A 227,288-nucleotide genomic window follows, 5' to 3' on the forward strand; every position below is an offset into this window, starting at 1 on the left:
CGCCGGAGCTGCACCTGCACCTGGAAGAGGGCGAGAACGTGGCGCTGATTGCGAAGCTGCAGCAGGACGCGAAGTTTCCGGATGCCGAGCAGATCGTGACGATCGACGGCCTGCGCGTGGAATATGCCGACGGTTTCGGCCTGGCGCGCTCGTCGAACACGACGCCGGTGGTGGTGATGCGTTTCGAAGGCGAGTCGCAAGAGGCGCTGGAGCGCATCCAGAACGACTTCAAGCGCGCCATTCTCGCCGCCAAGGCGGATGCCAAGCTGTCGTTCTGACCCGGCGCCCTGGCATCGATCATGAAGATCCTGATCGTCCGCGTATCCTCGCTCGGCGACGTCGTGCACAACATGCCGATGGTGGCGGACATCCTGCGCCGCCATCCGGATGCGCAGATCGACTGGGTGGTGGAGGAAGCCTACACCAGCCTGGTGCGGCTCAACACCGGCGTGCGCCACGTGATTCCGTTCGCGCTGCGGCGCTGGCGCAAGAGCCTGCTGGCGGCGGACACGCGCGCGGAAATCCGTCGCTTCCGCGAGCGCCTGCGCGAGGAAGCCTATGACTATGTGTTCGATACCCAGGGCCTGACCAAGACCGGCATCGTCATGCGCATGGCGAGACTGGCGCCCGGAGGCAGGCGCATCGGCCTGGCCAACGGCACCGAGGGTTCGGGCTACGAAGGCGTCTCGCGCATCTTTCATCACAAGAGCATTCCGGTCGACATCAGGACGCATGCCGTCCTGCGCGGGCGCCTGGTGGCCGCCGCCGCGCTCGGTTACGTGGTCGACACGCCGGCCGATTTCCTGCTGGCGCCGCCGCGGCTGGAGCAGCAAAGTCCCGCCTGGCTGCCGGACGGCCGCTATGCGGTCTTCTTCCATGCCACCGCGCGCGCTTCCAAGCAATGGGCGCCGGACAACTGGATCGAAACCGCCGGATTGCTAGCCGAACGCGGCCTGCCGGTACTGCTGGCCTGGGGCAGCGATGCCGAAAGGGCGGATGCGCAGCGCCTTGCCGCGCGGATGGTCAATGCCACCGTACTGCCGAAGCTGTCGATGATGGAAGCCGTGCTGCTGGCGCAGCGGACCAGCCTGGCGATCGGCGTCGACACCGGCCTCACCCATATCGCCGCCGCCTACGAGCGGCCCACCATCGAGCTGTACTGCGACTCGCCGCGCTGGAAGACCGAGGGCAACTGGTCCTCCAGCATCATCAACCTCGGCGACCAGGGCGCGCCGCCTTCGGTGGCCGACGTTGCCACCGCCATCACCAGCCTGCTGGGCGCGGCGGATGTCCGGCGCGTTCGGCCTTGACTGCCGATTCCAGCGATTCCACCGATTGCCGATGAGACTTCTCTATTCCCTTGCATGGTGGCTGGCGCTGCCGCTGGTGCTCTGCCGCCTGTGGCTGCGCGGCCGCCAGGAGCCGGGCTACCGGCGGCATCTGGCCGAACGCTTCGGCTTCTACGCGCCAAGGCCGGCGGCGCCGCTGCTCTGGGTGCATGCCGTTTCGGTCGGCGAAACCCGCGCCGCCGAGCCATTGATCGACGCGCTGCTTGCCGCCTATCCCCGCCATGCCATCCTGCTGACGCACATGACCCCCACCGGCCGCGCCACCGGACAGGCGCTGTACGGCAAGCATGGCGAACGCCTGCGCCAATCCTACCTGCCCTATGACACCGGCTGGATGGTCGGCCGTTTCCTGCGCCATTTCCGGCCGGCGATCTGCATCCTGATGGAGACCGAAGTCTGGCCCAACGTGATGGCCCAATGCCGCCGCCACGAGGTGCCGGTGGCGCTGGTCAATGCGCGGCTGTCGGCGCGTTCGCTGGCCAAGGCCCGGCGGCTGTCGGCATTGATGACCGAAGCGGCGCGCGCCATGTCCTGCGTCGCCGCGCAGACCGAGGCCGATGCCGAACGCCTGCGCTCGCTCGGCGCGCCGCATGTCGCGGTGACCGGCAGCGTCAAGTTCGATGTGACGCCGCCGCAGGCAGCCATCGACAAGGGGCTCGCGATGCGCGCGCAGATCGGCGGACGTCCGGTCTTCCTCTGCGCCAGCACGCGCGAGGGCGAGGAAGGCCTGATTCTCGATGCCTGGAAAAAGACGGATGCCGCCGAGGCCCTGCTGCTGATCGTGCCGCGCCATCCGCAGCGTTTCGACGAGGTGGCGCGCATGGTTGAGGAGCGCGGCTTTGCATTGGCGCGCCGGTCCGCCATGGGTGACCGGCCCGTCGCCGCCGACGTGCAGGTGCTGCTGGGCGACTCCATGGGCGAGATGTTCGCCTATTACGCGGCCTGCGACCTGGCCTTCATCGGCGGCAGCCTGCTGCCGCTCGGCGGGCAGAACCTGATTGAAGCCTGCGCGGTCGGCAAGCCGGTGCTGATCGGGCCGCATACCTTCAATTTCGCGGCGGTCAGCGATGATGCCGTGGCCGCCGGCGCGGCAATGCGGATCGAGGATGCCGATGTCCTGGCGCGGGAAGCGCGGCGCCTTCTGGCAGACGAGGGGCGGCGTACCGCAATGGGCGGCAAGGCGCTCGCCTTTGCCCGGCAGCACCGCGGTGCGACCGAGCGCACCATGGTACTGCTGCGCAAACTGGTCCGACACAGCCAGGACTGAAACCGCGCCAGCGCCTGTTCATATGCATTCCGGCAGTCCATGATGGACCTGCCGGAGCCGCCAAGGCTGCGGGCCGGTGCTCAAGCCGTCTTTGGAAAACTCTCGGTAAAGTCGCAGTTGAATCCGGAATATTGCCGGGCCTTTTCCAGCGGCGGCAGGTAGGTGCCCGACTGCGGGGTGGCATGCAGCTCCTTCCCGTTCTCGAACATGACTTCACCGGCATACTTCACATAAGGCGCATAACCGGAAACCTGCGCATGCCCATGGCCGCCCGATGTCTTGGGGGCCACGCGAATCGTTCCGTCCAGCATGGTGACGAAAACATATCTTTTCTTCGGAAGCGGTTCCGACATCGCTCCGGTCTCTGCATTCTTCAGCTTCCATGTGCCGTCCGTCTGCCTGATCAGCGTGGAGTGGTGCTTGAGCTGTGGATCGAATCCGTCCTTCTCCTTGACCAGAACAATGGCGGCCCTCAAATACACCACGGACGGTGCGCCATTTCCTGAAACGCTGTCGTGCTTTTTCATGCGAACCTGCCCCTCTTTGTCCAGCGCCAGACCGTCTTCTTTCTTATTGGGGTCGTACTGATAGAAAGGGGTCCGCATGGCCTTTTCTCTCCAGTCCTTTTGGGAAAGGGCTTTTGTATCAATGTCTCCGGCATGGCCCGTCTCAAGCTCCCGAACGTGTTCGCGTTTTGGTGTTTCTTCGAGGGCGCCGGTTGAAACGGCATGCCGCAAGGCAGGCCTGCCTGCGGGTTGCGGGGAAGCACCGGAAGAGGAGCCTGCGGGCGCTTGCGGCGGCCTAAGGGCGGGCGCGGCAGGCTGGTGCTGCTTGTAAAGCTCATCCAGGTCCGTCGAGGTATCGCGCTTGTGCCCGGATGGCGTGGCAGCCGGTGGCTGGCACAAGGCACGCAGTTTCGCCGCGGCGGCTGTCCCGGATGGACCATGGCGCACCGGCACCGAAGACGATGGCGGGGACGGGTCGGGCGTGGAGGGGACATTGGTTTGCGGTCGTTCGGCCAGGCTTTCGGCCGGTGGACATGCCGGGGACGGCGGACGGGATATGCGGGATGGATTCATTGTTTCGCTGCCATGGAAAAGGATAATGTTTTGAAATGAGGTGGCATGTCATGCCGGCATCCTTGAGTGCAGGCGCGAGCACGAGCGAGCATAAGTGAGCATAAGTGGCGGCAAGTCGCGTCCGGTTCCATGACAATCCGGCATTGGGCAAATGGATGCCTGTCGTTGCCACCGCAAGCTTCGGTGCGATGGCCTTGCGCGAAAGGGAAGGCAAAGGAAGGATAAGGAAAGCGCGGCAAGGCGGCCAAGCAGCGGAGCGACGGCGCAGAACCGGCGGAGCGCGGCGCATGCCAAAGCTCTAATTATCAAAATTCCCAATAAAAACAATTCACTAGGGAAACACGATTGTGGCTAAAATACGCGTTGGTTCGTCCTGATGAGGAGCGTGTATGGCCCGGCCGGAAAAGGTCCGCCTTGGTGAAATCCTGGTGCAGCAAAACCTGCTCTCCGAAGAGCAGCTCCAGTTTTCCCTCGCCGAGCAAAAGCGCACCGGCCGCAAGCTCGGACGCGTCTTCATCGAGAACGGCTTCGTCACCGAGGAAAAGATCTCCGGTGCGCTCGCCCGCCAGCTCAACATCCCGTACATCAACCTCAAGTTTTACAACACCCGGCCCGAAGTGGTGCGGCTGCTGCCGGAAACCCAGGCGCGCCGTTTCCGCGCCATTGCGCTCGAAGACCGGGGCAGCGCGCTCCTGATCGGCATGGCCGATCCCACCGACCTGTTCGCCTACGACGAAGTGGCACGGGTGGTCAGGCGCAATATCGAACTCGCGGTCGTCAATGAAGGCGAACTGCTGCAGACCATCGACCGCCTGTATCGCCGCACCGATGAAATCACCGGCCTGGCGCGCGAGCTGGAACAGGACCTGGGCGACAGCTATGTCGATTTCGGCAACCTCGGCGGCACGCCGGGCATTGAGGAAGCGCCGGTCGTCAAGCTGCTGCAGTCGGTGTTCGACGACGCCGCGCAGGTCAGGGCATCGGATATCCATATCGAGCCCCAGGAAAGCCGGCTGCAGATCCGCTTCCGCATCGACGGCGTGCTGCACATGCAGACCGAGGCCGACATCAAGATCGCGCAGGCGCTGGCCCTGCGGCTGAAGCTGATTTCCGGTCTCGACATTTCCGAAAAGCGCCTGCCGCAGGATGGCCGCTTCGCCATCAAGGTCAAGCAGGCGCAGGTCGATGTCCGTATCTCGACCATGCCGACGCAGTACGGCGAGTCGGTCGTCATGCGTCTGCTCAACCAGAGCGGCGGCATTCTCAAGCTCGATTCGATCGGCATGCCGGCCGCGATGGTGCAGCGCTTCCGCGGCATCCTGCAGCGGCCCAACGGACTGGTCCTGGTGACCGGGCCGACCGGCAGCGGCAAGACCACCACCCTGTACGGCGCGCTGGCCGAACTCAATACCGTGGAACGCAAGCTCATCACCGTGGAAGATCCGGTGGAATATCGCCTGCCCGGCATCAACCAGGTCCAGGTGAATGAAAAGATCGAACTCAGCTTCGCCCGCGTGCTGCGCTCGGCCCTGCGCCAGGATCCGGATGTGGTGCTGGTGGGCGAGATGCGCGACCAGGAAACGGCGCAGATCGGCATGCGCGCCGCCCTGACCGGCCACCTCGTGCTGTCCACGCTGCATACCAACGATGCGATCAGCACCCCGGTGCGCCTGCTGGACATGGGCGTGCCGCGCTACATGGTGGCCACCTCGCTGCAGGCGGTGCTGGCGCAGCGCCTGGTGCGGGTCATTTGCGAGAGCTGCACCGAGCCCTACGACCTGAAGCCGGCCGAGCAGCAATGGCTGCGCCTGGAGCTGGGCGCCGGCGCCGCCGAGCATCGCTATGTGCACGGGCGGGGCTGCTCGCATTGCAACGGCACCGGCTATCGCGGCCGCACCGGCGTGTATGAAATGCTGGAAATGTCCGAGCAGGTCGCCGAAGCGGCCAATCACCATGAACCCGGCCACTTCATGAAAGTGGCGCAGGCGCAGATGGGCGGCAATACCCTGCGCCGCCATGCGGTCGCTCTCGTTGCCGCCGGCAAGACGACGGTGAGCGAAGCGATGCGGGTCAGCAACCAGTTCGATATCTGAACGGGATGACCATGCCGGCCACCGCCATAGACACAGCCACCGCCACCGCAGCGAAGTAAGGAGCAAGCTTGCCATTCTTTGCCTATAAAGCCAGGGACGCACGCGGCGAACTGCTCAGCGGCGTGCTCGAGAGCGCGGACCGCAACGCGGTCGCGGACCAGCTGTTCAGCACCGGCATGACCCCGGTCGACATCACCGAAACCCGCAAGCCCGCCGGCAGCGGCAGCGGCGGCGAAGCCTGGTGGGTGCGCCTGACCGAACAGAAGATCACGTCCATCGACGTGCAATTGTTCAGCCGCCAGCTCTACACGCTGCTCAAGGCCGGCGTGCCCATCATGCGCGGGCTGGCCGGACTGCAGGAGTCGGCGGTCAACCGCTCCTTCGCCAAGGTGCTCAAGGATCTCAGGGAATCGCTGGATGCGGGCCGGGAACTGTCCGCCGCCATGCGTCGCCATCCGGACGTGTTTTCCCATTTCTACCTGAGCATGGTGCGCATCGGCGAGGCCACCGGGCGCATGGAGGAAATCTTCATGCGGCTCTTCGTCCATATCGAATTCGAACGCGAGATGCGGGCGCGGGTGAAGTCGGCGCTGCGCTATCCGATGTTCGTCATGACGGCGATGGTAGCCGCCATCGCCGTCATCAACCTGTTCGTGATTCCCGCGTTCGCCGGCGTGTACAAGGGCTTCAATGCCGAACTGCCGCTGATGACCCGCATTCTGATCGCCACTTCCAATTTCACGATCAGCTACTGGCCGCTGATCCTGGTTGCCGCCATCGGCGCCGGCCTCGGCTTCAGGATGATTATCCGCACCGAGGAAGGCCGCTTTCGCTGGGACCGGATCAAGCTGCGCATACCGATCGTCGGCAAGATCATGCTCAAGGCCACGCTGGCGCGCTTCGCCCGCAGCTTCGCGCTGGCCAGCAAGAGCGGCGTGCCCATCGTGCAAGGCCTGAGCGTGGTGTCCGAGACGGTCGACAATGCCTATATCGCCAGCCGCATCAACCAGATGCGCGACGGCGTCGAGCGCGGCGAATCCATCCTGCGCACCGCCGCCTCGGCCGGCGTGTTCACCCCGGTGGTGCTGCAGATGGTGGCGGTCGGCGAGGAAACCGGCGAGCTCGACAGCCTCATGGAAGAGGTCGCCGGAATGTACGAGCGCGAAGTCGATTACGAGCTCAAGACCCTGTCCGCGCAGATCGAACCCATCCTCATTTCCGGCCTCGCCATCCTGGTCCTCGTGCTCGCGCTGGGCGTGTTCCTGCCGATCTGGGACCTCGGCAAGGCGGCGATGGGGCGCTAGCGTGGCAACGCCGGCCAGGGCACGCGGCAGCCTGCGCCCATCGCACCGGGCGCGGGGCTTCTTCGTGCTGAAGCTGGTCATCTCCGTCATCGTCATCGGCGCCATCGCGCTGCCCATCTTCGAGCGCCTGCGCTATTACCAGGAAGTCGCCGAAAAGGCCTATGTCGATTACGCCATCAACGGCATGCGCAGCGGGCTGCGCCTGCGCATCGCCGCGATGATGCTGGAGGGGAGGGGGCGGGAAGCGTACCGGCTGGCGGGGCAGAATCCGATCGACTGGCTGGAACGGCATCCCGACAACTATGCCGGCGAACTCATCCGCCCCGATCGGGATACGCTCCAGCCCGGCACTTGGTATTTCGACCTGGAGACCCGACGGCTGGTGTACCTGGTCAAGCACGGCGAGCACTTCCGCTATGGTGATGGCAGCGAAGACAGCCGAGGCAGCGGCGTCGCAAAGATGATCGAGTTGCAGGCCAGGCTGGTCGGGCCGCCCCAAGCCGAAGGAAGCGGACCGCCCGACAACGGCGCCAGCGTCACGGTCGCCCTGCAAAAGCATCGCGCCTACGAATGGATACGGTGAAGCGCCGCTTTGTGGAACCCGATGCGGTTTTGCCTGAAAAAGCGGCATGGCGGGCGGAAGCTCCGGTATCATTTGCCGGAGGGAAAGGGAGCGCCTTTATGAACGAGCGAACAATGCGGAACAAGCAAAACCAGCAAAAGCAGCCATCGAAGCGGGCCGGCAACCAGGGTTTTACGCTGGTCGAACTGGTGGTCGTCGTCACCATCATCAGCATACTGGGCGCCTTCGCGCTGCCCAAATTCGCGGCGCTGCAGGCCGATGCGCGCATGGCCAAGATGCAAAGCGCCGCCGGCTCGATGAAGGCCGCCGCCGCGATGGCGCATGCGACGCTGATCACCCGCGGCCACTCCGCTGGCTTTACCGGCACCCCCGACCCGGCAATTGTGATCGAGGGTGTCGAGGTCACCTATGTGAACGGCTATCCGAACGCGACCAGCATCGTCGCGCTGGCCGGACTGGCCGACGACTATGTGACAACAGGCCTCACCTCTCCGCGCGTCGTGGCGGCCGACAGCAAGCATACCGGTAGCAGCGCCGCCAACGACTGCACCGTGTCCTATGTCACCCCGGCGGCGGCCAATAACCAGCCGACGTTTACCGTGAATGCAACACTGGACAACTGCACTTGACTATCCATCTGGAAACTTCGAAAAAGAGCTGTTATATTCGAACCGCCTTGGTAAAGCCGACGGCACATATTTGGACATTCTTAATTCACAGGACAGAAAAATGAAAAAGATTCGTGGTGCTCAGGCTGGCTTTACCCTGATTGAGCTCGTGGTGGTGATTGTGATTCTCGGGATTTTGGCGGCTACGGCATTGCCGAAGTTTGTGGATTTGAGTGGAGATGCTAGTAAGGCGGCTGCGAATGGCGTAGCAGCGGCCATTACCTCTGGTACTGCTGTGAACTATGGTGCTAAGCAAGCGGGAAATGCAACTGCTAAACCGCTGGATGGCGCAGTCTGTACAGACACAGTTTTAAAAGATTTTGTTACTGGAGTGACACTTGTTGCGGCAAGAGCTAAGCCTACAGATGCTGCAACTGCAACTTCGTCCAACGAATTTGAGGTAGGTGGTACTGAAACCTGTGCAGGGAAAAAGGCTGGTGAAATCGCTACATGTACAGTTCAAGGCTACAAAGGCGCCTCAGTAACGGCTACGATTGTTTGTACAGGATAAATACGCGTCGCTACTTTATAGTGGCGGCATTATATTTATAACTGCTTATAGCTTGAAAACTGTTGTTGATCGTGTGGACGCCACGTGACTGGCATGCCTATATGCGCGTGGACACGAGAAAAATTTTGCTGCCATTGCATTTGAAGTGCTATCAGACTCTCAAATCATACTGCCTATTAGTATTGGCGCTAATTTTTCTCTGTCCAATCCTCGCCCACGCCGACAACTGCTCCCCCTGGCGCGGCCCCCAGAAACAAGCCTGGTTCAACGAATACTTCTTCGGTTCCGGCGGCAGCGCGCCGCCGAACTTCCTCGAAGTCTATTCCATGCACGGCGCCTTTCCCGCCTCCTGGCAAGGCTGGAGCGTCGATGTCTATTCCTCGAAAGACGTCAAGACCACCTATCCGCTGAATAACTCGACCGCGACCGCATGCACCGTCAGCAACAAGACCTGGCTGACGGCCAATGTGCCGGGCGGCTTGCGGCAGCAGAACGCACTTGTCATCCTCAAGGACGGGGATGGAAAATATGTCGATGCCTTCGTCTTCGACAACAATCCTGGAAAACTGCCGGAGCCCTGGCCAGGAGACGCTTCCCTGAACTGGTTCAACGGCCTGGCGAACGCGAGCACCGGTTGCAAGCCTTTGGCCGACGCGCTGACATCGCAGGCGGCCACTTCTGCCACCAAGCCGCAGCAGTACAACATGCTGGTGCTGGGCAATTACGGCAACAAGGACATGGCGCGCGATCCGGACGGCGGGCCGGTCTGGGACCTGACCAGCAATACCGGCGCCGGCACTACCTACACCCAGTGCGTCAGCAACAATACCAACTTCACCAAGACCGTCGACAATTCCCAGCCGACCCCGGGCAGCACCGTCACCTATACCCTCAACCTGGCGAATACCGGCTCCTCCTCGATGACCGGCGTGCAGATCATCGACAACCTGCCGCCGACGCTGACCTATATCTCGGCCACCTCGAGCAATCCCGCCGATCCGCCGGTGGTCGTCGGCAGCTATACGACGGTCAATCCGAACACGACGACTGGTGAGTCGATCACGGCGCCGACGGTCACCTGGTCGCCGGCGGCGGTCGCGGGCGGAACGGTGTCCAAGCTGTACATCAAGATGCAGATACCGGCGAACGCGACGCCGGGCCACAGCTTCGTCAACACCGCGCGCACCGTCGGCCTCGATTCCAACCAGACCGACTTCGCGAACATCACCATCGGCTCGCCCAATACGCCCAGCTTCGCGATCAGCGTCAGCCCGGCCTCAAGCACCACCTGCACCAGTTCGCCGCTGCTGGGCCCGAAGGTCACCATCACGGCGATGAGCGCCGCCAATGGAGGCGGCGTGCCGCTGACCAGCTATAACGGCGTCGTCACTCTCACCGCGTCGACGCCCAATCCGAAGTGGTACAACAGCAACGGCACGGCGCTGTCAGGCAACACCGTGCAGCTGACCAACGGCACGGTCTCGCTCTACCTGCTCGACCCGGTGGAAGAGACCTTTACCGTGTCGGCGCTGGATGCCGTGTATGCGGGGGATACCTATGTCATGACCGGCTCCTCCGGCAATATCACCTTCACCAGCGATACCACCGGCATCACGCTCACCGACATCGACGCGCTGACCCCGGCCTACGGCGCGGTCGCCGGACGGCCCCACGCGATACGGGCGACATTGTCGAACTGCGGAGCGCTGTCCACCACGACCGCAGCGTACAGCGGCACGATCCGCTACGTGCCCGGGATTAACCATCCCACAGGCGCCGCCGGCCCGACAATCAATACGGCCTCGGCCTCCTGCCCCGGCGCAATAACGCCTCCGCTGACCACGAGCGGAACGCCGATCACGCTCAATTTCGTAGCGGGGCGAGCGACCTTTTATCTGTGCACCACCGACGTCGGGCAGTATGCATTGAACCTGTCGCTGAACCTGAACGGCACCAATGGCACTCCCGTCACCGGCGCATCGTCCGATTTCACGGTGCGGCCGTTCGCGATCACGGCGACCGGATTTGCCAGGGCCGGGGTCGCCAATCCGGCTGGAAACTCCGCCTTCGCCAGGGCCGGCGCGAAATTCTCCGGAACACTCAAGGCATGGCCCTGGCTGGCAAGCGCAGATGGCGAGACGAATGCCACCGGACTCGCAAAGGGCAATGGCATTCCGGACAATTCGGTCACCGCAGCGACGATTGCGACCGCTAATTTAACGCCCACCCCCAAATTCACCGGCACGACCAACAACGCCGGCGTGGTCAATCTGATCCCGGCAGTGGCTCCACCGGCGGGGGCGCCTGCCGATACCTCGACCTATGTGCTGGGCAGCGTGTCGCCCGCCACGGCGACGCTGGCTTCCGGCGCGGTCACACTGAACGACGCCATCAGCTACAGCGAAGTCGGCAATTTCCAGTTCGGCGGCGTGGCAGGCAGCGGCACGACGAAATACGCGGTCACCAACTATCTTGGCGCCGCCGGTGTCAATGTGCCGATACTCAGCGATGTGGTGGGGCGCATCACGCCGGATCACTTTACGGTGAGCGCGCCTTCCATCGTCCGCAGGCCGACCTGCAGCGCCGGCTCCAGCTTCACCTACATGGATGAACCGTTCAACATCACCTTCAGGCTGACCGCCCGCAACGCCAGCGGACAGGCGACGTTGAACTATCGGAACAGCTATGCTTTTTTCAATCCTGTCGTCGCCGAACCGACTGCCGCGACGCAAATGTGGAGGTCGATGGCTGTCGCAGCGGGCGGGTCGGTCGGACTTGGCGCACTGGATGTCGAGGGTGACTTGTCGACACGGCTTGCGGTCGCCAACCCGTCGGCGTCCGGCTGGGTCAATGGCGAGAATGAGATTGGCGCAATCGTCACATTTGCGCGCGCAGCGGCTCTGGACGGACCCTTTGAAAACCTCGCCATCGGCATTGCTCCGCGCGACGGCGACGGCATCACCCTGAAAACCTCGGACCTGACGCTCAGTGGCAACCGGTTCCCGCTGGGCACCAGCAGGCTGCGTTTCGGCCGCCTGAATGTGTTCAGCAATACCGTCTCGGGGCGCACCAATCTCACCTTGCCGGTACAGGCCCAGTTCTGGAGCGGGCGCTCATGGGTGGTGAATTCGCAAGATGATTGCACCATTATTCCGGCGACCGCCATTCGTCCAAACAGCTATCGCGATGCGCGCAGCGCCGCGACCACCGCATGGCCGGTCACTATCGGCGGGGACGTGAACCTTGCCGGCGGCCAGGGCGCCATCACCCTGACGCGCCCGGCCGGCATCACCTCGGGAACGGTGGACATCTGCATCGATCTCGGCGCCGATCCTGCCAGCGGCGTTGCCTGCACCGCCGGCACGCCATCCAATCAACCCTTCCTCAAAGGCCGCTGGACAACGGGCAACACGTTCCGGAACGATCCCTTCGGCCGCGCGAGCTTCGGTGTCTACACGCCCGAAACCCGGCGCACCGTGCATGTGCGGGAGCTGTTTTGAAACCGGCGGGACGGAGCTGCATCCGACGGCCGGCGACAGCCGGTTTCACGCTGGCCGAACTGGTCATGGTGCTGGTACTGGTCGGCCTGCTTGCCGTCGTGGCTCTTCCCAGGTTTTCCGGCAGCTCGGAATTCCGCAACATTGCTTTCCGCGATGAAGTCGCGGCCGCATTGCGCTATGCGCAGAAGTCGGCGGTCAGCCATCGCCGCCTGGTCTGCGCCGTATTCACCGCCAACAGCGTCACCCTGCGGATCGCCGCAAGCAATCCCGCCGCCGCCTGCGGCAGCGCGACGCTCAATGGCCCCGATGGCAAGACCGCTTTCGCGCAGGCCGCCAGCGACCTGATGGCCAGCGGCCTTCCTGCCCTCCATTTCCAGCCTTCGGGCGTGGTGACATCGGCGGACGGTGTCGTGACGACCCATACCATCAGCATCAGCGGCGCTTCCCCCGTGACCGTCGTCGGAGCGACCGGCCATGTTGAATAAACGCCAGCGGGGCATGACCCTGTTCGAACTCGTGCTGGCCATCGTGATCCTCGGGATCGGCGTGGCGGGCGTGATGACGGCCTTCACAGTAGTGGTCAGCCGCAGCGTCGATCCGCTGGTGCAGAAGCAGATGCTGGCGATCGCCGAAGGCATGATGGAGGAAATCGTCCTGCTGCCGTTCGCGGCGGAAGGCGCGGCGCCGGCCAACGGCCCGGGGCCGTGCGGCGCGCGCAGCGCATTCAATGACGTTCTCGATTACCACAACCTGCAGACCGTCGGCGGCGTCTGCACCGTGGACGGCACGGTGGTGCCCAACCTGGCATCGTATAACGTGGGCGTGCAGATCAATCAGAACGGCAGCCTGGCCACCGTGTCCGGCACGGGAAGCCTGACGGGAGCGCATGTGTATGAGATCACGGTCACGGTCACGCACGGCGCCGACAGCTTCCGCCTGCATGGCTGGCGCACCAACTATGCGAATGGACTACTGTGACCATGCGCAACCACCGTCACCGCCATCGCTTTCGCCGCCATGCCGCGCATCGCCGCAACCGCCGGCAAGGCGGCTTTACCCTGTTCGAACTCGTCATCGTCATTGTCCTGACCGGCATCATCGCGTCCTCCCTGGTCGTCTTCTTCACGCCGGCGGTCAAGGCGTATTTCGATTCACGGCGCCGGGCGGAGCTGACCGACAGCGCCGATACCGCGCTGCGCCGCATGGCCCGCGACATCCGGCTGGCGGTGCCGAACTCGATCCGCAGCCCCAACACGCAATGCTTCGAACTGCTGCCGACGCTGACCGGCGGGCGCTACCGCATGGGACCGCACACGGCCATGGATGCGGCAGCCTCCTGTCCCGCCGAGCCCAACCCGGCCAGCGCGAGTTGCAGCGCGCCGCTCGATACCTCACAGCCCTCCACCGGCTTCGACGTGCTTTCACCGCTGTCGGCCGTGCCCTCCATCGGAGATCTGGTCGTCGTCGGCAACCAGGATGCCAATGAAGTGTATGCCGGCCAGAGCGTTGCGGCGATCACCGGCGTCACCACGCCGAATGCCGCGTTCGGCACCAGCCGCCTTTCCTTCGGTTCGCAGCAGTTCCCGGTCGGTTATGACGGCGGACGGTTTTCCATCGTCCCCGGCAATGGCGGCGCGCCGGCGGTGTTTTACATCTGCGCCAACGCGACCGGCATCGACGCCAATGGGAACGGCACCGGCACGCTGTTTCGCCTGAACAGAGCTCTTGTTCCGGCGTTCCCCACCGCCTGCCCGGCAACCGGCGGCGCGGCGGTGCTGGCCACCAATGTGCGCAGCTGCAATCTCGTCTACAGCCCGAACGGCGGCACGCAGCAGCGCGGCTTCGTATCGATGCAGATCGAACTGACAAGAGCGTTCGAAACCGTATCCCTGTCGTTCGGCGCCCATGTGGACAATGTGCCATGAAGCGCCGCGCTGACTCCGGCTTCGGCGCGATCGCCGCCATCATGGTGCTGGTCATCCTGGCCGCGCTGGCCGGCGCCATCATGAAATTCGGCACCACGCAGCACCTGAGCAGCGCCCAGGACATGCAGTCCGCCCGCGCATGGCAGGCGGCGAAGGCCGGCACGGAATGGGGTTTGTACCAGGCCTTCCAGAACGGCGGCATATGGCACGCCGCCGGCGCCTGCAACGGCGCGGCCAGCCGGCGGACGCTCGACCTGAGCGCGCACACCGGCTTTCGCGTCACCGTGCAATGCAATCCCACCGCCACCTACGCGGAAGGCGAATCGGCCATCGGCACCGCACAGCAGGTGAGGGGATTTCAGATCGTGGCAACGGCATGCAACTCGGCCGGGACCTGTCCGGACGATACGGCGGCGGTCACCGCGGGTTACGTCGAGCGGGTGCGGCAGGTCATTGCCTTCTGCCCGGTGGGCACCGGGGCAGGGCAATGTCCGTGATGCCGCGCCTGATATTTCAAGACAGGAAAACCATTCCGGCAACTTCGTCCGGAATGCCACGCCGCAGGCATCAACCAAGGGAAAATTGATTGACAGCATGGGCTTAATCCCATAACTTCAAGTCGTTTCTAAACCCCGGCGCACGGCATGTTTTCCTTTGCAAAAAATAAAAAGAATCCGGGATGGATGGCCATTAGCTTGCAGGACGACGGCGTTTATGCAGCCCACATCACGCGGCCTGACAACGCCAGGCCGATCGTCGAGCTGGCCGCCTTCCAGGGACTCGACGGATCCTCGCACGACCAGGGCCTGGAAAAGCTGGCCAGGGAAGTCGGCGCATCGCGCTATCGCTGCGCCACGCTGCTGCAGTCGGGCGATTACCAGATGCTGTCGGTCGATGCGCCGTCCGTGCCCGCCGAAGAGTTGAAGGGCGCGATCCGCTGGCGCATCAAGGACATGCTGGATTTCCCTGTCGACGAGGCGACGGTCGACGTGCTCAACATCCCCGCCGACAAGAATGGCGGCAACCGCAGCCAGGCCATGTACGCCGTCGCCGCGCGCAACGCCATCGTGCAGAAACGCCAGGAACTGATGGCCAGGGCCAAGGTGCCGCTTGCCGTGATCGACATTCCCGAAATGGCGCAGCGCAACCTGTCGGCCCTGCTGGCCCAGGAAGGGCGCGGGCTTGCCTTTCTGTCATTCGGCGGCGAAGGCGGGCTGCTGACCGTCACCTATGCCGGCGAGCTGTACCTGAGCCGCCGCATCGACGTGCCGTTCTCCCAATTGCAGCAGGCCTACGGCGATGCGCTGACGTCCTGCCACGAGCGCATCACGCTCGAGCTGCAGCGCTCTCTCGATCATTTCGAGCGCCAGTACGGTTTCATTACCGTGGCCCGGCTGGTGCTGTCGCCGATGGGAGAGGCCGGCGAAGCCCTGCGCAACTATCTCTCATCCAACCTGTATGTGGCCGCCGAAACCCTGGATCTGGCCGGCATTCTCGATCTGTCGCGCGTGCCCGACCTGGCGTCCATGCAGTCGCAGCAGAAATATCTGCTGACGCTCGGCGCCGCGCTGCGGCAAGAGGTGGCCGCATGAGCCAGCAGATCAATCTGTTTAATCCGGCGCTGCTCAGGCGCAAGCAGCACCTGTCGGCGTTGACGATGGCGCAGGGCATGGCGGTCATTCTCGTCGGCGCGGCGGCGCTTGCCGGTTATGCCCACGTGCAGACCCGGACCCTGACGGAGCAGGCATCGTCGGTGTCCGCCCGGCTCGGCGCGGCCAAGGCCCAGCTTGCCACGGTGATGGCGCAGAATGCGCCGCGCGAGAGAAGCAAGGATCTGGAAGCCGAGCTGCAGCGGCTGGAAACCGAGATCGCCGCGCAGCGCAAGGCATTCGATATCGTGCGCCAGGGCGGCGTCGGCGATACCAAAGGCTATTCCGCCTACCTGCAGGCATTCTCCCGCCAGATCGTGGACGGACTGTGGCTCACCGGATTCACCATCGACAGCGTCGGCAGGCGCATGGAACTGCAGGGCCGCGCCCTGCAGCCGGAACTGGTGCCGGCCTACATTCACCGGCTCGGGCAGGAGCCGGCGATGCGGGGAAGATCCTTCGCGCAGCTGATGATGTCCAGGCCGGAAGTGGAAGCGGGGGCGCAGAAGAATGACCAGGGCGCCGGCGACGCTGCCCCAGGCCGGCGCGTGCCCGCGAAATACCTGGAGTTCGTGCTGAAGTCTTCCGTCGATGCCGGCGGCGGCCAGCCGGGCAGCGACACGGGCCGGGATACGGGCCGGGATACGGGCAGGAATGCGGGTAGGGATACGGGCAGGGACATCAGCAAGGAAATCGGCAAGAATGCAACGCAGGCGAAAGACCTGTTGCAGGCCTTGCCCGCGCTGACGCCTGGCGGGGCCGCCGCGCCGGGCGGGCTGCCCAACTTGCGGGACATGGCGGGAGCGCACTAGATGATGAAGGCATACTGGAAAAAATTCGAGCGCCTGGTCGAGGCCCGCAGCATGCGCGAGCGGCTGATGCTGTTCGCCATCGCGGCCCTGCTTCTCGTGACCGTGGCCGACCGCCTGTTCATCGGGCCGCAGTTCGCGAGCCAGCAGCAGCTGTCGCAGAAGATCAAGGCCGATCAGCTGCAGCTCGACTCGATTCACGCCGAGATAAAGAACCGCATCAGCGCCCACCAGGTGGACCCGGACGCCGCCGTCAAGCTGCGTCTCGCCCAGCTCAACGAACAGCGCATCCAGATGCGCAACCAGCTGGAGGGCATGCAGAACGGGCTGGTATCGCCGGACCGGATGGCGGTCATGCTGGAAGATCTGCTGAAACGGGACGGCAAGCTGCGCCTGAAATCGCTGAAGACGCTGCCGGTGGCGTCGCTTGCGGAATCGATCGACGGCAGCGCCGCGCCGGCCGGGACGCCGAAGCCGGCCGCCGACAAGGCCGCTCCCCGGGCTGCGGGAGAAACGGTGTACAAGCACGGCGTCGAGATCGTGGTGGAGGGCGGCTATGCCGATATCGCGCACTATCTCGCCGAACTCGAGCGCATGCCCTGGCAGCTGTTCTGGGCCGGCACGCGCCTGGATGTGGAGGCATATCCGACGGCCCGGCTGACTTTGACGCTTTTTACTCTCAGCCTCGACAAATCATGGCTAAACATTTGAGTAAAACGTTCAAAACCGTCACAATGGCCGTCGTCTGCGCCATGGGTTTGTCCATGACGGAACTGGCGGCAGGACAGGGCATGCCGGACCCGACGCGGCCGCCGAACATCGTCAGCGAACCGGAGCGCGTCCAGAACACTGGCCCTGCCGTGCCGCAGGTGCAATCCATCCTGATTTCGCCCACCCGCAGGGTGGCGACGATCGACGGGCGGACCGTGAGCGTCGGCGATACGGTCGGCGATGCGCGCGTCACCAGGATTCTGGAAAGCGAGGTCGTGCTTGGCACAGGAAAGGAACAGCGGGTATTGAAGCTTTTCCCCGGGATTGAGAAGCAGCGTGCGCCGGGCCGCAGGAATGCAGGGCAGGCAGTGGTGCATAGTGAAGGTAAGAGATAGAGTGCAAAAAATTACATCCGCCATCGTGATCCTGAGCCTGGCCGCATGTACGCCCGCGCCCCGGAAACACGAGACCTTTGACCTCATCAATGCCGAGCTGACGAAGGCAGCAAGGCAGGGAATCTCGCCGGCACAGCCCGATGCCGTGGCCGCCGCCCTGCTGCCGCCCATCCAGATCGAGGTTCCCAGGCCACGACAGCCGGTGGAGGAGCGCTTTGCCATCACCTTCAATCAGGTTCCGGCGGCCCAGTTCTTCATGGGGATCGTCTCCGGCACGCCATACAGCATGCTGGTCCATCCCGACGTGACGGGAAACATCTCCGTCAACCTCAAGGACGTCACGGTGTTCGAAGCCCTCGATGCGGTGCGCGAACTCTACGGTTACGACTACAAGGTGGAAGGCAACCGCATCTACGTCAAGCCGATCACCATGCAGACCAGGGTGTTCCAGGTCAATTACCTGACCGGAAGCCGCCGCGGCTCCTCGGACATTCGCGTCAATTCCGGTTCGGTCAGCGACAACACGTCCGCCGCCGGGTCGGCCGGCAATGGCGGCAACCAGGCAACGGGCAATGCGCAGCAGGCGGGCGGAGGCGTCGTCTCGACGGCGCTCAATTCGAGCAAGATCAGCACCACCTCGACCAACGACTTCTGGTCCGAACTGCGCGCCTCGCTGGAAGCGATCGTCGGCAACGGGGAAGGGCGCAGCGTGGTCATCAGCCCGCAGTCGGGCATCGTGGTCGTGCGCGCGCGCTGGGACGAGATGCGCAATGTCGCCTCGTATCTCAAGGCGGCCCAGCTGTCGATCGACCGCCAGGTCATCCTCGAGGCGAAGATCCTCGAAGTGGAACTGAACGACGGCTTCCAGTCGGGGGTCAACTGGGCTGCGTTCTCTTCCCTGAATGCGTCAAACAACAGCAGGGCGTCGCTCGGCATGGTGTCACCGGGGGCGTCGCTGTCCGCTCGGCCACTTGACGGCTTGACAGCGGCGCTCAATGGCGGGAACGCCAATGCCGTCTCAGCCCTTCCGGGCTTCAGCCTGGCAGCGCCGGCCGCAGCCGCGGGTTCTCTCTTCGGCCTCGCCTTCCAGACCAGCAATTTCGCCGCGCTGATCTCCTTCCTGGAAACGCAGGGCAACGTGCATGTGCTGTCGAGCCCGCGCATCGCGACCCTGAATAACCAGAAAGCGGTGCTGAAGGTGGGGCGCGATGAATTCTTCGTCACCAACGTCAGCACCACCACCACGGCCGTCGGCACTTCCAGCACCACCAGCCCGACCGTGACGGTGCAGCCCTTCTTCTCGGGCGTTGCGCTCGACGTGACGCCGCAGATCGATGACAGCGGCAACATCATTCTTCACATTCATCCCTCGGTAAGCAACGTCACCACGGTGGACAAGCCGCTGAACCTCGGCGCCGCCGGCAACTTCACCCTGCCCCTGGCGTCGAGCACCGTGTCGGAAACCGACAGCGTGGTGCGCGGCCAGGACGGGCAGATCGTGGCGATCGGCGGCCTGATGCGCCAGGCCAGCATATCCGACCGGTCGCAGCTGCCGGGTGCCGGCGACGCCCCCGGCGTTGGCGCGCTGTTCCGCAACACGAGGCAGACGACGCAGAAGCGCGAACTCGTGATTCTGCTCAAGCCGACGATCGTGCACAGCAACACCACCTGGGCGCAGGACGTCAATGAAAGCCAGCAGCGCGTGCAGGGCCTGCGCCCCAGAAGCGCGGCGGATCAGTAACGCAAACCAGGGCATACCGAGGCACATCGACGCAATCATGTACAACAACCATTTCGGCCTGCGCGAACTTCCCTTCGGCATTACGCCCGATACGAGTTATTTCTTTGCCTGCACCAGCTATCAGGAAGCACTCAACACGCTGATCGTCGCCACGAAGAACGGCGAAGGCTTCATCAAGATCACCGGCGAAGTCGGCGTGGGCAAGACGCTCATGTGCCGCAAGTTCATGGCGAGCCTCGACCAGAACTTCGTGACGGCCTACATCCCGAATCCCTTGCTCGAGCCGCGCGCGCTGATGCTGGCGCTGGCCGACGAGCTGGAAGTCCCGCAGGAAAAGGACGTCGACCAGCATCAGCTGCTCAAGGCCATCAATCACCGCCTGCTGGTGCTGGCGCGGGAAGGCAAGCATGTGGTCCTGTGCCTCGATGAAGCGCAGGCAATGCCGATCGACACCCTGGAAGCCCTGCGCCTGCTGACCAACCTGGAAACCGAAAAGCGCAAGCTGCTGCAGATCGTGATGTTCGGTCAGCCCGAGCTGGATCACAAGCTGCACCAGGAAGCGATTCGCCAGCTCATGCAGCGCATCACTTTTCATTACAACCTGGGGCCGCTCAGCAAGGATGACCTCGAGATCTATCTGTCCCACCGCCTGAGCGTGGCGGGATATGCCGGCAGCCGGCTGTTCGACAGGAGCGCGGTAAAAGCCCTCTACGCCGCCACGCGCGGCGTTCCCCGGCTGGTCAACATCCTGGCGCACAAGGCGCTGATGCTGACCTATGGCCAGGGAAAGCAGAAGGTCACCGCCCGGCACATCCAGTCCGCGGCTAACGATACCGGCGCCGCCAGGACGAGTCGCTTCGGCTGGATATGGGGTGCCGCCGCGGCGCTGGCCATGCTCGGCACGGGCGTCGGCATGATGGGGTGGGCGTATTTCCGATGAGTCTTATCAACCAGATGCTGCAGGAGCTGGACGCACGACGTGCCGACGGTGCGGGAACCACGGGATATGGACAGCAGGTAAGGGCGGTGGCGGAAAAACGCGGCGTCCATCCGGCCTGGTGGGTGGCGCTCGCGCTGGGCATTGCCCTGTTGTGCGTTGCCGGCTGGGCGCTGTATCGCCACCTTTACGCCCCTCCCCAGGTGGCCAGGCCGGAATTGCCTTTGAAGCTGGAAACCCGTCTTGGCACGGAGAAGCAGGCAGCTGCCGGCGCCGGGGCGGCATCGGCGGCTCCGGTCACGAATATCGGACCGACACCGGCCGCGGTCGATGGCGTCGGCGTGGCCGCGCTGCCGGCACCCGTCACGGACGCCCCCGCGGGCAAATCGCCTTCACAGCCGGTGACGCCGCCGGTAACTGCCGCGCCGCCTGTCCAGCCGCAACCGCAAACACCACCGCAACCGGAAAAGGACCCGGCCCGCAACAAGCCCGCATCCGAGCGGCGTCCTTCCCCCAGGGAGGAGGCGGCAAAGGAGGCGGCAATGCCGCCTGCCCAGACGCCATCCTCGCGCTCCAGGCCTGCGCCTTCTCCGAAATCGGAAACCCAAGGCGAAGCGGCTCCGGCGTTCGCGGGTGCGAAGCAATCGAAGGAACTCAGCCCGCAGCAACGCGCGGAAAATGAGTACAGGAAGGCGCTGACGGCGGTCGAGCAAGGCAAGATCGCCGATGGCATCAACGGCCTGGAAACCACATTGCAGCTCGACGCGCGTCACGCCGCCGCCCGCCAGTCGCTGATCGGCCTGCTGATTAATGCCAGGCGCCAGGATGAAGCGGCAGAACGCGCCCGCGAAGGACTGGCGCTCGACGAGGCGCAACCGGGGCTCGCCATGATTCTCGCGCGGCTGCGGCTGGAGAAGGGGGCGCTCCGGGCTGCCATCGAGACGCTGGAGCGGACCCTGCCTCATGCCAGGGACCGTGCCGACTACCTGGCGTTCCTGGCCGCCCTGCTGCAGCGCGACGAGCGCCACCAGCAGGCGGCGGAGTATTACATCCAGGCCCTGCAGCGCTCGCCGCAGAACGGCGTATGGTGGATGGGGCTGGGCATTTCCCTGCAGGCCGATCAGAGAACGGCGGAAGCGTCGGAGGCGTTCAGGCGCGCGAAATCAACCAACTCCCTTTCTCCGGAACTGACCGCATTCGTCAATGGCCGCCTCAGCCAGCTGCAGCGCTGACGTAACAATCCGTTATTGATTCGCTATTGATCTGCTGTCGCGCAGTCGGCTAGGCTGTGTTTGATAAGCTGCTGCGCGATCCGGATTGGCGCCTGCGGTGCTCGGCGTACCCTGCGTACGCGTGCGCTCCTCGGCACCAATCCGAACCGCTCGCAACGCTTATCAAACACAGCCTAGCCGGGTGATTTCCGGCCGTTGTCCAGCCATTGACCGAACTCTTCCCCGACTTCGCCATGCTTGCGGCCGAACTCGACCATCGCCTTGAGGTAGCCGAGCTTGGAGCCGCAATCGTAGCGCGTCCCTTCATAGCGCGCCGCCACGACGGTTTCCTCCGACAGGAGCGAGGCAATGCCGTCGGTCAGCTGGATTTCGCCGCGCCCGTCGTGCCCGATTTGTTCCAGATGATGGAAAACGCGCGGCGAAAGAATGTAGCGGCCGACGATTGCCAGCGTCGAAGGCGCGTCTTCCGGTCTCGGCTTCTCGACGATATGCGTGACTCGCTCAATGCCATCCGCCAGCGGATGTCCGCTGACAATGCCGTAGCTGCCGGTCTCGCTGCGCGCCACGTCCTGTACGCCGAGGACTGATGCCTGCTGATGCGCGTTGGAGACGTCGATCAGCTGCCGCAGGACGGGTGCCTTGCTGTCGATCAGGTCGTCCGCCAGCAAGACGGCGAAAGGTTCGTCGCCGATGACGTGCTTGGCGCATAGCACCGCATGGCCCAATCCGAGCGCCCTCGACTGGCGGATGAACACATAGCGGATATGACTTGGAAACATGTCCCGCACCAGCGCCAGCAGCTTGTCGTTGTTGCGCAGGTCGAGTTCTGCCTCGAGTTCATAGGCGGTATCGAAATGGTCCTCCACCGCGCGCTTGTTCCTGCCGGTGATGAAGACCATGTCGGTAATGCCGGACTGCATCGCTTCTTCCACGGCGAACTGGATCAGCGGCTTGTCGACGATCGGAAGCATCTCCTTCGGCGTCGCTTTTGTCGCCGGAAGGAATCGGGTGCCAAGACCGGCTACCGGAAATACCGCTTTTCGAACTTTCTGCATAAGACTTCGGCGTAGGGAATTGAGGGGAAACTTTCATCAACATCGCTGCGGAGACAGGCTCCGCAGCCGTGCCGGCTTGCGGCCCGATCCGGATGAGGGACCCCGCGGGCGGTGCTGGTTTGGCAGCCGGAGTACCGTGATAGCGCCGGGCAGCGATAGCGTAGCATAGCTTGCGAGGCGGATTGGAGCCTGTCATGCACCACACAAGAGGTCCGAAGCCGCCATCACCGCACCCTGCCACGTCGTCATGCCTTGCATCTGGCCGGTTCTGACGCCTCCCGGACGTAGCAGGACGCTGGAGCCAGCCGCCACTCGCTGCGCACGCGGTTCCCGAATGGCGCGAATTCCGCGCCGCACCATTAAAAAAATTGCTTTACATCATCGTTTTGCATGGCGCTCGGTTAGAATGGCTCCGTTGTCGTCGACAGGCCGACTTGTCTGGCTGTCTGCCAAACGATGGCAAAAGTCCCTTCCGGAAAATGCGTATCTCATTCGAGCAAGGGTCCTCCCATGCGAAGCCGTATTGTCTTTCGTCGTTTGCCTTTCCGGCAGCATCGCCATCATCATTCTCGGACGTATATTCTTGCCGCTCTCGCGCTGGTTTGCGCCAACACGCACGCCAGCGAGCCGGCATCCGATCTCGCCGCCCTGCCGATCGAGCAGCTGCTCTCCATGGAAGTGTCGAGCGCTTCAAAATTCGTGCAGAAAGTCAGCGAGGCGCCGTCGGCGGTAAGCATCATCACCGCGGCCGACATCAAGGCCTTCGGCTGGCGCACGCTGGCCGACGTGCTGCGCAGCGTGCGCGGGCTGCACGTTAACTACGATCGCAACTACGACTATCTCGGGGCGCGCGGATTCCTGCGGCCGGGCGACTACAACACCCGCTTCCTGCTGCTGGTCGACGGCAAGCGTCTCAACGACGGCGTCTACGACCAGGCTTCGGTGGGAACGGAATTCCTGGTCGACCTCGATCTCGTCGAACGCATCGAATACGTGTCCGGCCCGGGCTCTTCCATTTACGGTGCCAATGCCTTCTTCGGCGTCATCAACGTGATCACCCGCCGTGCCACCGACATTCCCGGCGCCCGCGCGGCAATCGAAGCCGGCAGCCATGGCGCCCGCAAGCTTCGCGCCAGCTACGGCATGAGTACCGGCGCGGCGGAATGGCTGCTGTCGGCGACGAGCTACCGCGAGCGCGGCACGGATCTGTATTTCCCCGAGTTCGACAATCCGGGCAGCGGCGGCGGCATTGCCCGCAGGCTCGACCATGACCGCGCCGACAGCCTCTTCATCAAGGGATCGGCCGGACCGTTCAGCCTGAGCATCGCGCACAACGAGCGCACCAAGGGCATGCCGACCGCGTCGTTCAGCCAGGCGTTCGGCGACCCGCGTTCGCATACCGTCGATACGCAAAGCATGGTGGATGCGGGTTACCGCAGCCAGCTTGCGGCGGATACCGAACTCTCGCTGCGCCTCGACTGGGGACGTTACGATTACGACGGCGATTATGCCTACGATGCCGCGCCGCTGGGGCTCAACCGCGACGGCTCGCGCTCGCGCTGGTGGGGCGGCGAGGCCAAGCTGGTCAGTACCCGCGTATCCGGCCACAAGCTCGTGCTGGGTTCCGAATACCGCCGCGACTACCGGCGCGATCAATTCAACTACGACGTCGAACCCTACGCGCTCAGGCTGGACGACCGCCGCACGGGCAACCGGCATGCGGTTTACCTGCAGGATGAAATCACCCTGCGCGACGATCTGCTGCTCAATACCGGCCTGCGCCATGACCGCACCGACACCAGCGGAAGCATCTTCAATCCGCGCATGGCGCTCATCTACAAGATGACGCCCGCCACAACCCTCAAGGCCTCCTATGGCAGGGCCTACCGCGAGCCGAATGCCTACGAGCGGTACTATGCGCTGTCCGACGAGGGCGGGCAAAGACGCAATCCCGACCTCAGGAGCGAACGCATCCGCAGCCTCGAACTGATGGCCGAGCAGCAGCTGGGCGCCGATACCCGCATCATGGCGGCCGCCTTCCGCAACAGCGTCACCGACCTGATCTCGCAGACCAGCGATCCCATCGACGGCCTGCTCACCTTCCGCAATCTCAGCCAAGCCACCGCCTATGGCGCCGAATTCGAAGTGGAGAAGGCATGGACGCGCGGCGCGCGGCTGCGCACCAGCTACAGCTGGCAGCGGGCGGTCGACCGCATGAGCGGCGCCGAGCTCGTCAATTCGCCGCGCCATCTCGGCAAGCTCAATCTGTCCGCGCCGTTCTACCGCAGCTGGCGCGCCGGGGCGGAAGTCCAGTACCTGTCTTCGCGCCGCAGCCTGCGGGGCAGGGCGCCGGCATTCTGGCTGGGCAACCTGACGGTGTCCTCGGTGCGGATCGCACCCGGCCTGGAACTGGCCGCCAGCATTTACAACCTGTTCAACCGCGGCTATTCCGATCCCGGCGCGGAAGAGCATGCGCAGGATCTGATCGCCCAGAACGGGCGCAGCTTCCGCGTCAAGCTGAGCTACGCTTTCTGATGTGCGCCATCCCGTCCCGACTGATGCAACTTCTGGCCGGATGTTTGGTGGCGGGAGGCGTGGCGGCCGCCCCGGTGCCCGAGTTCGAATTGAAGGCCGCATTCGTCTACAACTTTGCGCTGTTCACCGACTGGCCGGCGGAAACGCCGTTCGAGGCAGGCATGCTGAACTTGTGCGTTCATCCGTATAGCGCCATGCGCCCGGCGCTGAGCAGCCTCAACGACCGCATGATCAAGGGGCGGAAAATCGCGGTGCGGCAGCTTGCCTTGCCGGACGGCATACGCGGCTGCCACCTGTTTTTTGCGGATGCGGCCGACCGCGAGCGCTGGCCCCAGATCCGCAAGGCGCTCGGCAATGCGCCGGTGCTTACCATTTCGGATGACATGGAAATCGGTCATGACGGCAGCATTGTCAGCCTGTCCAGCGAAGGAAGCCGGATCGTGTTCGATATCGATCTGCGTGCCGCGCGCAATGCCCGCCTGGTGCTGAGCTCGAAATTATTGCGCCTGGCGCGGAGCGTGCAATGAGTATGCAGCCATCCGACAATTTCAAGCCCTTGCGCCTCGGCCGCTGGATGGAAATCGCCAACCTGGCGACGGCTGGCGCCGCGCTGCTGGTCGCCAGCATGCTGCTGATCCTTTTCCAGTTCCTGTCGCTGCGCAGCGCACTCATTGACGACGTCAGCGTGCAGGCCCGCATCATCAGCGAGAGCAGCGCCGCGGCCGTGCTGTTCCGCGATGGCGATGCCGGCCGCGAAACGCTGGCCGTGCTGTCGGCTTCCCCCAGCGTGGAAGCCGCCGGCATCTACGGCCTGAAAGGGGAACTGCTGGCCTCGTTCCGCCGCGACGGCTTCGCGCCCATCGAGGAGCCTTCGCCGGATCTGATCGAGGAAGGGCATTATTTCGGCGTCCGCCACCTGCGGCTGGTGCGGCCGGTGCAGGCCGACCGGCAGCGCATCGGCCTGGTGGCGATACGCGCAAGCACCTCGTCGCTCTATGCGCGCACGGCCGCTTATGCCGGCATGATGCTGCTGATTGCCGTCGGTTCGCTGGGGATCGCCTATCTGCTGGTGGCGCGCATGCGCAGGGTGGTCAAGCGCACCGAGGCGCATCTGGACTATCTGGCGCACGTCGATCCCGTCACCGGCCTGCCCAACAGGCATACCTTCAATGAACGCCTGGCGGAAACGCTCGGCAAGGTCGGGCGCGACGGCGGCGGCGCCGGACTGCTGCTGCTCGACCTCGACAATTTCAAGATCGTCAACGATACGCTCGGCCATCACTGCGGCGACCTGCTGCTCAAGCTGGTGGCGCGGCGGCTGATGGAATGCATGCGCAGCGATGACATCGTCTGCCGCACCGGCGGCGATGAATTCGCCATCATTCTCCATGCCTCCGCCGTCGAAGGCACCATGGTGGCGCAGCGGATACTCTCGGCCCTGGGCGCGCCCTTCGATCTCGAAGGACAGGAAATCTATGTCACGGCCAGCATCGGCATCAGCTGCTGCCCGCAGGATGGCGCCGATATCGAGACGCTCACCCGCAATGCCGATGCCGCGATGTATCAGGCCAAGGGAAAAGGCAAGAATGCCTTCGAGAAATTCCATCCCGAGCTAGACCGCCGCGTGCGCAACCGGCTCTCGCTGGAAACCAGCCTGCGCAAGGCGCTCGAGCGCAACGAGTTTGAACTGTACTACCAGCCGCAGCTAAGCCTCGCGGACGGCCGCGTGACAGGTGTCGAGGCCCTGCTGCGCTGGAATCACCCGGAACAGGGAATGATCAGCCCGAACGATTTCATTCCGATCGCCGAAGACAGCGGATTGATCGTGCCCATCGGCCGCTGGGTGCTGCGCAATGCCTGCCTGCAGGCGGCCGCATGGCGCGACCAGGGACTGCCGCCGCTGACCATGTCGGTCAACCTGTCGGCGCGCCAGACCCGCGACCCGCACCTGATGCATGACATCGTCGAAGCGCTGCGCGAGGCCGGCCTCGCACCTTCGCGGCTGGAGCTGGAAATCACCGAAAGCGTGCTGATGGATAACGTGCACGACAATGTCGAGCTGCTGCACAGGCTGCAGACCGAAGGCATGCGCCTGGCCATCGACGACTTCGGCACCGGCTATTCCTCGATGGCCTACCTGAAGCGCTTTCCCATCGATCAGCTCAAGATCGATCGCACTTTCGTGCGCGACATACCCGGCGACGGCGATGACGAGGCGATCACCAGCGCGATCATCGCGATGGCGCACCGGCTGGGATTGTCGGTCGTGGCGGAGGGTGTGGAAACCGTGCAGCAGCTGGAATTCCTGCGCGGCGCCGGCTGCGACATCGTGCAGGGCTATTATTTCGCGGAGCCGCGTCCGGCGGAGAAGATCAGGTCGCTGCTGCAGAACCACGCGGCAGTGGCGGCGCCGCCGGTGCCGGCGCCGGCCGCCTGAGCGAACCGCCACGCCGATGCAAGAACTTGATCAGTGCTGCAGCAGGCCGTTCACCTGCAGCAGGTCTTCTTCCTTGAGAATGCCGGCCGCCGATTTCAGGCGCAGGCTGTTGACGATCGCGTCGTAGCGGGCACGCGCCAGATCGCGGCGCGTCGAGTACAGCTGCTGCTGCGCATTGAGCACGTCGATATTGATGCGTACGCCGACCTGGTAGCCGAGGCGGTTGGATTCCAGCGCCGACTGGCTCGAGACTTCCGCCGCTTCCAGCGCACGCACCTGCGCCAGCCCGGAATTGACGCCGAGGAAAGCCTGGCGGGCGCCCTGTGCGGCGACGCGGCGGGCATTCTCCAGGTCGGAGCGGGTGCGATCTTCCAGCGCAATCGTTTCGCGTACCCGGCTGTCCACCGCGAAACCGGAGAACAGCGGGATATTCCACTGCACGCCGATCGCATTGCTGTCGGACACGGTGCCGGTGGTGGAGGTGACGCTGCCGGTCTGGTTGCTGTGGCTGCGGCTGGCGACCAGGTCTACCGTCGGATAATGGCCGGCGCGGCTGCGCCTGATCTCGCGGCGCGCAATTTCCAGCGCCAGCTGCTGGCCCACGACGCTGAAATTCTGCTGTTCCGCGCTTCGCACCCAGGTGTCGAGATTGGCCGGTTCCGGCGCGCCGATTTGCACGCCGGAGCGCAGCGTGGCCAGTTCCCCGCTCGGCTTGCCGATGATCTGCTGCAGCGCGCTGCGCTTGATCTCCAGGTCGTTCTGCGCGGCGAATTCCTGGGCGATCACCAGGTCGTAGCGCGCCTGCGCCTCATGGGTGTCGGTGATGGTGGAAGTGCCGACCTCGAAATTGCGCTTGGCCGAAGCCAGCTGCTCGGTAATCGCGGTCTTCTGGGCCTGCACCGAGGCCAGCGCATCCTGCGAGGCCAGCACATCGAAATAGGCTTGCGAGACGCGCACGATCAGGTCCTGCTGCGCCTGGGCGAAGGCCGCCTCGCTGGCCGCGACCGACAGCTTGCCCTGCTGGTACTGCTCCCAGTTGGCCACGCGGAACAGCGGCTGCGACAGCGACACCGAATAGCCCCGGGCGGTGAAGTTCCTGCCGATTTCCGCGCCGGCGGCGCTGATGTCGGCATTGGTGCGGTTGACGTTGCCGCCGACGCCGATCTGCGGCAGCAGTCCGGCGCGGCCCTGTACCTCGCGTTCCTGGCCCGCGGCCAGCGTGGCGCGGGCGCTAGCGTAGACGGCATCGTTCGCCAGCGCTTCCCGGTAGACCTGCAGCAGATCGATGGCATGCGCATTGAGCGACAGGAAACTGCCGGCAAGCAGGGTGGCGAGTACGGTCTTCCGCATTACGTGTTCTCCCGGGGAGTCAGTGAAACGATGATTAGAGTGTTTTCGGCTTGACTGGAATAGGCGAGGCCGAGAAGATGTGCGCGCAGGACAAGGCGTGGTGACGCGACATGGCGGGGCCATGGCAAGGAGACACAACGCAGTACTGTGGGCAAATGTTCCGGCATCGTCAGTACAGTCATACCGAAAATGCTCTAGTACGTGGGCATGGCATTGTCGACCTGCAGCGCCCAGGCATGGACGCCGCCGGTCAGGTTGATCACCTGCGAAAACCCGTTGCGTTCGAGGAACGCGGCCACCGACATGCTGCGCGCGCCATGGTGGCAGATGCAGACGATGGGGGTGTCGTCATCGAGCTCCTGCATGCGCGCGGGAATCGAGTTCATCGGGATGGGCACCGAGCCCTCGATGTGGCAGGTCTGGAATTCCCAGGGTTCGCGCACGTCGAGCAGCACCGGCTTGGCGCGCGAGGCATCGGCGAGCCAGGCGGCCAGTTCGGGGGCGGTCAGTGTTTGCATGGCATTGATCTCGGTTGATCCGGATGGAGTCCGGATGTCAGAAAGTGAAAGCCGGCGGCAGGATGGCTTCGCGCAGCTGCTTGACGTTGGTCTCGAAGACCTTGACGGTGTCCCAGGCGCTGTCGGACGTGCGGGTGATGACTTGCGCCGTCATGACCGGGGGCACGCCGACGATGGAGAACAGGCGGCCGCCGACCTTGAGCTGCTGCAGGAATTTTTCCGGCAGCACCGGCAGCGAGCCGGAGATCACGATCACGTCGTACTGCGCATCGCCCCAGCCCTGGGCGCCGTTGCCCTGGACCACGTCGACATTGGTCACGCCGTAGGCCGACAGGTTCTTTTCCGCCATGGCCTTGAGCTCGGGATTGATTTCAACGGTGGTCACGTGGCGCGCCTTGTGCGCCAGCAGCGCGGCCATGTAGCCGCTGCCGGCGCCGATTTCCAGCACGCTCTCGTGTTTCCTGACCTTCAGTTCCTCCATGATGCGCGCTTCCATCTTCGGCGCGAACATCGATTCGCCGCCCGGCAGCGGGATTTCGGAATCGACGAAGGCCAGGCTCTTGTGGGCTTCGGGCACGAATGCCTCGCGCTTGACCACCACCAGCATGTCGAGGACGTCCGGGGACAGCACATCCCAGGGACGGATTTGCTGTTCGATCATGTTGAAACGGGCTTTTTCGATATTCATGTCAGGACCAGAGACTCAGAAAGGGGTTGGAAACAAACTCGCTATTTTATCAAACGGCATCGCTGTTTTTGCTTTGAAGCACCGGCGTTGCGGGCTTTCCCTGATGCACGTCAGCCGTATCGCCATGCCATTTGCGCCTTGCCCATGTCGCGAAATCGTCAAGATAGGTATAGATCACCGGCACCACCACCAGGGTCAGCAATGACGAAGTGATAATGCCGCCGATGACCGCCTGGCCCATCGGCGCGCGCTGCTCGGAACCCTCGCCCATGCCGAAGGCCAGCGGCACCATGCCGAACACCATCGCCAGCGTGGTCATCAGGATCGGGCGCAGGCGCACGTGCGCGGCTTCGAGCAGGGCGGAGGTGCGGTCGGCGCCGGCCTTGCGCGCCTGGTTGGCGAAGTCGACCAGCAGGATCGCATTCTTGGTCACCAGCCCCATCAGCATGATGAAGCCGATGATGGAAAACATGTTCAGCGTCGAGCGGAAAACCATCAGCGCCAGGAACACGCCGATCAGCGTCATCGGCAATGCCGACATGATGGCCACCGGCTGCAGGAAGCTGGCGAACTGCGAGGCCAGGATCATGTAGATGAAGATAATGGCCAGCAACAGCGCCGACAGCGCATAGCCGAACGACTCCTGCATGCTCTTGGTCGAGCCGCCCATCTGATAGCGGTAGCCCGGCTGCCAGTTCATGGCGTCGAGCACGCGGCGCACTTCCGCGCTCACTTCGCCCGGCGAGCGCCCGACCACGTTGGCCGACAGTTCGACTTCGCGGTTCAGGTCGCGCCGGTTGATCTGGTTGGCCCCGGTCGACGGCATGATGGTTGCCACCTGGCGCAGCGGCACCATCTTCGGCGTGCCGTCGGCGTTGGTCTGGGAGCTGGCCAGCATCAGGCGCGAGAGGTCGTCGGCATTGTCGCGGTCGGACGGGGCGAGACGCACCTTGACGTTGTAATTCTCGTCATCCGGCGCGCGCCAGGTGGTGGTCTCGTCGCCCGCCAGCAGGGGCCGCAGCGCATTGCCGATCTGCGCCACGCCGACGCCGAGGTCGGCGCCGATGTCGCGCTTGGGTTCGACCGAGATGGTCGGCTTTTCCGCCTTCAAACTGGAATCGATATCGACCACGCCGGGAATGGCGCGGATCTTGGCCATCGCCTCGTCGGTGAGCCGCGCCAGCTGCTTGAGGTCGGTGCCCTGCAGGCTCAGGCGCAGCTGCTTGTTGTCGCCGCCCACGCCGTCGAGCGAGCCGACATGCGTAATGGTGACGCCGGCCACCTGCAGCAGGCGCTGGCGCATCGGATCGGCCAGCTGGCGGGTGCTGCGCTCGCGCTCGCCGCGCGGCGCCAGCCGGATGAAGGTGGTCGCGTAATTCCTGCCCTGCGCCGAGCCGGTGTTGACGGTGGTGTAGAAGTCGCGCACTTCCGGGAATTCGCGCAGCACGCCTTCGACCTGGCGCGTTTTCGACTCGGTGAATTCCAGCGAGGAGCCGACCGGGGTGTAATAGGTCACGCCCATTTCCGAGTAATCGCCCTGCGGCACGAACTCGGTGCCGATCAGGCCGGAAGCCGGAATCGCCAGGCCGGCGAAGAAGGTGGCGACGGCGATCAGCAGCGTCGCCATCCGGCGCCTGAGCGACCAGGCGAGCAGGTTCTGGTAGGTGCGCGACATCCACTGCACCAGCCGGTCGAACCAGGCCAGCACGCGGCCGATGGTGCGGCCGTACAGGCTCTTGTCATCCTGCATGCCATGCACCGCCGGATCCTTCCAGACCGAGGACAGCATCGGGTCCAGCGTGAAGGACACGAACATCGAGATCAGCACCGCCGCCACGACGGTGATGCCGAACTGGTGGAAGAAGCGGCCGATGATGCCGCCCATGAAGCCGACCGGCAGGAACACCGCGACAATGGAAAAGGTGGTGGCCAGCACCGCCAGGCCGATCTCCGCGGTGCCTTGCAGCGAGGCGGTGCGATGGTCCTTGAAGCGGCCGTTCACCTTCATGCCGGCATGGCGCACGATGTTTTCCCGCACCACGATCGCATCGTCGATCAAGAGGCCCACGCACAGCGACAGCGCCATCAGCGTGATCATGTTGATGGTGAAGCCGAAGATGTACATGAACAGGAAGGTGCCGATGATGGCCACCGGCAGGGTGAGGCCGGTGATCACGGTCGAGCGCCAGGAATTGAGGAACAGGAAGACGATGAGAATGGTCAGCGCCGCGCCTTCGATCATGGTGCGGCGCACGTTGTCGACGCCGGTGCGGATCTGGCGCGAACTGTCCTTGATCATTTCAATCTTCACGCCGGGGTAGAGCGCCTGCAGGCGCGGCTCCAGGTCGCGGATCGCTTCCTTCATGCCGTCGGCGACGTCGATGGTGTTCTGGCCCTGGGCCTTCAGGATCGACACCGCCAGCGTGCGCTTGCCGTTGTAGAGCGCCAGGCTTTCCTGTTCTTCCTGGCCGTCGACCACGGTGGCGATCTGCGACAGCGTGACCGGCTGGCCGCCGCGCCGGGCGACGATGATGCGGTTGAAGTCCTGCGGATTCTTCACCTTGCCCTGGATCTGCACCACCTTTTCGTCGGCGGCCGAGCGGATGGCGCCGGTCGGCAGCTCCTGGTTCTCGTTGCGCAACGCGTTCATCACCTGGTCGATGCCGATGCCCAGCGCTTCCATCTCGCCGGGACGCACATAGATCTGGATCTCGCGCTTGACGCCGCCCACCAGCGTGACCGAGCCGACGCCGCGCACATTCTCGAGCCGCTTCTTGACCACTTGGTCGGCGATGGTGGTGAGTTCGCGCATGTCGCGCTGGCGCACCGCAGGATCGCTGGTGACCGCGATCGACATGATGGGCTGGTCGGCCGGATCGAAGCGCATCACGCGCGGCTCCTTGACCTCGCGCCGGAACAGCGTCTTCACCAACGCAACCTTCTCGCGCACGTCCTGCGCCGCCTGCGCCGGATCGATGGTCAGGTCGAACTCGATGATGACCACCGAGCTGCCTTCATAGGAGCGGGAATACAGGTTCTTGATGCCGTTGATGGTGTTGACGGTTTCCTCGACCTTGCGGGTGATGTCGGATTCCACCGTCTCCGGCGAGGCACCCGGATACTCGGTCTGCACCACGACCACGGGAAAGGTAATGTCGGGGAACTGGTCGACCCGCAGGCGTTGGTAGGAAAACAGCCCGAGCACGACCAGCACCATCATCATCATGGTGGCGAGAACCGGATTGCCGATGCTTATGCGGGTGAACCACATGGTGTTTGCCTTTGTTCAGCGCGGTGCTTGCGCCGCCGCGCCGGGTAGTTGTTCGGTTGCCCTTGCGTCGTTACTGGGTCGTCGTGGCCGGCAGTCCGATGGCCGGCATGCTAGCGGCCGGCTGGCTGCCGTTGCCGACGAGCCTGACCACCGTGCCGGTGCGCAGCACGCCCAGGTTGGTTCTCACGATCTGCATTCCGCTGTCGAGTCCGGCAGTAATCTCGACTGTCTCGACGCCGCCGCTGTCGCCGCTCTCGCCAATCGTCACGGTACGGCGCGTCAGCTTGCCGGCCTCGATCGCATAGACGTAGGGCTGGCCGCCGTCGCGCTGGATCGCGGTGCGCGGCACGGTCAGCACGCCGCTCTTCTTCGCCAGCACCAGCTGCGCCTCGCCGAACATGCCTACCCGCAAGGCATTGTCGGCATTGGGAATCTGCACATAGACCAGGATGGAGCGCGAGCCCGACTGCGTTGCCGGATTGATGCGGGCGACCTTGCCGGGGAAGGGCCGGGACTGGCCTTCCACTTTCACTTCCACCTCCTGGCCAAGCGCCACGCTGCCGATTTCCGATGCGGGCACCGCGGCTTCCATTTCCATCTGGCCGAGATCGACCACATCCAGCAGGCGGTTGTCGGCCGACACTTTCTCGCCCGGCTGCACCGAGCGCATGCTCACCAGGCCGGCCATCGGCGACTTGATCACCGTGTCGGCCAGCGCCTTCTGCGCCACATCGAGCGCGCCGCGCGCCGACTCCACATTGGCGCGGGCGATGTCGTACTGGCTGGCGGCGTTGTCGAAGGCATTGCGGGAAATGAAGCCCTTGTCGAGCAGTGCGCGGTTGTTGTCGCGCGCCTTGGTGGCAATCTCCAGCTGGCCGCGCGCAGCCGCCAGCGCGCCCTGCGCCTGGCCGACGCGCGCCTGGTAGTCGCTGGCATCCATGCGCACCAGCACCTGGCCGGCCTTCACCGCTTCGCCTTCGCGCACCAGCACCTCGCGCACGTCGCCCGGCACGCGCGCCTTGACGCTGACCTGGTTGACGGCGCGCAGCGAACCGGACAGCGGCATCAGCCGGCGCAGCTCGCCGGCCTGCACCTGCATCACATCGGTGGGCAGGAATTCCATCACGGCCGGCTGGGCTGCCGTGGCCGCCGCGGTTTGCGGCGCCTTGCTGGCGGCGGGCTTCATCAGCATGGCAGCCGCGATGCCGGCCGCCAGCAGGCAGACGGCGAGAATGATCCAGAACGAACGTCTTTTCAGCATGATGATTCCATCAGGAAGACGGCATGGCTGCAGGCTGGAGCACGCCGTGCAGGAGGAGATCGATGAAGCAGTTGAGATACTTTTCCGGCGACATCGCGGCTTCGCCGTGGCCAAGCGCGCCAAAGGAGTGCTTCCACAGCAGCAGCATGATCATCGGCGCGCACAGCACGTTCATCGCCTGCTTGACATCGATATTGCGGAACTCGCCGCGCTCGATGCCGCGCTCGAGCATGCGGGCGATCATGGCATTGCCGCGGGTGATCACCTCGTCATGATAGAACGTGGCCACTTCCGGAAAATTGCTCGATTCCGCCACCATCAGCTTGGTAATGCCGGACAGCTTGGTATTGCCCATGCGCTCCCACCAGCCATGGGCGATATGATGAAACAATTCCGCCGTCGGACCCTGGAAACTGTCCACGATCTCTTCCGCCTCGCCCAGCACCGGCACCACGTTTTCGCGCACCACCGCCTTGAACAGTTCTTCCTTGTTCGCGAAATACAGATAGAGGGTGCCTTTCGACACGCCAGCCTGGGCAGCCACATCATCGAGGCGGGTTGCCGCATAACCGCGTTCCACGAACAGATCGAGCGCAGCCGCAAGCAATTCCTGCGGACGCGCTTCCTTGCGCCGGGTCCAGCGAGGTTTTTTGAAAGGGCAATTCATGTAGGAAATAAAGAGTGCAAATAACTTACTTACGAGTCAGTAATATAAGGTCCGGTCCTGGCAGCGTCAAGGCATTTGCCGGACATTATTTATACCGGCCGGGCGGAGCGCTGCCGTCGGAGAACGCCATTGGCAAAGCTTCAGGGAACATTTGGCGACATTCAGCGGATCGTCAGCAAACCTTCAGCAGATCGACAGCAAGTTCGGGCCGATAGCCGGTAGAATCGCAGCGTCTTCCAATGCATGCCGCCGCAGCGATCAATGTCAATACTGCAAAACCGGGAAGCAAGCCGCCCGGTATCTCATTTAAGCAATCTTCGCGACAGGCGGCTTTTGCTTCTTTCGTTTCCGATGCCATGAGCAATTTGTCCTGCAGGACAGGGTGCGGCGCCTGCTGCATCGCGCCTTCCATCTCTTCCGCGATCCCGGGCATGCCGGACGGCAAGCCCGCCGGCGTGCGTTGCATTCAGCTCGGCAAGTTGAATCAATGCATGATTTTCGGCAAACCCGAACGGCCGGCGGTGTGCGAAAGTCTGCAGGCGACGCAGGAAATGTGCGGCGAGTCGAACGAGCAGGCGATGCATTTCCTGACGCGGCTGGAATGGCTGACATCGGCGGACCGTTGAAAGGCTATGGAGGGAAAATGAAATTCCGCTTGGACCTGAAAGGCTGCCTGGGTCCATCATGCGCAGTGCTGTTCGCCCTGCTGCTGGCCTCCTGCGCCACGCTGATGGGGCCGCAGACGCGCGAGATTCCTCTGGCGAAGCTGCAGGAATCGATTTCCCAGCGCTTCCCGTTCAACAACCGCTTTCTGCAGCTGCTGGACATGCGCGTCACCAATCCGCGCGTGTCGCTGCAGCCGGAAGGCAATCGCATCCTGACCAGCATGGATATCTCGATCTCGCCGCCGCTGATCAATCGTTCCTGGAATGGCAATGTCGCCATTTCAGGGCGCCCGCAGGTGGACATGGCGCGGCACGCGGTGGTGCTGGCCGAGCCGCGTGTCGAGGGACTGAACATCAACGGCCTGGACCCGGCGTATTCCGGCCAGGCCACGCGGATCGGCAGCTTCATCGCCGAGCAGCTGCTGATGGACATGCCGCTCTACAGCTTCCGTCCCGAAGACCTGCGGTATGCGGGCACCAGTTTCATCCCGACTGGAATTGCGATGAGGCAAGATGCCGTTGTGGTAACTTTCGAGCCGGTGAAATAATCCCCGGCTTTTCGTCCGGCCCGCGCGGCGTCACTTCCCGCGGGTTTTTTATTGACCTGAACTTTTGACCCGAACACAGTTTGCTTATGGATCTTACGCTTGCGCTCAAGGCGCTCATCATGGGTATCGTCGAAGGCTTGACGGAATTCCTGCCGATTTCTTCCACCGGCCACCTGATCCTGGCCGGCAGCCTGCTGAACTTCACCGGGGACAAGGTCAAGGTATTCGAGATTGCCATCCAGGCCGGCGCGATGCTCGCGGTGTGCTGGGAGTACCGCAAGCGCATCGCCGAAGTGATCGGCGGCCTGGGCAGCAGCCCCAAGGCGCGGCGCATTGCATTGAACGTGGTCATCGGCTTCACTCCGGCGGCGGCACTGGGCTTGCTTTTCAGCAAAAGCATCACCGAGCACCTGTTCGCGCCGATACCGGTGGCCATGGCCTTCATCATCGGCGGACTGGTCATCCTCTGGGTCGAGCGCCGCAATCGCCATTCGCCATCCAATGTCCGCGTTCACTCGGTGGACGACATGACGGCGCTCGATGCGCTCAAGGTCGGCCTGGCGCAGGCATTCGCGCTGATTCCGGGCACCAGCCGTTCCGGCGCGACCATCATCGGCGGCATGATGTTCGGCCTGTCGCGCACGGCGGCCACCGAGTTCTCCTTTTTCCTTGCGATTCCGACATTGTTCGGAGCGACCATCTACTCGGTCTACAAGCAGCGCGCGCTGCTGGAAATGTCCGATCTGCCATGGTTCAGCATCGGCGCGGCCTCGGCCTTCGTGTCCGCCTTCCTGTGCGTGCGCTGGCTGTTGCGCTACATCAGCACGCATGATTTCACGATCTTCGCCTGGTACCGGATTGTGTTCGGTTTCATTGTCATTGCTTCAGCTTACGGCGGCTGGGTGGTGTGGGCATAATGACACTGCCGCGCTGCGCCGTTGCGGGACGTAGCCGCAACGGCGCAGCGCGGGGTCGGCATGCTCTAAAATAGCGGCATGTCTGAATACGCTAGCAATGACCGTGCATTGCACATCCTCGAAACGGTCTTCGGTTATCCCTCGTTCCGCGGCCAGCAGGCCGATATCGTGAATCATGTCGCCCGTGGCGGCGACGCGCTGGTGCTGATGCCCACCGGCGGCGGCAAGTCCCTCTGCTATCAGATTCCGGCGCTGATGCGCGATGGCGTTGGCGTGGTGGTGTCGCCACTGATTGCGCTGATGCAGGACCAGGTCGATGCGCTGGCCGAGGTCGGCGTCCGCGCCGCCTTCCTCAATTCCACCCAGACCTTCGAGGAAGCGATGCGCACCGAACGCATGGTGCGCAACGGCGAGCTCGACCTGATCTATGTCGCGCCGGAGCGCTTGATGACGCCGCGCTGCCTCGAATTGCTGGAGGCGTCGAAGATTGCGCTGTTTGCCATCGACGAGGCGCACTGCGTGTCGCAGTGGGGCCATGATTTCCGCCCGGAATATATCCGGCTGTCGGTATTGCACGAGCGCTTCCCCGAGGTGCCGCGCATTGCGCTCACCGCCACCGCCGATCCGCAGACCCGCGCCGAGATCGCGCACCGGCTGCAGCTCGATGACGCGCTGCAGTTCGTTTCCTCCTTCGACCGGCCCAACATCCGCTACCAGATCGTCGAAAAGACCAATGCCCGCAAGCAGGTGCTCGATTTCATCAACGAGGAGCATCCGGGCGAAGCCGGCGTGGTGTACTGCCTGTCGCGCAAGAAGGTGGAGGAAACGGCGGAGTTCCTGCAGTCGCAGGGCATCAATGCCTTGCCTTATCACGCCGGCATGGACATGCCGGTGCGCACCGCCAACCAGGCGCGCTTCCTGCGCGAGGAAGCCATCGTGATGGTGGCGACGATCGCGTTCGGCATGGGCATCGACAAGCCCGACGTGCGTTTCGTCGCCCATCTCGATCTGCCCAAGAGCATCGAGGGCTATTACCAGGAGACCGGCCGCGCCGGCCGCGACGGAGCGCCGGCCGATGCCTGGATGGCCTACGGCTTGCAGGATGTGGTGCAGCAGCGCCGCATGATCGACGAATCCGAGGCCGACGACAATTTCAAGCGGGTGCAGTCGGCCAAGCTCGATGCGATGCTCGGCCTGTGCGAAACCCTCAATTGCCGGCGCGTGCGCCTGCTCGATTACTTCGGCCAGTCATCCACGCCCTGCGGCAACTGCGACATCTGCCTCAATCCGCCGGTGTCCTTCGACGGCACGGTGCCGATGCAGAAGCTGCTGTCCACCATCTACCGCGTCGACCAGCGCTTCGGCGCGGGCCATGTGATCGATGTCCTGCGCGGCATCGATTCCGACAAGGTCAAGCAGTGGCGGCATGACAAGCTGTCCACCTTCGGCATCGGCAGCGAGGTCAGCGAAGCGGAATGGCGCGCGATCCTGCGGCAGGCGATCGCGCTCAGCCTGGTGATGGTCGATCATGATGCCTACGGCTCGCTCAAGCTCACGGACGAAGCGCGGCCCGTATTGAAAGGGGAGCGCAAGATACAGCTGCGGCAATACCAGAAACCGGTCAAGAAGCGGCGCGAAGCGGTCAGGTCGAAGGGCTATGTCGAGGCCGACCTGTCGAGCGCCGAACAGTCGGTATTCGAGAAGCTGCGCTGGTGGCGCGTCGAAACGGCACGCAAGCACAATGTGCCTGCCTACGTGATCTTCCATGACGCGACCATGCGCGAGATCGCGAAGAACCGTCCGACGTCGCTGGACGACTTGCGGCATGTGTCGGGCGTGGGGGAGAAGAAGCTGCAGACTTATGGCGAGGAAATCGTGGCGCTGATCGCGGAGCTGGAATAGGCGTTCATCGCATCTGCTGGAGAAATGCCGACCTGGGGTGCTGGCGTGCTGATGGTTCCGGATTTTTCCAATAGTGAAGAAGGGCTTCGCTGAGCTGCCTTCTTCCGCGGGCGCGGCGTAGATCCTGGGGCGCGCAACGAGGGTTGGGGATGAGGGCGGTGGCAAGGCCTCCTGAGCTTTTAACACCGCCCTCACCCCCAGCCCCTCTCCCGCTTGCAGGGGAGGGGAGCGTCTCTCTGTGCAATCCGCTCTAGTCTGCAACCTCGGCCTCGCCAGTCGAAAAAATCCATCGATCTCATGGCGCGTTATGACTCGGGATTGGTATTACGTACTCTCTCGCACCACCAGCGAAAAACCAAGATCCTTTTTCGCCGGTTCCGGTTTCTCTCCCTTCATCAGCTGCAGCAGCATGTTCGCCGCGGTGTGGCCGATTTCATAGCGCGGCGTCGCGATCGTGGTCAATGCCGGATGCACCCATGCCGCCGGCGCCAGGTCGTTGAAGCCGGCCACCGCGAGCTGCTGCGGCACGCGGATGCCGCGCCGCTGGCATTCGAACAGCACGCCGAGCGCAAGGTCGTCATTGCAGCAGAACAGCGCATCGGTCTGCGGCGCCTGCTGCAGCAGCCTGTCGAGCAGTGTCGCGCCGAGGCCGATGGAGGAGGGCGTGGGATCGAGCAGTTCGCCGACCGGGTAATTGACGCCCGCATCATGCAGCGCGGCGCGGTAGCCGGCCAGGCGTTCCATCACCCGCGGATCGAGCTGCGCGCCAAGAAAACCGATGCGCCGGTAACCGCGCTCCAGCAGGTGCCGGGTGATGGCGCGGCCGGCATCGAACTGCTCGAGGCCGACCGAATACGCGTTCGAATCCGTCAGCTCCATCATGTGCACCACCGGCACCCGGCTGCGGTTGAGCAGTTCCCGCGTGGCCGCGGTCTGGTCGAAGCCGGTGATCAGGATGCCGTCCGGCGAATGTTCGAGATAGGCGCGCAGCAGGCTTTCCTCTTCCTCCGGCGAATAGCGGGTATCGCCGATCAGGGTGCGGTAGCCGGCGCGGTTGAGCACGTCGCGCACGCCTTCCAGCAACTGGGTGAACACCGTGTTGGACAGCGAGGGAATCAGTACCGCGACGCTGTCGGAGCGGGCCCGCGCCAGTGCCCGTGCCGCGCGGTTGGGCATGTAGCCGAGTTCGGCGATCACGCTCTCGATCTGCGTGCGCAACTCTTCCGAGACGAGATGCGGCGTATTGAGCACGCGCGACACGGTAATGGCGCTGGTGCCCACACGCGCGGCGATTTCGCTGAGCGTGACACGGCCGGTCTGGGTAGGGCGGGGCTTGCGATTGGACATGAATCAAGGTTTTACCGGATTCGGTGCAAGGCTGCAAGACTCGGGAAAGATGGCGCAAAAACCGGCGTTGGCGCTTAGGCGGGCCATTCACGGCGTTAAGCTTTCTTGGCGTCAATTAGCCACTTTTGCTGCGATGCGGCATAAAAAGCGCTTTACAAAGCATGGTGAACAGATCAACAATGCGGTCGCTGTTAGCGCTAACATAGGCGTTACGACAACGAGAGTGACCGAGGATGATGGAAAAAAATCAACAACCGCAAACCCTGCGCTGGGTCGTCATGGGCGTCAGCGGCTGCGGCAAAAGCAAGGTGGGCGGCGCGCTTGCGCAGCGGCTTGGCATCGAGCATGTGGAAGGCGACTCGGATCATCCGCCCGCCAATATTGCCAAAATGGCAGCAGGCATGCCGCTTGACGACACCGACCGCCACGGCTGGCTGCTCCTGCTCCAGCGGCGCATCAATGAAGCCGCGAATGCGGGGCGCGGCCTGGTGCTGTCCTGTTCCGCACTCAAGCGCCGCTACCGCGACCTGCTGCGTGCCGGCGACCCCAACCTGTTCTTCCTGCATCTGCACGGCGACCGCGACCTCATCGCCAAACGCATGCAGGCCCGTGCCGATCACTTCATGCCGGTGACGCTGCTCGACAGCCAGTTCCGCGACCTCGAGCCGCTGCAGCCCGACGAATTCGGCCTGCGCGTCGATATCGGCAATCCGCCCGACGCCCTGATCGATCAGGCGCTGCGGCACCTGCAACAGCAACAGCAACAACACGAGCAACAGCAAACATCCGGGGAGGAGAAATGAGACGCCTTGTCCTGCGTGCGGAAAATCTCGTCGAATGGCTGATGGGCCTGGCGCTGGCCATCATGGTGGTGCTGGTGTTCGGCAACGTGGTGCTGCGCTATGCATTCAGTTCCGGCATCGCCTGGGGCGAGGAAATCTCACGACTGATGTTCGTCTGGCTGATCTTCCTCGGCGCCGTCCTCGCGCTGCGCCAGCATGCCCATCTCGGCATGGAAATGGTTCAGGCCAAGCTGCCGCCGGCGCTGCGCCGTACCTGCGCCGTCATCAGCCATCTGCTGATGCTCTACGGCCTGTGGCTGTTCCTCGACGGCAGCTGGACCCAGACCGTGATCGGACTGAACACCTACTCGACGGTGCTCGGCTATCCGACCGCGCTCATGGCCGGTTCCGGCCTGCTGTGCGCGGCATCGATGATGCTGATCGTCGGCATGAACCTGTGGCGCATCATCCGCAACGATCCGCGCGCCGTGGTCCCGGGATCGACGACCGAATCGCATGGCGCGCCACCGTCCGCCGCGCATGCGGAACTGCCGAGGGAGGTGTGACATGACGATGGGAATATTCCTTGGCGCGCTGACGCTGCTGATGAGCCTCGGTATGCCGATCGCCTTCGCCCTGCTGCTGACCGGCGTGGCGCTGATGGTGCATCTCGACTTCTTCGACGCCCAGTTGGTGGCGCAGAACATGCTGTCCGGCGCCGACAACTTCCCACTGATGGCGGTGCCGTTCTTCATTCTCGCCGGTGAACTCATGAATGCCGGCGGCATTTCGCGGCGCATCATCAATCTGGCGGTAAGCCTCGTCGGCCACATCCGCGGCGGACTCGGCTATGTGGCCATCGGCGCATCGGTGCTGCTCGCCAGCCTGTCCGGCTCGGCCATCGCCGACACGGCGGCGCTGGCCACGCTGCTGATCCCGATGATGCGCGACAACGGCTACCCGGTGCCGGAGAGCGCGGGGCTGATCGCTTCCGGCGGCATCATCGCGCCCATCATTCCGCCGTCGATGTCCTTCATCATTTTCGGCGTTGCCACCAATACCTCGATCAGCGCCTTGTTCCTCGCTGGTATCGTGCCGGGCCTGCTGATGGGCGCCGTCCTGATCGGCGTCTGGGCCACGCTGACGCCGCGCATGAATGTGAAGGCGCAGCCCGAGGCAAGCTGGGCCGAGCGCAAGCATGCGCTGGTCGACGGCATCTGGGCGCTGATGCTGCCGGTGATCATCATCGGCGGCCTGCGCGGCGGACTGTTCACCCCGACCGAAGCGGCGGTGGTGGCGGCGGTGTACTCGCTGGCGGTCAGCGTCTTCGTCTATCGCGAGGTGACGGTCCGCATCCTCGGCAAGCTGCTGGTCGAAGCGGCACGCACCACCAGCATCGTGATGTTCCTGTGCGCCGGCGCGCTGGTGTCGTCCTACATGGTCACGCTGGCCGACCTGCCGGCGCAGCTGATCGACATGCTGCAGCCGTTGATGGACGATCCGCGCCTGATGATGGCGGCAATGATGCTGCTCCTGCTGGCGGTCGGCATCGTGATGGACCTGACGCCGACCATCCTTGTCATGGCGCCGGTGATGATGCCGATCGCCGTCAAGGCCGGCATCGACGCCACCTACTTCGGCGTGATGTTCGTGCTGGTGGGTACCATCGGCCTGATCACGCCGCCGGTATGCACCGTGCTCAACGTGGTGTGCGGCGTCGCCAAGATATCGATGGAGCGGGCCACCCGCGGCGTCTGGCCATTCCTGACAGCCTACCTGGTGCTGCTCGCCCTGTTCGTCGTTTTCCCCGGCATCGTCACGGTGCCGATGACCTGGTTCCGTTAATAACACTCATTTGGAGACTTTCATGAAGAAGCTCGTCAATGCCATCGCCATGGCGCTCGCGTTCACCGGCACCGCCGGTGCCCTCCAGGCAGTCCACGCCGCCGACTACAAGCCGCGCATCATCCGCTTCGGCTACGGTCTGGCCGAGGACAGCAACCAGGGCCGCGCGGTCAAGTACTTCGCCGACGACCTCAACAAGCGCACCGGCGGCAAGCTGAAGGCCAAGGGCTTCGCCAGCGCCAGCCTCGGCAGCGACACCCAGATGCAGAATGCGCTGATCGGCGGCGCGCAGGAAATGACGGTGGTGTCCACCGCCACGCTGGTCGGCATCGTCAAGGACTTCGGCGTGTACGATCTGCCGTTCCTGTTCGCCAACGAGAAGGAAGCCGACGCCGTCCTCGACGGCCCGTTCGGACAGAAGCTCGCCGCCAAGCTGCAGGACAAGGGCCTGGTCGGCCTGGTGTACTGGGAGAATGGCTTCCGCAACCTGACCAACACCAAGCGCCCGGTCGCAAAGCTCGAAGACCTGCAGGGCATCAAGCTGCGCGTAATGCAGAACCCGGTGTACATCGACATGTTCAACAGCTTCGGCGCCAACGCGGTGCCGCTGCCGTTCTCGGAACTGTTCACCGCGCTGGAAACCAAGACGGTCGACGGCCAGGAAAACCCGGTCAATACCATCCAGTCGAGCAAGTTCTATGAAGTGCAGAAATACCTGTCGCTGACCAAGCACGTCTACAGCCCGTGGATCGTCCTCGCCAGCAAGAAGTGGTGGGATGGCCTGTCGGCCGATGAAAAGAAAGCCATCCAGGAATCCGCCGCCGCCTCGCGCGATTACGAGCGCAAGGACAGCCGCGAAGCCGCGGTCAAGGCCGTCGACTTCCTGAAGGAGAAGGGCATGCAGGTGACCGTGGTCAGCGATGCCGAACTGACCCGCATGCGCGAGAAAGCCAAGCCGGCTTTCGACAAGTTTGCGGCCGAAGGCGGCGCCGACGTGATCAAGGATCTGCAGGCCGAGATTGCGAAGGTCCGCAAGTAAGGCAGGCAAGAAGAGAGAAACCCGTTCCTGCTCGCGCAGGAAGCAGGATCAGCAGGGCCGCGCCGGTGTCAAGCCGGCGCGGCCCTGTTCATTCAACGACGGACGAAGACCAAATCCCAGACGCCGTGGCCGAGCTTGAGGCCGCGGTTCTCGAACTTCGTCACCGGCCGGTATTCCGGCCGCGGCGCATAGCCGTCAGCGGTGTTCTTCAGCATCGGTTCATCGCCCAGCACCTGCAGCATCTGTTCCGCGTATTCCTCCCAGTCGGTGGCGCAATGCAGATAGCCGCCGGGCACAAGGCGCGAGACGAGCAGCTGCACGAACGGCGACTGGATCAGGCGGCGCTTGTTGTGGCGCGCCTTGTGCCATGGGTCCGGGAAGAACACATGCACGCCCGCCAGGGAATCCGGCTTGACCATGTGCGTCACCACCTCGAAGGCATCATGCTGGATCACGCGCAGGTTTTGCAGATCCTGCTCGCCGATCAGCTTGAGCAGGCTGCCCACGCCCGGCGTATGCACTTCCACGCCGACGAAATGCTTGTCCGGCATGCCGGCCGCGATCTTCGCCGTGGTATCGCCCATGCCGAAACCGATTTCCAAGATGGTCGGCGCACTGCGGCCGAAGGCCTGGTCGAAATCGAAAGCCTGCTTCACATAGGGAATGCAGAACCGCGGGCCAAGGGCGTCAATGGCGCGCGCCTGAGCGATGGACAGACGCCCGGCGCGGGTCACGAAACTGCGGATGCGGTGCTCGGTCGGGTCGTACAGCATTTGGCGCGCGCTGCCGTTGTCAGCGCCCTGGTTACCTTGGTCGCTTTGTTCGCTCTGGTCGGATGGATTGTCGGACATGCTCGGATTGGAAAAATGCAAATAAAAATGGCACCCGCCGGTGCCATGCGTCTTGATGTTGGAGCGGGTGAAGGGAATCGAACCCTCGTCGTAAGCTTGGGAAGCTTCTGCTCTACCATTGAGCTACACCCGCGTTAGGCGTGATTTTACGCGGGTTCGACAAAGTTTTTCAAATATGAGAGGCGACGAGAGAAGCCAGCGAACGACCTGGCCTTCCCGCACCTGCCTTACAGCATCATTACTTGTCGAACTATAGACCTGCCAGGATAGGCATTAAGATTCCCGGTGCCCGAAATTAACTCTCTTCTTCGCATGGTGCTTGAACATCCGGTAACCTCCCCATCCTCCAGCAACGATACCGACTCCGGCGATAATCAAGAAGACTTTTACGTTGCGAGACATGTCATCTTCATTCGTATATAGGGGCCCATAAGCCCACCCTGCAAGCCACAGGAAGGTATAGGCACCGATCGCTCCAAGGATCATTCCTGTCAATATCAAGACAATAAGTGCCATCATGTCATGGCCCAAAACCAAACGGACTCTGCCTTTTTATAGTCCGACCAGACGCCGGGAATATGAATACCTCCCTGAATCCGGACCAAGGATGTCCAATCAGTAAGCCGGGATCCGTTCCATAAATCGATGTGATCGCCTTGCTCATTCGACCCCCAATAATCCTGAAAGAAGACGATCCCAGTTTTACCCGCCATGCTGCCAAATGCCTCTTTACCCGAAAGCTTCTGTGCATTTGTAGGAAGCACGCCAGGTCTTGTTAGCCAGTTTGCCATCTCTTGCGCACGGATCGCAATTTCGGCCTGTCCTTTTGCCATGAAAGCGTTCCGGTAAATGTCTTCATATTGAATCCTGAGCGCGACAGCGCTGCATACAGGTTAATGGCGCACTGGTTGGGATAGGTTACCGGATCGAGCAGTGGCGCGATGCCTTGCGTTTTTGGGTGATTGCGCCATATGTCAGAGAATGCCGGCATCAAATATCCTTTCAAAAAGGACCGCTCAAGCTATTTAATTTAAAAGATGCAACCTTGCCAGGGACGAGGGCAACGGGTAAGGGCATCGGGCTGATACTTTGGCACCGTAAAATTCTTCCGGTATAGAGAAGGCTTAATCCTCCCTTGGCATGAGTTCAATACTTTCCAGCCGCGAGGACATTGCTTGTTCAAGACACGCTGCATTTGACTTGCAGCGATTACGCTGTACAAGCCAGGCGCGCTGCTCTTCCTTGAGCGTGGCCAGGGACTTTTGCAGTCCGGCTTCCCGCATTTCGTGTGCCGCAGCGGCGAACGAACGCGCGACACTCACATCCAGCCTGGAAAGAGGAACCGAGCCGCAGATGGTTCGTTCGCTTCCGGTTGAGGCTTTCCTGCAATCGAAGGAAGGATCGGGACGCGCACCGTCGGGCACGCGCTTCAGCTCGAGTACGGTTTCGTCATACCAGCGTACGGCAAGCCGTCCAGTCTCGGTACGCAACACCCAGGCACCCTGTATCCCGCCTTCATGTCCCAGGTTGATTCCCCACGGTTTGCCATTGCATGTCACCGTGAACGCTGCAGCCTTTGGATTCTTGGGAAGCCGCAGTTGGTAATCTTCGGCAGTGGGGGCTACCGGTGCGACGGTGCGTCTTGCCATGCTCGCCTCGATCAATTTCTCTACAGGCAGTGATGCCGCAATTCCGGGCGACTGGCAATCCTGCCGTTCGGGGGTGTTGGAGGTAATGCTTCTGGAAGAAATTTGAAAGACTCTGCCGGTGAGACGAAAATCATCAGGCCGGTAGAGCAGGGTGCGTGTCGCTCCCGTGTCGACGTAGACCTTGGCAACTTCCCAGGTGCCGATGATATCGGCAGGGATTGCAGAGTGTGGAGCGGCGAGCGTATCGATAGCATGCGAGTGGGTTGCCATGCATAGGGAGAGGATTGCAATTTCAAAAGCGAACCAGGGCGAGCGAAGCGGAAGAATTCTGGGAGCCATGTGTCTTGCCTCAAATGCCTTGGTAGTGGCCATAAAGGTATAAGGCAACTTCATGATCGCGGCGGCGTACAAGGCCCCTGAATACCACGCCCTTCGAGGTCACGACAGACCTGATCGTTTTCATCGCATTGGCGACATGCCCCTCGTTGATCTGATGTGCAACGGTACGGAACTGGCCGCCGGGATTGTATGCGAAGGAAACCAGGGCATCGAATTCATGCTGAAGAAGGTCAATATTGATCATCCTCTTCACTAATGACTCGTAACGAGGGATGACATGCCTGAGCAACTGCATTTCCTGCATCCGGTTTAGTTTGACGAGTGATCCATGGTCCTCGACAAATTTTGCCGCCGCTTGATTCGCCAGTCCGGCTGCGTTCGCAATTTGTCGAGCGACAGAAGCCGCAAGGCCGATTGCCTGCATGTCGGCTGCCACTGACGCAGCGCTTCTTTCTTTCATGTCGTAGCCCGGTCCCAGAGTCACTCCGCTAGCTCCCCGAGGCCAGTGGAGCCGGTTGCTCACTTCCGCCAACGCTTCATGGCCGTAGATGAAGCTCAATCCTTGGTGGGAGGTGCAGAGTGCGGAACTTGGGCGTGATATGCCCTGAGGGACGGGCAGTATTTTTGCCGCAGAAGATGAATGAATAACACTGCCGCCAATGTTTCTGATCGCATCGTCATTGCTTGGTCTTGCTCGATGGAGCGGATGCCCAATGCTGGCGAATAGCCCCAGCGCGCCAAAAGTCTTGGGGCCGGCAATGCCATCGGGGAGCATGCCTTTTCGCCTTTGAAAACCTCTCACCACGCCTTCGGTCTGAGCACCGAATCGCCCATCGATAAATAACTTTTCACCATGTTTGGCAAGAGCTTCCTGAAGCTCACGTACCTTGGTGCCAGTTGAACCCTTTCTTAGTATTGCCACCATGCCGCCTCTGCAAAATGTAATGATCAGCCCACGCGCAAGAAAACCATGGGCGCCAAGAAATTGACAAAGTAGCATTGATATTGCGTTTATTGCAATGGTTTGGATGTATGTATCTGTAAATTAGAGCGTTAGTGGAGGAGGGCAATCGAAGAATTGCGCTCTTGCGGTGACTCCCGGGGGATAGGAAAGACTCGTGCTACGAGTGACAGGTACAGCACCTTTGCAAGGTGCTGCAATCTTACTGGTTCCCGGCCGTCGCACGGCCATGCAACGCACTCGTTGCAAGTGCGTTCCGCAGTTCCTTTACATATCCATACCCGAGGCACTGATATTCTTCAGCGCCTCGTTCTTGTGGCTCTGCACCTTGTCCTTGTGCCGCACGACCTGCCGATCGAGTTTGTCGACCAGGCCGTCGATTGCCGCATAAAGATCCTCGGCATAGTGGTCGAGGTGAATCACATTGCCTTTGACGCGCAGGTTGACTTCCGCACGCTGCCGCTTGTCCTTCTCCGAAGGCTTCTCGACACCGAGCACGATGGCGATATCGATGATCTGATCGAAATGGCGGATGACGCGCTCCAGCTTGGTTTCAACATATTCACGCAACGCCGGGCTGATATCAACATGCTGGCCGGTAAGCAATAGGTTCATGAATAACCTCCTTTATGCAATGGAACAAATTGACTGCGATGGGAGTGAGGGCGATGTCAATCGCCGCATCACGGTGATAGCGATGAGATAACTTGCGGCGTGTCAGGTTCACTGTAATTCAACTTTCTGGCTTGAATTGGGTGTTGCAGCGCAAGGGCCTAAGCAGGAATCAAGAAGAATTCCGGAAACGTTTGATGCCGAGCATTGCTCGCGTAGAACCACGCGTTATCTTGAATGAAGCCAAAACTGCCATTCTTCAATATTGCCGCCAAGACGGCAACGATCGGCTCGGCATCAACAATACAATCTGGAGACAACATGACACCCACTTTCGGTCGGACCGCCGGCGCCTTCCTGCTTGCCGGCGGCGCAGTCCTGTCCCACTCTGCAAGCGCAGTCGTCGTCACGCTGCCGAAGTACAACGTCAACGTGGCGGAGGTGTCGGTATCGGGCATTTCGTCGGGCGGCTACATGGCGGCGCAGATGCATTTCGCCTATTCGAAGACCATCCGCAAGGGGGCCGGCATCATCGCCGGCGGGCCGGTGTACTGCTCGCAGGGCAATGTGTCGATCGCGACCGGGCCGTGCATGGCCGATACCGGTTCGCGCAATCTTTCCTATCTCATTTCCACGATCAACACCTGGTCGGGCAACGGCTATATCGACCCCACCTCGAACCTGGCCGCATCGAAGGTCTATCTCTTTTCAGGCACCATCGATTCCACCGTCCGGCAACCGGTGATGAATGACTTGAAGACCATGTACGGCAATTACGTCCCGGCGGCCAACGTGGTCTACAAGAACAATCTCGCCGCGGAACATGCGCTGGCCACCGATTACTATGGCAATGACTGCAGCGTCAACAGCAGCCCCTACATCAACAACTGCAACTTCGATACCGCCGGCGAAATCCTGAAATGGATTTACGGCGCATTGAATCCGAAGAATGCCGGCACGCTGAACGGCAGTTTCGTCAATTTCAACCAGCGCTCCTTCTGGGGCAACGGCGATCCGACCAATCATGGCATGGCCAATGACGGCTGGGCCTATGTGCCTGCGAACTGCGCGGCAGGGCAGGCCTGCAGGCTGCATGTCGTCTTTCATGGATGCAAGCAGAATGTCGCCACTGTCGGCACCCAGTTCTACCAGAGGACCGGCTACAACCGCTGGGCCGACACCAACAACATGATCATCCTCTATCCGCAGGCGAACACGACCTATGCCAATCCCAACGGCTGCTGGGACTGGTGGGGCTATGACGATGTGAATTTCCCGGCCAAGAGCGGCGGGCAGATGGTCGCGGTGAAGACGATGATCGACCGCGTCGTCAGCGGCAGCGCTTCGGCGCCGTACACCTGCGCGCAATGGTTCAGCAGCAACTATGAGCACGTGTACTACGGCCGCGCCTACGCATATGGCGGCAATGCCTATGCCACCAATTCGAACCAGTATCTCGGGTATTACTCGACGGCTGCCTATACCGATGTGCGCAGGACATCGGCGGGGTATTACGCCTACGGGAAATGTCCGGCCTGATATCAGGCGGCAGCGTAATGCCGGGGCTGCCGACGCGCCAGTTCCACCCGGTTGCGTCCGTTCGCCTTGGCGCAGTACAGGGCCGCATCCGCCGCCGACAGCAGGGTATCGACTTCCATCGTGCCCTCCTGCGCCGTGGCCAGGCCGATGCTGACCGTGTAGTGCGGCAGCGCCGGGTCGTGCGCGCTGCCGGCGATGTGATTGCACAGGCGCCGGGCGATCGCCTCCGCATCCCTCACTGATGTGTCGGGGAGGAAGATGACGAATTCCTCGCCGCCGTAGCGGCCGAGGCAATCGCTATTGCGCAGCACTTCCTGCGCGCGCTGCACGAAGTCGATGATGACCCGGTCGCCCACCGCATGGCCGAAGCGGTCGTTGATCGACTTGAAGCTGTCGAGGTCGCACATCAGCAGGGCAAGCGGCTTGCCGGTATGGAGGCTGCGGCCCAGTTCGCGGGCCAGCATGTCGATGAAGGCGCCGCGCGCATATGCCTTGCTCAGCTGGTCATGCGATGCGATGAATTCCAGCTCCGCCCGCAGGCGCTCATTGGCCAGCATGATCGCGCCCAGCGTAATGGCCAGCACCGAGAAAGCCAGTGCCGCCAGGTAGATTTTCTGCATCGGGGTGGCGCCGAACACGCTGGTCGGCGTGTCAAAATTCAGGAGCAGCATGCCGATGCGGAACGCCGACACCATGCCGATGCCGATGAATACCAGGCAGGTGAAGCGTCCCGCCAGGGTGGCGCCGGTGGTGCGGTACACCAGCACGGTGCAGGCGAAGAACAGGACGGTATTGGTCAGGGTGACGAGCAGTGCCCGCGTCGGATAGTGCGGGGCAAGATAGGTGAACCAGACCACATGGGCAGTCACCAGCAGAAGCACCATCTTGAGCAGCCGCCCATGGCTCGGCAGGCCGGCGAAACGACGGAAGCCGGCATAGAAGCTCATGATGCCCCCGACCAGCATGACGTTGGCGATCACGATGCAAAACAGATCCGGAATCGCGCCCGTCATGCCGAACAGTGCGCTGGCGATCACCATGCCGGACAGTCCCCAGCTCCATTCATTGAGGCCGCCGATCGAGGGCGGAAAGCTGCGGCGCAGCATGAAGAGAATGGCCGAGCAGAGCAGGCCCAGCAGGCCGGCGACAAAGATCAATGAGCGCGGATCGAGTTCTGACACGGGGCACCTTCCTCCAATGGCGCAATATAACAATATTTACAGCCCATTTCCACGTGGAAATAGGCTGTAAATCGCATGGCTTGAGGAAGGTCAATGCGTGCGCTAGACCCAATTGAGAGGTCAGGAAGCGCGGTCAGGAACTCTTCGGCGTCGCTTCCGGGCGTCGGTTGAAGCCCGCCACCATATCGAAGCGGAACAGGCGGCACTCCAGCGCGCCGTTGAAGAAAGGCGTCTTGCGCGCTTCCTTCAGGCGCAGCAGCTTCGGCACGCTGAGATCGGCGGTGAACAGGAAGACCTTCCACCCCGGAAAGCGCTGCTTGAGCGTGGTGCTGAACGCATGATAGAAGGACGTGGTGAGTTCATCGGCCGGCTGGCTGCTGTCTCCCCGCACGCCGATACGCTCTCCGTACGGCGGATTGGTGAGCATGATGCCGGGAATGCCGCTCGGCGGCTTGATTTCCTGCGCCTCGATCTGCTTGAGCGGCACGTCGAACTGGATGCCCGCATTGCGCAGGTTGTTGCGCGTCATGACGATCATGTCGCCGGAAATGTCGCTGCCGAAGAGCGTCGGCGTGCGCGGCAGGGCGTTCGGCTTGACTTCGGCCTTGATGGCCTGCCATTCGGCGGCCTTGAATCCCAGGAATTTTTCGAATCCGAACACCCGATTGGCGCCCGGCGGGATGCCGGCCAGGATCTGCGCGGCTTCCACCAGGATGGTGCCGGAGCCGCACATCGGATCGAACAGAATGGTGCCCGGCGTCCAGCCGGAGACCCGCAGCAGCCCGGCGGCGAGATTCTCGCGCAGGGGCGCATCGCCGGTTTCCTGGCGCCAGCCGCGCTTGAACAGGGCTTCGCCCGAGGTATCGAGATAGATGGTGTAGTTGTGCGCATCAAGGAAACCGACGATGCGCATGTCCGGCGTGCGGGTGTTGACCGACGGCCGTTCCTGGTAAAGATCGCGGAAACGGTCGCATACCGCGTCCTTGATCTTGAGCGTGGTGAACTCCAGGCTTTTCAGCGGCGACTTGATCGCGGTAAGGTCGACCCGGATCGTATGGCCGAGGCCGAACCATTCTTCCCAGGGCTGCTCCAGCGTCAGGTCGTAGATGTCGTTTTCGTTGGTGTAGCCGCGCTGTCCCATGCGCAGGAGAACGCGCGAGGCGATGCGCGAATGCAGGTTGAGCCGGTAGCTGTCGGACAGGGAGCCGGAGCAGTGCACGCCGCCGGGCACCTGGTTGTGCACCTTCAGCGTGCTGCTGCCCTGGCCGATCTCGGTGATTTCTTCTGCCAGCGCCGCTTCCAGTCCGCGCGGGCAGGGGCAAAAATAAGAATATGTCATTGGGGAACCTTTTTTCCGTTGTGCTGCTGCCTGAAAATGATGTGCCGCCGAAAACCGCCGCTGCATGGCAACGGCTTCGGCGGCGATGAAACGTGTTTCCTGCTTTTCTACTTCTGCAATGCCCGCTCGACGAAGTCCAGTCTGTCCTGTCCCCAGTAGCCTTCGCCGTCGACGACATACCAGGGCGAGCCGAACACATTGGCCGCGATTGCTTCCTCGGTGTGGCGGTCATACTCTTCCTGCACGCCGGATGTTTCCGATGTCTTGATCAGCGTCTTGCCGTCATGGCCGCATTCCTGGGCGATGGCGGCCAGCGTTGCGGCATCGGCGATATTGCGCTCCTCGGCCCAGACCGCGCGCATGACGGCGCCCGCCAGGTTCAGTGCGGCATCGGTGCCGTGCGCCAGGCGCGTCGCGATGATCAGCCTTGCCGCCGCATCGCCCGCGACCGGAAAGAATGCCGGGTTCAGATTCAGCGGCATCTGCAGGTGCTCGCTCCAGCGTTTCAGTTCCACCAGCCGGTAGGCCTGCCGCTGCGGCGCGCGTTTCGCCAGGGGCAGGCCGCCGGATACGCTGAACACCTTGCCGAGATCGCAGGGCTTGAGTTCAACCTGCGCCTGGTATTTCCTGGCGAGGGCGGCGAACCGCTCATGGCCGAGGTAGGTCCAGGGGGATTGCGGAGCGAAAAAATACTGGCAGATCTTGGCCATCATGGACTCCAATCAATTCAATTGCGAAGCTTGGGAACGTAAAAACAGCATGCGCCCGGCGCATGCCGCCCGTCAGAACGGCTTGACCACCACCAGGATGGTGACGGCAAGCAGGCCGAGCACCGGCACTTCATTGAACCAGCGATACCAGGCATGCGAACGCGCGTTGCGCCCGTTTTCGAACTTCTTCAGCAGCGAGCCGCAGGCATGGTGATAGCCGATCAGCAGCACCACGATGGCCAGCTTCGCATGCAGCCAGCCATTGCCAGGACCCTTGCCGATGCCGTAGCCGAGCCACAGCCACAGACCGAGCAGCAGCGCCGGAATCGCCAGCATCGTCATGAAACGGTAGAGCTTGCGCGCCATCAGCAGCAGCCGGGTGGTCGCGGCGGCATCGGTTTCCATGGCCAGGTTGACAAAGATGCGCGGCAGATAGAACAGGCCGGCGAACCAGGATGCGACAAAGACGATATGCAGCGCCTTGACCCAGAGCATGCCTATTCCCTCACTTCGCCGTGGCCGAACACCACGTACTTCAGCGAAGTCAGGCCTTCCAGTCCGACCGGGCCGCGCGCATGCAGCTTGTCGTTGGAAATGCCGATCTCGGCGCCGAGCCCGTATTCGAAGCCGTCGGCGAAGCGCGTGGAGGCATTGACCATCACCGAGGCGGAATCGACTTCGCGCAGGAAGCGCATCGCGCGGCTGTAGTCTTCGGTGACGATGGCGTCGGTATGCTGGGAAGAGTAGGTATTGATGTGCTCGATGGCTTCGCCCACATCGCCGACGATCTTCACCGCGAGAATCGCGGCCAGGTATTCGGTGCGCCAATCCTCTTCGGTGGCCGACGCGAGGCGGGAATAACCGGCGAGGATCTTGCCGGCTTCCGCATCGGCGCGCAGTTCGACTTCCTTCGTGGCGTAGAGCTCGGCCAGCTTCGGCAGCACCTGCGCCGCGATGCCGCGCGCCACCAGCAGGGTTTCCATGGTGTTGCAGGTGCCGTAGCGGTGGCACTTGGCGTTGAAGGAAATCTTCAGCGCCTTGTCGATATCGGCCTTGTCATCGATGTAGACGTGGCAGATGCCGTCGAGATGCTTGATCATCGGCACCTTGGATTCCTTCATCAGGCGCTCGATCAGGCCCTTGCCGCCGCGCGGCACGATCACGTCCACGTATTGCGGCATGGTGATCAGTTCGCCCACCGCGGCACGGTCGGTGGTCTCGACGATCTGTACCGCGTCTTCCGGCAGTCCGGCGCCGGCCAAGCCTTCCTTGACCAGCCTGGCGAGCGCCTGGTTGCAATGAATGGCTTCGGAGCCGCCGCGCAGGATGGTGGCGTTGCCGCTCTTGATGCACAGGCCGGCGGCGTCGACGGTCACATTGGGGCGGGCTTCGTAGATGATGCCGATCACGCCCAGCGGCACGCGCATCTGGCCGACCTGGATGCCGGTCGGACGATATTTCATGTTGGACATTTCGCCGATCGGATCGGGCAGGGAAACAATCTGCTCCAGCCCTTCGGCCATGGTCGCGATTGCCTTGTCGGACAAGGTCAGGCGGTCGAGCATCGCCGGCGCCAGGCCGTTGGCGCGCGCCGCTTCCAGGTCTTGCTGGTTGGCCGCGCGCAGGGCGTCGGCTTCGCGCCGGATGGCGGCGGCAATCAGCGACAGCGCCTTGTTCTTGGCGCCGGTATCAGCCTTGGCCATGGCGCGGGAAGCCTTGCGGGCACGCTGGCCGACGTCGTTCATGTAATGCTTGATGTCCATTTTCCTGATCTTTTCAATGCGAATTCAATTCGGCGTGGCGGCGGCAGCATGCCAAGGGCCAAGGCGAAGTACCTGCTATAACCAAATATAACGAAATACAACGAATGCAGCGCAGCGCAGCGGCGCAGGCTACTCAGCCGCGCGCCACCTTCAGGCCCAGCTGCAGCAGGGCATCCCAGGCATCGCCGGCAAATGCCCGGGCTCTCAAACCTTTGACCATCTTATCGATTTGCGCCGCTTCCTGCAGCGCCGTTTCCAGCGTCGACAGGCGCAGGCGCTTGACGGCCGGCTCCATCAGCCGCTCGCGCGGCCCCCAGATCCGGTATTCCTTGAGCAGCATGCCGATCGGCTTTCCCTGCGACGCGCCGGACTTTATCTTGAGCAAGATGCGGATTTCCTCGGCCATCGCCCACAGCACCAGCGGCAGCGCCTCGCCTTCGCCTTTCAGGCCCTCGATCATGCGCACCAGCCGGGCGGCATCGCCGGACAGCATCGCTTCATTGAGCTTGAAGACGTCGTAGCGGGCAACATTGAGCACCGCATCCTGCACCTGTTCGAAACTCAGCTTGCCTTCCGGATGCAGCAGGGCCAGCTTCTGCAATTCCTGGTGCGCGGCAAGCAGGTTGCCTTCCACCCGGTCGGCGATGAAGTCGATGCTCTGCCGGTCGGCGCTCTGCTTTTGCGCGGCAAGCCGGGTGCCGATCCATGAGGGCAGTTGCGCGCGCTCGACCAGCGGAATGTCGATGTAGACGCCCGCCTGCTGCAGTGCCGACACCCAGGCCGCCTTCTGCGTCTGCCAGTCGAGCTTGGGCAGGGTGATCAGCGTGACATTGTCCGGATTGAGCCCGCCGACGTAGTCCTGCAGCGCCTGGCCGCCGTCCTTGCCCGGCTTGCCGGTGGGGATGCGCAGTTCGATCAGCTTGCGGTCGCCGAACAGCGATTGCGACTGGTTGGCCGCCAGCAGCGCGCCCCATTTGAAACTGCGTTCGACCACCAGCACTTCGCGTTCGGAATAGCCGTTGGCGCGGGCCGCCTTGCGTATCCTGTCGGCCGCTTCGAGCGCCAGAAGGTGTTCGTCGCTGGTAATGACGTACAGCGGCGCCAGCGACTTCGCCAGGTGGGTTTCGAGTGCGTCGGCGCGCAATTGCATCGGTGCTTCCGTTCAGGCGGGTTTAAGCGGGTTAAGCTGGCGGCTCAAGCGGTTCCGGCGGGCTTGAGCGCCGACATGCGGCGCAGGATCTGCTGTACCGCATCGGACTGCATGTCGCGGTACAGCATGTCTTCTTCCTTCTCCTTCGCGATCACCTGCGACTCGTTGAAGCTGACGTCGCGCTTGAGAACGAGTTCGGTCGGCGCCAGCAGCACGCCGCCCGCCTTGTCCTTCACCTGGAAACGCAGGCGGTAATACAGCGAGTATTCGCGGATGCGTCCCTGGGTGTTGAGCGACAGCGTTGCCCGGTCCCGGATCTCGCTCAGGATGTCGATGGTGGCGTCGGCCTGCTTGGGATCGGTCACGATGGTGGTGTCGTCGCTGGCACGGATATAGCGCTTGAGCTCGACGCCCAGCGGCGAATGATCCGGCACGCCGATGAACACGGTCTTGAACGGCAGGCCCGACTTGCCGTCGGAGCCGCGCATGCGGAAGCCGCATGCCGACAGCAATGCGGCGCCGGACAATGCGAGGAGGGTGCGTCGTTGCATGGAGGCTCCCGATCAGGCGACGATGTTGACCAGCTTGCCGGGCACGATGATGACCTTCTTCGGCGTGCCTTCGACAAATTTCCTGACATTGTCGTTGGCCAGCGCGGCGGCTTCGATCGCGGCCTTGTCGGCTTCCTTGGGCACCTTGACGCTGCCACGCAGCTTGCCGTTGACCTGCACCATCAGTTCGATCTCGGCCTGCTCCAGCGCCGATGCGTCGACCTGCGGCCAGGGCGCATCGAGAATGTCGCCGTGCTGCTTCGCGAAACCGAGTTCCTGCCACAGCACATGGGTGATGTGCGGCGCGACCGGATAGAGCATGCGCAGGAAGATCGAATAACCCTCGGCGATCACCGCGTTCGATGCGGGAGAGTCGTCGAACTTGGCCGCTTCCAGCGTGTTGAGCATCTTCATGCTGGCCGAGACCACGGTGTTGTACTGGATGCGCTTGAAGTCGTGATCCGCCTGCTGCAGGATCTTGTGCACTTCGCGGCGCAGTGCCTTGTGCGTTTCCGGCAGATTGGCGAAACCGGACGCGGCGGCTGCCTCGCCGGCGGCGAAGCGGGCGGACTGCGCATGCGCAAACGTCCAGACGCGGCGCAGGAAGCGGTTCGCGCCTTCGACGCCGGCGCCGGACCACTCCAGCGTCTGCTCCGGCGGCGAGGCGAACATCGTGAACAGGCGGGCGGTATCCGCGCCGTACTGGTCGATCTGCGCCTGCGGGTCGATGCCGTTGTTCTTCGACTTCGACATTTTCTCGGTGCCGCCGATCTCGACCGGCTGGCCGTCGCTCCTGAGCAGCGCGGAGACCGGGCGGCCCTTGTCGTCGAAGCTCAGTTCGACATCGGCCGGATTGAACCAGGTCTTCTTGCCGCTGGCGTCCTCGCGGTAATAGGTTTCATTGAGCACCATGCCCTGGGTCAGCAGGTTGACGAAAGGTTCGTCGAACTTGACCAGGCCGAAATCGCGCATCACCTTGGTCCAGAAGCGCGCATACAGCAGGTGCAGCACCGCATGCTCGATGCCGCCGATGTACTGGTCCATCGGCATCCAGTAATCGTTGCGCGCGTCGACCATCGCCTCGCTGCTGCCCGGCGAGCAGTAGCGCATGTAATACCAGGACGAATCGACGAAGGTGTCCATGGTGTCGGTTTCGCGGCGCGCTGGCTTGCCGCACTGCGGGCAGTCGACATGCAGGAATTTTTCATGCTTGTTGAGCGGATTGCCGCTGCCGTCCGGCACGCAGTCTTCCGGCAGCACCACCGGCAGGTCCTTTTCCGGGACCGGCACGTCGCCGCAGGATTCGCAGTGGATGATCGGGATCGGCGTGCCCCAGTAGCGCTGGCGCGAAATGCCCCAGTCGCGCAGGCGGTAGGTGATCTTCTTTTCGCCGATGCCTTTGGCGGCGAGATCGGCGGCGACCGCATCGACCGCCGCCGGATAATCGAGGCCGTCGTACTTGCCGGAGGCGACGCAGACGCCATGTTCCTTGTCCGCATACCATTCCTGCCAGGCGTCGGTCGAATAGGTCTTGCCTTCGACGGCGACCACCTGCCTGATCGGCAGGCTGTACTTTTTCGCGAAGGCGAAGTCGCGCTCGTCATGCGCCGGCACGCCCATCACGGCGCCGTCGCCGTAGGTGATCAGCACGTAGTTGCCGACCCAGACCTCGACCTTGTCGCCGGTCAGCGGATGGGTGACGAACAGGCCGGTCGGCATGCCTTTCTTTTCCATCGTCGCCATGTCGGCTTCGATGACGCTGCCTTTCTTGCATTCGGCGATGAAGGCGGCGAGTTCGGGATTCGACTGCGCAGCATGGGTGGCCAGCGCATGCTCGGGCGCGACCGCGCAGAAGGTGACGCCCATGATGGTGTCGGCGCGGGTGGTGAAGACCCACAGCTTGCCGTCGTTGATGGCGGCGCCGATTTCATCGCGGATATCGTGCGGGAAGGCGAAGCGCACGCCGGTCGACTTGCCGATCCAGTTCGACTGCATGATGCGTACGCGCTCCGGCCAGCCGGGCAGCTTGTTGTCGACGAAGTCGAGCAGCTCCTCGGCATAGGAGGTGATGCGGGCGTAGTACATCGGGATTTCGCGCTTTTCGATCAGCGCGCCGGAACGCCAGCCGCGGCCGTCGATCACCTGCTCGTTGGCGAGCACGGTCTGGTCGACCGGGTCCCAGTTCACGGTGCCGGTCTTCTTGTAGATGATGCCTTTTTCCAGCATCTTCAGGAACATCCACTGATTCCACTTGTAGTAGTCCGGCTTGCAGGCGGTCATCTCGCGCGACCAGTCGATCGCCAGGCCCATCGCCTGCATCTGCTTCTTCATGTACTCGATGTTCGAATACGTCCACTGCGCCGGCGGCACGCCGTTGGCCATCGCCGCATTCTCGGCCGGCATGCCGAAGGCATCCCAGCCCATCGGCATGAGCACGTTGTAGCCGTTCATCCGCAGGTAGCGGTACATCACGTCATTGATGGTGTAATTGCGCACATGGCCCATGTGCAGCTTGCCCGAGGGGTAGGGCAGCATGGAGCAGGCATAGAATTTCTTCCTGTCCTGACCGTTCTTGTCCTTTGCGTGTTCGACGGACTTGTAGGCGTCGATGGCCTGCCAATGGTCTTGCGCCGCTTTTTCTACGTCGCCGGGGAGATATTTTTCTTGCATGACGGATGAAGCCGAAGTGGAATTGAACCCGTCATTATACTGGTTCGCTGCCTGCAGTTGCCGCCCGGCGTGGCAGGAATTGCCGTCAAAATCTCCGGAAAATCAGCGCAAATTCAATGCGATTTGAACCCCGGCCCGGCGCAAGGGCGCCGAAACGTCACCGCAGCACCAGGCCGAGCGCCGGCTTTTCCCCGTTTTCGGAGCACAGCTGGTTGACTTCGGCGGTGCATTCCTCCAGCGCCGAGAGGATATCCGGCGCCTCGCGCCGCAGGACATCGGAATGCATGATCTGGATCTGCAGCTGCTCGTCGTCGCCGAGCACGTACGAGGACATGCCGTCGTCGTCCCGCAGGCCGCTCAGGCAGTCGATCCAGGCATCCATGTTGCGCCCGTAGAAGTCGGGGAATCCGAAGGCCGTCTTGCAGGTGTCGTGGAACTGGTCCCAGTCGGTGAGATGGCGGCCGTCGAGTTGTATGGAGGGCATGGGTTCCGTTTGTCAGATTGGCAGGAGAAAGTCGGGACGGCCCGCGCATTGTAACCGGCCGGCGCCGCCCGGGTCCGGAATCGGCATTTCGGACCCGAAACCGCGGCTGGTCGGCCTCATGGCTTCATCAGGGCTTCTGCTGCGACTCGGTGACGAAACCCATCTTGGCCATGCCGCTGGACTGCGCCGCCGACATCACCTGGGCAATCACTTCGTAACGGGTGGATTTGTCGGCGCGCAACTGCAGTTCCGGCTGCGGCTGCTTCCTTGCTGCGACTGCGAGCCGGTTGCCGAGTTCCGCTTGTTCCACCGCTTCGTTGTTCCAGTAGATTCGGCCTTCGCCGTCGATCGATACGGAAATGGTGTCCGGCTTGTCGGGGCTGGAGGACGACTGGGCGCTGGGCAGGTCGAGCTTGATCGAATGCGTAAACAAGGGTGCGGTGATGATGAAAATCACCAGCAGCACCAGCATGACGTCGACCATCGGCGTGACATTGATATCCGCCATCGGCGCCTGCTTCTTGTCGTCATTGAAACCGCCGAATGCCATCGCGGACTCCTTTATTTGCCGACGCGCGCGCCGGTGGTGAGATAGGCATGCAGATCGTGGGCGAATGCGTCAAGTTCCGCCAGCGTGACGCGATTGACGCGGGTGAAGGCGTTATAGGCCAGCACGGCGGGTATGGCGACCAGCAGCCCGAGCGCGGTCATGATCAGCGCTTCGCCGACGGGACCGGCCACCTTGTCGATCTGCACCGTGCCCGTGCTGGAGACAGCCACCAGCGCATGGTAGATGCCCCAAACCGTGCCGAACAGGCCGACGAAGGGGGCCGTCGAGCCCACCGAGGCCAGCAGCGTCAGGCCGCTTTCCAGCCGCGACGACACGCGGTTGATTTCCTGGCGCAGCGTGCGGGTAATGAGTTCGCCCGGATCGACATTCGCATTGAGGGAGCCGGCCTGGGCCGTCACATTGGCGGCTTGGGCGCTTTGTATGGCCAGCGGCGCGTAGACTTCCTCGCTGTCGGCATTCCTGACGATATCGATGGCGTCATTGAGGGTAGGCGCTTTCCAGAATCCTTCCAGCGCGCTTGCGCTCCGGCGGATCCGCCACGAACTCCAGGCCTTGGAAAAGATGTAATACCAGCTGGCGACCGACATCAGCAGCAGCAGGTAGGCCACCGAATGCGTGACGGCATCGCCTTGGGCCCAGTAGTGTGCAAATCCGAGAGTATCTTTCATGGTGCTTGCCGGAATGGAATCAGTTCTGCAGTTTAAACGGAATGGGGATCAGAAACCACTCGTCCACCGGCTTGCCGTCGCTTGTTGCGGGATTGAATCGCCATGTCTGCACCGCGTTCCGCGCCGACTGGTCGAGCAGCGGAAATCCGCTCGATGTCCGGATTTCCACCGTGCCCGCCGTGCCGTCGGCCCTGACCAGCACGCGCAGTACTACCGTGCCTTGCTCTTCGAGCTGCCGCGACAGGCGCGGATATTCCGGCTTGCGGTTCGTGGCGGCATAGCTGGCGGGTATGGAGACCGGAGTGCGAGGCGGGGAAGGCGGAGCGGCCGCTGCAGCCGCTGCGGGGGGCGACGGGTCCGGACCAGGTGCGGATCGGGGCGTCGCGATGTCACTGCCCGGCGCCGCGGAGGAATCTTCCGGCTGCGCCGCGGGCGGTTTGGCTGGCGCATCCGGCCGCGGTGCCGGGGCCGGCTTGCGCTCGATGCGCGGTTTTGGAGGCGGTTTTTTTCTTTCGACCGGCGGTGCCGCAGGAACGGGAGGCTGGAGTGCTGGTGACGGCAGGGGTGGTGCTGGCGGAATGGTGGGGGAGGGGGGAACAGGCTGAGCCGGCATGGCAGGAGGCTGTTCCGGGATCAATGCCACTTCGATCGGCCGCGGCGGCTCCCTCGGTGTGGCTTTCGACGACAGCATGTTCGCGGCGACCAGGGCCAGGCCGGCATGCAGCAGCAGGGCCGCAACGGCGGGGATGATCGCCGTTGCGGCTGTCATGCGAATGCCGGCCTGCGTTCGCGCCGCATATGCATGCGCTATGCGAGCCCGAGCACTGCCTGCATGTCGAACAGGCCCGTCTTCTTGTCGGCCAGGAAACGCGCCGCGCGCAGGCTGCCGTGCGCGTAGCTGAGCCGGCTGGAAGACTTGTGCGTGATTTCGATCCGCTCGCCGATGCCGGCGAACAGCACCGTATGGTCGCCGACGATGTCGCCGCCGCGGATGGTGGCAAAACCGATGGAGGACGGATCGCGCTCGCCGGTCACGCCTTCGCGCGCATAGACGGCGACATCCTTGAGATCGCGGCCGAGCGACTCGGCGATCACTTCGCCCATCTTGATGGCGGTACCGGAAGGCGCATCGACCTTGTGACGGTGGTGAGCTTCGATGATCTCGATGTCGTAGCCGTGCGAAAAACTCTTCGCCGCCATTTGCAGCAGCTTGAGCGTGACATTGACGCCGACGCTCATGTTGGGCGCGAATACCACGGCGGTCTTTTCCGCGGCGGCGGCGATGGCGGCCTTGCCCGCCTCATCGAAACCGGTGGTGCCGATGATCATCTTGATGCCGTGCGCCGCGCAGTATTCGAGATGCTTGAGCGTTCCCTCGGGGCGGGTGAAGTCGATCAGGAATTCCGCATTCGCAAGGCCCCTGGCCAGGTCCGATTCGATCGACACATTGGCCGGCTTGCCGAGGAAGGCGGCGGCGTCGGCGCCGAGACCCGGTGCGCCCGGCAAGTCGAGCGCGCCCGCAAGCACGGCGTCATCGGCGTTCTGAATGGTTTCGATCAGCATGCGGCCCATGCGGCCGGATGCGCCTGCGACAGCGATTTTCAATGGGTTCATGTTGATGCCTGTTACTTGTTGCCCGGAGCGGAGCCGGCGATGAAGGCAAGATATTCCTGTTCGGTCGGCAGCATGCCGCCCTCGATATTGACGAGGCGATTCTCCTTGAAGAATACCGTCACATTGCTGGAAATGACCTCGCCGGTGCGCTTCTTCAGCCGGAATGCATAGTCCCAGCGGTCGGAATGGAAGATGTCGGTCAGCAGCGGCGTGCCGAGCACGAAACGCACCTGTTCACGCGTGACGCCTTCGGGACGCTGCATGCCTTCCTTGAGTTGCGCGACCATTTCGCGGGAAACGAAATTGCCCTGCTGGATATCGATCTTGTAGGGCGAGAAGATGCCGAGGAAGCGCTGTACGCCGGTGGGGCCGGTTGCCGTGACGCCGCCCGCAGGCGCCGCGGAAGCTGTATCCTGCTTTCCCTGGGCGCTTGCCGCCCCGGCCTGCTGCGCGGGCCTGGCTGCCGGCGCGGAAACGCTTGCCGGCTCCTCCATCAGCGGGTTTTTCGATGCGCATCCGGCAAGGCAGGCCGCCACGGCCAGCCATACCATACGGACGGTAACTGGTGTACGATCAAAGGAAAACAACGACGTTCGCATAGTGGGTCTCAATTCTTTGAGCAATTGGGCAATTGGGCCAAAACGCTATATGATAAAGCAGATAATCCGATTCCGATCAACAACATGCCAAGCAATCCCTCCGAGTTAAAGGCAAGCGGTCTGAAAGCGACCTTGCCCCGTCTGAAGATCCTCGATATTTTCCAGAATAGCGCGGTGCGCCATCTGAGCGCGGAAGATGTCTACAAAATTCTTCTCACCGAAAACATGGATGTCGGCCTGGCAACGGTTTACCGCGTGCTGACACAGTTCGAACAGGCGGGACTGCTGCATCGCAATCATTTCGAAACCGGCAAGGCGGTCTTCGAACTCAACGAGGGCTCTCACCACGACCATCTGGTCTGTCTGGACTGCGGCCGGGTGGAAGAGTTCTTCGATGAGGAAATCGAGAAACGCCAGCAGAGCATTGCCAAGGAACGCGGCTTCGCGATCTCCGAGCATGCGCTTGCTCTCTACGGGCACTGCACCAAGACCGACTGTCCGCATCGCTCGCGTTAAATCCGCTTCCGCTCTTGCGTCCCGTGCGCAAAGTCAGTCATCAGTCATTGAATGACCCTGCCGTCGTCAACGCATCCCCCTTTCACGGCAAGAAGGCCTGCCCAGCATGAAACCTGAACCAAGAAGTTTTCCCCGCAAGGTCATGCGCTGTCAGGCGATCGTGGTTGTGCCGGGCGGCAATCCGGTACGCTGCCGTACTCTCGACATCTCGCTTGGAGGATTGAGCCTGATGCTCAGCGAGCAGCTGCGGGTAGGGCAGGAATGCACCATCGGTTTCGAGGCCCCGCTCGATGGAAAGATGGTCAGGGTGATGGGGCAGGGCAAGGTGGTGTACAGCATTCTTGCAGGCGCCGACGGCTTTCGTGTCGGCATGCAGTTCACCAATATGGATGGGGCCAACAGCAAGATCGTAGCCCAGCTGATGATGGGGTAAGGAACGCATGCCTTGCACCCGCCATGCGCCGGCAATGCAAGGTCAAGGCAGCCGGTCAGTTGTGGCTCAGGGCGTTCGAGAGCAGCTTCGCGGTGATGTCGACAATCGGTATCACGCGCTCATACGCCATGCGTGTGGGACCGATCACGCCCAGCGTACCGACGATCTTGCCATTCACTTCATACGGTGCGGTCACCACGCTCATTTCATCGACCGGCAGCAGTTGCGAGTCGCCGCCGATGAAAATCTGCACGCCGGTAGCCTTGCTCGACACATCCAGAAGCTGCATCAGGCTGGTCTTCTGCTCGAACAGGTCGAACAGCTTGCGCAGCGAGGTCATGTTGGACGCAAGGTCGGTGACGCTGAGCAGATTGCGCTCGCCGGAGATCACGACTTCCTCGGCGCTTTCCGCCATGGCGTCGCTGCCTGCCTCGACCGCCGCCTGCATCAGGTTCGTCATGTCGTCGCGCAGTTGCTTGAGCTCGCCGTGCAGGCGGGTGCGGACTTCATCGAAACTATGATTGGCGAAATGCTGATTGATGTAATTGGCTGCCTGCACCAGTTGCGACGGCGAATAGTCGACCTCGGTCAGCAGCAACCGGTTCTGTACATCGCCATTGGGAGCCACGATGACCAGCAGGATGCGTTTTTCCGACAGGCGCAGGAACTCGATCTGCTGGAATACCGACTCATGCCGCGGCGTCAACACCACGCCGGCGAATTGCGACAGGGAAGAGAGTACCTGGGCTGCATTGGAAATGATTCTCTGCGGCGACTTGGTTTGCAGCCGCGCCTGCAGCTTGGATTCCACGGTGGTTTCGTCGATGGCCTGCACGGTCAGCAGCGTGTCGACGAACATGCGGTAGCCGCGCGGTGTCGGCACCCGGCCCGCCGACGTGTGCGGACTTGCAACAAAACCCATCTCTTCCAGGTCCGCCATGATGTTGCGGATGGTGGCTGGCGACAGTTCGAGACCGGATATCTTTGAAAGCGCACGGGAACCCACCGGCTGACCGTCGGCGATGTACCGTTCCACCAGGGCTTTAAGCAAAGTTTGTGCGCGAGTATCGAGTTGCATAAGGGTATTCTAACGACGCCGCATGACGCATGCCACCGTTCATTGCAGCTTATAGTCAGAAAAAGTTGATAGTTATCAGAGTTTTATCGCGTTATAGCCACAGTTGCAGTTGCATTGAATACTCCGTACCGTAAAGCCTGCGTACCGCCGCTTTCACTGGCCGATCCAGCGTTCGAGCTCGATCAGGTCGGCGCAGACCGCGTCCGGCCGAACATGCTCCGGCAAGCCGCGGGCCGGACCCAGTCCGTCCCGGTTCAGCCATACCGCGCGCAGCCCCGCCTTTTGGGCCCCGACGACATCCAGCAAGGGATCATCCCCGACATAGATGGCCTCGCCTGGCGCAATTTTCAAGGCGTCGCATGCCGCATGAAATATGGAAGGATCCGGTTTCGCCCGGCCGAAGCTGTAGGCTGCGATCGATGCGTCGAACAGATGCGCGATGCCGATCGCATCCAGGTCCGACACGCCATTGGACACCGTCGCCAGTGCCAGCCTGCGCTTCATCCTGCCGAGAACGGGCAACACATCCTCGAACAGGGTGACTTCATTCCTGGCACGGGAAAATACCGCCATGGCCTCATCCACCAGCCGGACATCCTCGCCCGCATCAATGAAAGCTTCCACCAGCACCGCATGCCTGAGCGCGCGCAGATCCAGCTGGTAGACCGGATCGCTTTCCATCAATGCCTGCCGCCGGGCACGCAAGCCTTCGATCGACACCCGCGCGGCAACGGCCGGCACATTCCGCTCGAGCCACTCGAACAGAATGTTTTCCGCGCGCTTGATGACGGGAACGATCGGCCACAGGGTATCGTCAAGGTCGAACAGCACTGCTTTTATCACTGACATAGGGTTTCCGGAGTAGGGTTTCAACAGTCTGCCTAACAGCCTGCCTGTATCGCACGGCGAAATTATGGTCTAATCTGCAGCATGTTGCCTGCCACGTCCCTTTCTTCCCCGCTCGTTTTCAAGACGATAGCCGTCATTGGCAAATACATGGCCGCCGGTATCGAGCAATCCCTGTCGGACCTCGCCTCGTTTCTCGTCAAGCGCGGCCATGCGGTCGTGTTCGAATCGGAAACGGCCAACAATGTCGCATTGCCCGGACTGACCAAGATGACCCCGGAGGAAATCGGCAAGCATGCCGACGTCGCGATTGTCGTGGGCGGCGACGGCACGATGCTGGGAATCGCCCGCCAGCTCGCCCGCTTCGGCGTTCCGCTCATCGGCATCAACCAGGGCCGCCTCGGTTTCATGACTGACATCCCGCAGGAGAGCATGTTCAACGTGCTGGCGGAAATGTTGAGCGGCAATCTTGAATCCGAACAACGCGCGCTGCTGGAAGGCTCCGTCTTGCGCGACGGACAACAGATTTTCCACGCGCTGGCATTCAACGACGTGGTCGTCGCGCGCGGCGCCACCACCGGCATGGCCGAACTTAAGGTCGAAGTCGACGGCCGGTTCATGTACAACCAGCGTTCCGACGGCCTGATCGTCGCCACGCCGACCGGCTCGACCGCCTATGCCTTGTCGGCCGGCGGCCCCTTGCTGCATCCCAGCCTGTCGGGCCTGGCGCTGGTGCCGATTGCGCCGCATGCGCTGTCGAACCGTCCCATCGTCGTGCCCGATTCCAGCACCATTGAAATCGAGATCATGGGCGGGCGCGACATCAGCGCCAATTTCGACATGCAGTCGCTGGCCAGCCTGCAGCATCACGACCGCATTGTGATCCGCCGTTCCGCCTACACCATTACCTTCCTGCATCCGCAAGGTTGGAGTTATTACGACACCTTGCGCGAGAAGCTGCACTGGAACGAATATCCGTCCGTCACGGGCAAGTTAAAATAGCGGCTGCCTCGGAGTCCGTTCGTCGCTGTTCGTAGCTCAACATAGCTAAAAGATACCGAACAGGCTCTTGTCGATTCGCCACGGCGAACATGATGGCAAGACAGGCAGCATTTGCCAGCGCCATCATGTTCGCCGTGGTTATTCATCTGAACTGCTTATGCTTCGCACACTTTCCATACGCGATTTTGTTATTGTCGATTCGATAGAGCTGGAATTCGCTCCGGGTTTCACCGTCTTCACCGGTGAAACCGGTGCCGGCAAGTCCATCCTGATTGATGCGCTGGCGCTGGCGCTCGGAGGGCGGGGCGACGCCAGCGTGGTCCGCGAAGGTGCGGCGAAAACCGATATCACCGCAGAGTTCAGCACCGGCAGCGCGGCCGACACATGGCTTGCCGAACATGAATTCAGCAACGAGGACGGCGGCGTGCTGCTGCGGCGGGTGATCGACAATGCCGGGCGGTCCAAGGCGTTCATCAATGGCATCTCGGCTACCGCATCGCAGCTGCGCGAACTCGGCGAGATGCTGGTCGATATCCATGGCCAGCATGCCCACCAGTCGCTGCTCAAGAACGATGCGCAGCGGGTGCTGCTCGACAGCCAGGCCGGCCTGCTCGACGAAGCCCGCGCCGTGGCGGCAGCCTACAAGACCTGGCGCGCGCTGGCCAAGCAGCGCGAGGAATTCGAAGCCAACGCCAAGAGCGTGCTGCTCGAGCGCGAACGGCTGGAATGGCAGGTCAACGAACTCCAGAAGCTGGCGGTCAAGCCCGGCGAATGGGGCGAGATCAGCACCGAGCACAGCCGCCTGTCGCATGCCGCCAGCCTGATCGAAGGCGCCCAGGAAGCGCTCAATGCCATCTCGGAATCGGAAAGCAGTCCCATCCTGTCGCAGTTGTCCGCATTGACAATGAAGCTGTCCAAGCTGGCCGACATCGATGCCGCGCTCAGGCCGGTGGTGGACGCGCTGGAGCCGGCGCGCATCCAGCTGCAGGAAGCGGTGTACGGCCTCAATGACTATCTCGGCCGCGTCGAGCTCGATCCGGAGCGCCTCCATCTCGTGGAGGCTCGGCTCGATGCCATCCACTCGACGGCCCGCAAATTCCGCGTGGCGCCGGAAGACCTGCCGCAGGAATACGAAAGCCTGTCGGCCCAGCTCAAGCAGCTCGCCAATGCCACCGACCTGGATGCCATGCGCGCGCAGGAAGACAAGCTCAAGGCGGCCTACATGGAAGTTGCGGTCAAGCTGTCCAAGGCGCGCGCCAAGGCGGCCCGTACGCTAGGCGATGCAGTCACTGCGGCAATGCAGGAGTTGAGCATGTCGGGTGGACGCTTCGAAGTGGCCCTGCATCCCTGCGAGCCGGCGAGCTACGGCGTCGAGCAGGTGGAGTTCATGGTGGCCGCGCATGCCGGCACCTCTGCAAGGCCGCTGGCGAAGGTGGCGTCGGGCGGCGAACTGGCACGGATTTCCCTTGCCATTTCCGTCATCACCTCCAGCGCCACCGCAACCCCGACTCTCATCTTCGACGAGGTCGACAGCGGCATCGGCGGCGGCGTGGCGGAAGTGGTGGGTCGCCTGCTCAAGCGCCTCGGCCGCGACCGCCAGGTGCTGTGCGTGACGCACCTGCCGCAGGTTGCCAGCCAGGCAAACCAGCATTTCCAGGTCAGCAAGCGCAGCACCGAAGGCCGCACCATGTCGCGCATCGATTTCCTTGATGCCAAGGCGCGCATCGAGGAAATCGCACGCATGCTCGGCGGGATCGAGATTACCGCGACCACGCGCAAGCATGCGCGCGAACTGCTTGCTTCCTGAACAAGACAAGAACATCACATCCCCAAGCAAAACATCCGAGGAATACTGACACGCAATGCGCCCAGACAAGGAACCGCCTTATACCCACGGCTCGATTTCCAAGACCGCCGTCCTGCTGGTCAATCTCGGCACGCCGGATTCTCCAACGGCGCCGGCGGTGCGCCGCTATCTGAAGGAATTCCTGTGGGATCCGCGCGTGGTGGAGATTCCGCGCGCGGTCTGGTGGTTCATCCTCAACGGCATCATTCTTCCGCTGCGTTCGTCGAAGTCGGCGGAGAAGTATGCATCGATCTGGACTGCCGACGGTTCTCCGCTGAAGGTGCATACCGAGCGCCAGGCCAATCTGCTGCGCGGCTATCTCGGACAGCGCGGCCACCAGGTGGAAGTTGCTTATGCGATGCGCTACGGCCAGCCCGCGATGCCGGACGTGCTCGACAAGCTCAAGGCCGACGGCTGCGACCGCATTCTCATCCTGCCGGCCTATCCCCAGTATTCGGGAACGACCACCGCCTCCGTCTTCGACGTGGTATTCAAGCATTTTTCCAAAGTGCGCAATGTGCCCGAACTGCGGATGGTCAAGCATTACCATGATCATGAGGCGTATATCCTCGCGCTGAAGAAAGTCATCCAGAACTACTGGGACATGCATGGCCGTCCGGACAAGCTGGTGATGAGTTTTCACGGCGTGCCCAAGCGCACCCTGATGCTGGGCGATCCTTACCATTGCGAATGCCACAAGACCGCGCGCCTGCTGGCGAAGGAGCTGCAGCTGTCGGCCGACGATTATGTCGTCACCTTTCAATCAAGGTTCGGCAAAGCGGAGTGGCTGCAACCGTACACGGCCCCCATGCTGCAGACCCTGGGCAGGGAAGGAAAGCGCCGCGTCGATGTGGTGTGCCCCGGCTTTGTCGGCGACTGCCTTGAGACGCTGGAAGAAATCGCGATGGAAGGCAAGCAGGAATTCATGCATGCCGGCGGCAAGGAATTCCATTACATTCCCTGCCTGAACGAGGATCATGCATGGATCACCGCCATGGCTGAAATCGCCGAGCAGCACCTGATCGGCTGGCCGACCATGCTGACTCCGTCGATGCAGGCGGAGACCCAGGCGGAAGCGGCCGTTTCAAGGCAGCAGGCGCTGCTGCACGGAGCCGAGCGTTAGCGTGCATCAGCGCGCATCAGAGCAGCGGGATCAGCCGCGCTTCGCAGATCCAGGCGGCGGCGAACAGCGAATAGGCGATAACGCCCGCAGATATCAGGGGAAGTTTCATCATTGTCATCCATGGCGGCACCGGAGCCGGGCGCCGGCAAGCTTGCCGCGCGGCGACTGGCCTCTTGAGCAGGGCTGCGACAGCCCTATATCCATCCTAGTACGGCTGGCCGGGATTGAAAGTTGAAATTTCCGATGGCTTGCCATGCTTGGGAAGCGGCGCCAGGACCGCCCGAAAAATTCCTGAGAACATCTTTAAAATCCCCCTTGAAAAAGTAGGGGCAACCCTCATGTATGAATGCAACAAACGCTAAGCCATTGATTGTTGGAGACTTTTTGTGATGCAAGATCAAGAAAAGATGCAGGAACAGACCGAACAGGCAAATCAGGCCACACAGGCTGCCCAAGCCACTCAAACGTCCGACACCCAGGCTCCGGAAGGCACGGCTTCCCCAGCTGCAGCGTCGCCTCAACAGAATGGTTCTCTTGAGGAAAAGCTCGCGGCGACGGAAGCGAAGCTGGCGGAACTGCAGGATGCCTTTCTCCGCGCCAAGGCCGACACGGAAAATATCCGCCGTCGCGCCCAGGAGGATATTGCAAAGGCCCACAAGTTCGCGATCGAGAACTTCGCCGAAGCGCTGGTGCCGGTCAAGGACAGCCTTGAAATGGCGCTCAAGCTCGAAACCCCGGCAGTCGAATCGCTGAAGGAAGGTGTCGAGATGACGCTCAAGCAGCTGTCCGCCGCCTTCGAGCGCAACCGGCTCATCGAAATCAATCCGGTCCCGGGCGAGAAGCTCGACCCGATGAAGCACCAGGCGATCTCCATGGTGCCTGCCGAGCAGGACGCCAACACCATCGTCAGCGTGCTGCAGAAGGGCTACACGATCGCGGATCGTCTGCTGCGCCCGGCGCTGGTCACCGTCGCACAGTAAAAATTGGCTTGAGAGGCGCTTGAAACCGGCGTCTCGTTCCACATATACAACACATTAGAAATCCAGCTTTTTAAAGGAACACTATCATGGGCAAGATCATTGGCATCGACCTCGGCACGACCAACTCCTGCGTCGCCATCATGGAAGGCGGCCAGCCGAAAGTCATTGAAAACTCCGAAGGTTCGCGCACCACGCCTTCCGTGGTCGCTTATCAGGACGATGGTGAAATTCTCGTCGGCGCTCCCGCCAAGCGCCAGGCCGTCACCAACCCGAAAAACACCCTCTACGCCGTCAAGCGCCTGATCGGCCGCAAGTTTGACGAAAAAGAAGTCCAGAAGGACATCAACCTGATGCCGTACCAGATCGTCAAGGCCGACAACGGCGACGCCTGGGTGCAGGTGCGCGACAAGAAGCTCGCCGCACAGCAGGTATCCGCAGAAGTCCTGCGCAAGATGAAGAAGACCGCCGAAGACTATCTCGGCGAGGAAGTCACCGAAGCCGTGATCACCGTGCCGGCTTACTTCAACGACGCGCAGCGCCAGGCGACCAAGGACGCCGGCCGCATCGCCGGCCTGGACGTCAAGCGCATCATCAACGAACCGACCGCGGCTGCACTCGCATTCGGGCTCGACAAGAGCGGCAAGGGCGACCGCAAGATCGCCGTGTATGACCTCGGCGGCGGTACCTTCGACATCTCCATCATCGAGATCGCGGACGTCGACGGCGAAATGCAGTTCGAAGTGCTGTCCACCAACGGCGACACCTTCCTCGGCGGTGAGGACTTCGACCAGCGCATCATCGATTACATCATCGACGAATTCAAGAAGATCAACGGCCTCGACCTGTCGAAGGACGCGATCGCCCTGCAGCGCATCAAGGCATCCGCCGAGCGCGCCAAGATCGAACTGTCGTCTTCGCAGCAGACCGAGATCAACGAGCCGTACATCGCCATGGCCAACGGCGCGCCGGTTCACCTGAACATGAAGGTCACCCGCGCCAAGCTCGAATCGCTGGTCGAGGAACTGATCTCGCGCACCATCGAGCCGTGCCGCATCGCCATCAAGGATGCCGGCGTCAAGGTTTCCGACATCCAGGACGTGATCCTGGTCGGCGGCATGACCCGCATGCCGAAGGTGCAGGAAAAGGTCAAGGAGTTCTTCGGCAAGGATCCGCGCAAGGACGTCAACCCGGACGAAGCTGTTGCCGTGGGCGCCGCGATCCAGGGTTCCGTGCTGTCCGGCGACCGCAAGGACCTGCTGCTGCTCGACGTGACTCCGCTGTCGCTGGGTATTGAAACCCTGGGCGGCGTGATGACCAAGATGATCCAGAAGAACACCACGATCCCGACCAAGTTCAGCCAGGTGTTCTCGACCGCCGACGACAATCAGCCGGCCGTGACCATCAAGGTGTATCAGGGCGAGCGTGAAATCGCCACCGGCAACAAGCTGCTGGGCGAGTTCAACCTGGAAGGCATCCCGCCGGCACCGCGCGGCATTCCGCAGATTGAAGTGACCTTCGACATCGATGCCAACGGCATCCTGCACGTCGGTGCGAAGGACAAGGCTTCCGGCAAGGAAAACAAGATCACCATCAAGGCCAACTCCGGCCTGACCGAGGACGAAATCCAGAAGATGGTGAAGGACGCCGAGCTGTACGCCGACGAGGACAAGAAGCTCAAGGAACTGGCCGATGCCCGCAACCAGGGCGATGCGCTGGTCCACTCGACCAAGAAGGCGGTCTCCGAATACGGCGACAAGCTCGAAGGCGGCGAGAAGGAAAAGATCGAAGCCGCGATCAAGGACCTGGAAGAAGCCCTCAAGGGCAACGACAAGTCCGCGATCGACGACAAGGTCTCCGCGCTCTCGACTGCCGCTCAGAAGCTGGGCGAGAAGATGTATGCCGACGCTCAGGCGCAGCAGGCGGGCGCTGCTGGCGCAGCCGGTGCCGCCGGCGGCGCTTCGGAATCGAAAGCGAAGGAAGAAGACGTTGTCGATGCCGACTTCAAAGAAGTGAAAGACAAATAATCAATGGTCCTCGGCTTGCGCCGTGGTGACCCCGCCGGGCCGAGGATCGTGAAGCGATCCTCGACTCGGCGTTTTTGCTTAAATTCAGGATGCCGACAACATGGCAAAGCGTGATTTTTACGAAATATTAGGCGTAGCGAAGAATGCCTCCGAAGATGAAATCAAGAAGGCATATCGCAAGCTGGCGATGAAATACCACCCGGACCGCAATCCGGACAGCAAGGGCGCTGAAGAAAAGTTCAAGGAGGCCAAGGAGGCCTACGAAATGCTTTCCGACGCGAGCAAGCGTGAAGCCTACGACCGCTACGGCCACGCCGGGGTCGACCCCAACATGGGTGGCGCCGGCGGGCCCGGCGGACCGGGCTTCGGCGGCTTTGGCGACGCATTCGGCGATATCTTCGGCGATATCTTCGGCCAGGGAGCGCGCGGCGGACGCAGCGCCGGACCGCAGGTCTACCGCGGCGCCGATCTGCGCTACAACCTGGAAATCACCCTGGAGCAGGCCGCGCACGGCTATGACACCACAATCCGCGTGCCGTCCTGGGACGAATGCGAGACCTGTCATGGCTCGGGCGCCAAGCCCGGCACTTCGCCGACTACCTGTACCACCTGCGGCGGACAGGGCCAGGTGCGCATGCAGCAGGGCTTCTTCAGCATTCAGCAGACCTGCCCGAAATGCCACGGCACCGGCAAGATCATTCCGACCCCATGCTCGACCTGCAGCGGCGCCGGACGCATCAAGCGCAACAAGACCCTGGAAGTGAAGATCCCGGCCGGTATCGACGACGGCATGCGGATTCGTTCATCGGGCAACGGCGAGCCGGGGATGAATGGCGGCCCGCCGGGCGACCTGTATGTGGAAATCCACATCAAGGCCCATCCGGTATTCCAGCGCGACGGCGACGACCTGCACTGTGAAATCCCGGTGTCGTTCGCCAAGGCTGCACTGGGCGGAGAAGTGGAAGTGCCGACGCTCAACGGCAAGGCATCGTTCACCTTGCCGGAAGGTACGCAGTCAGGCAAGACCTTCCGCCTGCGCGGCAAGGGCATCAAGGGAGTGCGGTCCGGTTATGCCGGCGACCTGTTCTGCCACGTTGTCGTCGAAACGCCGGTCAAGCTCACCGAGCGGCAGAAGGAATTGCTGCAGGAATTCGAGCAGCTCACCAATGCCGGCGGCTCCAAGCACAGCCCGCAAAGCAAATCCTGGAAGGACAAGGTGAAGGAGTTCTTCGAGTAAGCTGCCGGCGCCGGCAGTTGCCAGGCAGTTTTTCAGGCCGCAGATCCTTTGGGACTGCGGCCTTTATTTTTTCTCAAGCACGATGCAATCAGGAAGCCATTTGCCCGGCTATTAGAGTTCCGGCTCTATATTTTCTACGGATAATCGGTTGTTTCCTGCTATCACCGTTTCTTCCCGCTCCTCAAGCAGATTCAGGCAATGGCGCGGACTGGACGGTCGTTACTTACCGGAGACGATAACAATGAAGAAAACCCCCAGGTTCCTCCGCAGATTGGCTCATGTGAGCATTGCCGGCGCATTGGTCTGTACGGCCGCCGCACCCATGGCGCTCGCCGCCGATGTGGGCGGCATCAGGATCGATGAGGTTGTCCGCGTCGGAAACCAGGAGCTCAAGCTCAACGGGGCGGGCATCCGCCACAAGGCGATCTTCAAGGTCTATGTCGCCGCCCTGTACCTCAACGACAGGAAGGCGACAGTGGCCGAGGTACTGAATGCGCCCGGCACCAAACGCGTGACCATCGTGATGCTGCGGGATATCGGCAACGAGGAACTGGCGCGCGGATTCATGAGCGGCATCCAGCAGAACAGCGACAAATCCGAAAAGACCCGCTTCATCGCGCAGTTGCAGAAGTTCGGCGAAATCTTTGCCTCCATCCCGGAATTGAAGAAGGGCGATGTCCTGACCACCGACTGGATTCCCGACAGCGGAACGGTCATCCATGTCAACGGCAAGCGGGTGTCCGATACGCTGCCCGACCCTGCCTTCTACAACGCCTTGCTCAAGATCTGGCTGGGCGACAAGCCAGTGGACCCGAGGCTGAAGCCCGCGATGCTGGGCGAAAAGCCCGAAGAGCCCCAGCGCGGAAACAGCTGAGCGACCGCAAAGCAGCGGCGCTTCAAGCCATTTCCTGCCGCTCGTGCTTTTCCATTCTTGCAACTCTTTCCACCGTTATAATGCGCGTTGGCCGCGGCGGCTTGCCGCGGCGCCGTTCCGGCCAGCCGCCGTTCCCGATCCGGAAATGCGGCGCGGCCGGGCCGTCACTTCATGAAACGGCCAAGCGCTATGAATTCCCCAAAAGACAAAAACCGGTTGCTTGAGCAACTGTTCGAAAGCAATCGTGCCTGGGCTGCCTCGATGGTGGCTGACGACGAAAACTTCTTCAAGACGCTGGCGCGCCAGCAATCCCCCGAATACCTGTGGATCGGCTGTGCCGACAGCCGCGTACCCGCCAACGAGATTGTCGGCCTGCTGCCGGGGGAATTGTTCGTCCACCGCAATATTGCCAATGTGGTGGTGCACAGCGATCTCAATTGCCTGTCGGTGCTGCAGTTCGCGATCGATGTGCTCAAGGTCAAGCACATCATCGTCTGCGGCCACTATGGCTGCTCGGGTGTCCATGCCGCGCTGGCCCGCCGCCGCGTCGGCCTTGCGGACAACTGGCTGCGGCATGTGCAGGACGTGCACCAGAAGCATGAGCGCTATCTCGGCGAAACCCTGCCGCCGAAGGTCAAGCAGGACAGGCTGTGCGAGCTGAACGTGCTGGAACAGGTGGTGAACGTCTGTCAGACAACCGTGGTGCAGGATGCGTGGGAACGCCAGCAGGAACTGACCGTTCACAGCTGGATATATGGCTTGCAGGACGGTTTGCTGCGCGACCTGGGGCTGACCTTGGGCGGTCCCGAGGATCTGGCCGCCAAGATGTCAGGCGTCCTGACGCAGTATGACGAAGCGCCGGAATAGACTCGGCGCCGTTCATCATCCGCTCATCATCCCTTCAGCGGACTGCCGCAGCAAGCGGCGGAACCCCATGGGGCCAGCCGCTGGCGCAGGTTGAAGCGCTCAATAATGCGCTTATTGATGCGCCTGCGTACTTGCCCGGAGATCGTTCAGAAGCAATGCTCGGCGGCGGGAAAGGACTGGTCCTTCACCGCGGCGATATAAGCCCGGATCGCGGCTTCGATGCTGGTCTGCCCATCCATGAAGTTTTTCACAAAGCGCGCCTTGCGCCCGGGGAAAACGCCCAGCATGTCGTGCATGACCAGTACCTGCCCGGAGCAGTCCACGCCCGCGCCGATGCCGATGGTCGGGATGCTCAGCAGGTCGGTGACTTCCTTGCCGAGTGCGCTGGGAATGGCTTCCAGCACGAGGATCGATGCCCCCGCCGCCTGCAGCGCCAGGGCATCGGCCTTCAGTTTCTCCGCGCCTTCGGTCGTCTTGCCCTGCACCTTGAATCCGCCGAGCTGGTGCACCGACTGCGGCGTCAATCCGAGATGCGCGCATACCGGTATCGCACGTTCAGTCAGGAAGCGCACGGTATCGGCCAGCCAGGCGCCGCCTTCGAGCTTGACCATCTGCGCACCCGCTTGCATCAGTTTGACTGCATTGTCGTAAGTCGATTCGGGAGTGGCATAGGTGCCGAACGGCATGTCGGCAATCAGCAGGGCATTCTTGTTGCCGCGCGCGACCGATGCGGTGTGATAGGCGATATCGGCGAGCGTGACGGGCAGGGTGGAGGCATGGCCCTGGCAGACGTTGCCGAGTGAATCGCCGACCAGCAACACATCGACCGCGCAGCGATCCATCAGTGCCGCGAAGCTGGCGTCGTAACAGGTCAGCATCGCGATTTTCTCTCCTGCCGCACGCATGGCCAGCAGCGCCGGTACCGTCACGGCCTTGGTGCGTCCGACTGCTTCACCTTCTTGCAGATATGCTGCCATCATCATTCCCCGAGGTTGAGATATTCCCGTTTGCCGCGCATGGCATCGATGCGGGCGAGCAGTTGGGTGAAGTGCTCATCGCGCCCGACCGGATTGAAATGCTCGGTATTCACGATCAGCAGGGGCGCGGCGTCGTAATGATAAAAGAATCGGCTGTAACTTTCACAAAGGCGTTCCAGGTAGGTATCGGAAATGCCTGCTTCCATCGTGACGCCGCGCTCGCGGATGCGCTCCATCAGCGTTGCCGGCTCTGCCCGCAGGTAGATCACCAGGTCGGGCGCCGGCGCTCGCGGCCGCAGTTGTTCGTATAGCTGCTCGTAGAGTTTCAGCTCGTCCGGGTCCAGCGTCAGGCGGGCGAACAGCGCATCCTTGTCGAGCAGGAAATCCGATATCACCTTGGCGTTGAGCGGATCGGCCTGTTCCTGCTCGCGCAACTGGGCCATGCGCTGGAACAGGAAGGACATCTGGGTTGACAGCGCGAAGCGGGACGGATCGCGGTAAAACTTTTCGAGGAAGGGATTTTCCTGCGGGCGCTCGAGAAGTTTCCGGGCATGCAGCACATCGGCCAGTCTTTGCACGAGCGAAGTCTTGCCCACGCCGATGGGGCCTTCGACGACGATGGTTCGGTAACGGTCCAGGTTCATGTGCGGAAAATAAAGTAAACGGCGCCGACCATGCAGAGCGCGGCCCAGACGTAGTCGAGCTTGAACGGCTGGTTCATGTAGATCATCGCGAACGGCACGAACACGGTCAGGGTGATTGCTTCCTGCATGATCTTCAGCTGCGCGACGCTGAACTCGGTGTAGCCGATGCGGTTGGCCGGCACCTGCAGGAGGTATTCAAACAAGGCGATCGACCAGCTGACCAGCGCGGCGATCCACCAGGGCTTGCTGGCAAGGCTCTTCAGGTGGCCATACCATGCAAACGTCATGAAAATATTGGACAGCACCAGCAGACCGACGGTCTGCAGCGAAACGGGAATCTGCATATTCAAATCTTCCGGATGGCTTGCGCGGAGACGCCGGGAACGAAGGAGTGCGCCGCACCCTTGCCCGGGATGTCGATGAAGGGATCGATCTGCAGCAGGGGAATCAGCACGAAGGCGCGTTCCGTCATGCGCGGGTGCGGCACCGAGAGCGTCTCGCCGGAGATCTGCTCGCGCCCGTACAGCAGCAGGTCGAGGTCGAGGGTGCGGGGCGCATTGCGGTAGAGGCGCTCGCGGCCGAAATCCTGTTCGATCGCCTGCAGCTGCGCCAGCAGCGCCTGTGCGCTCAGGCCGGTGTCGATCCTGGCGACGGCATTGACGTAGTCGTCGCCGCCCGCATCGACAGGCGCGGTGCGAAACAGGCTTGACTGCGCCAGCAGCGAGGAATCAGGCAGCTGCGCCAGCCGGGCAATCGCCTGTTCGACCTGTTCCTGCGCGTTGCCGAGGTTGGCGCCGATGCCGATGTAGCAGTCCTGACGCCGGCCGCTCATTGCGCCGAACCTTCCGCCGGCGTCTCCTTGGCCTTGCCGCGTCCGCGGCGGCGGCGCTTGCGGGCCGCCGTTCCTTCTCCTTCCGACTTCGGCTTGCGTGCCAGCAGGGCTTCGCGTTCCTCGCCGTCGGCGGCCATGAAGGCGGTCCACCATTCGCCGATTTCCTGGTCGATCTCGCCCGAGGCGCAGCGCAGCAGCAGGAAGTCGTAGCCGGCGCGCAGGCGGGGATGCTCCAGCAGCTTGTAGGGCGATTTGCCGACGCGCCGCTCGAAGCGCGGCTGCATGGCCCAGATGTCGCGCATGTCGGTGGCAATGCGCCGCTGCAGGGCCAGCTTTTCGGTCTGGGTATTGAGCACATCGTCGGCGGCGAGATGCAGCGCGGGAATCGGATACTCGCCGGCCGCCTGGTAGGCGGTCCATTTTTCCAGCACCTGGTGCCAGAGCAGGGAGGCGAACAGGAAGCCCGGCGATACCGGCTTGCCTTCGCGGATGCGCTGGTCGGTGCCGGCCAGCGCCAGGGTGACGAATTTCTCGCCCAGCGGCTGTTCCAGCACGACGTCGAGCAGGGGCAGCAGTCCGTGGTGCAGGCCTTCCTTGCGCAGCTGCTGCAGGCAGGCCAGCGCCTGGCCGCTCATGAGCAGCTTGAGCATTTCATCGAAGACCCGGGCCGCCGGCACGTTGTTGATCAGCGGCGCCATCACCTGTATCGGCGCGCGGGTATGCGGATCGATGTCGAAGCCGAGCTTGGCGGCGAACCGAACCACCCGCAGCAGGCGCACCGGGTCTTCCCGGTAGCGCGCTTCCGGCGTGCCGATGATGCGCAGCGTCTTGTTGCGGATGTCGGCGATGCCCTTGTGATAGTCGAGCACCTGGCGGGTGGCCGGATCGTAGTACATCGCATTGATCGTGAAGTCGCGCCGCACGGCGTCTTCATGCTGTTCGCCGAAGGTATTGTCGCGCAGCACCCGGCCATGTTCGTCCTTGGGCGCATTGTCGGCGGAGGTGCCGCGGAAGGTGGTGACCTCGATGATTTCCTGGCCGAACATTACGTGCACGATCTGGAATCGCTTGCCGATGATGAAGGCGCGCCGGAACAGGCGCTTCACCTGTTCCGGCGTGGCATTGGTGGCGACATCGAAATCCTTGGGCTTGACGCCGAGCAGCAGGTCGCGCACGGCGCCGCCGACCACGAAAGCCTTGAAGCCGGCTTCCTGCAGCGTCTGCGTGACACGCACCGCGTTCGGCGACAGGAGTTGCGGATCGATGCCGTGGTCGTTCGGCCCGAGAATGGCCGGCTGGTTGGGGCTTTCGGTTTTATTCTTTACGCCGAGGATGCGCTTGATAAGCTTTTTAATCATTCGAACAGGGACAGGATGGGCCAGCCTTGTGCGCTGGCATGCGCTCTGAGCAAGGCGTTCGGGTTGGTGGCGACGGGATCGGTGACGGCGGACAGCAGCGGAATATCGTTCTGGGAATCGCTGTAGAAATAGCTGCGCGCGAAGCTGGACAGGGTCTTGCCCCGCGCGGCCAGCCAGTCGTTGAGGTGCACGACCTTGCCGGCGCCGGAAGTGGGAATGCCGAGCAGCTTGCCCGTGATCTCGCCTTCCGGCGTTTCCTCCGGCTGGGCGGCGATCAGGTTGCCCACGCCGAGGGCGGCGGCGATCGGCGCGGTGACGAAACGGTTGGTGGCCGTGATGATGACGACTTCATCGCCGGCTTCCTGGTGGCGCCTGACGAGATCCAGCGCGGATTGCCGAATGCCCGGGCGGATCACTTCCGCCATGAACTGCTCGTGCCATGCATCGAGCTGGCTGCGCGGAAAGCCCGCCAGGGTGCCGAGCGCAAATTCCAGGTACTCGACCGGGTCGAGCGTCCCGGCTTCGTATTGGGCATAGAACGCGGCATTGCGCCGGGAGAAGGCTTCGCCGTCCACGGCGCCGATGCGGACGAGGAACTGGCCCCACTCGTAATCGGAGTCCAGCGGTATCAGGGTATGGTCTAGGTCGAAGAGGGCAATATTCATTTATGTTTTGGGTTCACCTTCGAGTTGCAGCAGGCTGCGCAGCAGCGGCAGGGTGATCGGCCGCTGGGTTTCCAGGGAATACTGGTCCAGGGCATCGAGCATTGCCGACAGCGAGCGCATGTCGCGGCGAAAATGGGTGATCAGATAGGGTAACACGCCCGGGGGAAGGGCAATGCCCCGCGCCTGCGCGGCCTGGGTCAGGGCAGCGATCTTTTCCTCGTCGGTCAATCCGTGCACCTGGTACACCAGGCCCCAGCCGAGCCGGGTGCGCAGGTCTTCCCGCAACTCCAGTCCGAGCGGCGGCCTGTTGCCGGCGCTGACCAGCAGCGCGCCGTTTTCCTTGACCTGGTTGAACAGGGCGAAGGCGGCGATCTGGGCTTCCGCCGGCAAGTCATGGCAATCGTCCATCAGATAGAGGTTGATGCTGTTGTCGAAGACATAATCTTCCGTTGAAGCGCCGGCCGGAATGTAGCGGGCATCCGGGGCGACGGCGAGCGAACGCAAGAGATGCGTCTTGCCCGCCGCGGCCTCGCCCCAGAGATAGATGAAACGGTCGTCGGACACGGCGCCGCCCTGCGCGAAACGCCGCAGGCGCTGCACCAGCTCGGCATTGCGGCCGATGACGAAGGAATCCAGGGTTTGCGGCTTTTCCGCACCCAGGTCAAGCAGTAATTGCCTCATGACGGGAGAGAAAAGCTGCCTGAACGGCCGTATTCCTGCTGGGTAAGGAAAGAAAATGGCATGAAACTGGAAGCTTGCACTGATCGGTTTGTTAAAATAGCGGTTTGGTCGCCGCATTCGGTTATCAACCGCCTATTTTACCGCCTCTGTCCCCAATCTAATCATGAGTTCCACTTCCAACGTCTCCCTTTCCTACCGCGATGCCGGTGTTGACATTGACGCGGGCGATGCCCTGGTCGAAGCCATCAAGCCTTTTGCCAAGCGCACCATGCGCGAAGGCGTGCTCGGCGGCATCGGCGGCTTCGGCGCGCTGTTTGAAATCGGCAAGAAATTCAAGGAACCGGTGCTCGTGTCCGGCACCGACGGCGTTGGCACCAAGCTCAAGCTGGCATTCCACCTCAACAAGCATGACACCGTCGGCATCGACCTGGTCGCCATGAGCGTCAACGACATCCTGGTGCAGGGTGCCGAGCCCTTGTTCTTCCTCGACTACTTTGCGTGCGGCAAGCTCGATGTGCCTTCGGCGACCGATGTCATCAAGGGCATCGCGAAGGGCTGCGAGCTGGCGGGCTGCGCGCTGATCGGCGGCGAAACGGCGGAAATGCCGAGCATGTATCCCGACGGCGAATACGACCTGGCCGGCTTTGCGGTCGGCGCCGTCGAAAAATCGCAGATCATCGACGGCAGCAAGATCATGCCGGGCGACGTGGTGCTGGGCCTGGCGTCTTCCGGCGCGCATTCCAACGGCTACTCCCTGGTGCGCAAGATCATCTCGGTGGCCCAGCCCGACCTGAATGCCGATTTCCACGGCCGTCGCCTCGCGGATGTCCTGCTGGAGCCGACGCACATCTACGTCAAGCCCTTGCTGGCGCTGATCCAGACGCTGGAAGTCAAGGGCATGGCCCATATCACCGGCGGCGGCCTGGTGGAAAACGTGCCGCGCGTGCTGCGCGACAACCTCACCGCCGTCCTGCACCGCGATGCCTGGACCATGCCGCCTCTGTTCTCCTGGCTGCAGCAGCACGGCAATGTGGCCGATGATGAAATGCACCGCGTCTTCAACTGCGGCATCGGCATGGTCGTCATCGTGTCGAAGGAAAATGCGGATGCGGCAGTCGCCCAGCTGAAAGCGGCGGGCGAGACAGTGACGCGCATCGGTGAAATCCGTGAACGCAAGGAAGGCGAAGCGCAGACCATCGTCGTCTGAAGCGGGATGCCAAGGAAAAACGGCTGCAGGGTGCATTGCCCTGCAGCCGTTTTTCTTTGGGCGGCTTGTTTGCGGGAAGATCGAAAGCAGCCTGCATTCACCGCGTGCAAAAAAGGCGCCATGGCCAAGTCAGTCGGACTCAATTGCAATAACTCGGTTACATGTTCTGCACAGAATGCAATTGCCGATAATATATTGCTTAAATTGCAAGCCAAGTGGTTCGGCCTCGAATATTGGATTCCGAATACTGGGTTGTGAAAAACTACCCGGATCGTTCTTCTTATTCACGTGGAATCCCTATGTCTCTGCATCCTCATATCAAGCAGGAAGTCCTGAAAAGCCTTCAAAGATACGAAGGGCGTATCAAGCATCTCTATCTGGATTCCGTAGGCAAAGTGACTATTGGTGTTGGCCATCTGGTCTCCGCCAGATCCTCTATGTCGCCGCTGCCGATGTATAAGCTTGGGGCCAACGGTGCAAATGTTGTCGCCAGCACCCAGGAGAAGCAATCCGAATATGAAATGATAATGCGTCAGCCTGTGGGTTATAGCGCGTCATGGTACAAGAAGCACACAAGGCTTTTTATGAAAGACAGTGATATCGACAGATTGTTGAATGAGCACCTGGAAGTGTTCCATATGGAGTTGTGCCGCATTTACAAGAAGAGTAAAGGCTATCCGAATGATTTCGATAAGCTGCCGCACAGCGTTCAGATTGCTTTATTCGACTTGATTTTTAATCTGGGGGCACACGGACTGACGCACAAATTCCCGGTATTGAATGCCTGCCTCATGGCTGGAGACTGGGCGCGCGCTGCTCAACAGTCCCACCGTCCGCAGCTGAGTATGGCGAGGAACCAATATGTCATGCAGTTGTTTCTTTCCGTCGCCAGGGAAGAGGCGGTGCAATGATCGGCTTCCAATGGCGTCTCATACTGGCCCTGACGATATTCTCCCTGACGGTAGCGGCCACAGGACAGGTCAAACCTTCCATTCCGCAGCGCATGTTCAATCAACAAGCGTTTGTCGGGCTTATCAGCGACGTTCCTCCCGCTGTATATGCCACTGCAAAATTGGATTACGAACTGGATGGCGCTGACGGCGTGATGCATTTTTCAAGTTGCCAGGAAATCGAGAATACCGATGGGAAGGCGATCATCGAATCACAATATGGGCTGTTCCGTCTCCTCACAATGAACTGCCTTGCATTGAGGCGCCATACCGAGGGCCTGGACGCGACGCGCAGCTACTTCCCATTGCAGTTGTCGGGTTCGTTCGTGGCAACGCTTCCAGCGACAGTGACGGTAGACATCGGCGGCCAGAATATCGAATCGAAGGCGGAAACTCCCTTGCGGGCCGCTCAAAAGGGCTGGCGCGCTTCCCGCGCCCCGCATGGCGGAATAAAAATAATAACGGAAGGCGATGAGCGGACATATTTAATTATGTCTCGCGCCGACTTTGACCGCGACGGCAATGAGGATTTATTGATTCGAATAGACTGGGCGGCCCGCAATGGATCGGGTAGGGCGTTTGATCTTGTCCAGTTGTCGAAGACCTCGGCAAACGGCCCGATTCTTGTCAGCTGGCGCGCGCATTAGAGCGGTTTCGCCTAGGGTCTGTTCACACTTGATTCGGGAGTGCGAAGGTACCGTAGACGTTGCAGGGCCAGGCACGACGACGCATCGTAGCGGTGCTGCGACAAGGAGGACTTGGCGTCCCCTTGTAACGCCGCCACGCGTCACCGCCAACACGCGTTATGGTGCGAACGCATCTCCCGAATCAAGTGTGAAGTGTGAACAGGCCCTCGACCAGGCCGGTCAAGGTCAAACCGATCCCGACACTGCGGACAGCGAGTGGCGTCAGCCTTTCACCGCCGATCAATGCTGCTGCCGCGACCGGTTCTGCTGGGCCAGGCTCTGGAGCGGGGCGGGGTGCACATCGGTATTGGCGACACTCTGCGGCGGCGGGACGCGCACCGGCTGGTTGCGTACCGCGGTGGTGGACAGCACATTGGCCTGGGCATCCGGCGCCGCATTCCATACCGGGTCGTCGATGCTCTCGAACACCCTCTTCAACTGCTGGCCCCAGGTATCGCGGATCATCTGGAAATACTGATTCTTTTCGTCGATCGTGACGAAGCGCGTGACGGCCAGCGAATCCTTTTCATAGATGAGCAGGTCGAGGGGGAGGCCGACCGAAACATTGGACTTCAGGGTCGAATCCATGGAAATCAGCGCGCATTTGGCCGCTTCGTCGAGGCTGGTCGCGGGCGTGATGACGCGGTCGATGATCGGCTTGCCGTACTTGGCTTCGCCAATCTGGAAATAGGATGCTTCGTTCTGCGCCTCGATGAAATTGCCGGCCGAATAAATCTGGAACAGCCGGCAGCGCTCGCCGTTGATCTGGCCGCCAAGCACCAGGCTGACATTGAAATCGATGCCGAATTCGCGCAGCGACCGCGCATCCCGTTCATAGACGGCCCGCACCGCTTCGCCGACGATCTGCGCCGCTTCATCCATGCTGCTGGCCGTCCAGATGCTCCTGCCGCCGGTCGCCGCCGGATGGCTCAGCATCTGGCGCACTGATTGGGAAATCGACAGGTTGCCGGCGCTCATCAGGACCATCATGCGGTCGCCGGGATTCTCGAACACCGTCATTTTGCGGAAGGTGCTCACCTGGTCGACCCCGGCGTTGGTGCGCGAGTCGGACAGGAACACCAGCCCCGAATCGAGGCGTATGGCGACGCAATAAGTCATGGTTGCAAGCGGGAATGCAAAATCGGGATTTTACAGGATGCCCCTGTGCTTCTGTCCGAATCGGTGCCCCGCGCCACATCTTTTGCCGGCATGCAACAGGATTGTCAATTCATTACGATGTCGACCCTGACATCCAGGGTTTCGGTGCCGCCCCCGCGGCGTACTCCGCGGATGGGCGCCGCGGAATCGTAGTCGCGCCCGATCGCAAGCCGGCACAGCGATGCATCGGCATAGCGCGCATGCGTGATATCGATGCTGCACCAGCCCGCGTAGCCGCTTTCCTCGACCCACACGTCCACCCAGGCGTGGCTTTCCGCATGGCTGGTGTTGCCCGGATCGATGTAGCCCGAGACATAGCGCGCCGGTATGCCTTGCACATGGCAGCAGGCGAGGAAGAGATGGGCATAATCCTGGCATACCCCCCGGCCGAGCTTGAGCGCCTCGGCTCCCGTCGACGTGACCACCGTGGCGCCGCTCTGATAGGTCACCTTGTCGCGGATGGCGTCGGCAAAGGCAAGCAGCTGGCCGCCGTCGGCGCGCTGCGGCAGAAAGCTCCGGGCGAATTCCGCGACGGCCTCGTCGGCTTCGGTCAGCCGTGTCGGCACGGTGAATACCAGCGGCGAAAAACCGGAGGCGTCCGGCAGCCGCCCACGGTCGAGCGGCGCGACATCGACGATGCCTTCCGCGACGATCCGCACCTCGTCGTGCTGTCCCGTGATGGTCAGCATGTGGCAGGGATTGCCGAAGGCGTCGGTGAAGCCATGGCGCCGTCCGGTCGTGGAGATGGACCATGAGCGCACCTGCTGATGGGGCTCGATACGCGGCGACAGGCGCAGCTGCTGGATGGTGTAGCTTTGCGGTGCGGTGTAGTGGTACACCGTTTCGTGGCGGATGGAGAGTGTCATGGTCATGCCGCCAGCGGAACGAGAAAGTCGCGGCTGACACGATTGCCCAGTTCATAGATACGTTCGAGAAACTGGGTCAGGTAATCATGCAGGCCGTCCTTCAGGATTTCATGGATGTCCCCGAACTTCAGCTCGGAATGCAGCCGGCCGGCAAAGCGTTCCGTGTTGGCGGAGACATCGTTGCGCACATGCTGCAGGTTATTGACCACCTCTTCCAGGCAGGCGAGCAGCGAGCGGGGCATGTCGCCGCGCAGCATCAGCAGCTCGGCCACCCGTTCCGGCGTGATGACGTCCCGATACACTTTCCGGTAGATCTCGAATGCCGATACCGAACGCAGAATCGCCGCCCAGTAGTAGAAATCGCGGCGCGATTCTTCCTCGGGTGGTTCACTGGCGTCCGCATTCAGGGCCGTGCCGTGAAACTTCACATCCAGGATGCGCGCGGTGTTGTCGGCGCGTTCAAGGAAGGTGCCGAGGCGGATGAAGTAGAACGCCTCGTCCTTGAGCATGGTGCCGATGGTGACGCCGCGGGACAGATGGGAGCGGTACTTGACCCATTCGAAGAACTGGCTGGGATCGCGTTCGAGAAGACGGCTGCGCAGCTTGTTCTGCAGTTCCAGGTAGGTCGCATTCTGCGTTTCCCACACTTCGGTGGTCAGCGTGCCGCGCACGGCGCGCGCGTTTTCCCGCGCCTGCGTCAGGCACGACACGATGGACGAAGGATTGTCCGGATCTCGCACCATGAAGTCGAGCACATCCCTGGCGGTCAGCAGGCCATACTTGTCATCGAAGGCCTGCATCAATTCGGAAATGCCCAGCATCGCCCGCCAGTTCTGTTCGGCGGCATGCGCGGACTGCGGCATCAGCGCGGTTTGTACATTGACGTCCAGCATGCGGGCGGTATTTTCGGCCCGCTCGGTATAGCGGGCCATCCAGAACAGGTGATCGGCAGTACGGCTCAGCATCTTATTTCTCCAAAACCCAGGTGTCCTTGGTGCCGCCGCCTTGCGACGAATTCACCACCAGCGAGCCTTCCTTGAGCGCCACGCGCGTCAGGCCTCCCTTGACCATGGATATCGTCTTGCCCGACAGGACAAAAGGCCGCAGGTCGATATGGCGGGGCGCCACGCCCGACTCTACATACGTCGGGCATGCCGACAGCGCCAGCGTGGGCTGGGCAATGTAGCCGTCGGGCCTGGCGATGACGCGTTCACGGAAGGCTTCGATTTCCGCCTTGGTCGACGCCGGCCCGACCAGCATGCCATAGCCCCCCGCGCCGTGGACTTCCTTGACCACCAGTTCGGACAGGTGGGCAAGGGTATATTCCAGGTCTTCCTTCTTGCGGCACTGGAAGGTCGGCACATTGTTCAGGATCGGTTCTTCCGACAGGTAGAACCTGATCATCTCGGGCACGAAGGGATAGATGGACTTGTCGTCGGCCACTCCGGTGCCGATCGCATTGGCGAGCGTGACCCGGCCGGCGCGGTAGACGGACAGCAGGCCCGGCACGCCGAGCGAGGAGTCCGGCCGGAATGCCAGCGGATCGAGGAAGTCGTCGTCGATGCGGCGGTAAATCACGTCGACCCGTTTCGGTCCCCGCGTGGTGCGCATGAACACCGCATTGTCATCGACGAACATGTCCTTGCCCTCGACCAGCTCCACGCCCATCTGCTGGGCCAGGAAGGCATGTTCGAAGTAAGCCGAGTTGTACATGCCCGGCGTCATGACCACCACGGTCGGATTGATGACGCCGACCGGCGCCACCGAGCGCAGATTGTCGAGCAGCATGTCGGGATAATGGGCGACCGGGGCGACCTTGTAACGCGAGAACAGCTCGGGGAACAGGCGCATCATCATCTTGCGGTCTTCCAGCATGTAAGACACGCCGGACGGCACCCGCAGATTGTCTTCCAGGACGTAGAACTCGCCTTCGCCGGCGCGCACGATGTCGATGCCGGCGATATGCGCATAGATATCGGAGGCGACGGAAATGCCCTGCATCTCGGGCCGGTATTGCGCGTTCCTGAACAGCTGGTCGGCCGGAATGACACCCGCCTTGACGATGTTCTGGTCATGGTAGATGTCGTGAATGAACATGTTCAGCGCCTTCACCCGCTGCACCAGTCCGGTTTCCAGCGTGTTCCATTCGGCCGCCGGGATGATGCGGGGAATGATGTCGAAGGGAATCAGGCGCTCGGTGCCGGCGTCGTTGCCGTAGACGGCGAAGGTGATGCCCACCCGGCGGAAGATCAGGTCCGCTTCGCCGCGCTTGGCCGCGACGGTATCCGGGGTCTGCTCGTTCAGCCACGCCTTCAGTTCGCGATAGTGTTCCCGCACCTGCGCTGATCCGTCCGAATACATCTCATTGAAAAAATTGGGCATGGCCTGCTCTGTTTGCAAATTCAATTAAGGGAAACAGCTGAAGCTTAGCGCAATGGAGCTGTCCGCTCGCTGCGCTTCGTCATGCTTGATGCCAGAACCGTGCCAGCGGGAATGCCGGCACGGTTTCAGGGCGTGCGGATGTGGTCGACCAGAGCGCTGGTGCGCTGATCCGGTGCCCGTGTCAGCAGGCTGACCAGCGCGATGACGGCGAATCCGGCAGGCACCCCGAAGACGCCCGCGGAGATCGGCGCGATGCCGAACCACTGGTTGGCTGCCGAGCCGCCGAGCGCAGGGTAAGTGCGGACCATGTAATACACGCAGATGGTAAAACCGGTCAGCATGCCGGCGATTGCACCTTGCTGGTTCGCACGTTTCCAGAAAACGCCCAGTACGAGGGCGGGAAAGAGGGCCGATGACGCCAGGGAGAAAGCCGCGCCCACCATCGACAGGATGTCGCCGGGCTTGAGCGAGGCGGCATAGGCTGCCACCAGCGCCACCACCAGCAGCAGCAGCTTGGAGATCGTTACCCGTTTCTGGCTGGACGCCTTCGGATCGACCGTCTTGTAATAGATGTCGTGCGACAGGGCGTTGGAAATGGTCAGCAGCAGGCCGTCGGCCGTTGACAGCGCCGCCGCCAGGCCGCCGGCGGCGATCAGGCCGGAGATGACATAGGGCAGGCCGGCGATTTCCGGCGTGGCAAGCACGACGATGTCGCCATCCATGACGATCTCCGCCAGCTGCACGATGCCGTCGCGGTTCATGTCGGTGATCATGACCAGCGGATTGATCTTGTCAATGCTGGCCCAGTACGACACCCACGCCGGCAGCTTCGAAAAGGAAGTGCCGACGAGCGAGCTGTAGATGTCGTACTTCACCAGCACCGCCAGCGCGGGCACGGTGATGTACAGCAGCATGATGAAGAACAGCGACCAGAATACCGAACGGCGCGCCGCCTTCACCGTGGGCGTTGTATAAAACCGCACGAGAATATGCGGCAGCGCCGCCGTGCCCATCATCAGGCACAGCACCAGGGCAAGGAAATTATTGCGCTTGTTGTCGGAAGCTTCCTTGGTCTTGCCCGGAAACGGCTCTTCATGCGCTACGATGGGTTCCGCCCTGGCCAGGTTGTAGGCGCGCGCCTCCGTCCACTTCCGGCTGGCTTCTGAGGGATCTTTCGGATAATTGGCGAGCGCGCGTCCGGCCGCCTTGATCTCGATGAGCGAGGCGTTGCTGCGCTTGAGATTGTCGACATGCCATTGGGCGTCCTGCAGGCCTTCTTCCCATGACTTGGGCAGGGCCTTGAGTTTTTCCTCGTATTGCCTTGCGCGTTCCAGAAAAATCGTCCGGACCTGCTGTTCTCCCGCATCGAGATTCAGCTCCTTTTCCCTTTCGCTCAGTTTCGCCAGCGCCGAGCCATAGGCCACCTGGGGAATCGGAACGCTGGTATGTTTTGCCGACAGCCAGACCACGGGGATCATGTAGGCGATGATCATGATGATGTACTGCGCCACCTGGGTCCAGGTGATGGCGCGCATGCCACCGAGGAAGGAGCAGACCAGGATGCTGGCCAGGCCGAGGAAGATGCCGACCGAGAAATCGACGCCGGTGAAGCGCGAGGTGATCAGGCCGACGCCGTAGATCTGCGCAACCACGTAGGTGAACGACACCAGCACGGTCGCGATCACGCCAAACACGCGGACCAGGCTGCCGTTGTTGCGGCCGGAATAGCGGACGGCAAGGAAATCGGGAATCGTGTACTGGCCGAACTTGTTGAGATACGGCGCGATCAGCAGGGCGACAAGACAGAAGCCGCCGGTCCAGCCGAGGATATAGGCAAGGCCGTCGAATCCCAGCACGTACAGTCCGCCGGCAAGGCTGATGAAACTGGCCGCCGACATCCAGTCCGCGGCGGTCGCCATGCCGTTGAACAATGGCGGCACGCGGCGGCCGGCGACATAGTATTCGGAGACATCCGAAGTGCGGCTGAGCACGCCGATGCCCGCATACAGCACGATGGTCGAAAACATGAACATGTAGCCGATCCATGCGCGCGGGAAGCCTTCCTTTTCCAGGATCGACAATGCGGCCAGGAAGGCGACAAAGCCCAGTGTGTACCAGCCGTAGTAACGGATCAACCGATGGAAGAATCCGTTATGCGGCATCGCGGATCTCATTTTCCAGCAGCCGGTCGAGCTTGCCCATGCGCCGGACGTAGACGGCAATGATCAGGAGGTAGAGTACGGTCAGGCCCTGTCCCGCCATGTAGAACGAAACCGGCCAGCCGAGGATGGTCAGCGCGGAAAATTCACGGGCGAAAAAGATGAAGACGAAGGTCGTCAGGAACCAGGCAGAGACCAGTACGGCCGTCAGGCGGCGCGTGCGACGCCAGTAAAGTGCGCGTTTGTGAAGGATTTTTTCGGCACTCATCAGCCTATGTCCTCGATGAATTCGGGACGCTGTTCCATGCGCATGGTGACGCGGAACAGACAGCCGGGATGTTTCGGATCATGGGAGTGGGGATTGTTGAAGATATCGACGATGGCGTTATGCTGCTGGGTGATTTCGCGCACGATGGCCAGGCCAAGTCCGCTTCCTTCCACATTGCTGCCGAGAATGCGGTAGAAGCGCTCGAACACATGGGCACGCTCGGCGGGCGGAATGCCGGGACCGGTATCTTCCACTTCCAGGATCGCCTCTTCTTCCGCGGCGTTCGCCCGCACCCGCACGGTGACGCTGCCGCCCGCCGGCGTGTAGCGCAGCGCATTGTCGATCAGGTTGGTCAGCATCTCGCGCAGCATGATGGGATTGCCCCTGACCATGATCGGATGTCCCGGCTGCTCGAAACCGAGATCGATGCGGTGCGCAAAGGATTGCTGCACCCAGTCGTGCACCACGTTGCGCGCCAGTTCCGACAGTTCCACCGGCACGAACGAGCCGGACTCGGGGTTCTGGTTTTCCGCGCGGGCCAGCGACAGCAGCTGGTTGACCAGGCGCGTCGCCGTTTCCGAGCTTTTCGACAATTGTTCCAGCGAGCGATGGATTTCCTCCGGCCGCTCTTCCCGCAAGGCCAGCTCGGACTGCATGCGCATGCCGGCCAGCGGGGTCTTCATCTGATGCGCCGCATCGGCGATGAAGCGCTTTTGCATCTGGATGCTCTGCGACAGCCGTTCCAGCATCTCGTTGAGCGAGCGCACAAGAGGGGAAATTTCCTCCGGCACCTGGCCGGAATCGATCGGGCTCAGGTCGTCGGACCGCCTGGCGCGGATGCGCTGCTGCAATTCTGCCAGCGGCGACAGTCCGCGCGAGAGGGCGAACCAGACCAGCGCCAGGGCGATCGGCAGGATGATGAACTGCGGCAGGATCACCCCCTTGATGATTTCATTGGCCAGAAACGCCCGCTTGTCCAGCGTTTCCGCGACCTGGATCAGGGCGACCATCGGCTCTCTCTTGCCGTTCGGGGGCGTGCGCGTCCGGCGCAAGTCGACGTAGACATACGCGACCCGCACATCCGTGCCGCGCATCGTATCGTTGCGGAACTGGACTGAGCCCGACACCGGCTTTTCCTCGTCGACCGGCAGCGGCAGCTCCCGGTCGCCGTCGATCAGCTCTCCGCCGGGGCCGATGATCTGGAAGAAGATGTTGTCGATATCATCGGCGCGCAGGATATCCCTTGCCGCTCCGGACAGCGGCGCGACGACCTTGCCGTTGACTTCCTTGACCTGCTGCGCCAGGACGATGACGTTGTCGTCGAGCGCGCGGTCGAAGGGATGGTTGGCGATCGATTTCGCGACCAGATACGTAATCGCTATGCTCATCGGCCACAGCAGCAGCAGGGGCACCAGCATCCAGTCGAGAATTTCGCCGAACAGCGAACGCTGGATGCGCTCTTCGGGCTGGGTGGCCACCTGGTCATACAGGTTGGACGATGTCGCGGCAGGACTTTCCTTGCCATCGGCATCTGCATGACGTGCTTCATTCATGGGAAACTTCAGTTGGGCGGCGTGGCGTGATGAGCGGCATCGGAGAATTTTTCCAGGCAGTAGCCCAGTCCGCGAACGGTGGCGATCCGCACGCCGCCAACCTCGATTTTCTTGCGCAGGCGATGCACGTAGACTTCGATGGCGTTGTTGCTGACCTCCTCGCCCCATTCGCACAAATGGTCGACGAGCTGCTCTTTCGACACAAGGCGGCCGGTTCGCTGCAGCAGGACTTCCAGCAGGCCCAGTTCCCTGGCTGACAGGTCGAGCATCTGCTCGTTCATGTAGGCGATGCGGCCAACCTGGTCATAAGACAGGGGCCCATGCTTGATGACGGTAGGTCCGCCCCCCGCGCCGCGCCGCGTCAGTGCGCGCACCCGCGCTTCCAGTTCGGACAGGGCGAAAGGCTTGGCCATGAAATCGTCCGCACCCAGGTCGAGCCCCTTGACGCGCTGCTCGATCGAATCGCCGGCCGTCAGGATGAGCACCGGCAGCCGGGAATTGCGGGCCCGCAGCCGCCGCAGGACTTCAAGACCGGGCATCTTGGGCAGGCCGAGGTCGAGTATCAGCAGGTCGAAATCCTGGGTGGACAGCGCCGAATCGGCTTCCTGTCCATTCTTGACGCAGTCGGTCGCATAACCGGACTGGCGCAGGGAGCGGGTGAGCCCGTCGGCAAGTACACTATCGTCTTCGGCAAGCAGGATGCGCATGGTCAGGACCGGCAATCAGAGTAGGACAAGTCTATTGCTTTTCGTTAATACCATCAAGGCGCTTCAAGGGGCATGTGACGGTACACTGATATTCATAGTAGTCAACTTTGCACCAGATGAAAATCGGTGAAATTTGGTGCTTGCGCCAATCACTGTTTTTTTATACAGTACGTCTTGTGACATTGAAGGCCGCCTCCAGATAAGAGACTCAGCTCATTCAGCTCCATTTGAATACTTAACCGTCGAAAGAATACAGTTATGGACGACAAGAAAACAGCGCAAAACCCGGAAAAGAGCAAGGCACTCGCCGCGGCGCTGGCGCAAATTGAAAAGCAGTTCGGCAAGGGCTCCGTCATGCGCATGGTCGATGGCGCGGTCGCCGAGGAAGTGCAGGTTGTTTCGACGGGTTCTCTCGGTCTGGACATCGCGCTTGGCGTTGGCGGCTTGCCGCGGGGTCGCGTGGTCGAAATCTACGGACCGGAATCTTCCGGCAAAACGACACTGACACTGCAAGCTATTGCAGAAATGCAGAAACTGGGCGGCACCTGCGCCTTTATTGATGCGGAACATGCGCTCGACGTGGTCTACGCTCAGAAACTCGGCGTCAACCTGTCCGAATTGCTCATTTCCCAGCCGGACACGGGTGAGCAGGCGCTGGAAATCTGCGATGCGCTGGTACGCTCGGGCAGCGTTGACCTGGTTGTGGTCGACTCCGTGGCAGCTCTCACACCGCGCGCCGAGATCGAAGGCGATATGGGCGACTCCCTGCCGGGTCTGCAGGCCCGCCTGATGTCCCAGGCACTGCGCAAGCTGACCGGCAGCATCAACCGTACGAATACGCTGGTCATCTTCATTAACCAGATTCGCATGAAGATCGGTGTCATGTTCGGCAATCCGGAAACCACCACCGGCGGCAATGCACTGAAGTTCTATGCATCGGTTCGCCTGGATATCCGCCGTACCGGCTCGATCAAGTCGGGTGACGAAGTGATCGGCAACGAGACCAAGGTCAAGGTTGTCAAGAACAAGGTTGCTCCTCCATTCAGGGAAGCGCATTTCGATATCCTGTATGGCGAAGGCACTTCCCGTGAAGGCGAAATCCTGGACTTGGGCGCCGAAGCCAAGATCGTCGAAAAATCGGGCGCATGGTACAGCTACAACGGCGAACGCATCGGTCAGGGCAAGGACAATGCCCGTACCTACCTGCGCGAGCATCCTGAACTGTCGCGTGAAATCGAAAACAAGGTGCGTGCCTCGCTCGGCGTGCCGGAACTGCCGCCCGCAAGCGCAGGTTCTTCGGTAGCTGCGCAGGCCGCGGAAGAGTAAAACGGACCAGGGCAGAAGCGATCAGGTATTGCTTCTGCCTTTTTCTTCAATGTGGTTACTTCGCGTGAGAGAGCCCGCGCCGCAGTTTGAAGATGCAATGGAGCGCCGAAGCCGATGGAAACCGTCAAAGGTCATGATGTCGGCAAGGTGTTCTTCGATCGTTGTCTGGCTTGAGCGGATCGCGAGCCGCCAGGTCCGGCGATGTTCCAGGGTGTTGCCTGCATTGCAATGACATTCCGGTGACAGTACGACACGACTTGCAGTGCAGCAGACCGGTGCAATCCTCATTCTGATCCATCATGGCAAAGCCTCAATTGAGCCTGAAGGCGCGGGCTCTGAAGTATCTCTCTTCGCGGGAACATAGCCGTCTCGAACTGGGACGCAAGCTGTCCCGTCATGCGCAGGAGGGCGACGATGTGGAAGCGTTGCTCGACTGGCTGGAATCCTCCAAATTCCTTTCCCAATCCCGTTTCTCGGAATCTCTGGTTCACCGCCGCGCCTCGCGTTTCGGCAATTCCCGGATACTATCCGAGCTGCAGAGCCATGGCATCGATGCCGCTGCAATCAGCGAGATCAAGACCAACCTCGTCCAGGACGAAGCCGCCCGTGCAAAAGAAGTCTGGTCGAAGCGTTTTCGCCAGGCGCCTGCCGATGCGGCCGAGCGCGCCAAGCAAATGCGCTTTCTCCAGCAGCGAGGCTTCTCCCACTCCGCCATCCGTGCCGCGATGCGCGCGGCCGAGACCGACGAAGATTGAATCGTTGCGGCGCCGTCCCTGTTCATCCAGGCTGCAAGCTAAGTTATAGATAAAACGAAGCTCACGATATTCGCCCTGTGAATACTATACGTGAGTGCACCGTTAAAGTGCGGTAATTTATTGATAACTGCGGCTAACTTTCATTTCGGAAATTTCAAGTTGGCTATGTAATCCGGACCTGTGCTACACTCTCGGGGTTTTTGCAGCGCCGCATGAGCGGCTGTTGCCGTAGAAACTGCGGCAGCGACACGCAAATGCGGCATATTTTCGCCGCTTCACAGGCATTGGTTGTTATGCCCTTATCTCCGCCGTCATCACGCCGTGCCTTGAGGCACACCCGCGCAATCCATATCGAAGCGTTCGCACGCGATGATGGGCTGTGGGACATCGACGCGCGCATCACCGATACCAAAACCCGTGACAGCAAGCTCGCTTCTGGCGTGCGCCCGGCCGGCGCGCCCATCCACGACCTGTCGCTGCGCCTGACCATCGATCTGCAGCTTAACGTGGTCAACGCCGAAGCCGTATCCGACGCGGTGCCATACCCCGGCTACTGCGACACGATCGGGCCCGACTACAGCAAGCTGGTCGGCCTCAACCTGCTCAAGGGCTTCCGTGACGGCGTCAGGCAGCGCATGGCCGGCATCCAGGGCTGCACCCATCTGACCGAACTCGCGCAAGTCCTCCCGACCGCCGCGGTTCAGGCGTTCGCCGGCGATGTCATTGACACCCGCGACGGCGATCAGGCGGATGATCAGCAACAAAAACCATTTCAACTCGACCGCTGCCATGCCTTGCGCACCGACGGCGGGGCAGTCGCACGATTCTATCCGCGCTGGGCGGTAAAGTCGGAAGCCACAACCGAACCCAGTTAATCCACAAGTTTCATTTTTTACTAAGCGTCTGAAGGGAAGCTCGCATGAAAATCCATGAGTATCAGGGCAAAGAAATCCTCCGTAAGTACGGAGTGACGGTTCCGCGCGGTATCCCGTGCTTTTCCGTAGAAGAAGCGGTCAAGGCGGCCGAAACCCTGGGAGGCCCGGTGTGGGTCGTCAAGGCACAAATCCATGCGGGCGGCCGTGGCAAGGGCGGCGGCGTCAAGGTTGCCAAGTCGCTCGACCAGGTCAAGGAATACGCTGACGCCATCATGGGCATGCAGCTCGTCACGCACCAGACCGGTCCTGACGGCCAGAAGGTGCGCCGCCTGCTGATCGAAGAAGGCGCCGACATCAAGAAGGAGCTGTATGTCTCCATGGTCACCGACCGTGTCAGCCAGCGCGTTGTCCTGATGGCGTCCAGCGAAGGCGGCATGGATATCGAAGAAGTCGCGGAAAAGCATCCTGAACTGATTCACAAGGTCGTGATCGACCCGGCAACCGGCCTGACCGATGCCGATGCGGATTCCATCTCCGCCAAGATCGGCGTGCCGTCCGGCTCCATCGCCGACGCACGCAAGCAGCTGCAGGGCCTCTACAAGGCTTACTGGGAAACCGATTCGTCGCTGGCTGAAATCAACCCGCTGATCCTGACCGGCGACGGCAAGGTCATCGCCCTGGACGCGAAGTTCAACTTCGACTCCAATTCGCTGTTCCGCCAGCCCGAAATCGTCGCCATGCGCGACCTCGACGAAGAAGATCCGGCTGAAGTCGAAGCATCCAAGTTCGACCTCGCCTACATCTCCCTCGACGGCAACATCGGCTGCCTGGTCAACGGCGCCGGCCTGGCCATGGCCACCATGGACACCATCAAGCTGTTCGGCGGCGAGCCGGCCAACTTCCTCGACGTCGGCGGCGGCGCCACAGCCGAGAAGGTCACCGAAGCCTTCAAGATCATGCTGAAGAACCCCGGCCTGAAAGCCATCCTGGTCAACATCTTCGGCGGCATCATGCGCTGCGATGTGATCGCCGAAGGCGTGATCACCGCATCCAAGGCCGTTTCCCTCAAGGTGCCGCTCGTCGTGCGCATGAAGGGCACCAACGAAGACCTGGGCAAGAAGATGCTGGCCGAATCCGGCCTGCCGATCATCTCGGCCGACACCATGGAAGAAGCCGCGCAGAAAGTCGTTGCCGCGGCCAACGGTAAATAATCGAGGGAAGAAATATGTCGATTCTGATCAATAAAGACACCAAAGTCATCACGCAAGGCATCACCGGCAAGACCGGCCAGTTCCACACACGCATGTGCCGCGAATATGCCAACGGCAAGAACGCGTTCGTCGCAGGCGTGAATCCGAAGAAGGCCGGTGAAGATTTCGAAGGCATTCCGATCTTTGCCAACGTCAAGGACGCAAAAGACAAGACCGGCGCCACCGTGTCGGTCATCTACGTGCCGCCGGCAGGCGCGGCAGCCGCCATCTGGGAAGCCGTCGAAGCCGAACTCGACCTGGCCATCTGCATCACCGAAGGCATCCCGGTTCGCGACATGCTCGCACTGAAGGACCGCATGGCCAAGGCCGGCAGCAAGACCCTGCTGCTCGGACCGAACTGCCCGGGCCTGATCACGCCTGACGAAATCAAGATCGGCATCATGCCGGGCCACATCCACAAGAAAGGCCGCATCGGCGTCGTCTCCCGTTCGGGCACGCTGACCTATGAAGCCGTCGGTCAGCTGACCGCGCTCGGCCTGGGCCAGTCTTCCGCAGTCGGTATCGGCGGCGACCCGATCAACGGTCTCAAGCACATCGACGTCATGAAGGCGTTCAATGATGACCCCGAGACCGATGCCGTCATCATGATCGGCGAGATTGGCGGTCCGGATGAAGCCAATGCGGCGCGCTGGATCAAGGACAACATGAAGAAGCCGGTGATCGGCTTCATCGCCGGCGTCACCGCGCCCCCGGGCAAGCGCATGGGCCATGCCGGCGCGCTGATCTCCGGCGGCGACGACACCGCGCAAGCCAAGCTGGACATCATGGAAGAGTGCGGCATCAAGGTCACCAAGAACCCGTCCGAGATGGGCCGTCTGCTGAAAGCGGTACTGTAATCGCGTAACAGGCCATGCGGCGGCCACCGCCGCAGCATCAATGATGGGGAGCATTCGTGCTCCCCATTTTTTATTTCCGCACGCCTGGCACCGCCTTCGCCCTCCGGCACCGCCGCCCGGGCAAAGGGCGGAAGACAGACTGCGGTTCGCAGCATTTCACCTTGCCAGTTTGGAAATGTACGGCCCGCGTGGACGTATAATCTATGTCATGGATCCGAAACCCATTCTCGAATTCGCCGCAAGAACGGATACCGGCATGGTGCGCTCGCATAATGAAGATGCGATCCACGCAAGTCCGGAGCACGCCTTTGCCGTTCTGGCCGACGGCATGGGCGGCTACAACGCCGGCGAAGTCGCCAGCGCGATGGCCGTCGAAGCGGTTCGGTCGCGCCTGCAAGCCGAGCTGCCGAACCTGCCCGCGCGACGCCGGGAACCATTCACGCTCCAGCTGCTGAACGCAGCAATTCACGATGCCAACAAGGCCATCCTCGCTGCCGCCGAATCGGAAAGCCAGTATCGCGGCATGGGCACCACCATTGTTGCCGCAATATTCGACGAAGACAGGCTTGCGCTTGCCCATGTGGGCGACTCCCGCGCCTACCGGCTGCGCCAGGATGAACTGGTCCAGATCACCAGGGACCATTCCCTGGTGCAGGAACAGATTGATGCCGGCCTTGTCGATCCCGCATCGGCAGCTTATGCTTTGCACCGCAATCTGGTGACCCGGGCGGTCGGCGTCGATCCCGAGATGGAGGTCGAGCTGCATCTGCATCCTGTCGAGGAAGGCGATGTGTACCTGCTCTGCTCCGACGGATTGTCCGACATGCTCGACGCCGGCGGCATCACGGGCATCTTGCGGGCACATCCGGATTCGCTGGATGCGGCATGCGAAACGCTGGTTGCGCAAGCCAATGCAATGGGCGGTCACGATAATATTTCAGTCATCCTGATCCGGGTGCAGTCACTTTCTTTACAGCCGGGCGGGGTCCTGAGTCGGGTGCTCAAGTGGATAAGCTGAGCAGGTCCCGACATCGGGCAGCGAGGGGCAACGTGGCAAAAATCATTGTGTCATCAGAAAACGGCGTGTTGCGGGAACATGATCTCGACAAGGAGCGCAGCACCATCGGGCGGGCGCCGCACAACGACCTGGTTCTGGATGATCTGGCCGTCAGCGGCATGCATGCCGCGATTGTGCTTGCCGCCGACGGACCTTATATCGAGGATCTGAACAGCACCAATGGCACCCAGATCAACGGACAGCCTTTCAAGAAGCATTTCCTCCAGCATGACGATGTCGTCACGCTCGCGCACTACCGGCTGCATTTTGTTGCGGAAGGCGGGGTCGGTCCGAGCAAGGAAAGACAGGCGCCGGCCGGCGCGCGGCTATGCATGCTGAATGGGCCCATGTCGGGCAAGGAAATCATGGTCCGGGAAACGCTGACCACCATCGGGCGGCCCGGCGTCGGCGTGGCCGGCCTGGTATGCGAGGCCGGCGGCTATAGGCTGGTGCATGTGGAAGGCAAGATACGGCCCATGATCAACGGCGCATTGATGGACGGCGAAAGCTGGGGAATCTCCGACGGCGATGTGCTGGACATCGCCGGGGTCAAGATGAAGTTTGCCGTGACGGGCTAGACAGCACGCCGGATGATAAGAGCGTCTATCAACATGACGATGGCAAGGCGCCCCGACGAAGACAACAGTACAGACATACGGCAAGGAGGTGCAGCGCGGCAAGCGGCATGTTGATTTTAAGGCGCGACTGCTGCATTCCAGTCGCCCGACTTGCCGCCCCGTTTCTCCAGCACCTGCACGTCGGTGATGCGCATGCCGCGGTCGACCGCCTTGCACATGTCATAAATCGTCAGCAAGCCGATCTGCACTGCCGTCAATGCTTCCATCTCCACGCCGGTCTTGCCGCGGGTTTCCACCTGGGCGGTGCAGAGAATCGATGATGATGCTTCATCGGGTTCGAATTCCACATTCACGCGCGTCAGCGCCAGCGGATGGCAAAGCGGAATCAGGTCGCTGGTTTTCTTCGCGGCCATGATGGCGGCGATCCTCGCTATGCCCAGCACATCGCCTTTCTTGGCCGTCCCGGATAGCACGATGGCAAGCGTTTCCGCCTTCATGCCGATCCTGCCCGTTGCCACCGCCACGCGATGGGTTTCATCCTTGGCGCCGACATCCACCATGTGGGCCTGGCCGCTTGCATCAAAATGCGTCAGGCCGCTGCCGGCAGTTCCGGGAGCCTGCTGCGCCAGCCCTTCCTTCTGTTCTTTTGTGTCCATAGGTAACAAATTTGAATGCGTGGTGCACGGGATTGAGGTCGCGGTATCATAGCACCGTGAAATCGAAAATCTTTTCCCGTCACCGGATGTCGGCCATGGCGCTGTCGGCCGTCATGGCCCTGAGTGTCTTCAGTGCCGCCGTGCAACCACTGCCCGGACATGCGCAGAATCTGCCCAGCCTCGGCGATACCGAGCGCGAATCCCTGTCGCCGCAGATGGAACGCAAGCTTGGCGAGCAGATCATGCGCGACATCCGGCGCGACCGCGACTACCTCGACGACGACCCGGTTCTCGAATACCTCAACAACTTCGGCACCAGCCTCCTGGCCGCGCATCCCGAGGCGCGCGGAGAGGCGGGTTATGATTTCTTCTTCTTCCCGGTACGCGACCCGATGCTCAACGCCTTCGCCTTGCCGGGAGGCTTCATCGGCGTGCATTCCGCGCTGGTCCTTGCCGCGCAGAATGAATCCGAACTGGCTTCGGTGCTGTCACACGAAATCGGCCACGTGTCACAGCGCCACATCGCCCGCATGCTCGGCCGGCAAAAGCAGGATGCGCTCATTCCGCTCGCCGCGGCGCTGCTTGCCGCGCTGGCGGTGCGCGGCAGTCCGGATACTTCCGCCGCCTTGCTGATGGGCGGGCAGGGCATGGCCTTGCAGCGGCAACTGAATTTCAGCCGCGACGCCGAACGCGAGGCCGACCGCATCGGCTTGCAAATCCTGCGCGAGGCCGGGTACGACACATCGGGGATGATTTCCTTCTTTGCAAGGATGCAGAACGCGACGCGCTCGTATTCCGATTCGGCGCCCGCCTATCTGCGCTCGCATCCGATGACCACCGAGCGAATTGCCGACATCCAGGCCCGCACCCGCGACCTGCGCTACAAGCAGCGTGCCGACAGTATCGATTTTCATCTGGCCCGCGCGCGCCTGCGCGTGCTGCAGGATCCGTCCTCGCAAGGCCTGCGGGAAGCAGGGGTCGCCTTCGATAATCAGCTTCAGCAAAAGGCCAGGCTGCCGGTGATGGCCGCCAAGTACGGCCAGGCATTCATTGCCTTGCGGCAGGGCAATGCCGCCAAGGCGCAGACCTTGCTGCAAGAATCCATCGCTGCCGCCAACGGCGCCTCGACACCGGTGCAAAGCCCCATGATCGCGAGCATGGCGATCGACATCAGGCTGGCCGCCAACGATGCTCCCGGAGCAGTGAAGGAAGCCGATGCCGCAAGGATGAAATACCCGGTATCGCGCGGCATCGCCCGGCAATATGCGGATGCCCTGATCCGCAACGGGCGGCATGACGACGCGATCAATTACCTGCGCGACCAGGCCCAGCTGTATCGGCAGGATGCCAAGCTGCAAAACCTGCTGGCGCACGCCTATGCGGCGCAGGGCAAGCAGGCATTGCAGCATCTGGCGCTGGCCGAAGCCTATGCCATCAATGGCAGCATGCCGGCTGCCATTGACCAGCTGGGCATTGCACGGCGCGCGGGCGACGCCTCCTTTTATGATCAGGCTGTGATCGATGCCCGCGAGCGTGAGTTTAAGTCACGCTGGCTCGATGAAATGAAGGAAGGGCAGCGCGAACGCTGAAGCGGTTTGCCGGGCAACGCCCGTGCGGCTTGCAGCCGCAAGCCTAAGCTGTTAATCCACGCCTATTGCAGTGTCAAACGGGCTCAGGCCTTTTTCTCCCCGTCCTGCGGCTGCGGTTCCGCCACGAAACCAAATTTTCCGGCAAGCTGTGCACGCTCGATGAAAGACACCGGCAGACTGCGCCCCCGATACGCGAAGAAAAGCCGTCCTTCTTCGCGCGAGCCCAGCCAGGCCAGCAGCGTGTCGTCATCCGCCGGCGCGCCATCCACCTGCAGTTGAGGCAGACACTGCGCCATGTCGCGATCGTCGATCATGCCGGTCTTGCCTCCGGCCTGGAATACCAGCAAGCCGCTGTCGGTGAGCCATGCGGCATCGAGCGCCGGCCAGGCTTCGCCGGTATGCGTCACCAGGCCCTGTTCCGGATCGGTGCGCACGATGTAAGGCGTTGCTTCGAGATTCACATAGACCCGCTGCGGTCCGTTCTGGAAATACCAGCGGCCGTGTTCATCATGGGCGTAGTTGCGGTTGATGAAGCCGAGCAGGGCAGCATTGGCGATCTTGTCGCCCGGAAGTTTGAGCGCCTGGGCGCGTTCGTCGCGCATGCGCCAGACGCCGCGGGCGTCCAGCCCCAGCCAGCCGTAGCAATGCGGCACGTTCGGCCACTTGGCCATTGCCTGCTTGACGATGTCATCCATGTAGTGTCCTTTCGGTTCAGCCCGATGCCTGAAGAAACGCCGTGATGCGCTGCGGCAGCCAATGCAGCTTGCCCGGCGGCCCGCCGACCGCAAAGCCGACATGGCCGCCTTGCTCCGGGTACTCCAGCGTGACGCAGGCCGCGGCGCTTTGCGGCAGATGCCTCGCCGGCAGGAAAGGATCGTTCCTTGCGTTGAGGACCAGGGTTGGCACGGTAATATCATCTAGGATGTGTCTGGCGCTGGCGCGGTTCCAATAATCGTCGGTGTCGCGATAGCCGTGCAGCGGCGCGGTGACGATATTGTCGAATTCATAGAGATTGCGCGCGCCCAGCATCTTGTCGCGGTCGAACAGGCCGGGAAACTGGTTCAGCTTGTGCAGGCATTTCGGCTTGAGGGTCTGCAGGAAGACGCGGGTGTAAATCATGTTCACGCCCTTCGACAGCGCCGCGCCGCCGCCGGCCAGGTCCAGAGGCGCGGAAATCGCGCAGGCCGCATCGACGAAATCGGCCTCGTGCTGCGATTCTCCAAGCCAGCGCAGCAGCGCATTGCCGCCCAGCGACACGCCGGCCGCATAGAATTTCGCCCCGGCATGTTGCTGGCGGCGGAGCGCATGCAGGCGCCGGATGACCCAGTCGACTTCGCCGGCATCGCCTGAATGGTAGAAGCGCGGCGCATGATTCGGCTCGCCGGAGCAGCCGCGGAAATGCGGCACCGCGCCCCACCAGCCCAATGATTGCAGGTGGGCCATCAGCGACCGCGCATAGTGGCTGTCGGAAGAGCCTTCGAGCCCGTGGAACAGCACGACGAATGGCCGCCCGGGCTGGCCGTCGACGAAATCCACATCGATGAAGTCGCCGTCCGGCGTCTGCCAGCGCTCGCGCCGGTAAACGACGGCCGGTTTGGGAACGCAGGTCGCCGGATAAATGGTCTGCAGGTGGCCGCCCGGCAGCCAGGACGGGGCAAGGTATTTCATTGCCGCGAAGTCTTAATGCAGGAGCGCGGCGACCGAGATATCCGGCGGCGCTTCGCCCGGCACCACGGACGCATGGTGCGTCACCAGGCGCCAGCCGACATGGGTCTTGATATAGACGTTGGTCGCAAGAATGTGGATGTCCTGCTGGCGCGACACGGTACGGTGCACTTCCTCGATGATGTTGTGCACCGAGGTCATCATGTTTTGCGTGATATGCCGCTGTACCGGGCGGATATGCACGCCGCCCTGTTCAAAGATCGATTCCCAGGCCGCGCGGATGGCCGAATGGCCGATCAGGCGGGGAGCGCCGGGATGGATGCAGACGATGTTTTCCTCATCGGCCCAGAGCGCCATGACGGCATCGACATCGGCACGGCTGATGGCCTCATAGAATGCGGCTTCCGTTTCTTCGGGCGTTTCGAGAAATTTGCTGTGTGTGGTGGGCATGGCAGATCTTTGTCCTTTCCGGGCGGAACGATGTCCGACGACCAAGGGACGAACGGTAACGCCGAAGACGGACAGTATAGTGCAATGAAAAGCTGCAGGCAGTGCAGGGAGGGGGGTATTCGGGAAGCGCGGCCGCGGTCCAGGCGGACCTGGATGCAGCCGCTGCGGTTCGGGCTCAGTGCCCCTTGACCACCGCGCCTTCCTTCAGGCGGTACACCGTGCCGCAGTACGGGCACTTGCCGGTGTGGTGATGGTCGAGCGGGATGTACACGCGCGGATGGGATGACCAGATCGGCATTGCCGGATTCGGGCAATAGGCCGGAAGATCGCTGCCGTCGAGCTCGACGTAACTCATGTTCTGCTTTTGTGATTCTTGGCTCATGGATGTAATTGGATTGTGCGAAATGAATTGATCAGACCAGTGTCAGCCAATGCTGGTATTGCGGCGCCTTGCCGGCCACCACGTCGAAGAACAGCGACTGCAGCTTTTCGGTGATCGGGCCGCGCTTGCCGTCGCCGATCTGGCGGTTGTCGAGTTCGCGGATCGGCGTGACTTCGGCGGCGGTGCCGGTGAAGAAGGCTTCGTCGCAGCAGTACATCTCGTCGCGGGTGATGCGCTTTTCGATGACTTCAATGCCCAGGTCGCGCGCCATGGTCAGCACGGCGTCGCGCGTGATGCCGTCGAGGCAGGAGGCGAGATCGGGCGTGTACAGCTTGCCGTTCTTGATGATGAAGACGTTCTCGCCCGAACCCTCGGACACATAGCCTTCGGTATCGAGCAGCAGCGCCTCGTCGTAGCCGTCGGCCAGCGCTTCCTGGTTGGCCAGAATGGAATTGATGTAGTAGCCGCAGGCCTTGGCGCGCACCAGCGAGACATTGACATGATGCCGGGTGAAGGACGAGGTCTTCACGCGGATGCCCTTGGCAATGCCGTCCTCGCCGAGGTAGGCGCCCCACGGCCAGGCGGCGATGGCGACATGAATGGTGTTGCCCTTGGCGGACACGCCGAGCTTTTCCGAGCCGATCCAGACCAGCGGGCGGATATAGCAGGATTCCAGCTTGTTCTCGCGCACCACCTGCAGCTGTGCCTGCATCACGGTTTCCATGTCGAAGGGAATCTTCATCTGGAAGATCTTGGCGGAATTGAACAGGCGCTGGGTATGTTCCTTCAGGCGGAAGATCGCGGTGCCCTTGTCGGTCTTGTAAGCCCTGACGCCCTCGAATACGCCCATTCCATAATGCAGGGTGTGGGTGAGGACGTGGATGGTGGCATCGCGCCAGTCGATGAGTTCGCCGTCTTTCCAGATTTTCCCGTCGCGGTCGGCCATGGACATGTGAGCTCTCCAAAGAATTGTGACAAAACCTCGATTCTAGAGCAGTTTCAGCCCGACTGTACCGTCGATCCCGGTCGTCTTGCCCTCGGCACGGCCTTGCGGCTCCCTGCCGTAGCCACTCAGACCGAGGCTGCTCCGGTCCATCCCGACGAGGGGGAACATTCCTCTGTAGAATGGCGCTTTCGGTATTTTCGTTGCCATCCCACCTCGCGACGGCCTGCGCATGCGGCAAAGGCGGTCGCCATCCATCGAGCATTGCAAGGTCGTCGGCGTTGCACGGTTCGCAAAGCAGGAATATGAGTAAACCACAAGCGAACATCAACCATGCGGCTTCCGCCGATGTGGAGAAGCAGGCATTTCGTGAAGCCGTCAGGGCTTCGGCCGGCACGATGCCCGGCATCTTCGCCTGGGGCATGGTGACCGGCATGGCCATGGTCAAGAGCGGGCTGACCCTGTGGCAGGCGCTGGGCATGACCTTCATCGTCTTTGCCGGCTCGGCCCAGCTGGCGGCGCTGCCGCTGATCGCGGCCGACGTGCCGCTCTGGGTGATTTTCGTGACGGCGCTGGTGGTCAATCTGCGCTTCGTCATCTTCTCCGCGGCGCTGGCCCCGCATTTCGGCCATCTGCCATGGTATCGCCGCCTGTGGCATGCCTATTTCACCGCCGACCTGACCATGGGCATTTTCCCCCTGCGCTTTCCCGGCAATACCGTGCGCGAGACGGCCGGCAAGGTCGGCTACTTCAACGGCATCGCCTATCCGAACTGGCTTGCCTGGCAGGGCGGCTCGGTGCTGGGCATCCTGCTGGCGAGCCAGATCCCGCAGAGCTGGGGCATCGGCTTCGCCGGCACGCTGGCGCTGCTGGCCATCATGATTCCGTTGACGGCCAATCTCGCGGCGCTGGCCGGCGTGGCGGTGGCGGGCGCGACTTCGGTACTGGCATCCGGCCTACCTTACCGGCTCGGGCTGCTGCTTGCCGTCGTTCTCGGCATGGCGGCGGCGATGGCCTTCGACGCGGTCATTGAAAAGAAACGCGCGAAGACAAAGGCGCGGCGGAAGGAGCGGGCATGAGCGACATCGAAATCTGGATGGCCATCGGCCTGCTTCTGCTGGCTACGATCATTACGCGCGGCTCATTCTTCCTGTTCGGCCATGCGGTCCGCCTGCCGCCCAGGGTGCAGCATGCCCTGCGCTATGCCCCGGCCGCCGCGCTCGCGGCGATTGTCATGCCGGACCTGGTAACGATGAACGGCGCCGTGCAGCTGCACTGGATGAACCCCAAGCTGATGGCGGGCCTGGGCGCGACTGTTTTCTTTTTGACCACACGCCACCTGCTCGGCACCATCATCGTCGGCATGGCGCTCTACACTTTGCTCCGCGTCATCATGTGAGCGGAAAACGGTTCCCGGCCGGGAGCGGTGGAGTAGAATAGCGGCTTTTCCATTCTTTCAATAATTGTCTGCCCGCCATGCAATTCAACCGTCTGAGCGACCTCACCGCAAGCAATCAACTTCAAGGCAAACGCGTATTCATCCGCGCCGACCTCAACGTACCGCAGGACGACGCCGGCAACATTACTGAAGATACCCGCATCCGCGCCTCCGTGCCCGCGATCCAGCAGGCGCTGCAGGCCGGCGCGGCCGTGATGGTGACTTCCCACCTCGGCCGTCCGACCGAGGGCGAGTTCAAGCCGGAAGATTCCCTGGCGCCGATCGCCAGACGCCTTTCCGAACTGCTCGGCAAGCCGGTCGAACTGAAGCAGAACTGGGTCGACGGCGTCGATGTCGCGCCGGGCCAGGTCGTGCTGCTGGAAAATTGCCGCGTCAACAAGGGCGAAAAGAAGAACAGCGACGAACTCGCGCAGAAGATGGCCAAGCTCTGCGACGTCTACGTCAATGATGCATTCGGCACCGCGCACCGCGCCGAAGCCACCACCCACGGCATTGCCAAGTTCGCGCCCGTCGCCTGCGCCGGCCCCCTGCTGGCGGCCGAGCTCGATGCGCTGGGCAAGGCGCTCGGCCAGCCCGCGCGTCCGCTGGTGGCCATCGTCGCCGGCTCCAAGGTGTCCACCAAGCTGACCATCCTGAAATCGCTGGCCGACAAGGTCGACAACCTGATCGTCGGCGGCGGCATCGCCAACACCTTCATGCTGGCCTCCGGCCTGAAGATCGGCAAGTCGCTGGTCGAAGCCGATCTGGTCGGTGAAGCCAAGTCCATCATCGACATGCTGGCCAAGCGCGGCGCCTCGGTGCCGATCCCGGTCGACGTGATCTGCGCGAAGGAGTTTTCTCCGACCGCGGCCGCCACCGTCAAGGATGTCAAGGACGTGACCGATGACGACATGATCCTCGACATCGGCCCGAAGACGGCGGCCCAGCTGGCGCAGCAGATTGCCCAGTCCGGCACCATCGTCTGGAACGGTCCGGTCGGCGTGTTCGAATTCGACCAGTTCGCCGAAGGCACCAAGACGCTGGCCACGGCAATTGCCGAATCCAAGGGCTTCTCGATCGCCGGCGGCGGTGACACCTTGGCTGCGATCGCCAAGTACAACATCGCCGACAAGGTCGGCTACATCTCGACCGGCGGCGGAGCCTTCCTCGAATTCCTCGAAGGCAAGACCCTGCCCGCAGTCGACATCCTCTTGCAGCGGGCCAAGTAAGCGAGGACCGGCGCGGCGCACAGGCGCCGCGCGCCGCATCGACTGTTCGGCAGCTGCCGCTCCCTGAAGGTTTTCACATGATCAGAGCTACCAAAATCGTTGCCACCATCGGACCCGCTTCCAGCAGTCCGGAGATCCTGAGCCGCATGATCAAGGCCGGCGTCAATGTGGTGCGCCTCAATTTCTCGCACGGCAAGGCGCAGGACCATATCGACCGCGCCGAAATGATTCGCAGGGTTGCCGCCGAGTGCGGCCGCGAGATCGCCATCATGGCCGACCTGCAGGGACCGAAGATCCGCATCGGCAAGTTCGAGCAGGGAAAGATCTTTCTCGAAAACGGCAGCAAGTTCATTCTCGATGCCGATTGCGAAATCGGCAACCAGGCCCAGGTCGGACTCGACTACAAGGAATTGCCGCGGGACCTGAAGCCTGCCGACGTGCTGCTGCTCAACGACGGCCTGATCGTGCTGGTGGTCGACCGCATCATCGGCAGCGCCATCCATACCACCGTCAGGATCGGCGGCGAGCTGTCCAACAACAAGGGCATCAACCGCCTCGGCGGCGGCCTGTCCGCGCCGGCGCTGACCGCCAAGGACATGGACGACATCAAGACCGCGATGAGCTTCCAGGCCGATTACATCGCCGTGTCCTTTCCCAAGAGCGCCACCGACATGATCATGGCGCGCCAGCTGGCCAACATCGCCGGCGAGGGGAGCCGGCACAAGCCGCAGATGATCGCCAAGATCGAGCGCGCGGAAGCGATTCCCGTGCTGCAGCAGATTCTCGACGCCTCCGACGGCATCATGGTCGCCCGCGGCGACCTGGCGGTCGAGGTTGGCAATGCGGCCGTGCCCGCCTTGCAGAAGCGCATGATCAAGATGGCGCGCGCCTCGAACAAGCTGACCATCACCGCCACGCAGATGATGGAATCGATGATCGTCAACGCGGTGCCGACGCGCGCGGAAGTGTCCGACGTCGCCAACGCGGTGCTCGACGGCACCGACGCCGTGATGACCTCGGCCGAAACCGCCGCCGGCAAGTATCCGGTGGAAACCGTCGAGATCATGGCCGCCGTCTGCCAGGAAGCCGAGAAGTCGGACGCCGTCAAGCTCGACGCCGATTTCCTCAACGCCACATTTACCCGCATCGACCAGTCCATTGCGTACGGTGCGCTGTTTACCGCATATCACTTGCGCGTCAAAGCCATCGCAGCCCTGACCGAATCCGGTTCGACTGCGCTCTGGATGAGCCGCCACAATATCGATATCCCAATCTTCGCGATCACGCCCATCCTCGCGACGCAGCGCAAAGCCGCGCTGTACCGCAATGTCAGCACCTTTGAGCTGGCGCACTCCACCGACAGGGAAGCCGTGCTGAAAGGCGCGCAGGATTTGCTTCTTGCCAAAGGTGTAGTTCAAAAAGGTGACATGATAGTTCTGACCTGGGGAGAACCGATGGGCCAAGTCGGCGGTACCAATGCCCTGAAGATCATGAAGATCGGCGAATACTAATTTCATTGTCTGGAGAACATCATGCCTCTCGTATCCATGCGTCAATTGCTGGACCACGCCGCCGAAAACGGCTACGGTCTGCCCGCATTCAACGTCAACAACCTGGAGCAGGTCACTGCGATCATGGAAGCCGCGAATGAAGTCAACGCGCCGGTGATCATGCAAGCCTCGGCAGGCGCCCGCAAATACGCCGGCGAAGCCTTCCTGCGCCACCTGATCGAAGCCGCGGTCGAAGCCTATCCGCACATTCCCGTCGTCATGCACCAGGATCACGGCCAGTCGCCGGCGGTCTGCATGGCAGCGATCAAGTCCGGCTTCACCTCGGTGATGATGGACGGCTCCCTGATGGAAGACGGCAAGTCGGTCGCCAGCTACGAATACAACGTCGAAGTGTCCCGCAAGGTGGTCGAGTTCTCGCACGCCATCGGCGTCACGGTCGAAGCCGAACTCGGCGTGCTCGGCTCGCTGGAAACTATGAAGGGCGACAAGGAAGACGGCCACGGCGCGGAAGGCACCATGACCCGCGAACAGCTGCTGACCGACGTCAACCAGGCAGCCGACTTCGTTAAGCTGACCCAGTGCGACGCGCTCGCAATCGCCATCGGCACCTCCCACGGCGCCTACAAGTTCTCCCGCAAGCCGACCGGCGACATCCTCGCGATCGACCGCATCAAGGAAATCCACGCCCGCATCCCCAACACCCACCTGGTGATGCACGGTTCGTCTTCGGTACCGCAGGAACTGCTCGCCGAAATCCGCCAATTCGGCGGCGACATGAAGGAAACCTATGGCGTGCCGGTTGAAGAGATTCAGGAAGGCATCAAGCACGGCGTGCGCAAGATCAACATCGACACCGACATCCGCCTGGCGATGACCGGCGCGATCCGCCGTTTCTTCATTGAAAATCCGTCCAAGTTCGATCCGCGCGAATACCTGAAGCCGGCCCGCGAAGCCGCGAAGAAGGTCGTCAAGTCGCGCATGATCGCCTTCGGCTGCGAGGGACAGGCAGCGAAGATCCAGCCGATGTCGCTCGAAAAAATTGCAGAAAAATACAAAAAAGGCGAGTTGTCGCAGATCGTGCAGTAAAATTCGACTCTGGCAATAAACCAACCGGCGGTGTGCAGCGAGCACCCGCCGGTTTAGCTTTTTGAGAACCTTATGAACAGTCTCTACCAATCCACCATCTCGTCGTTGCCTCTCCTGGGCCGCGGCAAAGTACGCGACAACTACGCCGTCGGCGACGACAAGATCCTGATCGTGACCACCGACCGCCTGTCGGCCTTCGATGTCGTGATGAACGAGCCCATTCCCGGCAAGGGCAAGGTGCTCAACCAGATGTCGGATTTCTGGTTCCAGAAACTCGGCGGCATCGTGCCGAATCACCTGACGGGCATCGCGCCGGAATCGGTGGTGCGGGAAGACGAGGCGGACCAGGTGCGCGGCCGCGCGGTGGTGGCCAAGCGCCTCAAGCCCATCCTGGTGGAAGCGGTGGTGCGCGGCTACATCATCGGCTCCGGCTGGAAGGACTACCAGTCCACCGGCGCCATCTGCGGCATCGCCTTGCCGCCGGGCCTGAAGCAGGCCGACAAGCTGGCCGCGCCGATCTTCACGCCGGCCGCCAAGGCCGATCTCGGCGAGCATGACGAGAACATCAGCTTCGAGGACATGGAACAGCGCATCGGCAAGGAACTGGCCGCGAAAATGCGCGATGTCAGCATCCAGCTCTACCAGACCGCCGCCGACTATGCCGCCACCCGCGGCATCATCATCGCCGACACCAAGTTCGAATTCGGCCTCGACGACAACGGCACGCTGCACCTGATGGACGAAGTGCTCACCGCCGATTCCTCCCGCTTCTGGCCTGCCGATTCCTATGCGCCCGGCATGTCGCCGCCGTCGTTCGACAAGCAGTTCGTGCGCGACTACCTGGAAACCCTCAAGGACTGGAACAAGACCGCGCCCGCGCCCGCATTGCCGGCCGACGTGATCGACAAGACCGGCGCGAAATACCGCGAGGCGCTCGAGCGCCTGACCGGGACCACACTGAAGGATTGAGGATCAGATGAGCGCAGCTTCCGCAGCGACGCCGGTAGTCGGCGTCATCATGGGTTCGTCCTCGGACTGGGACGTGATGCAGCACGCGGTGGCGATGCTGAAGGAATTCGGCATCCCGCACGAGGCGAAGGTGATCTCCGCGCACCGCATGCCGGACCAGATGTTCGCCTATGCCGAGTCGGCGCGTTCGCGCGGCTTGCGGGCGATCATTGCCGGCGCCGGCGGCGCGGCGCATCTGCCCGGCATGGTGGCCGCCAAGACCATCGTGCCGGTGCTCGGCGTACCGGTGCCGTCGAAGTATCTGCGCGGCGAGGATTCGCTGCTGTCCATCGTGCAGATGCCCAAGGGCATCCCGGTGTCGACTTTCGCCATCGGCGAGGCCGGCGCGGCCAATGCGGCGCTCACCGCGATCGCGATACTCGCCGCCACCGATGATCAACTGGCCGAGCGCCTGCAGGCATTCCGTGCCCGCCAGACGCAGGCCGCACTCGATATGACTCTCCCGGCATGAGCGACAAGTTTCAACCTTTGCTGCCCTCGGCAACGCCGCCAACCTGGCTGGGTGTGATGGGCGGCGGCCAGCTCGGACGCATGTTCGTGCATGCGGCGCAGATGATGGGATTCAAGGTGGCGGTGCTAGAACCGGCGCGCGATTGTCCGGCAGGCCATGCCGCCGACCATCTCTTGTGCGCCGGCTATGACGACGAAGCGGCGCTGGCCGAGCTGGCGCTGCAATGCAAGGCCGTCACCACGGAATTCGAGAACGTGCCGGCGCAAAGCCTGGCCTTCCTCGCCGACCGCACCTTTGTCGCGCCGTCGGCGGCTTGCGTATCGGTCGCGCAGGACCGCATCGAGGAAAAGCGTTTTTTCACCCAATGCAGCAAGGCGTCCGGCGTATTGCCCGCGCCCTACCAGGTGATCGCGAACGACCAGGACATCGATGCCGTTCCGGATGCGCTGTTTCCCGGCATCCTCAAGACCGTGCGCATGGGCTATGACGGCAAGGGCCAGGTCCGCGTCAGGAGCAAGGATGAAGTGCGCCAGGCCTTCGCCGCAATGAAGGGCGTGACCTGCGTGCTGGAAAAGATGCTGCCGCTGGCCTACGAAGTGTCGGTGCTGACGGCGCGCGGCGCCGACGGCAAGTCGGTGGTTTACCCGATCGCGGAGAACGTCCATCGCGACGGCATCCTGTTCACCACCACCGTGCCGGGTCCCAACGTATCCGCCGAGTCGGCCGCCCGAGCCCAGCACGCGGCGCTGGAAATCATTGCCGCGCTCGGCTATGTCGGCGTGCTGTGCATTGAGTTCTTCGTGCTGCAGGACGGTTCGCTGGTGGTCAATGAAATGGCGCCGCGTCCGCACAACAGCGGCCATTACACCATCGACGCCTGCGTCACCAGCCAGTTCGCGCAGCAGGCGCGGGCGATGGCCATGCTGCCTCTCGGCGACGTGCGCCAGCATTCGCCCGCGGTCATGCTCAACATCCTCGGCGATGTCTGGTTCGACAATGGCAGCGACCAGCCGCGGGAGCCGGCCTGGGATCAGGTATTGGCGTTGCCCGGTGCGAACCTGCACCTGTACGGCAAGGATGATCCGCGCCGCGGCCGCAAGATGGGCCATGTCACCTTTGTCGCGCCCACGCTGGAAGCGGCGCAGGACAGCCTGAACGCGGCTTGCCGCATTCTTGGCATCGCCCTCTGAACAGCACTCCGAGAGACTCCGGTTTTTGTCATGTCCGAACCCGACCAGAACGCCATCGATACCGCCGCCCGTCTTCTCGAGGCGGGCAGACTGGTCGCCTTTCCCACCGAAACCGTCTACGGCCTTGGCGCCGATGCGGAAAACCCGGAGGCGGTAGCCAGCATCTATGCCGCCAAGGGACGTCCTTCCAATCATCCGGTCATCGTGCATCTCGCTCCGGGAGCCGATATCGGCTACTGGGCACAGGCGATTCCCGAGGAGGCGCACAAGCTGATCGTAGCCTTCTGGCCGGGACCGCTGACCCTGATCCTCAAGCGCGCCGGCCATATACCCGACGCGGTATCCGGCGGACAGGATTCGATCGGCCTGCGCTGTCCTTCGCATCCCGTGGCGCAGGCGTTGCTGCATGCCTTCAAGGGCGGCCGGGGCGGCGTCGCTGCGCCATCGGCGAACCGCTTCGGTCACGTCAGTCCGACCACCGCCCAGCATGTGCGGGATGAATTCGGTGCGGCGGATGACGGAGCGCTGGCCTGCGTGCTGGACGGCGGGCAGAGCGATGTCGGCATCGAATCCACAATTGTCGATCTGTCGCGCATGGCCACGCATGGTCCGGTGCTGCTGCGCCCCGGGCATATCGGCGCGGCACAGATTGCCGAGGTCATCGGCATCGAGCCTGGACAGCCTGATGCAGCGGCACCCCGTGCCTCCGGCACGCTGGAAGCGCATTACGCGCCGAGCACGCCGGTTGCGCTGATCGAATCGTCAGACTGTCACCAGACAGTGCAGCAGCTGGAAGGGAAGGGAAAGCGGGTCGCCCTCATCGGCTATGGCGACGCGCTTGGCATTCCGGCGCTGAAGGCGTTTGCCTTGCCAGCTTCTGCCGACGGTTATGCGCATGGCCTGTATGCCGCATTGCGCAGCGCCGATACCGCCGGCGCCGACATCATCCTGGTCGAAGCGCCACCCCGCGAGCCGGCATGGCAGGGCGTCAACGACAGGTTGCGCCGCGCCGCCCACGATTCGAAGGGCGTGCTCGAGCGCTTGCTGGCTCCGGGTTGAATCCGAGTTGAATCCAGGTTGAATCTGAACGGGCTCGCCAGAGCCGCGCACTCGCATCAAGGCTTGGTGGAAGAGAACTTGCCGCCATGAAAAACCAGCGCCGGCTGCGGCGACACATCGCAGCGCTCCACTTCACCCACGAAGATCACATGGTCGCCTTCCGGATAGCGGTTGCGGTTATGGCATTCGAACCAGGCGGAGACACCCTTGAGAATCGGCAGGCCGGTATAGGAAAGATCGAAGTCCACACCTTCGAAACGGTTGTCGATGCGCATGGCGAAGCGCTCCGCCAGCACCGCCTGGTCGCCCGAAAGAATATTGATGACGTAATGCGAGTTGCCGCTGAATACCGGCATGCTGCTTGCGCCCTGCGCCAGGCTCCAGAGCACCAATGGCGGGTCGAGTGAAACGGAATTGAAGGAACTGGCCGTCAAGCCGACGAAGGTGCCGTCAGGCAGCCGTGTCGTGATCACGGTGACACCGGTGGCGAACTGCGACAGGGCCTGCCGGAAATGCGTTGAATCGAAAGCCGGCGGCTCCGCGCCGGGAAAGGAAGTAGACATCGGAAATCCAGGAAATTTTACTCATTATGCCGAAAAAGCCTGGCCCTTGCGGTTGCCTTTGCGCTACCGCCTGCGTACCGGCTTGACCGCGGGCGCGGCAGGCTGCAGAAGATCCTGGAAAATCGTCGGCATCCAGGGCCGGGCCGACAAGCAGGAAACTGAGCGGGAAGCGTGCTTCGCAAGGCAGCCGTGAGGTCTTCCTGATGCTGCTGCGCAATGCCGCAGGATAAAATTCTTTTGAGAAAACATCCGTTCGACGCTGGCTTCCGACATGCCGCTATGCGTCGCCAGTTCCGCATAAGTGATGCCGCGCGCCTTCATTTCGCGGTTCAGGGAATCCTCCAGGGGAATGGCTTGTCGCATGGAAGGACGAAATTGTGAAAGGCGAATTACATTGTGTAATGAACTTGGCGAGACATTCCCACAACGGACGCGGGCATTTGTCGCCATTTATTGGCATCTGTTGCGCCAATACCGATGGAGCGGGCGACAAGTTGATGGCAGTCAATATTCTCGAATAGGCATGACCATGCATTTGCGCTAAAGTCATGACATAACATGTGGAGTTCATCATGACGACGGAAATTGCAACACTCGGCGGCGGTTGCTTCTGGTGTCTGGAAGCGGTCTATCAGGAACTCAAGGGCGTGCAGCATGTGGAGTCCGGCTACACCGGCGGCCATGTGGTGAATCCGACCTACGAACAGGTGTGCGACGGCAATACCGGCCATGCGGAAGTCGTGCGTCTGGAATTCGATCCTGCACAGGTCAGCTATCGTGAAATCCTGGAGATTTTTTTCACGATTCATGATCCGACCACGCTCAACCGGCAGGGCAATGACGTTGGCACGCAATACCGCTCCGTCATCTACTATCACACCCCCGAGCAGCATGAGACAGCCAGGCAGGTAATCGCCTGCATGGCCAGCGTCTGGGATGCGCCCATCGTAACGGAACTCAGCCCGCTGCAGCCGTATTACAAGGCGGAAGACTATCACCAGAATTATTTCCGCCAGCATCCGCTGCAGGGATACTGCGCGTTTGTCGTCGCGCCCAAGGTCACGAAGTTTCGCAAGATATTCACCGACAAGCTGAGAGTGCCGGCATAGGCGGTTCCGTATCCCGATCCTGCAGGTTTGAATGAGGCAATCACTTCATATGCGGATTCACTCCCGGTAAATATAGCGGCGGGACCACGGCAGCGCATCGCTGTGCCTGCCCGCCTTGATGCATGCCACCTGGTATAGCGATATCCAGTCATGGGTGAACGCATACGCGCATCCGGCAAGATAGACGCGCCAGATGCGAAAGCGCCGGTCGTCAACCATGCGGCGCAGGCGCTGTGACTGGCTCTCGAAGTTGTCGGCCCAGATGCCGCAGGTCTTCGCATAATGGCGGCGCAGATTCTCGACGTCGAAAGCTTCCAGGCCGCCTTCCTGCATGGCCTTGAGCACCGTGCCGATGTGCTCCAGTTCTCCGTGCGGGAATACATACTCCTCAATGAACTCGCCGCCGCCATAGGCGGTTTCGCCATTGTCGGGATCGGTGGTGGTGATGCCATGATTCATCGCCATGCCGTCATCCACAAGCAGCGAGTTCAATTTCCTGAAGTACGCCGGCAGATGCCTGGCGCCGACATGTTCGAACATGCCCACGCTGGTGATGCGGTCAAAGCTGCCGCTGACGTCGCGGTAATCCTGCAGCCGTATTTCCACCCGGTCGGAGAGGCCGGCGCGGGCAACACGCTCCCTGGCCAGCTCGCACTGGTTTTCCGACAGCGTCACGCCCACGCAGCGGGCGCCGAATCTTTCCGCTGCGCGCAGCACCAGCGCACCCCATCCGCAGCCGATGTCGAGCAGGGTATGGCCGGGACGGACCCGGATCTTGGCAAGAATGTGGTCGATCTTCTTCAGTTGCGCGGTGCCCAGGTCTTCGTCGCCATGCTCGAAGTAGGCGCAGGAATAGACCATGTTCTCGTCGAGCCAGGCGCGGTAGAAATCGTTGGAGACGTCATAGTGATAGCGGATGGCGTCCTCGTCCCTTTTCCTGGTGTGACGAAACGAGCGTACGACGCGTGCGAATTTCCCGGTCGGTTCCAGAGTGTGCCGTGCGAGCGCATTGGCAACCGAAATAATCTCATTGACCCGGCCCTCGACCTCAATCTTGCCTTCGACATAGGCCCTGCCCAGATTCGAGAGCGACGGCGTGAGCAGATAGCTCAATGCGGACGCATGCGGAACCTTCACGGTGACGCGCGGCGCGGCCGGCCCAAGGTCCAGCCGCTGTCCGTTCCATAACTCCAGCCGCAAGGGCACTGCGGCCTGATGGCGGATATTGTCCGCCCAACTTCCCAGCCTCTTTTCCCAGAACACGATGCCACCTCCGCCAAAAGGATTGATCGAGTCATGCGATATCGGCGGATTCTCCTTGAGGATCAAGCCCGTAGCGCGATCCGCCTTGCCGGCTGCGAAGTGTGGCGCTCTCTACGGCTGCAGCCGTTGCCGTTGCCAGGAACCGTCCTGCTGCAGACGGTACGCAATGCGGTCGTGAAAGCGCGACGGCCGCCCCTGCCAGAATTCTATGTAATCCGGGATCAGCCGATAGCCGCCCCAATGCCGGGGGCGCACCGGCTGCTCGCCGAACTTCTGCTCCACCTCGGCATAATGCCGTTCCATCGCCTCGCGGCTTTCGACGGGACGGCTTTGCGCCGAGGCGATAGCCGCCAGCCGGCTCTTCAGGGGACGGCTTTGGAAATACGCATCGCTTTCGGCGGCAGAGATCTGCTCCACCCGGCCTTCGATGCGTACCTGTCTTTCCAGCTCGATCCAGTAAAAGAGCAATGCCGCATACCGGTTCTGCTGAAGCTCATTTCCCTTGCGGCTTTCGTAATTCGTAAAGAACGTAAAACCGCGCTCGTCCACATCCTTGATCAACAGTATCCGCGACGACGGCCTGCCATTGGCATCAACCGTCGAAACGCTCATGGCATTGGCCTCGGGTACCTCCGCGGCAAGCGCCTCGGCGAACCACTTTGAAAACTGATCTATCGGGTTCGGGAAGACATCCTGCTCGGACAGGCTGGCGCGACTGTAGTCCTTACGTAAATCTGCTATCGACATTGGTTTTCCTATTAATTCGACCCGAAAAATGTTTCATTTTTCGGGTCGCTGATCTCACTCTCTACCTCTGGGAGAGGGCCGGGGTGAGGGGATCCGGCCCAACCTATTTTCGGGCCGGATCCATAAGTAGTATCGGCTGGCGCCGTTTGCAGGCGGCTGCAGCTGGGCGCGACCGGCACATGGGCCGAGGCCGGATGCCGAGGATGCCATTATCGCAAATCGGTAAAGGATCGATGGCGGCGGTGTCTTCCATGCCGGGCCGGATATCCGCGATACCACACAAACAAGATAATCCGCACGGCGAACCGATTCCTTGTTCTCAGTCAATGATTAACTGAAACAGTGCAGAGCTCAGTCAATATGGCTGCCGTCGATCCTGCGCGAGGCGAGCGGCACGCCAGCGCCGATCATGACGCTCATGCTCCAGAACACCGCCTTCAAGCCCAGCGCTGCGCCGGCGCCGCCGAACGCCAGCGGCAAGAGCACCTGGCAGGCATTGCCGATCATCACGCGTACGCCGACGGCTTCCGCGGCGCGGCCCGCGGGAGCGTGCTGATGCAGCAGCGCGAGCATGTTGGGCTGGCTCGATCCCACGGCCAGGCCCAGCATGGCCGAGACAGCCATCAGCGAAAGAGGCCGTCCCATGAATGGAAACAGCGCATAGCAGGCCGCCGCCAGCAGCAGCGCTCCCGTCAGCACCTGCCATTCGCCGTGGCGGCGCGATATCCATGGCATGGCCAGCCGCACGGCAAATGTCGCCGCCGAAAAGCATCCAAGAATCAGGCCGATGGTCGATGCGGAAAAACCGAGCCGGGTGGCATGGATGGGCAGCACGAAGGTGAACAGGTCCCATGCCGAGGAGAGCAGGGTGCCGACAATGTAGATGCGGCGCATCTCGCCTGCGAACACCAGGTCCAGCATGCTGTTTGCCATGTTGGACCTGGCAGGAACGCGCGCCTTGTCGCCATGGCCGCCGAATCCGCCCGCGTATCGGGCGCCGATCACGCCCAGCACCAGCGCAGCCATTCCCGAAACGGCGGACGCGGCAAAGGAAAGGCGATGACTGGCATGGTCGATCAGGAAGCCGGCGAGCACCGGGCCGCAGAAACCCGATACCGAAAAGCCAAGCGCCAGCCAGCTGTAGTTGGAGGCGCGGTTTTCATTGCTGCTGAGCGCGCCAACCGTATGCTGCGCCGCCACCTGTATCACCATGAAGCCGGTGCCGATCAGCATCGTGGCCAGGTAGAGGATGGCAAGTCCGCCGAACAGCGCGGGCAGGGCGCAGCCGATGATGATGCCAAGCGCGGAACCGATCAGGGGGCGGGTGATGCCCGAGCGGTCGACCATGCGCCCGGCCGCTACCGCGAACAGCATCGGAAACAGGGAGAACAGGGCAATCAGGCTGCCGATCGTGAATTCCGAGGCGTGCAGCGACAACGCGTAAAGCGAGGTGGTGATGCGTGCTCCCGCCAGCGCCATATGGGCCGTCAGGGAAAGCAGGATCAATTTGAAAACGGGAGGAGAGAGGAACACTGACAAACAATCAAGGCAGGGACACGACAGGTCAAGAAAAAACATTCTAGAGAAAAATATCCGCGATTGCCTCGCGTTAAAATATCGGGATGAACGCCATTATTCCCTTTCCCCAGCAAGCTGGCCTGAATGACAACGGCAATAGGAGCAGCAACGTTGCCGGCACCGACGACATCGATTTCGATCGCCGTTTCGGCGGCATTGCGCGCCTGTACGGCAAGGCTGCGCTGGCCCGTTTCCGTTCGGCCCATATCTGCGTGATCGGCGTGGGCGGCGTAGGTTCCTGGATTGTCGAAGCGCTGGCGCGCAGCGCCATCGGCCACATCACCATGATCGACCTGGACAACGTTGCCGAGTCCAATGTCAACCGCCAGATCCATGCGCTGACCGATACCATCGGCAAGCCCAAGGTCACGGCACTGGCCGAGCGCATCGTGCAGATCAATCCTTATTGCAAGGTGACCGAGATCGAAGACTTCATCGATCCGGACAACCTGGACGCCATGATCGGCGAGCGCGATTACGACTATGTGATTGATGCGATCGACAGCGTGAAGGCAAAGACGGCGCTGATCGCCTATTGCCGCGCCAAAAGGATCCCATTGATTACCATCGGCGGCGCCGGCGGACAGATCGATCCGACGCGCATCGAAGTGCGCGATCTCTGCCGTACCGAGCAGGAACCCTTGCTGGCGAAGGTGCGCAAGCGTTTGCGGGCCCAGTATGGTTTCCCGCGCGGGACAAAGAACAAGTTCGGGATCGATGCCGTTTTCTCGACCGAACCCTTGCGCTTCCCGGAAACGGAAGAGGCTTGCGAGATCGATGCGGACGGCAAGTCCGGCGTCACCGGCCTCAATTGCGCCGGATTCGGATCCGCCATGGTGGTGACTGCCAGCTTCGGCCTGGTGGCCGCATCGCACGCGTTGCGCAAGCTGGCCGAAGCCGCGGAAAAGGCAGAAGCCGACACATCCGCAAAGCATGAGGAACCGTTGGCCGAGGCAATGGAAACCGAGGACGGCATCGCGGCTTGATGGCATCACTCTCGCCCCGGTAGCGGGCCACGAAAGAAGAGCGGCACTGCCGCTCTTCTTGTTTCTACTGATCCTTGCGTTCAGGCCCTAGAGCGGTTTCACCTTGACCTGCCTGTCGATCCCGGACAGATTGCTGCTGGCACTGCGTTGTGACTCCTTGCCATGGCTGGCCATGTCGCGTCGTCACGCCTTGTTCCAGCAGCAATCTGCCTCGGCCTCAACTAGGCCGGTCAAGGCGAAACCGCTCTAGACCGCAATCCCGCCTTGTGCCGGTTCGCGCAGTGAACGCGATGCAAGGACTTCATATACCGAACCGCCGCTGCCGGTGGTCGATTGCACAAGTGCCACGGTGTCGGCGCGCCAGGCGATGGGCTCGAATACGACATCGGCAGGAAGCGTGGCGTCCCTTGCCAGCGTGATATGGGGTTTGAATTCGCTGTGCCGGTCATAGGTGATGCCCCGTGCATTCAGCGCGGCAAACAATTCCTGCTCCAGCGCCGCTAGTCCCTGGGGTAGTTGATGGGTACCGGCCCATGCGACGCGGTTGCGCGGAAAATACCCGACCTTGTCGATGATGAGGGTGTCGTCTCTCGGCTGCAAATGCGCAAGGATTTCCTTGGCCGTCGTGATCACCGACGCCGGTTGCATGCCGAGAAAGGCCAGTGTCAGATGCAGGTTGCCGTAGGGTATCCAGCGGCCCTGCATCGGCGCCTGCAACTGCATCAACGCAGTCCGCACTTCGTCACCAGGCCACAGCGCGAAAAACAGGCGCAGCTTTTCGTTGGTATTGATGCTCATGTAAGTCCCGTTATCATGGATTGGCCTGATCTGCCTCGGCCTCGACTAGGCCGGTCAGGGTGAATACGCTTCAATAATGTCACTTTCACTTGTTGCCGCGTCTGACGAGCGTCATTTCCGCAAAAGTTGGTGAAACTGCGGAGGGCGCAGCGGTGAACGGCAGGCATTCAATGGCACAGCGTCGCACCCTGGTCGCGAAAACCGTCCTTGTCGACCGGCAGGAATTCCCATTGATAGCCTTTCTCCTTCAGCGTCACCTTCAGCACACCCAGCGAGGTGTTGTCGCTGACCTGGCTGTTCTGTTTACGGAAGCGAAACGGCGTCAGCTGGGCGCCGCCCGTGCCGACCACGAATTGCCTGAGGCCCCGTTGATCGTCGCGCTGACCATCCGCATCCTGGGGGGCGAAACGTTCATAACCATGATCATGTGACGCGAGAACAAGTTCCGCGTTGGCGGCATGCAGAATGCGCCATGCTTCCTGCATGCGCTTGCTGCTGCCATGCCCGCCGGAGCTGTACAGCGGATGGTGCCAGTACGCCAGCGTGCAGGACGCCGGATTGGCGGCAAGATCCCGGCGCAGCCAGTCGAGCTGCTTCCTGTGCTCCTCCGCATTGAGATAGCTATTGAGCGACACCACATGCCAGCTCCCGATCCTGAAGCTGTAGTAGCCGAGCTGGCCTGGACCGGCGGCATCGCCGAAGTAACGGTAATAGCCGACGGCCTGCGGCGTATAGTATTCATGGTTGCCCGGGGCGGGACGGGTGCGCGCCTTGAATTTCCCCCAGGTGGCATCGTAGCAGCCGGTGAATTCTTCCAGGAGTCCAACCGGATAAGTATGGTCGCCGAGCGTCAGCACGGCGGCGTCGGGGTCATCCTTGAGTGCCGCGGAAACGAGAGCTGCCGTTTTTGCGGCGCCGCTGTCTTGCGGACGGTATTGCTTGCAATCCGCGATGTCGCCGGCAGCATAGATGGCGATACCTCTGTCGTTCAGTATCGCGTGTTTCTCCGCTTCTTCGCGCGCATGCTTGTCGCTGAGGCAGCCGCTCAGGCTGCCCATGAGCAGGGACATCGTCAACAAGAGAAAGATGTTGTTCCTATGCGGGCGCAGTGCGGGCAATTTCATGGGGCTCCATTCGGCAAATACGAACTAGTGGTGTGAATAAAAAATCCGTTGAAGGCCAATGTGGCGAAATCCTGACTGGACCAACGAATTTTGACGCGCACCACTGGATTGTTTACAAATGGAATGATAAGTGAACACCGCTCTCCGCATGCCACTGCAGTTATCGGAAATCATGCAGGCGATGGTCGAAAGGGGGCCGCTGCCAAAGGAAGCATCAGGACGAAGCGGAGGAATCGAAGGAAGCGCACAGGAGCCGGCCTGTGCGCATAGTCAGTCCGAAACGGGAAGAGGCCTTCAGAATTCATGCTCCCTGAATGCCCGTTCAGCTCTTTCCCGCGCCGCATTCCAGGCGTCTTCCTCTGTGGGAAATATGCCGGCGGGAATATAGGTTTCGGCAATTTCCGGTTCTCGTGTGAGGCGCACATATACCTGCGCCTCGAAGGTGTCATCCGGCAGTTTGACTGCAAGGATGCGCGCCAGATGGGTTCCGCTTTGCAGCATGCGTCCTTCCTGAGTCTGCGGTGAGGCATCTCGGCGCCCGAGAGCAAGCTCGTCACGCTCCACATCGCGTTGTCCTGCGGATTTCTCTCCGCTGCCGATATCGGCTTCGTCCAGCAAGTGCCTGGTTTCCGGTGCCATTGCCATTGCATTTCTCCTTTGCGATTGCATCCTTGCAGATGGGTTTCATGTCAGGGTTGGGGCAAATTTCCTATGCGTCCCGGTTCATCCGTATGATGAGCTTCCCTTCCGATAGTTCTGGTGCACATGTGCAATGCGCTGATCCGGAATCGCGGCAACACCGCGCCTGCGCCACGAACCATCGTCAAAGGCGTTCGTCTAACCTGCTTTGGAGGCGCACATGAACAATGAAAAGCAAAGCACGGTTGAAGTGGGCAAGGGCGATCGCGAAGTCGTTCGCACCAAGGACAATCCCATCGGCATAGACGACATCGGATTGCCTGCCGGCATACCTCGCGACGAGGTCACGAAGCTTCAGGACATTCAGCCTGATCCTGCGAAGACGCAGGAAAAGTAGCCGGCCAAGCCAGCAAACGAGACGCAGCAATACACAGCAATACGCGACAGGCAGAACCGGCCCCGGAGGCCGGCATGCCGCCGCTACCTATCAAGGAGAAGCCGATGGCAAGCAAGGCGGAATGCGACAAATATGCGGCCCAGCTCGCTCAGCGTTTCGAAGAATATACCCGTTGGGCAGTGGAACACTGGCCGAACAAGGATTTTCCCCTGCTTGCCTCGGACTTCGATGCGTCGCGTCGTGAGCTGAGCGACATTCTCGGCCCCAAGCTCAGTCACGGCGAAGATCCGTCGGATCCCCCAGGAAACTCCGACGCGGGCCAGTACCGCGACGTCACGCCCATGCCGTGGCCATGACTGCAGCTCGGTGGCGAACCCGCCCCTGACATTTGATTCATCCCTTCCGGCGGTTTGCCGCACAGGCAGATGCGCGGGCGTGCATGCGACCCTGCCGACGATGATCAAGCCCAGCATGAAAATTCCTTGAGGCGACACAAGCCGGAGCCCGTCTGGTCGGGGCTTAATGTTAGTAATTTAATCACATCAAGAGGAAATCATGACTCCGGCCGACATCATGAAAATCATCAGGACCTACGAGGCCAGCAGCGATACCTCATGGACGACCATGGTGCGCGAGCATGCCAAATCTCTTGCTTCCGTGTCAGACCGGTTAAGTCCTCAGGAAATGGAAAAGCTGGTGGAAATTGCCGCCGCGTCCTATCACAAGGCCAAGAACGAATATCAGGCCAGCGTTGAATATGATTTGCTGATCCTGCGTCTGAATGCGCAGATGGAAAAGCGGCAGCAATCGAAATAGGTCGCGCAAATGTTGAAGCGCCGAGGGCAGGGATGTTAAGTCTCCTTGCGGGGCAGCATATGAGGCGTCATGGCGCCTCATCTTCTCATCAAGACCGGCGTCTCACTAGTCGCATTGGTTGCACTGTTCAGGCATTGCCAAAAAAAATCCCGCGAACGAGTGACACTTGTCGATCGCGGGCGAACCCCCATTACAGGGAGGAGACGGGAACACCCGGAGGATGCAAGTGCATCTAACGGGCGTGTTTATTTTCACGTCAACGCGGGGGAGTAGTAAGAACTGATGAGGATTGTTGAGTTACGCGCTTCTGCTTCCCAGCGCGAGAAACAGCACAGGGCCTGACAAGCGACGCATTGCACCTGCTGCGGCTGCCGCAGTTCACCTGATCGCTCACGGAAGCGTTGATCGCATGGGGAAACCGAAGGCTCTCGCTGATTTGCGCTTTTCGAACGATAGCGCCGCATTCACATTCACTGCTCCAGCTTGTGTTTGGCAGGCTGCTGTTCGGTCCCGGACTGGATCCGCACCTGCGGTGCTCGGCGTACCTCCGTACGCGTGCGCTTTCGCTCCTCAATGCAAGGCCGCTACGAACCGCTCGCGACGCTTCTCGAACACTGCCTAGCAGAATAGCAAGGCAAGCATGGCGGCATCATCAGCCAGCACGCCCGACAGCGTGACTGACCACATTAGGAACTGTGCCTTGAGGGTTTGGTAAGGCTCATTGAGCATTACGGCATCTCTATAAGTAATTAATCCTGGAACAGCAGGATCGCCGCGCACACGCCGCTGACGCCCACCAGGATCTTTGTCAATCCGCTTACCTGTTCAGTGGCTTCAGCCAGGAGGCGCCGACGTGGAATCTGGGGAGGCGTTAATGGGAAACCGCAATGCGGGCACGACGCGTTCATCGCAGCTGTCTTCTTCTTGCAATCGGGGCAGTTAGTTTTGGGCATGACAAAATTTTAATTTTTAATAACGTATTAGAACCTGAAACATGCGAGGAAGAACAGTACTCCAGCGCAAACTTGCTGTACTTTTCGTGGTTCTCTTCCGGGAAAATGCGCCGCCGGATCATGAAGCTTCCATAAAATACGTCAGTGCTGTAAGTCGCGTTGTTACATTGCGTAACGCTGATAGAGCGGCCCGCGGGTGGTTGTTACATTAATCATGTAGTAGCTGTTCATCCATCTATGTTCGGGAATCCAAGGGTTGTCATGAAACGCATAATCGCTTGCATCGTGCCCGGTATGCTGCTTTCGGGTTGCATTGCCGTTCCAATCGATGAACCCTATCCAGTGCATTCTTCCGTCCAGATCTACAGCAACCCATATCCGGTCTATCAAGTTCCTTACCCGGTCTATGGTCCTCCCGTCCATCGCGGTCCCCCTGTCTACGGTTACCGGGACTGGCGCCGTGAAGCACATCCCGCATATCGGGGAGATGGACGCATCCCTCATCATCATCACGGTCCGCATGCGGAAAACCGATCGTCGGCGCCGGCGCCCCATGTTCATCCGCAGCCGCATGGTGAAGCCCCTCCCGGACGTGGCCGCGGCTCGGCGGCGGGTCCGGGTGCTCCAGGCTACAGATCATCCATGCGTGAAAGCCATGGCGGCAGAGGCGCGCCACCGCAGTAAGCCGGCATGACTCGGCATAAGCCGGAAAGCATCCGTCAAGCGTGAACAGATTGACACCCCCGGTTTGGGATCAGGGCTTTCGGCCCAATGACTCAAGATCTTCGCATGCGGCATTTGTAGCGACGAGCCTTCTGCTAAGGACTGGGCTTCATGCGCATCTTTCCGCCATCCCGTTCGGACCGTATTTTCCATTGTGGCAGCCGATGGGCTTATGTATGTATGAATTCATACATACATTTTCCGAGCGTTCACTTAATCTCCCTTACTCATGCATCCACTTCATGCACTCCTGATCAGGTAATGAACCGTAAGACTCTCGCCATCCTTGTCGCAGACCCGGACAAACTCACATCCGATACCATTGGCCAAATGCTGAAAGCGCGCGGGCATGCCGTAACAGTGGTCACGGACATCGTGTCCGGCCTGAAGGTCATCGACATGGTGTTGTTCGATGCTCTCGTGGTTCCGGTCGACAAGCATCATTCGATGATGGATCTGTCCTTTATCGATGCCGCGAAGAAGAAGCAGCCCGACATTAAAGTGCTCGGCATCAGCGGCGACATCAATGAACCAACATCCATTTCAACGGCGGCGATTGACGGTTTCCTGCGCAAGCCCTTTACGCTTGATCAGCTGGATGACAAGCTTTGCCGGACCGCTGCCGACCGTTCGGCAGCCGCCTAGATCTCGGAATTGCATGACGGCGTTTGCCGAGCCGGGAGCGGATTGCCAATGAATGTACGGTCGTTCCGACCTGTCTTGGGCGCATGACAGGTTGTTCGTCGCTGGTGTTGTCCGCCACATGGAAATCCTCTCGCTTGATTCCCAAGGCAAACCGATGCTTCCGTACACCCACCCGCAACGTGCTCTGGCCATCGATGCCCATGCCCGCATTGCCTTTACCTGGATGTACCGCAATGAAACCAAGGAAAATGCCATCAACTTCCTGCGCAAGGCCCATGCCTGGTTTGGCTCGCTGGGCGGCGTCCCAAGGCGATCCTGACCGACAATGGCTCGGCCTTCCACTCAAAAGCCTTCGGCGCAGCCATGCGCGGCCTCGCCCTCAAGTCGCGCTTCACCCGGCCGTACCGACCCCAGACCAACGGCAAGGCCGAGCGCTTCATTCAGTCTGCACTGCGCGAATGAGCATACGGCCTTGTCTACCCGCAGTCCAATGAGCGCATCGCCATGCTGGAGCGTTGGCAGCACCACAACAACTGGCACCGCCCTCACCAGGGTATTGGCGGTGTGGCTCCCATGACCAGGCTGGTTGCTAATGGAAATAACCTATTGCAAGTTCACATTTGATGAGTCGGGTCTGGTACGTTCAGACTTTGGTGCCTATTTGTTTTAACTGCAGTCACCTGGCGGCACCAACCCGACTGCTCGGTTTGCAGGGCGGCAGAAGCCATCCCTGCGAGTTCGTTCAATTAATTATTGAAGAGGCCGGTCTTTTGGGTAACGTTGGACTCGCTCATCGAAAAGCGCTTAACAACATTGCTCTGGTCGAACAAGACCACGAGTTCTTTCTTCTTTCCGCTGGCACTACCGCCAAAGAGATTTACGATTGGGACGTAGCTAATCGCGTCAGCGGAAACATTCGTAAATTCATAGTTCCAGATTTCCAGACCACCGTCAGTGAAGCTGGTTTTGACAGGTGAGCCAAACATGGCGCGCACGTCGTTCTTCGTGGACTTGCCCTCAACAATCTTTTGTTGAACGGAAGTTTCGGACTCTGTACGCAATGTCTCATTGCCCATACTGGCACAGCCGGAGACGAGAAGCACTGCGGCAATAGCGAACGTAGTGAATAACGGCTTTTTCAAAGTAGGCCCTTGTCAAAAAAATTTGATAAAAGGCAACAGATTCTACATGCAGCAAGTTGTCGACTATCCCATGAATATGGTGTTGTCGATCTTTGAGCCATAAAACAAAAAGCCCGCATACGCGGGCTGGTTTGTGTATTGAGCTAAGGCAATATCGGGCAATTGTCCCGTTTGTGTCCCATCGCTTTCTCACTCTCTCTGTAATCTATTGATAGGAAGTGGGAAAGTTGGTCCCGCCGACAGGAATCGAACCTGTATCTAGCGCTTAGGAGGCACTCGTTCTATCCATTGAACTACGGCGAGACACGCGGGTGTTGACGCAATGAACTTGCGTCAACACCCGAGATTATAGCCGAGACCGGGAGAGAAATACCTCTCATTGTTTTGCAATCGGTACAATGCATGTTTCATCCTTCCGTTTCCTAGGGAACGGCCGTAGTTCCCCCGCATAAGCACTTTTCATATGGCAGTCATTTCTCTTACTGATGCTCAACTTGCGTTCGGGCATGTTGCATTGCTTGATCACGCCGAGTTTTCTCTTGAAGCCGGCGAGCGCGTCGGCTTGATTGGCCGGAACGGTACCGGCAAGTCTTCGCTTCTGAAGATCATTGCCGGCATGTCCAGGCTGGACGACGGACTGCTCGTGATGCAGCAGGGCATCAAAATCGCCTATGTGCAGCAGGAACCGCAGTTCGCTCAGGAGATGAGCGTTTTCGATGCGGTAGCCAGTGGCCTGGGTGAACTGCCCGCACTGCTCAATGAATATAACGAAATTTCAGGCCAATTCGGCGGCGACAATGATGATGCCCTGATGGACCGCATGCATGCCATCCAGGTAAAGCTTGATGCAGCGGACGCCTGGAGCCTGGGCAATCGCGTGGAGACGGTCCTGGCCCGCCTGAGCCTGAACAAGGATGCGATCATGGGCACCTTGTCGGGCGGTACGCAAAAGCGTGTCGCCCTCGCCCAGGCGCTGGTCGGCATGCCGGATGTGCTCCTGCTCGACGAGCCGACCAACCACCTGGATTTCACTTCCATTCTTTGGCTGGAATCACTGCTGCGCGACTTCAAGGGCAGCATCCTGTTCATCACCCACGACCGGTCGTTCCTGGATAATGTCGCGACCCGCATTATCGAACTCGACCGCGGAAGGCTCCTGTCCTTCCCGGGGAATTTCAGCGCCTATCAGACGCGCAAGGCGGAACAGCTGGAAATCGAGGCAATCGAAAACGCCAAGTTCGACAAATTCCTGGCGCAGGAAGAGGTCTGGATCCGCAAGGGCGTGGAAGCGCGGCGCACGCGGAACGAAGGCAGGGTCAAGCGGCTGGAGGATCTGCGCCGCACCCGCAGCGCGCGGCGCGAGCAGCAGGGCCAGGTGAAGCTGGATGTGTCGGCGGGAGAGCGCTCCGGCAAGATCGTCGCGGAGCTGGTCGATATCAGCAAGCGCTATGGCGACAAGTCCATCGTGCAGGACTTCAATGCCATCATCATGCGCGGCGACAAGGTAGGCCTGATCGGCCCGAACGGCGCGGGCAAGACCACGATGCTGAAGCTTATTCTTGGCGAGGAGCAGCCGGACAGCGGTACGGTCAAGCAGGGCGCGCGCCTGCAGGTGGCTTATTTCGACCAGATGCGGGCCCAGCTCAACGAAGAGGCCAGCCTGGCGGAGACGATTGCCCCCGGCAGCGACTGGGTCGAAATCAATGGCCAGCGCAAGCATGTGATGACCTATCTGGGCGATTTCCTGTTTGCCCCCGAGCGTGCCCGCTCGCCTGTGAAATCCCTGTCCGGCGGCGAGCGCAACCGCTTGCTGCTCGCTCGCCTTTTCGCCAAGCCGGCCAATGTGCTGGTGCTTGACGAGCCGACCAACGACCTCGATATCGATACCCTCGAACTGCTGGAAGAACTTCTCGAGGAATACAGCGGAACGGTTTTCCTGGTCAGCCACGACCGCATGTTTCTTGACAATGTCGTGACCCAGGTGATTGTTGCCGAAGGCGACGGATTTTGGCGGGAATATGTCGGCGGTTATACCGACTGGGAAAGGGTGCGCTCGGCGGCTGGCGCGAAACCGGCTGTCAAGCCTGTGGCCAAGGCGGAAAGCAAGGCGGTCCCCAAGGATGGCGGCGCAACTGCAACCGCTGCAACCGCAAACAAGGCAAAGAAGCTAAGCTACAAGGAGCAGCGCGAACTGGAAACATTGCCGGATCTGATTGCCAAGCTCGAAGCGGAACAGAAAACGATTTCGGAGCAGCTTGCCGATCCCGAGCTGTATCGTCAGAAGCCGGACGAAGTGCAGCGACTCAATCAGCGTTTCGCGGAAATCGACGAGAAATTGCTTGAGAGCCTGGAGAAATGGGAAGCGATCGAAGCCAAGGCCAAAGGCTGAAAATGGCCCGAGGCTTACGATGGCTTGTTCGCCCAAGCTGCGTTTGCCTGGCTGCTGTTCGGTCCGGGTCCGCGCCTGCGGTGCTCGGCATGCTACCCGTACGCGTGCGCTCCCGCTCCTGAGCGCAACGCCGCTCCGAACCGCTCGCGACGCTCTAGCAAACACAGCCTAGTTGAGGCGCCTGCTTGCCTCTCGCAGTTTTGGGAGCTTGCTGCGCAAGGTCTCGGCGTCGGGGGCATAGGGACGTTCGGCCAGATAAGCTTCGAGGTCGTCCAGCGCGGCTTGCGGACATTCCAGATTGGCATAGGCCAGGCCGCGGTCACGGCGCTCCGTGATCTCGTCCGGGAGCAGGATGAGCAGGCGCTGCTGTACGCCGAGCAGGCGTTGCCAGTGCATGTGTTCGAAAAATAATGATTTCAGATTGCGCAGCATCCGTACCAGGATTTCACGCGGGTGGGCGGCATGCAGATAGTAGGACAGCGGAATGGCGCCAGGATAACTCTGGTGCTCGAAGTACGGTTCCAGCCTTTCTTCCAGCTCCTCGCGCGAAAGGCTGGCGCCATTGAAGGGATCAAGCACGATGTCTCCGGACTGCACCGACAGTTTCATCAGGAAATGGCCAGGGAAGGAGATGCCCCTTACATTAAGCCCGATCTGCTGGGCAAGCTCCATGTAAAGCACCGCCAGTGAAATCGGAATGCCGCGGCGTGAACGAATGACTTTGTGCAGGTAGCTGTTGTCCGGATCGTAGTAATCGTTTACGTTTCCCGCAAAACCAAGTTCCCGGTAAAAGAAATGATTGAGCAGTCGGAGTTTCTGCACGCTGGAGGCATCCGGAGCAAGCCGGCGCTGCAGACGGGCCGCAAGAATGTCGACTTCCACCTGGGTGGCGGCCAGATCGAGTTGCGGTTCCACATCCTGTGCAATGGCCAAGGCGGCCTCGAACAACGGGATGGAGTCGTCTTGCTGTACTAGCGAGGCAAAATATTCTAGAGATTGGATTTCCATACATGACCATCATAAACCATGCGGCAGCCATTGAAAGGGCGGGATGGAAATCCGGCCAGGTCAACGGCTCACGCGCTTGAAGTCGCGGAAGCGGAAACCCATCGCAAGCAATGATCCGAAGTAGGTGATCGCGCAAGCAAGCATCACCAATGCAAGGGCACCAACCCGATGCAAAGGGCGGGACTGGAGTCCTATCCAGTCAAAATTGCCGGCTGTCCATAATGCAACCGCCGCAAGCAAGGCCAGCGCTCCGCATATCCGGATGAAAAACAGGCCCCAGCCATCAAGCGGAACGTAGATGTTGCGGCGCCGCAATCCGATGTAGAGGAATATGGCATTCAGGCATGCGCCGATACCGACCGACAAGGCAAGTCCGGCATGCTTGAAATAGGGGACGAAAACGAAATTCATCACTTGCGTTGCAATCAATACGACTACAGCAATTTTTACCGGCGTGCGGATATCCTGTTTTGCATAGAAGCCGGGGGCGAGAATCTTCACCACGATCAGGCCGATCAAGCCGACGCCATACGCGATCAATGCCTGGCCGGTCATCCTCACGGATACCTCATCAAATTTCCCATAGTGAAACAGAGTGGTCGTCAGCGCTTCGGACAGGGTGGCAAGCCCGACCGCCGAAGGCAGCGCGAGGAGAAAGGTCAGTCTCAATCCCCAGTCCAGCAGCGAAGAGTATTCCCCGGCATCCTTGTCGGCATGCGCTTTCGAAAGACTGGGCAGCAGAATCGTGCCCAAGGCCACGCCCAGCAATGCGGTGGGAAACTCCATCAGGCGATCGGCATAGGTCAGCCATGACACACTGCCACTGGCAAGGCGCGAAGCAATATTGGTGTTGATGATGATGCTGATCTGGGCGACCGACACCGCGACAATCGCCGGCACCATCTGGCGCAGCACCCGCCGCACTCCCTGGTCCTGCAATGCCGCTTTCAGCCCGAAGCCAATCCGTGGAAGCATGCCGATCTTGAGCAGGGCCGGAATTTGTATGCCGACCTGCAACAGTCCGCCGGCCACCACGGCAAAGGCGAGGGCGTAGACGGGTTGTTCCATGTGCGGCGCCACGAACAGGGATGCCACGATGAATGACAGGTTCAGCAGGACAGGCGTCACCGCGGGAATGCGGAACTGGCGCCAGGTATTCAATATGCCTCCGGCCAGGGCAACGAATGCCATGAATCCGATATAGGGAAACATGATGCGCGTCATTACCACGGCTGAAGAGAAGGCCGACGGGTCGGCCTTGAGTCCGGTGGCAATGAAATAGACAACGACCGGCGCTGCCGCAATGCCGAGAAGGCAAGTAAGTACCAGCGCCCAGATCAGGACAGTCGCGACATGGTCAGCCAGATCCTTGGTGGCCGCTTCGCCTTTCTGATTTTTGTACTCCGCAAGAATCGGCACGAACGCTTGCGAAAACGCGCCTTCGGCAAACAGGCGGCGCAGGAGGTTGGGAATGCGAAAAGCGACATTGAAGGCATCCGTGTATGCGGATGCGCCAAAAGCTCGCGCGAACAGCAATTCGCGCAATAGCCCCGTCACGCGGGACAGCATGGTCATGCCGGAAACAGTGGCAAGCGTCTTGAGAAGATTCATGGGGCGCAATTATAGCCGCTGCATCCATGCGTCAATTTAGCCGAACGACCCCGGCGGAAAGAGGAAATAATCCTGATTGATCTATCCCTGAAAATTGCGTTATAATCCGCAGCTTTACAGAATTCTGTCTCGCAATCTGCGAACGCAGTCCGATTTCGATTTAGGAAATAATAAATGGCAAATACCGCACAGGCGCGCAAGCGTGCTCGTCAAGCAGTCAAGCAAAACGCACACAACTCCAGCCAGCGCTCGACACTGCGTACGGCGATCAAGGCTGTTCGCAAGGCGATCGAGGCAGGCGACAAAGCTGCAGCATCGCAAGTATTCCAGGCTTCCGTTTCGACGATCGACCGCATCGCCGACAAGAAGATCATCCACAAGAACAAGGCAGCTCGCCACAAGAGCCGCCTGGCAGCCGCCCTGAAAGCGCTGGCCTGATATATCTGCAAGGCGGGCCTGCTGCCTGCCTGATTGCCGATAGCGAGACTGAAAACCCGCAAGGCTGATGCCTTGCGGGTTTTTCTTGTTACTGCTGAATAACATGTACGAGCGCAGCCGATGGAGGCGTCATCGGCATTGTTGTAAGGTCTTGTGCCGGCGTTGCGGCGACATGCTAAGGCCCATCCGGAGGCCGCTTATTCTGCAGCGGCAATCCGTCAATTAGTTGGGCAATCCCTGGATGACGCTTCCAGGCTTGATATTTTTTTGTTTGAACCAGCCCTGGTTCATCTCCAATGCGTATCGTGCCGGCCGTTTCGCGCAATGCGAATCGGTGGTCTGCGGCTGCATGTCTTCGATATTGATGATTTTTCCGCTCTCGTCAATGAAGGCGACAGATAGCGGAATGAAGGTATTCTTCATCCACATGCAGACCCCCGCAGGGGCCTCGAACACGAACACCATTCCTTCGTTCGGTCCCATCCGTTCCCGGTACATCAATCCTTGCTGCCGCTCTGCATCACGTGCGGCGACCTCCGCCTTGATGACGTGAATTCCGGCGTTCAGGGGAATTACCGGAAATCTTGCGGCTTGCTGCCCCCATGCGCTCATGGCAAGGGTTGCCATCATGGCGCCAATGATCAAGCGTGGTAAAGACGGAGCCTTCATCATATGTGCTGGTGTTTGGTTGTTGTCCATTTCATGCAAGCTTAGCCGATAAATGAAATGCAAGCGCGTCTGACTCTCAAAGGGATGCGTATCGGCGTTGGTGGTGCGGCATGAAAAAAGGCAGGCTGTACAGCCTGCCTTTCATGGAGAAATCGCGGTGATTATTTTGCAGCCGTATTCGCCGCCGCTTTTTTTGTCCGCTTTGTTTTCTTTTTGGCTTTTTTCGTTTTGGTGGCGGGTGCCGCAGCAGCAGGTGCCGCAGCAGGCGCAGCAGCGGGAGCAGCAGGAGATGCGGGGGCAGCAGGGGCAGCGGCGTGGGTAGCAGCAAATGAGGAGACTGCGAACAAACCGGCGACGAGAGCAGCGATCAGATTTTTCATTATGTGTCCTTCAACTTGAATTGTTAACTGAATAATAATTTTATTAACGTTGAATACGATTCTTGCGAATCAACCGAATTAACGACTTCGAAGAAGGCTGGTTGACAGGTCCTTTCACCACAGTGAAAAAATGATGCTGCGGGTTCCGGCCGGGTCGCCGATGCCGCCTGGCCAAAGCAGAATTGCTGCGTCATGTGGGATTGTTGCTATGATAGTCAGCCTGTACCGCAACCCCGCTCCCTACTCGGCTCATCTATCGGACTCATGAAACGCATCTGCCACCTTGCCGCGCTGCTTGCATTCCTTTCCTGCGCCGGCCAGGGGTCTGCCGCGCCGTATGTGCCCGACAATGATGGCAAGGTGCTTGAAAGGCTTCCATTTAAAGCCAACGATCCGGTTGCGCGTGAACTTGGATCGCTGCGGGCCACCCTGAAGCGCAATCCGGACAATGTCCAGGTCGCTACCCGGCTTGCGGATCGTTACTATCGGCTGGTGTCGGAAGAAGGGGATCCACGTTATCTGGGATATGCGCAGGCGGCGCTCGGCCCGTGGTGGAATATGCAGAGTCCGCCGGAGGATGTTCAGATCCTGCGCGCCAGCCTGCGCCAGTATCGACATGACTTTTCCGGCGCTGTCAGTGATCTCGATCAGGTCCTGAGCCGCAATCCCGGAAACGCCCGGGCTCTCGCTCTCAGGGCCATCATCCATATCGTGCAGGCCCGCTATGTACAGGGCATCGAGGATTGCCAGTCATTGCGCAAGGCGGGAGACCCGTTGATCGGACTAGGCTGCGTGGCCATGGTGGAGGGATTGACTGGAAAAGCCGTTTCCGCATATGCCGCCTTGAACAAGGAAGTGAGCGCCGCGACCTCCGTCTCTCCCGAAAACAGGCTGTGGCTGGAAATACGCCTGGCCGAACTGGCGGAGCGCCAGAGCCTGCCCGACGTGGCGGAGACGCATTTCAAGAAAGCGATTGCCCTTGGCATCAACGATACCTTTCTATTGGCCGCTTATGCGGACCTGCTGCTGGAGCAGCGTCGCGCGGCAGAGGTTGTCAACTTGCTGAAGGACAGACAGCAATCGGACGTGCTTCTGCTGCGCCTGGTATTTGCGGAGCGTGAATTGCAGATGCCGAGCGCAAAGGAAAGGGCCGACTTGCTCGGCGCCCGCTACGCTGCCGCACAGATGCGCGGTGAAACCGTGCATCAGCAGGAGGAGGCGCGTTTTGCGCTGGCGGTGCAGAATGATCCGCGCCGCGCACTCATGCTGGCGCAGGAAAACTGGAAAGTGCAAAGAGAGCCGCGCGATGCGGAAATCTATCTGAAGTCTGCGATTGCGATGAAGGATGCCGCAAGCGCGCAGCCGGTACTGGAATGGCTTGAAGAGAGCCGGATCGAGGACCGCAAGCTGGCTTCCCTTGCCCGCCAGTTGAGGAGCATTCGCTGATGCTCGGGCAAATGTTTCTTCTCCTGGCCTTGCTGCTGCAGACTTGGAACGTTCACGCGCACAAGCCGAGCGACAGCTATCTGAAGCTCAGCATCAATGATGCCGTGATCTCGGGACAATGGGACATCGCCTTGCGCGACCTGGACTTTGCCATCGGCCTTGATGCCGATGGAGATGCCGGCATCACCTGGGGCGAGGTGAAGGCCAAGCACGAAGAGATCGCAACCTATGCATTGTCACGGCTTACCCTGGCGTCGGACGGAAGCGTTTGCGCGCCGCTGGTGAAGGCGCACCTGATTGATGACCATACTGACGGCGCATATGCGGTGCTGAAGTTTGAAGCAACATGCGGGCGTGCGATTGAAACGCTGCAGGCGCGCTATGCTCTTTTCTTCGATGTCGATCCCCAGCACAAGGGACTGCTGCATCTCGAATATCAGGGGCAGTCGCGTACCGGCGTTTTCACTCCCGAGCAGTCGCGGCAGGAATTCACGCTTGACCGGCCTGGCAAGCTTGGCCAGTTCGCCGATTATTTCAGGGAAGGCGTCTGGCACATCTGGATAGGATTCGACCATATTCTGTTCCTGCTGGCGCTGTTGCTGCCTTCCGTTGCCATGCGTGTCAAGGACGCATGGCAGGCTGCCGAAGGAATCAAGTCGGTATTTCTGAATGTTCTCGGTATCGTGACCGCGTTCACCATCGCCCATTCGATCACGCTTTCGCTCGCAACGCTGGGTATCGTCAATCTGCCATCAAGATGGGTCGAGTCGACGATTGCGGCATCGGTGGTGATCGCCGCATTGAATAATGTAATGCCGATATTTTCCGAGCGTCGCTGGATAATGGCCTTCCTTTTCGGACTTATTCATGGATTCGGCTTTGCAAGCGTCCTCGCTGACCTCGGCTTGCCGGGCCATGCCCTGGTCCTTGCACTGGTCGGCTTCAATGTCGGCGTCGAGGCGGGCCAGCTCGCGATTGTGGCGGCTTTCCTGCCCTTGGCCTTTACGTTGCGTCGCACTGTCTTTTACCGGCGGATCGTATTGCAGGCCGGGTCATTGGCCATCGCCATGCTTGCGGCAATATGGCTGATCGAACGCCTGTTCGATCTGGAATTGCTGTCTTTCTAAGCTGTGTTTGATCAGCGTTGCGAGCGACTCGGCATTGCGTTGATGAGCGGAACGCATGCGTACGAACAGCATGCCGAGCACCGCAGGCGCGAATTCGGATCGCGCAGCAGCTTAACAAACACAGCCTAGTGGTGCGAGTTAAAAATTTGTTGATCAAATGGTGGACGAGAATCATGCCGATACGGCGTCAAAAATCGCGCAAGGCATGACAAAGGCGCGGCCTTGCTGTGCCTTACTCCTTGTCTTGTCAGGATTGGGCATCATCCGCTTCAACAGATTTCCGACTACCCCACTAGCGATCAAGCTCATGCGCCGACACCTCGCGCCACTCGCCGGGCCATACCGGGTGGGTCGCAAGCGAAAAGGGGCCCACGGCAATCCTGATCAGGCGCAGCGTCGGCAATCCCACGGCGGCTGTCATGCGGCGCACCTGCCGGTTTTTCCCTTCCGAAAGCGTCAATGCGATCCAACTGGTGGGAATGGTATTGCGTTGGCGAATCGGAGGCTGGCGCTCCCAGACCCATTCCGGTGCTTCGATGCGTCTGGCATCGCAGGGTCTAGTCACGAAATCGCCGAGATCAAGCGGACCGTTGAGCCGGGCGAGGGCGTCGTCATCAGGCAAGCCTTCAACCTGCACGATATAGGTTTTGGCCTGCTTGCTGTCCGGATGGCTGATCCGGTGCTGCAACTTTCCGTCATCCGTCAGCAGCACTAGGCCCTCACTGTCGGCATCGAGGCGTCCGGCAGGATAGATGCCCGGGATATCAAGATAATCGGCAAGGGTTTTTCGCCGTTCATGCGCGGAAAACTGGCACATGACGTCAAACGGCTTATTGAAAAGTATCAGTGGCACGGGTCAATGTCGATCAGTGGAGAAAGGTGAGGCGGGTGCATGAGGCAGCATTTTACGCTTTGATTGTCTGCGGCTTAGGAGCTAATCTGGTAGGGAGCCGCATGCCTTCGGTTCGGGCGTCTTCACGGGCCTGACTTCGGTGCGCCGGATGCCGGATGCAAGCCCGTTCATCATCCCGCGCCCGAATCAAAAACGATGGCATCCAATAAAATAGTGGTGCATAATACGAAATATGGTCTTGTGTCTTATATAAGACTTGGCTTGAAAACAAAAATGTAGAGCGTCTAACAAAATGATCCTTGCAAGGCGCACCGAGGAAGACAGTGCTGGCTGCGGCCAGAAAATTCCGGCGGTCCATTCACGCGGCAAACGGCATTTTGCTAGTGTTGTGAGTTGGAGATTTTGTTGAAGGCAAATATGGCGAAATCATGCTGAGGCGAGGAAAAGCACAGCAAGCCCAGGGGCTTGCGCGCATTGTTGACGCAGTGCCGGCGTGATGTTCGTCCATCATTTGACCCGCAGATTGTTAACTCGCACCATTAGGCGCTCTTGAACCAAGAGACGGCCTTTTTTCCTACTCCTAACTCCCGGAGCCTACGATGTATCAACATATCAAAGTGCCTGCAGACGGCCAAAAAATCACCGTCAATGCCGATTTTTCCCTGAACGTGCCTGATAATCCGATCATCCCCTACCTCGAAGGCGACGGTACCGGCGTGGATATCAGCCCGGTGATGATCAAGGTCGTTGACGCGGCAGTGGCCAAGGCGTACGGCGGCAAGCGCAAGATCAGCTGGATGGAAATCTTCGCGGGTGAAAAATCCACCAAGGTGTATGGCCCCGATGTCTGGCTGCCCGAGGAAACCTTGCAGGTCCTGAAAGAATATGTCGTCTCCATCAAGGGCCCGCTGACGACGCCGGTTGGCGGCGGCATTCGTTCGCTCAACGTTGCGCTGCGCCAGGAACTCGATCTGTACGTTTGCCTGCGTCCCGTACGTTACTTCAAGGGCGTGCCTTCGCCTGTGCGCGAGCCGGAAAAGACCGATATGGTGATCTTCCGCGAGAATTCCGAAGATATCTATGCCGGCATCGAGTGGGCGGAAGGCTCCGACGGAGCCAAGAAACTCATCGATTTCCTGGTCAAGGAAATGGGCGTCAAGAAGATTCGTTTCCCGAACACATCCGGCATCGGTGTCAAGCCGGTTTCGCGCGAGGGGACGGAACGCCTGGTCCGCAAGGCAATCCAGTATGCGATCGACAACGACAAGCCCTCGGTTACCCTGGTTCACAAGGGCAACATCATGAAGTACACCGAAGGCGGCTTCCGTGACTGGGGTTACGCGCTGGCGCAGAAGGAATTCGGTGCCGAGCTGATCGATGGCGGACCGTGGTGCAAGTTCAAGAATCCGAAGACAGGCAAGGAAATCACAGTCAAGGATTCCATCGCGGATGCATTTCTGCAGCAGATCCTGCTGCGTCCGAATGAATACAGCGTCATCGCGACACTGAACCTGAACGGCGACTATATCTCCGACGCGCTCGCTGCCCAGGTGGGCGGTATCGGCATCGCGCCGGGTGCCAACCTGTCCGATTCCGTCGCCATGTTCGAAGCAACCCATGGCACGGCACCGAAGTATGCGGGCAAGGACTATGTCAATCCGGGTTCGGTGATTCTATCCGCGGAAATGATGCTGCGCCACATGGGCTGGACCGAGGCTGCGGACCTGATCATCACATCGATGGAAAAGTCGATCACCTCGAAGAAGGTCACCTATGACTTCGCGCGCTTGATGGATGGCGCCACGCAGGTATCCTGTTCGGGCTTCGGCGACGTCATGATCTCCAACATGTAATTCGCGCGGCGCTGTTTTGCAGGTTTCAACCTGCCTGCATGCCGTAATGGGAAGGCCGGATCGATCCGGCCTTTTTGTTTTCTGTTTTTGCTGTTGCTGTTGCTGGAGCGCTTCCGGCTTGACCGGACCAGACGAGGTCGACGGGAGTCGCCTGCAGTACAAGGAGCGATGCGGCGAGATCAACTTCCCCACACAATGCCATACTGCAGAAAAATCGTCCGCGATCGTCAGAACAGTCAAACCGCAAGCGCTGCAGCGTTGCGCTACCTGATCTGGGTCTGTTCAAGTGCGAACCGGATCAGGTCCGCCTGACCTTCGATGCCGAGCTTGCGCTTGATGTTGAGGCGATGCGTTTCTATTGTCCGTACGCTCAGGCTCATGTCACGCGCAATATGCTTGTTCGACTTCCCGGTCGCAATGCATTGCAAAACCTCCCTTTCGCGAGGTGTCAGCAGCAGCGTCGGCGGCATGGGACGGGCCAGTTGCTTGGCCAGTCCCGCACTGTAGTAAATGCCCCCGGACATGACAGTATCAATCGCCGTAATGATATCCATTGCGGGCGCATCCTTGAGCACATAACCGCGCGCGCCCGCCTGGATAGCCTGCATGACGTATTCGGCCTTGTCATGCATGCTCAGCATCAGCACGGCGATCTCCGGATAGAGTGTATGAAAGCGGCCGGTCAATTCGATGCCGTTCATGCCTGACAGATTGATGTCCATCAGCACGAGGTCGATCGCTTGTTTTGCGGCATGCTCCAACGCTTCCCCTGCATTGCCGGCTTCAGCCACAACTTCGAAGTGGGGAATGGTTTCGAGCCGGGCTCGCAAGCCGTCGCGCACCAGCGGGTGGTCATCGACAAGCAGGATATGTACAAAAGGCGGGGTCTGCATAATAGGATCACCGAAGATTACACCCGAGGTAGTATTGCAACGACTTTCGTGCCTTCGCCGGACGAGCTCAACTCCAGTCTGCCGCCGACGGTATTGACACGCTCATGCATATTGCGCAAGCCAATGCCTCGTTTGGGATGTTGGGAAACGCCGGCAACATCGAAGCCGACGCCGTTGTCGGCAATGTAAAGGCTGACTTCATGCCTGCCGCCGGTCAGGCGCATGCGAACGGAAGTGGCGCCGGCGTGACGCTTGATGTTGGTAAGCGCTTCCTGCGCAATCCTGAACATGACCGTGTTGGCAACATCCGATAGACCCTCCGTAACGCCCTCGGAAAGAAAATCGACATCGATGGCAGTATGCTCGCCGAATTCACGGGCCAAATGATCTAGAGCTGCTGCCAGTCCCAGATCGTCAAGCAGCGCGGGACGCAGATCATGCGATATTCTGCGCACCTCGCCAAGCACATCGTTCAACTGTACCGCAGCGCGATCGAAGGAAACACGCGCAATTTCGGGTTTTGAGGCATTGGCGGCAAGTTTGGCGATGCCGGACTCCACCTGCAGCTTGATAGAGACCAGCCATTGACTGATGCCGTCATGCAGATCGCGGGAAAGGCGTGCCCGTTCTTCTTCCTGGGAACGGACGACACGCTGTGCAAGAACACGCAGCTTTGCATCCGCTACCCTGTGTTCGCTGATATTCAGCGCAAGTCCGGACAATGCGACGGTCAGCGAGCTTGCGATTGCGATAATTGCAATCCACAACATCGTGCTGCGAATGTTGACGGAACTCTGGGCATCGATCTTTGCCAGAGCGTTGTCGACATCATCCAGATAGATGCCGGTACCGAGCATCCAGCCCCAGCGTTCGAGCATGACGACATAGCCCAGTTTAGGCGCCATTTTGCGCGTGGATGGTTTTTCCCACAGATAGCGAACCAGGCCGCCGCCGGATCTGGCTTTTGCAATCAATCTCTGAATGGTTGGATTTCCTTCCGGATCACGCAACTCCCAGAGGTTTTTACCGACTAAGTCAGGCAGGCGGGGATGCATGAGGCTTTTGCCTGACAGGTCGTACAGGAAAAAGTATCCATCATCACCGTAGTCAAGGGATGCAAGAATGTGTATGGCCTTCATTTTCGTCTCTTCGTCATTGAGGCCGGAGTCGTAGAGATGTGCTATTGAACGCGTGGCAAGTGCTACGTAATGGCTCAGTTCGGCTTCCTTGCTAGCCAGATAAGCGGTCTCAACTGATGCACGTTGCTGCTGCGCCAGCAGATTCGCTTGATGTCTGACTGCGATGGCAATTGCAAGCAAGGCAACTATTAGCGGAGTGATCGCTAGAAGAAGGATTTTTTGGCGAAGCTTCATGGCACGTAACTTTACCGCTATTTCCGGGAAGCACGTAAAAAGTCTTCAGTGTGCATCTGGATGGCAGGATGCAAAAGATTATCCAGATGAGGGCATGCTGCAAACCTTACAAAGGCGGGAACGCACGGGACGAAAAAAAAACCCCGCTGGGCGGGGCTTTTCGTGCTCTTGCTAATCGATGTGATTAGGGGGCTTGAATGTTGGAAGCTTGCTTGCCTTTCGGGCCTTGCGTCACTTCGAACGAAACCTTTTGACCTTCTTTGAGAGTCTTGAAGCCATTCATCTGGATTGCGGAGAAGTGGGCGAACAAATCTTCACCGCCGTCATCCGGAGTGATGAATCCGAAGCCTTTGGAATCGTTGAACCACTTGACGGTACCTGTTGCCATAAAAGCGTCTTTCAAATAATAACTAATCACACGAGCCGTAAAAGCAAGAAGCCTCGCGACACGCTGCCCCCTCTTATAACTTGCTCACTTCATATTGACGATAACATAATGCTCTGTTTGTCAACTGATACCATTGTTCCTGCAAAAAATATAAAAGTCAAGGCGGTTCCGCTGGACTTTTTGAGTTTTTGCAAGCCAAATGCAGAATAGAATTCTTGAAATTGGGCGATCGGGCATTATCTGCGCAATACGCGGAAAGGGCGTAAGATCAATATACGTATGGAATATCTTTTACCGAGGCGCAGGTCGCCGATGGAAGTTCTTAGATTAAACGCATGGCAACTCAGCATGACAACGGTACGGTAATTGCTAGGCAAGAGCAGAAGCTCAAGCCTCCGCCGATGTATCAGGTCTTACTTTTGAATGACGACTATACGCCCATGGAATTTGTTGTCGCAATCATCCAGGAGTATTTCAACAAAGACCGAGAAACCGCGACGCAGATCATGCTCAAGGTTCATCGAGACGGAAAAGGAATGTGCGGCGTCTATCCGAAAGACATAGCGTCCACTAAAGTAGAATTAGTATTAACCCACGCGAGAAAAGCAGGACATCCCCTGCAATGCGTGATGGAGGAAGCATGATTGCGCAGGAACTTGAAGTTAGTTTGCACATGGCTTTTGTCGAAGCCCGTCAGGCGCGGCACGAGTTCATTACGGTCGAGCACTTGCTGCTTGCACTGCTCGACAATCCGTCGGCGGCCGAAGTGCTGCGCGCATGCGCAGTCAATATCGAAGATCTGCGTAAGACGCTGACCAATTTCATCAGCGACAATACGCCGACCGTGCCGGGCACGAGCGAAGTGGATACCCAGCCAACCCTGGGCTTCCAGCGCGTGATCCAGCGTGCCATCATGCACGTCCAGTCCGCTTCCAACGGCAAGAAGGAAGTGACGGGAGCCAATGTGCTGGTGGCGATCTTCGGTGAAAAAGATTCTCATGCCGTGTACTATCTGCACCAGCAGGGTGTCACGCGACTCGACGTGGTGAATTTCATTTCCCACGGCGTGCGCAAGGACCAGCAGGTCGACTCCCAGAAGGCGCCGGAAGGCTCGGAAGAGGCTCAGGCCGAAGGGCAGCAGAAGGAAAGCCCTCTTGATCAGTTCACCCAGAATCTGAACAAGATGGCTGCCGACGGCAAGATTGATCCGCTCATCGGCCGCGAGTCGGAAGTCGAGCGCGTCATTCAGACTCTCTGCCGCCGCCGCAAGAACAATCCGCTTCTGGTTGGCGAAGCCGGCGTCGGCAAGACCGCCATCGCCGAGGGATTGGCATGGCGCGTGACCCAGGGCGATGTTCCCGAGGTGCTCCAGAACGCAGTGGTGTATTCGCTCGACATGGGCGCTCTGCTTGCCGGTACCAAATACCGCGGCGATTTCGAACAGCGCCTGAAGGCTGTGCTGAAACAGTTGCGGGAAAACCCGAACGGCATCCTGTTCATCGATGAAATCCATACGATCATCGGCGCCGGATCGGCATCGGGCGGCACACTGGACGCATCCAATCTGCTCAAGCCGGCTCTGTCGAGCGGCCAGCTGAAATGCATCGGTGCGACAACCTACACGGAATTCCGTGGCGTGTTCGAGAAGGACCACGCACTGTCACGCCGCTTCCAGAAGATCGATGTCAACGAGCCGACAGTCGAACAGACCGTTCAGATCCTGCGGGGCCTCAAGTCCCGCTTCGAAGAGCATCATGGCGTGAAGTACTCCGCATCCGCACTGACTTCTGCAGCGGAACTCGCGGCGCGCTTCATCAATGACAGGCATCTTCCGGACAAGGCAATCGATGTCATCGACGAAGCTGGAGCGGCGCAGCGCATCCTGCCCAAGTCGAAGCAGAAGAAGACGATCGGCAAGTCCGAAATCGAGGAAATCATTTCGAAGATTGCACGTATTCCTCCGCAGTCGGTCAACCAGGACGACCGCACCAAGCTGCAGACCATCGATCGCGATCTGAAGAATGTCGTGTTCGGTCAGGACCCGGCAATCGAAGCCTTGGGTTCCGCCATCAAGATGGCTCGCGCTGGCCTCGGGAAAACCGACAAGCCTATCGGTGCTTTCCTGTTCTCCGGTCCTACCGGCGTGGGCAAGACAGAGGTGGCGAAGCAGCTTGCATTCATCATGGGCATCGAGCTGATCCGCTTCGACATGTCGGAGTACATGGAGCGTCATGCGGTGAGTCGCTTGATCGGCGCGCCTCCGGGCTATGTCGGATTCGATCAGGGCGGTCTGCTGACCGAGGCAATCACGAAGAAGCCGCATGCGGTATTGCTGCTCGATGAAATCGAGAAAGCGCATCCGGATATCTTCAATATCCTGCTTCAGGTCATGGATCACGGCACGCTGACCGACAACAATGGTCGCAAAGCCGACTTCCGCAACGTCATCATCATCATGACGACGAATGCTGGCGCGGAAAGCCTGCAGAAGCGTTCCATCGGCTTCACCGACAAGAAGGAAGCCGGGGATGAAATGGCCGATATCAAGCGGATGTTCACGCCGGAATTCCGCAACCGTCTTGATTCGATCATCAGCTTCAAGCCGCTTGATGAGGAGATCATCCTGCGCGTGGTCGACAAGTTCCTCATGCAGCTGGAAGAACAGTTGCACGAGAAGAAGGTCGACGCGGTCTTTACCGAGAGCTTGCGCAAGTTCCTGGCGAAGAAAGGCTTTGATCCGCTCATGGGCGCCCGACCGATGTCCAGACTCATCCAGGACATGATCCGCAAGGCGCTTGCCGATGAGCTGCTGTTCGGTCGACTCGTTTCCGGAGGTCGTGTGACCGTCGATATGGACGACAAGGAGCAGATCAAGCTCGATTTTGCGGAAGGAGATGTGCCACCGCCATCGGCCCCGGAAGAAACGCTGGAAGTCGAATAACCGAGCAATTCCAAAGTGGCCTGCAAGGGCCTGACAAAACCCGGATTCGCGCAAGCGATCCGGGTTTTTTTATGGAAAACATGCTGAGGGTAAAGAGGGACAGCTAAAGCGCTGTCGTCTTGACTGGATCGGAAGAGGCCGAAAAGATTTGTCTGTGGCCGGACGCGGGGTTTCGCCAATCCCTGGTCGGCGCTGCCGTAGCGGACCGGCATGCAAGCCGGTTCGTGGCCGAAGGCGCGGTGACGCGGCATGGCGCGCTCGGCGTCCCCGAATAACGCCGTGTCGCTGACAAAGCTTCCGGGATCGTCGGTCTGTTCGGGACGAAAGCGCTTTAGACTATGTTTGACAAGCGTCGCGAGCGGTCCGGTGTTGCGTCGACGAGCCGGTGCGCAGCAGCTTTGCAAACACGGCCTACGTCAGGTGAAACCTGACACGGCCGGCATAAGCTTGTTCTTCACTGGGCGGGATTGTTCAATTCGGTGTGGATGGCATTGACAGCGTTGACGACGTCATCTGTCAATTTCGTATTCCATGCATCGATGTTCTCCTTCAGCTGCGCCAGCGATGTCGCTCCGATGATGGTAGATGCCACGAACCACCGGCTGTAACACCAGGCAAGCGCCAGTTGTGTCGGCGTCATGCCGTTTTCCCGTGCCAGCCTGGCATAGCGCCTGGACGCCTCGATGACCGACGGACGCAGATAGCGGGGACTCCAGTTCGGCGGAAAGATGGTCAGCCGGCCGTTTGCCTTCGGGTCATCCGCATACTTTGCCGTCAATTGGCCAAAGGCCAGCGGACTATAGGCAAGTAGGCCCACCTTCGTCCGGAAACATGTCTCGTCGAGACCCTGTTCGAAGCCGCGGTTCACAAGGCTGTACGCATTCTGGATAGAGGCGATCCGCGGCAATCCGCGCTGTTCGGATTGTTTGATGAACTCGCAAACTCCCCATGACGTTTCATTGGACACGCCGACATGCCGAATCTTCCCCTCCCGGATCAGCTCACCCAGCGCGACAAGGGTCTCCTCGATGGGAACATGATTTTTCTCCTTTGCCGGATCAAAGGAGTTCTGGCCGAACATCGGTACGTTGCGGCTTGGCCAGTGTAATTGGTACAAATCGATGTAATCTGTCTGCAGTCGCCGCAAGCTGTCCTCGACAGCGGTGCGCAGGTTGCGGGCGTCGAAATCAGTGCCGCCATTGCGAATCCAGGAGATGCCGCGCGACGGGCCTGCTGCCTTGGTGGCAATGATGACCTCGGCGCGGCGTGCGGATTTTTTCAGCCAGCTGCCAATGTGGCTTTCAGTGCGGCCTTGAGTTTCGGCGCGCGGCATGACGGGATACATTTCCGCCGTATCAATGAAATTGATGCCACGTTCCAGCGCATAGTCCAGCTGGCTATGCGCCTCCGCTTCGGCATTCTGTTCGCCGAAGGTCATTGTTCCCAGACAAATACGCGACACATCCAGGTCACTGGTGCCAAGAATGACTCGATCCATGTTTCTCCCCAAAAGATTGAAAAGCCGGTAATTTGAAAGGCGCAAGCATTCAAAGCTTCAGCGCGACTTGCGCAGTGCCGTCGCACATTCCCTGATCAGCGATGGCCCGCGGTAAATGAGTCCGGTATAAAGCTGTACCAGCGATGCGCCTGCGTCCATCTTTGCCTTGGCATGTTCTCCCGAAAGAATGCCTCCCACCCCAATGATCGGCAAGCCGTCGCCCAGCTCAGCCTTCAATGCCGCAATGACTCTATTGGACGGTTCGAATACCGGCGCGCCAGACAAGCCCCCGGTTTCATCCGCGTGGGCCAGTCCCTTTACGGCATTCCGAGTGATCGTGGTATTGGTTGCAATGACCGCGTCCATCCGATGGTGAAGCAGGGTGGCTGCGATCGTCTTGAGCTGTTCGCCGTCGATATCGGGTGCAATCTTCAATGCGATCGGCACATAGCGCTTGTGCTTGTCGGCCAGCCTCTGCTGTGCGTCCTTCAAGGTTGAAAGCAGGGAATCAAGCTCTGAGCCGCCTTGCAGCTGGCGCAGGTTCTTGGTATTGGGAGAAGAAATATTGACGGTTACATAGCTTGCATAGGGATAGACCTTCTCAAGACAGTGAAGATAGTCGTCCGCCGCGCGTTCAATTGGCGTATCGGCATTTTTGCCGATATTGAGGCCAAGTACGCCCTCCTTGTTCTGGAAAAATCTGGATGCCTGAACATTGGCAACGAAGGCATCCACGCCGCCATTATTGAAACCCATGCGATTGATGATGGCATTCGCCTGCGGAAGGCGAAACATGCGCGGCAGCGGATTTCCCGGCTGGGCGCGGGGAGTCACCGTGCCGATCTCTATCGAGCCGAATCCGAGCGCAGCCAGTCCATCGATGTAAGCCCCATCCTTGTCAAGTCCCGCGGCAAGGCCGACAGGATTGGGGAAGGTGATCCCCATGACTGTCCTGGGATCTGGCCGGGGGCGGCTGATGATCCTGGTCAGGCCCAGGTGAGAGGCTTTCTTCAGCCAGGGCAAGGTGAAGTTGTGTGCTGATTCGGGGTCGAGGGTAAAAAGAAGGGGGCGCGCAATTGCGTAGAGAAGCTTGTCGGGCATGGCGGTGGGGATCAATAGCTCCAAGGGCAGTACAGCGACTGCCTGCTGCCCGGTTGCATTCTGAAAAGCCGTTATTTTAACCCCGTGACAGGCAACCAACGGAAGTCGGGGTCAGATATCGGCATGCCAAGGCTGCCACTTGCCCCCGACCAGCGCTTCCATGGGTTGGAAATTCACCTTGTATGCCATCTTCTGACTGTGGCGTATCCAATAGCCGAGATAGACATAGGGCATGTCAAGCCGCCGGGCTTGCTCGATCTGCCACATGATGTTGTATGTGCCGAAGGATGCGCCGGACACATCGGGATCATAGAAGGTATAGACCGATGACAAACCGTCGTTCAATACATCAATGATGCTGACAATGCGAAGTATGCCCTGCGGATCGCGGAATTCGACCAGCCTGGTATTCACCTTGCTCTGCAGGAGAAATTGCGCATACTGGTCGCGGCTGTCCTGATCCATCCCGCCGCCGGCATGACGCGCGGCCTGGTAGCGCAGGTAAAGCTCATAATGCTCAGGCACATAAGTCAGTGTCGTGACCCAGGTGGTCAGATTGCCATGACGGTGCCAAGCCTTGCGCTGGCTGCGATTGCCGGTGAAATCAGCCACGTTGACGCGTACCGGTATGCACGCCTGGCAACCATCGCAATAGGGGCGGTAGGTAAAAATGCCGCTGCGGCGGAAGCCGTTCTTGACCAGTTCCGAATACACATCGGCATTGATCAGATGCGATGGCGTGGCAACCTGGGACCTGGCCTGACGGCCATCGAGATAGCTGCAAGGATAGGGCGCCGTAGCGTAGAACTGTAGTGTTGCGAAAGGCAGGTCTTTTAAGTGCGTCATATGCGTGTTGACTGACTGCGATACTGGCTGGAGACGGCGCAACCGTACAAATTGTACATTGTGTAATTTACACCGGCTGGGTAGCGCCGGCTGAAGTTTTTAAGGCATCCTTGTCAAGACAACGCAAGCGGTTGCCAGTTCGTGATCGGCTCCTTTTCTATCGCTGTCCTGAGATGAGACAAAAACTCCCGGCGCGGAATGGGAGTGGCTCCCAGCGAGGCAAGATGGGACGTCTCCTGCTGGCAGTCGATCATCTCCACGCCATTCGTTTTCAGGAAATGCACAAGGTATGCCAGTGCGATCTTGGAGGCATCCGACACGCGTGCAAACATCGACTCGCCGTAAAACATGCGGCCGATGCAGACGCCATAAGCTCCGCCCACCAACTGACCGTCAAGCCAAACCTCCGAGGAGTGTGCGTAGCCCTGGCGATGCAGGGCGCAGTAACCGCGCACGATTTCCGTCGAGATCCAGGTGCCGGCACCATCTTTGCGCGGGGCGGCACAGGCTCGCATCACTTGCTCGAACGCCGTATCAAACCTGATTTCCCAGCGGCGGTCGGTCCGCATGCTCTTCTGGAATTTTTTTAGTGTCTTGCGCAAACTGTGGGAAACGGCAAACCGTTCCGTGTAAAGCACCATACGAGGATCCGTGCTCCACCACAAGACAGGTTGTCCTTCCGAAAACCAGGGGAAGATGCCGTTCCTATAAGCTTCAAGCAAGCGTCGCGGCGACAGATCTGCTCCCGCCGCCAGCAGTCCGGCCGCACCATCGCGCTCTGTCAATGCCGTGGAAACATCCGGAAAGGGCGTCGTGGACTCAAGCCAGGGAATCATGCTCCTCCCCAAGTTGGAACGCAAAATTGCACGAAAGCAGTGCGGAATCAATTGGCGAAAAATAAGAAGAAGACATTTTTCTCCATATAAACAAGAGGTTGCATATTTGCACCAAAATGGAATAATTCTTGCTAGAAAGAAGCGCCAATAGAATATTCTGCACTTTTACAGGGAGTTTTTGCATGGACGGATTAAAAAGCGGCGCCGATGCACTATTTATTTTGCTAGGCGCCATCATGATTCTCGCGATGCATGCCGGGTTTGCCTTTCTTGAACTCGGAACGGTGCGCAAAAAGAACCAGGTTAATGCCTTGGTCAAAATATTAGTCGATTTCGCCGTCTCGACTATTGCCTATTTCTTCATCGGTTATGGCATTGCTTACGGAGTCAACTTTTTTGCGGACGCCACTACCCTGGCTGTGGGTAATGGATTCGAACTGGTGAAATTCTTCTTCCTGCTGACCTTCGCGGCAGCGATTCCGGCAATCATTTCAGGCGGCATTGCGGAGCGGGCAAAGTTTTATCCTCAATTGGTGGCTACCGCATTACTTGTCGGCTTCGTCTATCCACTGTTTGAGGGCATGGTGTGGAATCAGCGTTTTGGATTGCAGGCATGGCTGAAAGCCGTGTTTTCTGCCGAATTTCATGATTTCGCCGGCTCCGTCGTTGTGCACGCAGTTGGCGGATGGGCGGCATTGCCGGCAGTGCTGCTGCTCGGAGCACGCCGCGGACGCTATACGAAGGACGGCGCCATTGCCGCGCACCCGCCATCCAACATTCCCTTTCTCGCGCTTGGCGCCTGGATTCTTGCGGTAGGCTGGTTCGGATTCAACGTCATGAGCGCGCAGACACTCGACAAGATCAACGGCTTGGTTGCACTCAACTCGCTGATGGCCATGGTCGGCGGCACTCTGGCTGCGGTTATCCTCGGCAAAAACGACCCGGGCTTTGCGTATAACGGGCCGCTGGCCGGACTTGTCGCGGTCTGTGCCGGCTCCGATCTCATGCATCCGCTTGGCGCGCTGGCAACCGGCGGCCTGGCGGGTGCGGTGTTTGTCTGGATGTTTACGCTAACCCAGAACAAATGGAAGGTCGACGACGTGCTCGGCGTCTGGCCGCTGCATGGCTTGTGCGGAGCCTGGGGAGGGATTGCTGCGGGAATTTTTGGCCAGACTTCGCTAGGCGGCATGGGGGGCGTTTCCTTCATGTCCCAGTTAATAGGCACGGCCTTGGGTATTGTCATCGCAACCGCGGGCGGCGCCATAATTTATGGCGTCTTGAAAGCCATGGTGGGAATACGTCTCGACCCCGAGCAGGAATTTGATGGCGCGGATCTTTCGATTCACAAGATCAGCGCGACCGCTGAACGTGAAACGAACTGGTAAAGGTCTTGCAAGATTTGCGGACGGCAGGCAAATGATCTGCCGTCGGCGAAATGAGGGCGGCGCTGGTCCCGGGTGGTCAGCTGACGTGCGCGTCGGCGATGCGGCGCATCGCGCCAATCAGCCCTGCCGCATGGGCTTGCGGATGTCTTCCGTATGGAGGCCGTAATGCCCGCCTTCCGCACGGATGCGGGCCAGGTCGGAAAAAAACGCTTTCAATGTATGTCCCACCGTCGGAAAGGCGATGTCATTCCACGGAATTTCATGCTCGGCAAATAATTCGACTTCAAGACTCTCGATGCCTGCTTCATAGTCCAGGTCGAGCAGGGTGGCCCGGTAAAACATGTGCACCTGATGTACATGCGGAACATTGAGCAGCGAGAAAAGGCCATGCAGTTGAATGCGGGCACCCGCTTCCTCAAGAGTTTCGCGCAGTGCGGCCTCCGTCGTCGTCTCGTTGTTTTCCATGAAGCCGGCGGGGAGGGTCCAATATCCATAACGCGGTTCGATGGCGCGCTTGCAGAGCAATATGCGAATCTTGCCGTCCTCTTCCCATACAGGAATCGAGCCGATCACCATCTTCGGATTTTGATAGTGAATTGTGCCGCACTGTTCGCATACGAAGCGGGGGCGGTTGTCATCGGGCGGGACCAATAGTGAAACAGGATGTGCGCACTCAGAGCAGAATTTCATAGAAGGGAGACAAATGATTATTGTGCCGACCGGGAAGGTTTCAGACCTCATGCGCTTTCAGGGCAGGAATTGCACCGGCCAATAACCGATCGCGCATGGCAAGTGTATCATCACGGCTGAAGTTGCAATTGCGCCGACTGGCAATACAGGCTATACTTTCATTCTTCAGACGCGGGGTGGAGCAGTCTGGCAGCTCGTCGGGCTCATAACCCGAAGGTCGCAGGTTCAAATCCTGCCCCCGCAACCAAGTCTTAAAGTCTTTCATTTCCAGCCCTCAATACTCCTCCAAAAAAAATCGGGCACCGGAAAAGCATCAACAGGTTTCTCTGACCGGACGGCATTGCAAAATGTCTGTCGTTGACGATAACTTCTGCAGCTAGTAAAGAACAAACGCAAGAACATGAATACTATTGAGGCTAAGAAAGTCCTCGAAACAGCGTTGCTTTGCGCACATGAACCATTGTCGATCAGCGACATGCGAAAACTGTTCGCGGAAAGCGGCGAGACTCATGAAGAAGTCGGTGCCGATACGATCAAGGCAATGCTTGAGGAGTTGCGCAACGACTGGGCTGACAAAGGTATTGAAATGGTCAGTCTCTCTACCGGCTGGCGCTTTCAGAGTCGCCCGGAAATGAAGAAATACCTCGAACGCCTCAATCCCGAGAAGCCGCCCAAATATACCCGCGCTACCCTGGAAACCCTTGCGATCATTGCATATCGTCAGCCGGTAACTCGTGGTGACATCGAAGAAATTCGAGGCGTGACGGTGAACTCCCAAACCATCAAGATGCTCGAAGACCGTGGTTGGATCGAGGCGATCGGTCATCGTGACGTGCCGGGGCGCCCGGCGCTTTTTGCTACGACGAGACAGTTCCTTGACGATCTCGGACTGACTTCGCTGGATCAATTGCCTCCCTTGCAGCAGGTCAGCAAGGATGACATGCAAGGTGGAACCTTGCCTGAGCTCCAAGCCCTCCAGGCCGAAATTCAGACGGGGCTGGACCAGGCTCCGGAGACTGCCGAAATGTCGGCTCCGGGAGTGCCAGCCTCCTCAAACGCAGAGCCGGCCCTCGAGTCGCCGGCAATATCCTCCGAGATCGCTATGGTCCATGTGGCAACTGTCTCGCCATTAGATGCCGTACCTGTCACGGATACCCAGGATGATGCAACGCATAGCCCGCAACAAAAAGAATCTAACGATGAACCTTCCTTCCCAAAATGATGTTGCGGCAGCGTCCGCTGAACTGGAGACAAAAGTGGCAGCATCCGGCGAAAATGGCGAGCAGGCACAGAACGACGCTGTCGGCGAAGCCGGCGATGGCAGGAAAAAACCGGCCAAGCGGGGTGTAAGAGGCCCTCGCAGTCTGCGTCGTACGCGCGCTCCCCGAAATGCGGAAGCGAATGTGTCCGCTGACGACGCTCCGGCCGAGCAGGCGCAACGCGCTGGTCGGCCTGTGCCGAATGCGGCAACGCCTTCGGAAGCAGGGGCGCCTGAACCCAAGCGGGCTCGTCGCCAACAATCGGGCGGCATGCGCGGCAACGAGAGTGCGCAAAGGGATGGCGCAGGCGAAAGGGAGGCCGCCCCGCACGCCCGTCACCCGGGCAAGAAGGGCGCACCAGCAACCAAGCGTCCGCAAGCGCGCTCAAAACCGGGCAATGCCGATGATATTTTCACCCTTGTCACCTCGGGTGCGTTCGATGCCTCGGTGGAGGCCGAGAATAATGCGGCGCGGCGCGATGCGCGTTCGGGCAAGGCTGTGCGCCGTGATCTGACCGCCGAAGACGATGCGCCCAAACTGCACAAGGTGCTTGCCGAAGTGGGTCTCGGTTCCCGACGCGACATGGAGGAGCTCATCATCGCGGGCCGCGTATCAGTGAACGGGGAGCCGGCGCATATCGGCCAGCGCATTCTGCCGACGGACCAGGTGCGAATCAATGGCAAGCTCGTGCAGCGCAAGGTGACAAAGCGTCCGCCACGGGTTCTCATCTATCACAAACCGGCCGGCGAAATCGTCAGCCATGACGATCCTGAAGGCAGGCCGTCGGTCTTTTCCAATCTTCCGACGATGAAAGCCGGAAAGTGGCTTGCGGTCGGGCGCCTGGATTTCAATACCGAAGGCCTGCTGCTGTTTACGACGTCTGGCGATCTTGCGAATCGTCTCATGCACCCCCGATACAATATCGAGCGGGAGTATGCCGTTCGGACCCTTGGCGAGCTCGAAGAGGGAATGCGCCAGCGTCTGCTAAGTGGTGTCGAGCTGGACGACGGAATCGCGCAGTTTTCCAGAATTGCCGATGGCGGCGGCGAGGGTGTCAATCGCTGGTACCGCGTCACGATCGGTGAGGGTCGTAACCGTGAAGTTCGTCGCATGTTTGAAGCCGTTGGACTGACGGTATCAAGACTGATTCGCACCCGATACGGCGTGCTGACACTGCCGAGCGGACTCAAGCGCGGTCGCTGGGAAGAGCTCGACGAGCATAGCGTGCGTGATTTGATGAGTCTGAGCGGACTCGAAAAAACTGCGGCGCAGTCCCCGGGACCCAAGCAGCGTAATGAACGCAGCGCCAACGGAAATGAAAAGAATCCGGCGGCCAAGCGCGGTACGCCCTTTCCAGCGCGCGGTAATCCGCGCGGTCAGCAAGGGCAGGGACAGTCTCGCAGCCGGCAGCCGGATCCGTTGCAGACCGCGCTGGGATTTCCCGATGGCGGCCACTCACGTCGTCATGCGGGCGGGCAGGGGCGCGGCACACCCATGGGGGGAATGCCACGCCGGCGTTCGCGAGGATAAATGCAGGCGCGTTCCAGGCGCGCAGCAGTCATGTTGACGTCAATAAAGGAAGGACGGGTTCTGCCAGTTCGGAGCCCTCTTCACGATTGCGATGCTCTAACTAATTGTTTATAATTAGAGAGTTAACAGGATTTGCGTTTGCAAAGGCGCGTTTTCCCGGGGATGGAGGCCGCAGTTGGCCGAATGATAAAAAGGATGGGCACATGCCCATTTTTTTTTTGTTAAACAGTTTGCGTCGACATTTTTTGGCGATGCGCGCGTTTTGGAGAATGGCTTGCGGTTGTTGGATTTGGTTGAAAAAACCGTGACAGGCATGGGGTATGAACTGGTCGACCTTGAGCAGGCCGCCCATGGATTGTTGCGTGTTTATATCGACTTTCCGCCTGAAGAAGCGGACCGGGGAAGTATCACGGTGGAAGACTGTGAAAAGGTGAGTCACCAGCTTTCTCATGTGTTGACAGTGGAGAATGCCAGTTACGAGCGGTTGGAAATTTCCTCCCCCGGACTGGATCGGCCATTGAAGAAGCTATCGGATTACATCCGCTTTGCAGGCCAGGAAGCCTTGGTCAAGCTGCGCATGCCCATGCCTGGAGCGGCCAATCGCAAGTCCTTTCAGGGCGTGCTGCATGAGCCTGAAGGCGACATGCTGAAACTGGAATTTGAAGGAAAAGATGGACCGGCGATGTTGGAATTTACCCTCGCCGATGTGGACAAGGCACGGTTGGTGCCGAAAGTGGATTTTAGGAGTCGCAAAGGATGAGTCGCGAAATATTGCTGTTGGTTGATGCTCTGGCACGAGAAAAAAATGTCGATAAGGAAATCGTCTTCGGAGCCCTCGAGCATGCACTTGCTCAAGCGACAAAGAAACGCTATGACGGCGAAGTTGACGTCCGCGTTTCCATCGACCGCGAAACCGGGGAATTCGAGTCCTTCCGTCGCTGGCATGTCGTCCCGGACGAAGCCGGCCTTCAATTGCCCGATCAGGAAGTCCTGCATTTCGAAGCCAAGGAACAGATTCCCGATATTGAAATCGATGATTACATCGAAGAGCCGATTGAATCGGTCGAATTCGGTCGTCGCTTCGCGCAGGATACCAAGCAGGTTGTGCTTCAGCGCATCCGCGATGCCGAACGTGAACAGATCCTGACCGACTTCCTCGAGCGTGGCGATGCGCTTGTCACCGGCACCATCAAGCGCATGGAGCGCGGCGATGCAATCGTCGAATCCGGCAAGATCGAGGCCCGCCTGCCGCGCGACCAGATGATTCCAAAGGAGAATCTGCGCATCGGTGATCGCGTGCGGGCATATATCCTGCGTATCGATCGCAATGCGCGCGGACCGCAAGTCATTCTGTCGCGTACCGCGCCGGAATTCATTATGAAGCTGTTCGAGCTGGAAGTGCCGGAAATCGAGCAGGGCCTGCTTGAGATCAAGTCTGCTGCCCGCGACTCCGGCGTGCGCGCCAAGATTGCCGTGTTCACCAGCGACAAGCGTATTGACCCGATCGGCACCTGCGTCGGCATGCGCGGTTCGCGTGTTCAGGCCGTCACCGGCGAGCTTGGCGGCGAGCGCGTCGATATCGTGCTCTGGTCGGAAGACCCGGCCCAGTTCGTGATCGGCGCATTGGCGCCTGCGAACGTGTCCTCTATCGTGGTGGATGAGGAAAAGCATGCGATGGATGTTGTCGTCGACGAGGAAAACCTCGCGATTGCCATCGGTCGCGGCGGCCAGAATGTGCGGCTCGCTTCCGAGCTGACGGGATGGCAGATCAACATCATGACCGCGGAAGAGTCTGCCGACAAATCGGCTGCCGAAACCGCGGTGATCCGGACCTTGTTCATGGAAAAACTGGATGTGGACCAGGAAGTGGCTGACATCCTGGTTGAAGAAGGTTTTTCAAGTCTGGAAGAAATTGCATATGTCCCCATTTCGGAAATGCTCGACATTGAGGCATTCGATGAGGATACGGTCAACGAACTGCGCAATCGTGCGCGTGACGCGCTTGTCACCGAAGCAATTGCTTCCGAGGAAGGGCTGGAAGGGATGGATGAATCCCTCGTCAATCTGGATGGCATTGATCGCGTGACCGCCGGCAAGCTCGGACTTGCAGGGATCAAGACACTCGACGCTTTTGCCAATCTGGCATATGACGAGTTTGGCTCGATTCTCGCTTTGCCGGTCGAGCGTGCGCGTCAGCTGATTGACAACCAATTTGATGATGTAACTGATGATGAAATGCGTCTGATCGACGCCAAGTACGATGATCGTGCCAGGGCATTGCAGGCCAAGGCACGGGAGCTGGCCGAATCTAAATGATCAAGAAAGCTCCAATATTATCTGTCGTGCTACATAGAAAAGAGGACTGAATGGCGAGTAACAACGTAGCCCAATTTGCCACCGAACTGAAGATGCCCGCAGACTTGCTGTTGACGCAACTGCGTGCCGCGGGTGTCGAAAAGAGTTCGGCGTCCGATACCTTGTCCAAAGAAGACAAGGATAAGCTGTTGAATCATCTGCGCCGCTCCCATGGCGCCGCTCCGGAAGGCGAGAAGAAGAAAATCACGCTGACCCGCAAGGAAACGACGGAAATCCGGCAGGCAGATTCGACTGGCAAGTCGCGCACGATCCAAGTCGAGGTGCGCAAGAAGCGCACTTTCATCAAGCGTGACGAGCCCACGGCCGAAGAAGCCGCCCCAATCGAGTCTGCGGCACCGGTCGTCGATGCGGCGGAAGTCGCGCGTCGCGCGGAAGAAGAGCAGCGCCAGGCCGAGCTGATCGCTCGCCAGGAAGCGGAACTTCGCGAAAAGCAGGAACGTCTTGCTCGCTTGGAAGCGGAAAAAGAGGCTCAAGCCAAGGCGCAACGCGAGGCAGAAGAAGCGAAACGTGCCGAGGAAGCACGCGCTGCTGCTGAACGTGAGGCGCAACAGGCGGCGAAGGCAGACACGACTGCGGCTGAGAAGGCAGACACGACTGCGGCTGAAGAACGCAAGCGCGCAACCGACGACGAGGCCAAGAAGAAGGCGGCTGAACAGGAAGCCAAGGCTGCTGCGGAACGGGCAGCGGCGACAGAACGCGCGCGCAAGGCGGTAGCGGACGAAGTGGCCCAGATCAAGGCCATGATGAGCCAGCCCCGGCGGGTCATCAAGGCGCCGGAACCGGCACCTGCTCCCGCGCCTGCGGCCAAGGCCGCCGAAGGCACCTTGCACAAGCCTGCGGAAAAGAAGCCTGCCGATAAAAAAGACGACAAGAAACCCGCCGTCGGTACTCCCGACAAGAAATCCATCAAGTCGGCCAATGTGTCGTCGACATGGCAGGATGATGCCGCCAAGAAGCGCGGTATCAAGACACGGGGCGGTGCGGCCACTCCGTCCTCGGGCGGCCGCGATGGATGGCGGGGCGGTCCGAAAGGACGCCGCTCGCATCATGGCGATGATCGTCATGAATCCAATTTCCAAGTGCCGACCGAGGCCGTCGTCAGGGATGTGCACGTGCCCGAAACGATTACCGTCGCAGAACTGGCGCACAAGATGGCAGTCAAGGCTTCCGAAGTCATCAAGCACATGATGAAGCTCGGACAGATGGTAACCATCAACCAGGTGCTCGACCAGGAAACTGCAATGATCCTGGTGGAGGAAATGGGGCACAAGGCGTTCGCTGCCAAACTGGACGATCCCGAAGCATTGCTCGAGCAGGTTGGCGAGCATAACGATGCCGAGTCATTGCCGCGCGCACCGGTTGTTACCGTCATGGGTCACGTCGACCACGGCAAGACTTCCTTGCTGGATTCGATTCGCCGTGCCAAGGTGGCGGCAGGTGAAGCGGGCGGCATTACCCAGCATATCGGCGCTTACCATGTCGAAACACCGCGGGGCATCATTACCTTCCTCGATACACCGGGTCACGAAGCATTTACCGCGATGCGTGCACGCGGCGCCAAGGCGACCGATATCGTCATCCTGGTGGTTGCCGCCGATGACGGCGTGATGCCGCAAACGAAGGAGGCGATCGCTCATGCCAAGGCGGCAGGCGTACCCATCGTTGTTGCGATCAACAAGATCGACAAGCAGGGTGCCAATACCGAGCGCGTCACGCAGGAACTGATTGCAGAGCAGGTGGTGCCCGAGGCTTACGGCGGCGATGCGCCATTCATCTCCGTATCGGCAAAGACTGGCCAGGGTATCGACGATCTGCTGGAAAACGTGCTGCTGCAGGCGGAAGTGCTGGAACTCAAGGCACCGGTCGATGCGCATGCCAAGGGACTCGTCATCGAGGCCAAGCTCGACAAGGGCCGCGGTCCGGTGGCAACGGTCCTCGTGCAGTCGGGAACGCTCAAGCGCGGCGACGTCGTGCTGGCGGGTTCGTCGTACGGCCGGGTGCGTGCAATGCTTGATGAAAACGGCAAGAACGTCGCGGACGCAGGTCCGTCGATTCCTGTCGAGATTCAAGGCTTGACCGAGGTGCCGGCTGCCGGCGAGGAAGTCATGGTCATGGCTGACGAGCGGAAGGCGCGTGAAATTGCACTCTTCCGCCAAGGCAAGTTCCGTGACGTCAAGCTGGCCAAGCAGCAAGCGGCGAAACTCGAAAACATGTTCGAGCAGATGGCCGAAGGCGAGGTGAAGAACCTGCCTCTGATCATCAAGGCCGATGTCCAGGGTTCGCAGGAAGCCATCGTGCACGCGATGCAGAAGCTGTCGACCAACGAAGTGCGTGTACAGATCGTTCATGCGGCGGTTGGCGGCATCAGCGAGTCGGATGTCAACCTCGCCGTCGCGTCGAAAGCCGTCATCATCGGCTTCAACACGCGTGCCGATACCTCGGCGCGGAAGCTGGCAGAGACGAGCGGCATCGACATCCGTTACTACAACATCATTTACGATGCGGTAGACGAGATCAAGGCGGCGATGTCGGGCATGCTCTCGCCGGAGAAGCGCGAGCAGTCGCTTGGCTTGGTCGAGATCCGTCAGGTCTTCCATGTCAGCAAGGTCGGCTCGATTGCGGGCTGCTATGTGCTGGACGGCCTGGTCAAGCGCGGTTCTTCCGTACGACTGCTGCGCAACAATGTGGTTGTCTGGACAGGCGAACTCGATTCGCTCAAGCGTTTCAAGGACGATGTAAAAGAGGTGAAGGCAGGCTTCGAATGCGGCTTGTCGCTGAAAAACTTCAACGACATCCAGGAAGGCGATCAGCTGGAAGTGTTCGAGGTGCAGGAAGTGGCGCGAACTCTGTAAAGCACAAGCCGCAGGTTGGTCGATACGTAAAACCGCGACAAGCCCGGATCCAACATGCGCCGCCGTATGAAGAGTACGGCGGCGCATGATCTTTGTAGCTAGAGTGAAATACCGATCCGGTATTTGGGTGCACTGACAGGCATCTGATGAGGAGATTGCGATTCGCTCGGCACTGATTACCATGTAGCCATGCGGGTCCGATCCCGACACGCCAGCGTGAATCATCACCAATCGAAACCATCGCGCTTCAGCCATCTCGAAGCGATGCCGCTACCGTCGTTGCCGCTGCAGGATGCAGACACTCCAGGCAACTACAACAATAGCCAAGAAGCAAGGAAGTCATAGCATGGCCAAACATAGCAAATCCATACCAGGCCGCGGTATCCGCGTGGCAGACCAGATCCAGCGCGATCTGGCCGAAATCATTGCCTATGAGCTGAAAGATCCGCGCGTCGGCATGATTACCATTACCGAGGTGCAGGTAACACCCGACTATGCGCATGCCAAGGTATTTTTCACCACATTGGTCGACAACGAAGAATCGGTCCAAAACACCCTGTCGGGCTTGCGCAAGGCGGCGGGATTCATTCGCGGCCAGCTCGGCCGCAGATTGACCATCCATACCACCCCGGAAGTGCATTTCGTCCATGACCGCTCGACTGCGCGCGGCATGGAGTTGTCGAAATTGATCGATCAGGCGAACGCATCGCGCGCCGCGGATTCCGATCCCGAATAAGTGCCGCCGTTGTTGTCAACCCCGGCGGAGAACCGCCAAAGAACGAACTCATTCCCTATGGCGCAAGACCGCCCAAAGAAAATTCGCGTGCCGGTAGACGGCGTACTGCTGCTGGACAAGGTTGCCGGCATGTCCAGCAACGATGCCCTGGTGAAGGCGAAGTGGCTCCTCAGCGCGAAAAAGGCCGGCCATACCGGCACGCTCGATCCATTTGCCACCGGGCTGCTGCCCCTGTGCTTCGGCGAGGCGACGAAGTTTTCCCAGGATCTGCTGGAAGCCGACAAGACCTACGAAACCCTGGTGCAGCTCGGGGTGGCGACCGATACGGGCGATACCGAGGGCAAGGTGATCGCGACGCATGATGTCGATGTGACTCCCCAGCAAATTGAAAATGCGCTGGCCGGATTTCGCGGTCCCATCGAACAGATCCCGCCGATGCATTCCGCTCTCAAGCGCGACGGCAAACCTCTGTACGAATACGCACGCGCCGGCATCACGCTGGAGCGTGCCGCCCGCAGCGTAATCATTCACCGGCTTGAATTGCTCGATTACCAGGCGCCTTTCCTGAAGCTGCGTGTCACCTGCAGCAAGGGCACCTATATTCGCGTGCTTGGAGAAGATATCGGCAAGGCGTTGGGATGCGGAGCCCATCTTCGGGAATTGCGCCGTACCGGCGTGGGCGCCTTGACGCTTGACGGCGCCATCACGCTGGAACAGTTGCAGGACACTGCGGAAACCGCCAGAACAGCCATGCTGGCACCGGTCGATGCCTTGCTGTCCACATTCCCTGAAGTGCAATTGCCGGCAACGCTGGCCGCTCGCTTTCTGCACGGCCAAAGACTTCCCCTCGGCAAGGAAGAGCTCTTGGTGCCTGATATCCCCGGCAGGGTACGTGTCTATCAAAAGGACAACGGTCATTTGCTGGGAACGGCGCAGCTCCTGCCTTACAGCATCCTCGCGCCGGAAAGGTTGATCGCATCCCCGCCGCCACCCTGAAAAAAGCGCGAATCTTTTTCGTTCGCACCTGTCCATACAGCTCCTGATGCGATGCAAGCCATTGAAAAACAAGTATTTTTGAAAGTTAATGCGTCGCAGCATGCTATAATTTTTGGTTCTTCGAGTCCGCACTAAACCACCATGTCAAACACAAAACGCGCACTGCGCAACATCGCCATCATCGCTCACGTCGACCACGGCAAAACCACCCTGGTCGACCAGCTGCTCCGCCAGTCGGGGACCTTCCGCGAAAATCAGCAAGTCGATAACCGCGTGATGGATTCCAACGATCTCGAAAAAGAGCGCGGCATTACCATTCTGGCCAAGAACTGCGCGGTCGAATACGAGGGTACTCATATCAACATCGTCGATACCCCCGGCCACGCCGACTTCGGCGGTGAAGTCGAGCGCGTGCTGTCGATGGTCGATTCCGTGCTGCTGCTGGTGGATGCGGTCGAAGGCCCGATGCCGCAGACGCGTTTCGTAACGCGCAAGGCGCTCGCGCTGGGCCTCAAGCCCATCGTGGTGGTGAACAAGATCGACCGGCCGGGCGCACGTCCCGAGTGGGTCATCAATGCGACATTCGAACTTTTCGACAAGCTGGGCGCGACCGAAGAACAGCTGGATTTCCCGGTGGTGTACGCCTCCGCGCTGAATGGCTATGCCAGCCTCGACCCGCAGGTCCGCGAAGGCACGATGAAGCCGCTGTTCGACTCCGTGCTGGAAAACGTTCCGGTGCGCGACGACGATCCGGACGGTCCGCTGCAGCTGCAGATCTCCTCGCTCGATTATTCCTCCTACGTCGGCAAGATCGGCATCGGCCGCATCAAGCGCGGCCGCGTGAGGGCGCTGCAGGACGTGATCGTGATGAACGGCCCCGATTCCACGCCGACGAAGGCGCGCATCAACCAGGTGCTCAAGTTCAAGGGTCTGGAGCGCGTGCTGGTCGATGAAGCTCAGGCCGGCGACATCGTCCTGATCAACGGCATCGAAGAACTCGGCATCGGCACCACCGTCTGCTCGCCCGACACTCCTGACGCGCTGCCGATGCTCAAGGTCGATGAGCCCACGCTGACCATGAACTTCCTGGTCAACAACTCGCCGCTGGCAGGCCGCGAAGGCAAGTTCGTCACCAGCCGCCAGATCCGCGACCGTCTCGACCGCGAACTCAAGGCCAACGTTGCGCTGCGCGTCACCGACACCGGCGACGACACCACTTTCGAAGTCTCGGGCCGCGGTGAACTGCACCTGACCATTCTGCTGGAAAACATGCGCCGCGAAGGCTACGAGCTGGCCGTTTCCCGTCCGCGCGTGGTGTTCAAGGATATCGACGGCGTCAAGTGCGAACCGTACGAACTGCTGACCGTCGACGTCGAGGATTCCCATCAGGGCGGCGTCATGGAAGAACTTGGCCGCCGTCGCGGCGACTTGCAGAACATGGAGCCGGACGGCAAGGGTCGTGTACGCCTCGAGTACCGCATCCCGGCGCGCGGCCTGATCGGTTTCCAGTCCGAATTCATGACGCTGACACGCGGCACCGGCCTGATGAGCCATATCTTCGACGACTATGCGCCTGTCGATGTCAACAAGCCGGAACTGGCCGGTCGCCGCAACGGCGTGCTGATCTCGCAGGATGACGGCGCGGCGGTTGCCTATGCGCTGTGGAAACTGCAGGACCGCGGCCGCATGTTCGTCAGCCACAACGATCCGGTCTATGAAGGCATGATCATCGGCATCCATTCGCGTGACAACGATCTCATCGTCAATCCGATCAAGGGCAAGCAGCTGACCAACGTGCGCGCGTCCGGCACTGACGAAGCGGTGCGCCTGGTGCCGCCGATCCAGCTGACGCTCGAATATGCGGTGGAATTCATCGAAGATGATGAACTCGTCGAGATCACGCCGAAGAGCATCCGTCTGCGCAAGCGCTTCCTGAAGGAACACGAGCGCAAGAAGGCATCGCGCGAAGCTGCATGATGAAGTAATTGTCCTCGCATCGCGGCCGGAAAGTGCCGTGATGCGGCGACAAGCAAAAGCGCAATCCGCTGCATGCTTTGATACTTGAGCTGATGCGATATGCCCGGCCCCCGACAGGGAAGCCGGGCTGATTTTTTTCAACTCCTTATCCTGGAGCGGATTGCAGGTGAATGGCCGGTTGACTCGGCCTGTCTTGGGCGCACGGCAGCGTTGTTCGTCACTTGTGTGGCCCGCCACACGGTGCTCCTCTCGCCTTGCCCTGCATCCCAAGGCAGACCGATTCTTTCAGGCTCCTACCTGCAATCCGCTCTAGTCAACTGTTTATGCCGCTTTTGACGAACCATCAACGAGCCCTGCTGCTCATGATCATTGCGCCGACGATGTGGAGCATCGCCGGCGTCATCACGCGCCATCTCGATGCCGCGCGCGGATTCGAAGTCACTCTCTGGCGCAGCATATTTTCCGCCCTGGCCGTGGCCCTGGTGCTCGGCATGCAGCAGGGACCGCGCAAGGCGGTTGCCACCATCCGCGCCGCCGGCATGATGGGCGTCCTGAGCGGCATGATGTGGTGCACCATGTTCACTGCGTTCATGATCGCCCTGACGCGGACCACGGTCGCCAATACGCTGATCGTCATGAGCATTGCGCCGCTGCTTACCGCCTTCCTTGCCTGGCTGGTGCTCAAGCAGCGGATTCCGGGCAGGACCTGGCTGGCGATCTTCGCTGCCGTCGCCGGCATCCTGTGGATGTTCGTCAATGGCATGAGCGACGTGAACGGCGATCACCTGGTCGGCATGCTGATCGCCGGTGCGGTGCCGATTGCCTCCGCAGTCAATCTCATCATTCTCAAGCGCAGCGGACAGGGCGTGGACCTGATGCCGGCGGTCCTGCTTGGCAGCGTGTTTTCAGCGCTGCTGATGCTGCCGTTCGCCTGGCCGCTGCAGGCATCGATGCACGACATCGGCTTGCTGGCGGTGCTTGGATTCTTCCAGCTCGGCTTTCCTTGCCTGCTGCTGGTCAGTGCGGCCAAAAGCCTGTCCGCACCCGAAGTGGCGCTGCTTTCCCTGCTGGAAGTGCTGCTCGGGCCGTTGTGGGCCTGGCTCGGCGCAGGCGAAGTGCCCGCGCGCGAAACGCTGTACGGAGGCAGCATCGTCATGGCGGCCCTGGTGCTCAACGAGCTTGCGGCATTGCGCTCGCTTGGACGCAAGCCGCAGTTACGCGCGGTAGAAGCGGAAAAAACAAAAGCCGGGTCGATCATCGACCCGGCCGCATGATTTTCTTTCAGCGCAGACGCCGCCGGCTCAGGCGGCAACCGTATCCGTCTGCGGCACTGCCTGCTGCGTTCTGAGCACATCGGCGATGGCGCCGAACAGCTGATCGACCTGCTGCTGGTCGATGATGAGCGGCGGCGACAGCGCAATGATGTCGCCGGTGGTGCGGATCAGCACATTCTTCTCCCAGAAGCATTTCTGGAACACATCGAACGCACGTGCCGTCGGCTTGCCGGGGACGCCTTCGAGTTCGATGCCGCATACCAGTCCCAGATTGCGCACATCCTTCACATAAGGCAGGCCCTTCAGGCTGTGCGCCGCCTGTTCGAAGTAGGGCGCCATGGCTGCGGCGCGATCGAACAGGCCTTCTTCCTTGTAGACCTCGATGGCGGCAACGCAGGCCGCCGCGGCCAGCGGATGACCGCTGTAGGTGTAGCCGTGGAAAAATTCAATGGTGTTTTCCGGTGCCGCATCCATGAAGGCATCATGGATGTCCTGGCGCACGATGACCGCGCCCATCGGCACGGCGGCATTCGTCAATCCCTTGGCGCAGGTGATCATGTCAGGTACCACGCCGAAGAAATCGGCGGCAAACGCGGTGCCGAGGCGGCCGAAACCGGTGATGACCTCGTCGAAAATCAGCAGGATGCCGTATTTGTCGCAGATCGCGCGCAGTTTCTGCAGGTAGCCCTTGGGCGGCAGGATCACGCCGGTCGAACCCTGGACCGGCTCGACGATGACGGCGGCGATGGTCGCCGGATCATGCAGGGCCAGCATGCGCTGCTCGAGTTCATCGGCCATTTCCGCGCCATGCTCGGGCAGGCCGCGCGAAAACGCATTCCTGGCGATGTCGAGCGGATGGCGCAGGTGGTCGATGCCGGGCAGCGTCGGACCGAAGTGCTTGCGGTTGCCGGCAATGCCGCCGACCGCAATGCCGCCGAAGCCAACGCCGTGATAGCCGCGTTCACGCCCGATCAGGCGCGTGCGCAGTCCGTCGCCGCGCATCCGGTGATAGGCCAGTGCGATTTTCAATGCCGTATCGACCGACTCGGAACCGTCATTGCAGAAGAACACCCGGTTCAATCCTTCCGGCGCGATGGAGGCCAGCGCGGTGGCGGCTTCGAATACTTTCGGATGCCCCATCTGGAAGGTCGGCGCGAAATCCATGGTGGCCGCCTGCTGCTGAATCGCCGCGGTAATTTTCGGATGGCAATGACCGGCGTTCACGCACCACAGGCCGGCCGTGCCGTCGAGAATCTTGCGCCCATCGTCGCTGGTGTAATGCATGCCCGACGCTCCGGACAGGAGGCGGGGCTTGCTCTTGAATTGCCGGTTGGCGGTGAAGGGCATCCAGAAATGCGAGGTATCCAGGGGTTGAGCCATAGCGTTGTCTCCTTTTTAAATAGATGTTCGGAATGCGGTTGCATCGTGCCTGCCATGACTGCGGGCGCCGCGCGCCTCGGTAAGGCTATGACTGCGGCACCGCGACGATGTGCGGCAAGTCATTATGAGCCGGCTCATGGAAAAGGCAAGTAATGGAACCGTTTGCCACGGCATGACACCCACCCTGTCATGGACGAACATTTTCTTGGAAATAACTATATCGGAGAAACCATGGCCTCATTTTTCAGAATCCCGGCCCCTGTTAAAGGGGTGTTCGAAACATTGACATGTTCAGGTGGTCGACCAACTGACGTGCCGGACCGACCCCGCGCGGCACCGGATTCCGGCGCAACGGCAGGTGAGCGCCGGCAGGCGGAACAGCCGATGCCGCGGCACGCTGGGCTGGGAGGGGCAGTGCGTGCCCGAGTGAACAGGTTGGCGGCGTCGCTAAGGGGGCACGATCCGGCAACGGCTGATGATGGGCAGCCTGCCGGAAACACGGCTCAACCAAGACAGGTGAGAAAACTAAGGAAGCCGCCGCCTTGGGTTACGGGAACGATGTCCACGCAAGCGCCGGCGGCCACTCATCCTGTCACAGTCGGGGCACCGGAAGGGCTTGAGTCTTCCGCGCAAGTCCCTCCCTTGACAGCGAAAGATGGGGCGCCACATTATCAAAAGGCCAGGGACACCGTCGCGACGGTTGCGCCTGCGACACCTGCTGCACCTCAAAGGCCACCAAGAAATCCTGCCCGGCTAAACAGTGCGGGGAAACGCCTTGACCCTCTACTAAAGAGCAGTGCTGGCGGCTCAGGTTCGATGTCTGAGCCCCGCAGCAACCTCACACCTATCATCAATGGTAGGCAAGCTTCCTCAGCGTTCCCGCCGGAAATCGAAGTCATAACCACGGCACAGTCGATTGACAGAGAGACATTGATGAGAATGCTGGGTTCGGCATTGCAAGGACTTGATGGAATCATCAATGCAAAAGGGACAATTGTAGGACACCTGAATGGCACGGATCATTCGAGCAGCGTTCAGGTACTTGAAACAATGGCTTCAGCAACGACGGCAACGGGACCAACGACAGCAGCACGCGGCTATTCTCCATTGAGATCCATGACAACCGCATTGAGAGCATTGCGCAACCTGACTTCGGGAGCATTGAAGTTCAATGAGGCGCTTCCGTCCGAACTGGATCGCTTGTCCCGTGAGGCTGCTGGAATACTTGATATCCAACTGCCGGCCGAGTCCGCTGATTCGCAAGCGAGTCCAGCCACCTTTCAGGATCTGGGCGATCCAACACGCTATCGTAAAGACCAAACCCATCGCCCGATTTCCGTATCGGTGCTCGCCGCGAATTCGAGAACAATCATTCAGCAATTGGATAGGCTAGTCGAGATGCGTGCCGAACTTGACAGGGAAATTCAGAGAATGGGCCTGGGTCCATCAAGTGTACCGCCAGTAACAACGAGGGATGCTGATGCCGCGCTCGCGAGAACTGCGCCAGTTGAACAGAGCAGTGGATCACCGCAGGCCGCAGCGGACATAACAGCGTTAGACACCGGAAGCTCTACCGTGGAAATTGACTCGGTCTTCCAGGTCTGGCTTGATGCGGATCGCGATCTGAACGCACAGGAACCAGACCCGAACGGGCCCGCACTACAAGCCGGCGATGGAGACGCCGTGCGGTCCCGGTGATGCCATATAAGAACCTTAAGGCCCGACATTGCGGCTCGCGGCCAAGGCCTTCATGCGGTAAAGCACTGCAATAATGCTAGACTTACGCCGCAAGCCGTAACGCATCCTGCGGCCTTGTTTTTGCGGCAAGCTGGCAGGCAGCTTGCCGCACGCGCATCCGCTATTCACTTTCAATCCCGCATGACGCAAAAGAATACCCCCAAGCGCACCATCTCCGTGGCCCCGATGATGGACTGGACCGACCGCCACTGCCGCATGTTCCACCGGCAGATCACCCGCCATACCTGGCTCTACACCGAGATGGTGACTACCGGCGCCTTGCTGTACGGCGATGTGCCGCGCCATCTCGACTTCAACCAGGAAGAGCATCCGGTCGCGCTGCAGCTCGGCGGCAGCGAGCCGGACGATCTCGCCAGGAGCGCCAAGCTCGGCGAGCAATGGGGCTATGATGAAGTCAACCTCAATTGCGGCTGTCCTTCCGAGCGCGTGCAGAAGGGCGCCTTCGGCGCCTGCCTGATGGGCGAGCCGGCACTGGTGGCCGACTGCGTCAAGGCCATGCGCGATGCGGTTTCCATCGATGTCACGGTCAAGCACCGCATCGGCATCGATGACGTCGAGTCCTATGACTTCGTGCGCGATTTCGTCGGCACCATTGCCGATGCCGGCTGCAATACCTTCATCGTGCATGCCCGCAATGCGATCCTGAAGGGGCTGAGCCCGAAGGAGAACCGCGAGATTCCTCCGCTCAAGTACGAAATGGCGTACCGGCTCAAGAAAGATTTCCCGGGCCTTGAAATTCTTATCAACGGCGGCATCAAGACCGTTGATGAAATCGACCTGCACCTGCAGCACGTGGATGGCGTGATGCTTGGCCGCGAGGCGTATCACAATCCTTATCTGATGGCATCCTTCGATGCCCGCTATTACCAAGACGATGCGCCGCCAAAAACGCGTGCCGATGTCCTGCAGGCCATGATGCCCTATATTGCCGACCAGCTCGCCCGGCACGGCAAGGGTGCGGGTGGTGCCAGCGCCACCGCCAGTGCCGGTGGCGGCCTGCGCCTCAACAGCATCACTCGTCACATGCTCGGCCTGATGACCGGCCTGCCGGGCGCGCGCGTCTTTCGCCAGACCCTGTCGGATTCGAAACGGCTGGCCGAGGGCAATCCTGCCTTGCTGCTGGATGCGCTGGCCCGCATGCAACCCGCCCGGGCGCTCGCAGCCTGACTCGTCTCTACATCCGTTCTTCGTGCCGTGCCATTCCACCAGTCAAATGGCACGGAATCTGCACGTCCGTTCCGTTCATCGGTATCGACCCTCATGCATCATGGGTCGGCACCTGCCATTGGAATTGCTACCAAGTAAAACGGAACGGAAAGGACGAAAATGTCACAGGATCAAGCTTCATTCCCGCCGCAGCACCAGGATCACCAGCCAGGCTCGGAAGCCGCAATGACACCGCGTCCGCAAGCGGAGATGAAAAATTACAAGGGCAGCGGCAAACTGAAGGGCAAGGTCGCGCTGATCACCGGCGGCGACAGCGGCATCGGCCGCGCAGCGGCAATCGGTTTCGCCAAGGAAGGCGCGAATGTCGTGGTCGCTTATCTCGATGAGCACCAGGATGCGCAGGAAACCCAGCGACTGATCGAAGCCGAAGGGCGCGAATGCGTCACCATCGCAGGCGATATCGGCCAGTCGGACTTCTGCAAGAAGATGGTCGACACCGCGATGACGTCGTTCGGTCGACTCGATATCGTCGTCAACAATGCCGCGCAGCAGTTCCCGCAGCAAAGCATTGAAAACATCAGCGACGAGCAGCTGCTGAAAACCTTCCGTACCAACATCTTTTCCATGTTCTACACCGTGCGCGCGGCGCTGCCGCATCTCAAGCCGGGGGCGCGCATCATCAACACCACCTCCGTTACCGCTTACCGCGGCAGTTCGCATCTGCTGGATTATTCATCGACGAAAGGCGCGATCGTTGCCTTTACGCGCTCATTGTCGCAGCAGCTGCTGGAGAAGGGCATCATGGTCAACGCGGTCGCGCCCGGTCCGATCTGGACGCCGCTGATACCCGCAAGCTTCGATGCGAAGCAGGTGGAGTCTTTTGGCCAGCAGGCGCCGCTGGGCAGGGCGGGGCAGCCGGATGAAGTCGCGCCGTCCTACATCTTCCTGGCATCGGACGATTCGTCGTACATGACGGGGCAGGTGCTGCATCCCAACGGCGGCGAGATCGTCAACGCCTGACGATCTCGCGACGCTCGCGCCTGCGGGCTCATGCCAGTTCTCAGGCGCGCGGGCATTGCCTCGGGCAAGGCAAGGAATTCAATATTCCTTGAGCCGGTTGTACAGCGTCTTGAGGCTGATGCCGAGCGCCTCCGCCGTGAGGCGCTTGTTGCCGCTGTAATGCTTGAGCGTGGCAAGGATGATTTCCTTTTGCGCGTCTGCCAGCGGCGTGCCGACAAAGAAATTGAGGTAGCCCTCATGCACGGTGGGCTTCTTGGTGGAAAGATCGGAGATGCAGTCCTCGATGTTGAGCGTGTCGGTGCCGATGATGTAGGCCCGATGCACGACATTCTTCAGCTCGCGCACATTGCCCGGCCATGAGTAGGAGCGGATGACGTCGAGCGAACTGCGCGAAAAGATTTTCTGCGCCTTGCTTTTCTCGTTCAGTTCATTGAGGAAATGATGGGCCAGCGCTTCGATGTCGCTTCCGCGTTCGCGCAACGGAGGAATGCGAATCGGAAAGACGGCGAGACGATACATCAGGTCTTCACGAAGATTACCCTGCTTGACGGCGGTATCGAGATCGCGATTCGTCGCGGCGACCAGACGCACGTCAACCTTCACTTCCTCGTCGCCCCCGACACGAAGAAACTTGCCGCATTCCAGCACCCGCAGCAGCTTGACCTGCATGTCCACCGGCATCTCGGTGATTTCATCCAGGAACAGGGTGCCGCCGGAAGCATGCTCGAAGTAACCGATATGCTGCTTGACCGCGCCGGTGAAGCTGCCTTTTTCATGGCCGAACAGGGCGGCCTCGATCAGATGGGCCGGAATGGCGCCGCAATTGACCGCGACGAAGGGCTGCTCGACACGCCGGCTCGCATGATGGATGGCATTCGCGATCACTTCCTTTCCGGTACCGCTTTCGCCCACCAGCAATACGGTGGCATCCGTGGCCGCAACCCTCTCGACCTGCTGATAGAGCCGCTCCATTACGGAAGACGTGCCGTGCATGATGCCGAAATGCATGAGGGATTTTTCAAGGGCCATTTGTGTTTCCGTGTCGTCCCCGGGCTGTGGACGGTCGCTGCGTTCCAGCGTGAGCAAAGTATTGGACGTCATGATTCTTACACCAAAGCGTGGACAGATACTTGCGCTAATTCAGTTCCATTGCGCAAAGTGAATGGATGCATATTGCCGGGCGGATACCCTGTGGCGAGACACCGGCGCGAGGAAGCTAAAGATACACCATCATGCGGCGAGCGTCTTTCTACTCTAATGCATTGCGGTGCGGATCGAGCACACAAATTTTTCTATCGACCCCATGCCTTCGCCGAAGCGGCGAACGGATTTCCGCACCGCGAAAAATACATTGCCATGCCCTGCAACCGCTGTAAGCCTTACGCCGCCGCAGTAAGTTTTACGAGCGCGTTGTTAGAGCGCTTTCGTCCTGACCAGGCTGACGATCCTGGAAGGTTTGCCAGCGGCACTGCGGTAAGTCTCCTTGCCATGGCCCCGGGGCGCCGAGCCCGCCATGTCGCGCCACCACGCCTTGTTCCGCAGACGGATCTTCTCGAACTGGACCAGGCTGGTCAGGGCAAAAATGCTTTAGTTAACACGGCGGCATCCTTCCGCCTGCCTTCGAGCCCTGACGAACTATTGCCGGCGAAACACCGCACTTTTGCAGTGCACTGGCATGGAAGCTGCGTGCGGCGGCGAGTGCCGCAATGGCAAAACCTTAACGAACTTATCGTGAAAGGCATGGTCAAGAACGAGACATAACAACGTTAATTTTTTTGAAAGGAACGAGCATGAATTCACTCAAGACCACATCGAAGATTCTGTTGGTTGTTGCTGCGCTGAGCATGACTGCAGTGGGTTGCGATCGCCGTGCCGGAGATACCTCGGGCGGCAGCGGCGCATCGGGAACCAGCTCCAGCGGCGCAGGTTCCATGGGTTCGTCCGGATCGGGCGGCGCAGGCGGAGCAGGCGGCGGCACAGGTTCCGGCACAGGCTCGAAGTAAGCCATCCGCATTACAGCCGGTTTTCCGCATGCGCAGACTGGTCTTGTGCCACCTGCGCATGCGGCATGCTTGTTTCTGAAGCCGGCCTGTCGACAGGCATATCAATTCCCTTCCACTGTATTGAGTGTCCTCATGTGCCATGGGTTGCCGCATGCATCGTGATGTTCGCGCTGCGCGTGCCTCAGCTCTGCATGGGACGAGGCAATTTTTCGATACATCTTTGCAGCAGACATTTCCTGCGCGACTCATATCATCGCCATGCAATCACGACTTCGCGCGCAAACCACCGGTTCACTGCTTTCGGTCAAGAATAAAACACATGCGTACTTGGACAATATCCCTCAGAAGCGTATGCTGAAGATTCAGTAGCACCGGCCGATTCCGGCCATCGTCAACCTTTCAACCGATTTCCATCAAGAATTCAACAGGTTCGCAACGGCCTTATGCCGGGCGGCGGCATGCGGACCATGACAGACATCAGCCTAATGCACTTCGCGCAATGGCTGATGCCCATTGCTGCATGGGCGCGTGCCCGTCGGTGCAACCGTTAGAGAAAATTTGACATATGCCACATGTACTCATCGTCGATGACGACCTGAACACCCGTGAAGCACTGGCGGCAATCACGACCGCCGAGGGATTCACAACTGCAACCGCAGGAAGCATTCGGGATGCGCAAAGCCAGATCATGCTGCAGCGACCGGATGTGGTATTGATCGATCTTAAGCTGCCGGACGGCAACGGCATGGACCTGTTCAACGACATCGAGGCGCGCGCGACGACCGAGATCGTTCTCATCACTGGCCATGCAAGCGTGGAAACCGCGGTGGAAGCCTTGCGTCTCGGCGCTGCCGATTACCTTACCAAGCCCATCAACTTCAAGCGCCTCAAGGCGCTGCTGTCGCGCATTCCACGCACCGTGGATCTGAAGGAAGAAATCGGCGTGCTGCGCAGCGAACTGCGCCGGCTCGGCCACTTCGGCCAGATGCTGGGCGCGGCTCCCGCGATGCAAAAGCTGTACAACCATATCGGCCGCGTGGCGCCGACCGAGGCGACCGTGCTGCTGCTCGGCGAGAGCGGCACCGGCAAGGAAATGGCGGCGCAAACCATTCATGAACTCAGCCTGAGGCAGAAGCATCCCTTCCTGCCGGTCAACTGCGGCGCAATCTCGCCGCAACTGATCGAGAGCGAAATCTTCGGCCATGAAAAGGGCAGCTTCACCGGCGCCGATCGCCAGCATAAAGGTTATTTCGAACGAGCCAACGGCGGCACGCTGTTCCTGGACGAGATCACCGAAATGCCGGTCGAACTGCAGGTGAAACTGCTGCGCGTGCTGGAGACCGGATCATTCATGCGCATCGGCAGCAACCAGGAAATCGATACCGACGTGCGCGTGATTGCGGCAAGCAACCGTGATCCCGAAGCTGCGGTCGCCGAAGGCAAGCTGCGCCTCGACCTCTACCACCGGCTCAACGTCTTCCCGCTGAAGATTCCGCCGCTTCGCGAACGCGGCAACGACATCGAATTGCTGGCACAGCATTTCCTCGATGAGCTCAATACCGCGCATGGCACCAGCAAGGTATTGTCGCCGGATGGCCTGGCGTGCCTGAGCAATTACCACTGGCCCGGCAACGTGCGTGAGCTGCGCAATTACATGCAGCGCGCGTTCATTCTTTCCGATCACGTCCTTGATGCTGCGGCATTGGCGCCGGTGATCACCACCCAGTCACCGGTGGGCCTGACGCTCGCGATCCCGGTAGGCACCTCGCTGGCCGATGTCGACCGCAAGCTGATCTATGCAACGCTGGAGCTGTGCGGCGGAGTGAAGAAGCGTGCGGCGGATATTCTCGGCATCAGCCTCAAGACCTTGTACAACAGGCTGGAGGAGTACGGGCCTTATGAAGGCAACGTGCAGAAGAAGGATGAGCCGTCGTCGATGCATGGCAGCAGCAGCGACTCGTATCACTGAGGAGGTGGTTCCCGGAGGCTGACCGTAAGTTGCCGGTTGCACCAGTCATGCTGCTTCCTTATTGCTCCTTCTCCTTCGGGAGGAGGGGGCGACGGGGATAGGTTTCACTTCCCGCCGCCATAAACGCATCCCCGTCCGGCTCCGCCTCGCCAGCTGCTTTTGAAAGGGGCGGTGGCCCCTTCATTCAATGAATTCAATTCAGTCCAATCCAAGGCTCCGCTCGCATCCAGCGAGGAGCCATTCAATCCCTTGACGCCAGCGTATCGATCACGATGATCAATTCCTCGGGTGCGACCGGCTTGGTCACATGCATCTGGAAGCCGGCGGTCAGGGCGCGGATGCGGTCTTCCCGCTGGGCGAACGCTGTCAGCGCCAGCGCCGGAATGCGCTGCAGGGGCTGGCGTCCGTCCGCCGCGGTCCACGCGCGTATCTTCCTGAGGACCGCGTAGCCATCTTCGCCGGGCATGGCAATATCGGAAATGAGAACGTCGGGATACTCATCGGCAGCGCGCGACGCCAGCCATTCCGCCGCCTGGCCGAACGTGGCCGCCGCGAAGACTTCCGCACCGGCGGCATTGAGCACCACCGTCAGCGATTCGCGCGCTTCCTCCTGGTCGTCGATCAGCAGCACGGTCTTGCCTTCCAGCGAGGGAAGGGTCAGCGTGCTCGCGCCCACATCATGCGGTCCCACCGTCAGATACGTCTCGTTGCGGGCCCGCACCGGGAAATACACCGAGAAGGTGGTGCCGGTGCCTTCGCCCTCGCTTTCCGCGGTGACGGTGCCGTCATGCAGTTCCACCAGGTTGCGCACCAGGAACAGGCCAAGCCCCAGGCCATTGTGGAAGCGCGTACTGGACGTGTCCTTCTGGCTGAAGCGGTTGAACAGGTGCGGCAGGAATTCCGGCGACACGCCGGCGCCGTTGTCGCGCACCGATACGCAGATCTGCTTGCCGACCTGGGTCGCGGTCAGCCACACCTGCCCGCCTTCCGGCGTGAACTTGATGGCGTTCGACAGGAGATTCCAGAAAATCTGCTGAATGCGGTCTTCATCGCCCTCGATCTGTTCGCTGGTGATGCGGTAGTTGCAGCTGAGCTCGATACGCTTGGCGGCCGCCATGCTTTCCACGCTTTCCACCGCCGAACGCAGGGCCGGCAGCAGCGCCAGCGGCTGCTTCACCAGCCTGAGCCTGCCGCTCATCATGCGCGTGACGTCCAGCAGGTCTTCGATCAGCCGCACCTGCTGGTTGATGCCGGTCTTGATGCCTTGCAGCGCCCGCTGTGCCAGCGGAATCTCGATGGCATCCTTCACATAATTTTCCAGCACATGGGCCCAGCTCTGGATGCCGTTCAGGGGCGCGCGCAGCTCATGCGACACGATGGCGAGAAATTCGTCGCGCGCCCGCGCCGCCGTCTCCGCCTGGATGCGGGCCGCGCGCTCCCGCGCAAGCAGTTCATCCCTTTCCTTTTCCATGCGGGCGCGTTCGGTCACGTCATAGGCGATGCAGATCACCGACTCGATGTGGCCCCAGCGGTCGATTTCCGGTATGACCCGTCCGGAGAAATAGCGGGTATGTGCCTCTTCGGTCTGCTGGAATTCCAGGCGCTGCTCCTGTCCGCTGTCGAACGCCTTGCGGGCCGCATCGTCCCAGCGCTGCACGATGTCCTCCGGCAGGCCAAGTTCGGTCTTGGTCTTGCCGATGTACGACTGGTGCGGCAGCTTGAACAATTTCTCGATCGAAGGATTGACGTACAGGTGGCGCATCTCGCGATCAATCCTGGAGATGATGTCGGGCGAGTTTTCCACCAGCGTCTTGAATTCGAGTTCGCGCCGATGCAGCTTTTCCTCGGTGTCGCGCAGGCGGGAAATGTCGCTGATGGCGGCGACCAGGCCGACGACATTGCCCCGGGCGTCGTATTCAGGGACATACATCAGCTGCATGTAATGTTCGCTGCCGTCGGCCATCGGCACGCTGAGTTCATGTTCCTGCGGTTCGCCGCGCAAGGTCGCGTCCATGTACTGGCGCAGCTTGGCAAAGGCTTCATCGCCGATGATGTCGGGCACGCGCTTGCCGATCACATCGGCGGGATCGAAGCCGAAGCGGTCCGCGTAGGTCTTGTTGACGAAGTGCAGGTAATAGTCGCGGTCGCACTGGGCAATGAAGACCGGCAGGGAATCGGTGATCAGGCGCAGCTGCTGTTCCCGTTCGCGCAAGGTCTGCTCGTTCCTGCTGCGTTCGGTGATGTCGGTAATCACCGCCGAAAAGCCGGCAACGCCGCCGTCGCTGCGCAGATCGGGCGTATAGATGGCCATCACATGGCGCTCGCCGTGGCGGGTCGCGAGGCCGATTTCGAAGCGCACCGTGTGGCCCGACAGGGCGAGCTCCACATAATCGCGCAGCTTGTCGTAGGAAGCGCCGAGAAGCTCCTGTACCGTGCATCCGACAATGTCTTCGCGCGCGCGCCCGAACCAATGCTGGTAGGCGAGATTGACGAAGCGGTAGCGCTGGTCGGGATCCACGTAGGAAATCAGCACCGGTGCGGTATCGGTGATCAGCTTCAGATACTGGTCTTGCTGGAAGAGCGCTGCGGACAGGCTCTGGTGCGCCCCGGCATCGCGTATGCACACCAGCATGGCCGTCGATTCCTCGTCGCCGCGCCCGCCGTCATGGCAGGGCATGACCGAAATTTCGGCATCCATGATCACGCCGTCGGCCAGCTGCAGCCGGCGCCGCAACGACGCGGCCTGCATCCGCTCAGGCACCGTCGGCAGACCGGCATTGTCCGCATCACGCAGCACTTCGCCGAGTGCACGGCCAACCAGCGCATCCCCCGCCGATACGGCGAAAAGGCCTTGCGCGGCGTTATTGCAGCCGGTGATCACGCCGTTGTGCGCAATGAAGACGCTTTCCACGCACCGGTCGACCATATCGCGGAAATGTCGCTGTGCATCCATGGCGTTCCGTCCTGTGCCGCCCGCTTGCTTGTCGAGCGGATCCTCGTTGCTGCTGGACGATGGCAAGAGCTCATTGCGTTGAATCGATAACACATGATTGCCCGACATATCCATCATCAAAACTGCTCCTTTATCCGCAAGTGCGGGCAGGGTCTTCCAATGGCTTTCATCGGAAACAGTTGCCCTTTCCTATCTTGCGGCTGCATTCGTATTGGTAAAGATGCTTCCGCCCTCATTCTAGAAAGCGAAGCAGCGCTTGCACTGGGTAAGCGCATGTCGAAGTCCCGGAACATTTGAGCGGCAACAAGGTCTGCTGCATCGTCGCTGCAAAGCGTCCGCCTGGGCGGAGTGGCGGCGAGACGCTCGACGAGAAGATCGGTGCCGGCGGGTGCAAAGGCCGTGCGCATTCCCTGCCTGTGCCTCGCTGCATGCCGATGCCTGCGCCGGTACCGCGCATGGGGCGCGCCATTGCTACCATTTCTACCATGGGCGCCATTGCTGCCATGGAGAATGAAAGGGAGACGGAAGTAAGCGTTACACTGTTTTGTCATTTTTTTACACGTCTTCGCCGGGTTTCTTCCACGCATCCGGTGATACGCCTCCTGGTCCCGCCCGGAAGGCGATGGACATGCCCGCAATGTTCCGGAGCGTAAGAGCATGAAACATGCCGACGCCTTTGCAATCTGTGGCCATTTGCGCAAGATCATCGCGTTGCTTGTCTCGATCCGTATAGTAGACGGAGCCCGATTGCATCATGCTTGCGAAGGTGCCTTCAAGCAGGTGTCAGACTCATCTGCAGCAGTGCCCATGCCGACATGATGCGTGTTAAGTCGCGCGGGCGCGCAGGGTCTGCAGTATCCGTATTGTCCAAACAGGCCGGCGCCGACAGGAAGCCTTCCCGAATGCATTTGATGCGCAGCAAAGCACATATCGCAATACATCACGGATTCAAAGCATTGACGGCGCGCCTCGATGCGGCCAGGTCGCGCTTCGCGTCGGGAGTCGCCGTGCAGCGGAAGGCAGGGCAGGGCGCTCGCGGCATGCCGATATCGCGGACTGCCTGCGGCCGTTATCCCAGCTGCAGTCACCGGGCCGCGTCGGCTTCGGCCAATGTGGCTCGAAGTCGGGTTTCCCGGCATGGCGCTTGCCTGTGTATTGCTTGATGCCCTGGTGCTGACCAGAGAGCATTCATTGCGCAGAGTCAGGCGCGCGATTTTCAAATTCCCGCTTCCCGGCAGTCTCCAGACGTCTGCTGCGGGCATGCGCGTACCTGGACTTCGCAAAAGGCAGCAACCTGCCGCCGTGGCTTGTTCATGCACGCGACCGATTCAACCTGAAATGACAATGGACTTTTCCAATCACAAGCATCGACATATGCAGCTGCAAGCCGTTTCCGAAAAGCGACCTGCACGCGCAAGCGCGCGCCGGGAATGGCAATCGATGCCAGAGGGAAAAGTCCCGCGCGCCGTATCGGCACATTCCTTCCTGACCAACTTTCATGCCCTCGCGGCAAGGAGATAGCATGGCTTCTGCAATCATTGTCTTCTCTCATCTGCGTTGGGACTTCGTGTTCCAGCGTCCGCAACATCTTTTGTCGCGCCTGGCCAAGCACTATCCGATCGTGATCGTCGAAGAGCCGGTGTACGACGAAGAAAAAACTTTCCTCAAGACCTATTCGCCTGCTCCCAACATCCTGGTGTGCCAGCCGCACACCCCGGTCAACATGCCCGGCTTCCATGACGACCAGCTGCCCCACCTGCAGAAGCTGCTGCGTCAGCTCGTGCACGATTACGAAGATCACATGGCCTGGTTCTACACGCCGATGGCGCTGCCCCTGCTGCAGGAGCTCAAGCCGCGCCTGGTGGTGTATGACTGCATGGATGAACTGGCTGCTTTCAAGAACGCGCCAAAGCAACTTCTCCAGAGGGAGAGCGCCTTGCTGAAGGTGGCCGACCTGGTATTCACCGGCGGGCAGAGCCTGTATCGCACCAAGCGCGACCGCCATCCGAATGTGCATTGCTTCCCGAGCAGCGTCGACCGCGCGCATTTCGTGCAGGCGCTCGACCGCACCAACTCCCATCCCGCGCATCGCGAGATCCCCGGCCCGCGCCTGGGCTTCTACGGCGTGATTGACGAGCGCTTCGACGTGGAACTGCTAGGCAGGCTGGCCGACGCGCATCCGGTCTGGCAGATCGTGCTGGTGGGGCCGGTGGTGAAGATCGATCCCGCCACGCTGCCGCAGCGCGCCAACATCCATTACCTCGGCCAGCAGCCCTACGAGGCGCTGCCGCAGTTCCTCGCCGGCTGGGATGTCTGCCTGCTGCCGTTTGCAATGAATGAATCGACGCGCTTCATCAGCCCCACCAAGACGCTCGAGTACATGGCGGCGGAACTGCCCATCGTCAGCACGCCCGTCACCGATGTGGCCTCCTGCTACAGCGACATCGTCGCCATCGCCGGCGACCCCGAAACCTTCATCGCCGCCTGCGAGGCCGCGCTGCTGGCGCCGCCCGAAGAGCATGCGCGCAAGGTCGAGGGCATGCGCCGCGTGCTGGCCGCCACGTCCTGGGATTCCACGGCGGAGCAGATGCGCATGCTGATCGACACCACGCCGCGCCGCCAGGATATTCCGCTCATCGAGACGGCGCCGGTGGAGATCGATGAAAGCGAAGCATCCAACGTGAACCTGCTGCGCCGCGACGAGGCCAACCGCTTTGCCAAGACCGCGATCATCGGTGCCGGTCCGACCGGATTGTCCGCGGCCTATCATCTCGGCCATGATACGGTGCTGTTCGAGAAGAACGACATGGTCGGCGGATGGTGCCGCTCCATTCGCGACAATGGCTTCACCTTCGACCATGCCGGCCACATCATGTTTTCCAACGATCCCTATGTGCTGGAGCTGTACGACATCCTGCTCGGGTCGAACGTGCACTGGCAGGACCGCGAAGCCTGGATCTACAGCAAGAACGTCTACACCCGCTATCCTTTCCAGGGCGCGCTGTACGGCCTGCCGCCGGAGGTGGTGAAGGAATGCATCATGGGCGCGGTGGAAGCACGTTACGGCGCTGCCAAGCCGGGCCAGCCGACGGCGCCGTCGACGGCCAAGGCAAGCGACTGCTGCGGCGACGGCGGCGTGACGCTGCCGGGCACCAATGTGGCGTCGCTGGAAAAGCGCGGTCCCGCCAATTTCGAGGAATTCATCTATCAGGTGTGGGGCGCGGGCATCGCGAAGCACTTTGCCATTCCGTACAACCGCAAGCTCTGGTCGGTGCCGCTGACCGAGATGGAAACCTCATGGCTGGGCGGCAGGGTGCCGCTGCCGGATCTGGAACAGATCATCACCGGCGCGCTGGAACCGGCGGCCAAGCCGATGGGGCCGAACGCCCGTTTCGGCTATCCGCTGCGCGGCGGCTTCCAGGCCCTGGTGTCGGGCTTCGTGCCGCATATCAAGGGCACGATAGAACTGAATTCCGACATCATCAGCGTGTCGCCGAAACAGCATCTGCTCACGCTCGCCGACGGCCGGCGCTATGAATACGAGAACCTGATCAGCACCATGCCGCTGCCGGAACTGGTGAGGATCATCGGCGACGAGGCGCCGGAAGAAGTCAGGCAGGCGGCGGCCGGCCTCAAGCACATCTCGGTGCGCTGCGTGAACCTGGCGGTGGCGCGGGAAAACATCACCGACAAGCACTGGATCTATTATCCCGAGGACAGCACCATCTTCCATCGCATTTTCGTGCAGGGCAATGCCAGCCCGGAATGCAATGCGCCGGGAGGATTCGGCATCACCTGCGAGATCAGCTATTCGCCGGAATACAAGCCCCTGCCGATGAGCGGGCAGGAACTGATCAACCGCTGCATCGAAGACTGCATCAAGGTCGGCATCTTCAACGAGGACGACAAGATCATCGTGGCCAACGAAGTGGACATGCCGTATGCCTACGTGATCTATGACCATGCCCGCGCCGGCAATGTGGAATCCATCCGCTCCTGGCTGGCGATGTACGACATCACCCTGGCCGGCCGCTACAGCGAATGGGAATACTACAACTCCGACCACGCGTTCATCGCCGGGAAGAAGGCGGCGGAAGCGGTCAAGTGGGTGGAGCGGAAGAGCGCCGTGGCGGCGGAGTAGGCAGTCGGCCCGGTCGGCCAGTCGTCCGCATGAGGCACTGAAGCTCTGCAGCTATTGAAACTCTACAGTTTCAGGCATGTTCCTCCTCCTTGAAAGAGGGGAGGAACATGGCGAACGCCATGGCCATGGGAACAGCCCGCCGCAGAGCGGGTCAAACTTGCGTCGACTCCCGGAGGTCCGTCATGAAAACCACACCCGCCGTGCTGCTCATGGCCGTGCTGCTGCCTCTCGCCGCGCATGCGCAGGAGCAAGGGCGCCAATCCCCGCCATCGTCCAATCCCGCCCCCGCCACACGCTCGGCCAAGCCGTCGCCGCAGCAGGCCAGCCTCTATCGGAGCACCAAGATCATCGGCGCCACGCTGCGCGACGCCAAGGACAGGAAGATCGGCAACATCAAGGACCTGGTGCTGGACCGGGAGCGCGGCGAGATCGCGTATGCGGTCGTCAGCTTCGGCGGCGTCCTTGGCGTGGGACGCAAACTGCATGCGATTCCATGGCAGGCAATGGAACCGGGCGATGACGGGCGGCATTACATCCTGCATGCGGACCGGGAAACCATCAACCAGGCGCCCGCCTTCGACATGGCCCGGTGGCCCGACATGGCGGACCCGAAATGGAGCGGCGAGATCGACCGTTACTGGAACCGGATGGTCGGACGCGGTCCCCTGAGCGGCGGCAAGCTGACTTCCGGCGTGCCCGCGCCGGGCGGCAGCGCGCCCGCCAGCGGTCCGGGCACCGGGCCGCGCAGCGATATGCAGAGCAGCGGACGCTGAAGAAGGAAAAACGCATGGCGCAATCCCATCCTCCGCCGGCGCGCCGGGTTCGCATCATCGGCGACAAGCCGCATTTCACCGGACCGGGGCCGCAGGTGATCGCGGCCGAATCCCTGCAGGGCGAAAAGGTCGTCAATCCGCGGGGCGACCGGCTCGGCGAGATTGAAGCCATCATGATCGATGTCCCCAGCGGCCGCATCGCCTATGCGGTGCTCTCCCACGGCGGCATCATGGGCATCGGCGACAAGCTCTTCGCCATTCCTTGGGAAGCCTTCATCCTCGATGCCGAGCGGCGCTGCCTGGTGCTGGATATCGAGGAGGACAGGCTGCGCAGGGCGCCCGGCTTTGACAAGGCGCACTGGCCATCAATGGCGGACCCGACCTGGACCGCGGAGATTCACGACTACTATCGGGCCGCAGCGAAGGGCGATTGATCGTCGCATGGTGACGCCATGGCTGCGCGGCGCCGGGTCCCGGATTCGCCAAGCCGCGCCGCAGCGCCCTTCATGAGCGTCAGGCTCGCGCCCGGATGCACGTGATGCACGTGATGCACGTGATGCCCGGGGATGCCCGGGCTGTCGCAAGACCACGCCACTCGCCGCATGCGCAGTCATCCTATCGTTCTATCGAACTCATCGTGCGCGGATCGGCGATGTACTGGTTCCTGTTCCTGATCTTCCGTTTCATCATCCGGCGCGACGTCGGATCGGTCGGGCTTGCCGACGTTCTGATCCAGGTCATCGTCGCAGACGCCTCGCAGAACGCGCTGGCGGGGAATACACCAGTATCAGCGACGGCATGGTGCTGGTGGCGACACTCATCTTCTGGAATGTGCTGCTGGACTGGGCCAGCTACCGCTTCGCCGCCTTTCGCCGCCTTTCGCCGCATGGCCGAGCCGAGGCCTCTTGAACTGGTGGAGAACGGGCGGCTGCTCAGGCGGAACATGCGCCGGGAATTCCTCAGCGGGGACGAACTCTGGAGCAAGCTGAGACAGGCGGGCATCGAGTCGCTTGATGAAGTCAAGCGCATGTACATTGAATCGGACGGCCAGATCAGCGTGATCAGGCACAGGCGGTAGAGTGGTATCACCCTGACCGGCCGAGTCGGCGCCGGTCAGGGTAGAAGCGCTCTATAGATCCGGCGCGAAAACAGGTTGGGCCGGATCTCCTCTCACCCTGGCCCTCACCCAGAGGTAGAGGGTGAAACCGGCGACCCAAAAATGAACCATGTTTCGGATCGAATCTATAGAGCGGATTGCAGATGGATGGTCGGTCGCCTCGGCTTGTCTTGGGCGCCTGGCGGCATTGGTCGTCGCTGGTGTGGCCCGCCACACGGCGCTTCTCCCGCCTTGCCCTGCATCCCAAGGCAAACCGATGCTTCCGTACACTCATCCGCAATCCGCTCTAGGGAGCACGGAACCGTGGCAAGACAGCCCGGCTTCAGAAGCGTACGCACAAAAAAAACAGGGCAATTCGCATTGCCCTGAAAGCCGAACATCACACAGCTTCGCCTCGGTACTACAAACCATCATCCATACACCTGGTTCGACAGCCGTCCTTGTGTTGCGTTCTCGTTATCGGCCCGTCAACATGAAAATTATTTCAGCGCCGCCATGCATTGCGGCGGCGTGCCGCATGCGGCTGATGCGCTGCGCTGAAGCGGCGCACATCTGCCGCGCGCGGATGCATGCTGCGCTTGAGGATCTGCCCCAGGCAGGCATCGACAAGTTCATCGTCGGCATCGTCGAACAGATCATCGAGCTGTTCGACCCTGATTTCCGGCGAATTGCGAAAGCGCGGCGACTGTTCCGCCAGGGCCATCACGTCTTCCGGCAGGTAGCGCTCGTCGTGTACGCCGCTGAGCTCGATGCCTTCCGATACGGGAGCGGCCATCATGGCCAGCTCCTGCGCCTCGAGGAGGTCTTCTTCCGGCACGCCGAAGTGCGGGCGCGAACCGCTCTCGCTGCTCCAGCGCAGGGTGTTGAGCACCAGCGACTGGCCTTCCGGCACCAGCGCCGCAAGATGCTGGCGCGCCTGTATCACGACATAGGCGATGCCGATCTTGCCGCTTTGCTGCAGCGTCTCGCGCAGCAGCGCATAGGCCCGCTCGCCGCCAGGCGCGGGTTGCAGGTAATACGGCTTTTCAAAATAATCGAATGGGATTTCCTGAGCCTCCACGAATGCCAGGATATCCACGGCATGGGTGGGTCTTGCGTAGGTGCTTCGTCGTTCCGTGTCAGGCAGAATCACAATATTCCTTCCTGGATGTCATCAGCATTGAAAACAAGGCGGCTGCCTGATATTCCTTGCCTGTCCGGGCGGCGCCACCTGCGACCTGCTGGCAGCTTGGCTGCCGGAGGCCATCCGCATCATGCAATGCGCAGGCGGGCGTCCCTCATCGTATTCTCGTACTCAGGTATTCATTACGCCGGAGAAGAGCCCCGGCGCATTTCCTTCATTGCCAACGCTGCTGTCAATGCACGTTCTTGCGCGAGCTCGACTTGCCGCCGGACTCCATGGCTTCGACTTCCTCGGTCTCGAGCGGAACGCCAAGCTCTTCATGCAGGGCCAGCTTGCGCTGCATCAGTTCATCGCCGAGATCGTCGAGGTCGAGGTCCGACTTCTTGACCTTGGCGAACAGCTCCTTCTCTTCCTCTTCGATGTGGTGCTTCACATATTCGCCAAGCACGGTGAATTTGGCATCGTACAAATCATCGCCGGGCTGCATCGCGGAGAGTTCGCTGATGAGCTGCTTGGCCGAGGCGTGCTCGACTTCGGCTTCATCCAGCAAGTCCATGTCCTCGATGGCATCGCGCGCGGCGGGATAGAAGATTTCCTCTTCGATCTGGGCATGGATGGTCAGCGCGGCACAGGCGGTTTCCACCAGCAACTGCTTTGCTTCCTCGTCCTCGTCGCCCTTGTCCTTCATCTTTTCGAATTCGTCAAACAGATCGGTCACCATGCGGTGATCGGCGATCAGCAGCTTGATGGCGTCCATGCTGGCGGATTTCGATGCGGCTTGCTGAGCGGATTTCGAAGACTTCGAGGTGCTCTTGGATGTTGCGTTACGTGGCATGGTGATCTCCTATTGATTGGCTACGGTGCCGCTGGTATCGCAAGCTCCATGCCAAGGTCGGAAGCGGCTCCGGGAGCCGGAAGCCGCCCGGCGCGGCGGCCGGAAAAGCGCGTTGGGCGGCATGGACGGGCGATTGCGGCTCCAAATTTGCAATCGCCGGTAAGACCTACAGGGATAAATCTTTTACACGGCGTGTAGGAGTTGCATCGGCGCGATGGAAACGGCTTGCCGGGGAATGACGTGCAGCAATTCCAGCGCCGCCGCAACGACCTGCTGCGGCTCGACCTTGGTCAGGCAGTGATGATGTCCCTGCGGGCAGATGCTCTTGTAGCAGTTGCGGCAGGGAACGTCGTGGTAAAGCACCCGGCTTGCCACTTGCCACGGCGTATGCTGCGGATTCGTCAGCGCATACAGGTCGACCACCGGCGTGCCGAGCGCCGCGGCCAGGTGTGCGGGGCCGGTGTTGTTGGAGATAAGCAAGGGGGCCAGGGAAATGACGCCGCCGAGCTCTCCCAGGCTCAGTTTGCCCGCTAGCGAAAAGGTCTGCGGCAAGCCTTCGCGGATGCTGTCGATCAGCGCCGCTTCCTCACGGCTTCCGGTGAAGATCAGCGGGCAGTCGAGCCGCTCCGCGAGGGCTCGCGCCGCGGCTCTCCAGTGGGACGCAGGATAGCGGCGCGACTGCGCGGTGGCGCCGGGATGCATGACGATCCAGGGACGGCCCTCGCCAGACGCCTGGCCGGCGCCGATCGCGCCGAGCAGGTTGCGTGCGGCTTCCATGTCCTGCGGAGGTATCGCGAATGACATCCTTTCATCGGCGGTTGTCGCACCGATGCTGGCGACCAGGTCGAGCTGGCGCCGCACTTCATGACGCACCGTTTCCTCGGGCTCCGGATCGCGCACCCAGTGCGACAGCATCTGGTAGGGATTCTCGCGGCAGTGCGCCAGGCGCAGCGGTATGCCGGCCAGATAGCACATCATCGCCGCCGGCAGCGGATTCTGGCTGTAGACGGTGAAGATCACGGCGGCATCGTAAGCGTCGCCGGCCAGCCGCGCGATCATCTCCATGTCGTCGGCGGCCGAGTGGACCGAGCTGCTTTTCATCCATGGCGCGGCATACTCGATCACCGCATCGATTTCCGGCACATGCCTTGCCGCCGCGGCTCCGCTGGCGGAGGTAAGCAGGGTGATGCTGCTGCCCGGATGCGACTGCTTCAATGCCCGGATGGCAGGCGTGCTCATCAGGACGTCGCCCATGTAGTCGAGGCGGATGCAGAGTATCCGCCGCACGTCATTCCATTGTTTCATGCTGTTCTGTTCTGGTTGGCTTGCCGGCTCGGGCAATCACTGGCTTGCCGCTTCGCTGCCCGCATGGCCTTCCTTCTCGATGGAGGCAATCATGGTGGCGGCGGTGTAAAGATCGGGCGCGCTCAGGTGCGGCGTGCGCTGCGGCGACATTTTCCATTCGGTCTCGTTGCCGTTGTCGATCAGCACGGTCTGGCAGCCGGCGCGGCGGCCGGCTTCGACATCATGCAGGATGTCGCCGATCATCCAGGAACGCGACACATCGATATCGAGTTCGCTGGCCGCGCGCAGCAGCATGCCCGGCATGGGCTTGCGGCAGGTGCACGGGACCGCATAGCGGCCGACCACGCCTTCCGGATGATGAGGACAGTAATAAAACCCGTCGAGGCGAACGCCGTACTGGGCGAGCAGGTCGGACAGGCGCTGATGGACGGGACCGAGCGCCGCTTCGGTGAACAGGCCTCTTGCCACGCCCGACTGGTTGGTGACGACGATCAGCGCAAAGCCGAGCTGCTGCAGGATCTGCAGCGCCTGCCCCGCATTCCAGGTCAGCTCGATCAGTTCGGGATTGACGTTGTAGGGAACGTCTTCGACGAGGGTGCCGTCCTTGTCGAGAAATATGGCGCGTTTGCTGGTTGTCATGATTCCGGTGCCGGCCTTGTTGATGATCACGGTGATGCAGTCGGATGCGGCGCGGCGGAGCAATGTCCCTGCCGCGCCGTGCCGCCTTCGATGCGTCATTGCTTCATTGCTTCACTGATTACGGCCAGGAAGATTCCTGCATCGGCAGGACCATCACTTCCGGTATCACGGTCTGTTCCGGCAACAGCAGCACGCCCTTGACCGCCTTGGCGACATTCACCGGATCCTGCAGGGTATTGATGTCGATGTCGGGGAAGCGGTCGAGCAGGAAGGGCGTGCGCATGCCGCCCGCGAGCACCGCGGTGACCTTGATCTTCTGCGGACGCAGTTCCGCGTGCAGCGCATGCGACAGGCCGAGCAGGCCCCACTTGCTGGCGTGGTAGACCGAAGCGTTCGGCCAGGCGCGCTTGGCGGCGGTGGAGGCGATGTTGACGATCTGGCCGCCGCCCTTCATGTGGCGGGCTGCATATTTCGACAGCAGGAAGGGGCCGTACAGGTTGGTGCGCATCACGCGGTCCCAGTCGTTGTATGTCAGTTCCTCGATGGGCAGCGTGACGTCGGTGCCGGCATTGTTGATGAGCACGTCGAGGCGGCCGAAGCGGCTGACCGTCTCTTCGATCGCACGCTCGGCGGCGACCGGGTCGCCGACATTGAAGCCGATCGCGTGCGTCTTGGCGCCGGCTTCCTCCAGCAGCGATGCCACGGTCTGCGCCTTGTCGAGGTTGAGGTCGCCCACCACCACCGTGGCGCCCGACGCGCTGAGCACATGGCACAGCGCTGCGCCGAGGCCGCTGGCGCCGCCGGTCACGAGTACGATCTTGCCGGCAAGCTGCTGGGCTTCGTCCGGGTCTGCTACATAGCTGGATACTTTTACGTCGCTCAATTCCTACTCCGTCAAGTTGAACCTGTTGCCGAGACTACGCTGTCCAGGCTCGATGGTTGTTGATGCAAACGGCATCGCGATGCGATGCCACCGGATGTCTTCCGATCTCCTTGCGTTGGTGATTGAAGATTGCTTTGCGGGCTGTGCCGCTGCTTAGCCGCGCAGGCTCATTTCGCCCGCCGCGGCGATGCGCGGCTGTACCGCATAGGCGGCGGCCGGCTCCAGCACGCTTTCGTACACGGCAGCCATGTTGGATGCGACATTGCGCCAGGTGAAGTGCTGGTAGGCGCGGCGCATGCCGGCCCAGCCCATGCGCTGCGCGATGTGCGGATGACGATGCAGCCAGGCGAGTTTCTCGGCCAGCTGTTCGGGGTTGTTGGGTTCGACCAGGTAACCGGTCTCGCCGTCGACCACGGTGGTCTTGATGCCGCCCACCGCGGTGCCTACCACCGGCGTGCCGCAGGCCATCGCTTCCACCGGCGTGATGCCGAAGGGCTCGTACCAGGGCGTGGTGACGAAGACATTGGCGGCGCTGTAGAAGTAGCGCAGCTGGGCCCGCTGCCGCTGGCCGGTGAAGGTCACGCATTGCTCGATGCCAAGTTCGCGCGTCAGCGCCATCAGGCGTCCGAGCTCCGGCGTGGCAACCGGATCGGGCTGTTCCGCATTGCCGCCCACCACCAGGAGGCGCACCGGCACCTGGTATTGATGGCGCAGGATGGCGGCGGCGCGGATCACATTGTCGACACCCTTGCGCGGCACCATGCGGCCCAGCTGCAGCACCACGAATTCATCATGGTCGAGCGCCAGCTGGCGGCGCGCATCCAGCGTTACCGGCCAGAATTCATCCGGATCGAAACCGCAGGGCACGACATCGATGCGGTCGCCGCGCGCGCCGTACAGCAATTCCATGTCGCGCTGATCCTGCGGACACTCGGCAATGATGCGGTCGGCCTCATGCATGAGCCGCTCCTCGATGGAGAAGCGCACATCGGGAAAGGCATCGGCTTCCTTCTGGCTCAGGCGGCGCACGCGGCCCAGCGCATGGAAGGTCATGACGAAGGGAATGCCGAGCGACTTGCGCACCTGCTGCGCCACCATGCCCGACATGAAGAAATTGGCATGCAGCAGGTCGTAGGGCACTTTCTCGCGTCGCGCGAAGCGGATCATGAAGCGGCCGAACTGTTCCATGAACGGCAGCATCTGTTCCTTGGGGATGTAATAGGCCGGACCCGCCGGCACATTGATGACGCGAATGCCCGGCAGCCAGTCAACCACCTGGTCCTGGGTTTCGCTATCGCGGCGCGTAAAGATGTCGACGAGATAGCCGAGCCTGGCGAGCTGCCGTGCCAGCTGGGCGACATAGACATTCTGTCCGCCGCTGTCGATGCTGCCGAGATGGGCCAAAGGGGAAGCGTGCTCGCTGATGAGGGCAATTTTTCGCATGGTATTGATGTTGTGGAATTATTGATTCGCTGCATTGCATTCAAAGCAAATGATGTACCCAGCTCACCATTTCATTTCCTGCTTCGCATTGCCCAAGCCGTGCCTTGCTTTCCTTCGCAGTCAGGCAAGCAGTCCGGGAAGTCCAGCGCAAAATGTGTCGGGTAAAAAGTGCGCGCGCGTGTAAAAACTGCGACTGGGCGCGTGTAAAAACATAGACATGGTCCGGGGGAAGGACGTTTCCGATTTCCGCAGGTATGCGGCATCTTGTTTGCGATCTGGCATAAGTCCTGCATATTTTTCCGGTTAAGTTCCGAAATGCGACGGCGCTTTTCCCCCGGGAAGCGTGCCATGCAAAATCCGGACATTCACGAAAAAGGAGATCCATCATGTTGAACAACAAGACAAGACTTGCAAAACCCATTGCCGCAGGCTTCGCGGCCATCCTGCTGGCTGCATGCGGAAGCAGCCCGAACACGGCATCGACCAGCTCCTACCCGATGACCACCACAGGCAGCTCCATTCCGGTCACGACCACCAGCAGCACCACAGGCTATGGCGTCATACAGGCGATTGATGTGGTGCCCGGCCAGGCCGCGTCCGGCGGCGTCAATCCCGGTGTCGGCACCGTCGCCGGCGCGGTAGTGGGCGGCGTGCTGGGCAACCAGGTCGGCAGCGGAAGCGGCCGCACCGCGGCCACGGTGGCCGGTGCGGCAGGCGGTGCGCTTGCCGGACGCGCGCTGACCCGCAACTCCAGCGGCGGCGGTACGGGCGATTCCTACCGCGTCGCGGTTCGCATGGACAACGGTTCCGTGCAGACACTGGTGCAGGATGTGCAGCCGGGCGTGCAGGTCGGGGAACGGGTTCGCCTCGAGAACGGGGTGATTGTCGAGCGCTTCCGCTAAGCACGGGCGTAACGAAGGGCGCGATGCAGGTGACGCGCGCTTCGACCGGACTTTCCTGCTTACAGAGGCGCGCACGCACGCGCCTCTATCTACTGCGCATTGACTTGCACAAGGGCAGTCAACGGACCCGCAGTCAACGGACCCGACACGCACTTTCCTTGAAGCCTGTCAGCCTGCGCCATGTCGATCCATGTGAACATCGGACCGATGTGCCCGGCATTGTCGCGCCGCCGTGGCGGCGCATGCCGTCAATCTCCATCCATCACGATCAAGCAAACCGTCAATGACAATAGAACCCGACGTCATGAGACAGTGGGTCAATGTGCTGCGCCCCTGGTTCAACATGATTCTGGTCTGGGTGCTCGCATGGCTGGCCCTGCGCCTGATGCGGCGCGTGCTCAACCTGCTCAACACCCATATTCTCAATCATGCCAGCCTGGGCGATGCGCGCCGGGTGGAAACACTGATGAATGTGTTCCGCTACACCGCCACCATCGTCATCATCGGCGTGTCCATCATGCTCACGCTCGGGCTGATCGGCATTTCCATCACGCCCATCCTGGCCACGGCCGGCGTGGCGGGGATCGCCGTCGGTTTCGGCGCGCAAAGCCTGGTGAAGGATTTCTTTACCGGCCTGTTCCTGCTGATCGAGAACCAGGTCAGCGAAGGCGATGTGATCGAGGCGGCAGGCAAGAGCGGACTGGTCGAGCGCGTCACGCTGCGCCACATCCGCATCCGCGACTATGACGGCGCCGTGCATTTCATTCCCAACAGCATGATCACCGTGGTGACCAACCGCAGCCGCGGCTTCGCCTATGCGGTGATCGACATGAACGTGAAGCGGCAGGGCGATGTGGAGCGCGTGTTCGAAATGATGCACCGCGTCGGCGCCGCCATGCGCGCCGACTCCGCGCTGGGTCCGATGATTCTCGACGATATCGATATTGCGGGCGTGGAAAAGGTGGAAGACGCGGCAATCTCGGTACGCTGCCGCATCAAGGTCCAGCCGGCGAAGCAATGGCGGATACGCCGGGAGTTTCTGCGCCGCATGAAGGCCGCCATCGACTCCGTCGAGGAAGTGCCGTCGGCGGCATGACCTTCCGCTTGGCGCGTCGGGCCGGCCTTCACTGAATGGATTCTTTACCAGGTTTGGCAAAGCTTACTCTGCCTGCTTAAGCGCTTTGATCGGCAAGCAAAAGCCTTTTTCTCCGCCTCCGTTCCGAAAGCCGCCTGTTCCGCCGCATTTTCATGCCGTGTGGATTTTGGCATGGATGTTGCCTTTTACGCTAAGGCGTGAAGCGGGATGTGCGGGGAGCATGCAGGGCAGGGCGACTCCCGTTTTATCAGTCCATAAGGAAATAAGAACATGGCAATCAATGACAATCCTTCCGCGCGTGGCGATGCAGTCCACAGGGTGGAGGTTGGCGAGTACAACGTTCGTCGTCCGGTGTTGCCGGCCATTCGCTGGGGTGCGGTATTCGCCGGAGTCGCGGTCGGCATTTCCATTCAGCTGGCGCTGACTCTGCTTGGCATTGCCGTGGGATTCTCTTCGATACAGCCGAGCGAAGGAGAGAGCCTGAGCATGGGGCCGCTGCTGTGGACCGGCTTCAGCATGCTGGTAGCCGCATTCTTCGGCGGCTACGTCGCGGCCCGCATGTCCGGCTTGAAGCGCAGGGCGGACGGCGTGCTGCATGGCGCAGTGTCGTGGGCGGTCACTACGATCATGTTCGCGGTGCTCGCCACGTCGGTCGGCGGCGCGCTGGTCAGCGGCGTCTTCAACAACATGAGCCAGCTTGCGCAGGCCAGCGTGGCCGCGGGCGAATCGCCGCTGTCGTCGCTGATGCGCGCGCAGGGCGGGCGCATCGATCCGCAGGCGATGCGCCAGTTGCAGCAGTATCTGAAAACCGGCCAGCGCGACCAGGCGGTGCAGCTGGTGATCAGCACGCTCGGTGTCGAACAGATGCGCGCCGAGACCATTGTCGACCAGGCACTCATCCTGTCCGGATCTTCCGACGCCGCCTCGCCGCAAGGCAAGGCAAGAGCGGAGAATGTGATGCAGAACGCCGGCACGGCGGCCTGGGTGGTATTCCTTGCCGTGGCACTGGCGCTGGCCGTCGGCGTTGTCGGCGGTGCGCTGGGGGTGGTGGGGTCGCGCCGTGTCAGCTGGTCCAACGGACAGGCGCCGCAGCGCAGGTGACGACACGCAGTCAAACCGGATTGATGCCGCGGCCGGCTTGCGCGGCGAATCAATGAAGCAGTAATGAAGCAGGAGCCATCATGCAAATCACTGTAGGAAGACGTCCCAGAAATCCCCGACCTCGCAGCGGGCCGGCGCGCTTTGTGCCGCTGGCGGCGCATGAATCGAGCACCGCCGATCTGTTGCACGGATGCCCGGTCGTCACGGCCAACGGCGAGCGCATCGGCATCGTGGACCGTCTGATGATCGATGTCGTCACGCACCAGTTGCGTTACGTGGTGCTGGCCCGCAAAAGGAACAGCGCAGTCGTGGCATTGCCATGGCATGCGCTGTATTTCGATGCGGCCCAATCGAAGCTGGTGTTTTATACCCTGGGCTGAGTCGAGGCTTATTTCGGCTGCAGGAAGAGGCCGTTGCCGCGTGCCTCGGCAATGCCCGCCTTGGCGACGGCGCGCAGGCACATCGCCACCGTACCGGCGAAGGCCTCGTCGTACCATGCATTGGCGCCGCTGACGCCGACGACAATGCCGTCGACCACCACGCTGCCCCACAGCACCGTATCCTTCGCCGCCAGCAGGTGAGGGCGCAGTTCCTGCACCATGTGCCCGTCCATGCCGGTGCGCCAGGCAATCGATGCCTTGGCTTTCGCGAAGCCGGCGTAATCGGCATCCCACTTCTCGCGGTCGCCGACCGCATGCTCGTACAGCACCGCTTCCTCAAACGATGCGTTGGCCGGGGTGCGCAGCGGATCCATCACCACGATATACAGAAAGCCGCTTTCGCCCACTTCCTTTTGCTTCATGGCTTCGGTAATCATCGGCAGGCTCATTCTTACCGCCTTTTCGGCGGCGGCGCGATCGATGAAATAGCTTGCGTTGGCTGTCATGTGATCCTTTCGATTCAGTTTGTGACGAAGTGGAATGCCTGGTTCCAGTCATCCACGAAGCGGTTGATGTGAAAGCGTTCATTGGCGTAGCGGCGCGCGCCTTCGCCGAGACGGCGCGCCAGCTGCGGGTCGTCGTTCAGCGCCTGCATGTGGTCGATCAGCGCCTCGACATTGGTATCGACATAGCCGGAAACGCCGTTGTCGATGACGGTGGACATTTCGGTGGTGGCCAGGCCGACGATGGGCATGCCGATCATCATCGCCTCGATCACCGCCAGGCCGAGGCTGGTGTAGCGGATCGGATTGAAGAAGAAGCGGTATTGCGCGCTGAAGGCCGGCAGCTGCGCATGCTCGATTTCGCCGATGCCGCCGGCATCGAGCGCGCCCATGCCGACCAGGTCGAGCGGAATCTTTTCCTTCGCCTGCAGGAAGACGTCGTAGCCGAGGCGCCGGCCGCGCGTGGCGATGTTGTTGATCACCACCAGCCCGCGCGCGATATCGCCGCGATATGCCACGCCCGGCGGCACCAGCACCCCATGCTCGACGACGCGTGTCGGCGTGCGGCCGTTGTTCCACATCAGGCGGTTGAAATGGGTGACATGCACCAGCAGCACCGAGGGATCGTCCACCGGATGCGGCATGTCGGTGGGATGCTCGCGCGGCGTGTCGTGCTCGATGTAGATCTTCGGCAGCCTGCGCTGGGCTTCGGACAGATACTGGTGCTGGTCCTTCAGATACTGGTCGTCGTCCTGGAACAGGATCAGGTCGAACTCCTGATCCTTCACCTCGGCCACCGGCATGTCGATGACATTGTCGCCCCAGGGAATATGGCCGCAGCGTCCGCCGTAGCCGGGAGGACGGTCCGGCTTGGACATGACATAAAAATCGTGCGGCGCCTGGGTCAGGTAGTAAAGGTAGCTGCCATGGGTATGCCAGGTGAGGATCTTGAGTCGTCGCTGCATGGTCGGATTGTGTGCGTAACGGAAAGATGCCGGCGCGCGGCGGGAATGCCGCGTGCCCGGCGGTGAAGCTGCCAGGAATACTTGCAAGTGCTGCGGGGAGATCGATCGGATGCAGTTGCCGCCGCCCGATGCGGGAGAGGTGTCGCCATTCAACGGAGATGAACAGGCGAGCCGCAACGCGAAGCCTCAGCCGCCATTGATTGTCGCAGAGCCGCACTGCGCCGCCTTGCGCGAAATCACCCGACCGGAAGCAGGGAGGACGAAGGGAGAATGAAGAGCGGACGCCTTGCTTTACTTTCCGCCCCGCCGCTTGCAGCAGGCAATGATTCCTATCGCGGCAAAGATCATCGACACCGCGGTCGTGTGGTCGCCCTCGAGGCGAAGCACTGCCGCCGCCATGCCGGCGACGATCGCGCCAGCCATCAGCAATAGCATGCGGTCCTTCATTGACGGGCCTTTGTGGCATAGGCGATACGCGCCGGGTGACGCTCGTTGAGTATTTCGGAGTGCTGCATGAAGTGGGACTGGAACCACAAGGGCAGCGTGCCGGCGATCATGGCTGCAGCATTCGCCAGACCGTGGAACAGCGTCGTCGGAACGGTTAACCCAAGCGCCTCCATGTTCTCTTTGAAATAAGCTTGAAAATCCTGTTGCGGACATATCGGCATGATCATTCCTTTCAAAAGAAATGAGCATAGTCGCAACATTGCAATAAAAGAAATACTGAGACGATGGGGATTTGCAAGTACATGTGGCGATGCATGTGTTCCCTATGCGTCGCACACATCGTCGTTGCTACAGGAAGCCCACCCGGAATTTAAAGGCGCCCACTGCCCGCCAGAACACCGCCAGCGGCGGTATCAGTGCCGAGGTCACCAGCATCTCAAGCACATGGCCCGGCGCCTTGGAAGTCTTGCTGAGACGCTGCAGGCAGAAGCGGCCGGTCATGAAAGCCCAGACCAGGCCGGACAGCGCGGCGGTGCCGAATGCTCCGGCCAGGAGGGAAATCAGTCCCGTCAGCAATGCCCCCGCCGTGAGGTAGAAATCCCAGCGCGGCCTGGCGCGGATGCGGCGGCGGTACAGCGAAGGATGCTTCTTGTAGAGCAGCGCATCGAACTGGACCTTCTTCACCTGCTGCAGGCTGACGCCCCACTGCGCCGGGCGGATGGGATGCATCATCACCGCCTTCGGCTCGCGCACGATGTTGGCGCCGTAATCGATGAGCCGGAAATGCAGATCGGAATCCTCGCGCCAGGCGAAGCGGAAGCGCTCGTCGAAGCCGCCGAGATCTTCGAGCACCTTTTTGCGGCAGAAGCAATTGGCGGTCACGAATTCCGCCGTCTCGAGATTCTTCGCATCCTTCTCGTAATCGGTGGGCGTGCCTTCGAGCGGCATCACGATGCTGCCGCAGACCGCATGCACGCCTTCATGGAAGGCCAGCACGCCGTTCTTGAGCCAGTCCGGACGGGCGACCGTGTCATCGTCGGTGAAGGCGATGATGGCGCCGCGCGCCGCGCGCCAGCCGTGATTGCGGGCGGCGGCGGGACCGTGCGGTCCCATCGAGGGAATGTAAGTGACCTGCAGCCCGTTTTCGGCGGCCTGCGCGGCCCAGCTTGCCACCACGTCGCGGGTGTCGTTGCTCGGCCCGTCGTCGACGACGATGATTTCGAAGCGGGCGCTGTCGAACTGCTGCATCACCAGGCTGGCAAGGCAGCGGTTGAGAAGTTGCGGCCGTCCCTTGGACGGCACCACGATGGAGGCCGCGATCGTCACGGCGGTGTTGTGCCTGCCTGCGCCGTTGCCGAGCACCGATACGACCGGTGCGCCGCTCTGCCGGCGCAGCTTCACGCTGCTTGCCCGGGCGTCATGCTCCGTATCTGCGGTAATGATCCTGCGGTTGCGGTTGAATGCAATTATTTTAGTCATCGACGGAGTCCTGATGATGCAGTCCATGTACGGAAGCGTCCGGCTTGCGGCGCGGCATGGCTTCCGTGGCTTCTCGCCTATTGGTTAGGTTGGCGCACATGCAATTCCCATTCCAATGCCTTGCGTTGACCCGGCTCAATCCGGCTTGCCTTGGGGAAGGCCGTCTGCTTGCGCTGCCGCAACATCGGGTTTCGCATCAGGCGATATAGCGTTCCCGACACGGTCGGCCCGTTCATCCCTGCAGCGTCGACTGCATTTCGCGCGACACCTGTTCATTGTCTTCGGCCCGCTGCTGCAGCTGCCACAGGCGGGCATAGGCGCCGTTGAGTTCGAGCAGGCGCGCATGGGTGCCGCGTTCGATGATGCGCCCGCGCTCCATCACGAGGATTTCGGTGGCGTCGACCACGGTCGACAGGCGGTGGGCGATGACCAGCGTGGTGCGGTTGGCCGACAACTGGTCGAGCTCCTTCTGGATGGCCTGTTCCGAGGCGGTGTCGAGCGCCGAGGTGGCTTCGTCGAAAATCAGCAGCGGCGGATTTTTCAGGATGGCGCGCGCCAGCGCGATGCGCTGCTTTTCGCCGCCGGACAGCATCACGCCGCGCTCTCCTACCGGCGTGTCGTACTTCAGCGGCAGGGAATCGATCAGGTCGTGGACATGCGCGGCCCTGGCGGCGGCGATGATGTCTTCCATGCCTGCGCCCTGGCGGCCATAACCGATGTTGAAGGCGATGGTGTCGTTGAACAGCAGCGCCTCCTGCGGCACCACGCCGATGGCCTCGCGCAGGCTCTGGCTGCTGACGCCGCGGATGTCCTGGCCGTCGACGCTCACGCCTCCGCCGCCGACTTCATAAAAGCGCAGCAGCAGCCGCGCCAGCGTCGACTTGCCGGAGCCGCTGCCGCCCACCACCGCCACCGTGCCGCCGGGCGGTATGCGGAAGCTGACGCCGTGCAGGATGGGACGCTCCGGCTCATAGGCGAAGCTGACATTGTCGAACACCACTTCGCCACGCGTCACCTTGAGGGAGGGAAGGCCGGGCGCCTCGGCGATCTCGGGTTTTTCGCGCAGCAGCTGGAACAGCCTTTCCGCATTGACCAGCGCATCCCTGGCTTCGCGGTAGACGAAGCCGAGCGCATTGAGAGGAAGACAAACCTGGATCACATAGGCATTGATGAGAATGAGGTCGCCCACCGTCATGGTGCGCGTCAGCACGAACTGTCCGGCCAGCAGCATGACGGAAGCCACGCCCATGGCGATGATGGAGCTCTGGCCGACGTGCAGGATGAAGAGCGCGCGCTGGTTGGCCACCACCGCTTCGGCCCAGTTGTCCATGATGTGCTGGAAGCGCGCCGACTCGCCGCGCTCGTTGGTGAAGTATTTCACCGCGTCGTAGTTGATCAGGCTGTCGGCCAGCAGGCTCTTCGCATTCGAATCGAGGCGGTTGACGCGGCGCTGCACGATGGCGCGCCGCTGCGTGAAGAACACCGTGAAGCCGCAGTACACCAGGAAGGTCATGCCGAGAATGACGGTGAACCAGTCGCTGTAGCGCGCCGTCATGATGCCCACCACCATGCTGATTTCGAGCAGCGTGGGCACCAGGGTGAACAGTCCGACGCCGAGCAGGAAGGCAATGCCGTTGGTGCCGCGGTCGATATCCGGCAGCAGGCCGCCGATGCGGCGCCTGGCATGAAAGCGCGAACTCAGCGCATGCAGGTGGGTGAAGGTCTTCTGCGCATAGGTCGCCACCGTGTGCTGGGTCACGCGGGAAAAAGCCAGGTCGCGCAATTCATTGAACAGCGTGCTGGCGAAGCGCAGCAGCGCATAGCCGATGAGCAGGGCGACCGGCAGCGCAACGAAGGATTCCGGGCGCGACATGTCGTCGACGATGCGCTTGAGCGCGAGCGGCACCGACACCACCGCCAGCTTGGCGAGGACCAGGAAGAAGACCGCCAGCGCGATACGGCCCTTGAAGGCCGATACCACGCGCCACAGGTCGCGCATCACATTGACGGCTCCCAGCTTTTCCGGTTGTGCATCGGACATAACGGTGTGATCTCCTTGAGGCTTGGCGGCGGGTGCCCCGGCAATGCGGACAATGCTGACAATGTCGGGGCTGATGGCAGGACCGGTAAGGAAGGCTGTCTGCTGTAACGCTTACAAATTTCCGTTGCAAAAAGTTCTGTCCGCCGCGCTGCTTTCCTACGGTTTTTCATGCTCCGTGCTTCGATCGCATCCGGATGGGATTGTTGCCGACGCAGTGGTATGGATGTTGCAGGACTGGCATGCATCTGAGAAAGTCCGCCGTTCCCGCCGTGTCATCCGGCCCGCCGGCACAACCTGGAGATTCGCGATGGCAAGAATTGAACACGCAATGGAAATCAATGCGCCTGTCCATGTCGTCTATGACCAATTGCTGCGTTTCGAGGAATATCCGCGGTTCTTGAATGGCGTGCAGGCGGTGCGCAGGCTGGAAGACGGACAGCTGCGCTGGCATGCGCGGGCCGGCGACCAGAACATCGAATGGGATGCCGAGATCACGCAACAAGTTCCGGGCCAATACATTGCCTGGCAAAAATCCGGTGCGCCCCGGCACGAGGGCCGGATCATGCTGCAGGCCGACGGGGAGCAGCGTACCCGGCTGCACCTGAGCATCGAACATGATGCGCAGGCCGACGGCGCCTCCTTCGGGGCAATGCTGGCAAGGCGCGTGGAGCAGGATCTGGTGCGCTTCAAGAAATGCGTCGAGTCGGCCGGCTCGACCTCGTCCGCATGGCCGGGAACACCCATGCCCGGGCAGGAAGCGCAGTCCTTGGACGGCGGCGCCGTCCCGGCGAGGCCGGCCGCCGCCGGCATCGCCTACCGCCGGCGGCGCGAAGCATCGGAGCGCCCACCGGGACTCGACATGCGGCCGCCTTGGCTGCCGGTCTTCCTCCAGGTCTGGGAAAATCCGCTGCGCATCATGCGGCGCGTATCGCAGGGAATGGACAAGCTGATGGATGGCGTCATCGCCAGCGCGAGGCTGGACGCGCACCATGCGGCGACGCATGCAAACGACGCATACCGGGTCGGAACCGCGTGGAGTCCGCTTCTTGAAGTCACCCGCAGCGACGACAGCGTGGTGGTGCTTGCCGAACTGGCCGGCGTGCGGCGCGAGGATGTGCAGATCGACATCCGCGCCGACCGGCTGATGATAGAAGGCGACCGCCATCCGCAGCAGCCTGGCCAGCCGGGAGGAAGCCAGCGTTCGGAACGGTCCTATGGACACTTCTACCGCGTGGTCGACCTTCCGCTGGGCGCCGATCCCGATGCCGCGACCGCATCGATGCACGACGGACTGCTCGAAATCCGGGTGCCGGTACGCCCCGGCGCGGCGCAGCGGCGGCGCCTCGATATCCAGTCATCCGAATGAGCTGCTGCCGGATGCATCACGAAGCCCGTCTTCGCGGGAGGAACAAGCCCGATCGTGCGCAGTCCACCATCAGGATCGCATGAATCGTCATGCAAGGCCTTCGGTACCTGCGCCGTTACCGGTTCGCGCAATGCCCAGTGCTCTATGCCGCATGGCGCATGGGAGCGATGCATTGGCGCGTCCGCATCGACGGCCCCGAAGGGCACGCATCATCATGGCCGGACCGGAGCCGGCATTACTGTAAAGGAGAAACAATGAATGCCGATATCGTCGGCTGGCTCAGCTCGCTGATCCTCGTATCCACCATCTCGCGCCAGGTCTATACCCAGTGGCGCACCAAGCGTATCGACGGCGTATCGAAATGGCTGTTCATCGGCCAGCTCACCGCCTCCCTGGGATTCACCATTTACAGCTACATGGTCGACAACTGGGTGTTCGTGTTCACGAACCTCTTCATGTTCCTCACCGCCGTGGTGGGCGAGTTCATCTATCTCAGCAACAAGCGGCACGCGCAGCGGCAGCAGAACGGCAACGCTTCGCAGGGCGCGGCCCGACCGGCAGCCAGCAGGTAAATCCTTCATGCAGGGATGGGCGACTATTTACAAGAACAGGTAGTTTGTTCGCCCCCGATCTTGCATGCAGGTGTCGGCAGGCATGCATTCCATAGTGAAAAAAGGCTTCCGGCCTTGCCCCGCAAGGCCCCGGCCGGCATAGGAGCTTTTACCTTGTCCGGACCGCGCACAGGTATGTCGCTTGCTTAAAGCCTTTCAATGCAACAAACACAACACGCCGCCGGCGGCAGTCTCATGATTGCCGCCACGGCGCTTATTTTTTGGAGGGAAATGTGTATACGCTTGGAATCAATGCTGCCTATCACGATTGCGCTGCGACGCTGGTGCGCGATGGGGAAGTTCTCGCCGCCGCGGAAGAAGAGCGCTTCACCCGCATCAAGCATGGAAAACGGCCCGTGCCTTTCTCCACCTGGCAGCTGCCGTTCCACGCGATCGACTATTGCCTGAAACAGGCCGGCATCCGGCTCAGCGATGTCGACCATGTCGCGTATTCCTACAACCCCTGGCTGCTGCTCGGCGAACGCAAGGGCGACGAAACCATCACACTGCCGCTGGAGCCGTCGGCGCACAAGACCTCGGACTGGCTGTCGCCGTGGGACCCGCTGTTTCTGTCGTCCATCGTCAATGCGCCGCGCCAGCTGGCCAGCGGCGCGCCCCACCATATCAAAAAGCGTTTCCAGGGGGTGCGGCATGACGGACCTTTCCAATGGCATTTCGTCGAACACCACCTCTCGCATGAAGCCAGCGCCTTCCTGGCCGCGCCCTTCGCGGAATGCGCGGTGCTCACCATGGACGGCCGCGGCGAGAACGCGACCACCAGCTATGGCCATTACCAGGACCGCCGCTACCACAGGCTCAAGCAGGTGAACCTGCCGCATTCGCTCGGCCTGCTGTATGAAATGGTGACCGACTATCTCGGCTTCCTGCATTCCTCCGACGAATACAAGGTGATGGCGCTGGCTTCCTATGGCAAGCCGGTGTTCGCCGAGCAGTTCCACGAAATCCTGCAATACCGCGGCGACGGCGATTACGAGGTGCGGCCCGCCAAATGGGCGGAAGTGTTCGGGCCGGCGCGCGAACGCGGTTCCGAATTCACCCAGCATCACATGAACATCGCTTCCTCGCTGCAGATCGTGCTGGAGGAAACGGTGCTGAAGATGGTGCACTGGCTGCATGAGCAGACCGGCGCGGAAAACCTCGCCATGGCCGGCGGCGTGGCGCTCAATTGCGTGATGAATGCGCGCGTGCGCGATCGCGGCCCCTTCAAGAAAGTCTGGGTGCAGCCGGCGTCGGGCGATTCCGGCACCTCGCTCGGCGCGGCCATGTGGATCGATGCCCAGCAGCGCGGCATGTCCAAGCGCAGCTGGCAGATGAACCATGCCTTCCTCGGGCCGGCCTATGAGGATGACGAGATCGAGGAATTCCTGAAGCAGGCCAAGCTGAGCTATCGCCGCGCCAACGATCTGTCGGCCGAAGTTGCGGACCTGCTGATGCAGAACAAGGTGATCGGCTGGTTCCAGGGCCGCATGGAGTTCGGGCCGCGCGCCCTCGGCGCGCGTTCCATCCTCGCTTCACCGCTGGACCCGGCCATGCAGCAGCGCCTCAACACCATCAAGGACAGGGAAGACTTCCGCCCGGTCGCGCCGGTGGTGCTCGAGGAAGAGGCGGCCAACTGGTTCGTCGATGGCGACGTGTCGCCGTTCATGGTGTTCGTCTATGACGTGCGCCAGGACCGCGAGGACAAGATTCCGGCGGTGCGCCATGTCGACGGCACCGCCCGCATCCAGACCATCAACCGCTCGCAGAATGCCGCCTATTACGATCTGCTGAAAGCCTTCGCCGAACGCTCCGGCGTGCCGGTGCTGATCAACACCTCGTTCAATACACGGGGCGAACCGGTGGTGTGCAATCCGCGTGACGCGGTCGAGTCCTTCTGCACCACGCCGCTCGATGCATTGGCGATCGGTTCCTTCATCGTCCAGAAGCCGTGATGAAGGGGAAGGGTGGATGCACAATCTGATCAGGGCAACCAAGGAGAACCTGTTTGCCGGCGTGCAGCGCATCGCGGTGTTCCGCGCATTGCAGCTCGGCGACATGCTGTGCACCGTGCCAGCCCTGCGCGCGCTGCGCGCCGCCGCGCCGCAGGCCTCCATCACGCTGGTCGGGCTGCCGTGGGCAAGCAGCTTCGTCCAGCGCTATCACCGCTATCTCGACGACTTGCTGGTGTTTCCCGGCTGCCCCGGCTTTCCGGAGCAGCCGGCGCGCCTGCAGGAAATGCCGGGCTTTCTCGCCGAGGCGCAGGCCCGCCGCTTCGACCTCGCGATACAACTGCACGGCAGCGGCGGGGTCAGCAATCCGCTCACCGTACTGCTCGGCGCCAAACGCAATGCCGGCTTCCATGCGCAGGGGCAGTATTGCCCCGATCCGGCCGCCTTCACCCATTGGGACGAGCGCGAGCATGAAGTGCTGCGCTACCTGCGGCTGATGGAATTCATCGGCGCGCCGCCGCAGGGCGAGCAGCTGGAATTCCCGCTGACCGCAGACGACCATGCTTCGCTGCGGCGCAGCCATGCCGAGCTGCCGGCGCCGGGCAGCTATGTCTGCATTCATCCCGGCGCGCGCATGCTCACGCGCCGCTGGCTGCCGCAGCGCTTTGCCGAAGTGGCCGACCGCCTCGCGGCAGCGGGCATGAAGATCGTGCTGACCGGTTCGCCGGACGAAGCGGAAGTGGTGCGCACGGTGCACGGGACGATGCGCATGCCGGCCCTGAACCTGTGCGGCAAGACCGATCTCGGCGGCCTCGCGGCGCTGCTGGCGCAGGCCAGGCTGGTGGTGTCCAACGATACCGGCATCTCGCATGTGGCCGCCGCCGTCGCCACGCCGAGCGTGATCGTTTCCTGCGGCTCCGATCCCGGCCGCTGGGCGCCGCTGGACCGCGAACGGCACCAGGTGATCCATGCCGAGGTCGCCTGCCGCCCCTGCATGCACCAGGTGTGTCCGATCGGACATCTGTGCGCCCTCGATGTCGGCGCGGATGCGGTGGCGGCATTGGCCGTGCGGCTGCTTGAAGGCGAGGCTGCGCGCCATCCCTGGAACAAGACTACGGAGATGCATCCATGAAAGAAGCCGATTCCAAGCGCATTCTCGTGACCGGCGGCGCCGGCTTCCTCGGCTCCCACCTGTGCGAGTACCTGATCGCCCAGGGGCATGATGTGTTGTGCGTCGATAATTTCTATACCGGCACCAAGCGCAACATCGCCCACCTGCTGCGCCATCCGCGCTTCGAGCTGATGCGGCACGACGTCACCTTTCCGCTCTACGTGGAGGTCGACGAGATCTACAATCTGGCCTGCCCGGCGTCGCCGGTGCATTACCAGAACGACCCGGTGCAGACCACCAAGACCAGCGTGCACGGCGCGATCAACATGCTGGGCCTGGCCAAGCGGGTCAAGGCCAAGATCCTGCAGGCCTCGACCAGCGAAGTCTACGGCGATCCGCAGATGCATCCGCAGAGCGAGCATTACTGGGGGCATGTCAACCCAATCGGCATCCGCTCCTGCTATGACGAGGGCAAGCGCTGCGCGGAAACCCTGTTCATGGATTACCGCCGCCAGCACAACCTGAACGTCAAGATCGCGCGCATCTTCAATACCTACGGTCCGCGCATGCATCCCAACGACGGCCGGGTGGTGTCGAACTTCATCATGCAAGCCTTGAACGGCGAGCCGCTCACCATCTACGGCGACGGCTCGCAGACACGCTCGTTCTGCTATGTCGACGACCTGATCCGCGGCTTTGACCTGCTCATGCGCAGCGCCGACGGTTTCTGCGGTCCGGTGAATCTGGGCAATCCCGGCGAATACACCATGCTGCAGCTGGCCGAACGCATCATCGCGCTCTCCGGATCGAAGTCGAGCATCGTGTTCCGGCCGCTGCCGAGCGATGATCCGACCCGCCGCCGGCCCGACATCGCGCTGGCACGCACCGTGCTGGAGTGGGAACCGACGGTCGCGCTCGATGACGGTCTGTCGCGCACGATCGACTATTTCCGCCAGCTGCATGCCGGCGCGGACGACGGAGACATCGACGTTGCGGCGGACTTCGCCGGCAGCCTGGCCGGACGGGAAGCCACGCAAGGCAGCATGACGAGGATGTAGCCGGTGCGCGGCAGGAAGCCCACCTGTTTACGGGGTCCATCATGAACACACCATGCCAACCTGAAGGCAGGCAATCCAGCGCCTGGAAGACGCCTGTCCTTCTCGCGGTGCTCGCACTGGCAAGCCTTGCCTGCAGCAAGGGGCCGGATAGCCCCGACCTGCCGAACTCGCCGCCGCGTCCGAAAGTGGAAGCGCAGGCCGGGCCTGTCGTCACCGCCCAGTTTCACCTGCCGGCGCGACCGAAGCCGCGCAAGCCGCTGCGGACCTGAGGGCGACGGGGACGGTACGCGCCGTCGTGCATGCGTTCGCTTGCCGGCACTGCGTCAGGCCATCGCGGCATCGGCACAGACCTTATTGATTTGGCCCGAAAAACGGTTCATTTTTCGGGTCGCTGATCTCCCCCTCTACCTCTGGAGAGGGCCGGGGTGAGGGGGCGGCCCTACATATTTTCGGGCTGGATCCATAGGCACAGACCTTGCGTCGGCAAGGGCTGACGCGATATTTCTTCCCGCAGACGTCATGTTTACCGGATGTGTTTCTCATCGCGCCGGCGCACGCCTGTTGCGCACGCGGATGATTGCCCTTCACAATTTCCTTGCCCCCGGTGCCGCAGCGACGGCACGCCACCACCGACGTTTGCAGAACCGCGATTGTACCCATCCCCTTGCCGGCCGCCGCATGGAGTCATCGGCCGGCTCGTTTCCGTTTACGGTTTGTCCATCGAAGGCGCAGGCCGCTGGCCTGCTGGAGAAAGCTAATGGTTTCCCCGATCCACAGAAGACACGTTTCCATTGCCTGCGACGATGTCGCGGTCAATGCCATGTTATGCATGCCCGACGATGCCATCGGCATCGTTGTCTGCGTCAACGGCAGCACCGCCAGCCGGCTCAAGCCGCCATCGGATTATGTCGGCAGCGTGCTGCACAAGGCCGGCCTCGCCACCCTGTGGCTGGATGCGGCAAGCCTGGAGGAGCATCGCCCCGGCCAGGCAAGGAATGATGCGCAGGCTTTGGCCCGCCGTCTGCAGGGCGCCTGCGCCTGGCTCGGGCAAGATGCCGCAACCGATGCATTGCCGTATTCGCTGTTTGCGTCGGGCTTTCCCGCGGCGGCGGCACTGCACCTGGCTTCCACGGATGTCTGCGACATCGCGGCGCTGGTGCTGCGCAGTGCGAAATTGCAGTTGCCCGATCCCGGGTTGGCGAAAATCACCGCGCCCACCTTGCTGATTGCCGGCGGCCTGGATGACGGCAGCGTCGGCTTCAATCGCGCCGCCTTCGCCGCGCTCCAGTGCAAGAAACGCTTCGAAGTGATACCTGGCGCGACTCATGCATTCGAGGAGCCCGGAAGCCTGGAAGTCGTTGCCCGTCTGGCCCGTGGATGGTTCCTCCAGCATACGCGTTTCGTATTGGCATGAAGCATTGCGCGGCTTGAGCTTGTAAATCGTACCCTGCCGCGCAGTTTTTACAACGCATCGCGTGACGAACGGACAGGTGAAGGCGGAGTGGTTTCCTGATGGTGTTTGCAAGTGGCGTTGCCCCTCCCTGTCCTCCAGGGAGGGGCTTTTTTCATGGATGCAGGCCATCACGCAGAAAGCGGGTGTTCCCGCGATCCTACTTTTCCTCGAGCCAGCGTATCGCCGCCGTGATGTCGCTGTAGAAGACGCGGTAGTCGCCTTCTCCGAAAGCCAGCCGCGCAAGATAGGCCAGCTTGGTATTCGGCACCACGATGGCACGGCGCAGGCTGACGTCAGGTATTTCCTCGTCGAGCTTGCGCTGGGACAGCACCACGTCCACATGCGGCGCTTCCATTTCCAGCGCGTCGTAAAGCACCTTGCCGCAGCCGGTATCCCGCACCAGCTGAAGCACCCGTTCCTGGCATTCGCGCAGTAGGGCTTCGGTCGGCATGCCGCGCATGCGGGCGATGATCAGCGTGCCGACGGGTTCCACCCATAATTGCTCATTCGTCATGATTGTCTTCGTTCAGTTGTAAAAGCATGGCCGCATTCAGCCCGGCAATTTCCTCGCATGCGGCACCGTCAGCACCACGTCCGATTCCGCGTGCGCAACGCAGGGAAGGATATAGCCCTCGGCCTTTTCCTCGCGGCTCACGCCGGGCCAGTCGATGCCGTAGCGGATCTGTCCGCTGACCATCCTGCACAGGCAGGTGCGGCAGGTGCCGTTGCGGCAGGAGGCCGGCAAGTCTATCCTCGCCGCGCGGGCCGCGGCCATCAGGGACTGTTCGCCGCGGGCCGCGTATTCCCAGCCCGCGGGTTCGATGCGCACGGTGAAGGCGGGCCGGGCGTCTTCGGCACTCACGCCTGCGTGCCCGTGACGGTGGCCGGGAGCGGCGACACGCCCTGTTCGATGGCGGCCCTTTCCTGCGCATCCATGGCGCGCCGGTAGCCTTCCCGCTGCTGCAGCCGCTGCCAGTAGGCCCGCACCGGTTCACTGAATTCCGGTTCCAGGCCGATCAGTTCGGCCAGCATCAGCGCGTAGCCGACCGATACGTCGGCGGCGGTGAAGCGTTGCGCGCACAGATGCTCCTGCCGGGCCACGACGGCATCGACGCCGCGCAGGCGCGCAAGAAACCAGCGGCGGTAATCTTCGGCCACCTGGGGCTGGCGCCGCTCTTCCGGTTCGAAGCGGCCGTAGCGCAGCACCAGGGTTTGCGGGAAGGTCAGGCTGGCCTCGCCGAAATGCAGCCAGTTGAGATATTCGCCGAAGGCCGGGTCGCCGGCGGCCACGTCAAGCGCACCATGTGTCCCTGGTGCCCCTCGTACCCCTGGCGTGCCGCGTGCGGCGAGATACTGGCAGATCGCCGCCGACTCGGTCATCCGCAAGCCGCCGTCCAGCAGCGCCGGCACGGTGCCGAGCGGATTGACGGCGAGATAGTCGCGCGCGGCGGCGCGGGGCGGGAAGGGCAGCATCCTCAGCTCGTAGGGAAGCCGCAGTTCCTCCAGCATCCAGAGCGGCCGGAACGAGCGGGCGCTCACGCAGTGATAGAGGGTCAGCATGGCTAAGCGATGCGGCCGCAGCGGCGGGATGTCCGGAATGTCATGGCATGCGTCTCCTTGGTGGGGTGTGGAATTGTAGCGCGGCGTGCAAACCGTGGCATTCCGCCATGTAGGTCACAAGGAATGCGACAATGGCGGTCGCGATGCCGGCAGGCTGCAAGCCGGTGCACCAGGTAAATTCGAAAAGGTTGAAAAAAGGACTCAACATGACTGTCAAGACCGTTGTCTATCAAGCGCTGGAAGCCGGCCCGGCACTGACCATACTGGGAGCCGTGCATGGCAACGAGCGTTGCGGCCCGGAAGCCATCAAGCGCCTGATCGCGGCCCTGGATGGCGGCGAGGCGGCGCTGCGGCGCGGCACGCTGCAGATGATGCCGGTGGTGAACCCGAAGGCGTATGAGCAGAACGTGCGTTTCGTCGAGCGCAACCTGAACCGCCAGCTTTACCCGAAGGACGAGAAGCAGCATTACGAAGACCACCTCGACCCTATCGTCTGCGGCCTGCTGGACCGCACCGATGTATTGCTGGACCTGCATTCCTTCGCCTCGCCGGGCGGTCCTTTCATTTTCCTGAGCGGAAAGAACCCGCGCGAACTGGCCTATGCCAAATCGCTCGGCGTCACCGACTTCGTCTACGGCTGGGCGGAAGCCTACGGCGGCGGAGGCGACAGCAAGGAGTCGCAGGGCACCACCGAATATGCGCGCACCCGCGGCGCGATGGCGGTCACCCTGGAATGCGGACATCATCACAATGCCGATGCCGCCGATGTCGGCTACCGCGCCATCCTGATGGCGCTCAGGCATCTTGACATGCTCGATCCGCAATGTGCGGCCGCATCGTCGCTGGCACAGCCGGCGGAGACCGCGCAATTGCGCTGCGTGCGCATGAAGAGCGTCTATTACCGCAACGAAGGCGCGGCATTCAGCAAGCCGTGGCGCCATTTCGATGCTGTGGGCAAGGACGAGCCGATCGCCGTGCTCGCCGGCGGCGAAGTGCTGGCGGCGCCGGAAGACGGCTTCATCGTGCTGCCCAAGGAAGCCGCGGCGACCGGCGGCGAATGGTTCTACTTCGGCACGGCCACCGCCTATCCGGAGTGACCGGCGGCGAGTCGCCCGAACGGGTGAAGACGGGAAAGGGGAGGCCGCGCGCCTCCCTTTCTATTGACCGCGATTATTCCGTCCCGGCATTGCGCTTGCCGACCACTCTCTCGCGTATCCACTCGATCTTCGGTTCGGAATGCAGGTCCGCGATCACCGCGCCGTAGTTGGCCTGGCCGCGCGCGCTACGCTGCGGGCCGCTGACTTCATACTCCAGCACATAGCTGACGAATACGCTGTCCGATGCCGGATCGGGCGTGATGTACTCGATGCGGGCCAAGCGGTAATTGCGCACCGGCCAGCGCCGGCTGTAATGCCGCACATCGCGCACGATCTCGCTTCGTGCGGTCGGGCCGAATTCATAGTAGTCGACGCCGTCGGCAAAGAATTCCGCCTGGGCTTCGGGACTCTTGTCGGGAGAAATGAATTGCTGCAGGAAAAGCGCGACAGTCTGTTCCAGGGCTGCGGGCGGCGCGGCTAGCGCTGCGGAGGAGACGGGGCTGACCGGCTGGGCAAACGCTGCAGCTGCGCTCAGGCCGAGGAGAACCGCGACTGAAGCAGGAAGTAACGGGGCGCTCATGATATGCCTTGATGCAATCGTCAAACACATGGCAGGTGAGTGCATGGACCGTGCCTGACAAGTCAAGTTCAACGCGGCAGGGATGCTGCCCTGCCGGGCGTGGCAGGCGTGCCAGACATGCCAGGTGCCGCCGGAAACCTCGATGCCGCATCCTGCGGACGCAATGCTTCAGCAAGCGCTTCAATGATCGCGCGCCGCATTTCCCGCCAGCGCCTGTCGCTGCTGCGTGCGGACACATGCTTCTGGTTGATTTCCAGTTCGATGCCGAGATAGCTGCCGGCTGGAAAGCGGCGGCGCAGATGGACGGTGAATCCGTCGGAAGTGCCGCTGTAGGGATAATTCATGCGGATGCGCAAGCCGGTACGCACCCGCAGCGCGGATCGCCAGCGCCGGCACAGTTCCACTTCCGCCGCGCGCGACGGATCGTAGAGCAGGCCGATATCGGCATTGCGCACGTCGCCGTCGAGTTCGGGCGTGAAGCTGTGGCAGGACACATGGATCACCCGCGCGCCGCCATCGACGGCCTGGGCGATGTCCGCTTCCACCCTGCTGCGGTAAGGCAGGTAATGGCGGCGGAAGATTTCCTCGCGCATGTCGCTGGTGGCGGGGCGGGTGGCTTCCGAATACAGCCGGGGATGGCCCGGCGAGCGGTTCAGGTCGATAAGCAGCCGGCTGACGGTGGATGCCGCCAGCGGAGCAGACAATGCCCGCGACATGTCGCGGGCCATGCGCAATGCGCCGGCATCATAGCCGCGATGGGTATGGAGCAGCGCCTCATGGTCGGCGAAGAGGTGCCGGTAGCGGGCAGGAATGCGGTTGCCGCCGTGTTCGCAGGTAATGAAGAGAAAGTCGGGGCGGCTCAAGATGGCGTGGCCGAGGCCGCTGGAACGACATTGGCCGGCGCCGCGGAAAATTCGTCCGGCAGGAACATCCGGCCGTCCTGCAGGCAGGTGCACAGCTGCGCATACACTTCGCGCAGGCGCGCCCGCGGGGCGCCACCGTCGCCTACCGCGCGCAGGATGCGCCGGGCCAGCGGCCCCTCCTTGAGAATCGTGTGCAAGGGTTCGCGCCATGGCTCCTGGCGACCGTGATGGCCTTGGAGCGAATCATGCACGTCGTCTTCCATCATGTTGCCGATAAGGTGACGCCACAATTCCCCGGCGCTGCACTCGCGGCCCGCGTAACCCATGAGCCGCAGATAGGCGGGATCGGTGACGGCCGCCTGCTCCGCATCGCGCAGGCAGGCGTGCAGCAGGCCTGCCAGCATCGCCGTCGGCATGTCCTGCTGTTCCGCCAGGGTTGGCGCTTCATACAGCCGGCGCACCGCGTCGACCGTGGCGGCCGCAATCGCCAGGTCGGCCTGCGGGCACTCCTGGGTATCGATCACCCTGATCTCGATCGCGTTGCGGTCGAAGCGGGCGATGGCGCCGCGCGAATTGAGCCACTCATGCCTTAGCACGCCTTCCGGATCATGCGGCGCGATGTCTCGGTACATGGGCGCGAGGATGCGCTGCTCGTACTCGCTCCGGCTGCCCGCGTTTTCCGGCACGACCATGCCGGCGATCGAGGGAATGCCGTCGGCGTTGCCGGCATAGACCTGCATCCGGTAATCGGCGAAGCCGGTGATGCCGCCATCCGCGATGGGCGAGCTTGCGGCCAGCGCCGGCAGGATGGGCAGCACCAGGCGTATTGCCGCATGCAGGCGGGCGAATTGCGTATCGTCGGCGAAGGGCAGGTTGACATGCATGCTCTGCAGATTGGCCCAGCCATGGCTGCGGCTGTCGAAGATGCGGGCATAGGTGCGGTAGATCTCTTCATTGTCGTGCGGCCAGAGCTGCGTTTCCGCCAGCGGGTTCATCCATGGATGCATCGCGCCCGGCATCAGCCTCGCCTGCATGGCATCCAGCCTGCGGTTGATTTCCCGCACTTCACCCTGAAAGGCTTCATGCAGCAAGCCCAGCGAGGCGGCCGGCTCGCGGTTCTTGATTTCCACCACATGCAGCACCAGCTCATTGGACCAGCCCATGGCGCCGCGCCGTACTTCGCCGCCGCCTTGAGCATCCGCGCCGCGCAGCAGGCGGTCGGCCACCGGCAGCACGGACAGGCTGTCGCGATCGACGATCATGTATTCGAGCTCGATGCCGTAGCCCGTAAAGGCATGCAGCGGGGAAGACGCATTGTCGCTCATGAGTTCGGGTTTCCTTTCCGGGCCTCGATGCGCTTGCGGAAGACGCCCATGATTTCGCGGTACAGCGCATCGCCCAGCACCGCATCCTCGTTGCCCGCATCGACGTTGGGATTGTCGTTGATCTCGATGACCACCACCTGGTTGCCAACCTGCTTGAGGTCGACGCCATAGAAACCGTCGCCGATCAGGTTGGCCGCCTGTACCGCGATCTTCACCACGTCGTCCGGCGCCTCGCCTATCGACAGGGCTTCGGTCCGGCCTTCGCTGGTGCGCTGGTGCTCATGCTTGATGATCTGCCAGTGGCCGGGCGCCATGTAGTACTTGCAGACGAACAGCGGGCGCCGGTCGAGCACGCCGATGCGCCAGTCGAATTCGGTCGGCAGGTATTCCTGCGCGAGCACCAGTTCCGACTGCTGCAGCAGTTCGCTCACCCGGGCCACTAGTTCCTCCCCGGATTCGATCTTCACCACGCCGAGCGAGAAGGCGCCGTCGGGCTGCTTGAGGATGCAGGGCAGGCCGAGGGTGGGCACGATCTGGTCCACGTTGTCCTTGTGGACCACCATGTGCTTCGGCGTCGGAATGTGATGGCGCGTCAGCAGTTCATTCAGATAGATTTTGTTGGTGCAGCGCAGGATGGAGTCGGCATCGTCGATGACCACCAGTCCCGCCGACGCTGCCTGGCGCGAGACGCGGTAGGTATAGTGGTCGACATTGGTGGTGTCGCGGATGAAGAGCGCATCGCATTCGGCGATGCGACCGGCGTCCCCGGGGCCGACCAGCCGCGCCTCCATGCCCAGCAGTTCCGCCGCCTCGCAGAACTTGCGCATGGCATCGGGATTCGACGGCGCCTCCGCGCGCGCGGCATCGTGCAGAATCGCCACCGCCGGCTGGCGCGCGGACGTGTCGGTACGGATCTTGTGTTCCTTCAGATGCAGGCTGGCCGCCTGCGCCGCCAGTTCGCGGTGGTGCGGCGGCATGTCGCGGAGGCTGCCGCCGACCATGCTGCACAGGCGCCATGCGTTGTCCAGGCGCTCGAAGCGCGCATGCAGCACCGGCGCGCGCAGCAGCCTGAACAGCTGTTCGCAGAGATGCGGATGGAGGCCGTCCGCATCCTGTCCGAAATAAATGTTGAGATCGACCACATCCTCTTCGGTGCGCGCGAACGCGCAGTCGATCAGGTTGCCGAGGCGCTCGCCGATGTCCTGCACCAGCGTGTCGGACTGCAGGTCTTTCATCGCCTCGACATCGGGCAGCGGCTGGTGGCCGCGCGCCTCGGCCAGCAGCGACACGTAATAGCCCTCGCTCTGGTAGCGCCAGGAACGGCAGAGATTGAAGACCTTGGTGGAATGGATGTCCCCGTAGGCGGGGTCGAGCAGATAGGTGTGTGCAGGGACGACGGTAACGCCCGGGATGTCGTTCGGCCAATCTTGCGGCTGACTGACGACAAAGAGAATGTTCATGGCTCTTCCTGGCGCGGCCCGCAGCGCGGATGGATGATCAGCAGGTTGGCGTCATGCGTGACGATGCCGAGCAGGATGGCATTGACCACGCGGTCCACGCTGAGCCAGTAGGCCTGCGCGCTGTCGTAGGGATTCTGCTGGTAGGGGTCCACCACGAACACCTTGCGGCGTTCGCGGTCGTAGCCGCCGATGATCACGAAATGCCCCGACGGCAGGCCGCGCACGTCGTCGGGCGTATCGTCCGGGCCGTATTCGCGCGCGGCGCGGTAGAGGAAAGTGGAGCTGAGTCCGGTGATGATCGGCATCCTGCGGCGCAGGATGCCCCGGATCAGGTAGCGCGACAGATCGACCAGGCGCAGCCGCCCGCCAAGCTTGAGGAATTCGAGATATCCGTTGGTGGCATGCTGCAGGCGGTAATCCACCTTGTGCTCGCGCTGGCGCTGCAGCCGTTCCGCGATGTCGATGCCGGGTTCGGTGAACCACACCGGGTCGAACACATTGAGGTTGTAGGTATAGATCGTGGCCTGGTAACCCTTGCGCAGCGCATCGCAGGCTAGGAACACCGCGAAGGTGCCGCCATGCTCCAGCCGTCCCGTGCGCTTGATCACTTCCGGCAGCGCTTCGTCGTCACCCCAGTAGCGGTACACCGCATGCAGGCAGGTCGGGCCACAGGTGGTTTCGTCCGGCTGGGGCAGAATGCGGACCGGCAACTGCAACAGATCTTGTGCGCCTAAAACGCGGCTCTGCACGTCATGCTTGGTATCGGCATGCATCATGTCGTCCTGTTCCCCTGGCTGGTCGATGCTTGGCCAATGGAAGTTGTTTGGATTGCCTGTCAACATGCCGCTTGCCGCGCTGTCTTCGTCGGTAGGCCTTGCCATCGTCATGTTGACAGGCACTCTTAGCATTTTCGATGCCAGTTGGCGGCAGCCGGAGCATGCGCGCTTGCGGCGGCGTCGCGCGATGCGGCGGTGTACCAACTGACGCATCGCGCAGACAAAAGTTTCCCGCTGCCGCTGCTTCGGCATGAAAGATGCATGACGAAGAGGTTACGCCGACTCACTTGTCAGGAGACATCGCCGTGAACAGGACAAAGCACTTCTCCATGCCCTGCGCCATGCTGATGGCAGTCTTTCCCCTTGTTGCCGGCGCGCAGGCTGCCGCAGCCCCGATCGGTTCTGCCGAAGCCGCGGCCATTACCGCACCGGCCGTGCCGCCAGCCAGCCGCGAACTGTCTTCCGGCGGCGTCAATACCACCAGTTCGGAAGCCGGAGTGGATGCGCTGGCCGAGCGCGTGCCGGCTTCCCCGGCGGAACGCCTGAAGCCGGTCATGCGCAACGACATCACCTACCTGTGCGGCGGCGTCGGCGAGGAAGAGGCCGCTTACATCAGGCAGCAGGCATCGTCATACGACCTGATGCTGACCTTCGCCGCGCGCGACGGTGCCTACCTGGCCGACGTCAATGTCGATATCGCCGACGCCAGCGGCAACAGGCTGCTGCAGGCACGCTGCGATTCGCCAATGATGCTGGTGGACCTGCCGCGTGCCGGAAACTACCGCATCCGCGCCGATGCGCGCGGACATGTGATCCGCCGCAGCATCAAGGTGGCAGCCGGGCGCAAGACCGGCCAGCATCTGGCGACCGCCGTGCTGACCTGGCCGCAGCAGGTGGCGGAACATCCCGCGGTCCGTAGTGAAGCAAGCGGGGCAGGTACGGCAAGCGGAACGACCGGTTCGGGAAATGCGGAAGGGGCGGGAAAACCAGGAGGGGCAGGGCGTGGAACGCGCTGAATAATGCGGAGGGAGCAGATGGAGCAGATGAAGTAGATGAAGCGGGGGAGGCGAAGGGGGCGGGTGCCAGGCATACCCGGACATCAACACTTGAAGATGCGCAAAAGGCAAGCTTGGCCGAAGCGGCCACGCCTGCCTTTTGCATTGCCTGAGCAGTCGGTCAGGAATTGCGGATTACTTGTTGCGGTCTGCCGAGCCCTGGATTTTTTCACCGCCACGCTCGACGTCGCGGCCAAAGCCGGACATGGTGTTGCAAGCTGTCAAACCAACGGTAACGATCAAGACGCTCAGTACGGAGATGATTTTTTTCATGATTTATTTCCTTTCAGGTTAACGGGTAAAACAGATTTTCTTGACGCTGCAATGATCATGCCTGTTTGTAAGACGGACATGCTTCTCTGCAACACCGGCTGTCAGCACCTGGTTCCACCAAGGTGGATGCTGCGTACATCGATGAAACCTGGCACTTGTGCGGGTTGTGACTGCGCTGACTGCTCCCCTGCACATACGCGCCTGCCGATACTGAGAGTCGGCTCGACAGGCCTGCGTTCTAAAGATTGTTCACGGTCAAATGATTGTTCATAGTCAAATCTCAACGCCGCTTGAACAGCAGGCTGAGCAGCAGTCCGGTGCCCACCGCCATCGCCACCGACTGCATCGGCTTGTCCTTGACGTAGGTGCTGGTGGTTTCCATGCCGCGGTTGAACTGGCGGCTGGCCTCGGTAGCGATACCCTTGGCCGCATAGCGCATGGTGCCGAACTTGGCCATCAGTTGCGCATGCGCCTGCACCAGCTCTTCGTCCGAAAGATTGGGAGAGCGGTTGACCAGCGCATCGAGATCGCTTTTCAGGCTCGACAGTTCGGTACGCAGCGAGGCGGCCGAGCGCGGCGTGCCCTTGCCGTCGCTTGCCATGGTGATGCTGCTGACGACTCCGCCGCTGGCGCCTTCGCTGTCGCCGCGCGAATAGATCGTGCCTGCGGGGCGGTCGCTGCCTGCGGCCGATGGGGGATTGGTATCCATGGATCACTCCTTGAAGACGTTTGCCTGATGCGAAGGGCAATGCCGCGGTCTTCGGATTCCCGCCGGTCATTGGCCTTCCCCGTCCGCAATCCGAGGACCGCGGCAGTGCCAATGGAAGTGAGGAATCGAAACACCCTGGCGTCTGCGATCGCATCAGGATTTGCCAATGCCTCGCACAGCATCAGGCGGCCTCTCTTCCCTGGCAACTTGCCCTGCATTCAGCAAGGCCTGTGCCATCTGTACTTGCTTGCCGCAGGAAGCGCCAACTCCATGAAAGCGAAAGAATTTACCCGGTGAATCAGAAAGGGCACAAGGCCGCGGGCAAGCCGCATTCCAAATTTGTACAAATTGAATGTAAGTATTGCAACCTTGTTGGGTGCAAATCTTTATGTGCATTGCCTAGGGAAAACAGGCTCGGCGCAGCCATCGACAAACCGCTTGCTGCAATTTCCTTAAGGAAACATAATTCCGCATGGCCGGATGTCTCCCGATGAACATCCGCACGGAACTGAATCAGCAAAAGGAAGGTTTCCATGTCGAATTTCGGAAACGATGAAGCGCGCGGCTACATGCATCAACTGCTCAAGGTCATGCACCAGCAGGGCGGATCGGATCTGTTCATTTCTTCCGACTTCCCGCCGAGCATGAAGCACCAGGGAGCGATGAAGCCGCTGAGCCAGCAGAAGCTGACCGGCGAGATCACGCGCAAGCTGGCGCTGTCGCTGATGAACGACAAGCAGCGGCAGGAATTCGACACCGAATTCGAATGCAATTTCGCCATCTCGTTGCCGAACGTCTGCCGGTTCCGGGTGAACGTCTTTGTTCAGCAGCAGCAGGTCGGCATGGTGATCCGCACCATCGCGGCCGAGATTCCGAATTTCGAAAAGCTGCAGCTGCCCGAGGTGCTCAAGGATGTGATCATGACCAAGCGCGGCCTGGTGCTGGTGGTGGGCGGCACCGGCTCGGGCAAGTCGACCACGCTGGCGGCAATGATCGATCACCGCAATGCCAGCTCGTCGGGGCATATCATCACCGTCGAGGACCCGGTGGAATATGTGCACAAGAACAAATCCTGCCTCATTACCCACCGCGAAGTCGGCGTCGACACCCTGTCCTGGCATCATGCGCTGAAGAACACGCTGCGCCAGGCACCGGACGTGATCCTGATCGGCGAAATCCGCGACACCGAAACCATGGAGCATGCCATCGCCTTCGCGGAAACCGGCCATCTCTGCCTCGGCACGCTGCATGCGAACAATGCCAACCAGACCATCGACCGCATCATCAACTTCTTCCCGGAAGAGCGGCGCAACCAGCTGCTGGGCGATCTGTCATCCAACCTGCGCGCCATCATTTCGCAGCGCCTGGTGCGCACCGAGGACGGCAAGGGCAGGCGCGCCGCCATCGAGATCCTGCTCAACACGCCGACCATCGCCGAGCAGATTCTCAAGGGCCAGTTCCATGCGATCAAGGAAACCATGGCCAAGTCGCGCGAGCTTGGCATGCGCACCTTCGACCAGGCCTTGTTCGATCTTTACAACGCCGGGCACATCGGCTACGACGAAGCGATCCGCAATGCCGATTCGGCCAATGAACTGCGGCTGCAGATCAAGCTGCGCGCCAATCGCGGACAGCCGGGCGAGGCATCGGCATTCAACCTGGCGCTGGACGAGGAAAAGGAAGACGTCGAAGAAGAAAAGAAATAGGGCTGCGGCCGGTTACCGTTCATCATGGGGCCGGAAAACCCCAGCGGGAGTGATGGCCAAGGGCAGGCACAAAGTAGGCGGAATGGCAAGGGCGCCGCGCTGCGCCTGTCGATTCGAGCCAACATTCCCCCCAACGGCGGCATGTCTTTCTCACGCCGGCCATCCATATTGGTTAAGATAGCGGTCGTCCACCCCGCCTCACCTTTATGACTACAGATTCCAATCACATCCTGGTTGTCGAAGATGACGAGCACATCGGCCAGGTACTCAAATTCATGCTGGAACGCCAAGGTTACCGCGTCAGCCTGTTCAATGAAGGCCTCGCCGCCCGCGACGGCATGGAAGCCGCCGGCGAGATTCCCCGCCTGATCCTGCTCGATGTCATGCTGCCTTACATCGACGGATTCGAACTGGTGAAGATAATTCGCGCCAGGACCGGATGGGAAGCGGTGCCCATCGTCATGCTGACCGCGAAGACCATGGAACAGGACATCGTCCGCGCGCTCGATGCCGGCGCCAACGATTATGTCGTCAAGCCCTTCCAGCCGAATGAACTGCTGGCCCGCATACGACGCTTCCTGAGAGCCAAGCCATGAGCCGGCCCGCGCGATACCGATACGCCGCATGCGCATTGTCGGCGGCGGCCATGGCCGCGGCGTCATTGGCCGCACATGCCGGAACCACGGCGGGCCTGTTCGTCGGTCATGAACATCTCAACAGCGGCTCTCCCGACTGGCAGGAGACCTCTGTCAGGATGAGCCACGAACTCGCGCCGCGCCGGCTGTTCGATCTCGCCGTCACGCAGACCGAGCGCTTCGACCTGCGCGACAGCCAGATCGCGGCCGCCTACGTCGCGCCGCTGTCCCGCCAACTGACCGCCAGCGTCGAAGCCAATGCCAGCCCGACCCACAGGGTCCTGGCGCGCAATGCCTTCGGCACCGCGCTGCAGTATGAATTCGCGCCGGCCTGGCTGATCCATGCCGGCGCGAAGACCACCCGTTACGACGAGGTGCGGGTGAACCAGTCGCTGCTGATGCTGGAACACTATTTTTCCAGTTTCAGCTGGGCTCTCGGCTGGCGCCCTGCGCGCGCCTTCCACACCACGGCGCACAGCGGCGAAGCGCGCGCCAGCTACTATTACGGCGACCGCAATTCGGTTGGCATCATCCTCGCCGGCGGCAAGGAAGCCGCCAGCATCGGCGGCAGCGTGGCGCTGACCAGCCTGCGTTCGGCGACGCTCGTCGGCCGCCACTGGCTCAGCCGCGACTGGGCGTTCAACTACGGCATCGGCTCGTCCCGGCAGGGCGAATTCTATGTTCGCAACGGAGTGAGCATCGGTGTCCAGCACACTTTCTGATCCGCTGCTGGCGGCTGCCTTCTGGACCGGTTTCGCCGCACTGATCGTGACGCTGCTGCTGGCTGGCGAGATTGTCAACCTGCGCATGGCCCTGCGCCGCAGGCAGCGACGTGAGCAGGCCGCGCTCGCCAAATGGCGCCCCGTGCTCAATGCCGCCATCATCGGCGACATTCCCGAATCGCTGCCGCGCCTGCGCCGCGGCGAGCGCCTGGTGTTCCTGAAATTCTGGGTCCACCTGCACCAGTCGCTGCGCGGTTCGGCCAGCGCAGACCTCAATGAGGTGGCGATGCGGCTGCGGTGCGATGTCCTGGCACGCGAGCTGCTGGTCGGCCGCCGCCGCGCCGCCCGGCTTCTTGCCACCCTCGTGCTCGGCCACCTGCGTGACCGCGAGTCCTGGGATCTCCTGCAGAAGCAGGCCGCTTCCGACGACAGCACCGCCTCGCTGTACTCGCTGTGGGCGCTGGTGCAGATCGATCCCAAGGCAGCGGCCGGCACCATGATGCCGTTCTTCATCGGACGCGACGACTGGGCGCTGTCCCAGGTTGTCAGCATCCTGCAGGAAGCGCGCGAAGATTGCGCGGAAGTGCTGGAGCAGATCATTCCCGAACTTTCCGACAACCGCCTGCCGCGCGCCCTGCAGCTTGCCGAAGCCTTGCGCGCCGACCTGCCGCCCACGATGCAGGCGGGCATGTTGCGGCATGAATCGGTCACGGTGCTGGTTACCGCCTTGCGCATTGCCTCCAGTCCCGCCGTGTGCGGCGAGGTGCGGGCGCATGTCGCGCATCCCGACTGGCGCGTGCGCGTGCAGGTTGCCAAGGCGCTCGGCCGCATCGGCGGCCGCGAGGATGTGGAGCCGTTGACGCGGCTGCTCAACGATTCCGAATGGTGGGTGCGCTACCGCGCCGCGCAGGCGCTGGCCGAGCTGCCCTTCCTGGAACCCGGCGAGCTGGAGCGCCTGCGCAACGAAGCCTCCGACCGCTACGCGGCCGACATGCTGACGCAGGTGCTGGCCGAAAAGGAGATGGCATGAGTACCCATGCGCTGATCGTCGCCTTCGTTACCTGGTTCGTCATCTGCTATTTCATCGTGCTCAACGGCGGCTATCTGCTGCTCAATCTGCTGGCCATCATTTCCCTGCGCCGCCGCGGCGAAGAACGGATTCTCGACGACCTGCCGCAAGCCTATTCCGGACTGGAACCGCCGATCAGCCTGCTAGTGCCGGCCTACAACGAGGAATCCACCATCGCCGCCTCGGTGCGTTCCATGCTGCAACTGCAGTATTCCGAGCTGGAAATCATCGTCATCAACGACGGCTCGAAAGACAATACCCTGCAGGTGCTGAAGGAGGAATTCGGCTTGCTGCCTTTCCCGGAAGCCTACCGGGTGCAGATCGAAACCAAGCCGATCAACGGAATCTTCCGCTCGACCCGTTATCCAAACCTGCGCGTGATCGACAAGATGAACGGCGGCAAGGCGGATTCGCTCAATGCCGGCATCAATGCCTCGCGCTATCCGCTGTTCTGCGGCGTCGATGCCGATTCCATCCTGCAGCGCGACAGCCTGCAGAAGGTGGTCAAGCCTTTCCTGCACGATCCGACGGTGGTGGCGACAGGCGGCACGGTGCGCGTGGCCAATGGCTGCGACGTGCGCGGCGGCTTCCTGACCAGCGTCGGCCTGCCGCGCAACCTGTGGGCGATGTTCCAGGTGGTGGAGTATCTGCGCGCCTTCCTGTTCGGCCGGCTGGGCTGGTCGGCGATCAATGGCATGCTGATCATTTCCGGCGCCTTCGGCGTGTTCCGCAAGGAAGCGGTGATCCTGGCCGGCGGCTACCGCCCCAAGACCATCGGCGAGGACATGGAACTGGTGGTGCGCATGCACCGCGTGCTGCGCGAGCGGCGCCAGCCGTACCGGATTGAATTCGTGCCGGAGCCGGTGTGCTGGACCGAAGCGCCGGAAGATCGGCAAACCTTGCGCAACCAGCGCATACGCTGGCAGCGCGGCCTGTCGGAAAGCCTGTCCTCGAACTGGGGGCTGATGTTCAGCCGCAACGGCGGCGTTCCCGGCTGGTTCGCTTTCCCGTTCATGGTGCTGTTCGAATGGCTGGGACCGCTGGTGGAACTCGGAGGCTATCTCTTCATGGCGGTCGCCTTCGCATTCGACTGGATTTCCTGGGGCGCCGCGTCGATCTTCCTGTTCGTCGCCATCGGCCTCGGCATCATGCTCTCGGCATCGGGGCTGCTGCTGGAAGAAATGTCGTTTCATATCTATCCGAAAGGGCGCCACCTGGCATGGCTCGGTCTGATTGTGATCATCGAAAACTTCGGCTACCGCCAGCTCAACAGCTACTGGCGCCTGGTCGGATTGTGGCGCTGGGCGACGCAGAGCGAGGCGAGCTGGGGCGTAATGACGCGCAAGGGCACCTGGCAGAGGAAATAGCAGGGCGCCGGCAGGCGGGGCGGCCGGCACTGTCGGCGCAGCGCCTTTGGCCGCCGGCACGGCTGGCCGCGCTGGGTTCGGCAATGGCAGGCGGATTGCTTATCGTGACTTCATCCCATGCCGCCGGAGCGGCCATTCTCCAGTCCTGTCCCTCCGCGCAGCAGCTGCAGCCGGAGCAGGGTGCGCATGCCAGCCTTGTCACCCAGGCCGACGGCACGCGCATGCGCCTGTTCGTGAGCGCCGCGGAGCAGCCTGGCTGCCGGGGAATTTCCCTGCCGGTGCCGACCGATGCCATCGCCGCGATCCATCCCGTTTCCCCCGCCGCTGCCAGTGCCCTGGGCGACATGGTCCTCCTCCAGGGGCCGGAAAAGGAAGGGCGCTTTCTGATCGGCAGCGCCTCGGGCACGGCGGCTGCATCATCGCGCCGCGATGCGCTCAGCCCCATGCCCTTGCGTGAAAACCTGCTGCCGGGAATGACGGTGCGCGGCTTCGGCGTCGAGGAACGCATCCGGGCGCAGATCTCCGACGGCAGGCTGCGCCTGCAATGCGCCCCCGGCAGCAAGCCGGCCGGCGTGATGTTGAGCGCGCCCTGGACCCTGACGCAGGCCCAGGCCGAGCTGCAGCTCAAGGCTGCCGGCAGCGGACGCTATGAAGTGCAGGTGCAGGACGCCGCCGGCGCCGCCGGCGGAAGCGCGCTGGCACTTGGTCATCTGGAGGCGGAAAGCAGACGGGAGCAGCGCCTGGCGTTGCCGCGCGCCGGCATCGACCGCCTGCGCTGGCGCAGCTTTTCCATCGCCTGTCCGATGGAAAAATCGGAATTGCTCATCGAAGACATGCGGCTGCTGCCGCGCGCCACCCCGGGAGCCGGCGCGCCGGGCAGGTCAACATGGATCTGGCAGCCGGCCGACTGGCACCAGCCGGAGAGGGCATTTGCGCACGCCGAGCGCCATGGCATCCGTACCCTGTTCATCTCCGCGCCGGTGAAGGAAGGCGCGGTGGCCGAACCCGCGCGGCTTTCCGCCTTCATCCGCGATGCGTCCAGGCGCGGCATCGAAGTGTGGAGCGTCGACGGCGATCCGCACATGGTGCTGCCAGGCGAGCATGCGGCATCGGTGCGGCGCGTGCGCGCCTATGCGGCCTACAACCGGTCGGTTCCTCCGGAGGCGCGCCTGCGCGGCCTGCAGTTCGATATCGAGCATTACCTGGTGGCCGGCTACGAATTGTCGGCGCCTGCGCTGGACCGGCATTATCTTGCGCTGGCCGCAGCCCTGCACCGGGCGGCGGCAGGCTTGCCGCTGGAATTCGTGGTGCCGTTCTGGTGGGCCGACAAGACCGAGCTGCTGAAGTCGCTGGCCCCGCATGCGTCCGGATTGACCGTGATGGATTACCGGACCGATCCGGAGCAGATCCTGCGCTTCGGCGCACCCTTTCTTGACTGGGCTGCGAGCCACAACAAGCGCGTGCGCATTGCGCTGGAAGCCGGCCCGGTCGATGCGGAATGGCAGCGCCGTTATGTGAAGGCGGCCGATGGCGAACTCTGGCTGGTGAGGCTGGACCAGACGCCGGTGCTGGTCCTGCTGAAGCAGCCGCAGGCAGCGCCGGCAGGCGTTCAGGCCTATCGCTTTGTGTCAGACCGGCTGCTCGACGGCTCCGCCACCACTTTCCACCGCGACCCGGCGCGCATGCTGAGGCTGCTGCCTTCGCTGGAAGCGGATTTTTCCGCATGGCCGGGGTTCGCCGGCATCGCGCTGCATGAGTTGAAGTAAGAGCACGGCTCCGACGCTTCCCCGTACCTGCTGCCCATGAGGAGGGGTGAAACCGCTCTAATCTTCCACCAGCCTATGACTGACGGCCGCAAGCAGCCCACTACACTGCACAATCGCCCTCAAGCCGCCAGCGGCAAATCCACATGAAACATCGTGTACTTGCCAGGTTCGCTTTCGAAGGAAATCGCGCCGCCGTGTTCCTCGACAATGCTCCTGCAGATGCTCAATCCGAGGCCGGTGCCGCCCTTGCGGCGGGAGTCGCTCGCATCGGCCTGCGCGAACTTCTGGAAAATGCGATCCCTGAAGTGCTCCGGAATGCCGCTGCCATGGTCGATCACCGAGATCCTTGCATTCCCGTCCCGCCGTTGCACCTTTACGGTCACCGTCGCTTCCGGCGGCGAGAACTTCACCGCGTTCGACAGCAGGTTGTGCAGCACCTGGATCATGCGGTCATGGTCGACCTGCAGTTCAGGATCGCTGCCGTCGGTTTCCAGGGCAAGCCGCACCCGGTACTGCCGCGCATAGGCATCCATGGCCTCCATCGCTTCCTTCACCAGGGGTCGCAGCCGCTGCCGCTGCATCCGGTACTCCATGCCGCCCGCCTCGATCTTCTGCACGTCGAGCACATCATTGACCAGCCGCACCAGCCGTTCGCAGCTCTGGTGGGAGATGTTGAGCAAGCCCCTGACGTCCGGCGGCAGCTCCGCCCCCATGCCGTCCATGTCGTCCACCAGCATTGACAGCGATGCGCGTATGGAGGTGAGCGGCGTGCGCAATTCATGCGAGACGGTGGACACGAATTCATTCTTCATGCGCTCGACTTCCTTGCGTTCGGAAATGTCGTGCAGGAAGGTGCTGAAGAAATAGGTATCGGCCGTGCCTGCCAGTCCGATGGTGGCCTCCACCGGAAACTCCCGGCCGTTTCGATTGACCACGATGCGTTCCATGCGCCGGTTCAGATAATCCGGTGCGCCGCTGCGGTGGAATTCGACAAGCGCGCCGGCGTAGCGCTCATGGAAGCGACGGGGAATGATGAGCTCTTCGAGGCCGCGGCCGATGGCTTCGTCGGCGCGCCAGCCGAACATCTGCTCGGCGCGGCCGTTCCAGTCGGTGACCTTGCCATGCAGGTCGACGCCGATGAAGGCATCCTGCGCCGTCTCGATAATGGTCTTGATGCGCTTCTCGCTGTTGCGCACCTCCGCCAGCGCCTGTGCCAGTTCCTGCGTGCGCTGTTCGACGCGGCGCTCCAGCGTCTGGTTCAGGTCGCGCAGCGCCGATTCCTTCTGCAGCAGATCCGCCACGAGCGCGTTGAGGGAGCCGGAAAGGTGGCGCACCTCGAGATAGTCGGTGTCGATCTGGGGAATGCCGGCCGCCTGGCGTGTCTGCACCTGCCGCGCGCAGGCGGCAAGCTCTCCGAGCGGACGGGCGATCCGGCGCGCCACCAGCCAGCCTATCGCCGAGAACAGCAGCGCCAGACCGAGGCCGCTCCAGAACACCTGGCGCTGCAGGCGTTTCGCCGGTGCATAGGCTTCCTCGACATTCTGGCGGATCACGACGGTCCAGCCGAGACCGGGATAGTCCGCATAACCATTGCTGGTGCTGTGGCCGACCAGGTATTGTTTGCCGTCGTCCCATTCTTCGATATGGAAGCCGTTCGACTTGCCGTCATCCAGCCGGTACCGCTTGATGTCGAGGGTCTTCCCCTGCACACCGGGCGGCCCGAGCAGGACGACGCCGTTGCGGTCGAGGATCATGGATTCGACATGGCGGCGGACGGCGATCGGCGTGATGATGGAGCGCTCGACGTCCCGCGCCCATTGCCAGGAAAGATGAACGCCCAAAACGCCGAGCAGCTTGCCGTCGCTGTCGAGGTAGGGGAAGGCCACATCCACGAAGCGCTTCGGTTCGCCGGTAGGATTGGGCAGCAGCTTGGCAAGCAATACCGCTTCATGGACATCGCCGAGATAATTGCCCGCCAGCGCATTCCTGAACCAGGGACGCTGCGCCACGTTCGCGCCTTCCAGCATCTTTTGCGTCGCGGCGAGCACCTTGCCGTCGGGGTCGGTCAAGCCCATCCATGCGTAGAAACCATAGGTCTGCTGGCGTTCATCGAGCACCCGGCGCTTGTCGGCGATGCTCACCTCGCGCGAGGTCAGGTCCTTGCGCATCGCCATCAGCCTGACTTCGCGGTAACGCTCATGCATGCCGCGGTCGAGCTTGTCCGACGTCTGCGTCGCCAGTTCAGCCAGGCCGTTGCCGATGTTGGTCTTGATCTGCCGGGTGGCCGTGATGCCGATGACCTCGACCAGGATGATGGTCAGCACAACGGTCATCAGCGAAAACACCAGCGCAAGGTAAACACCGATGCTGCGGTTCGAAAGGGGATTCTTGTTGTTCATGCAATGACCATGATGGCGGCGTTGGCGCCGGCGAGGCGCCGGTCATGCATGTTAGCATTGCCGCGAAGCGATACGGCGTTCGCCATGCGTCTCTGATGCCGTGTATCGGAGCGAGGCGGAAGGGAGGGGATCTGTGCCGCGGTACGGTCGCCGGCCTCGGCCGGGATAGGGAAAATGCGTCGCGCAGGGGGGAATCAGGGCGGAGCGAACCGAAGAAAGTGAACGGCTCATGCTGGTGCCGCGGCTTGCGCGGCACCAGCATGCTGTGACCTGGCCTTGGTTCAGCCTTCCCGATTGCGGCGATAGACCAGTTCGTCAACGTCAGTGGCGCCGGCTTCGCCAAGGATGCTGGAAGCGCGTGACTGCAGCTCTTCATTCTCGGCGTTGACCGTCATGACGATCGTGCCGCGCTGAACCATTTTCTGCGGCGCGCTGGTATCCGGCCGGCGGCTGATGTCGGTGCCGGCATCCGGATCGCCATCATGCAGCCGGTCAAGGAAACTGGGGGAGTCGGGATTGCTGTCTTCCTTGCGGTCGACCACGAAATTGCCTTGCACCGGGCCGGCTTCGTCCCAGGTGGAAGTCATGTTGATGCTGGAATCGGGGAAGCCGTTGCTGAGCAATTGTTCCCGCGCCTGTTCGGCGTCGGCGAGGCGGTCGAACACGCGCACCAGGGTATTTGCCATCGTCATTCTCCTGCGGATCGGTATGGAATCGATTTGGGAATACGCGGACCGGGTCCGCGAACATTCCTGTCTGACTATGGCGAAACTGATAAGTGCCCGCCCGGGCGTGTTGCACCAGCCACGGGTTGCCGCATTCAGCCGAGCGGCAGCCGCTTGCCCTCGCGCACCATCTGCTCGAAGGCGTCGTTCGATATCGGCGGGCTGAAGAGATAACCCTGCAACTGGTCGCATCCGAGATTGCGCAGGAAAGTCATCTGTTCCAGCGTTTCCACGCCTTCGGCCACGATTTCCTGGCGCAACTGCTGGCCCATGGTGACGATGGCCTGCGCGATCGCGCAATCGTTCTCCTCGCGCGGCAGGCCGATGACGAAGGAACGGTCGATCTTGAGCGTGCTGATCGGGAATTTTTTCAGGTAGGCAAGGCTGGAATAGCCGGTGCCGAAATCGTCGAGCGCCAGCGCCAGGCCCATCGCCGCCAGCTCGTTCATGATGGGAATGACCTGCTCCGGCCCGCGTACGAGCAGGGTTTCGGTAATCTCGAGCTTGATGCGGTCCGGCGTGACATCGTATCGCTCCAGCACCTCCTGCACGCGTTGCGGCAGGCCGCGGTCGAACTGGCGCGACGACAGGTTGACCGCGATCGGCGGCGCCTTGAAGGCGCGCTGGGTCCATTCCCGGATCTGGCGGCAGGCTTCTTCCAACACCCAGCTGCCGATCTCAAGAATGAGGCCGGTTTCTTCCGCCACCGGAATGAACAGGCCCGGCGGCACCATGCCGCGTTCGGGATGACGCCAGCGGATCAGCGCCTCGGCGCCGACGATGCGGCCGCTGCGCAGGCTCACTTTCGGCTGGTAGTGCAGCAGCATCTGGCCGTTCGCCAGCGCGCGCCGCAATTCTGTTTCGATGCGCAGATGCTCCTTCGCCCGCTCATTCAT

Annotated in this window: 216 protein-coding genes, 3 tRNA genes and 2 pseudogenes (1 of these 221 running past the window's edge); 116 read left to right on the forward strand and 105 right to left on the reverse strand. The window is 61.4% G+C overall.

Annotation, left to right across the window (positions count from 1 at the left end):
* The 3 genes and pseudogenes from FH061_RS14310 to waaA form a co-directional block, all read left to right on the forward strand.
* Window positions 1–278, forward strand: a pseudogene (locus tag FH061_RS14310) (phosphomannomutase/phosphoglucomutase); the annotation flags it as partial.
* Window positions 279–299: 21 nt separating this feature from the next.
* Window positions 300–1,310 carry a lipopolysaccharide heptosyltransferase I gene (gene waaC, locus FH061_RS14315; protein ID WP_151636517.1) on the forward strand — a complete coding sequence of 337 codons (1,011 nt, stop codon included), beginning with the start codon at window positions 300–302 and terminating at the stop codon, window positions 1,308–1,310.
* A gap of 31 nt (window positions 1,311–1,341) precedes the next feature.
* The gene (waaA, locus tag FH061_RS14320; protein ID WP_151636518.1) at window positions 1,342–2,616 is read left to right on the forward strand and encodes a lipid IV(A) 3-deoxy-D-manno-octulosonic acid transferase; all 1,275 of its coding nucleotides are present in this window, start codon (window positions 1,342–1,344) and stop codon (window positions 2,614–2,616) included.
* Window positions 2,617–2,696: 80 nt separating this feature from the next.
* Here waaA and FH061_RS14325 read toward each other — a convergent pair whose 3' ends face one another.
* Window positions 2,697–3,353, reverse strand: a complete 657-nt coding sequence (locus FH061_RS14325) for a hypothetical protein (RefSeq protein ID WP_151636519.1) — start codon at window positions 3,351–3,353, stop codon at window positions 2,697–2,699.
* A 731-nt stretch (window positions 3,354–4,084) separates the two neighbouring features.
* On the opposite strand from FH061_RS14325, the gene FH061_RS14330 reads away from it, so the two are divergent.
* The 17 genes from FH061_RS14330 (at window position 4,085) to FH061_RS14410 (ending at window position 21,753) form a co-directional block, all read left to right on the forward strand.
* Complete coding sequence (locus FH061_RS14330; protein WP_151636520.1) at window positions 4,085–5,788, forward strand: GspE/PulE family protein; 1,704 nt, start codon at window positions 4,085–4,087, stop codon at window positions 5,786–5,788.
* A gap of 68 nt (window positions 5,789–5,856) precedes the next feature.
* Complete coding sequence (locus tag FH061_RS14335; RefSeq protein WP_151636521.1) at window positions 5,857–7,092, forward strand: type II secretion system F family protein; 1,236 nt, start codon at window positions 5,857–5,859, stop codon at window positions 7,090–7,092.
* Between the two features lies 1 nt (window position 7,093).
* Entirely contained in the window at window positions 7,094–7,675 is a 582-nt protein-coding gene (locus tag FH061_RS14340) for a hypothetical protein (protein ID WP_151636522.1), read from the forward strand.
* Between the two features lie 113 nt (window positions 7,676–7,788).
* Window positions 7,789–8,304 (forward strand): prepilin-type N-terminal cleavage/methylation domain-containing protein, encoded by a 516-nt coding sequence (locus FH061_RS14345; RefSeq protein ID WP_192805069.1) that lies wholly within the window; start codon window positions 7,789–7,791, stop codon window positions 8,302–8,304.
* A complete protein-coding gene (locus tag FH061_RS31620) occupies window positions 8,279–8,854 on the forward strand; it encodes a pilus assembly FimT family protein (RefSeq protein ID WP_318841019.1) in 576 nt (191 codons plus the stop codon). The genes FH061_RS14345 and FH061_RS31620 overlap by 26 nt, the downstream gene beginning before the upstream one ends.
* A gap of 182 nt (window positions 8,855–9,036) precedes the next feature.
* Complete coding sequence (locus tag FH061_RS14355) at window positions 9,037–12,354, forward strand: DUF6701 domain-containing protein (RefSeq protein WP_192805070.1); 3,318 nt, start codon at window positions 9,037–9,039, stop codon at window positions 12,352–12,354.
* Window positions 12,351–12,839 (forward strand): prepilin-type N-terminal cleavage/methylation domain-containing protein, encoded by a 489-nt coding sequence (locus tag FH061_RS30465; protein WP_225984670.1) that lies wholly within the window; start codon window positions 12,351–12,353, stop codon window positions 12,837–12,839. Before FH061_RS14355 ends, FH061_RS30465 begins: the two co-directional genes overlap by 4 nt.
* Complete coding sequence (locus FH061_RS14365; RefSeq protein ID WP_151636526.1) at window positions 12,829–13,332, forward strand: type II secretion system protein; 504 nt, start codon at window positions 12,829–12,831, stop codon at window positions 13,330–13,332. The genes FH061_RS30465 and FH061_RS14365 overlap by 11 nt, the downstream gene beginning before the upstream one ends.
* Before the next feature lie 2 nt (window positions 13,333–13,334).
* The gene (locus FH061_RS14370) at window positions 13,335–14,279 is read left to right on the forward strand and encodes a type II secretion system protein (protein WP_151636527.1); all 945 of its coding nucleotides are present in this window, start codon (window positions 13,335–13,337) and stop codon (window positions 14,277–14,279) included.
* A complete protein-coding gene (locus tag FH061_RS14375) occupies window positions 14,276–14,776 on the forward strand; it encodes an MSHA biogenesis protein MshP (RefSeq protein ID WP_151636528.1) in 501 nt (166 codons plus the stop codon). Before FH061_RS14370 ends, FH061_RS14375 begins: the two co-directional genes overlap by 4 nt.
* A 186-nt stretch (window positions 14,777–14,962) precedes the next feature.
* A complete protein-coding gene (locus tag FH061_RS14380; RefSeq protein ID WP_225984671.1) occupies window positions 14,963–15,871 on the forward strand; it encodes a type IV pilus biogenesis protein PilM in 909 nt (302 codons plus the stop codon).
* Window positions 15,868–16,740, forward strand: a complete 873-nt coding sequence (locus tag FH061_RS14385; RefSeq protein WP_151636530.1) for a PilN domain-containing protein — start codon at window positions 15,868–15,870, stop codon at window positions 16,738–16,740. The genes FH061_RS14380 and FH061_RS14385 overlap by 4 nt, the downstream gene beginning before the upstream one ends.
* On the forward strand, window positions 16,741–17,448 hold the full coding sequence (locus FH061_RS14390) for an MSHA biogenesis protein MshJ (RefSeq protein ID WP_225984672.1): 708 nt from the start codon (window positions 16,741–16,743) through the stop codon (window positions 17,446–17,448).
* Window positions 17,445–17,843: a phospholipase D-like domain-containing protein gene (locus FH061_RS14395; RefSeq protein WP_151636531.1), complete on the forward strand. Its 399-nt coding sequence runs from the start codon at window positions 17,445–17,447 to the stop codon at window positions 17,841–17,843. The genes FH061_RS14390 and FH061_RS14395 overlap by 4 nt, the downstream gene beginning before the upstream one ends.
* A 1-nt stretch (window position 17,844) precedes the next feature.
* Complete coding sequence (gene mshL, locus FH061_RS14400) at window positions 17,845–19,584, forward strand: pilus (MSHA type) biogenesis protein MshL (RefSeq protein WP_225984673.1); 1,740 nt, start codon at window positions 17,845–17,847, stop codon at window positions 19,582–19,584.
* A 37-nt stretch (window positions 19,585–19,621) separates the two neighbouring features.
* The gene (locus FH061_RS14405; RefSeq protein WP_151636532.1) at window positions 19,622–20,524 is read left to right on the forward strand and encodes an ExeA family protein; all 903 of its coding nucleotides are present in this window, start codon (window positions 19,622–19,624) and stop codon (window positions 20,522–20,524) included.
* Entirely contained in the window at window positions 20,521–21,753 is a 1,233-nt protein-coding gene (locus FH061_RS14410) for a tetratricopeptide repeat protein (RefSeq protein WP_151636533.1), read from the forward strand. The genes FH061_RS14405 and FH061_RS14410 overlap by 4 nt, the downstream gene beginning before the upstream one ends.
* A 173-nt stretch (window positions 21,754–21,926) precedes the next feature.
* On the opposite strand, the gene galU is transcribed toward FH061_RS14410, so the two are convergent.
* Window positions 21,927–22,808 carry a UTP--glucose-1-phosphate uridylyltransferase GalU gene (gene galU, locus FH061_RS14415; protein WP_151636534.1) on the reverse strand — a complete coding sequence of 294 codons (882 nt, stop codon included), beginning with the start codon at window positions 22,806–22,808 and terminating at the stop codon, window positions 21,927–21,929.
* Between the two features lie 510 nt (window positions 22,809–23,318).
* On the opposite strand from galU, the gene FH061_RS14420 reads away from it, so the two are divergent.
* From FH061_RS14420 to FH061_RS14430, 3 genes are read left to right on the forward strand one after another with little or no spacing between them, the layout of a single operon-like run.
* Window positions 23,319–25,343, forward strand: a complete 2,025-nt coding sequence (locus tag FH061_RS14420; RefSeq protein ID WP_151636535.1) for a TonB-dependent receptor plug domain-containing protein — start codon at window positions 23,319–23,321, stop codon at window positions 25,341–25,343.
* 23 nt (window positions 25,344–25,366) lie between these two features.
* Window positions 25,367–25,870 (forward strand): YfiR family protein, encoded by a 504-nt coding sequence (locus FH061_RS14425; RefSeq protein WP_192805071.1) that lies wholly within the window; start codon window positions 25,367–25,369, stop codon window positions 25,868–25,870.
* Entirely contained in the window at window positions 25,867–27,780 is a 1,914-nt protein-coding gene (locus FH061_RS14430; RefSeq protein ID WP_151636537.1) for a putative bifunctional diguanylate cyclase/phosphodiesterase, read from the forward strand. The genes FH061_RS14425 and FH061_RS14430 overlap by 4 nt, the downstream gene beginning before the upstream one ends.
* A 30-nt stretch (window positions 27,781–27,810) precedes the next feature.
* On the opposite strand, the gene FH061_RS14435 is transcribed toward FH061_RS14430, so the two are convergent.
* The 7 genes from FH061_RS14435 to FH061_RS14465 all read right to left on the reverse strand — a co-directional run bounded on the left by FH061_RS14435 (window position 27,811) and on the right by FH061_RS14465 (window position 35,968).
* Window positions 27,811–29,130 carry a TolC family outer membrane protein gene (locus FH061_RS14435; RefSeq protein WP_151636538.1) on the reverse strand — a complete coding sequence of 440 codons (1,320 nt, stop codon included), beginning with the start codon at window positions 29,128–29,130 and terminating at the stop codon, window positions 27,811–27,813.
* Window positions 29,131–29,324: 194 nt separating this feature from the next.
* Window positions 29,325–29,648 carry a rhodanese-like domain-containing protein gene (locus FH061_RS14440; RefSeq protein WP_151636539.1) on the reverse strand — a complete coding sequence of 108 codons (324 nt, stop codon included), beginning with the start codon at window positions 29,646–29,648 and terminating at the stop codon, window positions 29,325–29,327.
* Between the two features lie 37 nt (window positions 29,649–29,685).
* Window positions 29,686–30,336 (reverse strand): protein-L-isoaspartate O-methyltransferase family protein, encoded by a 651-nt coding sequence (locus FH061_RS14445; RefSeq protein WP_151636540.1) that lies wholly within the window; start codon window positions 30,334–30,336, stop codon window positions 29,686–29,688.
* A 49-nt stretch (window positions 30,337–30,385) separates the two neighbouring features.
* Window positions 30,386–33,607: an efflux RND transporter permease subunit gene (locus FH061_RS14450; RefSeq protein WP_151636541.1), complete on the reverse strand. Its 3,222-nt coding sequence runs from the start codon at window positions 33,605–33,607 to the stop codon at window positions 30,386–30,388.
* A gap of 70 nt (window positions 33,608–33,677) precedes the next feature.
* Window positions 33,678–34,868, reverse strand: coding sequence for an efflux RND transporter periplasmic adaptor subunit (locus tag FH061_RS14455; protein WP_225984674.1), 1,191 nt, complete (start codon window positions 34,866–34,868; stop codon window positions 33,678–33,680).
* 10 nt (window positions 34,869–34,878) lie between these two features.
* Window positions 34,879–35,535: a TetR/AcrR family transcriptional regulator gene (locus FH061_RS14460; protein WP_151636542.1), complete on the reverse strand. Its 657-nt coding sequence runs from the start codon at window positions 35,533–35,535 to the stop codon at window positions 34,879–34,881.
* Window positions 35,536–35,707: 172 nt separating this feature from the next.
* On the reverse strand, window positions 35,708–35,968 hold the full coding sequence (locus FH061_RS14465; protein WP_192805085.1) for a hypothetical protein: 261 nt from the start codon (window positions 35,966–35,968) through the stop codon (window positions 35,708–35,710).
* Between FH061_RS14465 and FH061_RS14470 the strand changes: the two genes are divergently transcribed.
* From FH061_RS14470 to recQ, 4 genes are all read left to right on the forward strand, one after another.
* Window positions 35,892–36,161, forward strand: a complete 270-nt coding sequence (locus FH061_RS14470; RefSeq protein ID WP_151636544.1) for a YkgJ family cysteine cluster protein — start codon at window positions 35,892–35,894, stop codon at window positions 36,159–36,161. The two genes, FH061_RS14465 and FH061_RS14470, sit on opposite strands and share 77 nt — an antisense overlap.
* Window positions 36,162–36,178: 17 nt before the next feature.
* Window positions 36,179–36,748 (forward strand): DUF1439 domain-containing protein, encoded by a 570-nt coding sequence (locus FH061_RS14475; protein ID WP_192805072.1) that lies wholly within the window; start codon window positions 36,179–36,181, stop codon window positions 36,746–36,748.
* 86 nt (window positions 36,749–36,834) lie between these two features.
* Window positions 36,835–37,665, forward strand: coding sequence for an undecaprenyl-diphosphate phosphatase (locus FH061_RS14480; RefSeq protein WP_151636546.1), 831 nt, complete (start codon window positions 36,835–36,837; stop codon window positions 37,663–37,665).
* Window positions 37,666–37,743: 78 nt separating this feature from the next.
* On the forward strand, window positions 37,744–39,567 hold the full coding sequence (recQ, locus tag FH061_RS14485) for a DNA helicase RecQ (protein ID WP_151636547.1): 1,824 nt from the start codon (window positions 37,744–37,746) through the stop codon (window positions 39,565–39,567).
* Between the two features lie 324 nt (window positions 39,568–39,891).
* Here the strand turns inward: recQ and FH061_RS14490 are convergent, their stop codons facing one another.
* Window positions 39,892–40,914 (reverse strand): HTH-type transcriptional regulator GntR, encoded by a 1,023-nt coding sequence (locus FH061_RS14490; protein WP_151636548.1) that lies wholly within the window; start codon window positions 40,912–40,914, stop codon window positions 39,892–39,894.
* Window positions 40,915–41,147: 233 nt separating this feature from the next.
* Here FH061_RS14490 and FH061_RS14495 point away from each other — a divergent pair, with 233 nt between their 5' ends.
* From FH061_RS14495 to FH061_RS14510, 4 genes are read left to right on the forward strand one after another with little or no spacing between them, the layout of a single operon-like run.
* Window positions 41,148–41,717 carry a gluconokinase gene (locus FH061_RS14495; protein WP_225984675.1) on the forward strand — a complete coding sequence of 190 codons (570 nt, stop codon included), beginning with the start codon at window positions 41,148–41,150 and terminating at the stop codon, window positions 41,715–41,717.
* Entirely contained in the window at window positions 41,714–42,262 is a 549-nt protein-coding gene (locus FH061_RS14500; RefSeq protein ID WP_151636549.1) for a TRAP transporter small permease, read from the forward strand. Before FH061_RS14495 ends, FH061_RS14500 begins: the two co-directional genes overlap by 4 nt.
* 1 nt (window position 42,263) lies before the next feature.
* Window positions 42,264–43,541, forward strand: a complete 1,278-nt coding sequence (locus FH061_RS14505; protein WP_151636550.1) for a TRAP transporter large permease — start codon at window positions 42,264–42,266, stop codon at window positions 43,539–43,541.
* A 22-nt stretch (window positions 43,542–43,563) separates the two neighbouring features.
* Window positions 43,564–44,580 carry a TRAP transporter substrate-binding protein gene (locus FH061_RS14510; protein WP_151636551.1) on the forward strand — a complete coding sequence of 339 codons (1,017 nt, stop codon included), beginning with the start codon at window positions 43,564–43,566 and terminating at the stop codon, window positions 44,578–44,580.
* Window positions 44,581–44,672: 92 nt separating this feature from the next.
* Here FH061_RS14510 and trmB read toward each other — a convergent pair whose 3' ends face one another.
* From trmB to hpf, 7 genes are all read right to left on the reverse strand, one after another.
* Complete coding sequence (gene trmB, locus FH061_RS14515) at window positions 44,673–45,353, reverse strand: tRNA (guanosine(46)-N7)-methyltransferase TrmB (protein ID WP_225984689.1); 681 nt, start codon at window positions 45,351–45,353, stop codon at window positions 44,673–44,675.
* Window positions 45,354–45,490: 137 nt separating this feature from the next.
* Window positions 45,491–45,564: transfer RNA gene (locus FH061_RS14520), tRNA-Gly, on the reverse strand.
* 140 nt (window positions 45,565–45,704) lie between these two features.
* Window positions 45,705–45,950: a hypothetical protein gene (locus FH061_RS14525; protein WP_151636553.1), complete on the reverse strand. Its 246-nt coding sequence runs from the start codon at window positions 45,948–45,950 to the stop codon at window positions 45,705–45,707.
* A complete protein-coding gene (locus FH061_RS14530) occupies window positions 45,947–46,264 on the reverse strand; it encodes a T6SS effector amidase Tae4 family protein (RefSeq protein WP_225984676.1) in 318 nt (105 codons plus the stop codon). Before FH061_RS14530 ends, FH061_RS14525 begins: the two co-directional genes overlap by 4 nt.
* Before the next feature lie 291 nt (window positions 46,265–46,555).
* Window positions 46,556–47,419 carry a lysozyme inhibitor LprI family protein gene (locus FH061_RS14535; protein WP_151636554.1) on the reverse strand — a complete coding sequence of 288 codons (864 nt, stop codon included), beginning with the start codon at window positions 47,417–47,419 and terminating at the stop codon, window positions 46,556–46,558.
* Between the two features lie 10 nt (window positions 47,420–47,429).
* Window positions 47,430–48,344 carry a glycoside hydrolase family protein gene (locus FH061_RS14540; protein WP_225984677.1) on the reverse strand — a complete coding sequence of 305 codons (915 nt, stop codon included), beginning with the start codon at window positions 48,342–48,344 and terminating at the stop codon, window positions 47,430–47,432.
* A 303-nt stretch (window positions 48,345–48,647) separates the two neighbouring features.
* Complete coding sequence (hpf, locus tag FH061_RS14545) at window positions 48,648–48,995, reverse strand: ribosome hibernation-promoting factor, HPF/YfiA family (protein WP_151636555.1); 348 nt, start codon at window positions 48,993–48,995, stop codon at window positions 48,648–48,650.
* A gap of 318 nt (window positions 48,996–49,313) precedes the next feature.
* Between hpf and FH061_RS14550 the strand changes: the two genes are divergently transcribed.
* On the forward strand, window positions 49,314–50,531 hold the full coding sequence (locus FH061_RS14550; protein WP_151636556.1) for an extracellular catalytic domain type 2 short-chain-length polyhydroxyalkanoate depolymerase: 1,218 nt from the start codon (window positions 49,314–49,316) through the stop codon (window positions 50,529–50,531).
* 2 nt (window positions 50,532–50,533) lie between these two features.
* Here FH061_RS14550 and FH061_RS14555 read toward each other — a convergent pair whose 3' ends face one another.
* From FH061_RS14555 to FH061_RS14620, 14 genes are all read right to left on the reverse strand, one after another.
* Window positions 50,534–51,712 (reverse strand): GGDEF domain-containing protein, encoded by a 1,179-nt coding sequence (locus tag FH061_RS14555; protein WP_151636557.1) that lies wholly within the window; start codon window positions 51,710–51,712, stop codon window positions 50,534–50,536.
* A gap of 133 nt (window positions 51,713–51,845) precedes the next feature.
* Window positions 51,846–53,051, reverse strand: a complete 1,206-nt coding sequence (locus tag FH061_RS14560; protein ID WP_151636558.1) for a THUMP domain-containing class I SAM-dependent RNA methyltransferase — start codon at window positions 53,049–53,051, stop codon at window positions 51,846–51,848.
* A gap of 107 nt (window positions 53,052–53,158) precedes the next feature.
* Window positions 53,159–53,761, reverse strand: a complete 603-nt coding sequence (locus tag FH061_RS14565; RefSeq protein ID WP_151636718.1) for a 2-hydroxychromene-2-carboxylate isomerase — start codon at window positions 53,759–53,761, stop codon at window positions 53,159–53,161.
* A gap of 72 nt (window positions 53,762–53,833) precedes the next feature.
* A complete protein-coding gene (locus FH061_RS14570) occupies window positions 53,834–54,256 on the reverse strand; it encodes a CopD family protein (RefSeq protein ID WP_151636559.1) in 423 nt (140 codons plus the stop codon).
* Between the two features lie 2 nt (window positions 54,257–54,258).
* A complete protein-coding gene (locus FH061_RS14575; protein ID WP_151636560.1) occupies window positions 54,259–55,524 on the reverse strand; it encodes a glutamate-5-semialdehyde dehydrogenase in 1,266 nt (421 codons plus the stop codon).
* A gap of 133 nt (window positions 55,525–55,657) precedes the next feature.
* Window positions 55,658–56,674 (reverse strand): DNA polymerase III subunit delta, encoded by a 1,017-nt coding sequence (gene holA, locus FH061_RS14580; protein ID WP_151636561.1) that lies wholly within the window; start codon window positions 56,672–56,674, stop codon window positions 55,658–55,660.
* Window positions 56,675–56,718: 44 nt separating this feature from the next.
* Window positions 56,719–57,225 carry an LPS-assembly lipoprotein LptE gene (locus tag FH061_RS14585; protein ID WP_151636562.1) on the reverse strand — a complete coding sequence of 169 codons (507 nt, stop codon included), beginning with the start codon at window positions 57,223–57,225 and terminating at the stop codon, window positions 56,719–56,721.
* 12 nt (window positions 57,226–57,237) lie between these two features.
* Window positions 57,238–59,895, reverse strand: coding sequence for a leucine--tRNA ligase (gene leuS, locus FH061_RS14590; RefSeq protein ID WP_151636563.1), 2,658 nt, complete (start codon window positions 59,893–59,895; stop codon window positions 57,238–57,240).
* 157 nt (window positions 59,896–60,052) lie between these two features.
* On the reverse strand, window positions 60,053–60,379 hold the full coding sequence (locus FH061_RS14595) for a barstar family protein (RefSeq protein ID WP_151636564.1): 327 nt from the start codon (window positions 60,377–60,379) through the stop codon (window positions 60,053–60,055).
* Window positions 60,380–60,506: 127 nt separating this feature from the next.
* The gene (locus FH061_RS14600) at window positions 60,507–60,929 is read right to left on the reverse strand and encodes an ExbD/TolR family protein (protein ID WP_151636565.1); all 423 of its coding nucleotides are present in this window, start codon (window positions 60,927–60,929) and stop codon (window positions 60,507–60,509) included.
* An 11-nt stretch (window positions 60,930–60,940) separates the two neighbouring features.
* Entirely contained in the window at window positions 60,941–61,618 is a 678-nt protein-coding gene (locus FH061_RS14605; RefSeq protein WP_151636566.1) for a MotA/TolQ/ExbB proton channel family protein, read from the reverse strand.
* Window positions 61,619–61,637: 19 nt separating this feature from the next.
* Entirely contained in the window at window positions 61,638–62,387 is a 750-nt protein-coding gene (locus FH061_RS31490; protein WP_151636567.1) for an energy transducer TonB, read from the reverse strand.
* 38 nt (window positions 62,388–62,425) lie between these two features.
* A complete protein-coding gene (gene dapB, locus FH061_RS14615; protein WP_151636568.1) occupies window positions 62,426–63,232 on the reverse strand; it encodes a 4-hydroxy-tetrahydrodipicolinate reductase in 807 nt (268 codons plus the stop codon).
* Window positions 63,233–63,243: 11 nt separating this feature from the next.
* Window positions 63,244–63,831 (reverse strand): outer membrane protein assembly factor BamE, encoded by a 588-nt coding sequence (locus FH061_RS14620; protein ID WP_225984678.1) that lies wholly within the window; start codon window positions 63,829–63,831, stop codon window positions 63,244–63,246.
* Between the two features lie 84 nt (window positions 63,832–63,915).
* Between FH061_RS14620 and fur the strand changes: the two genes are divergently transcribed.
* Both fur and FH061_RS14630 read left to right on the forward strand, forming a co-directional pair.
* Window positions 63,916–64,347, forward strand: coding sequence for a ferric iron uptake transcriptional regulator (fur, locus tag FH061_RS14625; protein ID WP_151636569.1), 432 nt, complete (start codon window positions 63,916–63,918; stop codon window positions 64,345–64,347).
* A 106-nt stretch (window positions 64,348–64,453) separates the two neighbouring features.
* Window positions 64,454–64,780: a PilZ domain-containing protein gene (locus FH061_RS14630; protein ID WP_151636570.1), complete on the forward strand. Its 327-nt coding sequence runs from the start codon at window positions 64,454–64,456 to the stop codon at window positions 64,778–64,780.
* A 55-nt stretch (window positions 64,781–64,835) separates the two neighbouring features.
* Here FH061_RS14630 and hrcA read toward each other — a convergent pair whose 3' ends face one another.
* On the reverse strand, window positions 64,836–65,858 hold the full coding sequence (gene hrcA, locus FH061_RS14635) for a heat-inducible transcriptional repressor HrcA (RefSeq protein ID WP_151636571.1): 1,023 nt from the start codon (window positions 65,856–65,858) through the stop codon (window positions 64,836–64,838).
* 153 nt (window positions 65,859–66,011) lie between these two features.
* Window positions 66,012–66,707 carry an HAD family hydrolase gene (locus FH061_RS14640; protein ID WP_151636572.1) on the reverse strand — a complete coding sequence of 232 codons (696 nt, stop codon included), beginning with the start codon at window positions 66,705–66,707 and terminating at the stop codon, window positions 66,012–66,014.
* 81 nt (window positions 66,708–66,788) lie between these two features.
* Here FH061_RS14640 and FH061_RS14645 point away from each other — a divergent pair, with 81 nt between their 5' ends.
* The 8 genes from FH061_RS14645 (at window position 66,789) to can (ending at window position 76,657) form a co-directional block, all read left to right on the forward strand.
* The gene (locus FH061_RS14645) at window positions 66,789–67,706 is read left to right on the forward strand and encodes an NAD kinase (protein ID WP_151636573.1); all 918 of its coding nucleotides are present in this window, start codon (window positions 66,789–66,791) and stop codon (window positions 67,704–67,706) included.
* Window positions 67,707–67,863: 157 nt separating this feature from the next.
* Window positions 67,864–69,513, forward strand: coding sequence for a DNA repair protein RecN (gene recN / locus FH061_RS14650; RefSeq protein ID WP_151636574.1), 1,650 nt, complete (start codon window positions 67,864–67,866; stop codon window positions 69,511–69,513).
* Between the two features lie 55 nt (window positions 69,514–69,568).
* Window positions 69,569–70,675 carry a ferrochelatase gene (hemH, locus tag FH061_RS14655; RefSeq protein WP_151636575.1) on the forward strand — a complete coding sequence of 369 codons (1,107 nt, stop codon included), beginning with the start codon at window positions 69,569–69,571 and terminating at the stop codon, window positions 70,673–70,675.
* Between the two features lie 389 nt (window positions 70,676–71,064).
* Complete coding sequence (grpE, locus tag FH061_RS14660; RefSeq protein WP_192805083.1) at window positions 71,065–71,655, forward strand: nucleotide exchange factor GrpE; 591 nt, start codon at window positions 71,065–71,067, stop codon at window positions 71,653–71,655.
* An 86-nt stretch (window positions 71,656–71,741) separates the two neighbouring features.
* On the forward strand, window positions 71,742–73,679 hold the full coding sequence (dnaK, locus tag FH061_RS14665; RefSeq protein ID WP_151636576.1) for a molecular chaperone DnaK: 1,938 nt from the start codon (window positions 71,742–71,744) through the stop codon (window positions 73,677–73,679).
* Between the two features lie 100 nt (window positions 73,680–73,779).
* Window positions 73,780–74,916, forward strand: coding sequence for a molecular chaperone DnaJ (gene dnaJ, locus FH061_RS14670; RefSeq protein ID WP_151636577.1), 1,137 nt, complete (start codon window positions 73,780–73,782; stop codon window positions 74,914–74,916).
* Between the two features lie 241 nt (window positions 74,917–75,157).
* Window positions 75,158–75,790, forward strand: a complete 633-nt coding sequence (locus tag FH061_RS14675; RefSeq protein ID WP_151636578.1) for a chalcone isomerase family protein — start codon at window positions 75,158–75,160, stop codon at window positions 75,788–75,790.
* Window positions 75,791–75,979: 189 nt separating this feature from the next.
* Complete coding sequence (gene can / locus FH061_RS14680) at window positions 75,980–76,657, forward strand: carbonate dehydratase (protein WP_151636579.1); 678 nt, start codon at window positions 75,980–75,982, stop codon at window positions 76,655–76,657.
* 146 nt (window positions 76,658–76,803) lie between these two features.
* Here the strand turns inward: can and panB are convergent, their stop codons facing one another.
* The 7 genes from panB to hda are packed head-to-tail and all read right to left on the reverse strand — an operon-like array spanning window position 76,804 to window position 81,814.
* Window positions 76,804–77,634 carry a 3-methyl-2-oxobutanoate hydroxymethyltransferase gene (panB, locus tag FH061_RS14685; RefSeq protein ID WP_151636721.1) on the reverse strand — a complete coding sequence of 277 codons (831 nt, stop codon included), beginning with the start codon at window positions 77,632–77,634 and terminating at the stop codon, window positions 76,804–76,806.
* Between the two features lie 2 nt (window positions 77,635–77,636).
* The gene (locus FH061_RS14690) at window positions 77,637–78,278 is read right to left on the reverse strand and encodes a deoxynucleoside kinase (protein WP_151636580.1); all 642 of its coding nucleotides are present in this window, start codon (window positions 78,276–78,278) and stop codon (window positions 77,637–77,639) included.
* On the reverse strand, window positions 78,275–78,622 hold the full coding sequence (locus tag FH061_RS14695; protein WP_151636581.1) for a DMT family protein: 348 nt from the start codon (window positions 78,620–78,622) through the stop codon (window positions 78,275–78,277). Before FH061_RS14695 ends, FH061_RS14690 begins: the two co-directional genes overlap by 4 nt.
* Before the next feature lie 2 nt (window positions 78,623–78,624).
* The gene (gene folK / locus FH061_RS14700; protein WP_151636582.1) at window positions 78,625–79,110 is read right to left on the reverse strand and encodes a 2-amino-4-hydroxy-6-hydroxymethyldihydropteridine diphosphokinase; all 486 of its coding nucleotides are present in this window, start codon (window positions 79,108–79,110) and stop codon (window positions 78,625–78,627) included.
* A complete protein-coding gene (gene pcnB / locus FH061_RS14705) occupies window positions 79,107–80,468 on the reverse strand; it encodes a polynucleotide adenylyltransferase PcnB (protein ID WP_151636583.1) in 1,362 nt (453 codons plus the stop codon). Before pcnB ends, folK begins: the two co-directional genes overlap by 4 nt.
* Entirely contained in the window at window positions 80,465–81,133 is a 669-nt protein-coding gene (locus tag FH061_RS14710; protein ID WP_151636584.1) for a histidinol-phosphatase, read from the reverse strand. Before FH061_RS14710 ends, pcnB begins: the two co-directional genes overlap by 4 nt.
* Window positions 81,134–81,814: a DnaA regulatory inactivator Hda gene (gene hda / locus FH061_RS14715; RefSeq protein WP_151636585.1), complete on the reverse strand. Its 681-nt coding sequence runs from the start codon at window positions 81,812–81,814 to the stop codon at window positions 81,134–81,136.
* Between the two features lie 163 nt (window positions 81,815–81,977).
* Here hda and purM point away from each other — a divergent pair, with 163 nt between their 5' ends.
* The 3 genes from purM to FH061_RS14730 all read left to right on the forward strand — a co-directional run bounded on the left by purM (window position 81,978) and on the right by FH061_RS14730 (window position 84,618).
* Entirely contained in the window at window positions 81,978–83,021 is a 1,044-nt protein-coding gene (purM, locus tag FH061_RS14720) for a phosphoribosylformylglycinamidine cyclo-ligase (protein WP_151636586.1), read from the forward strand.
* Window positions 83,022–83,320: 299 nt separating this feature from the next.
* A complete protein-coding gene (locus tag FH061_RS14725; protein WP_151636587.1) occupies window positions 83,321–83,932 on the forward strand; it encodes a lysozyme family protein in 612 nt (203 codons plus the stop codon).
* On the forward strand, window positions 83,929–84,618 hold the full coding sequence (locus FH061_RS14730) for a hypothetical protein (RefSeq protein WP_151636588.1): 690 nt from the start codon (window positions 83,929–83,931) through the stop codon (window positions 84,616–84,618). The genes FH061_RS14725 and FH061_RS14730 overlap by 4 nt, the downstream gene beginning before the upstream one ends.
* Window positions 84,619–84,897: 279 nt before the next feature.
* On the opposite strand, the gene FH061_RS14735 is transcribed toward FH061_RS14730, so the two are convergent.
* From FH061_RS14735 to FH061_RS14770, 8 genes are all read right to left on the reverse strand, one after another.
* On the reverse strand, window positions 84,898–85,776 hold the full coding sequence (locus tag FH061_RS14735) for a peptidase (RefSeq protein WP_151636589.1): 879 nt from the start codon (window positions 85,774–85,776) through the stop codon (window positions 84,898–84,900).
* A 104-nt stretch (window positions 85,777–85,880) separates the two neighbouring features.
* A complete protein-coding gene (locus FH061_RS14740; protein WP_151636590.1) occupies window positions 85,881–86,681 on the reverse strand; it encodes a transglutaminase family protein in 801 nt (266 codons plus the stop codon).
* A 2-nt stretch (window positions 86,682–86,683) separates the two neighbouring features.
* Window positions 86,684–87,646 (reverse strand): alpha-E domain-containing protein, encoded by a 963-nt coding sequence (locus FH061_RS14745; RefSeq protein WP_151636591.1) that lies wholly within the window; start codon window positions 87,644–87,646, stop codon window positions 86,684–86,686.
* Between the two features lies 1 nt (window position 87,647).
* A complete protein-coding gene (locus FH061_RS14750; protein WP_151636592.1) occupies window positions 87,648–89,063 on the reverse strand; it encodes a circularly permuted type 2 ATP-grasp protein in 1,416 nt (471 codons plus the stop codon).
* A gap of 125 nt (window positions 89,064–89,188) precedes the next feature.
* Window positions 89,189–91,225 (reverse strand): sodium:solute symporter family protein, encoded by a 2,037-nt coding sequence (locus FH061_RS14755; RefSeq protein WP_151636593.1) that lies wholly within the window; start codon window positions 91,223–91,225, stop codon window positions 89,189–89,191.
* Window positions 91,215–91,490, reverse strand: a complete 276-nt coding sequence (locus FH061_RS14760; RefSeq protein WP_151636594.1) for a DUF4212 domain-containing protein — start codon at window positions 91,488–91,490, stop codon at window positions 91,215–91,217. Before FH061_RS14760 ends, FH061_RS14755 begins: the two co-directional genes overlap by 11 nt.
* Window positions 91,490–93,043: a sensor histidine kinase gene (locus FH061_RS14765; protein WP_151636595.1), complete on the reverse strand. Its 1,554-nt coding sequence runs from the start codon at window positions 93,041–93,043 to the stop codon at window positions 91,490–91,492. The genes FH061_RS14760 and FH061_RS14765 overlap by 1 nt, the downstream gene beginning before the upstream one ends.
* An 8-nt stretch (window positions 93,044–93,051) precedes the next feature.
* Entirely contained in the window at window positions 93,052–93,750 is a 699-nt protein-coding gene (locus FH061_RS14770; protein WP_151636596.1) for a response regulator, read from the reverse strand.
* Between the two features lie 258 nt (window positions 93,751–94,008).
* Here FH061_RS14770 and recA point away from each other — a divergent pair, with 258 nt between their 5' ends.
* From recA to FH061_RS14805, 7 genes are all read left to right on the forward strand, one after another.
* Window positions 94,009–95,076: a recombinase RecA gene (recA, locus tag FH061_RS14775; RefSeq protein ID WP_151636597.1), complete on the forward strand. Its 1,068-nt coding sequence runs from the start codon at window positions 94,009–94,011 to the stop codon at window positions 95,074–95,076.
* A 299-nt stretch (window positions 95,077–95,375) separates the two neighbouring features.
* Entirely contained in the window at window positions 95,376–95,831 is a 456-nt protein-coding gene (gene recX, locus FH061_RS14780) for a recombination regulator RecX (protein WP_151636598.1), read from the forward strand.
* Window positions 95,832–96,124: 293 nt separating this feature from the next.
* Window positions 96,125–96,706, forward strand: a complete 582-nt coding sequence (locus tag FH061_RS14785; RefSeq protein ID WP_151636599.1) for a DUF2889 domain-containing protein — start codon at window positions 96,125–96,127, stop codon at window positions 96,704–96,706.
* A gap of 44 nt (window positions 96,707–96,750) precedes the next feature.
* Window positions 96,751–97,917: an ADP-forming succinate--CoA ligase subunit beta gene (sucC, locus tag FH061_RS14790; RefSeq protein WP_151636600.1), complete on the forward strand. Its 1,167-nt coding sequence runs from the start codon at window positions 96,751–96,753 to the stop codon at window positions 97,915–97,917.
* 14 nt (window positions 97,918–97,931) lie between these two features.
* Window positions 97,932–98,813, forward strand: a complete 882-nt coding sequence (gene sucD / locus FH061_RS14795; RefSeq protein ID WP_151636601.1) for a succinate--CoA ligase subunit alpha — start codon at window positions 97,932–97,934, stop codon at window positions 98,811–98,813.
* Window positions 98,814–99,021: 208 nt separating this feature from the next.
* Entirely contained in the window at window positions 99,022–99,831 is an 810-nt protein-coding gene (locus tag FH061_RS14800) for a Stp1/IreP family PP2C-type Ser/Thr phosphatase (protein ID WP_151636602.1), read from the forward strand.
* A 32-nt stretch (window positions 99,832–99,863) separates the two neighbouring features.
* Window positions 99,864–100,448: an FHA domain-containing protein gene (locus FH061_RS14805; RefSeq protein WP_151636603.1), complete on the forward strand. Its 585-nt coding sequence runs from the start codon at window positions 99,864–99,866 to the stop codon at window positions 100,446–100,448.
* A gap of 116 nt (window positions 100,449–100,564) precedes the next feature.
* Here FH061_RS14805 and moaC read toward each other — a convergent pair whose 3' ends face one another.
* Entirely contained in the window at window positions 100,565–101,104 is a 540-nt protein-coding gene (gene moaC, locus FH061_RS14810) for a cyclic pyranopterin monophosphate synthase MoaC (protein ID WP_151636604.1), read from the reverse strand.
* A gap of 86 nt (window positions 101,105–101,190) precedes the next feature.
* Between moaC and FH061_RS14815 the strand changes: the two genes are divergently transcribed.
* Window positions 101,191–102,693 (forward strand): M48 family metalloprotease, encoded by a 1,503-nt coding sequence (locus FH061_RS14815; RefSeq protein ID WP_151636722.1) that lies wholly within the window; start codon window positions 101,191–101,193, stop codon window positions 102,691–102,693.
* Window positions 102,694–102,776: 83 nt separating this feature from the next.
* On the opposite strand, the gene FH061_RS14820 is transcribed toward FH061_RS14815, so the two are convergent.
* The 5 genes from FH061_RS14820 to FH061_RS14840 all read right to left on the reverse strand — a co-directional run bounded on the left by FH061_RS14820 (window position 102,777) and on the right by FH061_RS14840 (window position 106,142).
* On the reverse strand, window positions 102,777–103,388 hold the full coding sequence (locus FH061_RS14820) for a DUF2946 family protein (protein ID WP_151636605.1): 612 nt from the start codon (window positions 103,386–103,388) through the stop codon (window positions 102,777–102,779).
* A 16-nt stretch (window positions 103,389–103,404) separates the two neighbouring features.
* Complete coding sequence (locus FH061_RS14825) at window positions 103,405–104,361, reverse strand: YheT family hydrolase (protein ID WP_151636606.1); 957 nt, start codon at window positions 104,359–104,361, stop codon at window positions 103,405–103,407.
* 12 nt (window positions 104,362–104,373) lie between these two features.
* Window positions 104,374–104,808, reverse strand: a complete 435-nt coding sequence (locus tag FH061_RS14830) for a YybH family protein (RefSeq protein ID WP_151636607.1) — start codon at window positions 104,806–104,808, stop codon at window positions 104,374–104,376.
* A gap of 175 nt (window positions 104,809–104,983) precedes the next feature.
* Window positions 104,984–105,163 (reverse strand): zinc-finger domain-containing protein, encoded by a 180-nt coding sequence (locus FH061_RS14835; RefSeq protein WP_404822472.1) that lies wholly within the window; start codon window positions 105,161–105,163, stop codon window positions 104,984–104,986.
* Window positions 105,164–105,221: 58 nt separating this feature from the next.
* Window positions 105,222–106,142 carry a branched-chain amino acid transaminase gene (locus FH061_RS14840; RefSeq protein WP_151636609.1) on the reverse strand — a complete coding sequence of 307 codons (921 nt, stop codon included), beginning with the start codon at window positions 106,140–106,142 and terminating at the stop codon, window positions 105,222–105,224.
* Between the two features lie 296 nt (window positions 106,143–106,438).
* Here FH061_RS14840 and FH061_RS14845 point away from each other — a divergent pair, with 296 nt between their 5' ends.
* The 9 genes from FH061_RS14845 (at window position 106,439) to FH061_RS14885 (ending at window position 115,126) form a co-directional block, all read left to right on the forward strand.
* Entirely contained in the window at window positions 106,439–107,212 is a 774-nt protein-coding gene (locus FH061_RS14845; RefSeq protein ID WP_151636610.1) for an AzlC family ABC transporter permease, read from the forward strand.
* The gene (locus FH061_RS14850; protein ID WP_151636611.1) at window positions 107,209–107,532 is read left to right on the forward strand and encodes an AzlD domain-containing protein; all 324 of its coding nucleotides are present in this window, start codon (window positions 107,209–107,211) and stop codon (window positions 107,530–107,532) included. The genes FH061_RS14845 and FH061_RS14850 overlap by 4 nt, the downstream gene beginning before the upstream one ends.
* 77 nt (window positions 107,533–107,609) lie before the next feature.
* Window positions 107,610–108,800: a phosphoglycerate kinase gene (locus FH061_RS14855; RefSeq protein WP_151636612.1), complete on the forward strand. Its 1,191-nt coding sequence runs from the start codon at window positions 107,610–107,612 to the stop codon at window positions 108,798–108,800.
* A gap of 77 nt (window positions 108,801–108,877) precedes the next feature.
* Window positions 108,878–110,311 (forward strand): pyruvate kinase, encoded by a 1,434-nt coding sequence (gene pyk / locus FH061_RS14860; RefSeq protein WP_151636613.1) that lies wholly within the window; start codon window positions 108,878–108,880, stop codon window positions 110,309–110,311.
* 21 nt (window positions 110,312–110,332) lie between these two features.
* Window positions 110,333–111,397, forward strand: coding sequence for a class II fructose-bisphosphate aldolase (fba, locus tag FH061_RS14865; RefSeq protein ID WP_151636614.1), 1,065 nt, complete (start codon window positions 110,333–110,335; stop codon window positions 111,395–111,397).
* 72 nt (window positions 111,398–111,469) lie between these two features.
* On the forward strand, window positions 111,470–112,366 hold the full coding sequence (locus FH061_RS14870; protein ID WP_151636615.1) for a phosphoribosylaminoimidazolesuccinocarboxamide synthase: 897 nt from the start codon (window positions 111,470–111,472) through the stop codon (window positions 112,364–112,366).
* Window positions 112,367–112,373: 7 nt separating this feature from the next.
* Complete coding sequence (gene purE, locus FH061_RS14875; protein WP_151636616.1) at window positions 112,374–112,877, forward strand: 5-(carboxyamino)imidazole ribonucleotide mutase; 504 nt, start codon at window positions 112,374–112,376, stop codon at window positions 112,875–112,877.
* Entirely contained in the window at window positions 112,874–114,067 is a 1,194-nt protein-coding gene (locus tag FH061_RS14880) for a 5-(carboxyamino)imidazole ribonucleotide synthase (protein ID WP_151636617.1), read from the forward strand. Before purE ends, FH061_RS14880 begins: the two co-directional genes overlap by 4 nt.
* A 30-nt stretch (window positions 114,068–114,097) precedes the next feature.
* Entirely contained in the window at window positions 114,098–115,126 is a 1,029-nt protein-coding gene (locus tag FH061_RS14885) for an L-threonylcarbamoyladenylate synthase (RefSeq protein ID WP_151636618.1), read from the forward strand.
* A gap of 56 nt (window positions 115,127–115,182) precedes the next feature.
* On the opposite strand, the gene FH061_RS14890 is transcribed toward FH061_RS14885, so the two are convergent.
* Window positions 115,183–115,689: a flavin reductase family protein gene (locus tag FH061_RS14890; protein WP_151636619.1), complete on the reverse strand. Its 507-nt coding sequence runs from the start codon at window positions 115,687–115,689 to the stop codon at window positions 115,183–115,185.
* Between the two features lie 572 nt (window positions 115,690–116,261).
* Here FH061_RS14890 and msrA point away from each other — a divergent pair.
* Window positions 116,262–116,798 carry a peptide-methionine (S)-S-oxide reductase MsrA gene (gene msrA, locus FH061_RS14900; RefSeq protein ID WP_151636620.1) on the forward strand — a complete coding sequence of 179 codons (537 nt, stop codon included), beginning with the start codon at window positions 116,262–116,264 and terminating at the stop codon, window positions 116,796–116,798.
* Between the two features lie 57 nt (window positions 116,799–116,855).
* Here the strand turns inward: msrA and FH061_RS14905 are convergent, their stop codons facing one another.
* From FH061_RS14905 to FH061_RS14915, 3 genes are all read right to left on the reverse strand, one after another.
* Window positions 116,856–118,061 (reverse strand): SAM-dependent methyltransferase, encoded by a 1,206-nt coding sequence (locus FH061_RS14905; protein WP_151636621.1) that lies wholly within the window; start codon window positions 118,059–118,061, stop codon window positions 116,856–116,858.
* Window positions 118,062–118,172: 111 nt separating this feature from the next.
* On the reverse strand, window positions 118,173–118,808 hold the full coding sequence (pdxH, locus tag FH061_RS14910; protein WP_151636622.1) for a pyridoxamine 5'-phosphate oxidase: 636 nt from the start codon (window positions 118,806–118,808) through the stop codon (window positions 118,173–118,175).
* Window positions 118,809–119,159: 351 nt separating this feature from the next.
* Complete coding sequence (locus tag FH061_RS14915) at window positions 119,160–120,314, reverse strand: MFS transporter (RefSeq protein ID WP_192805073.1); 1,155 nt, start codon at window positions 120,312–120,314, stop codon at window positions 119,160–119,162.
* Between the two features lie 116 nt (window positions 120,315–120,430).
* On the opposite strand from FH061_RS14915, the gene tcdA reads away from it, so the two are divergent.
* Entirely contained in the window at window positions 120,431–121,372 is a 942-nt protein-coding gene (tcdA, locus tag FH061_RS14920) for a tRNA cyclic N6-threonylcarbamoyladenosine(37) synthase TcdA (RefSeq protein WP_151636624.1), read from the forward strand.
* A 246-nt stretch (window positions 121,373–121,618) separates the two neighbouring features.
* Here the strand turns inward: tcdA and thpR are convergent, their stop codons facing one another.
* The 3 genes from thpR to FH061_RS30990 all read right to left on the reverse strand — a co-directional run bounded on the left by thpR (window position 121,619) and on the right by FH061_RS30990 (window position 123,939).
* A complete protein-coding gene (gene thpR / locus FH061_RS14925; protein ID WP_151636625.1) occupies window positions 121,619–122,170 on the reverse strand; it encodes an RNA 2',3'-cyclic phosphodiesterase in 552 nt (183 codons plus the stop codon).
* Window positions 122,171–122,337: 167 nt separating this feature from the next.
* The gene (locus FH061_RS14930; RefSeq protein WP_225984679.1) at window positions 122,338–123,294 is read right to left on the reverse strand and encodes a metallophosphoesterase family protein; all 957 of its coding nucleotides are present in this window, start codon (window positions 123,292–123,294) and stop codon (window positions 122,338–122,340) included.
* A 294-nt stretch (window positions 123,295–123,588) separates the two neighbouring features.
* A complete protein-coding gene (locus tag FH061_RS30990; protein WP_225984680.1) occupies window positions 123,589–123,939 on the reverse strand; it encodes a hypothetical protein in 351 nt (116 codons plus the stop codon).
* A 214-nt stretch (window positions 123,940–124,153) separates the two neighbouring features.
* On the opposite strand from FH061_RS30990, the gene FH061_RS30470 reads away from it, so the two are divergent.
* The 5 genes and pseudogenes from FH061_RS30470 to FH061_RS30995 form a co-directional block, all read left to right on the forward strand.
* Entirely contained in the window at window positions 124,154–124,330 is a 177-nt protein-coding gene (locus FH061_RS30470; protein ID WP_192805074.1) for a hypothetical protein, read from the forward strand.
* Between the two features lie 74 nt (window positions 124,331–124,404).
* Window positions 124,405–124,686 carry a hypothetical protein gene (locus FH061_RS14940; protein WP_225984681.1) on the forward strand — a complete coding sequence of 94 codons (282 nt, stop codon included), beginning with the start codon at window positions 124,405–124,407 and terminating at the stop codon, window positions 124,684–124,686.
* A 199-nt stretch (window positions 124,687–124,885) separates the two neighbouring features.
* Complete coding sequence (locus FH061_RS14945) at window positions 124,886–125,146, forward strand: hypothetical protein (protein WP_151636626.1); 261 nt, start codon at window positions 124,886–124,888, stop codon at window positions 125,144–125,146.
* Between the two features lie 1,787 nt (window positions 125,147–126,933).
* Window positions 126,934–127,467, forward strand: a complete 534-nt coding sequence (locus tag FH061_RS14955; protein WP_151636627.1) for a DNA-binding transcriptional response regulator — start codon at window positions 126,934–126,936, stop codon at window positions 127,465–127,467.
* A 184-nt stretch (window positions 127,468–127,651) separates the two neighbouring features.
* Window positions 127,652–128,091 (forward strand): annotated as a pseudogene (locus tag FH061_RS30995) (integrase core domain-containing protein); the annotation flags it as partial.
* Between the two features lie 122 nt (window positions 128,092–128,213).
* On the opposite strand, the gene FH061_RS14970 reads toward FH061_RS30995, so the two are convergent.
* Window positions 128,214–128,609: a hypothetical protein gene (locus tag FH061_RS14970; protein ID WP_151636630.1), complete on the reverse strand. Its 396-nt coding sequence runs from the start codon at window positions 128,607–128,609 to the stop codon at window positions 128,214–128,216.
* Window positions 128,610–128,837: 228 nt separating this feature from the next.
* Window positions 128,838–128,912 (reverse strand) — tRNA-Arg (locus tag FH061_RS14975).
* 160 nt (window positions 128,913–129,072) lie between these two features.
* Between FH061_RS14975 and FH061_RS14980 the strand changes: the two genes are divergently transcribed.
* Window positions 129,073–130,998, forward strand: a complete 1,926-nt coding sequence (locus FH061_RS14980) for an ATP-binding cassette domain-containing protein (protein ID WP_151636631.1) — start codon at window positions 129,073–129,075, stop codon at window positions 130,996–130,998.
* 168 nt (window positions 130,999–131,166) lie between these two features.
* On the opposite strand, the gene FH061_RS14985 is transcribed toward FH061_RS14980, so the two are convergent.
* Window positions 131,167–132,006 (reverse strand): SirB1 family protein, encoded by an 840-nt coding sequence (locus tag FH061_RS14985; RefSeq protein WP_151636632.1) that lies wholly within the window; start codon window positions 132,004–132,006, stop codon window positions 131,167–131,169.
* Window positions 132,007–132,066: 60 nt separating this feature from the next.
* Window positions 132,067–133,617: a murein biosynthesis integral membrane protein MurJ gene (gene murJ / locus FH061_RS14990; protein WP_151636633.1), complete on the reverse strand. Its 1,551-nt coding sequence runs from the start codon at window positions 133,615–133,617 to the stop codon at window positions 132,067–132,069.
* Window positions 133,618–133,791: 174 nt separating this feature from the next.
* Between murJ and rpsT the strand changes: the two genes are divergently transcribed.
* Entirely contained in the window at window positions 133,792–134,055 is a 264-nt protein-coding gene (gene rpsT / locus FH061_RS14995) for a 30S ribosomal protein S20 (protein ID WP_146328843.1), read from the forward strand.
* A 222-nt stretch (window positions 134,056–134,277) separates the two neighbouring features.
* Here the strand turns inward: rpsT and FH061_RS15000 are convergent, their stop codons facing one another.
* Both FH061_RS15000 and FH061_RS30475 read right to left on the reverse strand, forming a co-directional pair.
* Complete coding sequence (locus FH061_RS15000; RefSeq protein ID WP_225984691.1) at window positions 134,278–134,682, reverse strand: DUF192 domain-containing protein; 405 nt, start codon at window positions 134,680–134,682, stop codon at window positions 134,278–134,280.
* A 203-nt stretch (window positions 134,683–134,885) separates the two neighbouring features.
* The gene (locus tag FH061_RS30475; RefSeq protein WP_192805075.1) at window positions 134,886–135,104 is read right to left on the reverse strand and encodes a hypothetical protein; all 219 of its coding nucleotides are present in this window, start codon (window positions 135,102–135,104) and stop codon (window positions 134,886–134,888) included.
* A gap of 264 nt (window positions 135,105–135,368) precedes the next feature.
* Here FH061_RS30475 and FH061_RS15010 point away from each other — a divergent pair, with 264 nt between their 5' ends.
* Together FH061_RS15010 and FH061_RS15015 are read left to right on the forward strand one after the other, a co-directional pair.
* Window positions 135,369–136,550 (forward strand): tetratricopeptide repeat protein, encoded by a 1,182-nt coding sequence (locus FH061_RS15010; protein WP_151636635.1) that lies wholly within the window; start codon window positions 135,369–135,371, stop codon window positions 136,548–136,550.
* Window positions 136,550–137,677: a HupE/UreJ family protein gene (locus FH061_RS15015; protein WP_151636636.1), complete on the forward strand. Its 1,128-nt coding sequence runs from the start codon at window positions 136,550–136,552 to the stop codon at window positions 137,675–137,677. Before FH061_RS15010 ends, FH061_RS15015 begins: the two co-directional genes overlap by 1 nt.
* 292 nt (window positions 137,678–137,969) lie before the next feature.
* Here FH061_RS15015 and FH061_RS15020 read toward each other — a convergent pair whose 3' ends face one another.
* Window positions 137,970–138,530: a pseudouridine synthase gene (locus FH061_RS15020; RefSeq protein WP_151636637.1), complete on the reverse strand. Its 561-nt coding sequence runs from the start codon at window positions 138,528–138,530 to the stop codon at window positions 137,970–137,972.
* A gap of 599 nt (window positions 138,531–139,129) precedes the next feature.
* Between FH061_RS15020 and icd the strand changes: the two genes are divergently transcribed.
* The gene (gene icd / locus FH061_RS15025) at window positions 139,130–140,383 is read left to right on the forward strand and encodes an NADP-dependent isocitrate dehydrogenase (RefSeq protein ID WP_151636638.1); all 1,254 of its coding nucleotides are present in this window, start codon (window positions 139,130–139,132) and stop codon (window positions 140,381–140,383) included.
* 263 nt (window positions 140,384–140,646) lie between these two features.
* Here the strand turns inward: icd and FH061_RS15030 are convergent, their stop codons facing one another.
* The 3 genes from FH061_RS15030 to cspE form a co-directional block, all read right to left on the reverse strand.
* On the reverse strand, window positions 140,647–141,276 hold the full coding sequence (locus FH061_RS15030; protein ID WP_151636639.1) for a response regulator transcription factor: 630 nt from the start codon (window positions 141,274–141,276) through the stop codon (window positions 140,647–140,649).
* Window positions 141,277–141,293: 17 nt separating this feature from the next.
* On the reverse strand, window positions 141,294–142,649 hold the full coding sequence (locus FH061_RS15035; RefSeq protein ID WP_151636640.1) for a cache domain-containing protein: 1,356 nt from the start codon (window positions 142,647–142,649) through the stop codon (window positions 141,294–141,296).
* 184 nt (window positions 142,650–142,833) lie between these two features.
* A complete protein-coding gene (gene cspE, locus FH061_RS15040) occupies window positions 142,834–143,037 on the reverse strand; it encodes a transcription antiterminator/RNA stability regulator CspE (protein WP_057292838.1) in 204 nt (67 codons plus the stop codon).
* A 335-nt stretch (window positions 143,038–143,372) separates the two neighbouring features.
* Between cspE and clpS the strand changes: the two genes are divergently transcribed.
* Entirely contained in the window at window positions 143,373–143,681 is a 309-nt protein-coding gene (gene clpS / locus FH061_RS15045; protein ID WP_151636641.1) for an ATP-dependent Clp protease adapter ClpS, read from the forward strand.
* The gene (gene clpA, locus FH061_RS15050) at window positions 143,678–145,978 is read left to right on the forward strand and encodes an ATP-dependent Clp protease ATP-binding subunit ClpA (protein WP_151636642.1); all 2,301 of its coding nucleotides are present in this window, start codon (window positions 143,678–143,680) and stop codon (window positions 145,976–145,978) included. Before clpS ends, clpA begins: the two co-directional genes overlap by 4 nt.
* 454 nt (window positions 145,979–146,432) lie before the next feature.
* Here clpA and FH061_RS15055 read toward each other — a convergent pair whose 3' ends face one another.
* The 4 genes from FH061_RS15055 to aat form a co-directional block, all read right to left on the reverse strand.
* On the reverse strand, window positions 146,433–147,476 hold the full coding sequence (locus FH061_RS15055; protein WP_151636643.1) for an aldo/keto reductase: 1,044 nt from the start codon (window positions 147,474–147,476) through the stop codon (window positions 146,433–146,435).
* 57 nt (window positions 147,477–147,533) lie between these two features.
* On the reverse strand, window positions 147,534–148,577 hold the full coding sequence (locus FH061_RS15060) for a quinone-dependent dihydroorotate dehydrogenase (protein WP_151636728.1): 1,044 nt from the start codon (window positions 148,575–148,577) through the stop codon (window positions 147,534–147,536).
* Window positions 148,578–148,688: 111 nt separating this feature from the next.
* The gene (locus FH061_RS15065) at window positions 148,689–149,423 is read right to left on the reverse strand and encodes an arginyltransferase (RefSeq protein ID WP_151636644.1); all 735 of its coding nucleotides are present in this window, start codon (window positions 149,421–149,423) and stop codon (window positions 148,689–148,691) included.
* 113 nt (window positions 149,424–149,536) lie between these two features.
* Entirely contained in the window at window positions 149,537–150,259 is a 723-nt protein-coding gene (aat, locus tag FH061_RS15070; protein ID WP_151636645.1) for a leucyl/phenylalanyl-tRNA--protein transferase, read from the reverse strand.
* 182 nt (window positions 150,260–150,441) lie between these two features.
* On the opposite strand from aat, the gene FH061_RS15075 reads away from it, so the two are divergent.
* Window positions 150,442–151,644, forward strand: coding sequence for an ammonium transporter (locus FH061_RS15075; RefSeq protein WP_151636646.1), 1,203 nt, complete (start codon window positions 150,442–150,444; stop codon window positions 151,642–151,644).
* A 117-nt stretch (window positions 151,645–151,761) separates the two neighbouring features.
* On the opposite strand, the gene FH061_RS15080 is transcribed toward FH061_RS15075, so the two are convergent.
* Window positions 151,762–152,334, reverse strand: a complete 573-nt coding sequence (locus FH061_RS15080; protein WP_151636729.1) for an NUDIX hydrolase — start codon at window positions 152,332–152,334, stop codon at window positions 151,762–151,764.
* A 170-nt stretch (window positions 152,335–152,504) separates the two neighbouring features.
* Between FH061_RS15080 and FH061_RS15085 the strand changes: the two genes are divergently transcribed.
* The 10 genes from FH061_RS15085 (at window position 152,505) to FH061_RS15130 (ending at window position 165,334) form a co-directional block, all read left to right on the forward strand.
* Window positions 152,505–152,581: transfer RNA gene (locus FH061_RS15085), tRNA-Met, on the forward strand.
* Between the two features lie 153 nt (window positions 152,582–152,734).
* Window positions 152,735–153,556 carry an SMC-Scp complex subunit ScpB gene (gene scpB / locus FH061_RS15090; protein ID WP_151636647.1) on the forward strand — a complete coding sequence of 274 codons (822 nt, stop codon included), beginning with the start codon at window positions 152,735–152,737 and terminating at the stop codon, window positions 153,554–153,556.
* Window positions 153,534–155,123, forward strand: coding sequence for a 23S rRNA pseudouridine(2605) synthase RluB (gene rluB, locus FH061_RS15095; protein WP_151636730.1), 1,590 nt, complete (start codon window positions 153,534–153,536; stop codon window positions 155,121–155,123). The genes scpB and rluB overlap by 23 nt, the downstream gene beginning before the upstream one ends.
* A 313-nt stretch (window positions 155,124–155,436) precedes the next feature.
* The gene (rimP, locus tag FH061_RS15100) at window positions 155,437–155,883 is read left to right on the forward strand and encodes a ribosome maturation factor RimP (RefSeq protein ID WP_404822474.1); all 447 of its coding nucleotides are present in this window, start codon (window positions 155,437–155,439) and stop codon (window positions 155,881–155,883) included.
* Complete coding sequence (gene nusA / locus FH061_RS15105) at window positions 155,880–157,439, forward strand: transcription termination factor NusA (RefSeq protein ID WP_151636649.1); 1,560 nt, start codon at window positions 155,880–155,882, stop codon at window positions 157,437–157,439. Before rimP ends, nusA begins: the two co-directional genes overlap by 4 nt.
* Before the next feature lie 50 nt (window positions 157,440–157,489).
* Window positions 157,490–160,351 (forward strand): translation initiation factor IF-2, encoded by a 2,862-nt coding sequence (gene infB / locus FH061_RS15110; protein WP_151636650.1) that lies wholly within the window; start codon window positions 157,490–157,492, stop codon window positions 160,349–160,351.
* Between the two features lie 346 nt (window positions 160,352–160,697).
* Complete coding sequence (rbfA, locus tag FH061_RS15115; RefSeq protein ID WP_151636651.1) at window positions 160,698–161,087, forward strand: 30S ribosome-binding factor RbfA; 390 nt, start codon at window positions 160,698–160,700, stop codon at window positions 161,085–161,087.
* A gap of 57 nt (window positions 161,088–161,144) precedes the next feature.
* The gene (gene truB, locus FH061_RS15120; protein WP_151636652.1) at window positions 161,145–162,083 is read left to right on the forward strand and encodes a tRNA pseudouridine(55) synthase TruB; all 939 of its coding nucleotides are present in this window, start codon (window positions 161,145–161,147) and stop codon (window positions 162,081–162,083) included.
* Window positions 162,084–162,224: 141 nt separating this feature from the next.
* Complete coding sequence (typA, locus tag FH061_RS15125) at window positions 162,225–164,060, forward strand: translational GTPase TypA (protein ID WP_151636653.1); 1,836 nt, start codon at window positions 162,225–162,227, stop codon at window positions 164,058–164,060.
* Window positions 164,061–164,383: 323 nt separating this feature from the next.
* Entirely contained in the window at window positions 164,384–165,334 is a 951-nt protein-coding gene (locus tag FH061_RS15130; RefSeq protein WP_151636654.1) for a DMT family transporter, read from the forward strand.
* 27 nt (window positions 165,335–165,361) lie between these two features.
* On the opposite strand, the gene FH061_RS15135 is transcribed toward FH061_RS15130, so the two are convergent.
* Window positions 165,362–166,714, reverse strand: a complete 1,353-nt coding sequence (locus FH061_RS15135) for an aspartate aminotransferase family protein (RefSeq protein WP_151636655.1) — start codon at window positions 166,712–166,714, stop codon at window positions 165,362–165,364.
* Between the two features lie 933 nt (window positions 166,715–167,647).
* On the opposite strand from FH061_RS15135, the gene FH061_RS15140 reads away from it, so the two are divergent.
* From FH061_RS15140 to FH061_RS15150, 3 genes are all read left to right on the forward strand, one after another.
* Entirely contained in the window at window positions 167,648–168,412 is a 765-nt protein-coding gene (locus tag FH061_RS15140; RefSeq protein ID WP_192805076.1) for a hypothetical protein, read from the forward strand.
* Window positions 168,413–168,592: 180 nt separating this feature from the next.
* Window positions 168,593–169,639: a tRNA dihydrouridine(20/20a) synthase DusA gene (dusA, locus tag FH061_RS15145; RefSeq protein WP_151636657.1), complete on the forward strand. Its 1,047-nt coding sequence runs from the start codon at window positions 168,593–168,595 to the stop codon at window positions 169,637–169,639.
* 159 nt (window positions 169,640–169,798) lie between these two features.
* On the forward strand, window positions 169,799–170,659 hold the full coding sequence (locus tag FH061_RS15150; protein ID WP_151636658.1) for an SDR family oxidoreductase: 861 nt from the start codon (window positions 169,799–169,801) through the stop codon (window positions 170,657–170,659).
* A gap of 78 nt (window positions 170,660–170,737) precedes the next feature.
* On the opposite strand, the gene FH061_RS15155 is transcribed toward FH061_RS15150, so the two are convergent.
* Window positions 170,738–171,760 (reverse strand): sigma-54 interaction domain-containing protein, encoded by a 1,023-nt coding sequence (locus tag FH061_RS15155; protein WP_151636659.1) that lies wholly within the window; start codon window positions 171,758–171,760, stop codon window positions 170,738–170,740.
* Between the two features lie 90 nt (window positions 171,761–171,850).
* Here FH061_RS15155 and FH061_RS15160 point away from each other — a divergent pair, with 90 nt between their 5' ends.
* The 3 genes from FH061_RS15160 to FH061_RS15170 all read left to right on the forward strand — a co-directional run bounded on the left by FH061_RS15160 (window position 171,851) and on the right by FH061_RS15170 (window position 174,631).
* On the forward strand, window positions 171,851–172,420 hold the full coding sequence (locus FH061_RS15160; RefSeq protein ID WP_151636660.1) for a hypothetical protein: 570 nt from the start codon (window positions 171,851–171,853) through the stop codon (window positions 172,418–172,420).
* Window positions 172,421–172,449: 29 nt separating this feature from the next.
* Window positions 172,450–172,662 carry a hypothetical protein gene (locus tag FH061_RS15165; RefSeq protein WP_151636661.1) on the forward strand — a complete coding sequence of 71 codons (213 nt, stop codon included), beginning with the start codon at window positions 172,450–172,452 and terminating at the stop codon, window positions 172,660–172,662.
* 565 nt (window positions 172,663–173,227) lie between these two features.
* A complete protein-coding gene (locus FH061_RS15170) occupies window positions 173,228–174,631 on the forward strand; it encodes a sigma-54-dependent transcriptional regulator (RefSeq protein WP_151636662.1) in 1,404 nt (467 codons plus the stop codon).
* Between the two features lie 241 nt (window positions 174,632–174,872).
* On the opposite strand, the gene FH061_RS15175 is transcribed toward FH061_RS15170, so the two are convergent.
* Window positions 174,873–177,701, reverse strand: a complete 2,829-nt coding sequence (locus FH061_RS15175; RefSeq protein ID WP_151636663.1) for a hybrid sensor histidine kinase/response regulator — start codon at window positions 177,699–177,701, stop codon at window positions 174,873–174,875.
* A 1,405-nt stretch (window positions 177,702–179,106) separates the two neighbouring features.
* On the opposite strand from FH061_RS15175, the gene FH061_RS15180 reads away from it, so the two are divergent.
* From FH061_RS15180 to FH061_RS15195, 4 genes are all read left to right on the forward strand, one after another.
* Window positions 179,107–181,725, forward strand: a complete 2,619-nt coding sequence (locus FH061_RS15180; RefSeq protein WP_151636664.1) for an FAD-dependent oxidoreductase — start codon at window positions 179,107–179,109, stop codon at window positions 181,723–181,725.
* 182 nt (window positions 181,726–181,907) lie between these two features.
* A complete protein-coding gene (locus FH061_RS15185) occupies window positions 181,908–182,498 on the forward strand; it encodes a PRC-barrel domain-containing protein (RefSeq protein ID WP_192805077.1) in 591 nt (196 codons plus the stop codon).
* A 14-nt stretch (window positions 182,499–182,512) separates the two neighbouring features.
* Entirely contained in the window at window positions 182,513–182,932 is a 420-nt protein-coding gene (locus FH061_RS15190) for a PRC-barrel domain-containing protein (RefSeq protein WP_151636666.1), read from the forward strand.
* 104 nt (window positions 182,933–183,036) lie between these two features.
* Window positions 183,037–183,576: a DUF421 domain-containing protein gene (locus FH061_RS15195; RefSeq protein ID WP_225984682.1), complete on the forward strand. Its 540-nt coding sequence runs from the start codon at window positions 183,037–183,039 to the stop codon at window positions 183,574–183,576.
* Between the two features lie 523 nt (window positions 183,577–184,099).
* On the opposite strand, the gene FH061_RS15200 is transcribed toward FH061_RS15195, so the two are convergent.
* The 6 genes from FH061_RS15200 to FH061_RS15225 form a co-directional block, all read right to left on the reverse strand.
* Window positions 184,100–184,747 (reverse strand): Ku protein, encoded by a 648-nt coding sequence (locus FH061_RS15200; RefSeq protein ID WP_225984683.1) that lies wholly within the window; start codon window positions 184,745–184,747, stop codon window positions 184,100–184,102.
* A gap of 223 nt (window positions 184,748–184,970) precedes the next feature.
* The gene (locus FH061_RS15205) at window positions 184,971–185,573 is read right to left on the reverse strand and encodes a hemerythrin domain-containing protein (protein ID WP_151636668.1); all 603 of its coding nucleotides are present in this window, start codon (window positions 185,571–185,573) and stop codon (window positions 184,971–184,973) included.
* A gap of 183 nt (window positions 185,574–185,756) precedes the next feature.
* Entirely contained in the window at window positions 185,757–186,878 is a 1,122-nt protein-coding gene (gene waaF / locus FH061_RS15210) for a lipopolysaccharide heptosyltransferase II (protein ID WP_151636669.1), read from the reverse strand.
* A 36-nt stretch (window positions 186,879–186,914) separates the two neighbouring features.
* Window positions 186,915–187,517: a D-glycero-alpha-D-manno-heptose-1,7-bisphosphate 7-phosphatase gene (locus FH061_RS15215; RefSeq protein ID WP_151636731.1), complete on the reverse strand. Its 603-nt coding sequence runs from the start codon at window positions 187,515–187,517 to the stop codon at window positions 186,915–186,917.
* A 118-nt stretch (window positions 187,518–187,635) separates the two neighbouring features.
* Window positions 187,636–188,400: an SDR family oxidoreductase gene (locus tag FH061_RS15220; RefSeq protein ID WP_151636670.1), complete on the reverse strand. Its 765-nt coding sequence runs from the start codon at window positions 188,398–188,400 to the stop codon at window positions 187,636–187,638.
* Window positions 188,401–188,553: 153 nt separating this feature from the next.
* On the reverse strand, window positions 188,554–189,843 hold the full coding sequence (locus FH061_RS15225) for a glycosyltransferase family 4 protein (RefSeq protein WP_192805078.1): 1,290 nt from the start codon (window positions 189,841–189,843) through the stop codon (window positions 188,554–188,556).
* Between the two features lie 386 nt (window positions 189,844–190,229).
* Between FH061_RS15225 and FH061_RS15230 the strand changes: the two genes are divergently transcribed.
* The 4 genes from FH061_RS15230 to FH061_RS15245 all read left to right on the forward strand — a co-directional run bounded on the left by FH061_RS15230 (window position 190,230) and on the right by FH061_RS15245 (window position 193,322).
* The gene (locus FH061_RS15230) at window positions 190,230–190,745 is read left to right on the forward strand and encodes a glycine zipper 2TM domain-containing protein (RefSeq protein WP_151636671.1); all 516 of its coding nucleotides are present in this window, start codon (window positions 190,230–190,232) and stop codon (window positions 190,743–190,745) included.
* 283 nt (window positions 190,746–191,028) lie between these two features.
* Window positions 191,029–191,841, forward strand: a complete 813-nt coding sequence (locus tag FH061_RS15235; protein ID WP_225984685.1) for a mechanosensitive ion channel family protein — start codon at window positions 191,029–191,031, stop codon at window positions 191,839–191,841.
* Window positions 191,842–192,111: 270 nt separating this feature from the next.
* On the forward strand, window positions 192,112–192,942 hold the full coding sequence (locus FH061_RS15240) for a hypothetical protein (protein ID WP_151636672.1): 831 nt from the start codon (window positions 192,112–192,114) through the stop codon (window positions 192,940–192,942).
* Between the two features lie 80 nt (window positions 192,943–193,022).
* A complete protein-coding gene (locus tag FH061_RS15245) occupies window positions 193,023–193,322 on the forward strand; it encodes a PRC-barrel domain-containing protein (RefSeq protein WP_151636673.1) in 300 nt (99 codons plus the stop codon).
* Between the two features lie 8 nt (window positions 193,323–193,330).
* Here FH061_RS15245 and FH061_RS15250 read toward each other — a convergent pair whose 3' ends face one another.
* From FH061_RS15250 to FH061_RS15270, 6 genes are all read right to left on the reverse strand, one after another.
* Window positions 193,331–193,828, reverse strand: coding sequence for a hypothetical protein (locus FH061_RS15250; protein WP_151636674.1), 498 nt, complete (start codon window positions 193,826–193,828; stop codon window positions 193,331–193,333).
* A gap of 14 nt (window positions 193,829–193,842) precedes the next feature.
* Window positions 193,843–194,790, reverse strand: coding sequence for a glycosyltransferase family 4 protein (locus tag FH061_RS15255; RefSeq protein WP_151636675.1), 948 nt, complete (start codon window positions 194,788–194,790; stop codon window positions 193,843–193,845).
* Window positions 194,791–195,081: 291 nt separating this feature from the next.
* Window positions 195,082–195,237: a hypothetical protein gene (locus tag FH061_RS30480; protein ID WP_192805079.1), complete on the reverse strand. Its 156-nt coding sequence runs from the start codon at window positions 195,235–195,237 to the stop codon at window positions 195,082–195,084.
* Entirely contained in the window at window positions 195,234–195,464 is a 231-nt protein-coding gene (locus FH061_RS15260; RefSeq protein ID WP_151636676.1) for a hypothetical protein, read from the reverse strand. Before FH061_RS15260 ends, FH061_RS30480 begins: the two co-directional genes overlap by 4 nt.
* Window positions 195,465–195,585: 121 nt before the next feature.
* Entirely contained in the window at window positions 195,586–196,716 is a 1,131-nt protein-coding gene (locus FH061_RS15265) for a glycosyltransferase family 2 protein (protein WP_151636677.1), read from the reverse strand.
* Window positions 196,717–196,948: 232 nt separating this feature from the next.
* On the reverse strand, window positions 196,949–198,757 hold the full coding sequence (locus FH061_RS15270; protein WP_151636678.1) for an ABCB family ABC transporter ATP-binding protein/permease: 1,809 nt from the start codon (window positions 198,755–198,757) through the stop codon (window positions 196,949–196,951).
* Window positions 198,758–199,064: 307 nt separating this feature from the next.
* Here FH061_RS15270 and FH061_RS15275 point away from each other — a divergent pair, with 307 nt between their 5' ends.
* The 7 genes from FH061_RS15275 to FH061_RS15305 all read left to right on the forward strand — a co-directional run bounded on the left by FH061_RS15275 (window position 199,065) and on the right by FH061_RS15305 (window position 206,266).
* Entirely contained in the window at window positions 199,065–200,123 is a 1,059-nt protein-coding gene (locus FH061_RS15275) for an Hsp20 family protein (protein ID WP_192805080.1), read from the forward strand.
* Between the two features lie 254 nt (window positions 200,124–200,377).
* Complete coding sequence (locus tag FH061_RS15280) at window positions 200,378–200,695, forward strand: hypothetical protein (RefSeq protein WP_151636680.1); 318 nt, start codon at window positions 200,378–200,380, stop codon at window positions 200,693–200,695.
* Window positions 200,696–200,955: 260 nt separating this feature from the next.
* Window positions 200,956–202,686: a carbamoyltransferase family protein gene (locus tag FH061_RS15285; protein ID WP_151636681.1), complete on the forward strand. Its 1,731-nt coding sequence runs from the start codon at window positions 200,956–200,958 to the stop codon at window positions 202,684–202,686.
* 16 nt (window positions 202,687–202,702) lie between these two features.
* Window positions 202,703–203,815, forward strand: coding sequence for a glycosyltransferase family 9 protein (locus FH061_RS15290; RefSeq protein WP_151636682.1), 1,113 nt, complete (start codon window positions 202,703–202,705; stop codon window positions 203,813–203,815).
* A complete protein-coding gene (locus tag FH061_RS15295; protein WP_151636683.1) occupies window positions 203,812–204,852 on the forward strand; it encodes a UDP-glucuronic acid decarboxylase family protein in 1,041 nt (346 codons plus the stop codon). The genes FH061_RS15290 and FH061_RS15295 overlap by 4 nt, the downstream gene beginning before the upstream one ends.
* A 41-nt stretch (window positions 204,853–204,893) precedes the next feature.
* Window positions 204,894–205,121, forward strand: a complete 228-nt coding sequence (locus tag FH061_RS15300) for a hypothetical protein (RefSeq protein ID WP_151636684.1) — start codon at window positions 204,894–204,896, stop codon at window positions 205,119–205,121.
* A gap of 488 nt (window positions 205,122–205,609) precedes the next feature.
* The gene (locus FH061_RS15305) at window positions 205,610–206,266 is read left to right on the forward strand and encodes a dienelactone hydrolase family protein (protein WP_151636685.1); all 657 of its coding nucleotides are present in this window, start codon (window positions 205,610–205,612) and stop codon (window positions 206,264–206,266) included.
* 196 nt (window positions 206,267–206,462) lie between these two features.
* Here FH061_RS15305 and FH061_RS15310 read toward each other — a convergent pair whose 3' ends face one another.
* The 3 genes from FH061_RS15310 to FH061_RS15320 are packed head-to-tail and all read right to left on the reverse strand — an operon-like array spanning window position 206,463 to window position 207,865.
* Window positions 206,463–206,819, reverse strand: a complete 357-nt coding sequence (locus tag FH061_RS15310) for an STAS/SEC14 domain-containing protein (RefSeq protein ID WP_151636686.1) — start codon at window positions 206,817–206,819, stop codon at window positions 206,463–206,465.
* 36 nt (window positions 206,820–206,855) lie between these two features.
* The gene (locus FH061_RS15315; RefSeq protein WP_151636687.1) at window positions 206,856–207,167 is read right to left on the reverse strand and encodes a 2Fe-2S iron-sulfur cluster-binding protein; all 312 of its coding nucleotides are present in this window, start codon (window positions 207,165–207,167) and stop codon (window positions 206,856–206,858) included.
* A complete protein-coding gene (locus FH061_RS15320; protein ID WP_151636688.1) occupies window positions 207,164–207,865 on the reverse strand; it encodes a glutathione S-transferase family protein in 702 nt (233 codons plus the stop codon). The genes FH061_RS15315 and FH061_RS15320 overlap by 4 nt, the downstream gene beginning before the upstream one ends.
* A 206-nt stretch (window positions 207,866–208,071) precedes the next feature.
* Here FH061_RS15320 and FH061_RS15325 point away from each other — a divergent pair, with 206 nt between their 5' ends.
* Window positions 208,072–208,962: a M14 family metallopeptidase gene (locus FH061_RS15325; RefSeq protein ID WP_192805081.1), complete on the forward strand. Its 891-nt coding sequence runs from the start codon at window positions 208,072–208,074 to the stop codon at window positions 208,960–208,962.
* Between the two features lie 73 nt (window positions 208,963–209,035).
* Here the strand turns inward: FH061_RS15325 and FH061_RS15330 are convergent, their stop codons facing one another.
* The 5 genes from FH061_RS15330 to FH061_RS15350 form a co-directional block, all read right to left on the reverse strand.
* A complete protein-coding gene (locus FH061_RS15330; RefSeq protein WP_151636690.1) occupies window positions 209,036–209,542 on the reverse strand; it encodes a hypothetical protein in 507 nt (168 codons plus the stop codon).
* 68 nt (window positions 209,543–209,610) lie between these two features.
* Entirely contained in the window at window positions 209,611–210,405 is a 795-nt protein-coding gene (locus FH061_RS15335) for an N-formylglutamate amidohydrolase (RefSeq protein WP_151636691.1), read from the reverse strand.
* Entirely contained in the window at window positions 210,402–211,730 is a 1,329-nt protein-coding gene (locus FH061_RS15340; RefSeq protein WP_151636692.1) for a carboxylate-amine ligase, read from the reverse strand. The genes FH061_RS15335 and FH061_RS15340 overlap by 4 nt, the downstream gene beginning before the upstream one ends.
* A complete protein-coding gene (locus FH061_RS15345) occupies window positions 211,727–213,190 on the reverse strand; it encodes a RimK family protein (protein WP_151636693.1) in 1,464 nt (487 codons plus the stop codon). The genes FH061_RS15340 and FH061_RS15345 overlap by 4 nt, the downstream gene beginning before the upstream one ends.
* Entirely contained in the window at window positions 213,187–213,888 is a 702-nt protein-coding gene (locus FH061_RS15350; RefSeq protein ID WP_404822475.1) for a cysteine peptidase family C39 domain-containing protein, read from the reverse strand. Before FH061_RS15350 ends, FH061_RS15345 begins: the two co-directional genes overlap by 4 nt.
* Before the next feature lie 383 nt (window positions 213,889–214,271).
* Here FH061_RS15350 and FH061_RS15355 point away from each other — a divergent pair, with 383 nt between their 5' ends.
* Complete coding sequence (locus tag FH061_RS15355; RefSeq protein ID WP_151636694.1) at window positions 214,272–214,982, forward strand: hypothetical protein; 711 nt, start codon at window positions 214,272–214,274, stop codon at window positions 214,980–214,982.
* A 174-nt stretch (window positions 214,983–215,156) separates the two neighbouring features.
* On the opposite strand, the gene FH061_RS15360 is transcribed toward FH061_RS15355, so the two are convergent.
* From FH061_RS15360 to FH061_RS15370, 3 genes are all read right to left on the reverse strand, one after another.
* Window positions 215,157–215,294: an entericidin A/B family lipoprotein gene (locus tag FH061_RS15360; RefSeq protein WP_151636695.1), complete on the reverse strand. Its 138-nt coding sequence runs from the start codon at window positions 215,292–215,294 to the stop codon at window positions 215,157–215,159.
* A 280-nt stretch (window positions 215,295–215,574) separates the two neighbouring features.
* Window positions 215,575–216,003: a DUF883 family protein gene (locus FH061_RS15365; protein ID WP_225984687.1), complete on the reverse strand. Its 429-nt coding sequence runs from the start codon at window positions 216,001–216,003 to the stop codon at window positions 215,575–215,577.
* A gap of 298 nt (window positions 216,004–216,301) precedes the next feature.
* Entirely contained in the window at window positions 216,302–216,538 is a 237-nt protein-coding gene (locus FH061_RS15370) for a hypothetical protein (RefSeq protein WP_151636696.1), read from the reverse strand.
* Here FH061_RS15370 and FH061_RS15375 point away from each other — a divergent pair.
* From FH061_RS15375 to FH061_RS15400, 6 genes are all read left to right on the forward strand, one after another.
* Window positions 216,537–217,709, forward strand: a complete 1,173-nt coding sequence (locus tag FH061_RS15375) for a PilT/PilU family type 4a pilus ATPase (RefSeq protein ID WP_151636697.1) — start codon at window positions 216,537–216,539, stop codon at window positions 217,707–217,709. The two genes, FH061_RS15370 and FH061_RS15375, sit on opposite strands and share 2 nt — an antisense overlap.
* A gap of 206 nt (window positions 217,710–217,915) precedes the next feature.
* Window positions 217,916–218,305, forward strand: a complete 390-nt coding sequence (locus FH061_RS15380) for a response regulator transcription factor (RefSeq protein ID WP_151636698.1) — start codon at window positions 217,916–217,918, stop codon at window positions 218,303–218,305.
* A complete protein-coding gene (locus FH061_RS15385) occupies window positions 218,302–219,066 on the forward strand; it encodes a YaiO family outer membrane beta-barrel protein (protein ID WP_151636699.1) in 765 nt (254 codons plus the stop codon). Before FH061_RS15380 ends, FH061_RS15385 begins: the two co-directional genes overlap by 4 nt.
* Entirely contained in the window at window positions 219,047–220,096 is a 1,050-nt protein-coding gene (locus FH061_RS15390; RefSeq protein ID WP_151636700.1) for a HEAT repeat domain-containing protein, read from the forward strand. The genes FH061_RS15385 and FH061_RS15390 overlap by 20 nt, the downstream gene beginning before the upstream one ends.
* The gene (locus FH061_RS15395; RefSeq protein ID WP_151636701.1) at window positions 220,093–221,502 is read left to right on the forward strand and encodes a glycosyltransferase family 2 protein; all 1,410 of its coding nucleotides are present in this window, start codon (window positions 220,093–220,095) and stop codon (window positions 221,500–221,502) included. Before FH061_RS15390 ends, FH061_RS15395 begins: the two co-directional genes overlap by 4 nt.
* 104 nt (window positions 221,503–221,606) lie before the next feature.
* The gene (locus tag FH061_RS15400) at window positions 221,607–223,268 is read left to right on the forward strand and encodes a hypothetical protein (RefSeq protein ID WP_151636702.1); all 1,662 of its coding nucleotides are present in this window, start codon (window positions 221,607–221,609) and stop codon (window positions 223,266–223,268) included.
* 119 nt (window positions 223,269–223,387) lie between these two features.
* Here the strand turns inward: FH061_RS15400 and FH061_RS15405 are convergent, their stop codons facing one another.
* The 3 genes from FH061_RS15405 to FH061_RS15415 form a co-directional block, all read right to left on the reverse strand.
* Window positions 223,388–225,667 (reverse strand): sensor histidine kinase, encoded by a 2,280-nt coding sequence (locus FH061_RS15405; RefSeq protein WP_151636703.1) that lies wholly within the window; start codon window positions 225,665–225,667, stop codon window positions 223,388–223,390.
* A 281-nt stretch (window positions 225,668–225,948) separates the two neighbouring features.
* On the reverse strand, window positions 225,949–226,353 hold the full coding sequence (locus FH061_RS15410) for a hypothetical protein (protein ID WP_151636704.1): 405 nt from the start codon (window positions 226,351–226,353) through the stop codon (window positions 225,949–225,951).
* A gap of 134 nt (window positions 226,354–226,487) precedes the next feature.
* Window positions 226,488–227,288, reverse strand: partial view of a putative bifunctional diguanylate cyclase/phosphodiesterase gene (locus FH061_RS15415; protein ID WP_151636705.1) — the 3' end only. 1,356 nt of this gene lie beyond the right edge of the window; 801 of the gene's 2,157 nt are visible here — the last part of the coding sequence; the start codon falls outside the window, past its right edge — the gene reads right to left on this strand; it ends in the stop codon at window positions 226,488–226,490.

The organism is Noviherbaspirillum aerium (genome assembly GCF_008929045.1).
Classification (GTDB): Bacteria; Pseudomonadota; Gammaproteobacteria; order Burkholderiales; family Burkholderiaceae_D; genus Noviherbaspirillum; species Noviherbaspirillum aerium.

What these genes read in the sequence shown, in the direction of transcription:
- murJ (WP_151636633.1), bottom strand. Translation starts at nt 133,617, where the DNA reads ATGAATCTTCTCAAGACGCTTGCCACTGTTTCCGGCATGACCATGCTG.
- FH061_RS15250 (WP_151636674.1), bottom strand. Translation starts at nt 193,828, where the DNA reads ATGACAGCCAACGCAAGCTATTTCATCGATCGCGCCGCCGCCGAAAAG.
- folK (WP_151636582.1), bottom strand. Translation starts at nt 79,110, where the DNA reads ATGAGCGGCCGGCGTCAGGACTGCTACATCGGCATCGGCGCCAACCTC.
- purM (WP_151636586.1), top strand. Translation starts at nt 81,978, where the DNA reads ATGAGTTCCACTTCCAACGTCTCCCTTTCCTACCGCGATGCCGGTGTT.
- icd (WP_151636638.1), top strand. Translation starts at nt 139,130, where the DNA reads ATGTATCAACATATCAAAGTGCCTGCAGACGGCCAAAAAATCACCGTC.
- FH061_RS14370 (WP_151636527.1), top strand. Translation starts at nt 13,335, where the DNA reads ATGCGCAACCACCGTCACCGCCATCGCTTTCGCCGCCATGCCGCGCAT.
- FH061_RS14375 (WP_151636528.1), top strand. Translation starts at nt 14,276, where the DNA reads ATGAAGCGCCGCGCTGACTCCGGCTTCGGCGCGATCGCCGCCATCATG.
- FH061_RS15245 (WP_151636673.1), top strand. Translation starts at nt 193,023, where the DNA reads ATGCAAATCACTGTAGGAAGACGTCCCAGAAATCCCCGACCTCGCAGC.
- FH061_RS14495 (WP_225984675.1), top strand. Translation starts at nt 41,148, where the DNA reads ATGATGGAAAAAAATCAACAACCGCAAACCCTGCGCTGGGTCGTCATG.
- FH061_RS14435 (WP_151636538.1), bottom strand. Translation starts at nt 29,130, where the DNA reads ATGCGGAAGACCGTACTCGCCACCCTGCTTGCCGGCAGTTTCCTGTCG.
- FH061_RS14830 (WP_151636607.1), bottom strand. Translation starts at nt 104,808, where the DNA reads ATGCCCACCACACACAGCAAATTTCTCGAAACGCCCGAAGAAACGGAA.
- fur (WP_151636569.1), top strand. Translation starts at nt 63,916, where the DNA reads ATGCCAAGCAATCCCTCCGAGTTAAAGGCAAGCGGTCTGAAAGCGACC.
- FH061_RS14465 (WP_192805085.1), bottom strand. Translation starts at nt 35,968, where the DNA reads ATGCCCGGGATCGCGGAAGAGATGGAAGGCGCGATGCAGCAGGCGCCG.
- FH061_RS14955 (WP_151636627.1), top strand. Translation starts at nt 126,934, where the DNA reads ATGCGCATCTTTCCGCCATCCCGTTCGGACCGTATTTTCCATTGTGGC.
- FH061_RS15060 (WP_151636728.1), bottom strand. Translation starts at nt 148,577, where the DNA reads ATGCCCGACAAGCTTCTCTACGCAATTGCGCGCCCCCTTCTTTTTACC.
- FH061_RS14855 (WP_151636612.1), top strand. Translation starts at nt 107,610, where the DNA reads ATGCAATTCAACCGTCTGAGCGACCTCACCGCAAGCAATCAACTTCAA.
- FH061_RS15175 (WP_151636663.1), bottom strand. Translation starts at nt 177,701, where the DNA reads ATGATGGATATGTCGGGCAATCATGTGTTATCGATTCAACGCAATGAG.
- FH061_RS14410 (WP_151636533.1), top strand. Translation starts at nt 20,521, where the DNA reads ATGAGTCTTATCAACCAGATGCTGCAGGAGCTGGACGCACGACGTGCC.
- FH061_RS31620 (WP_318841019.1), top strand. Translation starts at nt 8,279, where the DNA reads ATGCAACACTGGACAACTGCACTTGACTATCCATCTGGAAACTTCGAA.
- FH061_RS15035 (WP_151636640.1), bottom strand. Translation starts at nt 142,649, where the DNA reads ATGAAGCTTCGCCAAAAAATCCTTCTTCTAGCGATCACTCCGCTAATA.
- pyk (WP_151636613.1), top strand. Translation starts at nt 108,878, where the DNA reads ATGATCAGAGCTACCAAAATCGTTGCCACCATCGGACCCGCTTCCAGC.
- FH061_RS15195 (WP_225984682.1), top strand. Translation starts at nt 183,037, where the DNA reads ATGCACGTGATGCACGTGATGCCCGGGGATGCCCGGGCTGTCGCAAGA.
- FH061_RS15255 (WP_151636675.1), bottom strand. Translation starts at nt 194,790, where the DNA reads ATGCAGCGACGACTCAAGATCCTCACCTGGCATACCCATGGCAGCTAC.
- FH061_RS15310 (WP_151636686.1), bottom strand. Translation starts at nt 206,819, where the DNA reads ATGACGAATGAGCAATTATGGGTGGAACCCGTCGGCACGCTGATCATC.
- FH061_RS15290 (WP_151636682.1), top strand. Translation starts at nt 202,703, where the DNA reads ATGCACAATCTGATCAGGGCAACCAAGGAGAACCTGTTTGCCGGCGTG.
- FH061_RS15080 (WP_151636729.1), bottom strand. Translation starts at nt 152,334, where the DNA reads ATGAAATTCTGCTCTGAGTGCGCACATCCTGTTTCACTATTGGTCCCG.
- hpf (WP_151636555.1), bottom strand. Translation starts at nt 48,995, where the DNA reads ATGAACCTATTGCTTACCGGCCAGCATGTTGATATCAGCCCGGCGTTG.
- FH061_RS14710 (WP_151636584.1), bottom strand. Translation starts at nt 81,133, where the DNA reads ATGAATATTGCCCTCTTCGACCTAGACCATACCCTGATACCGCTGGAC.
- FH061_RS14730 (WP_151636588.1), top strand. Translation starts at nt 83,929, where the DNA reads ATGATCGGCTTCCAATGGCGTCTCATACTGGCCCTGACGATATTCTCC.
- can (WP_151636579.1), top strand. Translation starts at nt 75,980, where the DNA reads ATGAATTCCCCAAAAGACAAAAACCGGTTGCTTGAGCAACTGTTCGAA.
- leuS (WP_151636563.1), bottom strand. Translation starts at nt 59,895, where the DNA reads ATGCAAGAAAAATATCTCCCCGGCGACGTAGAAAAAGCGGCGCAAGAC.
- infB (WP_151636650.1), top strand. Translation starts at nt 157,490, where the DNA reads ATGGCGAGTAACAACGTAGCCCAATTTGCCACCGAACTGAAGATGCCC.
- panB (WP_151636721.1), bottom strand. Translation starts at nt 77,634, where the DNA reads ATGGCAGCATATCTGCAAGAAGGTGAAGCAGTCGGACGCACCAAGGCC.
- FH061_RS14630 (WP_151636570.1), top strand. Translation starts at nt 64,454, where the DNA reads ATGAAACCTGAACCAAGAAGTTTTCCCCGCAAGGTCATGCGCTGTCAG.
- msrA (WP_151636620.1), top strand. Translation starts at nt 116,262, where the DNA reads ATGACGACGGAAATTGCAACACTCGGCGGCGGTTGCTTCTGGTGTCTG.
- sucC (WP_151636600.1), top strand. Translation starts at nt 96,751, where the DNA reads ATGAAAATCCATGAGTATCAGGGCAAAGAAATCCTCCGTAAGTACGGA.
- FH061_RS14430 (WP_151636537.1), top strand. Translation starts at nt 25,867, where the DNA reads ATGAGTATGCAGCCATCCGACAATTTCAAGCCCTTGCGCCTCGGCCGC.
- FH061_RS14540 (WP_225984677.1), bottom strand. Translation starts at nt 48,344, where the DNA reads ATGGTGGCAATACTAAGAAAGGGTTCAACTGGCACCAAGGTACGTGAG.
- truB (WP_151636652.1), top strand. Translation starts at nt 161,145, where the DNA reads ATGGCGCAAGACCGCCCAAAGAAAATTCGCGTGCCGGTAGACGGCGTA.
- FH061_RS14445 (WP_151636540.1), bottom strand. Translation starts at nt 30,336, where the DNA reads ATGAATATCGAAAAAGCCCGTTTCAACATGATCGAACAGCAAATCCGT.
- rpsT (WP_146328843.1), top strand. Translation starts at nt 133,792, where the DNA reads ATGGCAAATACCGCACAGGCGCGCAAGCGTGCTCGTCAAGCAGTCAAG.
- FH061_RS14595 (WP_151636564.1), bottom strand. Translation starts at nt 60,379, where the DNA reads ATGCCCTCCATACAACTCGACGGCCGCCATCTCACCGACTGGGACCAG.
- FH061_RS14695 (WP_151636581.1), bottom strand. Translation starts at nt 78,622, where the DNA reads ATGCAGATTCCCGTTTCGCTGCAGACCGTCGGTCTGCTGGTGCTGTCC.
- pcnB (WP_151636583.1), bottom strand. Translation starts at nt 80,468, where the DNA reads ATGATTAAAAAGCTTATCAAGCGCATCCTCGGCGTAAAGAATAAAACC.
- FH061_RS14735 (WP_151636589.1), bottom strand. Translation starts at nt 85,776, where the DNA reads ATGACTTATTGCGTCGCCATACGCCTCGATTCGGGGCTGGTGTTCCTG.
- FH061_RS14815 (WP_151636722.1), top strand. Translation starts at nt 101,191, where the DNA reads ATGTCGGCCATGGCGCTGTCGGCCGTCATGGCCCTGAGTGTCTTCAGT.
- FH061_RS14690 (WP_151636580.1), bottom strand. Translation starts at nt 78,278, where the DNA reads ATGAACCTGGACCGTTACCGAACCATCGTCGTCGAAGGCCCCATCGGC.
- FH061_RS14585 (WP_151636562.1), bottom strand. Translation starts at nt 57,225, where the DNA reads ATGCAACGACGCACCCTCCTCGCATTGTCCGGCGCCGCATTGCTGTCG.
- FH061_RS14640 (WP_151636572.1), bottom strand. Translation starts at nt 66,707, where the DNA reads ATGTCAGTGATAAAAGCAGTGCTGTTCGACCTTGACGATACCCTGTGG.
- galU (WP_151636534.1), bottom strand. Translation starts at nt 22,808, where the DNA reads ATGCAGAAAGTTCGAAAAGCGGTATTTCCGGTAGCCGGTCTTGGCACC.
- FH061_RS14490 (WP_151636548.1), bottom strand. Translation starts at nt 40,914, where the DNA reads ATGTCCAATCGCAAGCCCCGCCCTACCCAGACCGGCCGTGTCACGCTC.
- FH061_RS15265 (WP_151636677.1), bottom strand. Translation starts at nt 196,716, where the DNA reads ATGACTAAAATAATTGCATTCAACCGCAACCGCAGGATCATTACCGCA.
- tcdA (WP_151636624.1), top strand. Translation starts at nt 120,431, where the DNA reads ATGAACGCCATTATTCCCTTTCCCCAGCAAGCTGGCCTGAATGACAAC.
- FH061_RS14870 (WP_151636615.1), top strand. Translation starts at nt 111,470, where the DNA reads ATGAACAGTCTCTACCAATCCACCATCTCGTCGTTGCCTCTCCTGGGC.
- FH061_RS15380 (WP_151636698.1), top strand. Translation starts at nt 217,916, where the DNA reads ATGACTACAGATTCCAATCACATCCTGGTTGTCGAAGATGACGAGCAC.
- FH061_RS14755 (WP_151636593.1), bottom strand. Translation starts at nt 91,225, where the DNA reads ATGCCGCATAACGGATTCTTCCATCGGTTGATCCGTTACTACGGCTGG.
- FH061_RS15340 (WP_151636692.1), bottom strand. Translation starts at nt 211,730, where the DNA reads ATGAGCGACAATGCGTCTTCCCCGCTGCATGCCTTTACGGGCTACGGC.
- FH061_RS14980 (WP_151636631.1), top strand. Translation starts at nt 129,073, where the DNA reads ATGGCAGTCATTTCTCTTACTGATGCTCAACTTGCGTTCGGGCATGTT.
- FH061_RS14750 (WP_151636592.1), bottom strand. Translation starts at nt 89,063, where the DNA reads ATGCCCAATTTTTTCAATGAGATGTATTCGGACGGATCAGCGCAGGTG.
- recA (WP_151636597.1), top strand. Translation starts at nt 94,009, where the DNA reads ATGGACGACAAGAAAACAGCGCAAAACCCGGAAAAGAGCAAGGCACTC.
- FH061_RS31490 (WP_151636567.1), bottom strand. Translation starts at nt 62,387, where the DNA reads ATGACAGCCGCAACGGCGATCATCCCCGCCGTTGCGGCCCTGCTGCTG.
- FH061_RS15015 (WP_151636636.1), top strand. Translation starts at nt 136,550, where the DNA reads ATGCTCGGGCAAATGTTTCTTCTCCTGGCCTTGCTGCTGCAGACTTGG.
- FH061_RS15165 (WP_151636661.1), top strand. Translation starts at nt 172,450, where the DNA reads ATGAATTCACTCAAGACCACATCGAAGATTCTGTTGGTTGTTGCTGCG.
- FH061_RS14475 (WP_192805072.1), top strand. Translation starts at nt 36,179, where the DNA reads ATGAAATTCCGCTTGGACCTGAAAGGCTGCCTGGGTCCATCATGCGCA.
- rbfA (WP_151636651.1), top strand. Translation starts at nt 160,698, where the DNA reads ATGGCCAAACATAGCAAATCCATACCAGGCCGCGGTATCCGCGTGGCA.
- FH061_RS14620 (WP_225984678.1), bottom strand. Translation starts at nt 63,831, where the DNA reads ATGCGAACGTCGTTGTTTTCCTTTGATCGTACACCAGTTACCGTCCGT.
- FH061_RS30480 (WP_192805079.1), bottom strand. Translation starts at nt 195,237, where the DNA reads ATGAAGGACCGCATGCTATTGCTGATGGCTGGCGCGATCGTCGCCGGC.
- FH061_RS14800 (WP_151636602.1), top strand. Translation starts at nt 99,022, where the DNA reads ATGGATCCGAAACCCATTCTCGAATTCGCCGCAAGAACGGATACCGGC.
- hemH (WP_151636575.1), top strand. Translation starts at nt 69,569, where the DNA reads ATGCGCCCAGACAAGGAACCGCCTTATACCCACGGCTCGATTTCCAAG.
- FH061_RS14505 (WP_151636550.1), top strand. Translation starts at nt 42,264, where the DNA reads ATGACGATGGGAATATTCCTTGGCGCGCTGACGCTGCTGATGAGCCTC.
- FH061_RS14455 (WP_225984674.1), bottom strand. Translation starts at nt 34,868, where the DNA reads ATGCTGAAAAGACGTTCGTTCTGGATCATTCTCGCCGTCTGCCTGCTG.
- FH061_RS15295 (WP_151636683.1), top strand. Translation starts at nt 203,812, where the DNA reads ATGAAAGAAGCCGATTCCAAGCGCATTCTCGTGACCGGCGGCGCCGGC.
- FH061_RS14570 (WP_151636559.1), bottom strand. Translation starts at nt 54,256, where the DNA reads ATGCTCTGGGTCAAGGCGCTGCATATCGTCTTTGTCGCATCCTGGTTC.
- FH061_RS15170 (WP_151636662.1), top strand. Translation starts at nt 173,228, where the DNA reads ATGCCACATGTACTCATCGTCGATGACGACCTGAACACCCGTGAAGCA.
- FH061_RS15230 (WP_151636671.1), top strand. Translation starts at nt 190,230, where the DNA reads ATGTTGAACAACAAGACAAGACTTGCAAAACCCATTGCCGCAGGCTTC.
- FH061_RS15075 (WP_151636646.1), top strand. Translation starts at nt 150,442, where the DNA reads ATGGACGGATTAAAAAGCGGCGCCGATGCACTATTTATTTTGCTAGGC.
- FH061_RS14725 (WP_151636587.1), top strand. Translation starts at nt 83,321, where the DNA reads ATGTCTCTGCATCCTCATATCAAGCAGGAAGTCCTGAAAAGCCTTCAA.
- FH061_RS15215 (WP_151636731.1), bottom strand. Translation starts at nt 187,517, where the DNA reads ATGACAACCAGCAAACGCGCCATATTTCTCGACAAGGACGGCACCCTC.
- sucD (WP_151636601.1), top strand. Translation starts at nt 97,932, where the DNA reads ATGTCGATTCTGATCAATAAAGACACCAAAGTCATCACGCAAGGCATC.
- recQ (WP_151636547.1), top strand. Translation starts at nt 37,744, where the DNA reads ATGTCTGAATACGCTAGCAATGACCGTGCATTGCACATCCTCGAAACG.
- dnaK (WP_151636576.1), top strand. Translation starts at nt 71,742, where the DNA reads ATGGGCAAGATCATTGGCATCGACCTCGGCACGACCAACTCCTGCGTC.
- pdxH (WP_151636622.1), bottom strand. Translation starts at nt 118,808, where the DNA reads ATGTCGATAGCAGATTTACGTAAGGACTACAGTCGCGCCAGCCTGTCC.
- purE (WP_151636616.1), top strand. Translation starts at nt 112,374, where the DNA reads ATGAGCGCAGCTTCCGCAGCGACGCCGGTAGTCGGCGTCATCATGGGT.
- FH061_RS14345 (WP_192805069.1), top strand. Translation starts at nt 7,789, where the DNA reads ATGCGGAACAAGCAAAACCAGCAAAAGCAGCCATCGAAGCGGGCCGGC.
- FH061_RS15305 (WP_151636685.1), top strand. Translation starts at nt 205,610, where the DNA reads ATGGTTTCCCCGATCCACAGAAGACACGTTTCCATTGCCTGCGACGAT.
- holA (WP_151636561.1), bottom strand. Translation starts at nt 56,674, where the DNA reads ATGCAATTGCGCGCCGACGCACTCGAAACCCACCTGGCGAAGTCGCTG.
- FH061_RS14535 (WP_151636554.1), bottom strand. Translation starts at nt 47,419, where the DNA reads ATGGCTCCCAGAATTCTTCCGCTTCGCTCGCCCTGGTTCGCTTTTGAA.
- hrcA (WP_151636571.1), bottom strand. Translation starts at nt 65,858, where the DNA reads ATGCAACTCGATACTCGCGCACAAACTTTGCTTAAAGCCCTGGTGGAA.
- FH061_RS14365 (WP_151636526.1), top strand. Translation starts at nt 12,829, where the DNA reads ATGTTGAATAAACGCCAGCGGGGCATGACCCTGTTCGAACTCGTGCTG.
- FH061_RS15065 (WP_151636644.1), bottom strand. Translation starts at nt 149,423, where the DNA reads ATGACGCACTTAAAAGACCTGCCTTTCGCAACACTACAGTTCTACGCT.
- waaC (WP_151636517.1), top strand. Translation starts at nt 300, where the DNA reads ATGAAGATCCTGATCGTCCGCGTATCCTCGCTCGGCGACGTCGTGCAC.
- FH061_RS14770 (WP_151636596.1), bottom strand. Translation starts at nt 93,750, where the DNA reads ATGCGCATCCTGCTTGCCGAAGACGATAGTGTACTTGCCGACGGGCTC.
- recN (WP_151636574.1), top strand. Translation starts at nt 67,864, where the DNA reads ATGCTTCGCACACTTTCCATACGCGATTTTGTTATTGTCGATTCGATA.
- FH061_RS14880 (WP_151636617.1), top strand. Translation starts at nt 112,874, where the DNA reads ATGAGCGACAAGTTTCAACCTTTGCTGCCCTCGGCAACGCCGCCAACC.
- FH061_RS15300 (WP_151636684.1), top strand. Translation starts at nt 204,894, where the DNA reads ATGAACACACCATGCCAACCTGAAGGCAGGCAATCCAGCGCCTGGAAG.
- nusA (WP_151636649.1), top strand. Translation starts at nt 155,880, where the DNA reads ATGAGTCGCGAAATATTGCTGTTGGTTGATGCTCTGGCACGAGAAAAA.
- FH061_RS14600 (WP_151636565.1), bottom strand. Translation starts at nt 60,929, where the DNA reads ATGGCATTCGGCGGTTTCAATGACGACAAGAAGCAGGCGCCGATGGCG.
- FH061_RS15275 (WP_192805080.1), top strand. Translation starts at nt 199,065, where the DNA reads ATGGCAAGAATTGAACACGCAATGGAAATCAATGCGCCTGTCCATGTC.
- FH061_RS14420 (WP_151636535.1), top strand. Translation starts at nt 23,319, where the DNA reads ATGCGAAGCCGTATTGTCTTTCGTCGTTTGCCTTTCCGGCAGCATCGC.
- aat (WP_151636645.1), bottom strand. Translation starts at nt 150,259, where the DNA reads ATGATTCCCTGGCTTGAGTCCACGACGCCCTTTCCGGATGTTTCCACG.
- FH061_RS15010 (WP_151636635.1), top strand. Translation starts at nt 135,369, where the DNA reads ATGAAACGCATCTGCCACCTTGCCGCGCTGCTTGCATTCCTTTCCTGC.
- FH061_RS14510 (WP_151636551.1), top strand. Translation starts at nt 43,564, where the DNA reads ATGAAGAAGCTCGTCAATGCCATCGCCATGGCGCTCGCGTTCACCGGC.
- FH061_RS15405 (WP_151636703.1), bottom strand. Translation starts at nt 225,667, where the DNA reads ATGAACAACAAGAATCCCCTTTCGAACCGCAGCATCGGTGTTTACCTT.
- FH061_RS14480 (WP_151636546.1), top strand. Translation starts at nt 36,835, where the DNA reads ATGGATCTTACGCTTGCGCTCAAGGCGCTCATCATGGGTATCGTCGAA.
- FH061_RS14550 (WP_151636556.1), top strand. Translation starts at nt 49,314, where the DNA reads ATGACACCCACTTTCGGTCGGACCGCCGGCGCCTTCCTGCTTGCCGGC.
- FH061_RS14575 (WP_151636560.1), bottom strand. Translation starts at nt 55,524, where the DNA reads ATGGACATCAAGCATTACATGAACGACGTCGGCCAGCGTGCCCGCAAG.
- grpE (WP_192805083.1), top strand. Translation starts at nt 71,065, where the DNA reads ATGCAAGATCAAGAAAAGATGCAGGAACAGACCGAACAGGCAAATCAG.
- cspE (WP_057292838.1), bottom strand. Translation starts at nt 143,037, where the DNA reads ATGGCAACAGGTACCGTCAAGTGGTTCAACGATTCCAAAGGCTTCGGA.
- FH061_RS14450 (WP_151636541.1), bottom strand. Translation starts at nt 33,607, where the DNA reads ATGTGGTTCACCCGCATAAGCATCGGCAATCCGGTTCTCGCCACCATG.
- dnaJ (WP_151636577.1), top strand. Translation starts at nt 73,780, where the DNA reads ATGGCAAAGCGTGATTTTTACGAAATATTAGGCGTAGCGAAGAATGCC.
- FH061_RS15000 (WP_225984691.1), bottom strand. Translation starts at nt 134,682, where the DNA reads ATGGCAACCCTTGCCATGAGCGCATGGGGGCAGCAAGCCGCAAGATTT.
- FH061_RS15270 (WP_151636678.1), bottom strand. Translation starts at nt 198,757, where the DNA reads ATGTCCGATGCACAACCGGAAAAGCTGGGAGCCGTCAATGTGATGCGC.
- FH061_RS14765 (WP_151636595.1), bottom strand. Translation starts at nt 93,043, where the DNA reads ATGAATGAAGCACGTCATGCAGATGCCGATGGCAAGGAAAGTCCTGCC.
- FH061_RS14985 (WP_151636632.1), bottom strand. Translation starts at nt 132,006, where the DNA reads ATGGAAATCCAATCTCTAGAATATTTTGCCTCGCTAGTACAGCAAGAC.
- dapB (WP_151636568.1), bottom strand. Translation starts at nt 63,232, where the DNA reads ATGAACCCATTGAAAATCGCTGTCGCAGGCGCATCCGGCCGCATGGGC.
- FH061_RS14460 (WP_151636542.1), bottom strand. Translation starts at nt 35,535, where the DNA reads ATGAATTGCCCTTTCAAAAAACCTCGCTGGACCCGGCGCAAGGAAGCG.
- FH061_RS14605 (WP_151636566.1), bottom strand. Translation starts at nt 61,618, where the DNA reads ATGAAAGATACTCTCGGATTTGCACACTACTGGGCCCAAGGCGATGCC.
- FH061_RS14500 (WP_151636549.1), top strand. Translation starts at nt 41,714, where the DNA reads ATGAGACGCCTTGTCCTGCGTGCGGAAAATCTCGTCGAATGGCTGATG.
- FH061_RS14440 (WP_151636539.1), bottom strand. Translation starts at nt 29,648, where the DNA reads ATGCAAACACTGACCGCCCCCGAACTGGCCGCCTGGCTCGCCGATGCC.
- FH061_RS14825 (WP_151636606.1), bottom strand. Translation starts at nt 104,361, where the DNA reads ATGAAATACCTTGCCCCGTCCTGGCTGCCGGGCGGCCACCTGCAGACC.
- FH061_RS14745 (WP_151636591.1), bottom strand. Translation starts at nt 87,646, where the DNA reads ATGCTGAGCCGTACTGCCGATCACCTGTTCTGGATGGCCCGCTATACC.
- FH061_RS15410 (WP_151636704.1), bottom strand. Translation starts at nt 226,353, where the DNA reads ATGGCAAATACCCTGGTGCGCGTGTTCGACCGCCTCGCCGACGCCGAA.
- FH061_RS14850 (WP_151636611.1), top strand. Translation starts at nt 107,209, where the DNA reads ATGAGCGACATCGAAATCTGGATGGCCATCGGCCTGCTTCTGCTGGCT.
- FH061_RS14560 (WP_151636558.1), bottom strand. Translation starts at nt 53,051, where the DNA reads ATGACATATTCTTATTTTTGCCCCTGCCCGCGCGGACTGGAAGCGGCG.
- FH061_RS15235 (WP_225984685.1), top strand. Translation starts at nt 191,029, where the DNA reads ATGACAATAGAACCCGACGTCATGAGACAGTGGGTCAATGTGCTGCGC.
- FH061_RS14890 (WP_151636619.1), bottom strand. Translation starts at nt 115,689, where the DNA reads ATGTCTACTTCCTTTCCCGGCGCGGAGCCGCCGGCTTTCGATTCAACG.
- FH061_RS15155 (WP_151636659.1), bottom strand. Translation starts at nt 171,760, where the DNA reads ATGACGTCCAATACTTTGCTCACGCTGGAACGCAGCGACCGTCCACAG.
- FH061_RS14820 (WP_151636605.1), bottom strand. Translation starts at nt 103,388, where the DNA reads ATGGATGACATCGTCAAGCAGGCAATGGCCAAGTGGCCGAACGTGCCG.
- rimP (WP_404822474.1), top strand. Translation starts at nt 155,437, where the DNA reads ATGGGGTATGAACTGGTCGACCTTGAGCAGGCCGCCCATGGATTGTTG.
- FH061_RS15345 (WP_151636693.1), bottom strand. Translation starts at nt 213,190, where the DNA reads ATGAACATTCTCTTTGTCGTCAGTCAGCCGCAAGATTGGCCGAACGAC.
- FH061_RS15190 (WP_151636666.1), top strand. Translation starts at nt 182,513, where the DNA reads ATGGCGCAATCCCATCCTCCGCCGGCGCGCCGGGTTCGCATCATCGGC.
- FH061_RS15205 (WP_151636668.1), bottom strand. Translation starts at nt 185,573, where the DNA reads ATGCCACGTAACGCAACATCCAAGAGCACCTCGAAGTCTTCGAAATCC.
- FH061_RS14425 (WP_192805071.1), top strand. Translation starts at nt 25,367, where the DNA reads ATGCAACTTCTGGCCGGATGTTTGGTGGCGGGAGGCGTGGCGGCCGCC.
- FH061_RS15280 (WP_151636680.1), top strand. Translation starts at nt 200,378, where the DNA reads ATGAATGCCGATATCGTCGGCTGGCTCAGCTCGCTGATCCTCGTATCC.
- FH061_RS14930 (WP_225984679.1), bottom strand. Translation starts at nt 123,294, where the DNA reads ATGAAATTGCCCGCACTGCGCCCGCATAGGAACAACATCTTTCTCTTG.
- FH061_RS15365 (WP_225984687.1), bottom strand. Translation starts at nt 216,003, where the DNA reads ATGGATACCAATCCCCCATCGGCCGCAGGCAGCGACCGCCCCGCAGGC.
- FH061_RS14530 (WP_225984676.1), bottom strand. Translation starts at nt 46,264, where the DNA reads ATGGCAAAAGGACAGGCCGAAATTGCGATCCGTGCGCAAGAGATGGCA.
- FH061_RS14470 (WP_151636544.1), top strand. Translation starts at nt 35,892, where the DNA reads ATGAGCAATTTGTCCTGCAGGACAGGGTGCGGCGCCTGCTGCATCGCG.
- FH061_RS15055 (WP_151636643.1), bottom strand. Translation starts at nt 147,476, where the DNA reads ATGGATCGAGTCATTCTTGGCACCAGTGACCTGGATGTGTCGCGTATT.
- rluB (WP_151636730.1), top strand. Translation starts at nt 153,534, where the DNA reads ATGAACCTTCCTTCCCAAAATGATGTTGCGGCAGCGTCCGCTGAACTG.
- FH061_RS14525 (WP_151636553.1), bottom strand. Translation starts at nt 45,950, where the DNA reads ATGATGGCACTTATTGTCTTGATATTGACAGGAATGATCCTTGGAGCG.
- FH061_RS15130 (WP_151636654.1), top strand. Translation starts at nt 164,384, where the DNA reads ATGCCGCTTTTGACGAACCATCAACGAGCCCTGCTGCTCATGATCATT.
- FH061_RS15375 (WP_151636697.1), top strand. Translation starts at nt 216,537, where the DNA reads ATGTCGAATTTCGGAAACGATGAAGCGCGCGGCTACATGCATCAACTG.
- FH061_RS14835 (WP_404822472.1), bottom strand. Translation starts at nt 105,163, where the DNA reads ATGAGTTACGTCGAGCTCGACGGCAGCGATCTTCCGGCCTATTGCCCG.
- FH061_RS15135 (WP_151636655.1), bottom strand. Translation starts at nt 166,714, where the DNA reads ATGGCTCAACCCCTGGATACCTCGCATTTCTGGATGCCCTTCACCGCC.
- FH061_RS14385 (WP_151636530.1), top strand. Translation starts at nt 15,868, where the DNA reads ATGAGCCAGCAGATCAATCTGTTTAATCCGGCGCTGCTCAGGCGCAAG.
- trmB (WP_225984689.1), bottom strand. Translation starts at nt 45,353, where the DNA reads ATGCTGTACGACCCGACCGAGCACCGCATCCGCAGTTTCGTGACCCGC.
- typA (WP_151636653.1), top strand. Translation starts at nt 162,225, where the DNA reads ATGTCAAACACAAAACGCGCACTGCGCAACATCGCCATCATCGCTCAC.
- FH061_RS14840 (WP_151636609.1), bottom strand. Translation starts at nt 106,142, where the DNA reads ATGTCCATGGCCGACCGCGACGGGAAAATCTGGAAAGACGGCGAACTC.
- dusA (WP_151636657.1), top strand. Translation starts at nt 168,593, where the DNA reads ATGACGCAAAAGAATACCCCCAAGCGCACCATCTCCGTGGCCCCGATG.
- FH061_RS14940 (WP_225984681.1), top strand. Translation starts at nt 124,405, where the DNA reads ATGCCGCCGCTACCTATCAAGGAGAAGCCGATGGCAAGCAAGGCGGAA.
- FH061_RS14760 (WP_151636594.1), bottom strand. Translation starts at nt 91,490, where the DNA reads ATGAGTGCCGAAAAAATCCTTCACAAACGCGCACTTTACTGGCGTCGC.
- FH061_RS14675 (WP_151636578.1), top strand. Translation starts at nt 75,158, where the DNA reads ATGAAGAAAACCCCCAGGTTCCTCCGCAGATTGGCTCATGTGAGCATT.
- FH061_RS15140 (WP_192805076.1), top strand. Translation starts at nt 167,648, where the DNA reads ATGAGAATGCTGGGTTCGGCATTGCAAGGACTTGATGGAATCATCAAT.
- FH061_RS15385 (WP_151636699.1), top strand. Translation starts at nt 218,302, where the DNA reads ATGAGCCGGCCCGCGCGATACCGATACGCCGCATGCGCATTGTCGGCG.
- FH061_RS14330 (WP_151636520.1), top strand. Translation starts at nt 4,085, where the DNA reads ATGGCCCGGCCGGAAAAGGTCCGCCTTGGTGAAATCCTGGTGCAGCAA.
- FH061_RS14390 (WP_225984672.1), top strand. Translation starts at nt 16,741, where the DNA reads ATGATGAAGGCATACTGGAAAAAATTCGAGCGCCTGGTCGAGGCCCGC.
- FH061_RS30475 (WP_192805075.1), bottom strand. Translation starts at nt 135,104, where the DNA reads ATGAAAAATCTGATCGCTGCTCTCGTCGCCGGTTTGTTCGCAGTCTCC.
- FH061_RS30990 (WP_225984680.1), bottom strand. Translation starts at nt 123,939, where the DNA reads ATGGCAATGGCACCGGAAACCAGGCACTTGCTGGACGAAGCCGATATC.
- waaF (WP_151636669.1), bottom strand. Translation starts at nt 186,878, where the DNA reads ATGAAACAATGGAATGACGTGCGGCGGATACTCTGCATCCGCCTCGAC.
- FH061_RS15395 (WP_151636701.1), top strand. Translation starts at nt 220,093, where the DNA reads ATGAGTACCCATGCGCTGATCGTCGCCTTCGTTACCTGGTTCGTCATC.
- FH061_RS15320 (WP_151636688.1), bottom strand. Translation starts at nt 207,865, where the DNA reads ATGCTGACCCTCTATCACTGCGTGAGCGCCCGCTCGTTCCGGCCGCTC.
- FH061_RS15370 (WP_151636696.1), bottom strand. Translation starts at nt 216,538, where the DNA reads ATGGAAACCTTCCTTTTGCTGATTCAGTTCCGTGCGGATGTTCATCGG.
- waaA (WP_151636518.1), top strand. Translation starts at nt 1,342, where the DNA reads ATGAGACTTCTCTATTCCCTTGCATGGTGGCTGGCGCTGCCGCTGGTG.
- FH061_RS15260 (WP_151636676.1), bottom strand. Translation starts at nt 195,464, where the DNA reads ATGATCATGCCGATATGTCCGCAACAGGATTTTCAAGCTTATTTCAAA.
- FH061_RS14380 (WP_225984671.1), top strand. Translation starts at nt 14,963, where the DNA reads ATGGCCATTAGCTTGCAGGACGACGGCGTTTATGCAGCCCACATCACG.
- FH061_RS14845 (WP_151636610.1), top strand. Translation starts at nt 106,439, where the DNA reads ATGAGTAAACCACAAGCGAACATCAACCATGCGGCTTCCGCCGATGTG.
- FH061_RS15330 (WP_151636690.1), bottom strand. Translation starts at nt 209,542, where the DNA reads ATGAGCGCCCCGTTACTTCCTGCTTCAGTCGCGGTTCTCCTCGGCCTG.
- FH061_RS14945 (WP_151636626.1), top strand. Translation starts at nt 124,886, where the DNA reads ATGACTCCGGCCGACATCATGAAAATCATCAGGACCTACGAGGCCAGC.
- hda (WP_151636585.1), bottom strand. Translation starts at nt 81,814, where the DNA reads ATGAGGCAATTACTGCTTGACCTGGGTGCGGAAAAGCCGCAAACCCTG.
- FH061_RS15185 (WP_192805077.1), top strand. Translation starts at nt 181,908, where the DNA reads ATGAAAACCACACCCGCCGTGCTGCTCATGGCCGTGCTGCTGCCTCTC.
- FH061_RS15225 (WP_192805078.1), bottom strand. Translation starts at nt 189,843, where the DNA reads ATGCGAAAAATTGCCCTCATCAGCGAGCACGCTTCCCCTTTGGCCCAT.
- FH061_RS14740 (WP_151636590.1), bottom strand. Translation starts at nt 86,681, where the DNA reads ATGACACTCTCCATCCGCCACGAAACGGTGTACCACTACACCGCACCG.
- FH061_RS14885 (WP_151636618.1), top strand. Translation starts at nt 114,098, where the DNA reads ATGTCCGAACCCGACCAGAACGCCATCGATACCGCCGCCCGTCTTCTC.
- FH061_RS15240 (WP_151636672.1), top strand. Translation starts at nt 192,112, where the DNA reads ATGGCAATCAATGACAATCCTTCCGCGCGTGGCGATGCAGTCCACAGG.
- FH061_RS15325 (WP_192805081.1), top strand. Translation starts at nt 208,072, where the DNA reads ATGACTGTCAAGACCGTTGTCTATCAAGCGCTGGAAGCCGGCCCGGCA.
- FH061_RS14785 (WP_151636599.1), top strand. Translation starts at nt 96,125, where the DNA reads ATGCCCTTATCTCCGCCGTCATCACGCCGTGCCTTGAGGCACACCCGC.
- FH061_RS15030 (WP_151636639.1), bottom strand. Translation starts at nt 141,276, where the DNA reads ATGCAGACCCCGCCTTTTGTACATATCCTGCTTGTCGATGACCACCCG.
- FH061_RS14645 (WP_151636573.1), top strand. Translation starts at nt 66,789, where the DNA reads ATGTTGCCTGCCACGTCCCTTTCTTCCCCGCTCGTTTTCAAGACGATA.
- moaC (WP_151636604.1), bottom strand. Translation starts at nt 101,104, where the DNA reads ATGGACACAAAAGAACAGAAGGAAGGGCTGGCGCAGCAGGCTCCCGGA.
- FH061_RS14405 (WP_151636532.1), top strand. Translation starts at nt 19,622, where the DNA reads ATGTACAACAACCATTTCGGCCTGCGCGAACTTCCCTTCGGCATTACG.
- fba (WP_151636614.1), top strand. Translation starts at nt 110,333, where the DNA reads ATGCCTCTCGTATCCATGCGTCAATTGCTGGACCACGCCGCCGAAAAC.
- clpA (WP_151636642.1), top strand. Translation starts at nt 143,678, where the DNA reads ATGATTGCGCAGGAACTTGAAGTTAGTTTGCACATGGCTTTTGTCGAA.
- thpR (WP_151636625.1), bottom strand. Translation starts at nt 122,170, where the DNA reads ATGAGCATCAATACCAACGAAAAGCTGCGCCTGTTTTTCGCGCTGTGG.
- recX (WP_151636598.1), top strand. Translation starts at nt 95,376, where the DNA reads ATGGCAAAGCCTCAATTGAGCCTGAAGGCGCGGGCTCTGAAGTATCTC.
- FH061_RS15150 (WP_151636658.1), top strand. Translation starts at nt 169,799, where the DNA reads ATGTCACAGGATCAAGCTTCATTCCCGCCGCAGCACCAGGATCACCAG.
- FH061_RS15180 (WP_151636664.1), top strand. Translation starts at nt 179,107, where the DNA reads ATGGCTTCTGCAATCATTGTCTTCTCTCATCTGCGTTGGGACTTCGTG.
- FH061_RS14565 (WP_151636718.1), bottom strand. Translation starts at nt 53,761, where the DNA reads ATGGCCAAGATCTGCCAGTATTTTTTCGCTCCGCAATCCCCCTGGACC.
- scpB (WP_151636647.1), top strand. Translation starts at nt 152,735, where the DNA reads ATGAATACTATTGAGGCTAAGAAAGTCCTCGAAACAGCGTTGCTTTGC.
- FH061_RS30470 (WP_192805074.1), top strand. Translation starts at nt 124,154, where the DNA reads ATGAACAATGAAAAGCAAAGCACGGTTGAAGTGGGCAAGGGCGATCGC.
- FH061_RS15360 (WP_151636695.1), bottom strand. Translation starts at nt 215,294, where the DNA reads ATGAAAAAAATCATCTCCGTACTGAGCGTCTTGATCGTTACCGTTGGT.
- clpS (WP_151636641.1), top strand. Translation starts at nt 143,373, where the DNA reads ATGGCAACTCAGCATGACAACGGTACGGTAATTGCTAGGCAAGAGCAG.